Annotated in this window: 201 protein-coding genes, 10 tRNA genes, 1 other RNA gene and 6 pseudogenes (2 of these 218 only partly in view); 111 read left to right on the top strand and 107 right to left on the bottom strand. The window is 69.0% G+C overall.

All coding sequences use genetic code 11. The features are described from left to right. The 5 genes from OG609_RS20560 to OG609_RS20540 all read left to right on the top strand — a co-directional run. Window positions 1–73: the 3' end of a Jag family protein gene (locus OG609_RS20560; protein WP_114245516.1), read on the top strand. It extends 437 nt beyond the left edge of the window; only the last 73 of its 510 coding nucleotides appear in the window; the start codon falls outside the window, past its left edge; the stop codon is at window positions 71–73. A gap of 109 nt (window positions 74–182) precedes the next feature. Continuing rightward, window positions 183–899 carry a 16S rRNA (guanine(527)-N(7))-methyltransferase RsmG gene (gene rsmG, locus OG609_RS20555; RefSeq protein WP_327274146.1) on the top strand — a complete coding sequence of 239 codons (717 nt, stop codon included), beginning with the start codon at window positions 183–185 and terminating at the stop codon, window positions 897–899. A 291-nt stretch (window positions 900–1,190) separates the two neighbouring features. Continuing rightward, window positions 1,191–2,267 (top strand): ParA family protein, encoded by a 1,077-nt coding sequence (locus tag OG609_RS20550; protein ID WP_327278120.1) that lies wholly within the window; start codon window positions 1,191–1,193, stop codon window positions 2,265–2,267. Continuing rightward, on the top strand, window positions 2,264–3,364 hold the full coding sequence (locus OG609_RS20545; RefSeq protein ID WP_327274145.1) for a ParB/RepB/Spo0J family partition protein: 1,101 nt from the start codon (window positions 2,264–2,266) through the stop codon (window positions 3,362–3,364). Before OG609_RS20550 ends, OG609_RS20545 begins: the two co-directional genes overlap by 4 nt. Window positions 3,365–3,666: 302 nt before the next feature. Continuing rightward, window positions 3,667–4,284 (top strand): GNAT family N-acetyltransferase, encoded by a 618-nt coding sequence (locus tag OG609_RS20540; RefSeq protein ID WP_327274144.1) that lies wholly within the window; start codon window positions 3,667–3,669, stop codon window positions 4,282–4,284. 81 nt (window positions 4,285–4,365) lie between these two features. Here OG609_RS20540 and trxA read toward each other — a convergent pair whose 3' ends face one another. The 5 genes from trxA to OG609_RS20515 all read right to left on the bottom strand — a co-directional run bounded on the left by trxA (window position 4,366) and on the right by OG609_RS20515 (window position 7,776). Next, window positions 4,366–4,698 (bottom strand): thioredoxin, encoded by a 333-nt coding sequence (gene trxA, locus OG609_RS20535; RefSeq protein ID WP_327274143.1) that lies wholly within the window; start codon window positions 4,696–4,698, stop codon window positions 4,366–4,368. 43 nt (window positions 4,699–4,741) lie between these two features. Beyond that, a complete protein-coding gene (gene trxB, locus OG609_RS20530; RefSeq protein ID WP_327274142.1) occupies window positions 4,742–5,704 on the bottom strand; it encodes a thioredoxin-disulfide reductase in 963 nt (320 codons plus the stop codon). Window positions 5,705–5,837: 133 nt separating this feature from the next. Continuing rightward, entirely contained in the window at window positions 5,838–6,794 is a 957-nt protein-coding gene (locus OG609_RS20525; protein ID WP_327274141.1) for an anti-sigma factor family protein, read from the bottom strand. Then, window positions 6,791–7,495, bottom strand: a complete 705-nt coding sequence (gene sigM / locus OG609_RS20520) for an RNA polymerase sigma factor SigM (RefSeq protein ID WP_327274140.1) — start codon at window positions 7,493–7,495, stop codon at window positions 6,791–6,793. Before sigM ends, OG609_RS20525 begins: the two co-directional genes overlap by 4 nt. A 152-nt stretch (window positions 7,496–7,647) precedes the next feature. Further along, window positions 7,648–7,776, bottom strand: a complete 129-nt coding sequence (locus OG609_RS20515; protein WP_327274139.1) for a hypothetical protein — start codon at window positions 7,774–7,776, stop codon at window positions 7,648–7,650. Between the two features lie 42 nt (window positions 7,777–7,818). On the opposite strand from OG609_RS20515, the gene OG609_RS20510 reads away from it, so the two are divergent. The 3 genes and pseudogenes from OG609_RS20510 to OG609_RS20500 form a co-directional block, all read left to right on the top strand. Beyond that, on the top strand, window positions 7,819–8,130 hold the full coding sequence (locus OG609_RS20510; protein WP_327274138.1) for a transposase domain-containing protein: 312 nt from the start codon (window positions 7,819–7,821) through the stop codon (window positions 8,128–8,130). A 232-nt stretch (window positions 8,131–8,362) separates the two neighbouring features. Further along, on the top strand, window positions 8,363–8,905 hold the full coding sequence (locus OG609_RS20505) for a transposase (protein ID WP_327274137.1): 543 nt from the start codon (window positions 8,363–8,365) through the stop codon (window positions 8,903–8,905). A 564-nt stretch (window positions 8,906–9,469) separates the two neighbouring features. After that, a pseudogene (locus tag OG609_RS20500) lies at window positions 9,470–9,619 on the top strand (IS5/IS1182 family transposase); the annotation flags it as partial. A gap of 154 nt (window positions 9,620–9,773) precedes the next feature. On the opposite strand, the gene OG609_RS20495 reads toward OG609_RS20500, so the two are convergent. The 3 genes from OG609_RS20495 to OG609_RS20485 form a co-directional block, all read right to left on the bottom strand. After that, complete coding sequence (locus tag OG609_RS20495; RefSeq protein WP_327274136.1) at window positions 9,774–11,489, bottom strand: protein kinase family protein; 1,716 nt, start codon at window positions 11,487–11,489, stop codon at window positions 9,774–9,776. 127 nt (window positions 11,490–11,616) lie between these two features. Continuing rightward, entirely contained in the window at window positions 11,617–13,776 is a 2,160-nt protein-coding gene (gene murJ, locus OG609_RS20490) for a murein biosynthesis integral membrane protein MurJ (protein WP_327274135.1), read from the bottom strand. Window positions 13,777–13,825: 49 nt separating this feature from the next. Continuing rightward, window positions 13,826–16,111, bottom strand: coding sequence for a DUF6049 family protein (locus tag OG609_RS20485; protein ID WP_327274134.1), 2,286 nt, complete (start codon window positions 16,109–16,111; stop codon window positions 13,826–13,828). Between the two features lie 183 nt (window positions 16,112–16,294). On the opposite strand from OG609_RS20485, the gene OG609_RS20480 reads away from it, so the two are divergent. Then, window positions 16,295–17,737: a CCA tRNA nucleotidyltransferase gene (locus OG609_RS20480; protein ID WP_327274133.1), complete on the top strand. Its 1,443-nt coding sequence runs from the start codon at window positions 16,295–16,297 to the stop codon at window positions 17,735–17,737. A gap of 132 nt (window positions 17,738–17,869) precedes the next feature. On the opposite strand, the gene OG609_RS20475 is transcribed toward OG609_RS20480, so the two are convergent. From OG609_RS20475 to OG609_RS20465, 3 genes are all read right to left on the bottom strand, one after another. Then, on the bottom strand, window positions 17,870–19,138 hold the full coding sequence (locus OG609_RS20475; RefSeq protein ID WP_327274132.1) for an MFS transporter: 1,269 nt from the start codon (window positions 19,136–19,138) through the stop codon (window positions 17,870–17,872). Between the two features lie 124 nt (window positions 19,139–19,262). Next, entirely contained in the window at window positions 19,263–20,345 is a 1,083-nt protein-coding gene (locus tag OG609_RS20470; RefSeq protein WP_327274131.1) for an inositol-3-phosphate synthase, read from the bottom strand. A gap of 61 nt (window positions 20,346–20,406) precedes the next feature. Continuing rightward, window positions 20,407–21,114: a PadR family transcriptional regulator gene (locus OG609_RS20465; protein ID WP_327274130.1), complete on the bottom strand. Its 708-nt coding sequence runs from the start codon at window positions 21,112–21,114 to the stop codon at window positions 20,407–20,409. Between the two features lie 414 nt (window positions 21,115–21,528). Between OG609_RS20465 and OG609_RS20460 the strand changes: the two genes are divergently transcribed. Next, entirely contained in the window at window positions 21,529–24,222 is a 2,694-nt protein-coding gene (locus tag OG609_RS20460; protein ID WP_327274129.1) for a transglycosylase domain-containing protein, read from the top strand. A 118-nt stretch (window positions 24,223–24,340) separates the two neighbouring features. After that, window positions 24,341–25,834 carry a glycosyltransferase family 87 protein gene (locus tag OG609_RS20455; RefSeq protein ID WP_327274128.1) on the top strand — a complete coding sequence of 498 codons (1,494 nt, stop codon included), beginning with the start codon at window positions 24,341–24,343 and terminating at the stop codon, window positions 25,832–25,834. Between the two features lie 51 nt (window positions 25,835–25,885). Here the strand turns inward: OG609_RS20455 and OG609_RS20450 are convergent, their stop codons facing one another. The 3 genes from OG609_RS20450 to OG609_RS20440 all read right to left on the bottom strand — a co-directional run bounded on the left by OG609_RS20450 (window position 25,886) and on the right by OG609_RS20440 (window position 28,695). Next, on the bottom strand, window positions 25,886–26,917 hold the full coding sequence (locus OG609_RS20450; protein WP_114245532.1) for an alanine racemase: 1,032 nt from the start codon (window positions 26,915–26,917) through the stop codon (window positions 25,886–25,888). A 105-nt stretch (window positions 26,918–27,022) separates the two neighbouring features. Then, the gene (locus OG609_RS20445) at window positions 27,023–28,141 is read right to left on the bottom strand and encodes a lipid II:glycine glycyltransferase FemX (RefSeq protein WP_327274127.1); all 1,119 of its coding nucleotides are present in this window, start codon (window positions 28,139–28,141) and stop codon (window positions 27,023–27,025) included. A gap of 239 nt (window positions 28,142–28,380) precedes the next feature. Continuing rightward, entirely contained in the window at window positions 28,381–28,695 is a 315-nt protein-coding gene (locus OG609_RS20440) for a hypothetical protein (RefSeq protein WP_093895068.1), read from the bottom strand. Between the two features lie 279 nt (window positions 28,696–28,974). Between OG609_RS20440 and rpsF the strand changes: the two genes are divergently transcribed. From rpsF to rplI, 4 genes are all read left to right on the top strand, one after another. Then, on the top strand, window positions 28,975–29,265 hold the full coding sequence (gene rpsF / locus OG609_RS20435; RefSeq protein ID WP_327274126.1) for a 30S ribosomal protein S6: 291 nt from the start codon (window positions 28,975–28,977) through the stop codon (window positions 29,263–29,265). A gap of 74 nt (window positions 29,266–29,339) precedes the next feature. Then, on the top strand, window positions 29,340–29,954 hold the full coding sequence (locus tag OG609_RS20430; protein ID WP_189276614.1) for a single-stranded DNA-binding protein: 615 nt from the start codon (window positions 29,340–29,342) through the stop codon (window positions 29,952–29,954). Between the two features lie 43 nt (window positions 29,955–29,997). Then, the gene (rpsR, locus tag OG609_RS20425; RefSeq protein WP_003967857.1) at window positions 29,998–30,234 is read left to right on the top strand and encodes a 30S ribosomal protein S18; all 237 of its coding nucleotides are present in this window, start codon (window positions 29,998–30,000) and stop codon (window positions 30,232–30,234) included. Between the two features lie 18 nt (window positions 30,235–30,252). Further along, the gene (gene rplI / locus OG609_RS20420) at window positions 30,253–30,699 is read left to right on the top strand and encodes a 50S ribosomal protein L9 (RefSeq protein WP_093895069.1); all 447 of its coding nucleotides are present in this window, start codon (window positions 30,253–30,255) and stop codon (window positions 30,697–30,699) included. Between the two features lie 90 nt (window positions 30,700–30,789). On the opposite strand, the gene OG609_RS20415 is transcribed toward rplI, so the two are convergent. Continuing rightward, window positions 30,790–32,127: an MATE family efflux transporter gene (locus OG609_RS20415; protein WP_327274125.1), complete on the bottom strand. Its 1,338-nt coding sequence runs from the start codon at window positions 32,125–32,127 to the stop codon at window positions 30,790–30,792. A 459-nt stretch (window positions 32,128–32,586) separates the two neighbouring features. Here OG609_RS20415 and dnaB point away from each other — a divergent pair, with 459 nt between their 5' ends. Continuing rightward, window positions 32,587–34,065 (top strand): replicative DNA helicase, encoded by a 1,479-nt coding sequence (gene dnaB / locus OG609_RS20410; RefSeq protein ID WP_327274124.1) that lies wholly within the window; start codon window positions 32,587–32,589, stop codon window positions 34,063–34,065. A 140-nt stretch (window positions 34,066–34,205) separates the two neighbouring features. Here dnaB and OG609_RS20405 read toward each other — a convergent pair whose 3' ends face one another. After that, entirely contained in the window at window positions 34,206–35,315 is a 1,110-nt protein-coding gene (locus tag OG609_RS20405; protein WP_327274123.1) for an FAD-dependent oxidoreductase, read from the bottom strand. Window positions 35,316–35,384: 69 nt separating this feature from the next. On the opposite strand from OG609_RS20405, the gene OG609_RS20400 reads away from it, so the two are divergent. Then, the gene (locus tag OG609_RS20400) at window positions 35,385–36,065 is read left to right on the top strand and encodes a TetR/AcrR family transcriptional regulator (RefSeq protein WP_327274122.1); all 681 of its coding nucleotides are present in this window, start codon (window positions 35,385–35,387) and stop codon (window positions 36,063–36,065) included. A 257-nt stretch (window positions 36,066–36,322) separates the two neighbouring features. Here OG609_RS20400 and OG609_RS20395 read toward each other — a convergent pair whose 3' ends face one another. Continuing rightward, complete coding sequence (locus tag OG609_RS20395) at window positions 36,323–37,069, bottom strand: dienelactone hydrolase family protein (RefSeq protein ID WP_327278119.1); 747 nt, start codon at window positions 37,067–37,069, stop codon at window positions 36,323–36,325. Between the two features lie 600 nt (window positions 37,070–37,669). Further along, window positions 37,670–38,269 (bottom strand): TetR/AcrR family transcriptional regulator, encoded by a 600-nt coding sequence (locus tag OG609_RS20390; protein ID WP_327274121.1) that lies wholly within the window; start codon window positions 38,267–38,269, stop codon window positions 37,670–37,672. Between the two features lie 125 nt (window positions 38,270–38,394). Here OG609_RS20390 and OG609_RS20385 point away from each other — a divergent pair, with 125 nt between their 5' ends. Then, entirely contained in the window at window positions 38,395–38,979 is a 585-nt protein-coding gene (locus OG609_RS20385; protein WP_327274120.1) for a dihydrofolate reductase family protein, read from the top strand. An 88-nt stretch (window positions 38,980–39,067) separates the two neighbouring features. Continuing rightward, window positions 39,068–40,450, top strand: a complete 1,383-nt coding sequence (locus OG609_RS20380; protein ID WP_327274119.1) for a serine hydrolase domain-containing protein — start codon at window positions 39,068–39,070, stop codon at window positions 40,448–40,450. 101 nt (window positions 40,451–40,551) lie between these two features. Here OG609_RS20380 and OG609_RS46235 read toward each other — a convergent pair whose 3' ends face one another. The 3 genes from OG609_RS46235 to OG609_RS20365 form a co-directional block, all read right to left on the bottom strand. Beyond that, window positions 40,552–40,737: a hypothetical protein gene (locus OG609_RS46235; protein WP_382899533.1), complete on the bottom strand. Its 186-nt coding sequence runs from the start codon at window positions 40,735–40,737 to the stop codon at window positions 40,552–40,554. Between the two features lie 113 nt (window positions 40,738–40,850). Then, entirely contained in the window at window positions 40,851–41,303 is a 453-nt protein-coding gene (locus OG609_RS20370; RefSeq protein ID WP_327274118.1) for a GNAT family N-acetyltransferase, read from the bottom strand. Between the two features lie 83 nt (window positions 41,304–41,386). Further along, the gene (locus OG609_RS20365; RefSeq protein WP_327274117.1) at window positions 41,387–41,854 is read right to left on the bottom strand and encodes a MarR family winged helix-turn-helix transcriptional regulator; all 468 of its coding nucleotides are present in this window, start codon (window positions 41,852–41,854) and stop codon (window positions 41,387–41,389) included. A gap of 142 nt (window positions 41,855–41,996) precedes the next feature. Here OG609_RS20365 and OG609_RS20360 point away from each other — a divergent pair, with 142 nt between their 5' ends. Continuing rightward, window positions 41,997–43,211 (top strand): MFS transporter, encoded by a 1,215-nt coding sequence (locus OG609_RS20360; protein ID WP_327274116.1) that lies wholly within the window; start codon window positions 41,997–41,999, stop codon window positions 43,209–43,211. Between the two features lie 57 nt (window positions 43,212–43,268). After that, window positions 43,269–43,694, top strand: coding sequence for a GlcG/HbpS family heme-binding protein (locus OG609_RS20355; protein WP_327274115.1), 426 nt, complete (start codon window positions 43,269–43,271; stop codon window positions 43,692–43,694). Window positions 43,695–43,738: 44 nt separating this feature from the next. On the opposite strand, the gene OG609_RS20350 is transcribed toward OG609_RS20355, so the two are convergent. Together OG609_RS20350 and OG609_RS20345 are read right to left on the bottom strand one after the other, a co-directional pair. Further along, window positions 43,739–44,608, bottom strand: a complete 870-nt coding sequence (locus OG609_RS20350) for a GNAT family N-acetyltransferase (RefSeq protein WP_327274114.1) — start codon at window positions 44,606–44,608, stop codon at window positions 43,739–43,741. Between the two features lie 5 nt (window positions 44,609–44,613). Then, window positions 44,614–45,141 carry a DUF2269 domain-containing protein gene (locus tag OG609_RS20345; protein ID WP_327274113.1) on the bottom strand — a complete coding sequence of 176 codons (528 nt, stop codon included), beginning with the start codon at window positions 45,139–45,141 and terminating at the stop codon, window positions 44,614–44,616. Between the two features lie 303 nt (window positions 45,142–45,444). On the opposite strand from OG609_RS20345, the gene OG609_RS20340 reads away from it, so the two are divergent. Next, window positions 45,445–45,873, top strand: a complete 429-nt coding sequence (locus OG609_RS20340; protein ID WP_327274112.1) for a hypothetical protein — start codon at window positions 45,445–45,447, stop codon at window positions 45,871–45,873. 74 nt (window positions 45,874–45,947) lie between these two features. On the opposite strand, the gene OG609_RS20335 is transcribed toward OG609_RS20340, so the two are convergent. From OG609_RS20335 to OG609_RS20320, 4 genes are all read right to left on the bottom strand, one after another. Beyond that, window positions 45,948–46,427, bottom strand: coding sequence for an NUDIX domain-containing protein (locus OG609_RS20335; protein ID WP_266359763.1), 480 nt, complete (start codon window positions 46,425–46,427; stop codon window positions 45,948–45,950). Between the two features lie 63 nt (window positions 46,428–46,490). Continuing rightward, window positions 46,491–47,387, bottom strand: coding sequence for a LysR family transcriptional regulator (locus tag OG609_RS20330; RefSeq protein ID WP_327274110.1), 897 nt, complete (start codon window positions 47,385–47,387; stop codon window positions 46,491–46,493). Window positions 47,388–47,580: 193 nt separating this feature from the next. Further along, window positions 47,581–48,711, bottom strand: a complete 1,131-nt coding sequence (locus OG609_RS20325; protein WP_327274109.1) for a cystathionine gamma-lyase — start codon at window positions 48,709–48,711, stop codon at window positions 47,581–47,583. A 67-nt stretch (window positions 48,712–48,778) separates the two neighbouring features. Further along, the gene (locus OG609_RS20320; RefSeq protein WP_327274108.1) at window positions 48,779–49,156 is read right to left on the bottom strand and encodes a phage holin family protein; all 378 of its coding nucleotides are present in this window, start codon (window positions 49,154–49,156) and stop codon (window positions 48,779–48,781) included. Between the two features lie 68 nt (window positions 49,157–49,224). Between OG609_RS20320 and OG609_RS20315 the strand changes: the two genes are divergently transcribed. From OG609_RS20315 to OG609_RS20300, 4 genes are all read left to right on the top strand, one after another. Next, window positions 49,225–49,542, top strand: coding sequence for a cupin domain-containing protein (locus OG609_RS20315; protein ID WP_327274107.1), 318 nt, complete (start codon window positions 49,225–49,227; stop codon window positions 49,540–49,542). Between the two features lie 156 nt (window positions 49,543–49,698). Continuing rightward, window positions 49,699–49,911, top strand: a complete 213-nt coding sequence (locus OG609_RS20310; protein WP_093895169.1) for a DUF5326 family protein — start codon at window positions 49,699–49,701, stop codon at window positions 49,909–49,911. Between the two features lie 243 nt (window positions 49,912–50,154). Beyond that, a complete protein-coding gene (locus OG609_RS20305) occupies window positions 50,155–50,925 on the top strand; it encodes an IclR family transcriptional regulator (RefSeq protein ID WP_327274106.1) in 771 nt (256 codons plus the stop codon). 101 nt (window positions 50,926–51,026) lie between these two features. After that, window positions 51,027–51,464, top strand: a complete 438-nt coding sequence (locus OG609_RS20300; RefSeq protein WP_093895105.1) for an SsgA family sporulation/cell division regulator — start codon at window positions 51,027–51,029, stop codon at window positions 51,462–51,464. An 80-nt stretch (window positions 51,465–51,544) separates the two neighbouring features. Here OG609_RS20300 and OG609_RS20295 read toward each other — a convergent pair whose 3' ends face one another. Beyond that, complete coding sequence (locus tag OG609_RS20295) at window positions 51,545–52,867, bottom strand: YibE/F family protein (protein WP_327274105.1); 1,323 nt, start codon at window positions 52,865–52,867, stop codon at window positions 51,545–51,547. Between the two features lie 196 nt (window positions 52,868–53,063). Here OG609_RS20295 and thiC point away from each other — a divergent pair, with 196 nt between their 5' ends. Then, complete coding sequence (gene thiC, locus OG609_RS20290; RefSeq protein WP_327274104.1) at window positions 53,064–54,878, top strand: phosphomethylpyrimidine synthase ThiC; 1,815 nt, start codon at window positions 53,064–53,066, stop codon at window positions 54,876–54,878. 92 nt (window positions 54,879–54,970) lie between these two features. Here the strand turns inward: thiC and OG609_RS20285 are convergent, their stop codons facing one another. The 3 genes from OG609_RS20285 to OG609_RS20275 all read right to left on the bottom strand — a co-directional run bounded on the left by OG609_RS20285 (window position 54,971) and on the right by OG609_RS20275 (window position 58,322). Further along, window positions 54,971–55,795 (bottom strand): hypothetical protein, encoded by an 825-nt coding sequence (locus OG609_RS20285; protein WP_327274103.1) that lies wholly within the window; start codon window positions 55,793–55,795, stop codon window positions 54,971–54,973. A 182-nt stretch (window positions 55,796–55,977) separates the two neighbouring features. After that, window positions 55,978–57,036: a metallophosphoesterase gene (locus tag OG609_RS20280; RefSeq protein ID WP_327274102.1), complete on the bottom strand. Its 1,059-nt coding sequence runs from the start codon at window positions 57,034–57,036 to the stop codon at window positions 55,978–55,980. Window positions 57,037–57,209: 173 nt separating this feature from the next. Further along, window positions 57,210–58,322 carry a LacI family DNA-binding transcriptional regulator gene (locus tag OG609_RS20275; RefSeq protein ID WP_093895110.1) on the bottom strand — a complete coding sequence of 371 codons (1,113 nt, stop codon included), beginning with the start codon at window positions 58,320–58,322 and terminating at the stop codon, window positions 57,210–57,212. Between the two features lie 368 nt (window positions 58,323–58,690). Between OG609_RS20275 and hisC the strand changes: the two genes are divergently transcribed. From hisC to OG609_RS20250, 5 genes are all read left to right on the top strand, one after another. After that, window positions 58,691–59,770 (top strand): histidinol-phosphate transaminase, encoded by a 1,080-nt coding sequence (gene hisC / locus OG609_RS20270; RefSeq protein ID WP_327274101.1) that lies wholly within the window; start codon window positions 58,691–58,693, stop codon window positions 59,768–59,770. A 305-nt stretch (window positions 59,771–60,075) separates the two neighbouring features. Further along, the gene (locus tag OG609_RS20265) at window positions 60,076–61,587 is read left to right on the top strand and encodes a cytochrome ubiquinol oxidase subunit I (RefSeq protein ID WP_327274100.1); all 1,512 of its coding nucleotides are present in this window, start codon (window positions 60,076–60,078) and stop codon (window positions 61,585–61,587) included. Window positions 61,588–61,605: 18 nt separating this feature from the next. Beyond that, window positions 61,606–62,607: a cytochrome d ubiquinol oxidase subunit II gene (gene cydB, locus OG609_RS20260; protein WP_327274099.1), complete on the top strand. Its 1,002-nt coding sequence runs from the start codon at window positions 61,606–61,608 to the stop codon at window positions 62,605–62,607. A gap of 79 nt (window positions 62,608–62,686) precedes the next feature. After that, window positions 62,687–66,205 carry a thiol reductant ABC exporter subunit CydD gene (cydD, locus tag OG609_RS20255; protein ID WP_327274098.1) on the top strand — a complete coding sequence of 1,173 codons (3,519 nt, stop codon included), beginning with the start codon at window positions 62,687–62,689 and terminating at the stop codon, window positions 66,203–66,205. Between the two features lie 57 nt (window positions 66,206–66,262). Beyond that, window positions 66,263–67,969, top strand: coding sequence for a GAF domain-containing sensor histidine kinase (locus OG609_RS20250; RefSeq protein WP_327274097.1), 1,707 nt, complete (start codon window positions 66,263–66,265; stop codon window positions 67,967–67,969). A gap of 55 nt (window positions 67,970–68,024) precedes the next feature. Here OG609_RS20250 and OG609_RS20245 read toward each other — a convergent pair whose 3' ends face one another. The 6 genes from OG609_RS20245 to OG609_RS20220 all read right to left on the bottom strand — a co-directional run bounded on the left by OG609_RS20245 (window position 68,025) and on the right by OG609_RS20220 (window position 74,377). Beyond that, window positions 68,025–68,891 (bottom strand): Cof-type HAD-IIB family hydrolase, encoded by an 867-nt coding sequence (locus tag OG609_RS20245; protein ID WP_327274096.1) that lies wholly within the window; start codon window positions 68,889–68,891, stop codon window positions 68,025–68,027. 191 nt (window positions 68,892–69,082) lie between these two features. Then, window positions 69,083–69,982, bottom strand: a complete 900-nt coding sequence (locus OG609_RS20240) for an LLM class flavin-dependent oxidoreductase (protein ID WP_327274095.1) — start codon at window positions 69,980–69,982, stop codon at window positions 69,083–69,085. Between the two features lie 92 nt (window positions 69,983–70,074). After that, the gene (locus OG609_RS20235; RefSeq protein WP_327274094.1) at window positions 70,075–70,617 is read right to left on the bottom strand and encodes an RNA 2'-phosphotransferase; all 543 of its coding nucleotides are present in this window, start codon (window positions 70,615–70,617) and stop codon (window positions 70,075–70,077) included. Between the two features lie 165 nt (window positions 70,618–70,782). After that, entirely contained in the window at window positions 70,783–71,760 is a 978-nt protein-coding gene (locus OG609_RS20230; RefSeq protein ID WP_442817984.1) for a MerR family transcriptional regulator, read from the bottom strand. Then, window positions 71,757–73,529, bottom strand: a complete 1,773-nt coding sequence (locus tag OG609_RS20225; RefSeq protein WP_327274093.1) for an SDR family oxidoreductase — start codon at window positions 73,527–73,529, stop codon at window positions 71,757–71,759. The genes OG609_RS20230 and OG609_RS20225 overlap by 4 nt, the downstream gene beginning before the upstream one ends. Beyond that, a complete protein-coding gene (locus tag OG609_RS20220; protein ID WP_327274092.1) occupies window positions 73,526–74,377 on the bottom strand; it encodes a M24 family metallopeptidase in 852 nt (283 codons plus the stop codon). Before OG609_RS20220 ends, OG609_RS20225 begins: the two co-directional genes overlap by 4 nt. A gap of 290 nt (window positions 74,378–74,667) precedes the next feature. On the opposite strand from OG609_RS20220, the gene OG609_RS20215 reads away from it, so the two are divergent. The 6 genes from OG609_RS20215 to OG609_RS20190 all read left to right on the top strand — a co-directional run bounded on the left by OG609_RS20215 (window position 74,668) and on the right by OG609_RS20190 (window position 79,626). Next, a complete protein-coding gene (locus OG609_RS20215; protein WP_327278117.1) occupies window positions 74,668–75,657 on the top strand; it encodes an ABC transporter ATP-binding protein in 990 nt (329 codons plus the stop codon). Further along, window positions 75,647–76,555: an ABC transporter permease gene (locus OG609_RS20210; protein WP_327274091.1), complete on the top strand. Its 909-nt coding sequence runs from the start codon at window positions 75,647–75,649 to the stop codon at window positions 76,553–76,555. Before OG609_RS20215 ends, OG609_RS20210 begins: the two co-directional genes overlap by 11 nt. After that, window positions 76,552–77,463 (top strand): ABC transporter ATP-binding protein, encoded by a 912-nt coding sequence (locus OG609_RS20205; RefSeq protein ID WP_327274090.1) that lies wholly within the window; start codon window positions 76,552–76,554, stop codon window positions 77,461–77,463. The genes OG609_RS20210 and OG609_RS20205 overlap by 4 nt, the downstream gene beginning before the upstream one ends. Window positions 77,464–77,493: 30 nt before the next feature. Further along, complete coding sequence (locus tag OG609_RS20200) at window positions 77,494–78,213, top strand: ABC transporter permease (protein WP_327274089.1); 720 nt, start codon at window positions 77,494–77,496, stop codon at window positions 78,211–78,213. 322 nt (window positions 78,214–78,535) lie between these two features. Further along, window positions 78,536–79,231, top strand: coding sequence for a hypothetical protein (locus OG609_RS20195; RefSeq protein ID WP_327274088.1), 696 nt, complete (start codon window positions 78,536–78,538; stop codon window positions 79,229–79,231). Window positions 79,232–79,538: 307 nt separating this feature from the next. Beyond that, window positions 79,539–79,626 (top strand) — tRNA-Ser (locus tag OG609_RS20190). Window positions 79,627–79,707: 81 nt separating this feature from the next. On the opposite strand, the gene OG609_RS20185 is transcribed toward OG609_RS20190, so the two are convergent. The 9 genes from OG609_RS20185 to OG609_RS20145 all read right to left on the bottom strand — a co-directional run bounded on the left by OG609_RS20185 (window position 79,708) and on the right by OG609_RS20145 (window position 89,485). Continuing rightward, the gene (locus tag OG609_RS20185; protein WP_327274087.1) at window positions 79,708–80,505 is read right to left on the bottom strand and encodes an HAD family hydrolase; all 798 of its coding nucleotides are present in this window, start codon (window positions 80,503–80,505) and stop codon (window positions 79,708–79,710) included. Continuing rightward, window positions 80,502–81,779 carry a serine--tRNA ligase gene (serS, locus tag OG609_RS20180; RefSeq protein ID WP_327274086.1) on the bottom strand — a complete coding sequence of 426 codons (1,278 nt, stop codon included), beginning with the start codon at window positions 81,777–81,779 and terminating at the stop codon, window positions 80,502–80,504. The genes OG609_RS20185 and serS overlap by 4 nt, the downstream gene beginning before the upstream one ends. 603 nt (window positions 81,780–82,382) lie before the next feature. Beyond that, window positions 82,383–83,318: a prephenate dehydratase gene (gene pheA / locus OG609_RS20175; protein ID WP_327274085.1), complete on the bottom strand. Its 936-nt coding sequence runs from the start codon at window positions 83,316–83,318 to the stop codon at window positions 82,383–82,385. Between the two features lie 27 nt (window positions 83,319–83,345). Continuing rightward, window positions 83,346–84,659 (bottom strand): iron uptake transporter deferrochelatase/peroxidase subunit, encoded by a 1,314-nt coding sequence (efeB, locus tag OG609_RS20170; RefSeq protein WP_385648480.1) that lies wholly within the window; start codon window positions 84,657–84,659, stop codon window positions 83,346–83,348. An 8-nt stretch (window positions 84,660–84,667) separates the two neighbouring features. Then, window positions 84,668–86,626, bottom strand: a complete 1,959-nt coding sequence (locus OG609_RS20165; protein ID WP_327274084.1) for a copper resistance CopC/CopD family protein — start codon at window positions 86,624–86,626, stop codon at window positions 84,668–84,670. A gap of 14 nt (window positions 86,627–86,640) precedes the next feature. Then, window positions 86,641–87,090: a copper chaperone PCu(A)C gene (locus OG609_RS20160; protein ID WP_114245584.1), complete on the bottom strand. Its 450-nt coding sequence runs from the start codon at window positions 87,088–87,090 to the stop codon at window positions 86,641–86,643. Further along, complete coding sequence (locus tag OG609_RS20155; RefSeq protein ID WP_327274083.1) at window positions 87,087–87,740, bottom strand: SCO family protein; 654 nt, start codon at window positions 87,738–87,740, stop codon at window positions 87,087–87,089. Before OG609_RS20155 ends, OG609_RS20160 begins: the two co-directional genes overlap by 4 nt. 46 nt (window positions 87,741–87,786) lie before the next feature. Next, window positions 87,787–88,515, bottom strand: coding sequence for a YcnI family copper-binding membrane protein (locus OG609_RS20150; RefSeq protein WP_327274082.1), 729 nt, complete (start codon window positions 88,513–88,515; stop codon window positions 87,787–87,789). 166 nt (window positions 88,516–88,681) lie between these two features. Then, window positions 88,682–89,485, bottom strand: a complete 804-nt coding sequence (locus tag OG609_RS20145; RefSeq protein ID WP_327274081.1) for a hypothetical protein — start codon at window positions 89,483–89,485, stop codon at window positions 88,682–88,684. Between the two features lie 259 nt (window positions 89,486–89,744). Between OG609_RS20145 and OG609_RS20140 the strand changes: the two genes are divergently transcribed. Further along, window positions 89,745–90,272 (top strand): ATP-binding protein, encoded by a 528-nt coding sequence (locus tag OG609_RS20140; protein ID WP_327274080.1) that lies wholly within the window; start codon window positions 89,745–89,747, stop codon window positions 90,270–90,272. A gap of 47 nt (window positions 90,273–90,319) precedes the next feature. Here OG609_RS20140 and OG609_RS20135 read toward each other — a convergent pair whose 3' ends face one another. Beyond that, on the bottom strand, window positions 90,320–91,783 hold the full coding sequence (locus OG609_RS20135; RefSeq protein ID WP_266359709.1) for an aminopeptidase P family protein: 1,464 nt from the start codon (window positions 91,781–91,783) through the stop codon (window positions 90,320–90,322). Window positions 91,784–91,918: 135 nt separating this feature from the next. Beyond that, window positions 91,919–93,343, bottom strand: coding sequence for a PP2C family protein-serine/threonine phosphatase (locus OG609_RS20130; RefSeq protein ID WP_327274079.1), 1,425 nt, complete (start codon window positions 93,341–93,343; stop codon window positions 91,919–91,921). Window positions 93,344–93,911: 568 nt separating this feature from the next. Between OG609_RS20130 and OG609_RS20125 the strand changes: the two genes are divergently transcribed. Beyond that, on the top strand, window positions 93,912–94,634 hold the full coding sequence (locus tag OG609_RS20125; protein WP_327274078.1) for a bifunctional DNA primase/polymerase: 723 nt from the start codon (window positions 93,912–93,914) through the stop codon (window positions 94,632–94,634). Between the two features lie 840 nt (window positions 94,635–95,474). Here OG609_RS20125 and OG609_RS20120 read toward each other — a convergent pair. The 3 genes from OG609_RS20120 to OG609_RS20110 all read right to left on the bottom strand — a co-directional run bounded on the left by OG609_RS20120 (window position 95,475) and on the right by OG609_RS20110 (window position 98,134). Beyond that, window positions 95,475–96,440, bottom strand: coding sequence for a DUF5926 family protein (locus OG609_RS20120; protein WP_327274077.1), 966 nt, complete (start codon window positions 96,438–96,440; stop codon window positions 95,475–95,477). Between the two features lie 201 nt (window positions 96,441–96,641). After that, the gene (locus tag OG609_RS20115) at window positions 96,642–97,247 is read right to left on the bottom strand and encodes an ATP-binding protein (RefSeq protein ID WP_327274076.1); all 606 of its coding nucleotides are present in this window, start codon (window positions 97,245–97,247) and stop codon (window positions 96,642–96,644) included. 53 nt (window positions 97,248–97,300) lie between these two features. After that, entirely contained in the window at window positions 97,301–98,134 is an 834-nt protein-coding gene (locus tag OG609_RS20110; RefSeq protein ID WP_327274075.1) for a glycerophosphodiester phosphodiesterase, read from the bottom strand. Between the two features lie 241 nt (window positions 98,135–98,375). Between OG609_RS20110 and OG609_RS20105 the strand changes: the two genes are divergently transcribed. The 3 genes from OG609_RS20105 (at window position 98,376) to OG609_RS20095 (ending at window position 100,478) form a co-directional block, all read left to right on the top strand. Further along, window positions 98,376–99,890: a S1C family serine protease gene (locus OG609_RS20105; protein ID WP_327274074.1), complete on the top strand. Its 1,515-nt coding sequence runs from the start codon at window positions 98,376–98,378 to the stop codon at window positions 99,888–99,890. A 50-nt stretch (window positions 99,891–99,940) separates the two neighbouring features. After that, a tRNA-Ser gene (locus OG609_RS20100) sits at window positions 99,941–100,027 on the top strand. A gap of 238 nt (window positions 100,028–100,265) precedes the next feature. Continuing rightward, window positions 100,266–100,478 (top strand): DUF4287 domain-containing protein, encoded by a 213-nt coding sequence (locus tag OG609_RS20095; protein ID WP_327274073.1) that lies wholly within the window; start codon window positions 100,266–100,268, stop codon window positions 100,476–100,478. A gap of 165 nt (window positions 100,479–100,643) precedes the next feature. Here OG609_RS20095 and OG609_RS20090 read toward each other — a convergent pair whose 3' ends face one another. The 3 genes from OG609_RS20090 to OG609_RS20080 form a co-directional block, all read right to left on the bottom strand. After that, on the bottom strand, window positions 100,644–100,991 hold the full coding sequence (locus OG609_RS20090; RefSeq protein ID WP_327274072.1) for a hypothetical protein: 348 nt from the start codon (window positions 100,989–100,991) through the stop codon (window positions 100,644–100,646). Next, window positions 100,988–101,575 carry a DUF6232 family protein gene (locus OG609_RS20085; protein ID WP_327274071.1) on the bottom strand — a complete coding sequence of 196 codons (588 nt, stop codon included), beginning with the start codon at window positions 101,573–101,575 and terminating at the stop codon, window positions 100,988–100,990. The genes OG609_RS20090 and OG609_RS20085 overlap by 4 nt, the downstream gene beginning before the upstream one ends. A gap of 184 nt (window positions 101,576–101,759) precedes the next feature. Further along, window positions 101,760–102,620: a bifunctional DNA primase/polymerase gene (locus tag OG609_RS20080; RefSeq protein WP_327274070.1), complete on the bottom strand. Its 861-nt coding sequence runs from the start codon at window positions 102,618–102,620 to the stop codon at window positions 101,760–101,762. Between the two features lie 326 nt (window positions 102,621–102,946). Between OG609_RS20080 and OG609_RS20075 the strand changes: the two genes are divergently transcribed. The 8 genes from OG609_RS20075 to OG609_RS20040 all read left to right on the top strand — a co-directional run bounded on the left by OG609_RS20075 (window position 102,947) and on the right by OG609_RS20040 (window position 110,778). Beyond that, window positions 102,947–103,258 carry a hypothetical protein gene (locus OG609_RS20075; RefSeq protein WP_327274069.1) on the top strand — a complete coding sequence of 104 codons (312 nt, stop codon included), beginning with the start codon at window positions 102,947–102,949 and terminating at the stop codon, window positions 103,256–103,258. 207 nt (window positions 103,259–103,465) lie between these two features. Then, entirely contained in the window at window positions 103,466–104,641 is a 1,176-nt protein-coding gene (locus OG609_RS20070) for an acyl-CoA dehydrogenase family protein (RefSeq protein ID WP_327274068.1), read from the top strand. After that, window positions 104,638–105,597, top strand: a complete 960-nt coding sequence (locus OG609_RS20065; protein ID WP_327274067.1) for a bifunctional MaoC family dehydratase N-terminal/OB-fold nucleic acid binding domain-containing protein — start codon at window positions 104,638–104,640, stop codon at window positions 105,595–105,597. The genes OG609_RS20070 and OG609_RS20065 overlap by 4 nt, the downstream gene beginning before the upstream one ends. A 1-nt stretch (window position 105,598) precedes the next feature. Further along, on the top strand, window positions 105,599–106,633 hold the full coding sequence (locus tag OG609_RS20060; protein WP_327274066.1) for an acyl-CoA dehydrogenase family protein: 1,035 nt from the start codon (window positions 105,599–105,601) through the stop codon (window positions 106,631–106,633). Continuing rightward, entirely contained in the window at window positions 106,630–107,025 is a 396-nt protein-coding gene (locus OG609_RS20055) for a MaoC family dehydratase (protein ID WP_327274065.1), read from the top strand. The genes OG609_RS20060 and OG609_RS20055 overlap by 4 nt, the downstream gene beginning before the upstream one ends. Beyond that, window positions 107,022–108,188, top strand: a complete 1,167-nt coding sequence (locus OG609_RS20050) for a lipid-transfer protein (protein ID WP_327274064.1) — start codon at window positions 107,022–107,024, stop codon at window positions 108,186–108,188. Before OG609_RS20055 ends, OG609_RS20050 begins: the two co-directional genes overlap by 4 nt. 189 nt (window positions 108,189–108,377) lie before the next feature. After that, window positions 108,378–108,983 (top strand): SigE family RNA polymerase sigma factor, encoded by a 606-nt coding sequence (locus OG609_RS20045; protein ID WP_327274063.1) that lies wholly within the window; start codon window positions 108,378–108,380, stop codon window positions 108,981–108,983. A gap of 145 nt (window positions 108,984–109,128) precedes the next feature. Further along, window positions 109,129–110,778, top strand: a complete 1,650-nt coding sequence (locus OG609_RS20040; protein ID WP_327274062.1) for a long-chain fatty acid--CoA ligase — start codon at window positions 109,129–109,131, stop codon at window positions 110,776–110,778. 120 nt (window positions 110,779–110,898) lie between these two features. Here OG609_RS20040 and OG609_RS20035 read toward each other — a convergent pair whose 3' ends face one another. Both OG609_RS20035 and OG609_RS20030 read right to left on the bottom strand, forming a co-directional pair. Continuing rightward, window positions 110,899–114,930 carry a PAS domain-containing protein gene (locus OG609_RS20035; protein ID WP_327274061.1) on the bottom strand — a complete coding sequence of 1,344 codons (4,032 nt, stop codon included), beginning with the start codon at window positions 114,928–114,930 and terminating at the stop codon, window positions 110,899–110,901. Between the two features lie 215 nt (window positions 114,931–115,145). Next, complete coding sequence (locus OG609_RS20030; protein ID WP_327274060.1) at window positions 115,146–115,598, bottom strand: SSI family serine proteinase inhibitor; 453 nt, start codon at window positions 115,596–115,598, stop codon at window positions 115,146–115,148. A 239-nt stretch (window positions 115,599–115,837) separates the two neighbouring features. Here OG609_RS20030 and OG609_RS20025 point away from each other — a divergent pair. From OG609_RS20025 to OG609_RS19990, 8 genes are all read left to right on the top strand, one after another. Beyond that, window positions 115,838–115,928: transfer RNA gene (locus OG609_RS20025), tRNA-Ser, on the top strand. A gap of 248 nt (window positions 115,929–116,176) precedes the next feature. Next, window positions 116,177–116,249 (top strand) — tRNA-Arg (locus OG609_RS20020). Between the two features lie 79 nt (window positions 116,250–116,328). Beyond that, a complete protein-coding gene (locus OG609_RS20015) occupies window positions 116,329–117,210 on the top strand; it encodes a DUF2797 domain-containing protein (protein ID WP_327274059.1) in 882 nt (293 codons plus the stop codon). Window positions 117,211–117,244: 34 nt separating this feature from the next. Beyond that, window positions 117,245–118,123, top strand: coding sequence for an amidohydrolase family protein (locus tag OG609_RS20010; protein ID WP_327274058.1), 879 nt, complete (start codon window positions 117,245–117,247; stop codon window positions 118,121–118,123). Window positions 118,124–118,203: 80 nt separating this feature from the next. Continuing rightward, on the top strand, window positions 118,204–118,941 hold the full coding sequence (locus OG609_RS20005; protein WP_327274057.1) for a response regulator transcription factor: 738 nt from the start codon (window positions 118,204–118,206) through the stop codon (window positions 118,939–118,941). Window positions 118,942–118,945: 4 nt separating this feature from the next. Beyond that, window positions 118,946–120,499 carry a HAMP domain-containing sensor histidine kinase gene (locus tag OG609_RS20000; protein WP_327274056.1) on the top strand — a complete coding sequence of 518 codons (1,554 nt, stop codon included), beginning with the start codon at window positions 118,946–118,948 and terminating at the stop codon, window positions 120,497–120,499. A gap of 26 nt (window positions 120,500–120,525) precedes the next feature. Further along, window positions 120,526–121,875, top strand: a complete 1,350-nt coding sequence (locus tag OG609_RS19995) for a bifunctional glycosyltransferase family 2/GtrA family protein (RefSeq protein WP_327274055.1) — start codon at window positions 120,526–120,528, stop codon at window positions 121,873–121,875. Continuing rightward, window positions 121,872–124,067: an ArnT family glycosyltransferase gene (locus tag OG609_RS19990; RefSeq protein ID WP_327274054.1), complete on the top strand. Its 2,196-nt coding sequence runs from the start codon at window positions 121,872–121,874 to the stop codon at window positions 124,065–124,067. Before OG609_RS19995 ends, OG609_RS19990 begins: the two co-directional genes overlap by 4 nt. A gap of 4 nt (window positions 124,068–124,071) precedes the next feature. Here the strand turns inward: OG609_RS19990 and OG609_RS19985 are convergent, their stop codons facing one another. After that, on the bottom strand, window positions 124,072–124,929 hold the full coding sequence (locus OG609_RS19985) for an endonuclease/exonuclease/phosphatase family protein (protein ID WP_327274053.1): 858 nt from the start codon (window positions 124,927–124,929) through the stop codon (window positions 124,072–124,074). Window positions 124,930–125,057: 128 nt separating this feature from the next. Between OG609_RS19985 and OG609_RS19980 the strand changes: the two genes are divergently transcribed. Further along, window positions 125,058–126,587, top strand: coding sequence for an MFS transporter (locus OG609_RS19980; protein WP_327274052.1), 1,530 nt, complete (start codon window positions 125,058–125,060; stop codon window positions 126,585–126,587). Between the two features lie 94 nt (window positions 126,588–126,681). Beyond that, window positions 126,682–127,440 carry a TetR/AcrR family transcriptional regulator gene (locus OG609_RS19975; protein ID WP_327274051.1) on the top strand — a complete coding sequence of 253 codons (759 nt, stop codon included), beginning with the start codon at window positions 126,682–126,684 and terminating at the stop codon, window positions 127,438–127,440. A gap of 245 nt (window positions 127,441–127,685) precedes the next feature. Here the strand turns inward: OG609_RS19975 and OG609_RS19965 are convergent, their stop codons facing one another. The 4 genes from OG609_RS19965 to OG609_RS19950 all read right to left on the bottom strand — a co-directional run bounded on the left by OG609_RS19965 (window position 127,686) and on the right by OG609_RS19950 (window position 132,336). Further along, window positions 127,686–128,156, bottom strand: a complete 471-nt coding sequence (locus OG609_RS19965) for a PPOX class F420-dependent oxidoreductase (RefSeq protein WP_322109594.1) — start codon at window positions 128,154–128,156, stop codon at window positions 127,686–127,688. Between the two features lie 9 nt (window positions 128,157–128,165). Further along, window positions 128,166–128,981 carry a YceI family protein gene (locus tag OG609_RS19960; protein ID WP_327274050.1) on the bottom strand — a complete coding sequence of 272 codons (816 nt, stop codon included), beginning with the start codon at window positions 128,979–128,981 and terminating at the stop codon, window positions 128,166–128,168. Window positions 128,982–129,298: 317 nt separating this feature from the next. Continuing rightward, a complete protein-coding gene (locus OG609_RS19955) occupies window positions 129,299–131,794 on the bottom strand; it encodes an MFS transporter (protein ID WP_327274049.1) in 2,496 nt (831 codons plus the stop codon). A gap of 23 nt (window positions 131,795–131,817) precedes the next feature. Then, window positions 131,818–132,336, bottom strand: coding sequence for a MarR family winged helix-turn-helix transcriptional regulator (locus OG609_RS19950; RefSeq protein WP_327274048.1), 519 nt, complete (start codon window positions 132,334–132,336; stop codon window positions 131,818–131,820). Between the two features lie 411 nt (window positions 132,337–132,747). Here OG609_RS19950 and OG609_RS19945 point away from each other — a divergent pair, with 411 nt between their 5' ends. Beyond that, a complete protein-coding gene (locus OG609_RS19945; RefSeq protein ID WP_327274047.1) occupies window positions 132,748–132,957 on the top strand; it encodes a hypothetical protein in 210 nt (69 codons plus the stop codon). A 39-nt stretch (window positions 132,958–132,996) separates the two neighbouring features. Here the strand turns inward: OG609_RS19945 and OG609_RS19940 are convergent, their stop codons facing one another. The 9 genes from OG609_RS19940 to OG609_RS19900 form a co-directional block, all read right to left on the bottom strand. Continuing rightward, complete coding sequence (locus tag OG609_RS19940; protein ID WP_327274046.1) at window positions 132,997–133,803, bottom strand: hypothetical protein; 807 nt, start codon at window positions 133,801–133,803, stop codon at window positions 132,997–132,999. Between the two features lie 67 nt (window positions 133,804–133,870). Then, window positions 133,871–134,737, bottom strand: coding sequence for an RNA polymerase sigma factor SigF (locus OG609_RS19935; RefSeq protein WP_093900059.1), 867 nt, complete (start codon window positions 134,735–134,737; stop codon window positions 133,871–133,873). Window positions 134,738–134,972: 235 nt separating this feature from the next. Continuing rightward, window positions 134,973–135,821 carry an RNA polymerase sigma factor SigF gene (locus tag OG609_RS19930; protein WP_382907918.1) on the bottom strand — a complete coding sequence of 283 codons (849 nt, stop codon included), beginning with the start codon at window positions 135,819–135,821 and terminating at the stop codon, window positions 134,973–134,975. A 221-nt stretch (window positions 135,822–136,042) separates the two neighbouring features. Continuing rightward, window positions 136,043–136,336 carry a Dabb family protein gene (locus tag OG609_RS19925; protein ID WP_114245624.1) on the bottom strand — a complete coding sequence of 98 codons (294 nt, stop codon included), beginning with the start codon at window positions 136,334–136,336 and terminating at the stop codon, window positions 136,043–136,045. A gap of 9 nt (window positions 136,337–136,345) precedes the next feature. Beyond that, the gene (locus OG609_RS19920; protein ID WP_176729265.1) at window positions 136,346–136,510 is read right to left on the bottom strand and encodes a hypothetical protein; all 165 of its coding nucleotides are present in this window, start codon (window positions 136,508–136,510) and stop codon (window positions 136,346–136,348) included. Between the two features lie 456 nt (window positions 136,511–136,966). Continuing rightward, window positions 136,967–137,051, bottom strand: a tRNA-Ser gene (locus tag OG609_RS19915). Between the two features lie 78 nt (window positions 137,052–137,129). Next, entirely contained in the window at window positions 137,130–137,558 is a 429-nt protein-coding gene (gene tadA, locus OG609_RS19910) for a tRNA adenosine(34) deaminase TadA (protein WP_327278115.1), read from the bottom strand. A gap of 102 nt (window positions 137,559–137,660) precedes the next feature. Then, window positions 137,661–138,221: a tRNA adenosine deaminase-associated protein gene (locus OG609_RS19905; RefSeq protein WP_327278114.1), complete on the bottom strand. Its 561-nt coding sequence runs from the start codon at window positions 138,219–138,221 to the stop codon at window positions 137,661–137,663. A 187-nt stretch (window positions 138,222–138,408) separates the two neighbouring features. After that, a complete protein-coding gene (locus OG609_RS19900) occupies window positions 138,409–138,636 on the bottom strand; it encodes a hypothetical protein (protein WP_327274044.1) in 228 nt (75 codons plus the stop codon). Between the two features lie 103 nt (window positions 138,637–138,739). Here OG609_RS19900 and upp point away from each other — a divergent pair, with 103 nt between their 5' ends. Next, entirely contained in the window at window positions 138,740–139,375 is a 636-nt protein-coding gene (gene upp / locus OG609_RS19895; protein WP_093900065.1) for a uracil phosphoribosyltransferase, read from the top strand. A 47-nt stretch (window positions 139,376–139,422) separates the two neighbouring features. Here the strand turns inward: upp and OG609_RS19890 are convergent, their stop codons facing one another. Then, window positions 139,423–140,016 (bottom strand): LytR C-terminal domain-containing protein, encoded by a 594-nt coding sequence (locus OG609_RS19890; RefSeq protein ID WP_327278113.1) that lies wholly within the window; start codon window positions 140,014–140,016, stop codon window positions 139,423–139,425. Window positions 140,017–140,180: 164 nt separating this feature from the next. Beyond that, window positions 140,181–140,477, bottom strand: a complete 297-nt coding sequence (locus OG609_RS19885) for a type II toxin-antitoxin system VapB family antitoxin (RefSeq protein ID WP_072488263.1) — start codon at window positions 140,475–140,477, stop codon at window positions 140,181–140,183. Between the two features lie 103 nt (window positions 140,478–140,580). Between OG609_RS19885 and OG609_RS19880 the strand changes: the two are divergent. Both OG609_RS19880 and OG609_RS19875 read left to right on the top strand, forming a co-directional pair. Further along, window positions 140,581–140,964: pseudogene (locus OG609_RS19880) on the top strand (helicase HerA-like domain-containing protein); the annotation flags it as partial. Between the two features lie 38 nt (window positions 140,965–141,002). Beyond that, a complete protein-coding gene (locus OG609_RS19875) occupies window positions 141,003–141,344 on the top strand; it encodes a helicase HerA-like domain-containing protein (RefSeq protein ID WP_327274043.1) in 342 nt (113 codons plus the stop codon). A 33-nt stretch (window positions 141,345–141,377) separates the two neighbouring features. Here the strand turns inward: OG609_RS19875 and OG609_RS19870 are convergent, their stop codons facing one another. Beyond that, window positions 141,378–141,992 carry an HhH-GPD-type base excision DNA repair protein gene (locus tag OG609_RS19870; RefSeq protein ID WP_327274042.1) on the bottom strand — a complete coding sequence of 205 codons (615 nt, stop codon included), beginning with the start codon at window positions 141,990–141,992 and terminating at the stop codon, window positions 141,378–141,380. Between the two features lie 356 nt (window positions 141,993–142,348). On the opposite strand from OG609_RS19870, the gene OG609_RS19865 reads away from it, so the two are divergent. Continuing rightward, window positions 142,349–143,158 (top strand): eCIS core domain-containing protein, encoded by an 810-nt coding sequence (locus OG609_RS19865; RefSeq protein WP_442817983.1) that lies wholly within the window; start codon window positions 142,349–142,351, stop codon window positions 143,156–143,158. 47 nt (window positions 143,159–143,205) lie between these two features. On the opposite strand, the gene OG609_RS19860 is transcribed toward OG609_RS19865, so the two are convergent. Beyond that, entirely contained in the window at window positions 143,206–144,531 is a 1,326-nt protein-coding gene (locus OG609_RS19860; protein WP_327274040.1) for a COG1470 family protein, read from the bottom strand. Between the two features lie 211 nt (window positions 144,532–144,742). On the opposite strand from OG609_RS19860, the gene OG609_RS19855 reads away from it, so the two are divergent. From OG609_RS19855 to OG609_RS19830, 6 genes are all read left to right on the top strand, one after another. Beyond that, on the top strand, window positions 144,743–145,369 hold the full coding sequence (locus OG609_RS19855) for a helix-turn-helix transcriptional regulator (protein ID WP_327274039.1): 627 nt from the start codon (window positions 144,743–144,745) through the stop codon (window positions 145,367–145,369). A gap of 302 nt (window positions 145,370–145,671) precedes the next feature. Further along, window positions 145,672–147,666, top strand: a complete 1,995-nt coding sequence (locus OG609_RS19850; RefSeq protein ID WP_327274038.1) for a VWA domain-containing protein — start codon at window positions 145,672–145,674, stop codon at window positions 147,664–147,666. Window positions 147,667–147,694: 28 nt separating this feature from the next. Then, window positions 147,695–148,525: a DUF4255 domain-containing protein gene (locus OG609_RS19845; protein WP_327274037.1), complete on the top strand. Its 831-nt coding sequence runs from the start codon at window positions 147,695–147,697 to the stop codon at window positions 148,523–148,525. Further along, window positions 148,522–150,555 carry an ATP-binding protein gene (locus tag OG609_RS19840; protein ID WP_327274036.1) on the top strand — a complete coding sequence of 678 codons (2,034 nt, stop codon included), beginning with the start codon at window positions 148,522–148,524 and terminating at the stop codon, window positions 150,553–150,555. Before OG609_RS19845 ends, OG609_RS19840 begins: the two co-directional genes overlap by 4 nt. Window positions 150,556–150,678: 123 nt before the next feature. Then, on the top strand, window positions 150,679–151,473 hold the full coding sequence (locus OG609_RS19835; protein ID WP_327274035.1) for an alpha/beta fold hydrolase: 795 nt from the start codon (window positions 150,679–150,681) through the stop codon (window positions 151,471–151,473). Continuing rightward, the gene (locus OG609_RS19830; protein WP_327274034.1) at window positions 151,470–152,744 is read left to right on the top strand and encodes a cytochrome P450; all 1,275 of its coding nucleotides are present in this window, start codon (window positions 151,470–151,472) and stop codon (window positions 152,742–152,744) included. The genes OG609_RS19835 and OG609_RS19830 overlap by 4 nt, the downstream gene beginning before the upstream one ends. 527 nt (window positions 152,745–153,271) lie before the next feature. Here the strand turns inward: OG609_RS19830 and OG609_RS19825 are convergent. After that, window positions 153,272–153,604: a hypothetical protein gene (locus OG609_RS19825; protein ID WP_327274033.1), complete on the bottom strand. Its 333-nt coding sequence runs from the start codon at window positions 153,602–153,604 to the stop codon at window positions 153,272–153,274. A gap of 181 nt (window positions 153,605–153,785) precedes the next feature. On the opposite strand from OG609_RS19825, the gene OG609_RS19820 reads away from it, so the two are divergent. Then, window positions 153,786–154,655: a helix-turn-helix domain-containing protein gene (locus OG609_RS19820; protein ID WP_327274032.1), complete on the top strand. Its 870-nt coding sequence runs from the start codon at window positions 153,786–153,788 to the stop codon at window positions 154,653–154,655. Next, complete coding sequence (locus OG609_RS19815; protein WP_327274031.1) at window positions 154,652–154,891, top strand: DUF397 domain-containing protein; 240 nt, start codon at window positions 154,652–154,654, stop codon at window positions 154,889–154,891. Before OG609_RS19820 ends, OG609_RS19815 begins: the two co-directional genes overlap by 4 nt. A gap of 437 nt (window positions 154,892–155,328) precedes the next feature. On the opposite strand, the gene OG609_RS19810 is transcribed toward OG609_RS19815, so the two are convergent. Both OG609_RS19810 and OG609_RS19805 read right to left on the bottom strand, forming a co-directional pair. After that, window positions 155,329–155,727, bottom strand: a complete 399-nt coding sequence (locus OG609_RS19810; RefSeq protein WP_327274030.1) for a hypothetical protein — start codon at window positions 155,725–155,727, stop codon at window positions 155,329–155,331. Window positions 155,728–155,733: 6 nt separating this feature from the next. After that, a complete protein-coding gene (locus OG609_RS19805) occupies window positions 155,734–159,033 on the bottom strand; it encodes a hypothetical protein (RefSeq protein WP_327274029.1) in 3,300 nt (1,099 codons plus the stop codon). 262 nt (window positions 159,034–159,295) lie between these two features. Between OG609_RS19805 and OG609_RS19800 the strand changes: the two genes are divergently transcribed. From OG609_RS19800 to OG609_RS19740, 13 genes are all read left to right on the top strand, one after another. Further along, entirely contained in the window at window positions 159,296–160,846 is a 1,551-nt protein-coding gene (locus OG609_RS19800; protein ID WP_327274028.1) for a phage tail sheath family protein, read from the top strand. 86 nt (window positions 160,847–160,932) lie between these two features. Then, window positions 160,933–161,376, top strand: coding sequence for a phage tail protein (locus tag OG609_RS19795; RefSeq protein ID WP_072488539.1), 444 nt, complete (start codon window positions 160,933–160,935; stop codon window positions 161,374–161,376). Then, entirely contained in the window at window positions 161,376–161,846 is a 471-nt protein-coding gene (locus OG609_RS19790) for a hypothetical protein (protein WP_327274027.1), read from the top strand. Before OG609_RS19795 ends, OG609_RS19790 begins: the two co-directional genes overlap by 1 nt. Next, window positions 161,843–161,986 carry a DUF6760 family protein gene (locus OG609_RS19785; protein WP_093896703.1) on the top strand — a complete coding sequence of 48 codons (144 nt, stop codon included), beginning with the start codon at window positions 161,843–161,845 and terminating at the stop codon, window positions 161,984–161,986. Before OG609_RS19790 ends, OG609_RS19785 begins: the two co-directional genes overlap by 4 nt. 29 nt (window positions 161,987–162,015) lie before the next feature. Then, window positions 162,016–163,842, top strand: coding sequence for a hypothetical protein (locus tag OG609_RS19780; RefSeq protein ID WP_327274026.1), 1,827 nt, complete (start codon window positions 162,016–162,018; stop codon window positions 163,840–163,842). Between the two features lie 41 nt (window positions 163,843–163,883). Next, window positions 163,884–164,321, top strand: a complete 438-nt coding sequence (locus OG609_RS19775) for a phage tail protein (RefSeq protein ID WP_093549687.1) — start codon at window positions 163,884–163,886, stop codon at window positions 164,319–164,321. Between the two features lie 4 nt (window positions 164,322–164,325). Next, a complete protein-coding gene (locus OG609_RS19770; protein ID WP_327274025.1) occupies window positions 164,326–165,129 on the top strand; it encodes a CIS tube protein in 804 nt (267 codons plus the stop codon). Next, entirely contained in the window at window positions 165,129–167,153 is a 2,025-nt protein-coding gene (locus OG609_RS19765; RefSeq protein WP_327274024.1) for a VgrG-related protein, read from the top strand. The genes OG609_RS19770 and OG609_RS19765 overlap by 1 nt, the downstream gene beginning before the upstream one ends. A gap of 36 nt (window positions 167,154–167,189) precedes the next feature. Continuing rightward, window positions 167,190–167,483 (top strand): PAAR domain-containing protein, encoded by a 294-nt coding sequence (locus OG609_RS19760; RefSeq protein WP_093896035.1) that lies wholly within the window; start codon window positions 167,190–167,192, stop codon window positions 167,481–167,483. A 6-nt stretch (window positions 167,484–167,489) separates the two neighbouring features. After that, window positions 167,490–167,903 carry a GPW/gp25 family protein gene (locus OG609_RS19755; protein ID WP_327274023.1) on the top strand — a complete coding sequence of 138 codons (414 nt, stop codon included), beginning with the start codon at window positions 167,490–167,492 and terminating at the stop codon, window positions 167,901–167,903. Then, window positions 167,900–169,858 (top strand): putative baseplate assembly protein, encoded by a 1,959-nt coding sequence (locus OG609_RS19750; protein WP_327274022.1) that lies wholly within the window; start codon window positions 167,900–167,902, stop codon window positions 169,856–169,858. Before OG609_RS19755 ends, OG609_RS19750 begins: the two co-directional genes overlap by 4 nt. 5 nt (window positions 169,859–169,863) lie before the next feature. After that, window positions 169,864–170,397, top strand: coding sequence for a phage tail protein (locus OG609_RS19745; RefSeq protein ID WP_327274021.1), 534 nt, complete (start codon window positions 169,864–169,866; stop codon window positions 170,395–170,397). 554 nt (window positions 170,398–170,951) lie between these two features. Continuing rightward, window positions 170,952–171,482, top strand: coding sequence for a discoidin domain-containing protein (locus tag OG609_RS19740; RefSeq protein WP_327274020.1), 531 nt, complete (start codon window positions 170,952–170,954; stop codon window positions 171,480–171,482). 49 nt (window positions 171,483–171,531) lie between these two features. Here the strand turns inward: OG609_RS19740 and OG609_RS19735 are convergent, their stop codons facing one another. The 9 genes and pseudogenes from OG609_RS19735 to OG609_RS19695 all read right to left on the bottom strand — a co-directional run bounded on the left by OG609_RS19735 (window position 171,532) and on the right by OG609_RS19695 (window position 182,549). Next, entirely contained in the window at window positions 171,532–172,890 is a 1,359-nt protein-coding gene (locus OG609_RS19735; RefSeq protein ID WP_327274019.1) for a diaminopimelate decarboxylase, read from the bottom strand. A gap of 132 nt (window positions 172,891–173,022) precedes the next feature. Next, window positions 173,023–174,729 (bottom strand): helix-turn-helix domain-containing protein, encoded by a 1,707-nt coding sequence (locus OG609_RS19730; protein WP_327274018.1) that lies wholly within the window; start codon window positions 174,727–174,729, stop codon window positions 173,023–173,025. A gap of 51 nt (window positions 174,730–174,780) precedes the next feature. Continuing rightward, a pseudogene (locus OG609_RS19725) lies at window positions 174,781–176,015 on the bottom strand (cytochrome P450). Window positions 176,016–176,072: 57 nt separating this feature from the next. Continuing rightward, the gene (locus OG609_RS19720) at window positions 176,073–177,467 is read right to left on the bottom strand and encodes an NAD(P)/FAD-dependent oxidoreductase (protein WP_327278112.1); all 1,395 of its coding nucleotides are present in this window, start codon (window positions 177,465–177,467) and stop codon (window positions 176,073–176,075) included. Continuing rightward, window positions 177,457–177,699 (bottom strand): ferredoxin, encoded by a 243-nt coding sequence (locus OG609_RS19715; RefSeq protein ID WP_327274017.1) that lies wholly within the window; start codon window positions 177,697–177,699, stop codon window positions 177,457–177,459. The genes OG609_RS19720 and OG609_RS19715 overlap by 11 nt, the downstream gene beginning before the upstream one ends. Window positions 177,700–178,339: 640 nt before the next feature. Then, on the bottom strand, window positions 178,340–179,638 hold the full coding sequence (locus OG609_RS19710; RefSeq protein ID WP_327278111.1) for a HAMP domain-containing sensor histidine kinase: 1,299 nt from the start codon (window positions 179,636–179,638) through the stop codon (window positions 178,340–178,342). Between the two features lie 52 nt (window positions 179,639–179,690). Then, complete coding sequence (cseB, locus tag OG609_RS19705) at window positions 179,691–180,467, bottom strand: two-component system response regulator CseB (RefSeq protein ID WP_327274016.1); 777 nt, start codon at window positions 180,465–180,467, stop codon at window positions 179,691–179,693. Between the two features lie 79 nt (window positions 180,468–180,546). Continuing rightward, window positions 180,547–181,533, bottom strand: coding sequence for an endonuclease/exonuclease/phosphatase family protein (locus OG609_RS19700; RefSeq protein ID WP_327274015.1), 987 nt, complete (start codon window positions 181,531–181,533; stop codon window positions 180,547–180,549). After that, the gene (locus tag OG609_RS19695) at window positions 181,530–182,549 is read right to left on the bottom strand and encodes a D-alanyl-D-alanine carboxypeptidase family protein (protein WP_327274014.1); all 1,020 of its coding nucleotides are present in this window, start codon (window positions 182,547–182,549) and stop codon (window positions 181,530–181,532) included. Before OG609_RS19695 ends, OG609_RS19700 begins: the two co-directional genes overlap by 4 nt. A gap of 720 nt (window positions 182,550–183,269) precedes the next feature. Here OG609_RS19695 and uppS point away from each other — a divergent pair. Both uppS and OG609_RS19685 read left to right on the top strand, forming a co-directional pair. Continuing rightward, entirely contained in the window at window positions 183,270–184,073 is an 804-nt protein-coding gene (uppS, locus tag OG609_RS19690; RefSeq protein WP_442817982.1) for a polyprenyl diphosphate synthase, read from the top strand. 98 nt (window positions 184,074–184,171) lie between these two features. Next, window positions 184,172–185,581, top strand: a complete 1,410-nt coding sequence (locus OG609_RS19685) for an oxygenase MpaB family protein (RefSeq protein ID WP_327278110.1) — start codon at window positions 184,172–184,174, stop codon at window positions 185,579–185,581. Between the two features lie 157 nt (window positions 185,582–185,738). On the opposite strand, the gene OG609_RS19680 is transcribed toward OG609_RS19685, so the two are convergent. After that, complete coding sequence (locus OG609_RS19680; RefSeq protein ID WP_327274012.1) at window positions 185,739–188,510, bottom strand: hypothetical protein; 2,772 nt, start codon at window positions 188,508–188,510, stop codon at window positions 185,739–185,741. Between the two features lie 671 nt (window positions 188,511–189,181). On the opposite strand from OG609_RS19680, the gene OG609_RS19675 reads away from it, so the two are divergent. Both OG609_RS19675 and OG609_RS19670 read left to right on the top strand, forming a co-directional pair. Next, window positions 189,182–189,643 carry a hypothetical protein gene (locus OG609_RS19675; protein WP_327274011.1) on the top strand — a complete coding sequence of 154 codons (462 nt, stop codon included), beginning with the start codon at window positions 189,182–189,184 and terminating at the stop codon, window positions 189,641–189,643. 7 nt (window positions 189,644–189,650) lie between these two features. After that, window positions 189,651–189,821 (top strand): annotated as a pseudogene (locus OG609_RS19670) (IS5/IS1182 family transposase); the annotation flags it as partial. A 74-nt stretch (window positions 189,822–189,895) separates the two neighbouring features. Here the strand turns inward: OG609_RS19670 and OG609_RS19665 are convergent. The 3 genes from OG609_RS19665 to OG609_RS19655 form a co-directional block, all read right to left on the bottom strand. Then, the gene (locus OG609_RS19665) at window positions 189,896–190,171 is read right to left on the bottom strand and encodes a hypothetical protein (RefSeq protein ID WP_327274010.1); all 276 of its coding nucleotides are present in this window, start codon (window positions 190,169–190,171) and stop codon (window positions 189,896–189,898) included. A 60-nt stretch (window positions 190,172–190,231) separates the two neighbouring features. Beyond that, window positions 190,232–191,059 (bottom strand): ABC transporter ATP-binding protein, encoded by an 828-nt coding sequence (locus OG609_RS19660; protein WP_327278109.1) that lies wholly within the window; start codon window positions 191,057–191,059, stop codon window positions 190,232–190,234. Window positions 191,060–191,330: 271 nt separating this feature from the next. Beyond that, the gene (locus tag OG609_RS19655; RefSeq protein ID WP_327274009.1) at window positions 191,331–193,235 is read right to left on the bottom strand and encodes an FtsX-like permease family protein; all 1,905 of its coding nucleotides are present in this window, start codon (window positions 193,233–193,235) and stop codon (window positions 191,331–191,333) included. A gap of 399 nt (window positions 193,236–193,634) precedes the next feature. Between OG609_RS19655 and OG609_RS19650 the strand changes: the two are divergent. Continuing rightward, a pseudogene (locus OG609_RS19650) lies at window positions 193,635–194,280 on the top strand (response regulator). Here the strand turns inward: OG609_RS19650 and OG609_RS19645 are convergent. Together OG609_RS19645 and OG609_RS19640 are read right to left on the bottom strand one after the other, a co-directional pair. Further along, window positions 194,264–195,235 carry an ArsR/SmtB family transcription factor gene (locus tag OG609_RS19645; RefSeq protein WP_327274008.1) on the bottom strand — a complete coding sequence of 324 codons (972 nt, stop codon included), beginning with the start codon at window positions 195,233–195,235 and terminating at the stop codon, window positions 194,264–194,266. The pseudogene OG609_RS19650 and the gene OG609_RS19645 overlap by 17 nt on opposite strands. Before the next feature lie 122 nt (window positions 195,236–195,357). Beyond that, complete coding sequence (locus tag OG609_RS19640) at window positions 195,358–196,668, bottom strand: sensor histidine kinase (protein WP_327274007.1); 1,311 nt, start codon at window positions 196,666–196,668, stop codon at window positions 195,358–195,360. Window positions 196,669–196,788: 120 nt separating this feature from the next. On the opposite strand from OG609_RS19640, the pseudogene OG609_RS19635 reads away from it, so the two are divergent. Continuing rightward, window positions 196,789–197,249 (top strand): annotated as a pseudogene (locus OG609_RS19635) (IS5 family transposase); the annotation flags it as partial. Between the two features lie 450 nt (window positions 197,250–197,699). Here OG609_RS19635 and OG609_RS19630 read toward each other — a convergent pair. After that, window positions 197,700–197,787 (bottom strand) — tRNA-Ser (locus OG609_RS19630). Window positions 197,788–197,929: 142 nt separating this feature from the next. Between OG609_RS19630 and ffs the strand changes: the two genes are divergently transcribed. The 6 genes from ffs to OG609_RS19600 all read left to right on the top strand — a co-directional run bounded on the left by ffs (window position 197,930) and on the right by OG609_RS19600 (window position 206,551). Further along, an RNA gene (ffs, locus tag OG609_RS19625) (signal recognition particle sRNA small type) lies at window positions 197,930–198,026 on the top strand. A gap of 70 nt (window positions 198,027–198,096) precedes the next feature. Further along, entirely contained in the window at window positions 198,097–200,277 is a 2,181-nt protein-coding gene (locus OG609_RS19620) for a DNA polymerase III subunit gamma and tau (protein WP_327274006.1), read from the top strand. Between the two features lie 93 nt (window positions 200,278–200,370). Next, window positions 200,371–201,621 (top strand): phosphoribosylamine--glycine ligase, encoded by a 1,251-nt coding sequence (gene purD, locus OG609_RS19615; RefSeq protein WP_327274005.1) that lies wholly within the window; start codon window positions 200,371–200,373, stop codon window positions 201,619–201,621. 372 nt (window positions 201,622–201,993) lie between these two features. Beyond that, entirely contained in the window at window positions 201,994–203,760 is a 1,767-nt protein-coding gene (locus tag OG609_RS19610; protein WP_327274004.1) for a hypothetical protein, read from the top strand. A gap of 301 nt (window positions 203,761–204,061) precedes the next feature. Next, a complete protein-coding gene (locus OG609_RS19605; RefSeq protein WP_327274003.1) occupies window positions 204,062–205,525 on the top strand; it encodes a N,N-dimethylformamidase beta subunit family domain-containing protein in 1,464 nt (487 codons plus the stop codon). 111 nt (window positions 205,526–205,636) lie between these two features. Then, entirely contained in the window at window positions 205,637–206,551 is a 915-nt protein-coding gene (locus OG609_RS19600; protein WP_327274002.1) for a phosphoribosylaminoimidazolesuccinocarboxamide synthase, read from the top strand. A gap of 60 nt (window positions 206,552–206,611) precedes the next feature. On the opposite strand, the gene OG609_RS19595 is transcribed toward OG609_RS19600, so the two are convergent. From OG609_RS19595 to OG609_RS19560, 8 genes are all read right to left on the bottom strand, one after another. Continuing rightward, window positions 206,612–206,684: transfer RNA gene (locus tag OG609_RS19595), tRNA-Gly, on the bottom strand. A gap of 22 nt (window positions 206,685–206,706) precedes the next feature. Next, window positions 206,707–207,318, bottom strand: coding sequence for a response regulator transcription factor (locus OG609_RS19590; RefSeq protein ID WP_327274001.1), 612 nt, complete (start codon window positions 207,316–207,318; stop codon window positions 206,707–206,709). Continuing rightward, entirely contained in the window at window positions 207,315–208,574 is a 1,260-nt protein-coding gene (locus OG609_RS19585; RefSeq protein WP_327274000.1) for a sensor histidine kinase, read from the bottom strand. The genes OG609_RS19590 and OG609_RS19585 overlap by 4 nt, the downstream gene beginning before the upstream one ends. Before the next feature lie 13 nt (window positions 208,575–208,587). Beyond that, window positions 208,588–209,358 carry an ABC transporter permease gene (locus OG609_RS19580; protein ID WP_327273999.1) on the bottom strand — a complete coding sequence of 257 codons (771 nt, stop codon included), beginning with the start codon at window positions 209,356–209,358 and terminating at the stop codon, window positions 208,588–208,590. Then, complete coding sequence (locus tag OG609_RS19575; protein ID WP_327273998.1) at window positions 209,355–210,395, bottom strand: ABC transporter ATP-binding protein; 1,041 nt, start codon at window positions 210,393–210,395, stop codon at window positions 209,355–209,357. The genes OG609_RS19580 and OG609_RS19575 overlap by 4 nt, the downstream gene beginning before the upstream one ends. A gap of 154 nt (window positions 210,396–210,549) precedes the next feature. Beyond that, a tRNA-Gly gene (locus OG609_RS19570) sits at window positions 210,550–210,622 on the bottom strand. Window positions 210,623–210,720: 98 nt separating this feature from the next. After that, window positions 210,721–210,792 (bottom strand) — tRNA-Gly (locus OG609_RS19565). 186 nt (window positions 210,793–210,978) lie between these two features. Continuing rightward, a complete protein-coding gene (locus tag OG609_RS19560; RefSeq protein WP_176740026.1) occupies window positions 210,979–211,314 on the bottom strand; it encodes a histone-like nucleoid-structuring protein Lsr2 in 336 nt (111 codons plus the stop codon). 383 nt (window positions 211,315–211,697) lie between these two features. Between OG609_RS19560 and purS the strand changes: the two genes are divergently transcribed. The 3 genes from purS to purL are packed head-to-tail and all read left to right on the top strand — an operon-like array spanning window position 211,698 to window position 214,881. Further along, complete coding sequence (purS, locus tag OG609_RS19555; protein WP_176729353.1) at window positions 211,698–211,958, top strand: phosphoribosylformylglycinamidine synthase subunit PurS; 261 nt, start codon at window positions 211,698–211,700, stop codon at window positions 211,956–211,958. Then, complete coding sequence (gene purQ, locus OG609_RS19550) at window positions 211,955–212,635, top strand: phosphoribosylformylglycinamidine synthase subunit PurQ (RefSeq protein WP_327273997.1); 681 nt, start codon at window positions 211,955–211,957, stop codon at window positions 212,633–212,635. The genes purS and purQ overlap by 4 nt, the downstream gene beginning before the upstream one ends. Next, window positions 212,632–214,881: a phosphoribosylformylglycinamidine synthase subunit PurL gene (purL, locus tag OG609_RS19545; RefSeq protein ID WP_327273996.1), complete on the top strand. Its 2,250-nt coding sequence runs from the start codon at window positions 212,632–212,634 to the stop codon at window positions 214,879–214,881. The genes purQ and purL overlap by 4 nt, the downstream gene beginning before the upstream one ends. A 34-nt stretch (window positions 214,882–214,915) precedes the next feature. Here the strand turns inward: purL and OG609_RS46230 are convergent, their stop codons facing one another. Beyond that, window positions 214,916–215,461: a hypothetical protein gene (locus OG609_RS46230; protein ID WP_442817981.1), complete on the bottom strand. Its 546-nt coding sequence runs from the start codon at window positions 215,459–215,461 to the stop codon at window positions 214,916–214,918. Between the two features lie 115 nt (window positions 215,462–215,576). Here OG609_RS46230 and OG609_RS19535 point away from each other — a divergent pair, with 115 nt between their 5' ends. The 5 genes from OG609_RS19535 (at window position 215,577) to purM (ending at window position 221,241) form a co-directional block, all read left to right on the top strand. After that, on the top strand, window positions 215,577–216,215 hold the full coding sequence (locus OG609_RS19535) for a TetR/AcrR family transcriptional regulator (RefSeq protein WP_327273995.1): 639 nt from the start codon (window positions 215,577–215,579) through the stop codon (window positions 216,213–216,215). Window positions 216,216–216,451: 236 nt separating this feature from the next. After that, on the top strand, window positions 216,452–217,252 hold the full coding sequence (locus OG609_RS19530; protein ID WP_327273994.1) for a maleylpyruvate isomerase family mycothiol-dependent enzyme: 801 nt from the start codon (window positions 216,452–216,454) through the stop codon (window positions 217,250–217,252). Between the two features lie 37 nt (window positions 217,253–217,289). Continuing rightward, a complete protein-coding gene (locus OG609_RS19525) occupies window positions 217,290–218,267 on the top strand; it encodes an META domain-containing protein (protein WP_442817980.1) in 978 nt (325 codons plus the stop codon). Window positions 218,268–218,580: 313 nt separating this feature from the next. After that, window positions 218,581–220,107, top strand: a complete 1,527-nt coding sequence (gene purF, locus OG609_RS19515) for an amidophosphoribosyltransferase (protein ID WP_114245671.1) — start codon at window positions 218,581–218,583, stop codon at window positions 220,105–220,107. A 60-nt stretch (window positions 220,108–220,167) separates the two neighbouring features. Further along, window positions 220,168–221,241 carry a phosphoribosylformylglycinamidine cyclo-ligase gene (gene purM / locus OG609_RS19510; protein ID WP_327273993.1) on the top strand — a complete coding sequence of 358 codons (1,074 nt, stop codon included), beginning with the start codon at window positions 220,168–220,170 and terminating at the stop codon, window positions 221,239–221,241. A gap of 172 nt (window positions 221,242–221,413) precedes the next feature. Here the strand turns inward: purM and OG609_RS19505 are convergent, their stop codons facing one another. After that, window positions 221,414–221,671 carry a DUF3073 domain-containing protein gene (locus OG609_RS19505; protein ID WP_072488579.1) on the bottom strand — a complete coding sequence of 86 codons (258 nt, stop codon included), beginning with the start codon at window positions 221,669–221,671 and terminating at the stop codon, window positions 221,414–221,416. 311 nt (window positions 221,672–221,982) lie between these two features. Further along, window positions 221,983–223,074 (bottom strand): Leu/Phe/Val dehydrogenase, encoded by a 1,092-nt coding sequence (locus OG609_RS19500; RefSeq protein WP_327273992.1) that lies wholly within the window; start codon window positions 223,072–223,074, stop codon window positions 221,983–221,985. Window positions 223,075–223,250: 176 nt separating this feature from the next. Between OG609_RS19500 and OG609_RS19495 the strand changes: the two genes are divergently transcribed. Together OG609_RS19495 and bldC are read left to right on the top strand one after the other, a co-directional pair. After that, a complete protein-coding gene (locus OG609_RS19495) occupies window positions 223,251–224,096 on the top strand; it encodes a hypothetical protein (protein WP_327273991.1) in 846 nt (281 codons plus the stop codon). A 523-nt stretch (window positions 224,097–224,619) separates the two neighbouring features. Next, window positions 224,620–224,826 carry a developmental transcriptional regulator BldC gene (bldC, locus tag OG609_RS19490; RefSeq protein WP_003949541.1) on the top strand — a complete coding sequence of 69 codons (207 nt, stop codon included), beginning with the start codon at window positions 224,620–224,622 and terminating at the stop codon, window positions 224,824–224,826. A 446-nt stretch (window positions 224,827–225,272) separates the two neighbouring features. Here the strand turns inward: bldC and OG609_RS19485 are convergent, their stop codons facing one another. From OG609_RS19485 to hrpA, 3 genes are all read right to left on the bottom strand, one after another. Continuing rightward, window positions 225,273–225,584 (bottom strand): DUF6274 family protein, encoded by a 312-nt coding sequence (locus tag OG609_RS19485; RefSeq protein WP_327273990.1) that lies wholly within the window; start codon window positions 225,582–225,584, stop codon window positions 225,273–225,275. Window positions 225,585–225,721: 137 nt separating this feature from the next. Then, window positions 225,722–225,796 (bottom strand) — tRNA-Asp (locus OG609_RS19480). Window positions 225,797–225,911: 115 nt separating this feature from the next. Continuing rightward, complete coding sequence (gene hrpA / locus OG609_RS19475) at window positions 225,912–229,832, bottom strand: ATP-dependent RNA helicase HrpA (protein WP_327273989.1); 3,921 nt, start codon at window positions 229,830–229,832, stop codon at window positions 225,912–225,914. Window positions 229,833–229,987: 155 nt separating this feature from the next. On the opposite strand from hrpA, the gene OG609_RS19470 reads away from it, so the two are divergent. Both OG609_RS19470 and OG609_RS19465 read left to right on the top strand, forming a co-directional pair. After that, window positions 229,988–230,431, top strand: coding sequence for a hypothetical protein (locus OG609_RS19470; RefSeq protein WP_327273988.1), 444 nt, complete (start codon window positions 229,988–229,990; stop codon window positions 230,429–230,431). A gap of 57 nt (window positions 230,432–230,488) precedes the next feature. Next, a protein-coding gene (locus OG609_RS19465; RefSeq protein WP_327273987.1) for a DsbA family protein crosses the window boundary here: on the top strand, window positions 230,489–230,686 show its beginning. The gene runs 606 nt beyond the window's last position; the window shows 198 of its 804 coding nt (coding positions 1–198); it begins with the start codon at window positions 230,489–230,491; its stop codon lies beyond the right edge, outside the window.

Here is a 230,686-nt window from a genome sequence, read left to right as displayed (position 1 = left end):
CGCGGCCGCTGGTCTGCGCAGCGAGTCCGAGGGCGAGGAGCCGCAGCGCTTCGTCGTCGTTCTCCCGGCCTGACCGGAACCTTGTTCTGCCGGCCCCGTCTGTTCGCAGGCGGGGCCGATCTTTGTCAGCCTGATAGTCAGCCACCCACAGTGCGGTAGTGCGGTATGGAAGGACGGTTCCCGTGACGGCGGAAGTAGAGCTTCCCCAGGCGCCCGAAGGGGCGCGGGCAGTTTTCGGTGAGTTCTTCCCAGAGGCTGTCCGATACGCGGAACTGCTGGCGGATGCCGGGGTGAAGCGGGGGCTGATCGGTCCGCGTGAGGTGCCGCGGCTGTGGGAGCGGCATCTGCTGAACTGCGCGGTGCTCTCCGAGGTCGTGCCTGAGGGCGTCACGGTCTGCGATGTGGGCTCCGGTGCGGGGCTTCCGGGTATCCCGCTGGCGCTGGTGCGTCCGGATCTTAAGATCACCTTGCTGGAGCCCTTGCTCCGGCGGACGAATTTCCTCCAGGAAGTCGTCGAGCTGCTGGGCCTGAACCATGTGACGGTTGTACGTGGTCGGGCCGAGGAGGTTCTGGGGACGCTTCAGCCAGTTCACGTTGTGACAGCTCGGGCTGTGGCGCCGCTCGATCGACTGGCCGGCTGGGGAGTTCCGCTACTGCGTCCATACGGAGAGATGCTGGCGCTCAAGGGGGATACCGCTGAAGAGGAGATCGTCGGCGCCCGTGCGGCCTTGAGTAAGCTCGGTGTGGTGGAGACCGAGGTGTTGCACGTCGGAGAGGGCGTTGTCGATCCGATGTCCACGGTGGTGCGTGTGGTGGTCGGGGAGAGCCCGGGCGGTGTGAGGTTCGCCGCAAAGAGGGCCAAGGCAGCGAGGACGAGCCGCACGAGGCGTCGTCGCTGACGCGTCTGGTCACGCTGCGAAATTGACCGTTGCATACAGTTTGGTTGCCTGTCGGCGATGCTCCCGACAAGCGGCCATACATACCCCACGCGGAGTGTCGTGCCCCTGTAGCTAGGCTGCAGGGGCATCGTGTTTCACGTGAAACGTCGCTCTCTGCTGCATGGGATCATCAGCCGCGGTCGCGCGGCTGCCGCACCGCGGCACCGCAGGCCCGTTAGGGCTACGGAGTTGTCCACAGAAGTGGATTCATCCACAGAAGAGCGGGCCTCGCTGGTTCACGACCCCGAAAGCATGGCAGGCTCTGCTCATTGTGAGCCTGAAGTCGAGGAGAGTGAATCCTTGCGGTCCGACGCCAACATCGCGGGACCGATGACCGATCCGGTCCCCGGTCCCCGAGCCGAATCGTCGGGGGAGGGTGTTTCACGTGAAACACCGCCGCCGATGGATGACACACCCATCGGTCGCGCGGCCCAGCTGGCGGTCGAGGCCCTTGGCCGCGCCGGTGAGGGCCTGCCCCGTCCTGACCGGACGCGCGTCATGGTGGTGGCCAACCAGAAGGGTGGGGTGGGCAAGACGACCACGACGGTCAATCTTGCCGCCTCGCTCGCGCTTCACGGCGCACGTGTTCTGGTGGTCGACCTTGACCCGCAGGGGAACGCCTCCACGGCTCTGGGTATCGATCACCATGCCGAAGTCCCCTCCATCTATGACGTCCTGGTGGAGAGCAGGCCGCTCTCCGAGGTGGTTCAGCCTGTTCCGGACGTTGAAGGCCTCTTCTGCGCCCCCGCCACTATCGATCTCGCCGGTGCGGAGATCGAGCTGGTGTCGCTGGTGGCGCGGGAGAGCCGACTGCAGCGGGCGATCCAGGGATATGAGCAGCCGCTGGACTACATCCTGATCGACTGCCCGCCTTCGCTCGGTCTACTGACGGTCAATGCCATGGTTGCCGGTGCCGAGGTGCTGATCCCTATCCAGTGTGAGTACTACGCACTGGAAGGGCTGGGGCAGCTGCTGCGCAATGTAGACCTGGTACGGGGGCATCTCAACCCCGATCTTCATGTGTCGACGATCCTGCTCACCATGTACGACGGCAGGACCAGGCTCGCTTCGCAGGTCGCGGAGGAGGTACGCAGCCACTTCGGTAAGGAAGTGCTGCGGACGAGCATTCCGCGGTCGGTGCGGATTTCGGAGGCACCGAGCTATGGGCAGACCGTGCTTACCTACGACCCAGGTTCGAGTGGGTCGCTGTCGTACCTCGAAGCGGCGCGTGAGATCGCCCTGCGGGGTGTCGGGGTGCAGTACGAGGCCCAGCAGGCCCACACGGGCAGTGGGAACAGTCAGCAGAGCATTTCGGAGGGGATCCAGTGAGTGAGCGTCGAAGAGGGTTGGGGCGTGGGCTAGGTGCCCTGATCCCCGCCGCTCCGCAGGAGAAGCAGGTGCCGTCCACGGGTGTGGGCTCGGTCTCTTCTGGGGCGGGTCCTGTCATGACGGCAGAGCGGGGGGTGGCCGCTGCGAAGGTGGCCACGCTCGCGCCGGCTCCGGTTGTGCCGGAGCCGAGTGCGCCGGTTTCGGAGACCGAGGCAGCGGCAGAATCTGCGGGAGCCGCAGGAGCGTACTTTGCCGAGGTTCTTCTCGGCTCCATCACCCCGAATCCTCGTCAGCCCCGTGAGGTATTCGACGAGGACGCGCTTGCCGAGTTGGTGACCTCCATCAAGGAGGTGGGCCTTCTCCAGCCCGTCGTGGTGCGGAAGATGGGTCCAGAGCGCTACGAGCTCATCATGGGCGAGCGGCGCTGGAGGGCCTGCCGTGAGGCCGGTCTGGAGCGGATCCCCGCCATTGTCCGGGCCACGGACGACGAGAAGCTTCTCCTGGACGCGCTCCTGGAGAACCTGCACCGGGCTCAGCTGAACCCGTTGGAGGAGGCAGCCGCGTACGACCAGCTGCTCAAGGACTTCAAGTGCACGCATGATCAGCTGGCTGACCGGATCGGGCGTTCCCGCCCCCAGGTGTCCAACACGCTGCGACTGCTGAGGCTGTCGCCTCCGGTCCAACGGAGGGTCGCGGCCGGGGTGCTGTCGGCCGGTCATGCACGGGCGCTGCTGTCCGTGGACGACTCGGAGGAGCAGGACAGGTTGGCGCATCGCATTGTGGCCGAGGGGCTGTCGGTGCGTGCGGTCGAAGAGATTGTGACCCTCATGGGATCCACTCCCACGAGCACTGCCAAGGCCAAGGGGCCGCGGGCCGGTGGCCGGGTGTCGCCTGCGCTGTCCGATCTCGCTTCCCGGCTCTCGGACCGCTTCGAGACCAGGGTGAAGGTCGACCTCGGCCAGAAGAAGGGAAAGATCGTCGTCGAGTTCGCATCGATGGAGGATCTGGACCGCATTCTCGGCAGCCTGGCACCGGGTGAGGGGCGCGTGCTGGATGGGGCCTCCTCTGAGGATCCTGCCGAGGGCGACGAGAGCTGACCTCTGCCCGATGGACTGGGGGCGGGCTGTGTTCCGGGGGATACCGGAATACAGCCCGCCCTTTGCTTTCTCTCGGTGTCGGCTTCATCTCTGGGTGGATACGATGCGTTCTGGTATGGCACATCCGGCTTGAGTCACCTCGGCGGAGGGAGGGCCATGCGATCAGTGAGCCGCAGCCGACTGGTGACAGTGGGGCTGGGCCTGGGGGCTGTCGGAGGATTCCTCGGCAGCCTGCTCCTTGAACGGAGTGCACTGACTGCCGCACGCGGTGCGGCGGGCGAAGGAAGCGAGGAACAGCCTTCATGGGGCGTCGGCTCGTACCGCTCACACTGGACAACCTTTCCGATCTCCCCAGGCGTTGCCGCTCGTGTGTCTTCTGGGAGCTTGATCCGGTCAGTGGGGAAGCTGCAGTAAAGGCGGGAACGCCCGAGCTGGAGAAAGAGGCATGGATCTCGGCCGTTCTGCTGGAGTGGGGATCGTGCGGCCGCGTTGTCTATGTCGACGATGTGCCGGCGGGCTTTGTTCTCTATGCGCCGCCTGCCTACGTGCCGCGCTCGACGGCTTTTCCGACGAGCCCCGTCTCCCCCGATGCCGTGCAGTTGATGACTGCCCGGATCGTGCCGGCGTACCAGGGACAGGGCCTGGGCCGAGTCATGGTGCAGACCGTCGCCAAGGACTTGCTGCGTCGGGGATTCAGGGCGATCGAGGCTTTCGGCGACGCCCGGTGGAAGGAGGCTGCCTGTGTGCTTCCGGCAGATCATCTCCTCGCGGTCGGCTTCAAGACTGTACGGCCGCATCCCGTTCATCCGCGGCTGAGACTGGAACTGCGTACGACGCTTTCCTGGAAGGAGGACGTCGAGCTGGCGCTGGACCGGTTGCTGGGTGCCGTCCAGAAGGAGCCGGCGCTGCGGCCTCTTTGATCCGAGAACCCATGACAACGTGAAACGGGTCCATCCCCCGAGGGGATGGACCCGTTTCACGTGAAACAGCGAACCACGGTCCTACTCGCCGATGAAGCTTTCGAGGTCGCGGAGGATAGCGGCCTTCGGCTTGGCGCCGACGATGGTCTTGGCGACCTCGCCACCCTGGTAGACGTTCAGGGTCGGGATGGACATGACGCCGTACTTGGCGGCCGTGTCCGGGTTCTCGTCGATATTGAGCTTGACGATCTCGATCTGGTCGCCGTGCTCAGCAGCGATGGCCTCCAAGGACGGCGCGATCTGGCGGCACGGACCGCACCACGCTGCCCAGAAGTCCACCAGCACAGGCTTGTCGCTCTTCAGGACGACCTCGTCGAAGGAGTCGTCGGTCACGTTCTTCAGGGCGCCGGCCACGGCGACCTCCTTAACTACTTGGGGTGTGGGGGTGAGGCGTGGATCAGACGGTGGCCGCAGCGGCCTTCTCGTCGTCGGCGAGCGCGGCGAGGAAGCGCTCGGCGTCGAGAGCGGCCGAGCAACCCGTGCCGGCAGCGGTGATGGCCTGCCGGTAGGTGTGGTCGACGACGTCACCGGCGCCGAAGACACCGGTGAGGTTGGTGCGCGTCGAGGGAGCTTCGACCTTGAGGTAGCCCTCCTCGTCGAGGTCGAGCTGACCCTTGAAGAGTTCGGTGCGCGGGTCGTGGCCCACCGCGATGAACAGGCCGGTCACCGCGAGCTCGGACGTCTCGCCGGTCTTGGTGTTCCGAAGGGTCAGGCCGGACAGCTTCTGCTCCCCGTGCACTCCGGCAACCTCGCTGTCCCAGGCGAACTTGATCTTCGGGTCGGCGAAGGCGCGGTCCTGCATGGCCTTGGAGGCACGCAGCGAGTCGCGGCGGTGGACGATGGTGACCGACTTCGCGAAGCGGGAGAGGAAGGTCGCCTCCTCCATCGCGGTGTCGCCGCCGCCGACCACGGCGATGTCCTGGTCCTTGAAGAAGAAGCCATCACAGGTGGCGCACCAGGAAACGCCGCGCCCGGAGAGGGCGTCCTCGTTGGGCAGGCCGAGCTTGCGGTGCTGGGAGCCGGTCGTCACGATGACGGCTTTGGCCCGGTGCACCGTGCCGGCCGTGTCGATGACCGTCTTGATGTCCCCGGTGAGGTCCACGGAGATGACATCGTCGGGGACGAGCTCGGCGCCGAAGCGTTCGGCCTGGGCGCGCATGTTGTCCATGAGCTCCGGGCCCATGATCCCGTCCTGGAAGCCCGGGAAGTTCTCCACGTCGGTGGTGTTCATCAGCGCGCCGCCCGCGGTGACGGCGCCCTCGAACACCAGCGGCTTCAGTGAGGCGCGTGCGGTGTAAAGGGCGGCCGTGTAGCCCGCAGGGCCGGAGCCGATGATGATCACATTACGGACGTCGCTCACGGGTTTCTTCCTCGTCTCTGCAGACTGCCTACTGTCCACGCCTACTGGGGTCGGTTCAACGACTCTCACCCCACCCAACGGATCCTACGGGGGATGCATTCCCGACGTGCCGGGGCGGCGTCCGGCGCGATTCTCAGGGGCGCGAGTAGGCGCGGGTCAGCAGTAGCTTCCCCTTGGCGGCGGGCTTTTCCTGGACGCAGGACGCGTCGACGACATACGCCTGGACGCGGGTCGTGTCGGAGGGGTGCGGCAGGACGACGAGGAAGGCATCCGCGCCCTCGTAGGTGCCTTCCTCCACGGCGAGGGCGGCAGTATCACGTCCGGTGCCCTGCTCCACGCAGGGCGGGACGGGCACGGTGGGTGCGCGCAACGGAGTCTGGGGCGACTCGGATCCGGCGGAGGCGCTCTTGGGCGTCGATTGCGCCCCGGTGGACGGCGTCTGCTCCTCGGCCCCCACGCCGTCCGCCGACTTCGACGGCTTCGAGCCGGTGCTCAGAAGAAGCGCGTGTACCCGGTCCTCAAGCGTGGACTCCGAGAACGTTCCTCCGCCGTTCTCCCCGGCGCTGGAACTGCGGTCCGCTGCCTTGAGGCTCCCCGAATTCTGGGACGGCTGGACGTTCTGCAGCAGGAAGACGCTCACACCGACCACGGCCGCGCCGAGAGCGGCCCCGAGCACGGCTGTGCGACGGCGGCGTCCGAGCGGCCGGCGGCCGGGGCCGGTGGTCGCCCGGGGGTGCCCTGCGGGACGGCCCGAGGGGCTGGGCTCTGCCTTCGGCTTCTCCGCTGCGGGCGGCTCTGTTTCACGTGAAACATGCAGCGAGCCGGATGTCGGCGTGGCGCCGAGAGCCGCTTCAACGGCGAGTGCGGCGTCGATGCGGTCCGCGATGTCGTCCGGCATGCGCTGCGGCGTGGGCACGGTGCCGAGCAGCTCGCGGATCTCCATGAGAGAGGCATGGACCTCACGGCAGAGTTCGCAGCCGTCCACATGGTCGCGTACCTCTGTCGCCCGTGATGGTGGGAGCAGCTCCTCCGTCAGGTCGGAGATCTCCGTGACATCCGGATGCTGGGTCGTGTCGGCCGTTGATGTCATGTGCGCCCACCTCCGCCCTTCACTGAAGCGGGATCGCTTGTGCCCGCATCTCTCGGCCCCGATGCTGGTGGGACGGATGTACGCGGCGTCCGGTTCCTTGTGGCCGTCTCGTCGGCTCCCGCGACCTCGCTGCGCAGATGAGTGAGCAGCGGCGCCAGCCGGGCCCGCCCCCGCGCGCAGCGGCTCTTCACGGTGCCTGTCGGTACATCGAGGATGCATGCTGCCTCGGCCACTGGGTAGCCCTGCATGTCCACGAGGACGAGTGCGGCCCGCTGCGCGGCGGGCAGGGTGGCGAGCGCGGCCAGGAGCTCGCGGTGCAGGTCCTGGCGCTCTGCCGGTGCCTCCGCGGATTCATGCGGTTCCAAGAGCTGCTCGAACCGTTCGGTGTCATCGATCGGCGCGGTCCTGCGGCTGGCCGCCTTGCGGACCCGGTCGAGGCAGGCGTTGACCGTGATGCGGTGCAGCCAGGTGGTGACGGCGGACTGACCGCGGAAGGTGTGGGCTGCCCGGAAGGCGGAGACAAGGGCGTCCTGGACGGCGTCCGCGGCCTCCTCGCGGTCCCCCAGGGTCCGTATCGCCACGGCCCACAGCCGGTCGCGGTGGCGCCGTACGAGCTCACCGAAGGCGTCCGGTTCACCGGCCACATGGCGAGCGAGGAGGTCTGAGTCGCTAGAGTCGGGTTTTAAGGATTCAGCAACCACGCGATACCCCTAAATGCCTAAAAGTAACCTTAACCTCGGGCTTTCGCGAAGTGGGTCGTCCAAGGCTTGATCAGGAAAGCGGAAAGTGCCCCTGATCGGAAAACTCCATGGTCAGGTGGGCATGGCCAAGTAGCCCCCGGTGGCGTGTGCTGTCAGGCGGCTGCCGGGATGAGGGTGACGCCGTGGCCGAGGGCCTTGAGTCGGCGGGCGAGGTCGCGGCTCTTGCGGCCCGGGTCGAGGTTGTGGGTGTGGAAGTCGGTGCCGATACCGAGGCTGAACACAATACCAACTGACTGCTGACAGGCACGTTTTCGCCCGAGCTGGTGGACCGGGTGGTCGCTGAGTGCGGCCGTTCTGGCCTGCGCACTCGGCTGCTGGCGCCGCGGGTGGTGGTCTATTTCGTGCTGGCGATGTGCCTGTTCTCGGGGCAGGACCATGAGGAGGTCGCGCGGCTGCTCATGCAGGGTCTGACCTGGGCGAAGCGCTGGTCGGGCTCGTGGCAGGTGCCGAGTACGGCGGCGATCTCGCGGGCGCGGGTGAAGCTGGAGCCGGAGCCTTTGAAGGCGCTGTTCGCCGAGGTTGCCCGGCCGTTGGCGACCGAGGAGACCCGAGGTGCCCGGTATGGGCGGTGGTAGCTGGTGGCGATCGACGGCACGGTCTTCGATGTGCCGTGCAGCGAGCAGAACGCCGCGCACTTCGGGCGGCCGAAGACCCGTCGCACCGAGCGGTGCGCGTATCCGCAGGTGCGGATGGTGGCGCTGGCCCGAGTGTGGCACCCACGCCATCACCGCCGCCCTGGGGCCGCTGTCGTCCTCCGAACCGGCCCTGGCTCGTGGGCTGTTCGGTCATCTCGGCGAGGGGGATCTGTTGCTGGTCAACCGTGGGTTCACCGGGGTGGAGCTGTGGCGGGCGGGCTCGGCCGGCGGCGCGGACCTGCTGTGGCGGATTCGCTCGCATCAGACCCTGCCGGCGCGCGAGGAACTTCCCGACAGCTCTTACTTGTTGGAGATCGTCGTCGCGAAGGACCGTAAGCGCGCCGACCCCACGCCCGTGCGGGTCGTCGAGTACACACTTCACGGCACAGGCTTTCCCGAACAGGATGTCCCCTACCAGCTGATCACCACGAACCTCGACCCCGAGGCCGCCCTCTACCACGAGCGGTGGGAGATCGAGACCACGCTGGACGAGCTGAAGACCCACCAGCGCGGTCCCGCCCAGGTCCTGCGCTCCCGCTCGCCCGACGGCGTCGAGCAGGAAGTCTGGGGCCACCTGCTGGTCCACTACACCATTCGCAGCCTGATGCACGACACCGCGGACGCCGCCCAACTCGACGCCGACCGGATCTTTTTCACCCGCAGCCTCCGCCTCGCCCGCCGCCAGGTCACCGCGCAGGCGGCCTCTTCCCCCTGACCGCCTGGCCACAGCCCTCGCCGAAAGCCTGCAGGAGATACCCGACACCTGCTGCCCGCCCGCCGCAGACGCTTCAACCCCCGCGCCATCAAACGCAAGATGTCCGGCTTCGGCGTCAAAAGCGACGAACACCGATACCCTCCTCAACCCGCCCGGAGCCCGGCCAAGGTCGTCGCCATCGCCCCGCACTGGCGCAGAGCCTTAATCAACCCACCAACGAAGGTCCCACGAAGCTGGGACCCGATCCCTTAAGTCACTGGTATTGAGGCTAAACAGTGACGCCGCCGCAACGACGTTTTCAAGACCGCTCCCTTCGGCCGCTCTGACACACCTCCCCGCGTTCGCTCACCCGGGGTGGACGCGGGTACGAGCATGGAAACGGGACGGCATCATGGGGCCTGTCCACACTCGGGTGTACGCTGATGAGCGCCGAAAACGATCTTGAAATGGGCAGTCAATGCTTCTTGTCCGTAAGGCACTTGTCACTGCTTCAGTAGCGATATCGGCCGTTGCCAGCGCCCTTGTCGCGGCTTCCCCGGCGAGCGCATCGGTCTGGACCGACTCAACGTGCCCCTGGCCAGCCAGGGAGCAGACGCCGGGAAGAAGATCGTCGGCAGGAAGCGGGGCATCCTCACCGACACGATCGGCCTCATCTTCGCTGTGACCGTTACCGCCTCCGGTCTCTCGGAGAACGCCCTGGGATGCGTTTTGCTCGTTTCTCCGAGGTAGATCATCTCTTGCGGATGAGTTATGGCGACACCGTGTGTTTCTGGGGGCTGAGGCGATTGTGGCGTTGCCCGCTCGAGGTTTGAGTTTATGGAGAATGTGCGGCATCGGTGAACAGGGGTGATGACCCGCGAGCAGGTAGTCAGCCCATGAATTTAACATCGGTGATGGCTTGTTTGTAGCCTGCTCCACTGTAGCGATCGGCGGGTGACTTCGGCATGTCGGTAATCCATACGAGAACGAACCGGGTCTTTACCGGGCTCTTCGTTTGCAGTTTCGCTTCTGTGCCGATCGTCTCGGTCGTTGCGATTTTCTTCATCGACGTGAGCGGCGTTGATGAGTTGAGAGAGTCGGCCGCGTAGAGCGAGGCGGTGGTGTGATCGCCACCGAATTGAAGTCCTACGGAGGCTGACGAAATGAACTGAGCAGAATGGAGTTCATACACGATGCCGACGCCCTGTTTGAAGGGAGCCAATTTGGGGCCGTCTATGAAGCTCTTGGACCGCCAGTACGTCGCGCTGTCGCCGTCATACGTCAGGTGGACGTCGTCGGGGTGCTGTGCCTTTCCATCCGGAAAGTACTCGACCGCGTCCTTGACCGTGAGCAGTTGGCCCGTGGGCTCCTTCTTGCCGTCGTCACCGTTTTTCGGGTTGGTCTGTGTGCTGCCGGGGTCACTCGGGTCGTTGTCGAGCAGCGTCTCGGCGAGCTGCCAGCTGCCGAGGCCCAGGGCCGCGATCAGCAATGCGGAAACGGCCCACTTGAGGGCCTTGCCGGTGCGGCTCTGGAGCGGTGCCGGGGGCACGACGACCGTGGGCGGTGCGGCGATGGGACCGGTCGGCGGACGCCCGTACGAACCCTGCTGGTAGGTCGTGCGCTGGTACTCGGGAGGCGCTGTGAAGGCGGGCTCCGGAGGGCGGATGCGGGGCGTCGCGGCAACGGCCTTGGCCAGCTCGTCCGGGGTGGTGCACGGCTGCTCCTGCCGGGAGGCAGTGGCACCGTCGTTGGCGAGTGCGCGCATGGCGAGCTCGGAAAGACCGCGGTGAACACCGGCCCGAACCTGGTCGGGGGCGATCAGCCCCACTCCCTTGGGAAGCCCGGACAGGCCGTAGGCATCGGTCTCGTACGGCCAGCGCTGGGTCAGGGCGGCATAGAGCAGGGCGCCGATGGCCTCGGTGTCCGCGCGCTGCGGGCCGTCGCTGGTGATGCCCCGCAGGGCGGCGTTCACCGCGAGGCCGCGGATCCGGTACTGCCCGGTCGAGCTCCGCAGCACCGCGCCCGGGGTCAGCCTCAGATGTGCGAGACCTTCTCGATGTGCGGCTGCCATGGCCTGGGAAACCTGGCTGACGAGCTGGTACGCGTCGTGCGCGTCCATCGGCCCTGCGGCCAGCAGAGAAGTGAGCTCGGTGGCGTCGGGAAGCCATTCATGGACGACATAGACGAGGTCGTCCTCCTCCACCGCGTCGAGTACCTGCACGAAGCGCGGGTCGCCGAGCAGAGCGGAGGAGCGGGCTGCGGCCAGCACGGAGCGGGCTCGGGGGTGGTCGGCGGGGAGCAGATGCACGCCCACCGCGCGGCGCAGTTTCTCGTCGACAGCGCGCCAGCTGCTGAATCCGTCCAGACGGGTGACGCACTCTTCGAGCCGGTAGCGTCTGGCGAGTTTGTGCCCGCTGTGCAGATCCGGGGTCGGCAGGGTGGCCTCGATACTGATGCGCTCACCGTCCGTGTCCTGCGGCTTTGTGCCCGTTGTGTCCTGAGCTTCTGCCGTCCCGTCGGTCGTGGCCTCGTCCGCCTTGGCGGCCAGCGGTTCATCACCGCTGTTGTCGGCCACGTCGACGGCAGCCGTGCTACGTTCCGCCACCGTCGTTCCTGCCTCCCCATCCGTTGCGCGATGCCAGCCAGCTCTGCACAGTCACGCCAATTGTGCCCACACTCCGGCGCTATGCACGACACGCAAAGGGCGGTGATGGTTGTGCGGCCGGTGATCCTCAGCGCCCGAGCCGCCCGCGGACCATGCCGACCATGCCGTTGATCTCTTCGATCCGCATCCGTTTGGCGGCGACGAAGAAGACGCCCAGCAGAACGGCCCCACCGCAGATCAGCGCGACGAGTGACCCGAAGGCGCCTTCGCCGAGGCCCAGGAGAACAGCGAAGCCGACGCCGCCTCCGAGTACCGCTGCCGGGATGGCGGCCAGGCACAGACGGGCATAGGTGCGTACGACGTGGGCGCCGTCCAGATCGCCGCCCAGTCGGTTGCGCAGCCGCCGCCAGGCGATGCCCACGCCGACGGCGTAGGCGAGTCCGTACGAGGCAGCCATGCCGACCACGGCCCACTGGGCCGGCAGAACCACGTAGCAGAGGGCCGAGGCGGCCGCGTTGACCGCGGCGACGATGACCGTGTTGTAGAAGGGCGTCCGGGTGTCCTCGTAGGCGTAGAAGCCTCGCAGCACCACGTACTGCACGGAGTACGGGATCAGGCCGAGACCGAATGCCATGAGGATGAAGCCCATGGAGCGGGCGGCTTCAGTGCCTGCGGAGGCGTACAAGAGGGTGCACATCGGCAGGCCGAGGGCAAGGAACATGAAGGCCACCGGCACGATCGCCACGGCCGAGTTCCGCAGTCCCTGAGAGATGTCGTCGCGGACAGCGCCCGGGTCGTCGTCGTGGGCGGCGCGGGAGATGCGGGGCAGCAGGGCCGCCATGACCGACACGGTGATGATCGCCTGCGGCATGCCCCAGATGAGCTGGGCGTTGGAGTACGCGAGGAAGCCTGTGCCGTCCTTGCCGGACAGTTTGCCCGCCGAGGTCGCGAGCTGAGTGACGACGATCACACCCGCCTGATTGGCCAGGACGAACAGGACGGTCCACTTGGCCAGCTTGACCGTCTTGCCGAGCCCATGTCCCTTCCAGTCGAAGCGCGGGCGGAAACGGAAGCCGGCCTCACGCAGATACGGGACCATGGCCAGGGCCTGGACGACCAGACCGAGCAGCGTGCCGATGCCCAGCAGCCGGACGCCCTCCGGCGGGATGGTCTGAACCCCCATCTGGGATTCGGCGGAGGTGCCGTAGACCCAGATGAACATGCCGAACGTGAAGATCATGACGATGTTGTTGAGGACCGGGGTCCACATCATCGCGCCGAACCTGCCGCGGGCGTTGAGGATCTGGCCCATCACGACATGCACGCCCATGAAGAAGATGGTCGGCAGGCAGTAGCGGGCGAAGGTCACGGCGACGCTGTTGGCGGCCGTGTCCCTGGCGATCGTGGGCGACATCATGTGGATCAGCCACGGAGCGGCGAACACCGCGAGCGCGACGATCACACCGAGCGCGACCATCACGAGAGTCAGCAGCCGGTTGGCGTAGGCCTCGCCGCCGTCCTCGTCGTCCTTCATGGATCGCACGAGCTGGGGAACGAAGACCGAGTTCAGCCCGCCACCGACGGTGAGGATATAGATCATCGTCGGCAGTGTGTACGCGATGGTGAAGCTGTCGCCGAGCAGTGCCGCACCGAGCGCGGCGGTGATCACGAGGCTGCGGACGAATCCGGTGAGCCGGGATACGAGCGTGCCGGCCGCCATCACCGCACTGGACTTCAGCAGGCCGGAGGCCCGGCCGCCGGACTTGGGCGGTGCGGGCGCCGGGGCCGGTTCGGGTTCCGCGGGAGCGGGGGAGGATCCTGCCGGGCCTTCCTGGTCCCGGAACAGGTGCGCGAAGGCATCCGGCTGCTCGTGGCCCTGGGACGCCTGGCTGACGAGATCGTCCACCCCGACGAACTGGGTGGTCGCCGGGTCGTCGCCGTACGGCAGGTATCGCGACGGGCCGTCGGGCTCGGGCGGCGGGGTCTGCGCCCAGATACGCGGATCAGGTGCGTACTGCGCCGCGGGCGGCTGCTGGTAGAGCGGCTGGGGCTGCTGGTAGGTGCCAGGGGGTGGCGGCGGGTGCGCGGCGCGGTCGTACAGCGCCTCGGTCACCGGGTCCTGGACGGACAGATCCTGGGACCGGTAGGGATCGTGGTCGTACGCGGTCTGCAGGTATGGATCGGGCGTCGGAGGAACCTGGCCCGGTCCGGGCGGCATCGGGGGCCCGCCGGAAGACCCGGCTCCGTCCGCCCCCTGACCGCGGTCACCGTCGTACGGCGCGTTCATCGAAACCCCACCTCATCGTCCCCGGCCGACAGGCCACGACAGACATCGCTCAACGTTCCACTTTCTCACCCGAGCCCGACGGCTCCCCGTTTTCCGGACCGGTGTCCGGGGCCGGGTCACTCGGCTGCTCGGGTTCGCCGCCGTTGTCCCCGCCCGCGTTGGCGCGCTTGCGGTGGGTGTACATCCTGATGCCCGCGAGGACCAGAAGGAGCAGCCCACCGGCGATCACCAGCAGCACGGTCGGGGTGAGCTCGGAGACCTTCACGGTGAAGGTCATCTCTCCGCCGTACGGTGTGCCGTCCTCGGTGTAGAGCTGTGCGGTCATCTGCACTTGGCCATTGACGTTGGCCGCGGCGTCGAATTTCACGGACTGGCTGTGGCCACCGGCGATCCGGATCGGCTGCTCAGCCACGGCCCCGCCGTTGTTCAGCTTGAGCCGGGTCGCGTTCTCCGACTTGAGCCGGAGGACCAGATGGTCCACGCCCTGCAACAGTCTGTTCTGCACGGTCACCGGGATTGTGGCGCTGCGGCCGGACAGGGTGACGTCCGACTTCGAGATGAGCTGGACCTCGTTGATGAGGCCCTGCAGATAGGTGCGTACCGAGTCCCGGTACTGCTGGGCCTCCAGCGGCTTGCCACGCCATGACGTCGACATGGAGCGGTTGACCGCGTTGCCGAAGGGAGTCACCACCCGCTCGGGATGGGTGAGGATGACCTGGAAGTTGTTGAGCGAGACCTGGGTGGACTTGATGTCCTGGAACGCCTGGGTGGGCAGCTCCTGGCTGCGGAGCCTCTTCGGGTACTGGGACGATCCGGGGACGCTGGTCGTCGCGTCCGTGTCGGGCTTCGCCTCGGCCGCGTCCACGAGCCCGAGGGGTTCTGTCCAGCGTTCGTCGTCGAGGGCGTGCAGGGCGTCGGCCATCGACTGGGCCTGGGCGACAGTCGGCATCCGCTGCGGTGCGACGACGATGCTCCGCTCCGCTTCGGTGTCCTGCTGGGTCAGAGCGAGGGTCAGAGCGAGGAATTTCTGCACGGCGAGGGTGGAGTTCCCCGCCTTCGACATATCGCCCTGGAAGGCCGTGGAGAGCCGGGCGTCGGAGACCACCGCGGTCGTGCCGCCACCGATCGGCCGGGCCGCGGTGGGCGTGTACGACAGGCCGCCGGTCTCCTGAAGGCTGTCGCTGCGGGCGATCACGTTGTGGGCGCCGGCCGAGGTGGCGACGTCGACGATCGACGGGTCGATCGCTCCGTCGACGGGCCAGGCGAAGTCGGTCGACGGCTTCACATGAAGGATGGTCTGCACCGTTGTCCCGGCCACCTCCGTGGCGGTCTGCAGGTGGCTGAGGGTGCCCGACACGTTCTTGCCGCGGTGTGCGATGGACGCCAGATCAGGGTCGGCGAACGGCAGCGCGATGACCTTGCCGTCCGAGACCGCGGCCTCCAGCGAGGTGAGCCACTTCTTGGCGACGGCCTGGTTCTTCCCGGCGACAGTGGTGTCACCGGACTTGACGCGGTAATTCCTCGCCATCGCATCGACGCTGGCCAGCAGATCCGGGTCGATGACCCATGTCACGGACAGCTGGCTGCCCAGCGAGACCAACTGTTCGAGGCGTCCGCCCGGAGCGAGTTCGGCGGCCAGGTCGTCGTCCGCGAACACAGGCGTCTGCTGATCGTCGGAGCCGGTCTCTGCAGTGACATGGGGCGATGCGATGAGCGGCCAGAGATAGGTGACCTTCGTCTTGGAGTCACGCTCCTCTTCCTGCCAGGGCAGGAAGGTGCGCTGGATTCCCAGAACCCCGTACGGGGCCCGGGAGGTCTGCCCCGACAGCGAGACGCCGAGCTGGTAGACGCCGTCGTCGCCGAGCCCCAGTTTGCCGACCGGGACGGACAGCGTGAAGTCCTGGCTTATTCCGGAAGAGAGCTTCGCGAACTTCACCGTGTACTTGCCGCCGAGCGGGGCGGGGTCGCTGCCGGGGACGTACCCGGTGCGCTTGGCAGCGGTGTCGATCGACGTCCTGCTGAAGAGCCTCGGACCGACTCGCAGATCGACCTTCGCCTGCGTGATCGTGTCCTTGCCCCTGTTGGTCACGGTGCCGGAGACGGTCAGGGTGTCCCCCTTCACCGGCGCGCTCGGAGTGACGGTGTTCAGGGACACACTGACTGTTTCGGAGCCGGTCGGGGCCTTGGCGGTCCCGCCGGCCTGTGCGGCGGGTGCGGCCGGTCCGGCCAGCAGAGCTGCGACGAGCGGCGCCCCGATGATCAAGGAGGCTGTGCGCCGCAGCCACCGGCGGGCAGGAGAGGGACCGATCCCCTGAATGTCTGCCGCCTCGGCCACGCGCCTACCCGTCCCTCGTCGTTGTCAGCTGGTGTCGATGGTTGTCGGTTGCTGCGTCCCCGCATGGTAACGATGTGCGTGGGTGCCAAGTGCTGGGGAGTCCGCTACATGATCGGAAGAGTCTCGCAGGGCGGGACGAAACCAGGACGACCGGGCCGGTCCGGGCACGTACCCTTTTCTGTTGTGTCGAACGCCAATGAAGACAGCTCCCGTGCCCTGACCCAGGTGCAGCACCGCGCAGTCAGTGAACTACTGCGGGTGTCCCCGGTCGCCGACGACCTCGCCCGCCGATTCCAGGATGCCGGATTCAGCCTCGCCCTGGTCGGCGGCTCGGTCCGGGATGCGCTTCTCGGCAGGCTCGGGAACGACCTGGACTTCACGACCGACGCCCGCCCCGAGGCCGTACTGAAGATCGTCCGGCCGTGGGCCGACTCGGTATGGGAGGTCGGGATCGCCTTCGGCACTGTGGGTGCCCAGAAGGACGGCTACCAGATCGAGGTCACCACATACAGGTCGGAGGCGTACGACAGGACCTCGCGCAAGCCCGAGGTGTCCTACGGCGATTCCATCGAGGAAGACCTCGTCCGTCGTGACTTCACGGTCAACGCGATGGCAGTAGCTCTTCCGCAGAAGGACTTCATCGATCCTCATGGCGGTCTTGAGGACCTGGCCGAGCGTGTACTGCGCACTCCCGGCACCCCCGAGGAATCGTTCTCCGACGATCCGCTGCGCATGCTGCGTGCTGCTCGCTTCGCCGCGCAGCTGGACTTCGATGTCGCCCCCGATGTGGTCACGGCGATGACGGAAATGGCCGGCCGCATCGAGATCGTCTCCGCCGAGCGGGTCAGGGAGGAGCTCAACAAGCTGCTGCTCTCCGTCAACCCCCGCAAGGGTCTGGCGCTGCTCGTCGGTACGGGGCTGGCGCAGCAGGTGCTGCCGGAGCTCCCCGCTCTGCGTCTGGAAAGTGACGAGCATCACCGTCACAAAGATGTCTATGAGCACTCGCTGACCGTCCTGGAGCAGGCGATCGACCTGGAGGAGGACGGGCCTGATCTGGTTCTGCGCCTTGCCGCTCTCCTCCATGACATCGGCAAGCCGAGGACGCGGCGCTTCGAGAAGGACGGACGCGTCTCGTTCCATCACCACGAGGTGGTGGGCGCCAAGATGGTCAAGAAGCGGATGGCCGCGCTCAAGTACTCCAACGACATGGTCAAGGACGTCTCGAAGCTCGTGGAGCTTCATCTGCGCTTCCATGGCTACGGTGAGGGCGAGTGGACCGACTCCGCGGTGCGCCGGTATGTGCGTGATGCGGGACCTCTGCTGGAGCGGCTGCACAAGCTGACCCGCTCGGACTGCACCACGCGGAACAAGCGCAAGGCTGCTGCCCTCTCACGGACCTATGACGGGCTTGAGGAGCGCATTGCACAGCTACAGGAGCAGGAGGAGCTGGATGCCATCCGGCCCGACCTCGACGGCAACGAGATCATGAAGACCCTGGGTGTCGGTCCTGGGCCGGTTATCGGCAAGGCCTACGCGTTCCTGCTGGAGCTACGGCTGGAGCACGGGCCGATGGAGCATGACGTGGCGGTCGAGAAGCTCAAGAAGTGGTGGGCGGTGCAGACCTGAGACCGCTGGAGGCTCGGCCGGCAGAGGTGAGGACCAGGCCGCGGTCATGTTTCACGTGAAACATGACCGTGACCCGATACGGCGAGGGGCGCTGTTTCACGTGAAACAGCGCCCCTCGCCGTATCGCGCACACTAGAGCGGCCTGCCGGTGCGGCTCCACCGGAACAGCAGTACGGCGATGACCGCATAGAGCACGGCTACCCCGATCACCACCACGAACGACTGGCCGTCAGGTGGCAGCATGAGAGCGGAGGCTGCGGCAGCGCCCACGAATGCCACGTTGAACAGCACGTCGTAGAGGGAGAAGACCCGGCCGCGGAAGGCATCGTCCACCGAGGTCTGCACCACCGTGTCCGTCGCGATCTTCGACCCCTGGGTGATGAGTCCGAGGATAAATGCCGCGACGAGTATCGGCACGGGGATGAACCACAGCCCCAGTGCGGGTTCGAGGACGGCGGCCGCCGTCGCGCACACCGCCATCCAGCGGAATCGGCCGAGCCGCCCCACCGCCCAAGGTGTCACCACGGCTGCCGCGAAGAACCCCGCACCGGAGACCGCCACAGCCAGTCCGAGGAGGGCCAGGCCTTCGGATTCGCTGTCGGACCAGGCGTACCGGCACAACATCAGCACCATCACGGTCAGTGCCCCGTAGCAGAAGCGGATCACGGTCATGGCGGCCAGCGCCCGGGTCGCTTGCTTCCGTTCCGCCAGATGGCGCAGTCCGTCGGCGAGCCCCCGTGCGGTGATGACCAGAGCCTTTCTCAGCCGGATGCGGGCCCCGTCCTGATCCGGTCCGAGGAGCCCGGTGGCAAGGCTCAGGGATGCCAGCGCCGAAGCGAGGTAGAGAGCCGCGCCCAGCAGCACCACTGCCGCATCGGAGTCGGCGAGTAGCAGCCGCACGATGAAGGCGAGGCCACCACCGGCCGTGGCGGCAAGGGTGCCCGCGGTCGGTGAGAGCGAGTTCGCCACCACCAGCCGGTCCCTGTCGACGACACGCGGCAGCGCGGCCGAGAGCCCGGCCAGCACAAAACGGTTGACCGCGGTGACGCACAGCGCCGAGGCGTAGAAGAGCCAGTCAGGTGCGGAACCGAGGATCAGGAGTGCGGTGCAGCAGGCGAGTGCGGCGCGCAGCAGGTTGCCGTACAGAAAGACCTGACGGCGCGGCCAGCGGTCCAGCAGGACGCCGGCAAAGGGGCCGATGAGCGAGTACGGCAGCAGCAGCACGGCCATTGCGGAGGCGATGGCCGCCGCCGACGCCTGTTTCTCCGGGGAGAAGACGACATGAGCCGCCAGTGCCACCTGGTAGACGCCGTCGGCCGACTGGGAGAGAAGTCGTACGGCGAGCAGACGACGGAAGTTCCGAAGGCGCAGAAGTACGCGCAGATCACCTACGACAGGCATGTGATCAAGGGTCACATACGTTGAGGGTCCCCGGGCGGATTACCCGGGGACCCTCAACAGTGCGGAAGGGAAGGAGCGTTGCCGCTCATCACCGATCCGCGCCGACGCGCCGTCTCCGGTGGCGTCAGTTGGCGACCTCGCCCCTGATGAACTTCTCGACGTTCTCGCGGGCTTCGTCGTCGAAGTACTGGACCGGCGGGGACTTCATGAAGTACGAGGACGCGGAGAGGATCGGGCCACCGATGCCGCGGTCCTTGGCGATCTTCGCGGCGCGGACGGCGTCGATGATGACACCGGCGGAGTTCGGGGAGTCCCAGACCTCGAGCTTGTACTCCAGGTTCAGCGGAACGTCACCGAAGGCGCGGCCCTCGAGGCGCACGTACGCCCACTTGCGGTCGTCCAGCCAGGCCACGTAGTCCGACGGGCCGATGTGGACGTTGTCCGCACCGAGCTCGCGGTCACGGATCTGGGAAGTGACGGCCTGCGTCTTGGAGATCTTCTTGGACTCCAGGCGCTCACGCTCGAGCATGTTCTTGAAGTCCATGTTGCCGCCGACGTTCAGCTGCATCGTGCGGTCCAGGACGACGCCCCGGTCCTCGAAGAGCTTCGCCATCACGCGGTGCGTGATGGTGGCGCCGACCTGCGACTTGATGTCGTCGCCGACGATCGGGACACCGGCCTCGGTGAACTTGTCCGCCCACTCCTTGGTGCCGGCGATGAAGACCGGGAGAGCGTTGACGAACGCGACCTTGGCGTCGATGGCGCACTGCGCGTAGAACTTCGCAGCGACCTCGGATCCGACCGGCAGGTAGCAGACGAGGACGTCGACCTTACGGTCCTTGAGGATCTGGACGATGTCGACCGGGGCCTCGGTCGACTCCTCGATGGTCTGACGGTAGTACTTACCCAGACCGTCATGGGTGTGGCCGCGCTGAACGGTGACGCCGGCGTTCGGCACGTCGCAGAGCTTGATGGTGTTGTTCTCGCTGGCACCGATGGCGTCCGCGAGGTCGAGGCCGACCTTCTTCGCGTCGACGTCGAAGGCGGCCACGAACTCGACGTCCCGCACGTGGTAGTCGCCGAACTGAACGTGCATCAGACCGGGCACCTTGCCGGCCGGATCGGCGTCCTTGTAGTACTCGACGCCCTGGACCAGCGAGGCGGCGCAGTTGCCCACGCCGACGATGGCTACGCGAACCGAACCCATTCCGGTTGCTCCCTGTGTGTAATGGATGTTCTCGATGAAGCCCCGCGGATCTGCGGGGACCTCACTTTGAGGTGTCGTCGGACGGATCCGGCGGGGTGTTACCCCGGTGCCGGGGCAGGCCGTCCGTCTCTCCTGCTGTGTTCTGCGGAGCTTCGCTCCCGGGTGAGGACCGTCGCTGATCCCGTCCCGACCGCTCGCTCTCGATGAGCTCGTTCAGCCAGCGCACTTCGCGCTCCACGGACTCCATGCCGTGTCGCTGCAGCTCAAGTGTGTAGTCGTCGAGGCGCTCGCGGGTGCGGGCCAGAGAGGCCCGCATCTTCTCCAGGCGCTCCTCCAGCCGGCTGCGCCGGCCTTCCAGGACCCGCATCCGCACCTCGTGCTCCGTCTGCCCGAAGAAGGCGAAACGGGCTGCGAAGTGCTCGTCCTCCCAGGAGTCGGGCCCGGTGTGCGAGAGCAGCTCCTCGAAGTGCTCCTTACCTTCTGGCGTCAGCCGGTAGACGATCTTGGCGCGGCGTCCGGCCAGCGAGGAGGCGGGGACGACCGCACGGCCGGTCGCAGGCGGAAGGCTGGCCGGGGAGCTTCCAGGCTCCTCGATCAACCAGCCGTTGGCGACCAGCGTCTTGAGGCAGGGGTAGAGGGTGCCGTAGCTGAAGGCGCGGAAGATCCCCAACGAGGTGTTGAGACGTTTGCGCAGCTCGTACCCGTGCATCGGGGATTCGCGAAGCAGACCGAGAACGGCGAATTCGAGGATGCCTGAGCGTCTGCTCAATTTCGCCTCCTCCTTCTCCGAGTGCTCCTGCGGAGCCCTGTGCCGAGCTGATGTGCCGAGCTGATGTACCGAGCTGATGTACCGAGCTGATGTATCGACTCGATACATCATGACGATAGATCGGTCGTCGCGCTGCGACAAGAGGGGCCATCGTGAACGGCGTCACATCGTGAATTCGTAGGCACCGACTTGCGTCGTTTGGGGTGAAGTTCGGCCCTAGGAGGGTTTTGACCGTGCGTAGTCTGTGCGGCATGCAGACCACCGGGAACCGTGAGACGCCCGTGCGCGTCAGTCTTCGCGGACTAGCCGGATGCACTGCGGATGAGCCTGTCGCAGGGCTGGTCCGTAATTCGGGGGACCGGATCTCAACTGCCGCTTCCAGGCGTTCTCGCCTGCCCGAGGAGTAGTCGTTCCATGAGCGAGCACCGTCGCAAAACGCCGCAACCGCAAGGTGGTGGGCGCGCAGCGGCCAGACGAGCCGCCCAGCAGTCCTCAGGACGCCGCGCCGCTCCGTCACGCGGAGTAACTTCCGAGTCACCTTCCGGTTCGCATGGCGGGGACAGCCCGTACGGCGGACGCGCCGAGGCCAGACGAGCCGCCCAGCGCGGCGGCGGCGGGAGCCGTGGCGGCGGCGGTGGTCGTCGTCGCGGTGGTGGTGGCGACAGCGGACACGAGGGCCCGGGCAGGGGGCGTGGCCGCGGTAGTCAGCGTCCTGCCAAGAAGCGCTTCATCGACTATCCGCGCGCCGGGAAGTACGGCCTGCGGCGCTGGGTGCCGTCGTGGAAGCTGGTCTCCGGCCTCTGTGTCGGCTTCCTGGGCCTGCTCATGGGCCTGGCCGGCCTCGCGTACGCGATGGTCACCACGCCCGAAGTGAAAAACACCGCGAAAGCGCAGAACAACGTCTATTTCTGGGACGACGGCACGCAGATGGTCGCCACGGGCGGTGAGGTCAACCGTCAGATCATTAGTTACGGGCAGATCCCCGAAGCCATGCGTAACGCGGTCATCTCGGCTGAGAACAAGTCCTTCGAACATGACAGCGGCATCGACCCCATGGGCATCGCCCGTGCTCTGTACAACATGGCGACCGGCGGCCAGACCCAGGGTGGATCGACGATCACCCAGCAGTACGTGAAGAACTCCTACCTGTCCCAGGACCAGACCCTGAGCCGGAAGTTCCAGGAGCTCTTCATCACGCTCAAGGTCACCAACGAGACGGACAAGAAGGACATCATCCGTGACTACCTGAACATCTCCTACTACGGGCGAGGTGCCTCAGGGATCCAGGCGGCGGCCCGGACGTACTTCGACAAGGACGCCGAGGACCTGGACGCGAGCGAGTGTGCGTTCCTGGCCACGCTGCTCAAGGGGCCTACCTACTTCGACCCGGCGGGCGTCCCCGAGGAGGATAAGGAGGCCACCAAGGCGAAGAACACCGCGCGTGCCAAGAAGCGCTGGAAGTGGATCCTCGACGAAGAGGTGAAGGACAAGCGTCTCTCGCAGGCGGAGCGCGCCAAGTACACCGATTTCCCGGATATCAAGCCGCCGAGGAAGAGCGCCCAGCTGGGCGGTCAGACCGGCTACCTGGTCGACCTCGCCAAGTCGTACGCCCTGAACAACGTCGAGGGTATGACGGCGAACAAGCTGGCCCAGGGCGGCTACGAGATCCACACCACGTTCAACAAGAAGAAGGTCAAGGAGCTCGACGCCGCGGTCCAGAAGGTCTACGACAGCAAGATCAATCCGAAGAAGCGCCCCGAGACGGACACCCACGTCCAGTTCGGCGGCGGGTCGGTGGATACCAAGACCGGTGCCATCGTGGCGATCTACGGCGGTCAGGACGCGACCAAGCACTACACCAACAACGCCAACCCCACGGGTGCGCAGGTCGGTTCGACCTTCAAGCCGTTCGTGCTGGCGGCAGCGATGGAGTACGGCAAGCGCGACCCCTTGCTCGGCGAGGACCAGGGCTTGTCGCAGCGTGAGCAGGTCTCGCCGCTGAGCATCTACAACGCCGACGACAAGCTGAAGATCAAGAAGTACAACGGCCAGATCTGGACCGACGAAAACGGCAAGGAGTGGCTGCAGGCCAACGACGGCCATGAGTCGAAGGGCAACATCACCCTTCGTGAGGCGATGCAGTGGTCCGCCAACTCCCCGTACGTCCAGCTCGGCATGGACGTCGGCACCGACAAGGTGAAGGACGTCGCCATTGCCGCCGGCCTCAAGGACGACGACAGCATGGCGGATTCACATGTGCCGTCGTTCTCCATCGGCACGTCCTCGCCCAGTGCGATCCGTATGGCCGGTGCGTACGCGACCTTCGCCGCCAGCGGACAGCAGCGCGAGCCCTACTCGGTCACCGAGGTGAAGCACGAGGGCGAAACCATCTACCAGCACAAGGACGTCCCCAAGCGCGCCTTCGATCCCGACATCGCCGACAACGTCACCGACGTCCTGAAGAACGTCGTCGAGAAGGGAACCGGTACCCCCGCGCAGCTCCCCGGCCGTGACGTGGCAGGCAAGACGGGTACGACGGACGAGAACAAGTCGGCCTGGTTCGTCGGCTACACCCCGCAGCTGTCCACGGCCATCAGCATGTACCGGCTGGACGACGACGAGAAGAACGCGAACCGCAAGTTCGAGAAGATGTACGGCACGGGTGGTGAGAGGACGATCCACGGTGCCTCGTTCCCGGCCCAGATCTGGCACGACTACATGGCGGAGGCGATGCAGGGCAAGCCGGTCGTGACATTCCCGAAGCCGGGGCCGATCGGTGAGAAGGTCTACGGTGGCGGCGCGCAGAGCCCCAAGCCGTCGCCCACCACGGTGGATTCGCCCTCGCCGTCCGCGTCGGAGACCAAGTCGCCCCCGATGAGCCCGTCCCCGCCGGCGCCCGACCCCAGCGACACCTGTAGCGCATGGGACTGGAACTGCCAGAACACCAACGGCGGGACCAACACCGGCGCTGACAACGGCGGAGCCGCAGGCGGTCCCAGCACCAGCCCGTCGCCGTCCTCCACGCCACCGGGCGGTGGCAACGGCAATGGCAATGGCAATGGCAATGGCAACGGCAACGGCGGATTCTTCGGGGGCCCGGCCGGTTAACGTCCCTCCGGCCGGATAGACCGGCGATCCGGCCGACCGGATCTGGTCAAGGGCCGCCGCACCACATGGTGCGGCGGCCCTCGTCGTTTCCACAGTCCCGTACGGCAGGATGAGCGGCATGCCAAGCGCAGAAGACACGAGTGTGCACCAGGAACGGCCCGTCGTACGGCCCACGCACCAGGACGAGATCGCCGAGGCAGGCAGCGAGCTGATCGGCGGCCGGTCGGGACGCTGGACACGGGTCGGCAGCACGGCACTCACGCCCGTGGGCGTCGTCGCGCTGGTGGCCCTCGGGATGTTCGCGCTGGGCATGGTGCAGAAGCTGCCCTGCTACAACTGGGCGTGGTTCAGGGGTGCCGGTTCGCAGTACACGCACGCCTGCTACTCGGACATTCCGCATCTCTATGTCGGACGTGGCTTCTCCGACGGTCTCGTGCCGTACTTGGACCGGCTGCCCGGCGACATGCAGTACCTGGAGTACCCCGTCCTGACGGGCTTGTTCATGCAGATCGCGTCCTGGCTGACACCGGGCGGATCCATTCAGCACCGCGAGCAGATGTACTGGATGGTCAACGCCGGCCTGCTGATGATCTGCGCCGTGATCATCGCCGTCTGCGTCGCCCGTACACACCGGCGCCGCCCCTGGGACGGACTACTGGTCGCTCTCGCGCCCGCCTTCGCGCTCACCGCGACGATCAACTGGGACCTGCTGGCGGTCGCGCTGACGGCTGCGGCGATGCTCATGTGGTCCCGGGGGCGGGTGCTGGCGTTCGGTGTCCTCATCGGGCTTGCCACGGCCGCCAAGCTCTATCCCGTGCTCCTGCTGGGGCCTGCCTTCGTGCTGTGCTGGCGGGCGGGCAAATGGCGGGAGTTCGGCCTGGCGACGCTCGGGGCGGTGGTCTCCTGGCTGGTGGTGAATCTGCCGGTGATGATCTTCGCGCCCGAGGGATGGAGCAAGTTCTACGGTTTCAGCAAGGAGCGGGGCATCGACTTCGGCTCCTTCTGGCTGATCATCACCCAGCGCGCCGGCATGACCATCGAGACCCCGACCGTCAACCACGTCTCGGAGCTGTTGATGGCCCTGCTGTGCGCGGCCATCGCCGCGCTGGCGCTGACGGCACCGCGCAGGCCGCGCTTCGCGCAGCTCGCCTTTCTCGTCGTCGCAGCGTTCATCCTCGTCAACAAGGTCTATTCGCCGCAGTACGTGCTGTGGCTGATCCCCCTGGCCGTCCTGGCCAGGCCGCGCTGGCGCGACTTCCTGATCTGGCAGACGTGCGAGGTCATGTACTTCCTTGGTATCTGGATGTACCTCGCGTACACGACGAGCGGGGACAAGCACCAGGGGCTGCCCACGGAGGGGTATCAGCTGGCGATCATCCTGCATCTGCTGGGCACGCTGTACCTCTGCGCCGTTGTCGTACGGGACATTCTGATGCCGGAGCGGGACGTCGTGCGGCGCGACGGGTCGGACGATCCGTCCGGCGGGGTGCTCGACGGAGCCGAGGACGCATTCGTGCTGAGGCGGGCGGCGCATCCGCCGCGGCATGCCGTTCCCGCCGTCGAAGGGCCGCGGGTGGAATGGGGAGCGGGGCACGGACCGGCCGCCGACTGAGACGGGTCTCTTCAGGGGGCCGAGGCCCCCTGAAGAGCGTCTCGGCGCCTCCTACCGGTCGACGAGGCGGTCGAACTGGGTGGTCGTGTGGCGCAGATGGGCCACCAGCTCGTCGCCGACCTTCGGCTCCTGCGCGTCCGAGGGGACGAACAGGATCGACACCTGCATGTGCGGCGGTTCGGCGAACCAGCGCTGCTTGCCGGCCCAGACGAACGGCGACAGGTTGCGGTTGACGGTGGCCAGGCCCGCGCGGGCGACACCCTTGGCGCGCGGCATCACACCGTGCAGGGCCTTCGGGGCCTCCAGGCCCACACCGTGCGACGTACCACCGGCGACGACCACCAGCCAGCCGTCCGAGGCGGCCTTCTGCTGGCGGTAGCCGAAACGGTCACCCTTGACGACACGCGTGACGTCCAGAACAGCACCCCGGTACTCCGTCGCCTCATGGTCGCCGAGCCACAGCCGGGTGCCGATGCGGGCGCGGAAACGGGTCTGCGGGAACTGCTGCTGGAGCCGGCCCAGCTCCTCGGCGCGCAGATGGCTGACGAACATGGTGTGCAGCGGCAGCCGGGCCGCGCGCAGCCGGTCCATCCAGCCGATGACTTCCTCGACCGCGTCCGAGCCGTCCGTGCGGTCCAGCGGCAGGTGCAGGGCGAAGCCTTCGAGGCGTACGTCCTCGATGGCGGCGTGCAGCTGCCCGAGCTCCTCCTCCTTGACACCGTGGCGTTTCATCGAGCTCATGCACTCGATGACGACCCGCGCGCCCACCAGGGCGTGCACGCCGTCCACGGAGGAGACGGACCGGATGACACGGTCGGGCAGCGGCACCGGCTCCTCGCCCCGGCGGAACGGGGTGAGGACCAGCAGATCGCCGCTGAACCAGTCCTTTATGCGGGCCGCCTCATAGGTGGTGCCGACGGCGAGCGTGTCGGAACCGAAGCGGATGGCCTCGTCGGCTAGCCGCTCGTGACCGAAGCCGTATCCGTTGCCCTTGCAGACCGGGACGAGGCCGGGGAACTGGTCGAGGACGGATTTCTGGTGCGCCCGCCAGCGCGCGGTGTCGACGTAGAGGGAGAGCGCCATGGCCGGTCCGGAACCCTTCTGGTGGCTGCGGTGTGTGGGAGGTGTGCGGAGTCGAAGTCCCCATTGAAACGAATGAAGCCGGTTTCGTCAGCGGGACGACGCGTATCAGCGGCGCGACATGTAGATGTCGAGCGCCTTGTGCAGCAGCTTGTTGAGCGGGAAGTCCCACTCGCCGATGTACTCGACGGCTTCGCCGCCGGTACCGACCTTGAACTGGATCAGACCGAAGAGGTGGTCCGTCTCGTCGAGCGAGTCGCTGATACCGCGCAGGTCGTAGACGGTCGCGCCCATCGCGTACGAGTCGCGCAGCATGCGCCACTGCATCGCGTTCGAGGGCCGGACCTCGCGTCCGATGTTGTCTGACGCGCCGTACGAGTACCAGACGTGGCCACCGACGACGAGCATCGTCGCCGCGGACAGGTTGACGCCGTTGTGCCGGGCGAAATAGAGCCGCATGCGGTTGGGGTCCTCGGAATTGAGCACCGTCCACATGCGCTGGAAGTAAGAGAGCGGGCGTGGCCGGAAGCGGTCGCGGACCGCGGTGATCTCGTACAGCCGCTGCCATTCGGCGAGGTCCTCGTAACTGCCCTGGACGACCTCGACGCCGGCCTTCTCGGCCTTCTTGATGTTGCGTCGCCACAGCTGGTTGAAGCCCTTGAGGACGTCTTCGAGCGATCGGTTGGCCAGCGGGACCTGGAAGACATAGCGCGGCTGTACGTCACCGAATCCGGCGCCGCCGTCCTCGCCCTGCTGCCAGCCCATCTTCCGCAGCCGGTCCGAGACTTCGAAGGCGCGCGGCTCGATGTGGGTGGCCTCGACATCACGCAGGCGCTTCACATCGGGGTCCTGGATACCGGACTTGATGGCGGCCGCGTCCCAGCGGCGGATGACGACCGGCGGGCCCATCTTCACGGAGAAGGCGCCCTGCTGCTTGAGATGCGCCAGCATCGGCTGCAGCCAGTCGTCCAGGTTGGGGGCGTGCCAGTTGATGACCGGGCCCTCGGGGAGGTACGCGAGGTACCGCTTGATCTTGGGCAGCTGGCGGTACAGCACCAGGCCGACACCGACCAACTCGCCGCTCTTGTCGAACCATCCCAGATTCTCAGAGCGCCATTCGGTCTTCACATCAGCCCACGCCGGGACCTGGCAGTGACTCGCCGCGGGCAGATTCTGGATGTACGCCAGATGCTGCTCTCGGCTGATGGTCCTCAGGGTCAGGCTCATGCGGGGCGCTCCTCGGCAGGTGTGTCCCCATCGGTCAGGGGCTCCGGCTCTCGCGCCGAAGCCTACTGCGACCGGGGAGCGCCCCGTCTGGCCCTATGGGACCTTGTCGGTCCGTCCCGCCGGGACCGGGATGGCCCCGTCCTTGCACGGGGAGCGGCGCCAAGCCCCTGAACGGGGTCCTCGCGCCGGGCCCGTGCGTCCGGCGGTGTCCGGTTGTGCCTGGTTGCGTCTGTCTCGAATCAGCCCACCAAGCCGCCGAAGAGGCCGCCGTGGGCCATGCCGAGGAAGAACCCGATGGCGGATGCACCCAGGCCGATGATCAGCGGGAACCTCTCGCGCGTGGTCACCGAGACGTACTGCCCGTACGCAGCTGTGAGGATCCCGATGAGTCCGGCCCACGAACTGATCAGATGCAGGCTGTGGAACATCGCCGTCACGAAGGCGAGCGCACCGAGGACCAGGGTCACCACCACCAGGGCTTCCTGGAGCGGATGGGTCTTGCCGTCCGTGGCGAGAAGGGAGACGGGAGGACGGGACCGAGTTGCCTGTGCCATGGAGTACCTCCTGGCCGAAAAGGCGGCGCATCGTGGCGCCGCTCACACCCGATGTGTACAGATTGCGTCTCCTGAGCACCGGATTTCAACCGGAAGCCGGTGTGCAGGTAGTCTGTAACGTCTGCACCGGTGTCTGCCCAGGCCAGCACGTCGGCCCCTCTCGACAGAGGGTGCTGTCAGTGGCGGCTGTTTTACTCGGAGACACTGTTGCTTTACGCATCACGACCCTCCTGCCACGGAACGACCGTGGCCGCTGAGTCCAAAGGAGGTGGGTTCCACATGCGTCACTACGAGGTGATGGTCATCCTCGACCCCGATCTCGAGGAGCGCGCTGTCTCCCCGCTGATCGAGAACTTCCTCTCCGTCGTCCGTGAGGGCAGCGGAAAGGTTGAGAAGGTCGACACCTGGGGCCGTCGTCGTCTCGCTTACGAGATCAAGAAGAAGCCCGAGGGCATCTACTCGGTCATCGACCTGCAGGCCGAGCCTGCGGTCGTCAAGGAGCTCGACCGCCAGATGAACCTGAACGAGTCGGTCCTCCGGACCAAGGTCCTCCGTCCCGAGATCCACTGAGCATCTAGCTCAGCGGTCATCGGGTTCGAGTAGCAGCAAGCAGCCAGAAGCAATCCCCGCCGAGAGGTTCACCCATGGCAGGCGAGACCGTCATCACGGTCGTCGGCAATCTCGTCGACGACCCCGAGCTGCGCTTCACCCCGTCCGGTGCGGCGGTCGCGAAGTTCCGTGTCGCGTCCACTCCCCGCATCTTCGACCGGCAGACCAATGAGTGGAAGGACGGCGAAGGCCTGTTCCTCACCTGCTCGGTCTGGCGGCAGGCGGCGGAGAACGTCGCCGAGTCGCTTCAGCGAGGCATGCGCGTAGTCGTGCAGGGCCGGCTGAAGCAGCGGTCGTACGAAGACCGCGAGGGCGTCAAGCGCACGGTCTACGAGCTGGACGTCGAGGAAGTCGGCCCCAGCCTCAAGAACGCCACGGCCAAGGTCACCAAGACCACCGGTCGCGGTGGTCAGGGCGGCCAGGGTGGATACGGCGGTGGCCAGCAGGGCGGCGGCAACTGGGGCGGCGGTCCCGGTGGCGGTGGCCAGCAGGGTGGCGGCGGCGCTCCCGCCGACGACCCGTGGGCCACAAGTGCGCCTGCCGGCGGCCAGCAGGGCGGGGGCCAGCAGGGCGGCGGAGGCGGTTGGGGCGGAAGCTCCGGCGGCTCCGGTGGCTCCGGCGGCGGCTACTCGGACGAGCCGCCCTTCTAGGGCAGCTCGTACTCCCACTTCTTGATCACACAGGAGAAACACCATGGCGAAGCCGCCTGTGCGCAAGCCTAAGAAGAAGGTCTGCGCGTTCTGCAAGGACAAGACCCAGTACGTGGACTACAAGGACACGAACATGCTGCGGAAGTTCATTTCCGACCGCGGCAAGATCCGTGCCCGCCGCGTGACCGGCAACTGCACGCAGCACCAGCGTGACGTCGCCACGGCAGTCAAGAACAGCCGTGAGATGGCGCTGCTGCCCTACACGTCCACCGCGCGATAAGGGAAGGGTGACCGAATCATGAAGATCATCCTCACCCACGAGGTCTCCGGCCTCGGTGCTGCGGGCGACGTCGTCGACGTCAAGGACGGGTACGCCCGTAACTACCTGGTTCCGCGTGGCTTTGCCATCCGCTGGACCAAGGGTGGCGAGAAGGACGTGGCGCAGATCCGCCGCGCCCGCAAGATCCACGAGATCGCCACGATCGAGCAGGCCAACGAGATCAAGACCAAGCTCGAGGCCGTGAAGGTCCGTCTGGCCGTTCGCTCCGGCGACGCCGGCCGTCTCTTCGGCTCCGTGACCCCGGCCGACATCGCCTCGGCGATCAAGGCTGCCGGTGGCCCCGACGTCGACAAGCGTCGCGTCGAGCTCGGCTCGCCGATCAAGACGCTCGGCGGACACCAGGTGTCCGTGCGTCTGCACCCCGAGGTCGCTGCGAAGCTCGGCATCGAGGTCGTTGCTGCCTAAGGGCACAGCTCACCAGAGCAGGTGAAGGGCCGTACCCCACGAGGTACGGCCCTTTGCTGTTTCACGTGAAACGGGGCGTCGGCCGGTGGCTCAGCGGGTGGCTCCGGTGACGATCCACTTGCCCGATCGGGTGCGCAGCCAGAGCGTCACTATGCGGACGGCCATCATCAGGGCCATAGCCCACCACAGCGCGGTCAGGCCGCCGCCGAACGTCGGCACCAGCAGGGCGACCGGGGCGAAGAGGGCCAGAGTGACGAGCATGGCCCAGGCCAAATACCGCCCGTCTCCGGCGCCCATCAGCACTCCGTCCAGGATGAAGACCACGCCGGCGATCGGCTGGGACAGCGCCACCACCAGCAGCGCCGGGAACAGCGTGTCCTGAACGGACTGGTCGTCGGTGAACAGGGGTACGAACAACGGCCGGGCAAGGACGATCAGTGCCCCGAACACCACCCCGGAAGCGATGCCCCACTGCACCATGCGGCGGCATGCCTCGCGTGCGCCCTTGGCGTCATCGGCTCCCAGGTGGCGGCCGATGATGGCCTGCCCTGCAATGGCGATGGCGTCGAGGGCGAAGGCCATCAGGGTCCAGAGGGAGAGGATGATCTGGTGCGCGGCGATCTCGGTGTCGCCGAGGCGGGCGGCGACGGCTGTGGCGATCATCAGCACGGCACGGAGCGACAGCGTACGAACCAGCAGCGGAACGCCTGCCTGGGCGCTGGCCTTGATGCCTTCGGCGTCGGGCCGCAGCGAGGCGCCGTGCCGACGTGCTCCCCGTACCACCACGATGAGATATGCGGCGGCCATGGCGATCTGTGCGATTACAGTGCCCCAGGCCGATCCGGCGATGCCGAGCCCGGCGCCGTAGACGAGTCCTGCATTGAGGGCTCCGTTGGCCGCGAAGCCTCCGATGGCGACATAGAGCGGGGTTCGGGTGTCCTGCAGGCCACGGAGTACGCCGGTCGCGGCCATCACCACGAGCATGGCCGGGATGCCGAGGCTGGAGATCCTCAGATATGTGGTGGCGTAGGGGGCTGCGGTGTCGGAGGCGCCGAAGACGTCCACGAGCCAGGGCGCTGTGGGGAGCGTGAGGGCGATGACGAAGATGCCGAGCAGTAGGGCCAGCCAGATGCCGTCCATGCCCTGCCGGATCGCGGAGGCCAGATCGCCCGCTCCGACCCGCCTTGCCACTGCCGCGGTGGTGGCGTACGCGAGAAAGACGAAGATGCTGACGGCGGTGGTCAACAGGGCTGCGGCGACGGCCAGGCCGGCCAGTTGCGGTGTGCCGAGATGGCCGACGATGGCACTGTCGACCATCACGAAGAGCGGCTCGGCGACGAGCGCGCCGAAGGCAGGGACGGCCAGCGAGATGATCTCGCGGTCGTGCCGTCGACGACTGGGCGGCAGAGGTGCCGGGGCCTGGATCATGGGGGCCAATCTAATCTTCCACAGGTAATGGATGCAATGCCTATTCAGTCCTTACATTTATTGCCACCCGGCATTCTCTCGTGCGCTGTTTGTCGTGATCTTGTGCTGACTCGGAAAGTTTTTCTCCCCCACAGCCCGTGGATGGAGAAACTCCAGGTCAGAGCCTTGATGGTGCGGGTGCTATGAGTTTGTCCACAGTGCTGTCCCCCGCTCCGTGCACAGGTTCCGCAGAGTTCTCCACAGCATCTGGTCCGTCGTCCACATGCCCTGTGGATAACCAGATTGGCTGACGGTGCTGAGCGGCCTACCGTGGTCCGGCGCCCGCACCCCGTTCCGGCCCTGGAACCCCGCAGAACTCGACGTGCCGGAACCGGAGTCGGGCGTCTTGTTTGTCGGTGCTGTGCCGTAAGAAAGAGTCGCACGGCGAGGTCCGCGGAGCGGACGGGAGGAGGTGGCCCGGTGAGTATTCCCGAGCCTTTGGACGACCCCTGGGCCGACACCGGTCCCAGTGACCGTCTGCCCGTTTCCCGCCAGCGCCGCGGCGAAGGCCGGGACCGCGGCGAGCAGCACGAACGCGGCAGGGAGAGCAGCGGATGGGAGGGCGGTTCCCCCGGTTTCGAGCGGGTGCCGCCCCAGGACCTCGATGCCGAGCAGTCGGTCCTCGGCGGCATGCTCCTGTCCAAGGACGCCATTGCCGACGTCGTGGAGATCATCAAGGGACACGACTTCTACCGCCCCGCCCACGAGACCGTCTTCCAGGCGATCCTCGACCTCTATGCCAAGGGGGAGCCGGCCGACCCGATCACGGTGGCGGCCGAACTGGTCAAGCGTGGCGAGATCACCAAGGTGGGCGGAGCTCCGTATCTGCACACCCTCGTCCAGTCCGTGCCGACCGCGGCCAATGCCTCGTACTACGCGGAGATCGTCCACGAACGGGCGGTCCTCAGGCGGCTCGTCGAAGCCGGGACGAAGATCACGCAGATGGGATACGCGGCCGACGGCGATGTCGACGACATCGTGAACTCCGCGCAGGCCGAGATCTACGCCGTCACCGAGCAGCGCACCAGCGAGGACTACCTGCCGCTCGGCGACATCATGGAAGGCGCTCTCGACGAGATCGAGGCGATCGGTTCGCGCAGCGGTGAGATGACCGGGGTGCCGACCGGCTTCACCGACCTCGACGCCCTGACGAACGGCCTGCACCCGGGCCAGATGGTTGTCATCGCGGCCCGTCCGGCCATGGGCAAGTCCACTCTGGCGCTGGATTTCGCACGGGCCTGTTCGATCAAGAGCAACCTGCCCAGCGTGATCTTCTCCCTCGAAATGGGGCGCAACGAGATCGCGATGCGACTGCTCTCGGCCGAGGCGCGAGTCGCGCTGCACCACATGCGTTCCGGCACCATGACCGACGAGGACTGGACGCGGCTGGCTCGCCGGATGCCCGATGTCTCGGCAGCCCCCCTCTACATCGACGACTCCCCGAACCTCTCCATGATGGAGATCCGGGCGAAGTGCCGTCGGCTCAAGCAGCGCAACGACCTCAAGCTCGTGGTCATCGACTATCTGCAGCTGATGCAGTCCGGCGGCTCGAAGCGTGCAGAGAGCCGCCAGCAGGAGGTCTCGGACATGTCCCGAAACCTCAAGCTGCTCGCGAAGGAGCTGCAGCTCCCGGTCATCGCGCTCTCCCAGCTGAACCGTGGCCCCGAACAGCGCACGGACAAGAAGCCGATGGTCTCCGACCTGCGTGAATCCGGATCCATCGAACAGGACGCCGACATGGTGATCCTGCTGCACCGCGAGGATGCGTACGAGAAGGAGTCCCCCCGCGCCGGCGAGGCCGACCTGATCGTCGCCAAGCACCGTAACGGCCCGACGGCGACGATCACCGTGGCCTTCCAGGGTCACTACTCGCGCTTCGTGGACATGGCACAGACCTGAGCAGGCGGTCTGTAGTCGTCCAGCGGCAAGTGCCGAGGCGCGGCCCTTCGGCAGGGCCGATGGCCGATGGGTGGAGTCCGCGCTGGAGGTCATGATCGCGCTGGCTGGACGACCGGTTTCCTGGTCGTATTTGGTTACCTTCAGCCGGGTTGGAAGAATGCGAGCATTTTCTGGGCGGCGTCCGGCGACGTCAGCAATTCCTGCATGTCCGCGGACATCCGGGCGGCAGCGCTGGTGCGTTCGAACATCTCGCGTTCGTATTCTTTGACGGCGGCGGGAAAGTCGTCCGGGTGCGCGGCCAGCGCGAGACCGAGCAGGGCGCCGTCGAGCAGCGCCATGTTGGCGCCCTCTCCCACCGGCGGCATCAGGTGCGCGGCATCGCCGAGCAGCGTGACGCCTGGCGTCGACGGCCAGGTCAGGCCGACCGGGAGAGTGGTGATCGACCGCGGCACGACCGTGTCGTCGCAGGCCGCGATCAGCGCGGTGAACCGTGAGTCCCAGCCGGGGAGCAGGTCGATCAGCCGCGCCCGGGCGGCGGCCGGGTCGTCGAACGGGATCCCGCTGGTAGCGAACCAGTCCTCGGCGGTGTCATAGAAGCTGAGGCCGATGCGAACGCGGCCGTCGCCGTTGCGCTGCGCCGCCAGGGACAGTCCGTTGCCGAGCACCCAGTAGTTGCCGCGCCCGACCATCGCCGCGAGGTCGGGGTGCGTGCGGTCGATGTCGGGAATGCCGACCTCGACGACGTTCTGGCCGATATGTGCCGGGCGGGCGTCGGTGAGCAGCGCGCGGACCCGGGACTGCGCGCCGTCCGCGCCGACCAGCAGGTCATACGTCGCACTGCTGCCGTCGGCGAAGTGCAGCAGGCCGTTGTCGGTGGATTTGAACGCGTGTCCCCAGCGCACCACGTCTTCGGGGAGGGAATCCAGGAACAGATTGCGCAGATCGGCGCGGTCGACCTCGGGTCGCTCAAGCGGGGCGTCGTCGGACGTGTCCTCCTGGAGCAGCAGGGTGCCATCCGGCTCGAGAAGACGCATGTCCTGGCCTTCACCACGGGCAATCGCGTAGAACTGGTCGATCAGACCGGCCTCGCGCAGCGCCCGCTGGCCGGAGTGGATGTCGAGCATGCCGCCCTGACCGCGCGCACCGCGTGACGATTCACGTTCATACACGACGGCGTCGATGCCGTTCACGTGCAGCACCCGGGCAAGGGCCAAGCCACCCAAGCCGGCTCCGACAATGGTGATGGTCACGGTTGCCTCCTTCGATACGTCGTAGCGGTCGATACACTGTATCGCCCGATGCGATGTATTGTTAGCGGCATGTTGGTGTGGGAGAGGCCGGAGCCACCGAATCGACCCGTGCCGGCCCCGTTGAGCCGGGAACGGATCGTGCGAGCGGCGATCCAGCTGGCCGACGCGGACGGCCTGGATGCGGCGTCGCTGCGCAAGGTCGCCACCGCGCTGGGCGTCCGTCCGATGCGGCTGTACGGCTACATCGCCAGCAAGGAGGAGTTGCTCGACCTGATGGTCGACGCCGCCCATGCCGAGATCCGGCCGGTCGGAGACGGCTGGCGGGAGGTGCTCCGGTCTCTTGCCGAAGCCACTCGGCACGCCGCTCACGAGCACGAATGGCTCGCCGATCTACTGGGTGGCCGACCCCAGCTCGGGCCGCACGCGCTGGCCAGTGGGGAGACCGTGGTGGCCGCGCTGGGCGACGTCGACGTGGACGCCATCATGCCGGTGGTCGCCGCAGTCAACGCGTATGTGATCGGCGCGGTGCGTCGGGAGATCGCCGAGCGGCGTGCCGAGCGGGCCACCGGGATGGACGAGAAGCGTTGGCAGGCCTCACTCGGGCCCTATCTGGAGCGAACCTTCGCCACTGGCCGATTCCCCGCGCTGGCCACGGTGGTGCGCGATGCCGCCCACCTGGACGCCGACCACACCTTCCGGATCGGCCTCGACTTCCTGCTCGACGGCATCGAAGCCCGCATCTCAGGGTGACGCGCGGCCGAAGGACCGGACCGGCCATAGCACCAGGTCGGCGCTGACGCGTTGAGATGACGCAACCTCACCAAAGCGCGCGGAAATTGATGAAGTGCCATGGAACTGAGACTCAAGCCGCATTACGTCCCGTGAGACAACCCGGGGATCCGCTGGTCAGCTGAGATCAACATGTCACGCGATTTGAGACCCTGCAGGCGGTCTGCGGGGTCTCAGATTTCGTGTCCTCATCTCACGCGCGACGGACAAGTGAAGACCTATAGGGCACGATCCTGAGACTGGCAGGGTACGGGCAGGCACTCGGCGAGCAGGTCGACGACGTCGCGCCAGGCTCGCTGCGCGTGCTGCGGGTGGTAGCCGACGCCGGGGAGCACGGTCTGGTCGACCGGCGGGTGGTGGAAGGCGTGCAGGGCTCCGCCGTAGACCACGAAGCGCCAGTCGACGCCCGCGGCCTGCATCTCGGCGGCGATGGCGTCCCGTTGCTCAGCGGGCATGATCGGGTCCTTCGATCCGACCCCGGCCCACACGGGGCAACGGATGCGCGCCGCCTCGCCCGGTCGGCCAGTGGTCAGTGCGTTGACCGTCCCGATCGCCCGCAGGTCGACGCCGTCGCGCCCGAGTTCCAGCACGATTGCGCCCCCGGTGCCGTAGCCGATAGCGGCGATCCGGTCGGGGTCGGTCCGCGGTTCGGCACGCAGCACATCGAGTGCCGCATGGCCGATACCCCGCATCCGGCCGGGGTCGGCGAGCAGCGGGGTCACGCGCGCGAGCATCTCCTGTGGGTCGGTGAACCAGCGCCCGCCGTGGAGGTCGAAGGCCAGCGCAACGTACCCCAGTTCGGCGAGGGCGTCGGCCCGGCGGCGCTGGAAGTCGTTCAGGCCCGGCCCCTCGGGCCCGATCAGGACTGCGGGCCGGCGGTCGACACCGGCGGGGAGCGCGAGGTGCCCGATCATCGTTAGGCCGTCGGCCGGGTATTCGACCGTGCGCGTTGTGACCGTCGTGATGAGACTGGACTGTAGTGATTGTCGAGCCCGGTCGGGCCGGTCTTCACCGTCGGCAGAACAGCGCGGGTGTGGGCCTGTGGGTGGCCACTGTGGAAGGCTCTGGTTCTGACGGAGCACATCGACACCGATGCGAACCAGGCCGCTGGCCATCGCCACGTCATTGAGGGAGTCCTGTTGAGTCCTGTCTGACCACAGTCACTCCGCCCGAGGCGGCCGTGCCGGTCGCAGGTATAGGAAATGACACGTCCCGGAGACAGCACCTCGGCGACACGACCTGAGACAACCAGAAGAACCGCAGGTCACAGCACCGTCACATGACAGAGGACCTGAGAACCTACAGCAGTCCTGCGGGGTCTCACGCACCATGTCGTGATCTCACGGCCGATGCCGTACGGATGTCGTTCACGACATCATCGTGAGACTGCCGGCAGAGCGCGTTCCCATGCATCCGGCTGGGGGCCTGACCGCCATCGAGGTCCCGAGAAAATGGCGCGCTCCATGAGGCGAACCCACCGTGGCATCACGTGAGACAGGCTGAAGAACCGCAGGCCAGCCGTACTGCAGAGTTTCCCGGTCTCGGACGACCGGTGAGGGACGGGTTCAGGACGGCGGAATGACGCGCGTGACCACCGTCCCCACCAGCCGGTTCAAGGTGGCTTCGGCCCGGAGATCGCTCTCGGGGTCGATGAGAACGTCGGGCAGCGTGAAGTGCTCCAGCAGCAGGCCCGTCATGGCCAGGTAGAGCACCAGGAAGGCGTCCGCGTCGCCCGGCAGGCCCGCCTCCTGGTGGAACCGGGCGCTCTCGTCGAAGTTGGCACGGACGGGCCGCGTCAGCCGGTTGCGGAGCGCCGGTCGGCGAGTGGCCTCCAGGCGGAGTTCCAGCATGGCGAGGTAGCCGGTGCGGTCGTCCTCCATGCGCTGCACCAGCCATCGCATCAGGTCGGCGACCAGCTCACGCGAGGGCGTCGGGCGCATGGCCTCCACGACCTTGGCCGGGTCCGGTGTCATCCGGACGGTGATACGGGCGGCCGCCTGCATGAACAGGTCGTCACGGTTGGCGAAGTAGTTGGACGACGTGCCCACCGGGACGTCGGCGCGTGCATCGACCGCGCGGAACGTGAGTCCTCGCGCGCCCTCGTCCGCCAGTACTTCGATGGCGGCATCGACGAGCGCTGTTCTGCGCTCGGGGTTCCTGACCATGCGTATACCTTCCTTGATCTTCTTCTTCGGCTCTTTCGTGTAAAGGGATTGCATAACCACTACACATGAAGCACTCTAGTTGAAGTGGTTGCGGTTCGGATACGCCGCAACGGAACGGGGATCCTGTGCGCAAGCTGACCTACTTCATCGCCTGCTCCATCGACGGTTTCATCGGAGACCCGAGCGGTGACGCGTCGTCCATGTATCAGTTCGTGAACGAGGAGTTCCTTGAGTTCCTGAAAACGCAGTACCCGGAGACGGTTTCGACCGAGGGCCGCGAGCTGCTCGGCTTTCACGGCGTCGAGAACCAGCGGTTCGACACCGTGATCCAGGGGAGGGCCAGCTATCAACTGGCGCTGGACGTGAACATCACCAGCCCGTACGCCCAGCTGCGCGAGATCGTCGCTTCGCGGACCCTCAAGGAGTCACCCGACCCGAATGTCGAGCTCGTCTCCGACGACGTGGTCGCAAGGGTCCGGGAACTCAAGGCGGAGGACAGTGAGCTCGGGATCTGGCTCTGCGGTGGCTCCAAGCTCGCCGGAGAGCTGATCGACGAGATCGACGAGCTGGTGATCAAGACGTATCCGCTGGTCTACGGATCGGGCATGCCGATGTTCGGATCGGACTTCGCGCCCACCGTGTTCGCGCTGGACTCGGTTCGTGTCTTCGACAACGGCGCGCTGGTCAGGACATACAGCCGTACGCGCTGACCGGGCGTCCGGTGGCGATGACGGTGCGTGATCCAGGTGCTGCGAAATGAGTTCGCCACGGCTTGGGTTCTGCGGGTAGTTGTTGAGCATGACCTCCCCATCTGAACAGTTGCTCCCCAGTACGCAGCGTGCTCTGCTGCACCGCATCGCCACCGCACAGTCGGAAGGCCGGGCGCCCTCGCTCGTCGCAGCGGTACAGAGGCAGGGGCAGACCGTCTGGAACGGCTCCCGCAGCTGTGTGGACGGCCATGCCCCCGACGCCGACACCCAGTTCAGGATCGGCTCAATCACCAAGACCTTCACGGCAGTGCTGGTTCTACGACTGCGCGACGAGGGACTTCTGGATCTGGACGACCCGCTGGAGAAGCATCTGCCCGGCACGGGCGTCGGTGGAGTCACTGTCCATCAACTCCTGGGCCACAGCGCGGGACTGGGCGCCGAGTCACCTGCGCCCTGGTGGGAGAGGACTCCCGGCACACTGAGGCCCGAGCTTGCCGATGTACTCGGCGAGCAGACGCGGATGCACACTCCAGGCCGACGCCATCACTACTCGAACCCGGGCTACACACTGCTGGGCGCGCTGGTCGAGAAGGTGCGCGGGGCGAGCTGGGCCGAGGTGCTTCGACGCGAGATCCTGGAACCGCTGGGCATGCACCGCACGAGCCCCCAGTCGCAGGCGCCGCACGCAGGTGGCTGGGCCGTGCATCCCTGGGCGGATGTCATGCTGCCCGAGCCGACCGAGGATCTCGGACTGATGGCCCCGGCCGGCCAGCTCTGGTCCACCACCGGCGATCTCCTCCGCTTCGCGGCCTTTCTTGCCGGAGGGGACGACCGGGTGCTCTGTGCCGCCTCCGTGGAGCAGATGCGCGAACCGTCCGCGCCGACCGAGTCCGGTGACTGGGAGTCCAATTATGGTCTGGGGCTTCAGCTCGGGCGGAGGAACGGCCGCACGCTCTTCGGGCACACAGGCTCACTGCCCGGCTTCCTGGCCGCTCTGTGGGTCAGCGTCGAGGACGATGTGGCGGCCGTCGTTCTCACCAACACCACGTCGGGGCTGATTGTCGGCGGTGTTGCCGCCGACCTCGTGAGGATCGTCGCCGAGGCCGAACCCCGCATTCCGGAGCCCTGGCGCCCGCTGCCCGAGGCGGACGCGGAGCTGCTCGCTCTGACCGGTCCCTGGTACTGGGGCACAAACGCGAACATCCTGCGGCTGACTTCGGACGGTGGACTGGACCTCGAGCCCCTGCGTGGCAATGGCCGCGGTGCCCGATTCACCGCACAACCCGACGGCACCTGGGTCGGCCTCAACGGCTATTACGCGGGGGAGACGCTGCGTATCGTCCGGAACGGCGACGGCAGCGTGAACCATCTCGACCTGGGTTCGTTCGTCTTCACACGGGAGCCGTACGACGCCACAGCGGCCGTTCCCGGCGGTGTGGACGAGGGTGGGTGGCGGGGCCTCGGGGCCTGAGCACCACGTTTCACGTGAAACGGGCGGGCTGGCCGGCTCAGGCCGTCAACTCCCGTTCCAGTGGGGGGACGAAAGTGTGGAGTGATCCGCGCCTGGCCCACTCATGGCGACAGCCGGGACGCTTCCGCCTCGACCACGGCGGTGGCATCCCGGTCGATGTCGGACAGCAGTCGCCAGACCGGCTCGCCATCGGCTCGCTGTGCCTCGGACATCCGGGCGCCCCCGGAAAGGAAGACGGTGGCGGCGCCGGTGGCGTGCAGAGCGACGACCGCATCGGCCACGGACACCGGGGACGCGGTCCGTACGGACAGGGCAGGAGATGTCGCCGCCCGAGCCTGATCCTGCGCTGTCCGTCACTGATGCGGTGCAGCACAGGCAAGCCCTCGGACTTCGGACGGGGTCAGAGTGCGAGCTTGAAGCCCACGTGGCTGGCGGCGAAACCCAGCTGCTCGTAGAAACGATGAGCATCGGTCCGGGTCGCATCGGACGTCAACTGGACCAACTGGCAGCCCTGGCGCCGGGATTCGTCCACGGCCCATTCGATCAGTTGGGTGCCGAGGCCGCTGCCGCGCTCGGCGGCGTGGATACGGACGCCTTCGATGACCGAGCGGGTCGAGCCGCGCCGGGAGAGTCCAGGGATCACCGTCAGCTGCAGGGTTCCGACGACGCGGCCCTCTCGCACGGCGACGACCACGTGCTGGTTCGGGTCGTCGGCCAGCCGCCGGAATGCGGCGCGGTAAGGGGTGAGGTCGTCCGGCGACTCACGTTCTGCACCCAGCGGATCGTCGGCGAGCATGGCCACGATCGCGGGGATGTCGGCGAGGGCCGCGGGGCGTATTTCCAGATCGCTCATGATCGGCAGAGTACGCAGATCACGTGGACGGCGCGGGGAATCACCCGGCCTGCTCGGGGGGCTCTCAGCGCATGCGCGGCGGCTCACGCGACCTGTGCGGGGGCCTTGAGCTCTTCGACCGCCCTGACGAGTGGGGCCAGCTCGGGATTCTTGGCGGCTTCGTCGAGTGCGGCGCGCAGCGCGGTGTCATTGGTCGGCCGGGCCTCGGCGAGCAGGGTGAGGCCGGCCTCGGTGACATCGGTGTAGATGCCGCGGCGATCGGTGTCGCAGAGATACCGGGTCAGTAGTCCGCGGTCCTCGAGGCGGGTGACCAGGCGGGTGGTGGCGCTCTGGCTGAGCACGACGGCGTCCGCGACCTGTTTCATCTGGAGATGGCCGCCGGGGCCGTTGTGCTGCCTGCTCAGGACGTCGAGCAGGGAGTACTCCCGCATGCTGAGACCGTGCCCGGCCTGCAGCGCCCGCTCGATACGGGCCTCAATCCTCCCGTGAAGCAAGGAGAGGGCGCACCAGCCCTGGGAGAGGGCGGTCAGTGCGGGGTCTGTAGCTGTCATGGGTCTCTCTTCTCCTTCTCGGAGCTGCTTGCGTCCAGGATAGGCGACGTCCGCAATAGCCCGCGTTTGCAATTAGCCAGCGCTTGTAATTATTGTGGACGCTCGTAAGGCGCAGATGCAATCGTCAGGGAAGGTGAAACCCATGCCGCTCGCGCTCCTCGCCCTCGCCATTGGGGCTTTCGGTATCGGAACCACCGAGTTCGTGATCATGGGATTGCTCCCCGAGGTTGCTGCGGACTTCCAGGTCTCGATCCCGACCGCAGGATTCCTCGTCACGGGATACGCCCTCGGTGTCGTCCTCGGCGCACCGCTGATGACGGTCCTCGGCACCCGCGTCACCCGTAAGCGCATGCTCATGCTGCTGATGGGGCTGTTCGTCGTGGGCAACGTGGTCTCCGCCGTCGCCCCGGTCTTCGGTGTGATGGTCGCCGGCCGCGTGATCGCCTCTCTCGCCCACGGCGCCTTCTTCGGCATCGGATCGGTCGTGGCGGCCGATCTGGTCGCCCCGCAGAAGAAGGCCGGTGCGATCGCCATGATGTTCACGGGCCTCACCATCGCCAATGTCATCGGCGTACCGCTGGGCACCTACATCGGACAGAGCGTCGGCTGGCGGACCACATTCTTCGTCGTCGCCGCGCTCGGTGTCATCGGCCTCCTAGGTGTGGCCAGGCTCGTCCCCGAACAGCCCCGCCCCGAGGGTGTACGGCTCCGCCACGAGCTGGCAGCGTTCCGCAATGTGCAGGTCCTGCTCGCCATGGCGATGACCGTGCTCGGCTTCGGCGGAGTCTTCGCCGCGATCACCTACATCACCCCGATGATGACCGAGATCGCCGGATACTCCGCGTCTTGCGTCACCTGGCTCCTCGTCCTCTTCGGTCTGGGCATGGTGGGCGGCAATCTGCTCGGCGGCAAGTTCGCCGACCGCCATCTGATGCCGATGCTGTACATGTCGCTCGGTGCCCTCGCCGTGGTTCTGGCCCTGTTCACCCTGACCGCCCACAACAAGATCGCAGCGGCCGTCACCATCGTGCTGATCGGGGGCCTGGGCTTCGCCACAGTGCCGCCGCTGCAGAAGCGGGTGCTCGACCAGGCAGCCGGTGCTCCGACCCTCGCCTCCGCCGTCAACATCGGTGCCTTCAACCTCGGCAACGCGCTGTCGGCATGGCTCGGTGGCCTGGTCATCGCAGCCGGCCTCGGCTACACCGCACCCAACTGGGTCGGCGCCGCCCTGGCCGCCTCCGCCCTGGTTCTTGCGGTCGTCTCCGGCGCTCTGGAACGCCGCAGCAAGGTCGCCCGGGGCCGACTCGTCGCCCAGCACAGTCCTGAACCGCTCGCGACCCCCGCGCCCCAGCGTTGACCCCCTCACACCACTCACCTCACACACAGCACCACATCGCACCAAGGAGACACCCCCATGAGCACCACCACTGTCGCCGTTGCCCCGCTGACCACCCCGGACGCCGAAGCGCTCATCGAAGCGGCCCGCGGCGCCGCCGAAGCCGCCGGTGTCGCCGTTGCTGTCACGATCCTCGACGCCGGCGGCCATCTGCTGGCCTTCCGGCGGGACGACAGGGCCGTTCTCATCGCCGGTGAGACCAGCACCCGCAAGGCATACACGGCCCTTCAGCTCAACGCCCCCACCGCCGACCTCGTCGACGCGGTCCAGCCGGGCGGGCTCTTCCATACCCTGCCGACCGCCCTCGACCGTCCGCTGCTCTTCATAGCCGGTGGTGTCCCGGTCCACCGCGACGGTCGGCTCATCGGCGCCATCGGCGTCGGCGGAGGCGCTCCCGACCAGGACCACGGCTTCGCGACGGCTGCGGTGAAGGCTCTCGCCTGACGCTCGCACCGCCCACGCTCGGTGTCAGTTCAAAGCCGCGTGGGTCAGCCCGTCGCTACGGTCAGCGGAGCGTAGCGACGGGTCCAGTCGCCCGGCAGGTCCGAGGTTCCATAAGTCATCAGCGTGGTTTTGGAGCCTCTTTGCAGACCGCGCTCCTCGAACCAGTCGAGCAGCTCCGCATGGCGCGCGTCGATGTCCGCGCGCAACGGTAGATCCGTCGCCTCTGCGAGCGATGCGACGAGTGCCTGAGCGGTGTCGGTGTCGGGCGCGATGAGCGGGCCGACCACATGCGTATGAGCGCTCGGCCAGGTTGCTGCGTAACCGACGAGCTTTCCGTCGTCCTCCGCGACCCGGATGTGGTCGGCATACGCGGGCAGCCGGGCGAGGACATGTGTCCGGTCGGAGCCGAAGACGTCCGTGTCCAGCCGGACCATGGCTTGCAGGTCCTCCGCCGTGGCCGGGCGCACGGTCACAGCGGACGCTCTGTCGCCGGTCGGCCGGAAGAACCCAGTGACCCGCTCGACGCGGCCCACGACCGCGAAGCCGAGCTGTTCGTAGAGCGGTTGTCCCGCGGATGTCGCGTACAGGCTGAGCGGGGTGCCTGCGGCCTCGTCGATCACATGGCGCATCAGATGGCGGGCGACTCCCTGTCGTGCATATCGCTCGGCGACGAGCAGCATGCCGATGGCAGCCAGTCGTGGACCGTAGGAGGTCACTACACAAGCGGCCATCAGGCCTTTGCCTCCGGGATCGTCCATGCCATAGCCCGTACCTGCGGCCAGGAGCAGACCCCATCTGTGCTCATCGCGTGGCCATCCGCGGTCCTCGCAGAGATCGGCGCAGGCGACCAGGTCACCCAGGGTGAGACGCCGGACAGGCAATTCGGCGAGCGGACGGGGCAGCGGGGTGAGCATGAAGGTCAGGCTGTCCGATGTGGTGATTGCTCGTCCACTCCTTTACGGGCTCCGGCCAGGATGCGCAGCCGTCGGCCGCGCTGGGTCAATCCCCAGGGCTTCAGCACTGATACCGCGGTGATGAACAGATACGTTGCCGTCGCCACCGACGGAGCGACCACCAGGTTGATACCGACAGCGCCACGCGCCGCCGCCTCGTTGATGCCGGGGCGCAACGAGAAGATCGACAGTGCCGCAGTGACCAGGGTGAGCCAGAACTTTGTCCAGACCCACCGGTGCCTGGCCAGTCCCCAAGGCGTACGGAGAGCCAGGACGAGGCCGCTGAGCAGGGAGAGCAGGGCGACCGGGATGACCAGCCAGTCTCCGAAAATCTTCATAGCGCGGGTGGCGGCCTGCGCGGTGGCGGGGTCGCCGGTGAGGAAGGCCGTGATCCCGAGCGTCAGTAGCCCGACAGTCAGTCCCAGCCAGCTCACGGATACCGCGACATGCGCGACGAGAAGGCTGCGGCGAGCGGAGCGTTTGAGTGGTTTCACGTGAAACACGGTGCCGGGAATGGGGTAATCGGGCGTCTGACAGCGGGAGTAACTGCGTGTACTCGCCTCGGCGTACAGCAGCGTCCACCGTTCTGCGGCCGTGCCGGTGAGGTGAGTTGGTGTGCACTCCTTTCGGCTAGGTCGGTTGGTGCTCCCGCACCGAATTCCTTCGTCTCGACGCCTCGCCGGGACGGTCTGCTCACCTTCCACATCAAGGCAGTTCCGGTCGGCTGGGTCTCCAACGCCCTGGTGCACCGGGCCCGGCCCGGCGACATCCTGCGCCTTGGCCCACCCACGGGCTCGATGACGGTCGACCACTCCACCCACACCGGTCTGCTCTGCCTGGGCGGCGGCACGGGCATCGGGCCCATCAAGGCGCTGGTCGAGGACGTTGCGGAACATGGCGACCGGCGTCCCGTGGAGGCCTTCTACGGGGCACGCAGCGATCACGACCTGTACGACATCGACACGATGATGCGGCTCCAGAAGACCTATCCCTGGCTCGAGGTGCGGCCGGTGGTCTCCACCGGCCCGGGACCGAAGGGGGGTCTGAAGGGGCTGTTGCCCGAGGCCGTGCGCCGACGCGGCCCATGGCACGAGTACGACGCCTGTCTCTCGGGCCCGCCCGGCATGATCCGCAGCAGCGTGGACGCGGTCAGGTGCATCGGCATGCCGGCCGAGCGCATCCGGCACGACTCCGCCGAGGAACTCGCGACCACCGGTCCCGACTGAACCCGGGAGCGGCAGCCGTCAGCGCTGTCCCAGGAAGAGGCGACTGTCAGCCCTGATCCGCAAGCGGCGGTCGGTCAGCCCAGGTCGGGCGCGTGCATCGCCCGTACGCCCTCGATATTGCCGTCCAGGTAGTGCCGCAGCGACAGCGGTACGAGATGAACGGCAGCGATCCCCATCCGGCTGAACGGCACCCGTACGACGTCGTACTCCCCGCAAGGATCCTCGATCTCGGGGCCGTGGCGTCGGGACAGGTCCATCGACTCCAGCCGGCAGACGAAGAAGTGCTGCACTTTGACGCCCTTCACTCCGCCGCCCTCGATGTGCTCCACGGTGTCGACGAAGCAGGGAACCACATCGGTGATCTTGGCGCCGAGCTCCTCGTCCACCTCACGGTGCAGGGCGTCGACGACGGTTGCGTCCTCGGGTTCGACCCCGCCACCCGGCGTGAGCCAGTACGGATCCACCCCGGGCTTGGTGCGCTTGATGAGGATGAGGTCGTTGCCGTCGAGCAGGATGGCACGTGCGGTGCGCTTGACCACAGGACGTTCGGTCATGGCAAGAGAGTGGCCCACGGAACCGGTTCTGAAACACCTGGCCCGCGCCGGACCGCTCTGCGCTCACCAGTCGGCGGCAGCGCGCAGCAGCCACTCGTGCGCCCGCGCGATGTGCGGCAGCGCGAGCGTGCCGGTCCGCACAGCCACGAAATAGGTGCGCAGCGGAGGAACGGGAGGGTCGAGGAGCGCCACCACCTCGCCCCGTTCCAGCGCCCCCTCGCACAGATAGCGCGGCAGCACGGCGAGTCCGGCGCCCGCTGCCGTGCACTCCAGGACCGCCCGGAGATCCGGCGCGATGACGGCTCCCGCAGCGGCAGGCCGGCTGTCGAAGACGGCGGCCCAGTAGCGGGAGACGAGCGGCAGGCTCTCGTGCACCTCCACGACCGGCAGCTGGTCCAGCATCACGGGCCCCTTGTGCCGCAAGGTCCCGGGCCCCAGGCGCCCGGCCCAGCGCGGCGCGGCGATCAGCACATGTTCTTCGTCGCAGAGTGGAGTCGCGGTGAGCAGCCCACCGCGCGGACGGGCCGTCGCAATGGCCAGATCATGATGTCCGGCGGCCAGTCCCTCCAGCGTCTCCTCGGCGCTGGTGAAGAACGAACTGCGCAGAGCCAGGCCCTGGGCGATGAGAGGGGTGAGCGCCGGCAGGGCGCGTATCGACGTGAACTCGGGTGGCCCGGCCAGATGCAGTGTCCGTACGCCCGACTCCTCGTCGAGCTCGGTCTCGGCGATCTCGATCAGCGCGTCCAGATGGGGCGCCGCCCGGTGCGCGAGTTCGTCGCCGATGGTCGTCGGGGTCACGCCACGGGCCCTGCGCAGGAAGAGCGGGCGGCCCAGCTGCCGCTCCAAGGTGCGGATCTGCGAGGTGACCGCGGGCTGGGAGAGGCCGAGCAGCGCAGCGGCCCTGGTGAAGGAACCGGCCCGGTGCACCGTGACGAATGTGCGCAGCAGGGCCAGGTCCATGTCCTGCCCCCTCCCACCCTCGCGCCGCTTCGGACCCGTACAACTATAAATATGTCGATAGGTCGCTGTCGCTACCGTGATTGGACACTGACGGAGAGTCAATTAGCCTTGTTCAGGCGGTTCTTCACGTCCGGAACCGGGACGGTCCGAGCCACGAGGGGGGAGGCTCGGACCGTCCGCACCACCGGTTGGATCAGCTCTCGCCCAGCGCCGCGTCCAGTGCCCGCTCCACGTCGGCCACCAGGTCGTCCGAGCTCTCGGCGCCGACCGAGAAACGGATGAAACCCTCCGGTACGGCGTCACCGCCCCAGCGTGCCCGCCGCTCGGCGGTGGAGCGCACGCCGCCGAAACTCGTCGCGTCGTCGACCAGCCGCAGCTCGGTCAGGAAGCGCTCGGCCCGCTCGCGGTCGGGCAGTACGAACGAAACCACGGAGCCGAAGCGCCTCATCTGACATACGGCGTTCGGATACGAAGGGTCGGTGGGCAGGCCGGGGTACCGCAGCCCGGTCACCTCCTGGCGCTTGCCCAGTGCCTCGGCCAGCGTCAGGGCGGTGGCGCACTGCCGGTCGATCCGCAGTTCCAGCGTGGCCAGCGAACGGTGCGCGAGCCAGGCCTCCATCGGTCCCGGAATCGCGCCGACGACCTTGCGCCAGCGCCGAACACCCGCTGCCAGCTCGGGATCGCGGCAGGTCACATGGCCGAGCAGGATGTCTCCGTGCCCGGTCATGCCCTTGGTGTCACTGGCCACAGAGAAGTCGGCCCCCAGCTCCAGCGGGCGCTGGCCGAGCGGTGTGGCGAGGGTGTTGTCGACAGCCACCAGAGCGCCGACCGCGTGTGCGGCCTCGACGAGCCGGCGTACGTCGCAGACATCGAGCCCAGGATTGGACGGGGTCTCGATCCACAGCAGCTTGGCTCCTTCGAGGACCGCCAGTTGGGCATCGCCGCCGGTCGGCGCGGTCCGGACCTCGACGCCGTACGCCTCCAGCTGTTCACGCACCAGCGGCAGCGCCTGATATCCGTCATCGGGCAGCACGACCACATCGCCGGTGCGTGCCTGGGACAGCAGCACGGCCGAGATCGCCGCCATCCCGGAGGCGAAGACCGTGGTCTCGACCGGCTCCCCCGGCGCCTCCAGCTCGCCGATGGCGCGTTCCAGATGCGTCCAGGTCGGATTGGTGTCCCGGCCGTAGGTGTACGGACCGGTCGGTTCACCGGAGAGATGGAAGTGCGCGGCGAAGACCGGTCCGGGCAGAGTGGGCTCGAACTGCTCCGGTTCGGGCAGCCCGGCCCGTACCGCCCGGGTTCCGTCACCCATGGTGCTCATACCGTTTCCTTACTTCTCTCCCCGGTGTGCCACCGGTCCGACCTGCACTGTTTCTGTAGTTGTCGGGTCAGTCCTCGTCGGGCAGGACTACGTTCAGCGCCCACGACACGATCGAGATGATCAGACCGCCGAGCACGGCGGTCCAGAAGCCGTGGACATGGAAGCTCAGATTGAACTGACCGGCCAGCCACGAGGTCAGCATGAGCATGAGCGCGTTGACGACCAGGGTGATAAGCCCCAGCGTGAGGATGAAGAGCGGCAGGGTGAGCAGCTTCACAATCGGCTTGACAACAAAGTTCACCAGGCCGAAGAGCAGGGCGACCACGATCAGCGTGAGCGCCTTGCGCCCGGTGCTGCCGCCGTTCAGCGTGATGTCCTGGAGCAGCCAGATGGCCACGGCCAGCGCACCTGCGTTGGCGATCGTCTTGACTACGAAATTCTTCATGTGTCTGATCGTGGCAGACATGATCGGTGGCGGACACCGGCAGGACAGAGGCAAGGGGCGGACGGGCCATGAAGGCATTCAGACTGGACGAACTGGAAACGGAACGGGCTGCCAACGACGGTGCGTATCTGCAGTTCGTGAAGGAACGGAACATGTCCGTCGGCCTGTACGCACTGGATGCCGGCGAACTCGACCCGCAGCAGCCGCACAAGGAGGACGAGGTCTACTTCATCGTCAGCGGCCGCGCCTCGATCACGGTCGGCATGGAAACCACGCAGGTGGGCAGAGGGAGCGTGGTGTATGTACCCGCCGGTGTTGCCCACAAGTTCCACCACATCACCGAGGACCTGCGGGTCATGGTGGTCTTCTCCCCGCCGGAAAGCTGAGCCGCTCCTACGGAGGACCGGGCTCCGGTCTCAGGGATCCCTAAGGGGTCGATCAGGGGACTTCAAGGGCTGTGGAACCCACGCCGGCCCCCTTTGCGCCTCTAGCATCGAGGTATCGAAACAGGAACTCACAGAGACGAGGCAAGGACGATGGCCGTGCGGGAGATATTCGCGGGGATGCCCTGGTGGGTGAAGTGGATCGCGGTGCCGGTCATCGCGATCGTCGTGTTCGGCGGTCTGATCGCCAGCGTGGTCGGGTTCGTGATCGGTCTGCTCTTCAAGGTTCTGGTCTTCGTGATCCTGGTCGGCGGACTCGTTTTCGTCGTACGCAAGTTCATGTCGTCCTCTTCCTCGCGCAGCGACTGGTAGCACGATCGGAAGCCGGCCGGGGGATTAGCCCAGCTGAGCTAAGTGCAAGACGAAACGACACCCCTTGCGGATGCGGCCGATATGGTGGCAGTCCGCTGCCACCACCTGGGAATTTACTGTCCGTTGCCACCCTGACCAGTGGTTTGTACGGCGTTCGTCCTCCGGACCCCAGTCATGCGGCGGTCTGTGGGGGCGGCCCCCACAGGCGGGCTGACCGCCCGTCACCACGCCTGGGGGTGACCGTTGACCACGGCATCGAGCGCTGCTGTCCCGACGCTGATCGGTTCGGTCCAGCGAGCGCTGAGGCTGCTGGAGGCTGTGGGCGCCCATCGAGACGGGGCGCCCGCGAAACAGTTGGCCAGGGAAGCGGGCCTTCCCCTTCCCACTGCCTACCATCTGCTGCGCACCCTGACCCATGAGGGCTATCTGCGCCGGGAGAACGGCGTGTTCCTCTTCGGGACCGCCGCCGAGCGCCTGGTCGACGAGGGTTCGCTGCAGAATCGTCGCAGCAGAATGACCGAGTTGCTGAGCCGCTGGCGCGACACCATCGGCGCACCGGTGTACTGCGCCGTCTACCGTGAGGGTGAGATCGAACTCATCGCGGTCGCCGACACCCCCGCCACACCCGCGGTGGACGAGTGGGCATCCTTCCGGGAGACCGGGCACGCCCATGCGATCGGTCAGTGTCTGCTGAGCCAGCTCGACGAGAAGGCCCGCGAGGACCATCTGGACCGTCACCCTGTGCGGCCGCTGACCCGCTACTCGGTGAGGGACCGCCCGGCGTTTCTTGCACGATTGCGGTCGTTGGAACGAATGGAACCTGTCATCGAGCGACAGGAGTACGCCTTGGGGACGGTCTGCGCAGCCATCCCGATCACAGCCGGATTCACTGCCGCCGCGATGGCGATTTCGGTACCCCTGGAGCAGGAAGATCGGTTGCTCCCCGCAGTCGAACAACTACGTGGCGAAGTGGCCAGCCTCTTGCGCTCGTTCGTGTTCTCTATCAGTATCTGAAAAATCACTCCTTGTGATCTGCTATCGCGTGCACCACGATGGCGTCAATAGGGCCATGGGGGATCATTCCTGGCCAGATTCATCTACTGCGGGGTTGGACGATGCGCGAGTCGGTTCAAGCTGAGGTCATGATGAGCTTCCTCGTATCCGAGGAGCTCTCTTTCCGGATCCCGGTGGAGCTCCGGTACGAAGTGTGCGATCCGTATGCGATCCGGATGACCTTCCATCTGCCCGGCGACGCCCCCGTCACCTGGGCATTCGGCCGTGAGCTGCTGCTCGACGGCCTCAACAGCCCCAGTGGCGACGGTGATGTGCATATCGGGCCCACGGAGCCCGAGGGGCTGTCCGATGTACATATCCGACTTCAGGTGGGCACGGATCGCGCCCTCTTCAGGGCCGGTACGGCACCGCTTGTGGCATTTCTCGACCGGACGGACAAACTCGTGCCGCTCGGGCAGGAGTGCACGCTGGGTGACTTCGAGGGCAACCTGGAAGAGGCCCTGGGCCGGATCCTCGCCGAGGAACAGAACGCCGGCTGAGGAGGACGGCGCCGCCGACCGGCCCGCCGGTCGAACGCAACACCTGCCGAATGGGTGAATCGCTCTCCGTGACGAGGCGTTCAAGGCTTGGTCCTACGACGACGGCCCTTCCCGGTCCGTACGGGTGCCGAAGCTCCGGCTTCCGCGCCGACCCCTGTGCGGTCCGCGGAGACGACCAGCGCCGCGAGCACCGTCGTCACCGGCACCGCGGCGACCAGTCCGATCGAACCGACCAGCGTTCGTACGATTTCCTCCGCCACCAGCTCGCTGTTGGCCACCGTCCCCACGCTGCTCTGGGCGATCGAGAACAGCAGCAGCAGCGGCAGTGCGGCGCCCGCGTAGGCGAGCACCAGCGTATTGACGACCGAGGCGATGTGATCGCGCCCGATCCTGATCCCTGCCCGGTAGAGCCCCCGAGCACCCATCGTCGGGTTCGCCTGGTGCAGCTCCCAGACCGCCGATGTCTGGGTGACCGTCACATCGTCGAGCACCCCGAGCGAGCCGATGATGACACCGGCCAGCAGCAGGCCGCTCATGTCGATGTGCGGGTACAGGCCGTGGATGAGGCCGGTGCTGTCGTCGGTGTTGCCGGTCAGGCTTGCCCAGCCGATGAAGAGCGACCCGAGCAGCCCGATCAGCAGCAGTGAGATCAGTGTGCCGATCACCGCGACCGACGTGCGGGCGGTCAGGCCGTGGCACATGTAGAGCGCGATCAGCATGATCGCACTGGCCCCGACCACCGCGACGAGCAGTGGATTCGAGCCTTGGAGGATGGCCGGGAGGATGAACAGGGTCAGCACGGCGAACGACACGGCGAGCGCGACCAGTGCCATCACCCCACGCATCCTGCCCACCGCGATCACGACCAGGGCGAAGATCCCGGCCAGCAGCGTCATCGGGAACTTCCGGTTCACATCCGTCACCGAGTACTGCAGATCATGGGGTGCGTCGGGGGCGTACGCCACGACCACGCCCTGCCCTTCGCGCAACTGACGGGGTGCGTCCGGCTGGACGATCTCGACGAAGGTCCGACCCTTGTCGTGACCGGTCGTCACCTCGATGGTGGCCTTCTCGCACAGCCCGGGCCCGCTGCCCGACGGCGGGGTGGTCTCGCCGCTGATGGGTGTCTGGGCGGCGTTCACGTCCTTGCAGTCCACCTTGTCGATATTCACCACCTTTCCCTGCTGGGTCTGCCGGTCGAAGCCGACACCGGTCCGCTCGTGCGGGGGCGCGCCGCCCGGCCAGAGCACCGCCAGGCCGACGACGACCGCGGTGGCGAACGGGATCAGCACGGCCGCGATGACCTTGCGCAGATGTTTGGAGACGGGCTCGGCAGGGCCATGGCTGTGTGAGTGGCCGTGCTGATGGCCCTGCGGTTCGGGGTCGGTATGGGGGGACGTCACCGGCCGATCATCGCAAGAGGAGTAGGGCCCTCTGTTCATTACGCCGGACAGGGCGCTAGCGTGGAGGAACCTTTGCACACGCGGGAGCTCGGAGCACCGGGCTGAGAGGGCGCTGATATCCGTACATTCGTACGGGAGAGGCTGCGCCGACCGCCGAACCTGTTACCGGGTAATGCCGGCGTAGGGAGTAGGTCTCATGACCACATCGGACGCACGCACGCCTGCCTCGAACCAGAGCGACGAGGCCGGGAAGTCCATCGGCTGGCACAAGGGATACGTCCAGGGTTCACGCCCGGACCTCCGGGTGCCGGTCCGTCAGGTGCACCTCACCAACGGCAAGGACGTGACGCTGTACGACACGTCGGGCCCGTACACCGATCCCACGGCCGAGACCGATGTCCGTCGCGGGCTCGCACCGTTGCGGGAGAGCTGGATCATCGCGCGCGGCGACACCGAGGAGTACCCCGGCCGCCCTGCCCGCCCCGAGGACGACGGGCTCAAGCACACCTCGCCGCGAATGGGGTCTCCCCTGCTCGAGCGAAGCCGAGAGCTTGGGGAAGGGCTGCGCAACCTTGACGCGGTCTTCCCAGGCCGCCCGCGCCTGCCTCGCCGAAGCCGGGACGGGCAGCCGGTGACCCAGCTCGCGTACGCCCGCCGGGGCGAGATCACCCCGGAGATGGAGTACGTGGCAATCCGGGAGAACGTCGAACCCGAGGTGGTGCGCGAGGAGATCGCCGCGGGCCGGGCCGTGCTGCCGGCCAACGTCAACCACCCCGAGATCGAGCCGATGATCATCGGCAAGCGGTTCCTGGTGAAGGTCAATGCCAACATCGGCAACTCCGCGGTGACGTCCTCCATCGAGGAGGAGGTGGAGAAGATGACATGGGCGACGCGCTGGGGCGCCGACACGGTCATGGACCTTTCCACCGGCCGCAACATTCACACCACCCGTGAGTGGGTTCTGCGCAACTCCCCCGTGCCGATCGGCACCGTTCCCCTCTACCAGGCTCTCGAAAAGGTCGACGGGCGGGCCGAGGAGCTGACCTGGGAGATCTACAAGGACACCGTCATCGAGCAGGCCGAGCAGGGCGTCGACTACATGACGGTCCACGCCGGCGTGCGCCTGCCGTACGTCCCGCTGACCGCCCGCCGCAAGACCGGCATCGTCTCCCGCGGCGGCTCGATCATGGCGGCTTGGTGCCTCGCGCATCACAAGGAGTCGTTCCTGTACGAGCACTTCGAGGAGCTCTGCGAGATCCTCGCCACGTACGACGTCACATACTCGCTGGGCGACGGGCTGCGTCCCGGCTCGATCGCTGACGCCAACGACGAGGCCCAGTTCGCCGAACTGCGCACGCTCGGTGAGCTGAACACGATCGCCAAGCGGTTCGGCGTCCAGACCATGATCGAGGGCCCGGGCCATGTCCCGATGCACAAGATCAAGGAGAACATCGACCTGCAGCAGGAGATCTGTGAGGAGGCGCCGTTCTACACGCTCGGCCCGCTGACCACCGATGTCGCCCCGGCGTACGACCACATCACCTCGGGCATCGGTGCGGCGATGATCGCCTGGTGGGGCACGGCGATGCTCTGCTACGTCACGCCCAAGGAGCACCTCGGCCTGCCCAACCGGGACGATGTGAAGACCGGCGTCATCACGTACAAGATCGCGGCCCATGCGGCGGACCTCGCCAAGGGGCACCCGGGGGCGCAGGACTGGGACGACGCGCTCTCCGACGCCCGCTTCGAATTCCGCTGGGAGGACCAGTTCAATCTGGCCCTCGACCCGGTCACGGCTCGCGAGTTCCACGACGAGACGCTGCCGGCCGAGCCGGCGAAGACGGCGCACTTCTGCTCGATGTGCGGCCCGAAGTTCTGCTCGATGAAGATCTCCCAGGACATCCGTCGTGAACACGGCGGTTCCCAGGAGGAGATCGACGCGGGCATGGCGGAGAAGTCCAAGGAGTTCTCGGCGGCCGGCAACCGGGTTTATCTGCCGATCGCGGACTGAGCGGGACGCGCACAACGGGACACCGTCCCGAGAGGCCAGGGCTTCTTGGGGTGGCGTCCCGTCGTCGGTACGGGCCCGGTGCCCGGACCCGGTCAGTCCACCTCGTGCTCGGGGCCGCCGAAGTCGGGGCTGGTGAAGTCCGGGCTGGTGAATGTCGGGCGGGGGCCCGCCGCCGGGCCGTCGTCCGGGCTGGTGAAGTCCGGCCGGCTGTAGCCGATCTTCGGGATGCGGTTCGCCGAACGATGCGGTGTGCGCGATGCGGGGCCGGCGTCGGGGTCGGCGAGCGCGTCCCGCAGGAACGGCAGTATTCCGCGCTCCAGCAGTGCGTGGCGCCATGCCTCTCTGGCGCGCGCCACATCCTCCGGCAACTCGTTCTCGGCATCCTCGGCGGGTTGCGACGTCGACCCGTTGCGCAGCGCGGTGATGAGCAGTCCGACGGCGGCGGCCAGGATGGCGGCGGCCATGACCGCCGCGAAGAACCAGCCCGCGGCGACCATGGTGGAGGCGAAGGACGGCGGCGGATTGAGCAGCCCCAGCAGATAGCCGGACAGCAGGAATATGAACGCGGCCGTGCCGGCCAGCACGGGCGCCAGGACCGTGACGACGGCTCCTATGCCGGCGCCCGACTGGTTCGGGCCGTCGGTGCCGGACCCGGGGCCCGAATCCTGGCCTGCTCCTTCGGCCGGTCCGCGCAGCTCTTCGCGGGCCTTCACATAGTGCTCGTACTCGGTGGCGGCCGTCGCGGTGATCAGCGCCGTGGCGTCCAGTGCCATGGTGCGCAGCTGTACGGCATTGAGCCGCTCGCCGACCGCGGCCAGATCCGGTCGTTCATGGGCGTGACGCAGTGCGTCGTCGAGGATCCGCTCGTACTCGGGGCGGTCCTCGGCCAGCAGGTGCGGAGCGCTGTTCATGTGCATCCCCCGATGCTCCGTAGGGCCTGAGTACCCGCTTGGACCGGGCAGTTGGGCGGAAACGGAGGAGAGCCTGCTACTGATACGCCGATGGTAGAGCGCCCACGGCACGGGGTGACAGGGGGTTTCCGGAAATCGGCCCAGCGGTCTGCGTGGTCAGGTCGTGGATGCGTCTTCCCAGAAGAATGTCAGTCATGCAGGGGCAGTTGGACGACCAGTAGCTTTCCGGCCATGGTCACTCCACCGTCCATGGCGATGGCGAGCCCGTCCGCGTAGACGTGCGGGCCTTCGACCACGGGGCCGGAGCCGTCTTCGCCGTCCTCCGAGCCGACCTCGCCGAGAAGGTACGGAATGGGGCTGTGACCATGGACGATGCGCTGACCGCCGTAGGCCGACATCAGCTCCCGGACGGCCTGCGGCCCCGCCTCGTCGCGGAAGGCGAACCGCTTGGTGAGCTTCCGGAAGAGGTCCCAGCACTCATCGGCGTCGTTACGCGTGAGAATGGCGTGCACGGTGTCGTTGACGTCCTCGATGGTGGCGCCGTAGTCGAGGTACGCCGTCGTGTCGGAGTGCATCAGCAGATGCCCGTCCTCCTCGACGATCGCGTCGAGCCGTGACATCCACTGGAGGTGGACGTCCTGAAGACGCTCCATGTCGTTCTTCTGGCCGCCGTTGAGCAGCCAGGCGGCCTGGAAGGTGGCTGTACCCGCGCCGGAGTTGACCGGGGTGTCGCCGAACCGCTTGGCGCCGATGAGCAGCAGTTCGTGATTGCCCATCAGGGCCTTGCAGTAGCCTCCCGCGGCTGCGGCCTCGGCGGAGAGGCGCATCACGAGGTCGATGACGCCGATGCCGTCGGGGCCCCGGTCGGTGAAGTCGCCGAGGAACCAGAGCCGGGCATTGCCCGCCGACCAGTTGCCCTCGGCGTCGATGAGGCCCTGTTCGGCGAGGGCGGCGTGGAGTTCGTCCAGATAGCCGTGGACATCGCCGACGACGTACAGCGGCCCGAGGCCTGGATCCGGTACGGGCCGCGGGTCGGGGACGGCCCGCACTTGGACCGTGTCGCCGCGGTTGATCACGGGAAGGTCGCGCGCGGTGGGTGTGTACCCCTCCGGCAGCTCGTCTCCCGGAACGGCATTGCCCGGGTGCGGCGGTGAAGGTGGCACCGGAGTCTGCGCATAGGGCGGTACGCGGAAGTCACGCAACGTCGCAGTCCGCACCACGGGTTCCTGACCGGCCCCCTGTGTCATCGACCCCTCCACCACCGTCGCGCCGCCGTACACCTGACGGGCCCTGCTGGTCGGGGCGGTCCGCGGTGTCGTGCGCCCATCATAGGAATGCGGATCGTGCTGTGTGACGCACCAGGGGTGGTGAATCCGGGCGCACATCAGGTTCACCGACCGTTTGGTCCGAAATCGCCTGATCAATCCCCGGCGGGAGAGCGCGGTGCGCTGACCGTGGTGCGGGGCGGACGGCGTTGCGAGGACGTCCGGACGATGAGCTCTGTCGGTATGACCTGCTCCACCGGTCCGTCGTGCTTCACACCTTCGATGGCGTCGATCAGGAGCTGGACGACCGCGGTGCCGATTCTGCGCGGCTTGAGCGAGAGCGTGGTGATGGGGGGCTCGGTCGTCGCGTACACGGTGGACTCGCTGCAGCAGACCAGCAGAAGGTCCTCGGGGACGCGCAGACCGTACCGGCGGGCGGCCGCCAGCAGATCGGTTCCATTGGGGTCGAAGAGCCCGTAGACGGCGTCGGGCCGGTCCGGGCGGGCGAGCAGCCGGTCGGCGGCGACCGCACCCGCGCACGGGTCGTGGGCGGGGTAGGACTCGTACACCGGGGCCTGTCCCACGCGCTCGCACCAATGGAGGTACGCGGTGGTGGAGAGACGGGTGTACGTGTCGGTGGTGGTGCCGGTGAGCAGGCCGATGCGGCGGGCCCCGGCGGCGGCGAGATGGTCGAGGAGGTCGAGCACGGCGGCCCGGTGGTCGTTGTCGACCCAGGCGGTGACCGGGAGGGTTCCGGCCGGCCGGCCGTCCGAGACGACGGGCAGCCCCTGGCGTACGAGCTCCGTGACGACCGGGTCCTGGTCGGAGGGGTCGATCACGACGGTGCCGTCGAGAGCGACGTTCGACCAGACGTCGTGGCGTGAGGTGGCGGGCAGGATGACGAGGGCGTAGCCGCGGGCGAGCGCGGCGGAGGTGGCCGCTCTGGCCATCTCGGCGAAGTAGGCGAATTCGGTGAAGGTGAAAGGTTCGTCCCCGTAGGTCGTCACGGTCAGGCCGATGAGGCCGGACTTGCCGGTACGGAGGGTTCGGGCCGCGGCGGAAGGGCGGTAGCCCAGGCGCTCTGCGACCTCGCGGACATGGCGGCGGGTGGCGTCCGGGAGCCTGCCCTTGCCGTTGAGCGCGTCGGAGACGGTCGTGATGGAGACTCCGGCGGCGGCGGCCACATCCCGGATTCCCGCTCGTCCTTGCCGGCCGCCGCGCCGGGGTGTCTCCGCCCGGCTCACCTGGTGCTTCCCTGCTGCTGTCATGGCGAGCCGATAGTAGGGCGCGGACGGGAGGTTGGCCCGGTCGCATATTCACTTGTTGACAGGCACGTTTCTGCATGATCAATAAGGGCCAAATGCCTTGTAAGTAAAGGGCGTTGGTGGGATCGATCGCAATGTGTCACGTATCGAACCCGATGGGCCTACTAAATGGCCGATGTCTCGAAGAGGTCTCATCTCACCTCTTCGAGGGACGCGCGCCACGGAGTGAGCCACCGGCGCACGTCAGGGAGGGAAACGCTCCCCCCTTCCCGGTCGCACGGGATGATTGGACGTTCGGCCATTCGCAGCAGCGCCCAATCCTCATAAGGTGAGCAGTATTGATGTGTACAGACGGTCGAGGAGGACCTGCGGTGAGCGAGACGAGCCCCAAGCTGCGCGCCGAGCTGGACGGCGTTCCCGCCTATGTACCGGGCAAGCCGGCTGCCGTCGGCGGACCGGTTGCGTTCAAGCTGTCCTCCAACGAGAACCCGTATCCGCCGCTGCCCGGGGTGATGGAGTCCGCCCTGGCCGCGGCAGCGAACTTCAATCGCTATCCGGACATGGCCTGCACCGGTCTGATGAACGAGCTGGCCGACCGTTTCGGTGTACCCGTCTCGCACCTCGCCACCGGAACCGGCTCGGTCGGTGTGGCGCAGCAGCTGCTCCAGGCCACCTCGGGCCCGGGTGACGAGGTCATCTACGCCTGGCGCTCCTTCGAGGCGTACCCGATCATCACGCAGGTCAGCGGTGCGACGTCGGTGAAGGTTCCGCTGACCAGCGGTGAGGTGCACGACCTCGACGCCATGGCGGACGCGATCACGGACCGCACCCGGATGATCTTCGTCTGCAACCCGAACAACCCGACCGGCACCGTTGTGCGCCGGGCCGAGCTGGAGCGTTTCCTGGACCGGGTGCCGGGCGATGTCCTGGTGGTGCTCGACGAGGCGTACAGGGAGTTCATTCGCGACGTCGAGGTGCCGGACGGCATCGAGATCTACCGGGACCGGCCCAATGTGGCGGTGCTGCGGACGTTCTCCAAGGCGTACGGCCTGGCCGGTCTGCGGGTCGGTTTCGCCGTGGCTCACGAGCCGGTGGCGGCCGCGCTGCGCAAGACGGCGGTGCCCTTCGGGGTCAGCCAGCTCGCGCAGGATGCGGCGGTGGCCTCGCTGCGCGCCGAGGACGAACTCCTGGGGAGGGTCGGCTCCTTGGTGTGTGAGCGCGAGCGGGTGCAGCGGACGCTGGTGGACCAGGGGTGGACCGTGCCGGAGTCGCAGGCGAACTTCGTCTGGCTGCGGCTCGGGGACCGTACTGCCGACTTCGCCGCGGTGTGTGAGCGGGCCGGCGTGGTGGTCAGGCCGTTCGCAGGCGAGGGTGTGCGGGTCTCGATCGGGGAGGACGAGGCGAACGATCTGTTCCTGAAGGTGACGGAGTCGTACCGCAAGGAGCTGTAGAGCGGCGCAGGCCGCCTGCGCACTCGGAAGGCCCAGGGCCCCGCACCTCGTTCGCCGAGGTGCGGGGCCTTTGCGTTCGAGGCCTGAGGGGTGCCCGGAACGTGCCGCTTCCATGTGTCTGCTTCGGGGGGATTGATCGAAACGCCCCAAGAGGGGTACCCCGCCCGAACGTCCCGAAAGTCTGTGCGTCATAATTGCTTGTGAATGTGAACGCGTTCACAAGCGTGTCCTGTTTCCTCCCATGATTAGTCGGATTAAAAGGGCAAACTGCCGGTGTCACTACGGCGACTTAAGGAGAAGACGACGTGGAGCTAGCTCTGGCGCCGGAAACCCTGGCGCGATGGCAGTTCGGTATCACCACCGTCTACCACTTCCTGTTCGTCCCACTGACGATCTCTCTCGCTGCGCTCACCGCCGGCCTGCAGACCGCCTGGGTGCGGACGAACAACGAGAAGTACCTCAGAGCGACGAAATTCTGGGGAAAGCTCTTCCTGATCAACATCGCCATGGGTGTCGTCACCGGCATCGTCCAAGAGTTCCAGTTCGGTATGAACTGGTCCGACTACTCACGGTTCGTCGGCGACATCTTCGGTGCCCCGCTCGCGTTCGAGGCACTGATCGCCTTCTTCTTCGAGTCCACGTTCATCGGGCTGTGGATCTTCGGCTGGGACAAGCTGCCGAAGAAGATCCATCTCGCCTGCATCTGGATGGTCTCCATCGGGACCATCCTGTCCGCGTACTTCATCCTGGCGGCCAACTCCTGGATGCAGCACCCGGTCGGCTACCGGATCAACAAGGAGCGCGGCCGGGCCGAGCTCACCGACTTCTGGCATGTGCTCACCCAGAACACCGCGCTCGCCCAGTTCTTCCACACCATCACCGCTGCCTTCCTGGTCGGAGGCGCGTTCATGGTCGGTATCGCCGCGTTCCATCTGGCGCGCAAGAAGCACATCCCGGTGATGCGGACCTCGCTGCGGCTCGGACTGGTCACCGTGGTGATCGCCGGACTTCTCACCGCCATCAGCGGTGACCAGCTCGGCAAGGTCATGTTCAAGCAGCAGCCGATGAAGATGGCCGCCGCCGAGGCGCTCTGGGAGGGGCAGGACTCGGCACCCTTCTCGATCTTCGCGGTCGGCGATGTGGCCAAGGGCCACAACACCGTGGAGATCTCAATCCCGGGGATACTGTCCTTCCTCGCGGACGACAGCTTCACTTCGTACGTCCCTGGCATCAATGACATCAACAAGGCCGAGCAGGAGAAGTTCGGTCCCGGTGACTACCGGCCCAACATCCCGGTCGCGTTCTGGAGCTTCCGCTGGATGATCGGCTTCGGAATGGCGTCCTTCGCCCTCGGCATCCTCGGACTGTGGCTGACGCGAAGGAAGTTCATGCTGCCGCCGGGAATGAGGACCGGTGAGGACGAAGTGCCCCACCTCGTCCTCTTCAAGAACAAGGCACTCAGCCCGAAGCTCGCCAAGTGCTACTGGATCGTCGCGCTCTGGACGCTGCTCTTCCCGTTGATCGCCAACTCCTGGGGCTGGATCTTCACCGAGATGGGCCGCCAGCCCTGGGTCGTCTACGGCGTGCTCCAGACCCGCGACGCGGTCTCCCCCGGCACCTCGCAGGGCGAGGTACTCACCTCGATGATCGGCTTCACCCTGCTCTACGCCGCGCTCGCGGTGATCGAGGTCAAGCTGCTCGTGAAGTACATCAAGGCCGGACCGCCGGAGCTCACGGAGGCCGACCTCAACCCGCCCACCAAGATCGGCGGCGACGACCATGACGACGCCGACCGGCCGATGGCCTTCTCCTACTGAGAGCAGAGGAGCTGAGAGATGGAACTCCACGACGTCTGGTTCGTGCTCATCGCCGTCCTCTGGACCGGCTACTTCTTCCTGGAGGGATTCGACTTCGGGATCGGTGTCCTCACCAAGCTGCTGGCCCGCGACCGCAAGGAGCGGCGGGTTCTGATCAATACGATCGGGCCCGTCTGGGACGGCAATGAAGTGTGGCTGCTCACCGCGGGCGGTGCGACCTTCGCCGCCTTCCCCGAGTGGTACGCCACCCTGTTCTCCGGCTTCTACCTGCCGCTGCTGATCATCCTGGTCTGCCTGATCGTGCGAGGTGTCGCCTTCGAGTACCGGTCGAAGCGTCCCGAGGAGAAGTGGCAGACCAACTGGGAACACGCGATCTTCTGGACCTCGCTGATCCCGGCCCTGCTCTGGGGCGTGGCCTTCGGGAACATCGTGCGCGGCGTGAAGATCGACGCCGACATGGAGTACGTGGGCACCTTCTGGGACCTGCTCAACCCGTACGCCATCCTCGGCGGACTGGTCACGCTCACCCTCTTCACCTTCCATGGTGCCGTGTTCGCGGGACTCAAGACCGTCGGGGACATCCGGGGGCGGGCGCGCAAGCTGGCGCTGAAGCTCGGGCCGGTCACCGCGGTGCTCGCACTCGGCTTCCTGATCTGGACCCAGATCGACAACGGCGACGGCTGGAGCCTGCTGGCGATGATCACCACCGTGGTGGCACTGGTCGGCGCGATCGGTGCGATCGCGGCGGGACGCGAGGGCTGGTCGTTCGCGCTCTCCGGCGTGACCATCGTGGCCGCGGTCGCGATGCTCTTCCTGACGCTCTTCCCGAACGTCATGCCGTCCTCGCTGAACGACGCCTGGAGCCTCACGGTCACCAACGCCTCGTCCACCCCGTACACGCTGAAGATCATGACCTGGTGCGCGGGGATCGCCACCCCGGTCGTCCTGCTCTACCAGGGCTGGACGTACTGGGTGTTCCGTAAGCGCATCGGTACGCAGCACATCGCCGAAGCGCACTGAACGCACCTGGGGCCTGCCCGACCCTGATCCGCCGGACAGGCCCAGGTCCGCCGACCGAGCTCACTGGGGGCTGTTTCACGTGAAACCGATCGACCCGCGCCTGCTCCGCTACGCCCGCGCCACCCGCCTCTTCCTGGCAGCCGTGGTGGCACTCGGAGTTGTCGGGGCGGCGCTGGTCATCGCCCAGGCCATGCTCATCGCCGAAGTGGTGGTGGGCGGGTTCGAGGACGGACTGGCCGTCTCCGGTCTGCGGACTCCGCTGATCATGCTCGCGGCCGTCGCGCTCGGCCGGGGGCTGGTCTCGTGGCTGACCGAACTGGCCGCATACCGGGCCAGCGCGGCAGTCAAGTCCGAACTCCGCAGCCGGCTGCTGGAGCGGGCCGCGGCGCTCGGGCCCGGCTGGCTGAGCGGGCAGCGCACCGGCTCCCTGGTGGCGCTTGCCACCCGTGGGGTCGACGCCCTCGACGACTACTTCGCGCGTTATCTGCCGCAGCTCGGACTCGCGGTGGTTGTCCCGGTGGCGGTCCTTGCCAGGATCGTCACCGAGGACTGGGTCTCGGCAGCGATCATCGTGGTCACGCTGCCGCTCATCCCGCTCTTCATGATCCTGATCGGCTGGGCCACCCAGTCGCGGATGGACCGCCAGTGGCGGCTGTTGTCCCGGCTCTCCGGGCACTTCCTCGACGTGGTCGCCGGACTGCCGACGCTGAAGGTCTTCGGCCGGGCCAAGGCCCAGGCCGAATCCATCCGCACCATCACCTCGCAGTACCGGCGGGCCACGCTGCGGACGCTGCGGATCGCGTTCCTGTCGTCCTTTGCCCTGGAGCTGCTGGCGACCCTGTCGGTGGCCCTCGTCGCCGTCACCATCGGTATGAGGCTCGTGCACGGCGAACTCGACCTCTACACCGGCCTGGTGGTGCTGATCCTGGCGCCCGAGGCCTATCTGCCGATCCGCCAGGTCGGCGCGCAGTACCACGCGGCCGCTGAGGGGCTCTCGGCCGCGGAGGAGATCTTCTCGGTCCTGGAGACCGAGCCCCGGCCGGGCGGTACGGAGCACACCCCGGAGTCGCTGCGGCTGGAGCTTGAGGGGGTGACCGTACGGCATGAAGGCCGTACCGAAGCTTCGCTGGACGGGGCCTCGTTGGTGGTGGACGAGGGGGAGACCGTTGCCCTGGTCGGCCCGAGCGGCGTCGGGAAATCCACCTTGCTCGATGTGGTGCTGGGATTCACGGCACCCGACGAGGGGCGGGTGCGGATCGGTGGCGTCGATCTGGCGGCGCTGGCACCCGAGCACTGGCGGGAACGGATCGCCTGGGTGCCGCAGCGCCCGTATCTTTTCGCAGGCACGATCGCGGAGAACGTACGGCTGGCCCGGCCGGACGCGGACGACGGCGCCGTGACTGCGGCGCTGCGGGACGCGGGGGCGTACGACTTCGTGGCGGAACTGCCGGACGGCGCGCAGACGCTCCTCGGCGAGGACGGTGCGGGCCTCTCCGCCGGCCAGCGCCAGCGCCTCGCGCTCGCGCGGGCCTTCCTCGCCGACCGGCCGCTGCTGCTGCTCGACGAGCCGACCGCGAGCCTGGACGGCGAGACGGAAGCGGGCATCGTCGAGGCGGTACGAAGGCTGGCGGCGGGGCGGACCGTGCTGCTGGTCGTGCACCGCCCGGCCCTGCTCTCGGTGGCCGACCGGGTGGTGACACTGGAACCGGGCGTGACACTTCGGCCGGAGAAGCCCGAGGTGTCCGCCGCCGTACCACGGCCGGCGAGTGCACCCGCCGGCGAGAGTGACGCTGTGCCGGAGCCCGGGGTGCTGCGGGACACCGCGGCCCGCCCGGGGCAGGTCCTGGCCCGGGTCAGGGAGGCCGCAGGGGCACAGCGCGGACAGCTGGCACTCGCGCTGCTGCTGGGAAGCCTCGCCCTGGGCTCGGCCGTCGGGCTCATGGCCGTCTCCGGCTGGCTGATCTCCCGCGCCTCCGAGCAGCCCCCGGTGCTCTATCTGATGGTCGCCGTGACCGCGACCCGCGCCTTCGGCCTCGGACGAGCCGTCTTCCGCTACGCCGAGCGCCTGGTGTCGCACGACGCCGTGCTCAAGATGCTCGCCGAACTGCGCGTCGCGGTCTACCGAGGGCTGGAGCGCATCGCGCCGGCCGGTCTGCGCCGCACCCGGCGCGGGGACCTGCTCTCCCGGCTCGTCGCCGATGTCGACGCCTTGCAGGACTACTGGCTGCGCTGGCTGCTGCCCGCCGGGACCGCCGTGGTCGTGGGGGCGGCGACCGCCGGATTCATCGGCTGGCTGCTGCCTGCGGCAGGCGTCGTGCTGGCCGCCGGACTGCTGCTGGCCGGAGTGGGAGTGCCGCTGGTGAGCGGCGCCTGCTCTCGCCACGCGGAACGCCAACTGGCCCCCGCACGTGCCGATCTGGCCACCCGGATCACGGACCTGCTCGGCGGGACCGCCGAACTGACCGTCGCGGGTGCCCTGCCCGCCCGCTCGGAGCGGACCCGGGCGGCCGACGGCGTCCTGACCCGCATCGCCGCCCGCGCGGCCACCGCCACCGCGCTCGGCGGCGGTCTCATCGCTCTGATCAGCGGCCTCACCGTCGTCGCCACCGCCCTCGTCTCCCTCCCCGCCGTGTACGACGGGCGGCTCGCGGGCGTGGAACTCGCGGTGGTGGTACTCACGCCGCTGGCCGCCTTCGAGGCCGTGACCGGTCTGCCGCTCGCCGTGCAGTACCGGCAGCGGGTCAAGCGGAGTGCGGAGCGGGTGTACGAGGTGCTGGACGCCCCACTGCCCGTGCATGAACCCGGCAGCCCGGCCGAGACACCCGGATCGCCCTTCCCGCTGGAGGTGCGGGGACTGTCGGCCCGGTACGCGGGAGCGGGGCGGGACGCCCTGGACTCCGTCGACCTGAGGCTGACGGCCGGCCGGCGCATCGCCGTCGTCGGGCCCTCCGGCTCCGGGAAGACGACCCTCGCGCAGGTCCTGCTCCGTTTCCTGGACGCACGGGCGGGGACCTACCGGATCGGCGGTGTCGACGCCTCCGCACTGGAGGGGGACACGGTCCGGCAGTTCGTCGGGCTGTGTGCCCAGGACGCCCATATCTTCGACAGTTCCATCCGGGAGAACCTGCGGCTGGCCCGTACCGGTGCGACGGACGAGGAACTGCGGGCCGCTCTCGACCGGGCACGGCTGCTCGACTGGGCCGAGGCGCTGCCCGACGGGCTCGACACCCTTGTCGGCGAACACGGCGCACGCCTCTCCGGCGGCCAGCGTCAGCGCCTCGCGCTGGCCCGGGCGATCCTCGCCGACTTTCCCGTACTCGTTCTGGACGAGCCCGCGGAACATCTCGACCTGGCGACCGCGGACGCCCTGACCGCGGACCTGCTGGCCGCCACCCGGGGGCGTACGACGGTTTTGATCACCCACCGCCTCCAAGGGCTCGAAGCCGTCGACGAGGTGGTGGTGCTGGATGCCGGCCGGGTCGTGCAGCGGGGACCGTACGCCGGTCTCGCCGCTGAGGAGGGGCCGCTGCGCCGGATGTTGGAGCGCGAGCGGGAGACCGTACGGGTGCCCGAGGACGCCGTGGGCGTACGGGCATGAGCCGGGCGGCACGATAGCCGACTTTCCTCCCCAATAGGGACTAACTACTCTCGGGGTATGCCAGAGCAGGACCCGAAGGACTCACTCGAAGCCGCGACGCAGGCGACACGCAGCCTGCAGGGCCTGTCCACCGAACTCACCGCCCGTGTACCGCAGCTGCTGGAAGCCATGCGTTCGGTCGGCACGGGCCTCGAACTGCACTCCACCCTCGACCGGATCTGTGAGACGGCGGCGGAACTCGCCCACTCCCGCTACGCCGCCATCGGCGTCGTCGACGAGGAGGGTGCGGGACTCTCAGATTTCGTCACGTACGGAGTTTCGGACGAGGTGGCGCACGAGATCGGCCGTCGCCCGGACGGGCACCGGGGGCTGCTCGGTGCACTGATCCACGACCCGGTACCGGTGAAGCTCGCCGATCTGACGGCCGATCCGAGGTTCGCCGGATTCCCGCCCGGCCATCCCCCGATGCGGAGCTTTCTCGGCGTCCCGATCCGGGTACAGGGAGAGATCTTCGGAAATCTCTATCTGGCCGAGAAGGACGACGGGGGCGAGTTCAACGACTACGACCTGCACATGGTGCGGGTGCTCGCCACGGAGGCCGGGATCGCCATCGGCAACGCCCGGCTGTACGAGGCGGCACGCCAGCGCGAGCGGTGGATCGACGGCTCGGTGGCCGTGACCACCGCCTTGCTGTCCGGCGGTGACGCCGACGACGCGCTCTCCGTCGTCGCCGAACAGGCCCGCCATCTTGCCGCGTCCGCCGCCGGGATCGTGCTGCTGCCGGCCGAGGAGGGCGGTCTGGAGATCGTCGCCGTCTCCGCGGACAACCCTTCAGGCCAGCTGGGGGTGATCATCGGGCCGGAGAGCCCGGTGGTTACGAAGCTGCTGGACGGCGAGGGGGTCTTCGTGGACGACTCGGCCACCGATCCCCGTATGGTCACCACGCTGGCCCACCGGTTCGGCCCCAGCATGCTGCTGCCCCTGCACAGCGGTGGCCGGGTGCTGGGCGCGCTCGCCACCCCCCGCGCCCGCGGCGAAAGGCCATTCACGGAGACGGAACGCACCCTTGCCACCCAGTTCGCCTCGCAGGCCGCACTCGCGCTGATGATGGCCGAGGCGCAGCGGGACCGGGAGCGGCTCGCGGTGTACGAGGACCGCGACCGGATCGCCCGCGATCTGCACGACCTGGTCATCCAGCGGCTGTTCGCCACCGGGATGATGTTGGAGAGCGCCCAGCGCCGGTCGGTCGTGCCCGAGGTGCAGACGGGTGTCGGCCGGGCGGTCGACGAACTGGACGTGACCATCCAGGAGATCCGTACCGCGATCTTCGCACTGCAGCAGGAGCCGGCCGAGGCGCCGTCCGGGCTGCGCACCCGCGTCCTGCGTGAGATCAACATGGCGGCGGTCCCGCTGGGCTTCAAGCCCTCGCACCGCTTCCTCGGCCCGGTCGACTCGCTGGTCGGCGAGCTGACCGGCAAGAACCTGATCGCTGCGCTGCGGGAGGCGCTGTCCAATGCCTTCCGGCATGCCGAGGCGTCGTTGATCGACGTGGTCGTCGATGCAACCGCCACGCTGCCCGACGGGAGGGACGCGGTGCGGCTGTCGGTCGCCGACGACGGAGTGGGCATCCCGGAGGGAGGTCGGCGCAGCGGGCTGCGGAATCTGGCGCGCCGGGCGGAATCCCTCGGCGGTGCGAGCTGGTTCGGGCCCGGCATCGGGGAGGACGGGGGCGGCACGACGGTGGTGTGGGAGGCGCCGATCTGAGGGCGGTCGGGCGCTCAGGGGATCCGGCCGGCGGGGACGCTGCCGGGCGCGGGCCTCAGCGTGCCGCGCCGGCCGTCCGGCGCTCGGTGAGGATCCGCTCGATGACTACCGCGACGCCGTCGTCGCCGTTGGTGGCGGTCCGGCCGGAGGCGGCGGCGATTGCGGCGGGGTGGGCGTTGCCCATCGCGTACGACGTGCCGGCCCAGCGCAGCATCTCCACGTCGTTGGGCATGTCGCCGAAGGCGACGACCTCGGCGGGCGAGATGCCGCGCTCGGCGCAGCAGAGCGCCAGGGTGCTGGCTTTGGAGACTCCGGGGCCGCTGACTTCCAGCAGGGCCGTGGGGCTGGACCGGGTGAAGGAGGCTCGGTGGCCGGCTGCCGTACGGGCCAGGGCGAGGAAGTCGTCCGGGGCCAGTTCGGCGTGGTGGGCGAGGAGCTTCAGCACGGGGGCGCCGGTACCGGGTGTCTCCTCGTGGAGCAGCTTCTCGGCGATGGCGACGGTGGCACCCGGGTCCAGGTTGAAGGGCGGGTAGGCCGGTTCGTAGTGGATGCCGGTGGTCAGTTCGACGGCGAAGGAGGCGCCGGGGGCGGCGGCGCGCAGTGTGTGCACGACGTCGAGGGCGATGCCGCGCTCCAGCGGACGGACCTTGACCAACTTGCCGTCCGCATGCAGATCCGCGACCGCGGCACCGTTCGCGCAGATCGCCAGGCCGTGTCCGTGGACGTGATCGCTGACGACATCCATCCAGCGGGCCGGGCGTCCAGTGACGAAGAAGACCTCGATACCGGCCTCCTCGGCGGCGGCGAGCGCGGCGACCGTACGGTCCGAGACGGTCTTGTCGTCGCGCAGCAGGGTGCCGTCCAGGTCGGTGGCGATCAGCCGGGGAGCGGCAGGAGAGGGCGATTCGGTAGCTGAGGTCACCCGCCCATTCTCGCGTACGAAGGCGCACGGGCGTGCAGAGGGGCGCACATATGAGGATGCGCGCCCCTGACCAGGGGAACATGCCTGGTGCATATGCCAGTGGTTCTCGAGCGGTAGTGCCGGGCCGATCGGCGCTTGTGGCCGTCCGGTCGGCGGTCGAGCCGGATCCGTCAGTAGCCGAGCTGGGCCTGTCAGCGTCCGAGCTGGGCAAGGCCCTCGGTGGCGATACGCTCGAAGACCTTCTCGTCCGCCGCGAAGTCGGAGTCCGGGATCGGCGAGTGAATGACGATCTCCGTGAAGCCCAGTGCGAAGTGTGTGCCCGCGAAATCCACGAAGGCGTCGAAGGACTGCAGTGGGCGGTCCGGCGTGAAACCGGTGAGAAGGATCTTGTCCAGCTCGCCGACATCCCGGCCGATGGACTCGCAGGCCGTGCCCAGCTTGGTGAGCTGCCCGCGGATGGCCTCAACGGACTGCTCCGGGGTCCCCGCTTCGTACAGCTTCGGGTCGCCCGTGGTGACCCAGGCCTGGCCGTACTGCGCGGCGAGCTTCATCCCGCGCGGCCCGGTGGCGGCCACTGCGAACGGAAGCCGGGGCCGCTGCACACAGCCGGGGATGTTCCGGGCCTCGTTCGCCGCGTAGAACCGGCCTTCGTGCGTCACCGAGGGCTCGCGCAGCAGCTGGTCGAGCAGTGGTACGAACTCATCGAAGTGGTCGGCCCGTTCGCGCGGGGTCCACGGCTCCTCGTCGCTCCGGCGCAGCGTCGTGGCATCGAAGCCGTTGCCGCCCGCGCCGATGCCGAGGGTGACGCGTCCGTCGGAGACGTCGTCCAGCGTGATGAGGTCCTTGGCGAGCGTGACGGGGTGCCGGAAGTTGGGGGAGGTGACGAGGGTGCCCAGGCGCAGCCGCTGGGTGGCGGCGGCCGCGGCGGTGAGGGTCGGTACCGCGCCGAACCACGGCCCGTCGCGGAAGGTCCGCCAGGCCAGATGGTCGTAGGTGTAGGCGGCGTGGAACCCCAGCTCTTCGGCGTGCTGCCAGACCTTTTGGCCCTCGCTCCAGCGGTGGATGGGCAGAATCACAGTGCTCAGACGCATGACTACGACCTTACGGGTCCGAAAACCGGTGGGCGTCTTTGTGGAAGCGCACTGGTCCTCGGTGGGACCGGTCGTGGGATCAGCCGCCGGGATCAGTCGCGGAAACGCAGGAATGCGGGCGGTACGGCAGCGGTGAGCCAGACTCCGTTGGCGCTGACATAGAAGGTGTGGCCCGCGCGGTGCATCGCGGCCGCGTCCACCGACAGGACGACGGGGCGGCCGCGCCGGGCGCCGACCCTGGTCGCCGTCTCGCGGTCGGGCGAGAGATGGACGTGTGTGCGGGCCATGGGGCGCAGACCCTCGCTGCGGATCGCGTCCAGCACGCGGCCCACCGTGCCGTGGTAGAGGTACATGGGCGGCTCGGCCGGCGGGAGAGCGAGATCGACCGGGACGGTGTGGCCCTGGCTCGCACGAATGCGGCCGTCCTCGACGGCGAAGCGCTGCTTGTCGTTGGCGGCGACGACGTGGTCGAGTTCGGCCGGGGTGATGGGGAAGTTGTTGCGGGCCGTGGCGCGCAGCAGTTCGTCGATCGTCACCCAGCCGTTGGCGTCGAGCGTGATTCCGATCCGCTCCGGCTGGTGGCGCAGGTGTTTCGAAAGGTATTTGGACACCTTGATGGTGCGTCTGTCGTCCATCCCGTCAGGGTGCCCGCGGCGGTCGCTCACGCGCATCCGGATTTCACCCCGATTCACTACAGCAATTTTATTCGCTGTAGCAATTTTTGTCTACAGGTTTGATCCACAACCAACTTGAGTTATCCACAGGCTAATTGGCGATTCTGTGGACAAGTCATTGAATAATCAACCGCTTTGGGCAATGTGCGTTACTTCATTGGTGGATGAGACAAGTGCATCCAATGTCCTTGACTGCAACTCGCGTTCTGCCGCTGCCGCGACGAACGCGGACACGTTCTCCGGACCAACCAGTCGTTCTACGGAGCGGATCGTCTCGGATGGCAGATCCACCTGGCGCGTCATGGGGGTCGAGGCCTCCGAGGTGAGCGGGGTGTCGGAGCCAAGATGGTGCTGCAGATGTCTGGTGGCGAACGTCCTCATTGCACGCGCCAGTTCGGCGTCCACCGTCTGCTGGGCGAGCGGACGCAGTCTGCGCACCATGGCGGCCGCTTCTGCCGCGTCGGAGTCCGTCGTCGGGCGATGACCGAGATAGCGCGCGAAGACGTGCTCCGTGGTGAACTCCAGGAAGCGCGAGGCGATCTGCTCGACCTGGCAGCGAAGTTCCCTCAGATGGGCCGAAATTGCGCTGAGCGGCACACCGGCTGCGTACAACTCGACGGCCACCGCCAGCTCTTGAGGGCTCGGAACCAGGAACTCGTCGTCCCGTCCCGGGATGCGTTCGAGTACGCCGAGCTCCACCGCCTCGGCGACCGCCTCGTCGTCCGGGCTGCCGCCGAACCTGGTGTTCAGCTCGGACCGGGTGATCCGGTCGGCCTGCTCGTCCGTCCAGGGGCCGTGCACCTCGGCGACGAGCCCGAGCACCCCGCCCAGACCACGGCCCGTGTCCCACGCCTCCAGGAGTTCCTTGATGCTGGCCAGGGTGTATCCGCGATCCAGCAGATCGGCGATCTGCCCGAGCCGGGCGAGGTGGGTGTCCCGGTACACATTGGCCCGGCCGCGCCGTTCGGGCGTCGGCAGCAGGCCGCGGTCCTGGTAGGCGCGGATCGTACGGACCGTGGCGCCGCTCGCATGCGCCAGGTCCTCGATCCGGTACTCGGTGGCGGACCGGCCGACCACCGCGGACGACTGCCCGGGTCCACTCACAGCGGCGGCTTCAGCCGGGCGATCCCGCGCAGCGCACCGGGACTGAACCGGGACAGCAACCGGGCGCCGCGGGCCTCCGGTGTCACCGGCACGACGGCCTGGTTGCGCACCACTGCCTTGAGAATCGCGTCGGCGACCCTCTCCGGCGGATAGTTGCGCAGCCCGTACAGCCGGCTGGTCCGCTTCTGCAGACGCTTCTCCTCCGCGGCGTCGGCACCCGCAAAGTGCGTCGTAGCGGTGATGTTCGTGTTGACGATGCCAGGACAGATCGCGCTGACCCCGATCGACCGGTCGGCGAGCTCGGCCCGCAGACACTCGCTGAGCATCAGCACGGCCGCCTTGGAAGTGCTGTACGCGGGCAGCGCCCGGGAAGGCTGATAGGCGGCGGCGGAAGCCGTGTTGACAATATGGCCACCCTGGCCGCGTTCGGCCATCTGCTTGCCGAAGATCCGGCAGCCATGGATGACACCCCACAGATTGACGTCGAGGACATTCTTCCAGTCCTCGCTCGTGGTCTCCAGGAAGGAGCCGGACAGGCCGATCCCTGCGTTGTTGACCAGGACGTCGACGATGCCGTACTCGGTGGCGACCTTCTCGGCGAGTTTCTCCATCGCCTGTTCGTCACTGACGTCGACCGCTTCGCCCCAGGCTGCCGGGGAGCCGATCAGCCGGGCCATCTCCGCCGTCCTGGCCGCTCCCTCCGCGTCCCGGTCCACGGCCACCACCCGTGCGCCCGCCTCGGCGAAGGCGAAAGCGGTGGCACGACCGATGCCGCCTGCCGCGCCCGTCACAAGGACCAGCTGTCCGCCGAACCGGTCCGCGTACGCCCCGGTCGGCACGGTGTCCTGCACCGGCCGGTCGTCCTCCCGCGCCGCCTCGTTGGCTGCCACGAACTCACTGATCCAGGAGGCGAGCCGGTCCGGCCTGGTACGCGGCACCCAGTGCTTGCCCGGCAGGGAGCGGCGTACCAACTGGGGGACCCACATTTCCAGTTGGTCGTACAGGTTCTCCGACAGGAAGATGTCGCCGGTCGGCGTGATCAGCTGGACCGGTACATGCGCATAGGCGTCGGTACGGGGCCTGCGCAGCCGGGCCCGGACGTTGTCGCGGTAGAGCCAGGCGCCGTGCGCCGCATCGTTGGGCAGTGAGGGCGTCGGATAGTCACCCGCGGGCACCTTCTCCAGTCGCTGGAGAATCCACGGCCACTGCTTGCCGAGCGGGCCGCGCCAGGCAAGCTCGGGCAGGATCGGCGTATGCAGCATGTAGACGTACCAGGACTTGGCGCCTTGGCCGAGCAGCTGGCCGACCCGGCGCGGGGTGGGCCGGTTCATCCGCTGCTTGATCCAGTGCCCGAAATGGTCCAGGGAAGGCCCGGACATCGAGGTGAACGAGGCGATCCGGCCCTCGGTCCGCTTGACCGTGACGAACTCCCAGGACTGGACAGACCCCCAGTCATGCCCGACCAGATGCACCGGCCGGTCCGGGCTCACAGCGTCGGCGACGGCCAGGAAGTCATCGGTGAGCTTCTCCAGGGTGAAGCCGCCGCGCAGGGGGGCCGGCGCTGTGGAACGGCCGTGCCCGCGCACGTCGTACAGCACGACGTGCCACTGGTCGGCCAGTTGCCCGGCGATATCCGTCCAGACTTCCTTGCTGTCCGGGTAGCCGTGCACGAGGACGATCGTCGGCCGTCCCTCGTCGCCCAACTCGGCGACACAGAGATCGATTCCGCCCGTATGCACCCGGCGCTCGCGCGCTCCCGGCAGGCTCATGCCGCCACCCTCTCCTCGGCCCAGCGCCGCACATGCGGCAGATCGTCGTCCAGCCAGAAGGCGCTCTGTTCGGGGTCCTTGGAGTCGGTGACCACCAGGATCTCCTCGAACTTGGCGCCCGTACCCCGGAATCCGAGGTGGGGTTCGACCGCCCACAGCCCGGGCTGCGGCGGATGGTCGGAGAAGCGGTACGGACTCCACAGCGGCGACCAGCCGTCCCGGTGTCCGTGCAGCGCGTCGCTCATCAGGCCCTTGAGCGACTGGGTGCCGAAGCCGTACACACGAGGGGACCAGCGGTGCTCGGCGACGCGGTCGATCTTGTGGGCGATGACGCCGAAGGGGTAGGCGCGATGTCTGTTGACGTACCCCTGTTTGATCATCAGGCGTTCGACGTCCTCGTAGATCTCGCGCAGCGAACGCCGCTCCCGCACCTCGCGCAGAATCAGCTCACGGTGGACTTCCAGATCGGCCAGGAGCTTGTCGTGCAGGGGACTGAGCCCGAGACAGCCGGAGTAGCCGATGTCCGCTGTGAAGCCCTTGTACACCGGGGCCATGTCGAGGATGAACGCCATCCCCGGCTCCAGCTTCCGGTTGGTCGGGAAGAACTGAAGGGGCACCTTGAAGCCGGCGAACGCCGTGCGGTCCCCGAACCAGGCGAAGGGGAGGTGGAACCAGTCCCGCACCCCGCGCTCGCGCAGCCAGTCGCGCTGCATGCGGGCGGCCTCGCGCTCGGTCACCCCCGGCGTGAGCCGGGCGGCGACCGCCTCGGCGCAGTCGTACGCGAGACGTTGTACTTCTCTGAACCCCCGCAGCTCCGGGGCCGGTTCGTCCTTCACTGCCGAAGTCATGCCACCGTCCGTTCCCTGCCGTGTGCGGTACGTGCCCGTAACGTGACACTGATGAATGTGACAATGTCCGGCGACTACGTCAAGAGGTATGCGGAGACCTGTGGACAACCCGGGTCGGCCCTTCCCCCGACCTCCGGGCTCCTCCCCCGTGGTGGCCCCCTACGGGTCCGTACGTCTGGAGTCTGATGCGGATCCAGCCGCCAGGGCTGACGACCGGTGTGGTCCGCGCCACTACCTTTGAAGACGTGACTGTGATCGCGACCGAAAGCCTGAGCAAGCGGTTCCCCCGGGTGACCGCGCTTGACCGGCTCTCCTTGGACATCGGACCCGGTGTGACCGGCCTGGTGGGTTCCAATGGGGCCGGCAAGTCCACATTGATCAAGATCCTGCTGGGTCTGTCCCCCGCCACCGAAGGCCGGGCCGCGGTGCTCGGACTCGACGTCGCCACCAATGGCGCCGCCATCCGGGAACGGGTCGGCTACATGCCCGAGCACGACTGCCTCCCGCCGGACGTCTCGGCCACCGAGTTCGTCGTCCACATGGCGCGGATGTCCGGACTGCCGCCGACGGCAGCGCGCGAGCGCACCGCCGACACACTGCGCCACGTCGGTCTGTACGAGGAGCGCTACCGCCCCATCGGCGGCTACTCGACCGGCATGAAGCAGCGCGTGAAACTGGCCCAGGCACTGGTCCACGACCCGCAGCTGGTCCTCCTCGACGAGCCGACGAACGGCCTCGACCCGGTCGGCCGTGACGAGATGCTCGGGCTGATCCGCCGCGTACACACGGACTTCGGCATCTCGGTCCTGGTCACCTCGCACCTCCTGGGCGAGCTGGAACGCACCTGCGACCATGTCGTCGTCATCGATGGCGGCACACTTCTGCGCTCCAGTTCCACCAGCGACTTCACGCAGACCACCACGACCCTCGCGGTCGAGGTCACCGACAGCGACACCCACCCGGACGGCACCGACGCGCTGCGTCAGGTCCTCACCCGGGCCGGCGTCAACCTCGTGGGCCACGACGGTCTCGACGGGCAGGGGCTGCCCGGTGCGGGCCACATCCTGCTGGTCGAGGCGACCGGCGAGGAGACGTACGACATCGTGCGCGACAGCGTCGCCGGGCTCGGGCTCGGTCTCGTACGGATGGAGCAGCGGCGCCACCACATCGCCGAGGTCTTCCGTACCGAAGAGGCACCGCACGCCGCAGCCGTCACGCAGACCGTGTCCGCGGTTGTCGGGGCCGTACAGCAGAAGGGGAGCGGTCGTGATGAGCACTGAGACCGGAGCCGTGAGCGGGAGCGAGACCTCCCGGATCCACAACATCGGGTACCGCTCCTACGACGGCACGCGGCTGGGACGCAGCTATGCGCGGCGCTCGCTCTACTCGCAGTCCCTGCGGGGTTCCTTCGGACTGGGGCGTTCCGCGAAGTCCAAGGTGCTGCCGATGCTGCTGTTCGGTGTGATGTGCATGGTCGCGGCGATCATCGTCGCGGTCGCCATCGCCGCCCCGGGGGCCACGGCTCTGCCGATCAAGTACACGGCGTTCGCGATCTATCTGCAGGCCGTCATCGGACTCTTCCTCGCCGCGCAGGCACCGCAGTCCGTCTCCCGTGACCTGCGCTTCAAGAGCGTGCCGCTGTACTTCTCGCGGCCGATCGAGCGGGTCGACTATGTCGTCGCGAAGCTGACGGCCATGGCGTCCGCGCTCTTCATCCTCACCGGGGCGCCGCTCGTCATCCTCTATGTGGGCGCACTGCTGGGGAAGTTCGACTTCGCCGAGCAGACCAAGGGGTTCGGGCAGGGGCTGGTTTCGGTGGCGCTGCTGTCCGTGCTCTTCGCCGGACTGGGCCTGGTGATGGCCGCGCTGACACCGCGCCGCGGTTTCGGTGTCGCCGCGGTGATCGCCGTACTGACCATCTCCTACGGCGCGGTCTCCACGGTCCAGGCCATTGCCTGGCAGACGGGTTCAGCGGGGGCCATCGAGTGGCTGGGGCTCTTCTCCCCCATCACGCTGATCGGCGGTGTGCAGACCGCGTTCCTCGGGGCCAATTCGGCCTTCCCCGGAGCGGAAGGTCCGGGGGCTGGGGCCGGCGTGGTCTATCTGTTCGTTGTTCTCGCGCTCGTCGCCGGCTCGTACGCCGTACTGATGCGCCGCTACCGGAGGGTCGGGCTGTGACCACCATCGAGATCGACCACACCTCGCGCTGGTTCGGCAATGTGGTCGCCGTCAACGACGTGAGCATGACGGTGGGCCCGGGCGTCACCGGGTTGCTCGGCCCCAACGGCGCGGGAAAGTCCACGCTGATCAATATGATGGCCGGTTTCCTCGCCCCGTCGACCGGCACGGTCACGCTCGACGGCCGGCCGATCTGGCGCAATGAAGCGGTGTACAAGGAGATCGGGATCGTGCCGGAACGGGAAGGGATGTACGACTTCCTGACCGGTCGCGAATTCGTCGTCGCCAATGCGGAACTGCAGGGACTCGGCGATGCGGCGGCGCAGAAGGCGCTGGCCACGGTCGAGATGGAGTACGCGCAGGACCGCAAGATCTCGACGTACAGCAAGGGCATGCGCCAGCGCGTGAAGATGGCGTCCGCCCTGGTCCACGAACCGTCGGTGCTGCTGCTCGACGAGCCGTTCAACGGGATGGACCCGCGCCAGCGGATGCAGCTGATGGCGCTGCTGCGGCGGATGGGGGCGGAGGGCCGTACCGTGCTCTTCTCCTCCCACATCCTGGAAGAGGTCGAACAACTCGCCTCGCACATCGAGGTGATCGTGGCGGGACGGCACGCGGCATCCGGTGACTTCCGGAAGATCCGCCGGCTGATGACGGACCGTCCGCACCGCTATCTCGTACGTTCCAGCGACGACCGCGCCCTCGCTGCCGCGCTCATCGCCGACCCGTCGACCGCCGGTATCGAGGTGGACCTGGGCGAACAGGCCCTGCGTATCCAGGCGGTCGACTTCGGACGCTTCACCGAGTTGCTGCCGAAGGTCGCACGTGACCACGGAATTCGCCTTCTGACCGTTTCGCCGTCCGATGAGTCCCTCGAATCGGTCTTTTCCTATCTCGTAGCGGCCTGAGTAGTGGCCTGAAAGGAGCTGTGAAGCGTCATGTACGACCCCACAGTCGCCCGGCTCACCTACCGGGCCCTGCTCGGCCGGCGCCGGGCCGCCATCCTCTTCGTCCTGCCGGCGCTGCTGGTGATCATCGCCGTGGCGGTGCGGGCTTTCGCCGGAGCCGATGACCAGGTCGCCTCGGATGTGCTGGGCGGCTTCGCCATCGCCACGATGGTGCCGCTCATCGGCGTGATCGCCGGAACCGGAGCCATCGGTCCAGAGATCGACGACGGATCGATCGTCTATCTGCTGGCCAAGCCGGTGAAGCGGCCGACGATCATCTTCACCAAGCTGATCGTGGCCATCGCCGTCACGATGGTCTTCTCCGCACTGCCCACGCTGATCGCCGGGCTGATCCTCAACGGGAACGGCCAGCAGATCGCGGTGGCTTACACCATCGCGGCGCTGGTCGCCTCGATCGCGTACAGCTCGCTGTTCCTGCTGCTGGGCACCGTCAGCCGGCACGCGGTCGTCTTCGGCCTCGTCTACGCGCTGGTGTGGGAAGCCCTGTTCGGCACCCTGGTGCCGGGGGCGCGCACGCTCAGCGTTCAGCAGTGGTCCCTCGCGGTTGCCGAGAAGGTCGGCGGGTCCGGCGCGATCACCTCCGATGTCGGGCTGCCGGTCGCGACGGTCCTGCTGGTGGCGGTCACTGTGGTGGCGACCTGGTACGCAGGCCAGAAGCTGCGCACACTGAAGCTGGCCGGCGAGGAGTGATCGGGGGTTCCCCCCGGATACCTCTGCCGTGCTCCGTTTCTGATCACTTCGATCTTCGTCAACCCTCGCCTCCTGGGCGAGGGTTGACGCATTTCGGACAGTAGTACGCGTAACTGTACGGTTATCGGTTCGTTGTGCAGGGTGCGTGGAGGCAGTTGGAATCTGTGGCGTCGTAGCTTTCGTGAAATCAGGGATCGCCGATGCCGGTGAGGGAGTACCCGCCGGGTCGGTCATTGAGTGAGTGGCAACCGTGAGCGTCCTCCGCCCCTCAGGCCCGGGACAGGGCTGTCCATCGTCGGTTTCACGATCGGAAGGCATGTCCATGCCCACAGAAGTTGCTCTGCTCGAATCGCGTGCGCTGCGCGTCGAGCAGATGGGACGCGTCGACGTCCTCGACAAGGTCAAGAGTCTTGTCATGCTCCCGGACGGAATTCACCTTCGCGCAGAGGATGTGGCCCGTTACTTCGAAGTATCCACAACCGCGGTCAGGAGGCTCACGGACCGCCATCAGGACGAGCTCCTGGAAAACGGGATGCGAGTGCTGCGCGGCGCTGAGCTGCGCTCTTTCCATAGCGACATGCTGTCGCTATGGGCGGGTGAGGTGCCGGAAAGTTATCCACAGGCGGCGACTCAGCTCAGGGTCTACACCCGCAGGACCGTGCTCAATGTCGCGATGCTTCTTCGCGACAGCGACATCGCCCGATGCGTCCGTACGTATCTGCTCGATGCCGAGCAGGACCTGCGCGCGGGCTATGCCTCGCTCGAACACCGCGTCACCCGGGTCGAGAGCTGCCTCGCAGGAGTGGGCAGCGCGCTTCAGGAGCTCGGGCCCGTCCTCAACCGGATGTCGCACCGGCTCGACAGCCTCGACCGGAGGCTGGACGTCACACATCAGGTCGTCGGCGCCATGAGCGTGCGGCTGGGCCACCTGTCGGAGGACATCGTCCGTATCGACGGAAGGATGGACGATCTCGCCCGCCACCTGAAGGATCTGAGCCGCCGCAACAAGCGGCGCTGATCCGAAGGCCGTTCACGGCCTTTCGGCGATGCCCGGAAATTGGGTGGCAGCGAAAGGCCGTCCCGGTCACTGTAGTTGGTGCAGTACGCGCCGAAACCGGCGCAGCACGACCCGACGACAACAGCCGCACGCCGACATGTACGCCACAGGCCGGGAGAGGAGCGCGACGATGACCGAGAGTCCGAGTCCGTCGAGTTCCCAGCAGGGCGGGCCCGAGCCGGCACCGGAGTAGTCACCGACGACTCCGCCGTGCCGATCGGAGCAGGACGCCCGGGGCGGTTTCTGCGCATCGTGCGGCCGCCCTCCCGGAGGATTGGCCGAGTGGTAAGGCAGCGGCTTGCTAAGCCGTCGTCGGGGCAGTGAACCCCGCGCGCGTTCGATCCGCGCATCCTCCGCAGCAGCAGTGTCGGGTACCAGTACGAGTGGGGCGGCCGATCCAGCCGCCCGCGCCCGAACCTCTGCCCGTACCCGTACGACTAGAGCAGCCGCTCCAGCACCACAGCGATGCCGTCGTCCTCGTTGGACGCGGTGATCTCCTGGGCCACGGCCTTCAGATCCTCATGCGCATTGGCCATTGCCACACCCCGCTGTGCCCAGGCGAACATCGGGATGTCGTTCGGCATGTCACCGAAGGCCAGAGTGTCAGCGGCCTTCAGACCCAGCCGGCGCGCGGCAAGCGAGAGTCCGGTCGCCTTGCTCAGCCCCAGCGGCAGGATTTCCACCACACCAGGACCGGCCATGACCACGTCGACCAGGTTGCCGACGGCCGATCGCGCGGCCTTCGCCAGTGCGTCGTCGTCGAGATCGGGATGCTGGATGTAGACCTTGTTCAGGGGGGCCGACCACAACTCGGCCGGGTCCTCCGCGAAGACAGCCGGAAGCGGCCCTTCCTGTACGCGGTATCCGGGGCCGACCAGCACTTCGCCGTCGAGCCCGTCGCGGCTCGCCGCCAGTGCCAACGGGCCGACCTCGGCCTCGACCTTGGACAGCGCGAGACCGGCGAGCTGCCGGTCCAGCGTCAGTGAGGTCAGCAGCTTGCGCTCACCCGCGTGGTAGACCTGCGCGCCCTGGCCGCAGACCGCGAGCCCCTCGTAACCCAGGTCGTCCAGGATGTGCCGGGTCCACGGAACAGCGCGACCGGTGACGATGATGTGCGCGGCACCGGCCGCGGTGACCGCGGCCAGTGCCTCACGAGTGCGCTCGGAGACCGTGTCGTTGTTACGCAGCAGAGTGCCGTCGAGATCGGTCGCGACGAGCTTGTACGGAAAGGTCACTTGGCGACCGGCTCCAGAACCTCGCGCCCGCCCAGGTACGGCCGGAGCACCTCGGGCACCCGTACGGAGCCGTCGGCCAGCTGGTGGTTCTCCAGGATCGCCACGATCGTGCGCGGTACGGCGCACAGCGTGCCGTTCAGCGTCGCCAGCGGCTGGACCTTCTTACCGTCGCGCATCCGGACGGACAGACGGCGCGCCTGGAAACCGTCGCAGTTCGAAGCGGACGTCAGCTCGCGGTACTTGCCCTGCGTCGGGATCCACGCCTCGCAGTCGAACTTGCGGGAGGCCGAGGCCCCCAGATCGCCGGTGGCGACATCGATCACCTGGAAGGGCAGCTCAAGAGCGGTGAGCCACTGCTTCTCCCAGTCCAGGAGCCTGCGGTGCTCGGCCTCGGCGTCCGCCGGGTCGACGTACGAGAACATCTCGACCTTGTCGAACTGGTGGACACGGAAGATGCCCCGGGTGTCCTTGCCGTATGTACCGGCCTCGCGGCGGAAGCACGGTGAGAAGCCCGCGTACCGCAGCGGCAGCTTGTCGGCCTCGATGATCTCGTCCATGTGGTACGCGGCGAGCGGCACCTCGGAGGTGCCGACCAGGTAGAAGTCGTCCTTCTCCAGGTGGTACACGTTCTCCGCGGCCTGGCCGAGGAAGCCGGTGCCCTCCATGGCGCGCGGGCGGACCAGCGCAGGCGTCAGCATCGGGACGAAGCCGGCCTCGGTGGCCTGCGCGATCGCCGCGTTGACGAGGGCGAGCTCCAGCAGCGCGCCGACACCCGTCAGGTAGTAGAAGCGCGAACCGGAGACCTTGGCGCCACGCTCCATGTCGATGGCGCCGAGCTTCTCGCCGAGCTCCAGGTGGTCCTTGGGCTCGAAGCCCTCGGCCCCGAAGTCACGGATCGTGCCGTGTGTCTCCAGGACGACGAAGTCCTCCTCGCCACCGACCGGCACGTCCTCGTGGACGATGTTGCCGAGCTGAAGCATCAGACTCTTGGCCTCGGCGTCGGCCTCGTCCTGTGCCGCGTCGGCCGCCTTGACGTCGACCTTCAGCTGCTCGGCCTTCTTGAGGAGCTCGGCACGCTCCTCGGGCGAAGCCTTGGGGATGAGTTTGCCGAGCGATTTCTGCTCGGAGCGGAGTTCGTCGAAGCGGACGCCGGACGACCTGCGCCGCTCGTCGGCGGAGAGAAGGGCGTCGACGAGCGCGACGTCCTCTCCACGGGCGCGCTGGGAGGCGCGAACACGGTCGGGGTCCTCACGGAGCAGGCGAAGGTCAATCACCCCTCCAGGCTACCGGTGTGCGCTTCTCCAGCTCGAACCGATATTGCCAAGCGTGTCACTTTGCCCGAATTGCCTGAATTGGTAATGCTGGAGGGTATTACGTGACCGGGGTTGATCTCGATCGTCAATGAAAAGAGTTTATTCCCCTAAATGGGGCAGAAGGTGTCGACCGTCTTGACGGATTCGCCTTGCCTGGCAGGGGAGTTGGGCATCGCTTGTCCACAGGCGTTGGCGCTCTTCAAAGTTATCCACAGGCTGTGAGGAAGATCTGTGGACACTGGAAGAGATCATTCCGAAAGCCGCTTAGGGGCTCACGGATTCCCCGCTCAAACCCACTTCAGACGCTCGTTCGGGTGGGAATTCGCCGCCCAAAAGAGTTGATCAATGGAATTCAGGTGACACGGGGCAACCCGGGCGACCTGCCGGCCTGTGGATGTATCTGAGCCGACTGGGGGGATATGTCGACCATGTCGCATTGGAGTGTCGACTTGTCCCCAGGTCGAGAACCACCCCTGTGGATAACTCTGTGGATGAAGAAAAGCGCTGGATAGCACGGGCGGTTCAGGCGCACCGGCCCCCGGGACCGGCAGTCCCGGACCGTCGTCAGCCCCGACCGTCCAGATTGCGGGCCAGCCAGTCGGAGGCCTCCATGAACTCCGCGTCCGACGTTCCCGCCCGCAGTGGCCGTACGTCCTGCAACGCCACCTCGGCCCGCGGGTACGAGCCGAGGAACCGTACCTTCGGGCAGATCCGCTTCAGCCCCATCAATGCCTCGCCGACCCGGCGGTCCGCGATGTGCCCCTCGGCGTCCACCGCGAAGCAGTAGTTCCCGATGCCGGCTCCGGTCGGCCGCGACTGGATCAGCATCAGGTTCACCCCGCGCACCGCGAACTCCTGGAGCAGTTCGAGCAGCGCACCGGGATGGTCCTCGCCCAGCCAGATGACCACCGATGTCTTGTCCGCACCCGTCGGCGCCGCCGGCCGGGCCGGGCGGCCCACCAGGACGAAGCGGGTCTGCGCGTTCACCGCGTCATGGATATCGGTCACCAGCGGTTCGAGACCGTAGGTCGCCGCCGCGAACTCACCGGCGAAGGCGGCGTCGTACCGGCCCTCCTGCACCAGCCGGGCACCGTCGGCGTTGGAGGCCGCCGACTCCCATAGGGCGTCCGGGAGATGGGCGGCCATCCAGTTGCGCACCTGCGGCTGCGCGGCCGGGTGCGCGGTGACCGATTTGATGTCGGACAGCTTGGTGCCCGGCCGCACCAGCAGCGCGAAGGTGATGGAGAGCAGCACCTCGCGGTAGATCATCAGCGGTTCGCCGGTGGTCAGCTCGTCGAGCGTCGCGGTGATGCCGCCCTCGACGGAGTTCTCGATCGGTACGAGCGCTGCCGCGGCGGCCCCACTGCGTACCGCGTCCAGAGCCAGCGGTACGGAGACCATCGGGACGAGTTCGCGGGTGGCGGCTTCCGGGAGCGTACGGAGGGCGACCTCGGTGAAGGTGCCTTCAGGGCCGAGATATGCGTAGCGCGTGGCGGACATACCGTCACCCTAATGTGCCCCGGTCTCTCAGGACTCCAGTAGCCGCTGACCCACGTATTCGCCGTCCGCCGCACCGCCCGGCACCGCGAACAGGCCGCTGGCCTCGTGCCGGATGAACGGCGACAGGGCATCGCCGCGGTCCAGCTTGCGCTGCACGGGAACGAACCCCCGCAGCGGATCCGCCTGCCAGCAGATGAACAGCAGCCCGGCGTCCGGAGTGCCGTCCGCCGAGATGCCGTCGTGGTACGAGAAGGGGCGCCGCAGCATGGCCGCGCCGCCGTTCTTCTCGGGGGAGGAGATCCGGGCGTGGGCGTTGTCCGGGATCAGGAGCTTGCCGTCCGGGCCCGCCTTGTCGAGGTTCATCGCGGTGGTCTCGGCACCACCGCTCAGCGGAGCACCGTCCTGCTTGCGGCGCCCTATGACCTGCTCCTGCCGTCCGACCGGGAGCTTCTCCCAGTCGTCGAGCAGCATCCTGATCCGCCGGACGACCGCGTACGAGCCGCCTGCCAGCCAGTCGTACTTCGTATCGGTCCCGGCCGGAACGAAGATGCGCCGGTCGAAGTCGCTCTCGGCGGGTTTCGGGTTACCGGTGCCGTCTATCTGGCCCATCAGATTGCGGGCGGTCATCGGCTGCGCGGTGGCGCCGGGGGAACGGTTGAAGCCGTTCATCTGCCAGCGGACCCTGGCGGCCGGGGCGGCCTCCTTCTGCACGGCACGCAGCGCGTGGAAGGCGACGAGTGCGTCGTCGGCGCCGATCTGTACCCAGAGGTCACCGTTGGAGCGCTTGGCGTCGATGTGGTCGGAGGAGAACGGCGGCAGCGGGTCGAGTCCCGGTGGCCTCTGGCCGACCAGGCCGGTGCGCTCGAAGAAGGTGCGGCCGAAGCCGAAGGTGACGGTCAGCGAGGACGGTCCGGCATCCAGCGCGATCCCGGTGTCATGGGCGGCGCCGTCCGCCGCACCGCTGTCGGCGGCTTCGCCGGCCATCAGGCGCCGGGCCACGGCCGACCATCGGCGCATCAGGGCAGCCGCTTCCTTCCGTCCCGCACCGGGCGCCAGATCGAAGGCGATGAGATGGCCGCGGGCCTGAAGCGGAGTGGTGATCCCCGGTTGATGTTTCCCGTGAAACATCACCTGGGTGGAGCCGACCGCGGTCAGAGCGGTCGGCTCGTCGGTCCGGGTCGCTGCATAGCCGGTCGCGCCGCCCGCCGCACCCAGTACCAGTCCGGTCGCACCGGCCGCGCCCGCGCTGCCGAGCAGCCGCCTCCGAGAGATGGCGCCACTGCCACGGGCTTTGTCGTCCCCGCTGCCTGCGGAGGTCTTCCTGTTGCTGTTTCCGCTCACGATCCTGCTCAGCCGATCTTCACGTTCTTGTCGATGGTCGTCTGATCGATGTCCGACGTACGCACGGTCACCGCGACCTTCCAGTTGCCCGCCATCGGGATCTGGACGTTGCTCGCGGTCCAGTGGCCCTCGGTGAGCCGGACAGGGACGACGGGGAGCGGGCCGATGTCCTTGGACCCCAGAGTGAAGGCGAGCTTCAGCTCGGGGACGTCCATGGCCTTGCCGTCGATGCTGTCGATCCAGATGTGGAGTTCATTGGCACCGGTACGGGCGGGGTCGATGTCCATCCGCACCGTTCCCTTGCCGTTCTCGCCGCCTGTGTCGAAGCGCAGCGTCAGATTGACCGGGCCTTCGGCCGCGGGGGCGGCTGCCGCCGTCGAGGCGCGGGCCGCCTCTTCCTCGGTACGTCCCGGCTCGGTCGAGGTCAGTACGGTCGTCACGGCCAACAGCGCCACGGCGACCCCTACTTCCGCCAGCACCGAACGGCGGAGGCCGGACCGGTCGGGGTCGGCATCGCGGATCCGCTTCTTCTCGGCGGTGGCCACGGCGGCCCTCTGCCGGGCGAGCTGGGTCGCCCGCGCGGGGTCCTCGGCCACGGTGTCGGACGCACCCGGGGCCCGGGACTCCTCGACTTCGATTTCGTCCCTGGCGTCGGCCCGGAGCTCCGCTCCCTCCCCGCCGGTTCCGCTCGTGATCAGCCGTGCGGTCCAGCGACGCGAGATCCAGGCGATCCCGACCAGGACGGCAACGAGCCCCACCTTCACGAGCAGCAACTGCCCGTACCCGGTGCCGGTGAGCGCGGACCAGGTGCCGACCTGGCGCCAGGACTGGTAGATCCCGGTGGCGGTGAGTACGAGCACGCTGCCGAACGCGATGCGGGAGAAGCGCCGCACGGCCGCGGCTTCGATGTCCGGTGTCCGGTACAGGGCGACCAGCAGGGCCGCCAGCCCGCCCAGCCAGGCCGCGACGGCCAGCAGATGCAGCACGTCGACCGGCATGGCGATGCCCGGCTGGATCCCGGTCGAGGCGTGTTCGGCGAGTGCCCAGGTCCCGGCGATCCCGGCGGCGATCACCGTGCCGCCGATGGCCAGTCCGAAGGTGAGGTCCTTCTTCTCGCGCTCGTCGTCGCGCTTCGCGTATGCCCCGAACAGCACGGCGACGAAGAGTGCGGAGGCGCCGAGCAGCAGCAGCCGGGATACGAGTGCCGCCCCGGGCTTGGTGTCGAGCACGGCCTTCAGACCGTCGAGGTCGAAGGCGTCCACGAGCTTCCCGGAGCCGGTGTACGGGTTGCGCAGGAGCAACATGGCCAGGGTGGCCGCGGTGAGGGTCATCCAGCCGCGTACGACCAGGCGTTGCAGGGGGCGTGCGCCCGCCCCGCGCTGCCAGCAGGCCAATACGAAGGCGGCGCCGCCGGCCAGCAGGATGAAACCGGCGTACGCGGCGTAGCGCGCGATGTCGTAGAGGGTGCCGACGAGGCCGCCCCCGGCCTCGTCCGTCGGGAGGGCGACGGTGGTCTTGGAGGGGGCTCCGACGGAGAAGGTGAAGGCGCCCGAGACGGGGTGGCTGTCCGCGGAGACGGCCTGCCAGGCGACGGTGTACGTGCCGTCGGGCAGCCCGGTGTGCAGCGAGACGCCGTACTTCACGGTGGAGCCGTTCTGCAGATCACGTGGTGCGGCGCCGGTGTCGGCGCGCTTGCCGCCCGGGTCCAGGACCCTGATGGAGCCGTCGCCCATGGCGACCTGCTCGGAGAAGGTGAGAGTGACTTCCTTGGGAGCGGTGTCGACCACCGCCCCGTCCTGCGGATCGCTCCCGGTGAGCGCGGCATGCGCGGACGCGGGGCCCGCGCCGCCCAGCAGCAGGCCGAACACCATGCCGACAAGGGCGGCGAGGAGTGCGGCCGCGGCGAGTGGGCGGCGTGGCGCGTGGGTGGACGGGGACGGTCCGAAGTGCGGGGCGGTGGCTGTCATGGCGAGTCAGTCCCTCACTGCTTCTTCGGGTTGTGGGTGGTCTCCTTCACGGGAAGGTCGACCTTTATCGGGTCGGCCTTCTCGAAGTGCAGCTCCACGGACACCTTCTCGCCCTGCTTGGGCTGCTGCTTGAGCTTCATGAACATGATGTGGCTTCCGCCGCGTTCCAGATCCAGCTCGCCGCCCGCGGGCACCTCGAAGGACGTCACCATGCGCATCGTCTGGTTCTTCGTCTCGTGGATCGTGACGTCGTCCGAGAGCGGGCTGGTGACCGAGGTGAGCCGGTCGGACGTGCCGCCGCTGTTCTTGACGACGAGGAAACCGGCCGCCATGTCGCTGACGGGCTGCGGCATGAACGCGCCGGTCACCTTCAGCTCGGGCTTGCTGTCCGAGGACGAGCACCCCGCCAGTGTCAGCCCGGTGGTGAGGGCGATGACGCCGGCGAGGGTGGTGCGGCGGTTCACGGAGTCTCCCCCTTGACGATCTTGGGGAGGTCCTTGGTGTAGTCGTCGGGCGAGGTGTCCTCGCTGTATACGAGGTACCCCTTGTCGGTCTTCGGGGAGAACGCGATGACCTGGGAGCCGTGCATCGAGACGACCGTGCCGTCCTTCTCCTTCTTCGGGGCGTCGATGCCGATGCCGATCTGGCGCGCGCCCGCCTGGATGGTCGGGAAGTCGCCGGTGAGGCCGATGAAGGAGGCGTCCTGGGCCTTGAGCCAGCTGCCGAGTGAGGCCGGGGTGTCCCGCTCGGGGTCGGTGGTGACGAAGACGACCTGGAGCTTGTCCTGGTCGGCCTTGGGGAGGGACTTCTTGGCGATGGCGATGTTGCTCATGATGAGCGGGCAGACGTCGGGGCAGTTGGTGTAGCCGAAGTAGATCAGCGTCGGCTTGCCCTTGGTCTGCTCACGGAGGTCGTACTTCTTGCCGTGGGTGTCGGTGAGGACGAGGTCGGGCTTGGTGAACGGCTGGTCGAGTACCGTCGCGGCCTTGGTCTTGGCCTGGACGGACACATCGGCGATGGGCTTCTTCGCGCCGTCGTCGCTGCTGCCGCAGGCGGACAGGGTGAGCGCGGCCGCGGCGACGAACGCCGCGGCCAGCACCGTTTTCTTACGCATGGAGCACTGATTCCTGGTGGGTCGGTGGGACTGATGGGGCTGTGGGTCAGGCGGTGCGGCGGCGGCCGGCGAGGACGCCGAAGGTCACCCCCGCGGCGCCGATGACGATGCCGACGATGCCGAGGACGCGGGCCGTGGTGTCACTGGAAGACTCGTCCGACGCGGCCGTCGTCTGCTTGTCCGCTGCTTTCGCGGTGGCGCCGGCGGCTGCGCTGTGCTCGTCGGCGGTCGCCGCGGTCAGCTTGAGGACCGGTGCCGGGCTCTCGGGCTCGGCGGCACCGTCCTTCTGCTCCTCGATCCAGCGGACGACTTCCTTGTTGTCGTACGTCTGGATGGCCTTGAACACCAGCTGGTCGGCGTCCTCGGGAAGCTGGCCGATGGAGAGCGGGAACTGCTGGAAGTCGCCCGGGCGGATGCCGCGCTCGTCCTTGTCGCCCTTGGCCGTCCAGGTGACCTTGGAGACGGCCTCGTTGATCTTCTGGCCATGCATCTCGAGCGGCTTGGCCAGCTTGCTCCTGGTGACCTCGATGTCCCAGCCGGGCACGGCCTGCGGCATGACGGAGGCCAACGGGTGGTCGGTCGGGAAGTTGACCTCGACCTTGGTCGTCGCGGCGTTGTCGCGCTCGTTGGGGACCTTGAAGTTGACGGTGGCGTAACCGCCCTTGGCGGCCTCGCCCTGGGGCTGCACGCTGACGTGCGCGGAGGCCGTACCGGCGAGGATCAGCACGGTGGACGCGGCGATGCCGCCGGCGAGGGCAATGCGGGAAACGTTCATGACAGGAGTCTCTCCACGGAAGCACGAAGGAAAGGTGGTCCGGCGCGCGGGTGCGCGACGGCATCGCGACACCTCTACCTCATGTGCGGCATGCCTACGCCGACTCGCACGGCACCGGGTGGGTGCGTGAGTCGAGTCGTGCGTGCATCGAGTGGAGGGTGTCGCGTCAGGCTGCGAGTGCGTATACGGGGGGCGGCCCGCGCCTGATCACCATGTGCTGCAACGGGTCCCCGGTGGTTGGGGCCGGGGCGTCGACTGCGGTACGGGGGGTGCGCGGCCCGGTTGCCGGGCCCCCGGGAAGTCCGGCGCGCAGGGCATTCACGAGCGCGAGCGCGGCGCGCAGCGCACGCAACCGGGCCCCGGCCGCGACCTGCTGGGCGCCGTGCGCGGAGAGCCGGGCCAGCCGGAACAGGGCGATCTCGCCGCGTCGCAGCAGCCAGCCGGTGGCAACGGCGGCCAGCAGGTGGCCGAGCAGCATGGGCAGGCTGGGCAGCAGACCGGGGAGGGCGGCCGGGTCCGAGCCGCTTGCGGAGGCCATGTGCTGGTGTCCGCCGGCCGTCACCGACGCCGGGGCGATGCCCGCGGTGGTGACGATGCGGCGCGCTTCGGCGGCGTTCAACTGCGCGGGGCCCATGCCGCACACGAGGCTTGCCGCGAACCGGATCAGTGAGTCGTCGCCCGCTGCGGTGTCCGTCGAGGTGGTGTGCGTACCCACGCCGAAGAGGGTGTGCAGGGCGATCTGTCCGCCGGCCAGCGCGGCGGCGATGGACGGCAGCGAGCGCTCGCGTCCGGCGAGCGGTGCCGTCACCGCGAAGATCCCCAGGAATCCGGCGAGCAGGGTCCACCAGGGGACGGCCGCGCAGGAAGCCAGGGAGTGACCTGCCGCGGACAGCGCGACACAGACCGCGGTGAACACCGCGGCCCTCAGGAGCCGCAGACCGGCTCCGGCGCGGGCGACAGGCATAGACATGGCGAGGTCATCATCGCACCGTGCCCCGGGCCTCCGTACGGCAGGTCCGGAAGGTCACCTTCCGTCCGATTGGATGCGGGCCGGGGCCGCTGTGACCGGTTTGGACACCGGTCGGGGCCATCGGCCGCGTCTGGCATACACGGGTGTACGGAGTGCTGGTATCCGCCGAATGAGCGGTCTCACATCCGGTCTGTGCTTACGAACGGTCCTGCGCGGCAATACGTATCGGTATGTCGAGCCGCAGCCAGGAGGCTGGAGCATGAGCATCTGGTGGTCCCTCCATTTGCGGCGCGAGGCTGCGAGCGTTCCGCTCGCCCGTCGTTTCCTGCTGGGCGCGATGGAGACCGCGGGCGTGGATCCGGAGATCTCCTTCGACCTTTCGGTCGCGCTCAGTGAGGCCTGTGCCAACGCCGTTGAGCACGGCGGTGACCGCAGGGTCCAGGGAGAACTGAGCGTCGGCCCGGATCTGTGGGACGTATGGGACGAGCCGACGGGGGCGGCCAGTGGGCAGTACCGGGTCACCGCTTATCTGGACGGCGAGAAGTGCCGTATCGAAGTCGCTGATTCGGGGCCCGGTTTCCCCGCCTGGCGCACGCTGCGTACCTCCGCGCAGCAGCACGATCCCCAGCTGTACCCGTCGCTCAGTGCGGAGGACGGCCGGGGTCTCTGTCTGATCGAGCAGCTTGCCGATCACGTTCACTTCGGCAACCGTCCGGGCCGTGGCGCCGTGGTGAGTTTCGACAAGGTCCTGAAATGGCGGAAGGGCGCCCTGCTCATGGTGTCCTGAGCGGGGCGCCCTTCGACGCGCGGAGGTCCGTTGCCGGACGTTCCGGATCAGCCCTTGAGCTGAGCCATCCACGCCTCGACCTCGTCGGCCCGGCGCGGCAGCTTGTCGGAGAGGTTCCGGTTGCCGTCCTCGGTGACGAGGATGTCGTCCTCGATCCGGACGCCGATGCCCCGGTACTCCTCGGGGACGGTCAAGTCGTCGGTCTGGAAGTACAGACCGGGCTCGACCGTGAGGCATACGCCGGGCTCGAGCGTTCCGTTGACATAGGTCTCGGTGCGCGCGGCGGCGCAGTCGTGGACGTCCATGCCGAGCATGTGGCCGGTGCCGTGCAGCGTCCAGCGGCGCTGGAGGCCCAGCTCCAGGACCTTGTCCACGGACAGGTCGCCCAGCAGGCCCCACTCGACGAGCTTCTCGGCGAGCACGCGCTGCGCGGCGTCGTGGAAGTCGCGGTAGTCGGCACCGGGCTTGACGGCTGCGATGCCCGCTTCCTGGGCCTCGTACACGGCGTCATAGATCTTCCGCTGCAGCGGCGTGAACGTGCCGTTGATCGGAAGGGTGCGCGTCACGTCGGCGGTGTAGAGGTCATTGGTCTCCACACCGGCGTCGAGCAGCAGCAGCTCGCCGGAGCGCACCGCGCCGTCGTTGCGCACCCAGTGCAGGGTGGTGGCGTGCGGGCCGGCCGCGCAGATCGAGCCGTAGCCGATGTCGTTGCCCTCGATGCGGGCGCGCAGGAAGAAGGTGCCCTCGATATAGCGCTCGCTCGTCGCCTCGGCCTTGTCGAGAACCTTGACGACGTCCTCGAAGCCGCGTGCAGTGGCGTCGCAGGCCTTCTGCAGTTCCGCGATCTCGAAGGCGTCCTTGACCAGTCGGGCCTCGGAGAGGAAGACGCGCAGTTCCTCGTCGCGCTCCGCGGTGACCTTGTCGGTCAGCGCGGCCTCGATGCCGGCGTCGTGGCCGCGGACGTTACGGACCGGGCCGGTGGCCTCGACCAGCGTGGCCGGGAGCTCGCGCACATCCTTCGCCGGGATGCCCAGCAGCTGCTCGGCCTCGGCGAGGGAGTGGCGGCGGCCGACCCACAGTTCGCCCTGGCCGTCGAGCCAGAACTCGCCGTTCTCGCGGTTGGAGCGCGGCAGCAGGTGGATGGTCGCCTCATGGCCGTCCTGGGTCGGCTCCAGTACGAGGACGCCGTCCTGGGTCTGGTCGCCGGTGAGGTACGCGTACTCGGTGGAGGCGCGGAAGGCGTACTCGGTGTCATTGGAGCGGGTCTTCAGCTTGCCCGCGGGGATGACCAGACGTTCACCGGGGAAGCGCGCGGAGAGCGCGGCGCGGCGGGCGGCGGTGTGCTCGGCCTGGGCGATGGGTTCGAGGCCGTGCAGCTCGGTATCGGCCCAACCGGACTTCATGTTCGCGGCGAGTTCATCGGAGACGCCCGGGTACAGGCCGTTCTTCCGCTGCTTGACCGTCTCTTCTTCTTCGGTCTCCGGGTTCTCCGGGGTGAGCTCCTCAGCCACGATCTGTCTCTCCTTGATACGACACTGGACCCCGTCCATCGTACGGGCGTACGGAAGGGGGCACAGGGCCGGAAGACCTGTTACACAGCTTGGCCGCGGCGGGTTGCACAGCGCGGTCGGGGCGGGCCGGCCGGCTCAGTCGAAGCGCGCGGCCAGAATGACCACGTCCTCCGTGCTGTTGCCCTGGTCGAGCCCGTTCGGCAGCACGGTCCGCAGCACATGGTCGGCAACGGACCCGGCGTCGTCACGCAGCGCCTTCGGTACGCACGCCGCTGCCGTGTGGAGCCGTGCGAACGCCCGGTCCACCGAGTCACCGGTGCGGCGCAGCAGCCCGTCGGTGTAGAGGAGTACGGTCTCGCCGGGTGCGGGAGTGATCTCCACGCTGGGCGCCTCCCAGCAGGCGAGCATGCCCAGCGGTGCGGAGACCGAGGTCTCGATGAATTCGGTGCGCCGGTCGCCGATCACGAGCGGCGGCGTGTGGCCGGCGCCGGCCAGCAGGATCTTGCGGCGGGCGGGTTCGCAGTAGGCGAACAGGGCGGTTGCGGAACGGGCGGGTTCGGTCAGCCGCAGCAGCAGTTCCAGATCCGAGAGCACGGCGACCGGATCCTCGCCCTCCATCACCGCGTACGCCCGCAGACCGGCACGCAGCCTGCCCATGGCGGCCAGGGCGCTCGGGCCGGAGCCGTTCACCGAGCCCACGGCGAGACCGAGCGCACCTTCCGGCAGCGCCAGCGCGTCGTACCAGTCGCCGCCACCCTGTGGTGCCGTGCGATGGCGTGCGGCCAGCTGTACGCCGGTGACCCGGGGCAGTCGGCTGGGCAGCAGCTCCTCGGTGACGGTGGCGACATCTGCCCTGGCCCGTTCCAGCTCCAGCAGCCTGGCCAGATGCTCGCCGGCGTATCCGGCGTAGAGGCCGATGAGATGGCGCTGGCGTTCCAGTGGTTCGGCGGGTTCGTCGTACAGCCAGACGGCGGCACCTAGTCTGCCGGTCGCCTCGGCGGTGAGCGGCAGGGCGTAGCTGGCGGCGTATCCGAGCCGGGCGGCGACCTCGCGGCGGCGGGGATCCAGGCTGGTGTCGCCGAGCAGATCGGGAGTGGTCTGCGCGCCTTCGGCGTCCGGGAGCCCTTCCAGGATCCGGCCGTAGGAGGTGGCGCTGCGCGGAACCGTCTCGATGTGCCCGAGCTCGGCATGGGCGAGCCCGAGGCCGATGGTGCTTACGGGGCCGCGGTGGTCGGACGGTTCGAAGACGACCAGACCGCGGCGGGCACCGACCAGGGCGGCTCCGGCGTCCAGCAGTTCGTGCAGCGCATCGTCGAGCGTGCTGGTTCTGGCCAGTCGCTCGGTGAGTTCGTGCAGCGTGGTGAGGTCGGAGACCCAGCCGGCCAGCCGGTCCTGGATGAACGCTCCGGGGGCGGCCGGTACTTCGGACAGAGAACCGGCAGTGTGCGCTGAAACAGGAACCATGGGATCGATTCCAGCCACTTTCGGCAGGTGCGGGGCGCTCATGGCAGTCGGCTTTCCAACCGGTGCGTTTCGTCGAATAGCATCGCAAACCCCCATGTCATTCTGCGCCGCTATCAGTGCATCCACGTGTACACGTAGCATCCACATGTACACGCACAAGTAAGGCCATGTCCAGCATTGTCCCTGCGGGATCTGTGGTGTCCAAGTGACTCATAAGTTGGCCAAAAAATGCACCCTATGGCGGCTATTTGCGGTCGACTGGGTGTGCTCGACAGGGGGTGTTCTCGGGGTGAAGTCCCAGAGGGAGCGTCATTTCGGGCATGCTGGGTACGTAATCGATGATGGCCAGGGGCAGTTCTGATCGCCCCGGAACCTGGCAGCGGGCCCGGACGTCCTCATCTGTGACGGCCACGCCCCCACCCCCGAGTGGCGGGGTTTGCACCTTGGGACGACAAGCGCGATACGTGCGCTGCTCCTCGCCATGCTTGTGTCCGGACCCGTCTCGCCCCTGCTCGACCCGGCTCAGCGCATGCTCGGTACCGACGACCCACCCGTACCGCAGATTTGAAGAGCATGCACGCACGGTGAAGTGATGAACGCGCGTTGTGATGTGCGCGTGGTGTGATGTGGACCCTCGGCGTTCAACGGAAAGGAACGAGCGCTCATGCGCGAGATCCTCGGAAGGCGACGCAGGCTCCGGCTCCGGCGCAGGGTGAGGCCCGCCCAACTGGACGCGGTCCTGACCTGTGCCACCGCATGGCAGTGGCCCGTGCTCCCCGGAGTGGGACTCGAGGCGGCCGGTGGTCGCGGTGACCGTGGCCGTGGCTGTGCCTGTCCCGATCCCGAGTGCGCCGTACCCGGCGCACACCCCTTCGATCCCGGTCTCCTCGCGGCGACCACCGACGAGCGCATGGTGCGCTGGTGGTGGGCCAACCGGCCCACCGCCCCGATCGTGCTGGCCACCGGCGGACGTGCCCCGTGCGCGCTGAGCCTGTCGGCCGTGGCGGCCGCCCGGGCGCTGGCCGAGCTGGACCGGATGGGCACACGGCTCGGCCCCGTGGTGGCGACGCCGACCCGGTGGTCGCTGCTGGTCGCTCCGTACACCCTCGAACGGCTCGGCGAGCTGCTGTATGCCAAGGACCGGGTGCCCAGCTCGCTGCGTTTCCACGGCGAGGGCGGCTATCTCGTCCTTCCGCCGTCCGAGGTGGGGGCAGGGCAGGCGCGCTGGGAACGGGCTCCTTCCCTGATCTCCCGGCCGCGCCCGGACAGGGGAGAGCCTGTCTCCGGATCCGCCGCGCCGTGGCTGCCGGATGTGGGGTCGGTACTCGATGCACTGGTCGAGGCGAGCAACAGTGCACCGGACGGCGGAAGCCGGCTCGCCTACTGACGAGTGGTCGGTGGGCGGGTGCGTCGCGCCCCTGTGGGGGCGGAATCCGTGGTCGGCTCACTTGTTCGGACGTGAGTCGACCTGAGTTCCCGGTGTAAATGGGCATGCTGCACCGGGATGTTCATATTCCGCTGACATCTCCGACGGACCGTCAGGAACTCGGGCGAAGCCGACGGGCATCGACGGATGCCGCCAGGTGAGGTCGCGTGATCGGTATCGCGGGTGTGACAGCTTTCACGGCTTCGGTTCCGCGCCCACCTTCTCCCGTCTTCTCCGGCCACTTCATCAGCCCCGATCTCATGTCGCTCAATACAAAGTCTGCCGCTGCAAAGTGCGTCGGTGCAGGGATTTCTGATGGATCTTCCGGGACCTTCTCAAGGTATTCTTCGAAGATTTATTCGAGTGATCTGTGAAGGGGTATCCATAGGGGAGTTCCGGCTTCTGTCCGAGGCCGGTCGCTCCGGCGGGGCCGAGGGTGCGACGGTGGAGGAGGCTCCGCTGCCGATGGCGGCCCGCAGTCAATCCGGGCCCTGTCGCGCCGGGTTGAGGCCGGTGCACAGGTGCTGGGCTGCAGGGGCCCGATGTGGAGGCGAGGGCCGGGTCGCACCGGCGAGGGGATCGTGTGCGGGCTTGTGCGCCGCGTCACGCGCTGTGCGCCGTGCCCGGAAATGAGAATGCCCGGTCGCTGGCGACGGGGGATGCACCAGCGACCGGGCTTCTAGAACGGTAACAAGAGATCTGCCGTTCGCAAATTCGATCTCGTGTATTAGGACAGCGATTTACCTGTGAGTACGGGGAGTTGTGACATGCGTCACTCGACGGACCCGGGGGTTGTCACTCTCAGCTGAGCGTCACTTGGCGGTTGGTGAGCCCGCCACGGGCCCGCCGCTCCTCGGCGGTGAGCGGCGCGTCCGAGGCGAGCGCCGCTGTCAGCCGCTCCGCGAGCTCGGCCGCGGGCTTCTCGCACTCCGCGGCCCCCATCGCGCTCGGCAGATCCCAGACCGGGACCATAAGCCCGTGCGCCCGGAAGGAGCCGACCAGCCGCGTCCCCTCGCCCAGCGAGGAGGTGCCTGCGGCGTGCAGCCGGGCGAGCGCGTCGAGGAGCTGCTCCTCGGGGTGCGGCATGACCCAGCGCAGGTGGTTCTTCTCCGGGGTCTCGCACCAGTACGCGGCGTCCAGGCCGGAAAGCAGGGTCGTCGGGATCGCCGCCTCGTTCGCGCGCTCCAGGGACGCGGACACCTCGGGCGTGGCGTTCTCCGCGTCCGGAACCCAGAACTCGAAGCCGGAGTGGACAACGGGCTCGAACGCCGCATCGGGGTCGAGTACGTCCTGCAGCCGCGGACCGTCGGCCGGTGCGCGCCGGGCAGCCACGGACGAACCGGGCTCGGCGGCCAGCGCCCGCTGCAGCGTGTCCGCGAGGTCACGGCTGAGGTCACCGGACGGGGTGTCGTTCTGCAGGGCGAGCAGCACCGAGCCGTCGTCGCGGCGGAGCGCCGGCCACGCCATGGGCAGGACGGTCGCGAGAGTCACGGAGGGCACACCCTTGGGCAGCCCGCCCTTCAGCGTCAGCTCGACCGTTGCCGCGGGTACCAGCTCACGCAGGGCGACCCAGTCGCACTCGCCGGCCAGGCCCTCGAAGGGGCGGTGGACGAGTTCGGTCACCGCCTGGGCGGCGGCGCGGCCGTGACACGCCTTGTAGCGGCGGCCCGAACCGCACGGGCAGGGCTCGCGAGCCCCGACCACAGGGATCTCGCCGTCCTTGAGTTGCTGCTTCCCGGCCTTGGTCTGAGGGCGCTTCTTGGCCATGGTGGGCTTTCTCCCGATTGCGACAGTGCGGTCTGGGCCGCGAGCCTAGCGGCCCGTGTCGCGTCCGGGACGCATCCGCCTGCGCGCCCGGCGGTACGGGGTGCGGAATGCCCGCGCGTACGCCTGTCCATCGACACGTGTGCGGATACGGGTGCTCGTATCGCCGCCGTCACCGCAGACATCCTCACCTGTGCGGGAACGTCAGCCCATGTCGTCGAAGGCGTCCGCGAAGCCCAGCCCGTCGAGCCCCGACACACTCTGTACTTCGGACACCCGCCCGTGCCCCTCGCTGACGAGGACCCAGACGGTGACCTCGCCGGACGAGCTGTCGCGTACGCCCCACTCCTCGGCGAGCGCGCTGATGATGTTGAGCCCGCGGCCGCCGCGCGCCGTCACCGACGGCGTGGCCGGAATCGGTCGGGTCGGACCGCCTCCGTCCGTCACTTCGACGGTCAGGCCGCCTGCTCTGTCCACACGCCATGCGGCGCGGATGTCGCCGTCACCCACATCTGTGTATCGCCCCAGCGGCCTGCCGTGCCGACAGGCATTGCTGAGTAGTTCGGAAAGGATCAATACAGCATCGTCGACGACCGAATCCGGCACCCCGTAGCTGCGCAATTGCTCGCGCATCCGGTGCCGCGCCTGACCCACGCCCGCAGGGCCATGGGGTACGGCCATGCTCGACGACGTGGGCACTTCCTGTGCCACCACCAACGCCACCCCCGAGACCTCCTTTGCCCCACGCCACGGAGTGGATGCCCTCCTGGACTGGACCGGAAACCGGCCAATCGCCTGCCAGTGACGCACTCGTAACGATCGAATACGGTTCGAATGCGCCGGTGTACTCCGTGTAACTGATGTTAAGAGCGTCCCAGTTGTGACAGAACCTGTTTCGGGCGGTTCGTGATGATTGCCTCGACGCCGAGATCGATGCAGAGCTCGACGTCCTCAGGTTCGTTGACCGTCCAGACGTGGGCGCGATGGCCCGCACGGTGCAGCCGCTCGATGTAGTCGGGGTGACTGCGTACGATCCGCATCCCCGGACCGGCGATCCGCGCCCCGGCCGGCAGTCGCCCGTCACGCAGGCGCGGCGAGACGAACTGCATCAGATAGACGGTGGGCAGGGTGGGGGACGCGGCCTGGATGCGGTGCAGGGAGCGTGCCGAGAAGCTCATGATCCGTACCGGCGAAGGGCCTTCGGCCGGCGGGACGTCGAGTTCGAAGCGCTTCAGCAGATGCAGCAGCCGCTCCTCGACCTGGCCCGCCCAGCGGGTGGGGTGCTTGGTCTCGATGGCCAGTTGGAGAGGGCGTCCGGCTGCCCGTGTCTCGGCGACCAGTTCGAGCAGTCGCTCCAGAGTCAGCACGGAGGTGAGTTCCCCCGGTACCGGGTCCCAGTCCGGGGACTCCGACTCCTCGCGGTCCTTCCAGGAGCCCCAGTCGAGGGCGGCGAGCTCGGAGAGCTCCAGCGCGGAGACGGCGCCGCGGCCGTTGGAGGTGCGATTCACCCGGCGGTCGTGTACGCAGACGAGGTGGCCGTCGGCGGTGAGCCGTACATCGCACTCCAGCGCGTCGGCGCCGTCCTCGATCGCCTTCCGGTACGCGGCCAGGGTGTGCTCGGGGGCGTCGTCGGACGCGCCTCGGTGGGCGATGACCTGGATGGAAGGGTGCGTGGATTGCTGCCGTGCGTGGGTCACTGCGTCATCGTGTCACCGAGAAGCGACTGCTGCGTACAGCTTGCGTCACGGGTGTCCGCGCCTTGCGACGCGGCTGTGGGTACCTCGTACCGGGAGACCGTTTTGCCGGATGTAAAGATTGGCGCGCGGATGCACAGGTCCTGCTTACAGTGGCCTGACGTGCCTTGGGAAAAACTGTCCCGGGACACGTACACAGCGGATCTCTTGCCGAAAATGATGTGGAACCTAGGAGTAAAAAGCTGTGAGCACAGAGAACGAGGGCAACGAGGGCACTGCGGCCGAGGCCGTTCCGTCCGTTCCGTCCGCACCTCCAGTGCCGGCCGATGCTCCTCAGGGGTCACCTGAGAGCACGCCCGCGCCCGACGCCCCGGCGTACCCGCAGACGCCGGACGCGGCAGCCGCGCAGCAGCCGCCCCGGGCACAGCAGCTGTACCCCCCGACGGAGGAACCGGCCACCGCGACCACCCCCATGGCTTCCGTGCCGGGTACGCCTCCCCCCGGGCTCCAGTCGGCCGCCGAAGCCAACTGGCCCCCGCCCCCTCCCGCCGTCCCCGCGTACGCGCACCATGGCGCGGACGGCGGTGGTGCCGGTCCGGTCTGGGGCGCTCCGGCCCAGCTCGCCTCCCCCGAAGGCCCGCGCAAGCGGGGCATGGGCGGCCTGGTGGCCGCGGTGGCGGCGGCGGCGCTGATCGCGGGCGGTATCGGCGGCGCCTTCGGCTACTGGGCGGCCGACCGGAACGACAGCTCCAACGGCTCCACCACGGTCGCGGCGTCGTCCAACCCGCAGGATCTCAAGCGCGAACCCGGCACGGTCGCGGGCGTGGCCGCCAAGGCGCTGCCGAGCGTGGTCACCATCGATGCGCAGGGCGGTGACGGCGAGGGCGGCACCGGCACCGGCTTCGTGTACGACAAGGAAGGCCACATCCTCACGAACAACCACGTGGTGGCCTCCGCTGCGAACAGCGGCCAGCTCACGGCGACGTTCTCCGACGGCAAGAAGTACGACGCCGAGGTGGTCGGCCGGGCGCAGGGCTACGACGTCGCCGTGCTGAAGCTGAAGAACCCGCCGTCGGGGCTCACCCCGCTGTCCCTCGGCAACTCGGACCAGGTCGCGGTCGGTGATTCGACGATCGCGATCGGCGCCCCGTTCGGTCTGTCCAACACGGTGACCACGGGCATCATCAGCGCCAAGAACCGCCCGGTCGCCTCCGGCGACGGTTCCGGTGGCAGCAACTCGTACATGAGCGCCCTGCAGACCGACGCCTCGATCAACCCGGGCAACTCCGGCGGCCCGCTGCTCGATGCGCGCGGCGCGGTCATCGGCATCAACTCGGCCATCCAGTCGACCGGCAGCAGTGTCGGTCAGACGCAGGCGGGCTCCATCGGCCTCGGCTTCGCAATCCCGATCAACCAGGCGGCGAACGTCGCCCAGCAGCTGATCAAGACCGGTCAGCCGGTCTACCCGGTGATCGGCGCCACGGTCACGATGGACGAGCGGACCGGCGGCGCCGCCATTCCCGACCAGGGCACGGGCGGTACGGCAGCCGTGGCGAAGGACGGCCCCGCCGACAGGGCCGGCCTCAAGGCGGGCGATGTCATCACGAAGTTCAACGACACCGTGATCGACAGCGGCCCGACTCTGATCGGCGAGATCTGGACCCACAAGCCCGGCGACCGGGTGACACTGACCTACAAGCGCGACGGCAAGACGGCAACGGCCGAAGTCACCCTGGGGGAGCGCAAGGGCGACAGCTGACCGGCTAGGCTGTCCTCGCGTCAACCTCGGTCCATGGGCCGAGGGCGCGGGGTGGGTTGCCCGAGCGGCCTAAGGGAACGGTCTTGAAAACCGTCGTGGCGGCGACGTCACCGTGGGTTCAAATCCCACACCCACCGCAGATGAACGGCCCCCGACCTGGTGAATCGGTCGGGGGCCGTTGTCGTGCGCGCTGTCCGCAAGGTCACGTCATCCCCTGTGGTTTCCCGAGCGGTCGGGTGAGAGGGGTGTCCTCCCGGCTGGAGCGCCCGGTCGGACGTCCCTTCCCGTCCGTCTTCGGCTGCCGAGCGATGAGTTTTCCTCCCTCATGCAGTCGTATCAGCATCACTTCACACCAATGGATGGGAAACTGCCGACATGACTGAAACCGTGAAGGGCCCTGCCAGCTACTTCCCCTCGATCGAGAAGAAGTACGGGCGCCCCATTGCGGATTGGAAGGAGCTCATCCGCTCCTCCCACCTGAGGAAGCACATGGAGATCGTCTCCTGGCTCAAGGCCGAACACGGTCTGGGGCATGGCCACGCCAATGCTCTCGTCGCCCACACTCTCGCAGAGGACAGCAACAAGTAGGCGACCGACCGGGCGGCCATGGCGCGCCGGACGGGACTCGGCGCCGACCGGGATTCTCAAGATCCGGACCTGTGCCGGACCGGGGGGAGTTCCGACGGTCCGGCAGGGGCCACGGAGGAACGTTGCAGCAGGTTGCGGGGCCGCGGCTTCCTGCAGTGTGCTGTCCTACCGGGCGCCCAACAGCCCCAGGATCTTGTCGACCGCATCGGCGACCGGTTGGCCGAGTGTTCCGACGGTCGCGGCGATGGTGGCCACGGCGATCAGGGCGCGGTGCCGCTCCTGCGGAGCGCTCGTCCCGGAGGTGATCGCAGGCAGCGAGTCGTCGATGATTTGCGCACTCGCGGGCGCGAGATCACCGCGCAGATTCTTCAGCAGCCGTACCAGCTCCCCGATCGCCTCCGGAAGTTCCGGGGACTGGTGCTTGACGATGCCCGTGTTGCCCGTACCGCCGTACATATTGACGTTGTCGCCGTGGATGTTGTTGCCGTAGTGGTAGGAGTCGCCGTTGCTCATTTGCTCATCCCTGTGTTGAACATTCCGCCGTACATGTTCACGTTGTCGCCGAAGTGGTAGTTCTTCGGATTGACCAGCACACGCTCCACACGCACCTGGAACTCGGCCTCCGGGTTCTCCATGGCGGTGACGAGGTATCGGACCAGCTGGCGCAGTTGGTCCGGATTGGGCAGCGTGACCAGCGCGCTGGAGGCGCTGGACGTCTCGACGGCCAGCACGTGCTCGGACGGCGCGGCCAGATCCTTCACCAGGCGCACGACCAGGCCGATCGCGATCGCGATGGCGAGAAGCCCCACTGTGCCGGCGGATCCGTCCGCGCTTTCGCCGTCGGACGGTGAGTTCTCGTTGGTCATCTGGAAAAGGACGAACAGTGCAAACGTGACGCCGAGCCATTTCAGGAAGCTCATGAAGGCTTCCGCGCGCTTGGGTCTGAGTTCGAAGGTGTGGACCCGGGTGATGTTGTGCAAGGGATAGGCCGCCTCTCCCACCCACAGCAGGCGTCTGCTCACCTTCAGGTCGACGCCTGTTCCGGTCGGGGGCGGCGGTAGAGGCAGTGGGGTCCCCGCAGTTCCGGCGTTCTCCATGAGCTCCCCCGTGGGTATCGGTTCCGCGTCCGTATTCCGCCCTGTGGCTGCGTGGGAACCAATAAGTACGCGTCCCGAGCGTTCGAGTAGAGACGAAATGAGGCCAATCTCGACGCGCGGCTGTTCGAGGCGCGAGGCCGTCCCAATTTACGGGGACGTCCCGATTTACGTCGTCCCTGATCCGTCAGCCCGTGGTGAGGCGGGCCGCCGAGGCGATGGTGGCGCGGGCTTCGCGCTCGGTGAGGCCGGTGCGGACGGCGGCGTGGGTGAGGGCGTCCGCCAGGGCGTCGCCGAAGCCGTGTTCGTAGGCGCGGCAGGCTGCCCAGAAGAGCCGTGTGTTGCGCTGACCCTCGCGTGCTGCCAGGACGAACCGGACCAGTCCCCGGCCCTGGTCGGTCCGGGGCGTGGGGTGGTGGGGGCGCGCGGGGGGTGTGAGCAGGTGGAGGAGTGCGCGGGGGCAGGCGGCCGGCGGGAGGTCGGCGGTGCCCGGGGCGAGCCGGTAGGTGCCATGGGCGGTGACCGAGCCGGGGCCCACCAGGTAGCCGCCGGCGCCGCGGATGTCGATTCCGGGGGCGAGTCGGCTCGCGGAGTTCGGTACGCAAACGCCGGGCGGGCCGGTCAGCCAGATGTGGCGGCCGCCGCTGGGGGTGAGGACCATGACGGTCGGCGGGATGGTGAACAGGTGGTGCAGTGCCAGCTGTTGGAGGGAGACGGCGGAGTCGTTGCGACCGGTGGTGTCGATGTCCAGGTCGATGCCGATGAGGTGGTGCGGGGGCTGGCCGCAGGCGATGCCGTAGCCGGTGGCCCAGGGGGCGGCGGCGAAAAGGGCGCGTACGGCGGCGGGGTCGGTGGTGGCGTCGTGGACGCCGTGTCCGGGAAGGCCGCAGGCTCCCCGGCAGGTGACCGGCCGGTTTTCGTTCCGGTGCGGAGAAGGCAGGGCTGGGAGCTTGCCGGCGGAGAGCGGGATGACGGGGAGCCCGCGCTCGGCTGCGGAGAGTGCGTGGGCGAGGGCCAGGGTGGCGGTCTGCCGGTCGGTGATGGCCATGAACTCTATTTTCGTACAGGTGTTCGAAGAAGGGAAGAGGGATGGGGCCCGGCGGGTCGGGTGCCGGAACGCTTCTTCTCTTGGAGCGTGCGGGATCGGGCGGCCCGGAGAGGATGGAAGGGGCGCAGGAGGGGGGTGGGCTGGGGCTTTGGGGGCGCGAGAGGGTTTATCGGGTGTTCATCATGCTTGTGGGGGAATCGGATCACACGGGTGGTTCGCTGGGGATTCGGTGGGCAGCTCTCGTCTCGCGACGTCGTGACCAACACCGGGGTGGTCGGCCAACTGCCTCGGGACAAGCCGTACTTCCGCTTCCTGGAGGAATTGACATGGCAAGCACCCGTACCGCTCGCGCCCTCGCCGCTGTTGCGGCTCTGCCTCTCGCTGCCGTGCTCTTCAGTGGCGTGGCCCAGGCCGACAGTGGCTCGTTCGCGAACGACGGATCGAACGCGGCCGTCGCGACGGTCGTCGGCAGTGGCGTCGGTGGCAACAACTCCGGTAATTCGTCCACGTCACAGCAGCAGGCCGTCGGCTCCGGAGCGTCGAACCAGAGCAACTCCGCGCAGGTGAACCGATCGGCGTTCACCGCGATCCACCAGCACAACGAGAACGTCGTGGTGAACTTCACCAATCTCTGGTGACCCGGGACCGGCCATGGGTCGGTCGGGGGGTCGGGCCATGGGTGGTTGAGCAGCGGCCTGCGCAAGGGCACTTCGGTGTCCTTGCGCAGGCCGCTTCGCGTCGCCCGGCGGCAGCCTCGGGGGCGTCGGCGACCTTGACAGCGAGTACAGATCTGACGGACAGTCAGAAACCCTGATCCGTACGCCCGTGTCCGGGAGGCAGCCGCCGTGCACCTCGCCCAGACGGAGCGTCAGCAACAGCTGCGCGCCGAACTCCGTACGTACTTCCGCACGGTGATGCCCGGGAGGGACGCGAGGACGGGGCCCGGGGTCGAGGACCCGGTCGAGCAACGCCGACTGCTGCGCCGGATCGGCGCGGACGGGATGCTCGGACTCGGCTGGCCCCTCGAGTACGGCGGCCGCGGGCGTGGCCCCGACGAGCAGTTCGTCTTCTTCGACGAGGCCTACCGGGCAGGGGCGCCCGTTTCGATGGTCACCCTCAACACCGTCGGGCCGACGCTGATGAAATACGGGACCGAGGAGCAGAAGGCGTACTTCCTGCCCAGGATCCTCAGCGGCGATGTCGTCTTCGCCATCGGCTACAGCGAGCCGGAGGCCGGTACGGATCTCGCCGCGCTGCGCACCAGGGCCGTGCGGGACGGCGACTCCTGGGTGATCGACGGGCAGAAGATCTTCACCAGCAATGCGCAGAACGCCGACTGGATCTGGCTCGCCTGCCGCACGGACCCGGATGCACCCAAGCACCAGGGCATCTCGATCATTCTGGTCCCGACGGACGCCCCGGGGTTCGCCTGGACGCCGATCGAGACCGTGGGCGGACTGACCACGACATCCACCTACTACGACGCGATACGTGTGCCCGCCACTCATCTGGTCGGTGCGGAGAACGGCGGCTGGGGGCTGATCACCAACCAGCTGAACCACGAACGGGTGGCCCTCGCCGCCATCGGAATGCAGGCCGAGGACTTCTACGAGGCGGCACTCACCTTCGCTCGCACCCCCGACCCGCTGACGGGCCGGCGTCCGGTGGATGAGCCATGGGTGCGGACCCGGCTGGCCGAGGCGTACGCCCGGCTGGCGGCGACGCGCCTGCTCAACTGGCGGATGGTGGGGGATGTCGGGGCGGGTTCGCTGGCCCCGGGCGAGGCGAGCGGCGTGAAGTTCGTGGGAACCGAGAGCGCTGTCGAGGTGTATCGGATCTGCCAGGAAATCACGGGCGAGGCCGGGACGATCCGGGGCGGTTCGCCCGGCTCCTTCGGGGACGGGGAGCTGGAGCGGATGAACAGGGCGGCGCAGATCAACACCTTTGGGGGCGGAGTGAGCGAGGTGCAGCGGGAGATCGTCGCGACGATGCGGCTCGGCATGAAGAGGGGCAAGCGGTGACGGGCGCGCGGGAAGAGCGGGAAGAACAGGGCGGGCCGGACCAGTTGTACGAGCGGCTCAAGGAGTTCGAGGGGCGTGCCGCCGCGACCGCGGGCGTCGGCAAGGACCTCGTCAACGAGCCGATGATCAGGCACTGGTGCGAGGCGATGGGGGACACCGGCCCCGCCTACACGGGGCCGGAGGCGATCGCCCCGCCGACGATGCTGCAGGCGTGGACGATGGGCGGCCTCTCGGGGCACACCGACCGCTCCCAGGCGTACGAGGACCTTTTCGCCCTGCTCGACGGCGCGGGATACGCCTCGGTGGTCGCGACCGACTGCGAACAGGAATATCTGCGGCCGCTGCGGCCCGGCGACCGGATCACGTTCGACGCGGTGATCGAGTCGGTCTCGGAGCGGAAGACGACCAGGCTGGGGACGGGCTACTTCGTGACGACGCGGATGGACGTCCGCGCGGAGGGGGAGCCCGCCGGGACGCACCGCTTCCGGATTCTCAAGTACACACCGGCAGCGGTGAAGCGTGCGGCGCCCCGCGGCGGCCGGAGCCTGCGCCCGAGGCCGGTGATCAACCGGGACAACGCCGGGTTCTGGCAGGGCGTCGCCGAGCACAGGCTGCTGATCCAGCGGTGCGGCGAGTGCGCGACCCTGCGTTTTCCCTGGCTGCCCGGCTGCAACGGATGCGGCTGCCAGGAATGGGACACGGTCGAGGCGAGCGGCGAGGGCACCGTCTTCAGTTACGTCGTGATGCATCACCCGCCCTTCCCCGCCTTCAGCACCTCCGCGGAGGGCGGGCCGTACGCGGTGGCGCTGATAGAGCTGGCGGAGGGCGTGCGGATGGTCGGCAATGTGGTCGGCGTGCCGTACGACAAGGTGCGGACGGGAATGCCGGTGCGGCTGGAATTCCTCCGTACGGACCCGGAGTTGGAGCTTCCGGTCTTCCGTGGAGGCGAGGGCTGACATGGACTTCGCACCCACCGAGGAGCAGACCGCGGCACAGGGGCTGGCGGCGCAGATCTTCGGGGATCTGTCGACGCACGAGCGCCTGGCCGGAGCCGGCACGGGGACGGACGCCGAGCTGTGGAAGGAGCTCTGCGCGGCCGGACTGACCGCAGCCGTGGAGGAGATCGGGCTGCTGGGCCTGGTGCTCCTGCTGGAGGAGCAGGGCCGGACGACGGCGCAGGTGCCGTTCGCGGCGAGCTGTGTGTACGGGCTGCTCGCCGTCACCAGCCATGGCACGGACGAACAGCGGGAGCGACTGCTGCCTCCCCTGCGGGACGGCACGGCTGTCGCCACCGGGGCGTTCCCGGCTCGCGGTGGGATACGGGCGGACGGGGAGGGGCGGCTGAGCGGCAGCATGCCGTACGTGCCGTGGCTGCGGGACGCGGGCCTCGTCCTCGTCGCGGACTCGGACCGGGGGCTGTGGATCGTACGGACCGCTGATCCGGGTGTGGCGACGGAGCCGGTGGAGACCACGGCACCGTGGTCGGCGGCGCGGCTCGTCCTGGACGGGGCGCCCGGGGAGCGGCTCGGTGGCGTCGGGGCGTACGAGGCGGTGCTGGCCGCGAGCCGGACCGCGTTCGCCGGGCTGCAGGCCGGGGTGTGCGCCGGCTCGCTGGCCAGGGCCGTCGCCCACACGAACACGCGGGAGCAGTTCGGGCGCCCGCTCTCCACCAAACAGGCGGTGCTGCTGCGCGCCGCCGACGCCCATATGGACACCGAGGCGATACGCGTCACCGCGTACGAGGCGGCCTGGCGCCATGACACAGGACTGCCTTACGGACCGCAGGCGCTGACCGCCGCCTGGTGGGCGTCGGAGGCCGGAAAGCGGGTGGTGCACGCCGGACAGCATCTGCACGGCGGAACGGGCGCGGACCTCGACCATCCCGTACACCGCCACTTCCTCTGGGGCCGTCAGCTCGACGCCTATCTGGGATGCGGCAGCGAAGTACTGCAGGAGATCGGCCAGTCGCTGGTGAAGGAGGGACCGGAGTGAAGATCGGTGAGGAGCTGGCGCCGCTGGAGATCGCGGTGACCCGCACGTTGATCGTGGCGGGCGCCATCGCCTCCCGCGACTACCAGGACGTGCACCATGACGCGGAACTCGCCCGGGAGAAGGGCTCCCCGGACATCTTCATGAACATCCTCACGACCAACGGCCTGGTCGGCAGATACGTCACCGACCGCTTCGGTCCGTCGGCAGTGCTCCGCAAGGTCGCCATCAGGCTGGGCGTGCCCAACTATCCGGGGGACACCATGGTCCTGAGCGGCACGGTCACCGCCCTCGGCGACGACGGGACGGCCGAGGTGTCGGTCGTCGGAGCCAACGGTCTCGGCAGGCATGTCACCGGCACGGTGACCATCAGCGTTCCGGAGGCGGTGGCATGAGCGTGCGCAGGGCCGACTCGCTCGGCGGCAGGGCGGCGGTCGTGGGGATCGGGGCGACCGAGTTCTCCAAGGACTCCGGGCGCAGCGAACTCAAACTGGCCGTCGAGGCGGTGCGGGCCGCCCTCGACGACGCCGGGCTGACCCCTGGCGATGTCGACGGCCTGGTGACCTTCACCATGGACACCAGCCCCGAGATCACCGTCGCCCAGGCGGCCGGCATCGGGGAGCTGTCGTTCTTCTCCCGCGTCCACTACGGGGGCGGGGCGGCCTGCGCCACCGTCCAGCAGGCGGCCCTGGCCGTGGCGAGCAAAGTGGCCGACGTCGTGGTCTGCTACCGCGCGTTCAACGAACGCTCCGGACGCAGGTTCGGTTCCGGGGTGCAGCAGCGGGAGCCCACCGCGGAGGGCGCGGCACTCGGCTGGAACCTCCCCTTCGGGCTGCTCACACCGGCCTCCTGGGTCGCCATGGCTGCCCAGCGCTATCTGCACACCTACGGGCTGACGCCGGATGTCTTCGGCCATGTCGCGGTCACCGACCGCCGCCATGCCGCCCGGAACCCCGCGGCGTACTTCTACGGGAAGCCGATCACCCTGGCCGACCATGCCGCATCGCGGTGGATCGTCGAACCCCTGCGGCTGCTCGACTGCTGTCAGGAGACCGACGGCGGCCAGGCGATCGTCGTCACCAGCGCGGAGCGGGCCCGGGATCTGCCGCAACCGCCCGCCGTGATCGTCGCCGCCGCCCAGGGGGCCGGGCGGGCGCAGGAGCAGATGACCAGCTTCTACCGCGACGATCTGACGGGCCTGCCGGAGATGGGGGTGGTCGCCCGGCAGCTCTGGCGGAACTCCGGCCTCTCCCCCTCCGACATCGATGTGGGCATCCTCTACGACCACTTCACACCGTTCGTCCTGATGCAGCTGGAGGAGTTCGGCTTCTGCGCACCGGGCGAGGCCGCCGACTTCGTCGCGGCCGACGCGCTGCCTCTGAACACGCACGGCGGCCAGCTGGGAGAGGCGTATCTGCACGGGATGAACGGCATCGCGGAGGCGGTCCGGCAGATCCGGGGCTCGTCGGTGAACCAGCTGTCCGGGGCGGCCAGGACCCTGGTCACGGCAGGCACCGGCGTGCCCACCTCGGGACTGATCCTGGGCGCGGACGACTGAGTGCGGGTCAGCTGCCCGAGTGGGGTGCCGTCCGGGTCCGGGCAGGGCGTCGGGGGCGACCCTGAGCCCTGATGGCGACGACTCCACCTACAGGAGGTGGAGCAGGCCCCACCCCTACACCCTGAGGCGGACGCGGTTTCGGGACCTGGGGCCGATCCCCGGGACGGCGCCCGCTCCTAGCGTGGAGCCATGACCACGCCAGTCTGCACGGGCACCTCCGGGGGAGCTGCCACCATCGGACACGTCCCGCACGGTCCGTACGCCGCGCGCACTCCGTACGCCTCACGGGCTCCGCACGCTCCGTATCCGTCTTTCTCCTCGTTCGTACGGGCACGGGGGCCCGTACTGCTGCGTGCCGCGCGCTCGCTCACCGCGAACCCGAGCGATGCCGAGGATCTGCTGCAGACCGCGCTCACCAAGACGTATGTCGCCTGGGAACGGATCGAGGACCACCGGGCGCTCGACGGCTATGTCCGCCGGGCACTGCTGAACACCCGGACCTCGCAGTGGCGCAAGCGCAAGGTCGACGAGTTCGCCTGCGAGGAACTGCCCGAGCAGGAGGCATCGCCGGCTCCCGACCCCGCCGAGCGCCAGACGCTCCACGACGCGATGTGGCGTGCCGTGCTGAAGCTTCCGGACCGCCAGCGGGCGATGGTGGTCCTGCGGTACTACGAGGACCTGAGCGAGGCCCAGACGGCCGAGGTGCTCGGGGTGTCCATCGGCACGGTGAAGAGCGCGGTGTCGCGGGCGCTCGGCAAGCTCAGGGAGGACCCGGAGCTGGCTCCGGTGCGGTGAACCCGGGTGTGCGGCAGCGTGCCGGGCAGGGCCGACTTTGCCGAACGACACCGATTCGTACTCCCGGGACTAGTGACATACCGCCTGGTATGTGAGCAGAATCAGCGGAACCTTACTGCCGCGTAGCGCCCACCGGGAGGACGCCGTGCTGAGCACCATGCAGGACGTACCGCTGACTGTCACCCGCATCCTCGAACACGGGATGACCATTCACGGGAAGTCCCAGGTCACGACCTGGACCGGTGAGCCCGAGCCGCAGCGGCGCAGCTTTGCCGAGATAGGCCGGCGGGCCACGCAGCTCGCGAACGCGTTGCGCGACGAGCTCGGTGTCGAGGGCGACCAGCGGGTGAGCACCCTCATGTGGAACAACGCCGAGCACGTCGAGGCGTATCTCGCGATCCCTTCGATGGGCGCGGTCCTCCACACGCTCAACCTCCGGCTCCCCGCCGAGCAGCTGATCTGGATCGTCGAGCACGCCGACGACAAGGTAGTCATCGTCAACGGCTCCCTGCTGCCGCTGCTCGCGCCACTCCTGCCCCATCTGACGTCGATCGAGCATGTGATCGTCACGGGGCCAGGAGACCGTTCCGTCCTCGACGGCGCGACGCCCCGGGTGCACGAGTACGAGGAGCTGATCGCCGGCCGCCCGACCAGCTACGACTGGCCCGAGCTCGACGAACGCCAGGCCGCCGCCATGTGCTACACCTCCGGCACCACCGGTGACCCCAAGGGCGTCGTCTACTCCCACCGCTCCATCTACCTGCACTCCATGCAGGTCAACATGGGCGAGTCGATGGGCCTGACCGACAAGGACACCACGCTGGTGGTCGTCCCCCAGTTCCATGTGAACGCATGGGGTCTGCCGCACGCCACGTTCATGTCCGGCGTCAACATGCTCATGCCGGACCGGTTCCTGCAGCCCGCCCCGCTCGCCGACATGATCGATCGCGAGAAGCCGACCCATGCCGCCGCTGTCCCCACCATCTGGCAGGGGCTGCTTGCCGAAGTCACCGCCAACCCGCGCGATCTCACCTCCATGGCCCGCGTCACCATCGGCGGCGCAGCCTGTCCGCCCTCCCTCATGGAGGCGTACGACAAGCTGGGCGTCCGCCTCTGCCACGCCTGGGGCATGACGGAGACCTCGCCGCTCGGCACCATGGCCAACCCGCCCGCCGGGCTGACCGAGGAGCAGGAGTGGCCCTACCGCGTCACCCAGGGCCGCTTCCCGGCCGGCGTCGAGGCGCGCCTGGTCGGCCCCGGCGGCGAGCATCTGCCGTGGGACAACGAGTCGGCCGGTGAGCTGGAGGTGCGCGGCCCCTGGATCGCCGGCGCCTATTACGGGGGCGCGGACGGCGAGGCCCTGCGCCCCGAGGACAAGTTCAGCGAGGACGGCTGGCTGAAGACCGGTGACGTCGGCGTGATCAGCGAGGACGGCTTCCTCACCCTTACCGACCGGGCCAAGGACGTCATCAAGTCCGGCGGCGAATGGATCTCCAGCGTCGAGCTGGAGAACGCGCTCATGGCGCACCCGGATGTGGCCGAGGCGGCGGTCGTCGCCGTCCCGGACGAGAAGTGGGGCGAGCGTCCGCTCGCGACCGTCGTCCTCAAGGACGGTGCCACCACCGAGTACGAGGTGCTGAGGAACTTCCTCGCCGAGTCCGGCATCGCCAAGTGGCAGCTGCCGGAGCGCTGGACGATCATTCCGGCGGTGCCGAAGACGAGCGTCGGCAAGTTCGACAAAAAGGTGATCCGCAAGCAGTACGCGGAGGGCGAGCTGGACATCACCCGGCTCTGACCCGGCCCGGTCGGGGAGCACGACGAGGGCGGTACGGGATCTCCCGTACCGCCCTCGTCGCCATCTCCGGGCGTCCGCCCGGCCGTTCGCGCCCGTGTCCGCATCGCGTGTCCGTACGCGTCAGTTCGTGCCGATCTTCGCGAGCAGGTCGACGATGCGCGACTGCACCTCGTCGCTGGTGGAGCGCTCGGCCAGGAAGAGGACGGCCTCGCCCGAGCTGAGCTTCGGCAGTTCCGACCCGGTCATGTCGGCGGAGGTGTAGACGACCAGCGGGGTTCGGTTCAACTGGCCGTTGGCACGCAGCCAGTCGACGATCCCGGCCCGGCGGCGGCGTACCTGCATCAGGTCCATCACCACCAGGTTGGGCCGCATCCGGGTGGCGAGCGCCACCGCCTCGTTGTCGGTGGAGGCCCGCGCGACCTGCATGCCGCGGCGTTCCAACGTCTCCGTCAGCGCCAGCGCGATCTCCTCGTGCTCCTCGATCAACAGCACGCGCGGCGGATGCTGTTCGCTGTCGCGCGGAGCGAGCGCCTTGAGGAGCACGGCCGGGTCGGCACCGTATGCGGCCTCCCGCGAGGCCTGCCCCAGACCGGCCGTCACCAGCACCGGGACCTCGGCCGCCACCGCCGCCTGACGCAGCGACTGCAGCGCCTTGCGGGTGATGGGACCGGTGAGCGGGTCGACGAAGAGCGCGGCGGGGAACGCCGCGATCTGGGCGTCGACCTCCTCGCGCGAGTGCACGATCACCGGCCGGTAGCCGCGGTCGCTCAGTGCCTGCTGGGTGGAGACATCGGGCGCGGGCCAGACGAGCAGCCGACGCGGGTTGTCCAGCGGCTCCGGGGGCAGTTCGTCGTCGACCGGCTGCGGCGACGGGCGGTTGGCGACCTCGACCGCGCCACCCGGACCATCCAGCGGCTCCGGCCCCTCGGCCCCCTCGTCGGGTGCCCCTATGGCGTACGCGCGTCCCTCGGCCTCGGGAGCGGAGAGCAACTGCCCCGAACCCGGGCCCTGGCCCTGCGCGGCGGCGGACTGGGACGGCGCGGACTGCGGGGTGCGCTCGCCCTCCGGCGGGGCGGCGAGCTTACGGCGTCGGCCGGCACCGCCGAGCGTCTGGTTCTGCTGGTGCGCGATGTGCTGGGCGAACGGCACACCCTGCCCGAGCGTCCGCACGCTGAACGCGCGTCCCTGCGTCGAGTCCGACGAGCCGCCGGGCATCGGTGCCTCCGCGGGCAGCGGCTGCCTGCGCGCGTCCGCCACGGGCGCGATGTCCCGCGGACGGCTCTCCGCGATGCCGGTGGCGTCGGTGGTGCCTGCGACGGCTGTGGTGCCGGTGGTGTGCGTGGTGTGGCCGGCCGCGGGCCGTTCCGGCTCTCCGCCGGACCGGCTGCCGGGGTGATCGCCGGGGTGGCCGTCGACCCGGTCGTCGGCCTGCTCGCCGGGCGTGGTCGGCGCGGCCGGTCCCTGCCCCGAGGAACCGTTCTCCGCCCAGCCGCCGGACTGCACGGGCTGCTGCTCCGCAGGCTGCCCGACGGCCGGTCCGGCCTGCTGGGGAGCGTCGGCGCGACGCGCCCGGCGCTGCCCGCTCGCTGCGGAGTGCGCCTGGGGCGGTGTGTGGCTGTCGTCCGGCGCGAGGCGTACGGCGTCGTGGCGTCCGGGCAGCGAGGCGTCGGCGTCGACGGCCGCGGGCGGGGTCCGGTCGGCATCCGCGGGCGGGAGCGCGAACGCGGTACGAGGCCCGGTCGGCTCGGCCTGAGCGGAACGCTCCTGCACGGCCGCCAACGCCCGTCGCGCTCGCCGCCCGGTCGGCTGAGGCGCCGACGCCGAACCGTCACCGGCCTGCGGGAAGCCTTCGGCGGCAGGAGCGGAAGCGGAAGCGGAAGACGGCAGGGCCAGCTGGTTCTCGCCGCCCTGGCGCGCCCGGTGGCCACCCGCAGGCACCGGCATCGGCGTCTCGGCCGGAACGCCCTGCGGAGGCACGGTCTGCCCACGCTGCGGACGGCCACCGCCACCCTGCGCGCCCTCGGCCGCCGTCACCACCGCCCCCTCGGACGGTGCCGGGGCCGCGGGCAGCGCCAATGCCTGCCCCGGCCCCTGCTGCTCGACAGCAGGCTGCCCAGGCCTCTGTCCCTGTCCCTGCGCCTGCTCGGGCAACTGGGACAGCTGAGCCGGAAGTGAATGCTGAGCACCGGTCTCGGCCGGACTCGGCCGCCCACGCCTGCGCCCCGACCCCTCGCTCTGCTGGGCCGGAATGATCTCGTGCGGGCTGTGCGCGCTCTGCGCACCCTGCGTCTCCTGTGAGCCCTGTGCCGCGGGCTCACGACGTGCCCGTCGCCGCCCCGTCGGCTCGGCCGCCGCGGTGTCTCCGTCCCCGGACCCCTCGGAGCCGCCCACAGGGCTTTCCAGGAACGCGTCCGTGGACGCCCGCCGCGCCCGTCGCCGCCCGCCGCCCGGAGCGGCCTGACCGGCCATCGGCTCCGGCGCGGGTTCGGGCTCCGGCTCGGGCGCCGGTGGCATCACCGTTCCCGAGCCCGCGCCCAACGGCACTTCGAGCACGTACGCGCTGCCGCTCATCCCCGGCACCTCGTGCGTCTGGAGCACGCCGCCGTGCGCCCGTACGATCCCGCGCACGATCGGCTCATGCACCGGGTCTCCCCCGGCGAACGGCCCGCGCACCTCGACCCGTACGACGTCACCGCGCTGCGCCGCCGCGACGACGACCGTCGAGTCGACGTAGCCACCGCCCGGCACCACGCGGGCCTTGCCGGTCGAGTCGACCCCGGCGACATCCGCGACCAGATGGGCGAGCGCGGTCACCAGCCGGGCCGCGTCCACCTCGGCCTCGATCGGGGGCGCGTGCACCGCGAACTGGGCGCGCCCGGGACCGATCAGCTCGACGGCCGCGTCGATACCGGCCGTCACGACCGAGTCGAGCAGCACGTTCGCCTTGACCAGCTCCTCCGAGCCGGCGTCCAGGCGCTGGTAGCCGAGCACATTGTCGACGAGCGTCGTCATCCGGGCGTAGCCCGCGGCCAGGTGGTGGAGGATCTGGTTGGCCTCCGGCCACAGCTGGCCGGCCGGGTCGGCGGCGAGCGTGGAGAGTTCGCCGCGCAGCTCCTCCAGCGGCCCGCGGAGCGACTCGCCGAGTACGGCGGTGAGCTGGGTGTGCCGGGCGGTGAGCGCCGCCAGCTGTTCGGCCTGCGCTTCCAGTTCGGCCGTGTACCGCTCGGCCCGGTCGGCCAGCTCCGCGCTGTGCCGTTCCGTCAGTCCGGTGACCTCCGCGGTGTGGCCCGCGGTCAGTTCGGCGACCTCGGCCTTGTGCTGCTCGCTGAGCTCCTCGTACGGCCTGCGGTCGGTGAACGTCATGACCGCACCGACCAGCTGGTCCCCGTCCCGGACCGGCGCCGTGGTCAGGTCGACCGGCACCTGCGCACCGCTCTTGGACCACAGGACCTGCCCGCGCACCCGGTGCTTGCGGCCGGACCTGAGGGTGTCGGCGAGCGGCGACTCCTCGTACGGGAACGACTCACCCTCCGCCCGCGAGTGCAGGATCAGCGGATGCAGTTCCTGGCCACCCAGATCGCTGGCGCGGAAGCCGAGGATCTGCGCGGCGGCGGGGTTGACCAGGACGACCCGGCCGTCCGTGTCCGTGCCGACGACGCCCTCGGCCGCGGCTCGCAGGATCATCTCGGTCTGCCGCTGCGAACGGGCCAGTTCGGCCTCGGTGTCGACGGTGCCCGACAGATCCCGTACGACGAGCATCAGAAGCTCGTCACCCGTGTAGCTGCCGCTGTAACTGCTCTGGAAGTCGTTGTACGCGGCCTGTCCGTCCTCCAGGCTGGCGCTGGTGACCTCGACCGGGTACTCGTTGCCGTCGGTCCGCCGTGCGGTCATCCGCGTCGGCTTCGTACGGCCGCGGTCGTCGGCGGACTCGGGCCGGCGCATCGACCCCGGAATCAGCTTGGAGTCGAACTCCGGCAGCAGGTCGAGGAGCCCGCGCCCGACGAGCGCGGTGCCCGGCGTCTCGAACATTTCCAGCGCGATGGTGTTGGCGTTGACGACCGTGCCGTTGCAGTTGACGAGCAGCAGCCCGTCAGGGAGTGCATCGAGTATGGCTGCGAGGCGAGCAGTGCCTCGGGATGGCCTGCTGCTCACGACGACGCTTCCTCCCTGATTACCGCACCTTGCCGACAGCGGGCCCCATCTTGCCCCTCGGGCCGCAGGCTGTCACGGAAGGAGTCTAAAGGCAGGGAAGGGGCGTGGGGCGGCGGATGAGGGGGAGCTCTCACCAAGGTTCTGTGCATACGGTGTACGACTCCAGCCCGTCACGTGACGTTCGATATGCCGTGGGCAGGGATGTGGACCCCTGCTCATCGGACGTTGGGGAGCACCGGCCGCAGCCCGTTCCAGCGCGAAATCGCGCAGCCGTTGGTCCGTTCGAAGGCCGTGTCGATGCTCCTGCCCCGCCAGGTCCCGGTGACCCGGGCGGTGGCCGGACCCCCGAACTGCTGGGTGCACATCGCGTCCCCGGGCACCGGGGCGAACGGGTCCGCGCCCTCGGCGGCCAGCTCGTCCAGCCGGTCGCAGGCCTGCTGCGCCGCCGGGTGGCTGCCGCCCGCCGGCCCGCACTTCAGCTCGAAGACGCCCTCGGCCGCAGGATCTCCCGTGCCCGAGACCGTCACCATCAATCGGGTACGGGCGTCGTCGGCGTGCAGCAGGGGCAGCGGCAGCGGGAGGGGGGCGGTGGCCGCGGTCGCACCCGGCGCGGCGGCGGACAGCGCGGCGAGAGACACGACGACGGTGAGGGCGAGGCGACGCAACATGCGGGCTCCTGTGCTCGTGCACTTCGACGAGAGGGACGGGACAGTGGTTGGAACGATGGGAAGAACGGGAAGGCGGCGCCTCCCTCATCTCACTAACGCTCCGCACGCCACGGCGTTGCGCAACCGCAGTCGCTTTGCCCTCGTGCCCGACTGCCTAGTACCGTAGGCAGCGATTGGTGAGGCAGTGCTCAGCTGTGTCATCATCTGCACGCACCACTCGCGCTCGCGCGGGGTGTGCTGGAGGCGTCGCCTAGTCCGGTCTATGGCGCCGCACTGCTAATGCGGTTTGGGTCTTAAAGCCCATCGAGGGTTCAAATCCCTCCGCCTCCGCTTCATCACCGAAGCCCCGTGTCGCCGACACGGGGCTTCGGTCGTATCCGGACCCGGGCGGTCCGGATACGGCCCCGTGGTGGCCCGCGGCCCGCTCGGGTGTCTGGTCGGACAGTCGCCCACGGCAGCCCCAAACGGGGTGTTTTCGCAGGTCAGAGGTGGTGTGGCTAAAGGATTTCGCGCTACGGCGCAGGTCATGTAATGTTGTTCCCGCAACGCCGACCAGGCAGAAAAGCCCGGAACGCTAAGCACTCGTAGCTTAACGGATAGAGCATCTGACTACGGATCAGAAGGTTGCAGGTTCGAATCCTGCCGAGTGCACAGTCCCAAGAGGCCCCCGGATTCATCCGGGGGCCTCTTGGCATTCCCTCCGCCTGAATCGGAATCCGGGAGTTCGTACATGGGGTGGCAGTGCACCGGGCTGCGATGGCCCAACGCGCAGGGGTCGCCCGTGCTGGGGTGGCGTCGGGGCGGGGCCGTTCGGGTGAGTGTGCTGTCCTACGGGACGGAGCTCGGCTTCCGGGCCGTGGGGGAGCGATGCTGCGTCGGGGCGCGAGGGAATGCGTGTCCGGTGAAGGCCGTGGTGTCGGGGCGCAGCGCGGGGGCACGGTGTCCTGAGTGCGCGCGGCTGGACCGGGCGCACTCGGTGGCCGCTGACACGATCGCCGATGACCCCCGGACGTACCGCGTGTATCTCGCCTGGTTCGGGCCGGGGATGGTGAAGGTCGGGATCACCGCCGAGGAGCGGGAGGCGGCGCGGCTGCGGGAGCAGGGGGCCGTGGTGTTCAGCTGGCTGGGGCGGGGGCCGTTGATGGCGGCGCGGCGGACCGAGGAACTGCTGCGGTCGGCGCTCGGGGTGCCGGACCGGATTCCGTACGCCAGGAAACGGGCCGTGCGCGCGGTGCTGCCGGGGGTGGCGGAGCGGCGGGCCGAGGTGGCGCAGCTCTACGGGCGGGCCGCGGCGCTGGAGGGGGCCGGGTGGCCGCAGTCGCTGGAGCGGTTGCCCTTCGAGGCGGTCGATCATGCCGGGCTGTTCGGTCTTGACGGCGCGGTCGAGGTGGCGTGGGCGGTCACCGAGCTGGTCGACGGGGGCGTGGTCGCGGGGCGGCTGGTGGCGGCGGCGGGGCCCGATCTGCATCTGGAGACGGTGAAGGACGGGGTCGTGGTGCTCGACACCCGGCTGATGACCGGGTGGGAGCTGACGGGCGCCGACGCGCGGGCAGGGGTGGGCGTGCCGGTGGCCGACATCGGGGGTGGTGGCGTCCAGGGCGGGCTGTTCTGAGATCGTCGGGGCCGGACGGTGAAAGGGGTGTGCAATGAGTGGTGACGCCGACGACGTCGTGCGGTTCTGGGAACGGCTGGGGCTGCCCGGGATCATCGATGTCCATACGCACTTCATGCCGGAGCGGGTGCTCCGCAAGGTCTGGGCGTACTTCGACTCCGCGGGGCCGCTGACCGGGATGGAGTGGCCGATCGAATACCGGCACGACGAGGACGAACGCCTCGCGCTGCTGCGCTCGTTCGGAGTGCTCCGGTTCACCTCGATGCTCTACCCGCACAAGACCGACATGGCGGCCTGGCTGAACGGCTGGGCGGCCGACTTCGCGCGCCGGGTGCCGGACTGTCTGCACACCGCGACGTTCTTCCCGGAGGAGGGCGTGGAGCGGTACGTACGAGAGGCCGTGGAGGCGGGGGCTCGGGTCTTCAAGTCGCACCTTCAGGTCGGCGCGTACGACGCCAACGACCTGCTGCTGGAGCCGGTGTGGGGGCTGCTCGCGGAGGCCGGGGTTCCGGTGGTGATGCACTGCGGCTCCGGGCCGGCGCCCGGCAAGTACACGGGACCCGAACCGGTCGGCCGGCTGCTCGCCCGGCATCCGCGGCTGCGGCTGATCGTGGCGCACATGGGGATGCCGGAGTACACGGAGTTCCTGACGCTGGCGGAGACGTACCCGGAGGTACGGCTCGATACGACGATGGCGTTCACGGACTTCACGGAGGACTTCACGCCGTTCCCGGTGGCAGAGCGGGGGCGGCTCGCGGCGCTCGGGGACCGGATCCTGCTGGGGACGGACTTCCCGAACATCCCGTATCCGTACGCGCATCAGCTGCACGCTCTGGAACGGCTGGAGCTGGGGGACGACTGGCTGCGCGCGGTCTGCCACGGGAACGCGAGCGTGTTGTTCACCGTGGACTGACGGCCCATGAGGGCCGCTTTCTCAGGGAATTCACAGAATCGGGAAAGGGCCCTCTCAGAGGAGCCTCACAGGGTTGAGGCATGACGACGACCTCGCCCCAGGGGCGTACCGAACTGCGCAGGGCGGACCGCAGCCCCGTCCGTGTGCTGGTGGTGGACGACGAGGCTCCGCTCGCCGAGCTGCTCTCCATGGCCCTGCGTTACGAGGGCTGGGAGGTGCGCAGCGCCGGGGACGGTGCCGGTGCCGTGCGGATGGCGCGCGACTTCCGGCCCGATGCGGTGATCCTCGATGTGATGCTGCCCGACACGGACGGGTTCGCCGTACTCGGCAGACTGAGGCGGGAGCTCTCCGAGGTCCCCGTGCTGTTCCTGACCGCGCGCGACGCGGTGGAGGACCGGATCGCCGGGCTCACGGCGGGCGGCGACGACTACGTCACCAAGCCGTTCAGCCTGGAGGAGGTCGTGGCGCGGCTGCGCGGGCTGATCCGGCGGTCCGGCACGGCGGCCGTACGCAGCGAGTCGACGCTCGTCGTCGGCGATCTGATGCTCGACGAGGACAGCCATGAGGTGAGCCGGGGCGAAACGTCCATCCACCTCACGGCGACCGAGTTCGAGCTGCTGCGCTTCCTGATGCGCAATCCGCGGCGGGTGCTGAGCAAGGCGCAGATCCTGGACCGGGTGTGGAACTACGACTTCGGCGGGCAGGCGAACGTCGTCGAGCTGTACATCTCGTATCTGCGCAAGAAGATCGACGCCGGGCGGTCGCCGATGATCCACACCCGGCGCGGGGCGGGATACCTCATCAAGCCCGGTGAGTAGGCGCGTGAGCCGGTGGCGGGGGCCGTGGACGCTGCGGACCCGGCTCGTGGTCTCGGCGGTGGCGCTGATCGCCGTGGTCGCCGCGGTCATCGGCTCGGTCACCACCATCGCCTACCGCAGCTATATGTACGGCAAGCTCGACGATCAGCTGCGATCCATCGCCATCCGGGCCTCCAAGCCGCCCCTCGGCGCCGGGGGGCCGAGGCCCGGCGGTGCACAGCAGAGCGACGACCCGCTGGCCTTCGTCGACGCGCGCGGGCTGCCCGTCGGCGCCTTCGGGGCCGTTCTGTCGGACGGCTCGGTCACCGACTCGAGGGTGGTCGTGGAGAGCACCACCACGCCGGGACCGGGGACCGAGGACAGCGGGCAGCCGATGACCGGCGCCCAGCAGAGCGCCCTGGAGGCGGCGGACACCCCTGTCGGGGGCGGGGCGCAAAGCATCGACCTGCCCGGACTCGGCTCCAACCGGGTGAAGGCCGTCGCGGGCCCGCAGGGGACGACGATCCTCGTCGGCATCCCCGCCGCCGAGGTGAGCTCCGCCCTCACCACCCTGATCACCGTCGAGGTCTGTGTCACCGGGGCCGGTCTGATCGCGGCCGGTATCGCGGGCGCCGCCATGGTCGGTGTCGCGCTGCGGCCGTTGCGCCGGGTCGCCGCGACCGCGACCCGGGTCTCCGAACTTCCTTTGCACAGCGGCGAGGTGGCTCTCCTGGAGCGGGTCCCCGAGGCCGAGGCCGATCCGCGGACCGAGGTCGGGCAGGTGGGCGCGGCGCTCAACCGGATGCTGGGCCATGTCGGTTCGGCGCTGGAGGTGCGGCAGGAGAGCGAGATGCGGGTACGTCAGTTCGTCGCGGACGCCAGCCATGAGCTGCGCACCCCGCTGGCCTCGATCCGCGGATACGCCGAACTGACCCGGCGCGGCCGCGAGGAGACCGGCCCCGACACCCGGCATGCCCTGGGACGGATCGAGTCCGAGGCGGAGCGGATGACGGGCATGGTGGAGGATCTGCTGCTGCTCGCCCGCCTTGATGCCGGGCGCCCGCTGAGTCACGAGAGCACCGATCTCTCGCCGGTCGTCGTCGACGCGGTGAGTGATGCCCGCGCCGCCGGGCAGGGAGATCACCACTGGCGCCTCGAACTGCCGGACGAGCCCGCGACCGTGTACGGCGATCCGACCCGGCTCCATCAGGTACTGGTCAATCTGCTGGCGAACGCCCGTACGCACACCCCGCCCGGCACCACCGTCACCGTGCGGGTGCGTGCCGCGGCCGGCCACCCCTGGGTGACGCTGGAGGTCCAGGACAACGGGCCCGGCATTCCGCCGGAGCTGCTGCCGCATGTCTTCGAACGGTTCGCGCGCGGTGATGCCTCGCGCTCCCGACACGCGGGTTCCACCGGGCTCGGTCTCGCCATCGTGCAGGCCGTCGTCGCCGCGCACGGCGGCCGGGTGGAGGTGGCCTCGGTCCCGGGACACACGGTGTTCGCCGTCCATCTGCCGACGCTTCCCGCGGTTGCTCCGCACTCACAGCAGGGGGACAGGCTCAGCACATCGGCGTGACAGCGGGGCCGACGAGTGTCGATGGCATGCGAACCGACACTCCTTGGAGCACCCTGCCGGCCCGGGACCATCTCCTCGCCGGAGTGGTCGATGCGGCAGGTGCCCCCGTACTCGATGTGGTGGTACCCGTCTACAACGAGGAGAAGGACCTCGAACCGTGTGTGCTGCGCCTGCACGACCATCTGGCGCGCACCTTCCCGTACGCCTTCCGGATCACCGTCGCGGACAACGCGAGCACCGACCGGACACCGCAGGTGGCGGCCCGGCTCGCGGCGGCGCTGCCCCGGGTGCGGTCCCGCCGGCTGGAGGAGAAGGGCCGCGGGCGGGCGCTGCGCACCGTCTGGTCGCACTCGGACGCCCCGGTCCTGGCGTACATGGACGTCGATCTCTCCACCGACCTCAACGCGCTGCTGCCGCTGGTCGCACCGCTGATCTCGGGCCACTCGGACCTGGCGATCGGCTCCCGGCTGGCCCGTAGCTCGCGGGTGGTGCGCGGATCGAAGCGGGAGTTCATCTCGCGCGCCTACAACCTCGTTCTCCGCTCGTCGCTGGCCGCCCGGTTCAGCGATGCGCAGTGCGGATTCAAGGCCATCCGACGTGAGGTCGCGCAGCGGCTGCTGCCGATGGTCGAGGACACGGGTTGGTTCTTCGACACCGAGATGCTGGTGCTCGCCGAGCGCGCCGGGCTGCGTATCCACGAGGTGCCGGTCGACTGGGTCGACGATCCCGACTCCACCGTCCACATCGTGCGGACCGCGACCGAGGATCTGAAAGGGGTGTGGCGGGTGGGGCGGGCGCTGGCGGTCGGCGCACTGCCGCTGGACCGGCTGGCGAGGCCCTTCGGGGACGATCCGCGCGACCGCGCTCTGAGCGGGGTGCCGCGCGGCCTGGCCCGGCAGCTCGTCGGATTCTGTGTCGTCGGCGCGCTTTCCACGCTCTTCTATCTCGCCCTGTACTCGCTCTTCCGGCTGGGTTTCGGCCCGCAGATCGCCAACGGCGGCGCGCTGCTGGTGTCCGCCGTCGCCAATACGGCGGCCAACCGGAGGCTCACCTTCGGCGTACGCGGCCGGGGCGGAGCCGTACGCCACCAGGCGCAGGGCCTGGTCGTCTTCGTCATCGGTCTCGCGCTGACCAGCGGCTCGCTGGCCGCACTGGGAGCGGCGTCCGGATCGCCGTCGCACGGCACGGAACTCGCCGTACTGATCACGGCCAACCTCGCGGCGACGGTGCTGCGGTTCCTGCTCTTCCGCGCCTGGGTCTTCCCGGAGCGGGCCTCCGGGGCGCCTGCGGCTTCAGCGGCTACCGCGGCCTTCGCGGCTCCCGCCTCGGCCGGGCGCGCCGATGACACTCACCACGAACTGGGGAACACCCGATGACCACGCTGCAACCCGACCACCTTCCGGCCCCGCCGGATGTGCCGACGCCCCCGGCGCCGGCCACCGGGGGCGGCCACGCGCGCCCGAACAAGCCCTTGGCGCACCGCGTGTGGCGGGGCAGGCCCGAGGACCCGCGCTGGGCGCGGCCCGCCTTCCTGGCCATGCTGCTGGTCATCGCGCTCGCGTACCTGTGGAATCTCAGCGCCTCCGGGTACGCCAACTCCTTCTACTCCGCGGCCGTCCAGGCCGGCAGCCAGAGCTGGAAGGCCTTCTTCTTCGGCTCGTTGGACGCTGCCAACGCGATCACTGTCGACAAGCCCCCGGCCACGCTCTGGCCGATGGCCCTGTCGGTGCGGATCTTCGGCCTCGGTTCGTGGGCGGTTCTGATTCCGCAGGTGCTGATGGGGGTGGCCACGGCCGGGGTGCTGTACGCGGCCGTACGCCGCCGTTTCAACGCCCCCGCCGGACTGATCGCGATGGCGGTGTTCGCGCTCACGCCCGTCGCCGCGCTCATGTTCCGCTTCAACAACCCGGATGCGCTGCTGGCGTTGCTGATGACCGTCACCGTCTACTGCGTGCTGCGCGCGATGGAGAACGGCCGGACCAAGTGGCTGGTGTGGGCGGGTGTCGCGGTCGGTTTCGCATTCCTGTCCAAGACCCTGCAGGCGTTCCTGATCCTGCCGCCGCTGGCCGCGCTCTACGCGGTGTTCGCGCCGGTCTCCGTACGCAAGAGGTTCGGCCAACTCGGGCTCTCGGCACTGGCGATGGTCGTCGCGGGCGGCTGGTGGGTGGCGATCGTCGAACTGTGGCCCGCCTCGTCGCGTCCGTACATCGGCGGCTCCCAGAACAACTCCTTCCTGGAACTGACCTTCGGCTACAACGGCCTGGGCCGGATCAACGGCGACGAGACCGGCAGCGTCGGAGGAGGCGGGGGCGGCGGCGGTCAGTCCGGCGGTCAGTGGGGGGAGACCGGCATGGGCCGGATGTTCAACTCCGAGATCGGCGGCCAGATTTCCTGGCTGCTGCCCGCCGCACTGATCCTGCTCGCCGCGGGCGTCTGGCTCACCTGGAAGGCCAGGCGTACCGACACGGCCCGTGCGGCGTTCCTCGCCTGGGGCGGCTCGCTGCTGATGACGGCGGTCGTCTTCAGCTTCATGGCCGGCATCTTCCACCAGTACTACACGGTCGCCCTGGCTCCGTACATCGCGGCGCTCGTGGGTATGGGTGCCACGGTCCTGTGGGAGGAGCGGGCCAGGTGGTGGGCGCGTGGAGCGCTCGGCGTGACGGTCGCGGTGACCGCGCTCTGGTCGTACGTCCTGCTGGGACGGACTGCGGACTATCTGCCGTGGCTGCGCTGGGCCGTCCTCATCGGCGGTCTGGCCGGAGCGGCAGGCCTGCTGCTCGTCGCGCGTCTCGGACGTCAACTGGCGCTCGCAGCGGTAGGGGTGAGCTTTGTCGCGTCGCTGGCCGGGCCGACGGCGTACACCCTCAGCACGCTGAACACCGGGCATCAGGGCTCGATCGTCACGGCCGGTCCGTCCGGCGCCAGTTCCATGGGCGGTCCCGGCGGCGGCCGGGGCGGTCCCGGCGGCATGGGCGGCGGAATGCGGCCCCCCGGCCAGGGCAACCAGCAGGGCGGCGGTATGGGTCAGCCTCCGACGGGCGGCCAGGGCGGCGGTCCCACCGGGCAGCAGGGTCAGGGCGGCAACCAGCAGAACGGCCGGCAGCCGGGAGCCATGCCCGGCACCGGCACCGCACCCGGTACAGGCACCTCTCCCGGCGGCATGGGCGAAGGCGGCACCCCGGGAGGCGGCGGCATGGGCGGTCTGCTCAACGGCTCGTCCGTCAGCGCCGAGGCCGAGAAGCTCCTGGAGAAGAACGCCGGCGACTACACCTGGGTCGCCGCCGCCATCGGCTCACAGAACGCGGCGAGCTACCAACTCGCCACCGGCGACCCGGTGATGGCGATCGGCGGCTTCAACGGCAGTGACCCGTCCCCGACGCTCTCCCGGTTCAAGAAGTACGTCGAGGACGGCAGGATCCACTACTTCATCGCGGGCGGGATGGGCGGGGGCGGCGGCAACAGCGGCACCTCGTCCCGGATCTCCTCCTGGGTGGAGGAGAACTTCAAGGAGGTCACGGTCGGCAGTGCCACCTTCTACGACCTGACCCGGCCGAAGAGCGGCGAGTAGAGGCTCAGCGACGGAGCAGCAGATCCGCGACAACCGGGCGGTGGTCCGAGGCAAGCGTCTCGGCCACCGCCGCGTCGCGTACCCGTACGGAATCCTTCGACACCGCCACGTAATCGATCCGCTGCACCGGATCCTGCGCCGGGTACGTCGGCCCACCGGGCTCGATGTCCGTCAGCTTCTCCCACAGCGGGGCGAGTTCGGGAGCGGCCGGTGCCGCGTTGAAGTCGCCGAGCAGGATCTGCCGCACCTTCTGCCGCCCCGGTGCCTCGTCCTCGGCCATGATCCGGCGGGTGTCGGCGACCTGGGCGGTCCGTACGGACGGGTCGCCGCGGTAGTCGAGGTGCGTCACATACACATGCACGGGCAGCCCCTTCACCCGCAGGACCACCTCGCCGAAGCCGGGCGCGGGGGCCGGAACCGGGTTCGGGTCCTGGGTGGAGAGCCGGGTGATCTCGTGGTTCTCGGCGCTCAGGATCCGGTACCTGGACAGCACCGCGACACCGAACTCACGCCGGGGCGTACCCGGAGTATCGGGGTCGAGGCTGTAGATCGGGGCGAACGAGACCTGCATGTGCAGCCGCTCTGCCAGCTCGGCCGCCAGATCGCGCCATTCGCTGCGGGTGCCCCAGTGGACGTCGACCTCCTGGAGCCCGATCACATCGGCGTCCAGTGAGCGGAGCTCGGCGGTCTGCCGGTCGAGATCGAAGACATTGTCCATGCCGGCGCCCGCATGGATGTTGTACGTGGCCACGCGCAGCGGCACCGCGTGCCCCTGCCCGGCGGCCGATGCCGGGGGCGCGACGGCGGTGCCCAACAGGCCCGCTGCGATGAGCACTTCCACCGTACGACGACGCAGTGACATAACACTCCAGTCCTTGTCGGATCAGCGGCGAGCACGGTACCGCGCGGAATTGAGTTGTACACCGTATGGGGCTGGCTATACGGTGTACAACTCAGCCCCGTACACCGTATAAGGCATCAGGAGTCCGCATGACGGCGACCGTCGCCGAGCAGAACCGCCTCACGCCACCGAGCCACCCGCAGCGCTGGTTGATCCTTGGCGTCATCTGTCTCGCCCAGCTCACCGTGCTGCTCGACAACACCGTTCTCAACGTCGCGATCCCCTCCCTCACCCGCGAGCTGGACGCCTCCACCGCCGATGTGCAGTGGATGATCAACGCCTATTCGCTGGTCCAGTCGGGTCTGCTGCTCACGGCCGGCAGCTCCGCCGACCGCTACGGCCGCAAGAAGATGCTGATCGCGGGGCTCGCCCTGTTCGGCATCGGCTCGCTGGTGGCCGGACTGGCCCAGTCGTCCACGCAGCTGATCGCCGCCCGCGCGGGCATGGGCATCGGCGGTGCGCTGCTGATGACGACGACCCTGGCCGTCGTCGTGCAGATCTTCGACGACTCCGAGCGGGTCAAGGCGATCGGCATCTGGTCGACCGTCAGCTCGCTGGGCTTCGCCGTCGGACCGCTGGTCGGCGGAGTGATGCTCGACCACTTCTGGTGGGGCGCGATCTTCCTGATCAACATCCCCGTCGCGGTCATCGGTCTGGCCGCCGTCGTCCGGCTCGTCCCGGAGTCCAAGAACCCCAGTGGCGAGCGCCCCGACCTGCTCGGCGCACTGCTCTCCACCATCGGTATGGCATCCGTCGTGTACGCGATCATCTCCGGCCCGGAGCACGGCTGGACGTCGGGCCGGGTGCTGCTGACCGCCTTCATCGGGGTCGCCGTCCTCGCCGGGTTCATATTGTGGGAGCTGCACATCCCGTACCCGATGCTGGACATGCACTTCTTCCGCAACCAGAAGTTCATCGGGGCGGTCGCGGGCGCGATCCTGGTCGCGTTCGGAATGGGCGGCTCGCTCTTCCTGCTCACCCAGCAGCTCCAGTTCGTCCTCGGCTACGGGCCGCTGGAAGCCGGTCTGCGTACGGCTCCGCTGGCGCTGAGCGTCGTCGCGCTCAACCTCACCGGACTGGGGGCCAGGCTGGTGCCCAAGCTGGGCACGCCCGTCACCATCGCGGCCGGGATGAGCCTGCTGGCCGCGGGTCTCGCCGCGATCGCGCTGCTCGGCGGCGACGGCTACGGCGGCATGCTGCTCGGCCTGGTCGTGATGGGCGCGGGCATCGCGCTCGCCATGCCCGCCATGGCCAACGCGATCATGAGCGCCATTCCGCCGGAGAAGGCAGGCGTGGGTGCGGGGGTCAACGGCACGCTCGCCGAGTTCGGCAACGGTCTGGGGGTCGCCGTCCTCGGCGCGGTGCTGAACTCCCGGTTCGCAGCGCTCGTGCCGGCGGCCGTCGGGGCCGCCTCGCTGCCCGCCGCGCTGGCCTCGGCCACCGACGACGGGGAGCGGGCGCGGATCACGGACGCCTTCGCCTCGGGACTGGAGACCAGCCAGCTGGTCGGAGCGGTGGCGGTGCTGGCCGGCGGCCTGCTGGCCGCGGCGCTCCTGCGCCGCGCGGAGCGGGCAGAATCTGCCCGGGCGGGCTCGGCCGAGGCCGAGGTGGCGGCATAGCATCGAGGCGGGGCGCATCGGACCGTAGGGATCCGCTTCGTGCGCACGAGTACGCATCCGGTCCGTCCCGCCGGCAAGACGAGGAGAGTGCGCCATGGTGTCCGCGGCCGACCGTGTGAAGAACCCCGCCAGGACCAGCGTGTGGCTGGACCGGAGGACACCGTCGCGCACCCGTAAATCGGACCAGCCGACCGGTCTCGACCGGGACAGGATCACTGCGGCTTCCGTCCGGCTGCTGGACGCCGAGGGCCTCGCCAAGTTCTCCATGCGCCGGCTCGCCGCCGAGCTGGACGTCACCGCGATGTCCCTCTACTGGTACGTGGACACCAAGGACGATCTGCTGGAGCTGGCCCTCGACTCGGTCTACAGCGAGATCGCGCCCCCTCGTGAGGACGCGCACTGGCACGACCGGCTGCGCGAACTGGCCATTTCCTATCGGGAATTGCTGGTCCGGCATGGCTGGGTGTCGCCGCTCGCCGGTCACTTCCTCAACATGGGCCCCCACTCGATGCTGTTCTCGCACGCCGTCCAGGACGTGATCCGGGCGACGGGGCTGCCGCTGCACCAGCAGACGGGCGCACTCTCCGCGGTCTTCCAGTTCGTGTACGGATTCGGCACCATCGAGGCCCACTTCGTGCAGCGCAGCGCGGAGTCGGGGGTCAGCCAGGACGAGTTCTTCCAGCAGGCGCTGGGCGCCATCCGGAGCCAGCCGCAGCTCAGCCGGATCGTCGAGTCCTCACAGGACCTGATGGACGCCCGCGGCGGCGACACGGTCGAGGAGATGCGCGACCGGGACTTCACTTTCGCCCTGGACCTGCTGATCGCGGGCATCGAGGCGATGCGGGACCGCTGAGACCTCGTTCGTCCCTCGGTACCCGCGCCGCACATCCACCGTCGCGCCCCGGCCGGCATTGATGAATGTGGCGCCGTCCATGCCCGCGAAGCGGTCCGTCCCGAAGAACCCGCCCATCGCGGGGGTCAGCGTCGGCGCGGCCGGCTGCCGGGCCCGCGCGAGCAGGCCCGGCGCCGGAACATGCGCATGTATTCGGGAAGGCATACGGGCAACGTATCCGGCAGACAGCAGACAGCAGACAGCAGTCAGCTGCCGGGCGCCAGGTGGGCGGGGAAGCCGCCGGTCGCGACCGGGCCCCAGCGCTCCGGAGTGATCCGGATGATCGACTTCCCCTGCTTCACCATTGCCGCCCGGTACTCGTCCCAGTCCGGGTGCTCACCCGAGATGTTCCGGAAGTACTCGACGAGCGGCTCGACCGAATCCGGTGAGTCGATCACCTCGGCCGAGCCGTCGATCTGCACCCACGGCCCGTTCCAGTCGTCGGACAGGACGATCACACTGACCCGCTCGTCCCGTTTCGCGTTGCGGGTCTTGGCCCGTTCGGGGTAGGTCGAGACGACGATCCGTCCGGCGTCGTCGACGCCGCAGGTCAGCGGGGAGCCCTGGGGGCGGCCGTCGGACCGGGTGGTCAGCAGGATCGCCCGGTGCCTGGGCCGTACGAAAGCCAGCAACTCGTCGAGTTCCACGGCCGTGTTCGTCGCGATGTCGGGTGCCATGTCCGCAGACTACGACGGCAGGGACTCACCCTGCACGGCCTGGATGTCGAGCTCCACCCGCAGCGTCGTACCGATCGCCGAGATGCCCGCCTGCACCACCTGGTTGTAGTTCATGGCGAAGTCCTCGCGGCGCAGCTCCGCCGTTGCGCTGAACGCCGCACGCACCCCGCCCCACGGGTCGGGGCCGGTGCCGAGGTAGCTCAGGCTCAGGTCGACGTTTCGCGCGACACCGTGCATCGTCAGCTCGCCGTGCACGGTCCAGCGGTCGGGACCGGCCGGTTCCAGCCCATGGGAGCGGTACGTGATCTCCGGGAACCGGTCCGAGTCGAGGAAGTCCGCCGACCGCAGGTGCTTGTCCCGCATGTCGTTGCCGGTGTCGATGCTGGCCGCGCCGATGATCGCGTCGACCCGGGACCGGTGGAGCTCCTCGGCGATCTCGATCCGGCCGCTGAACTCTGTGAACCGGCCGTGCACGCTGGAGATCCCCAGGTGCTGCGCGACCGCGGCCACCGAGGAGTGCGCCGGGTCCAGCGACCAGGCGCCCGGCGGCGGCAGCTCCACACCGCCCTGGCGGGCCAGCACCACCGTGCCGGCCTCGACCCGTCCGCTCGCGGTGACGAGGGCGGTGGAGGCGGCGGGGGCGTACCCGACCGCCGTGACGATCACTGTGTACGCGCCGGCCTGCAGGGGAGTGTCGGTCCGCACCGCCCCGTCCTCGTCGGCAGTGGCCCGCAGCACCTGCGCGCCGGTCATGTCGGTGACCGTCACGACCGCGTGCTGGACCGCCCAGCCGTCCCGCGTCCGTACCTGTGCGCGAAGTCCCATCCCGTTTTCTCTCCTTGCTCAATGACTCAATGAGTCGGGCCCCGGGGCGGGGACGGCAGGCCGTCCCCTGCCTGCCGTCCCCGCCACCGGGGCCCATTTCCACCGGCCGGTACAGCGTCTCCGCTCGAAACGCCGACCCGCCAGGGGTCTGTGGTGACGACCTCGCCCGCGATTGTCAGCGGCGTCGCGGTGTCCGGGGCCTCCGCCTGCGGCGTTGTCGTCAGTCGCCGACGCTCCGCGTCGACTCCCTCCTCCGCCCTGGATTCGAAGGCCCCGGACGCCGCTCCTTCTCCCACTGCCAATCGTGGGCGAGGTCGCTACTCGCCGGGGTGGGCGAGCTCGATGTCGTGGCCGTCGACCCCGCGACCGGCCACGGTCAGCGCGCCGGCCACCGGCGGGTAGCCGGTCGCGATGACCGAGTACTCGCCCGCGTCCAGGTCGGCGAAGGCGTAGGCCCCGTCGTCGCCGGTTGTGGACGTGGCGACCACATTGCCCGCCGCGTCGACCAGCGTGACCCGGGCGTCCGGCAGCGGCCGCCGGCCGGAACCGGCCCGCACGACGCCCTGCACCAGCGCACCGGACTGCAGCGCGGCCTCGATCCGGGTGACGCCCTGGCCGCCGATCTCCACCGGCAGCGCCAGCGGACGGAACCCTGCGGCGTTCACCGCGACGGTCACCGAACCGGGGACCAGCTCACCGAAGGTGAACTCGCCCGTCTCACCGGACTTGCCGGTGGCCAGCACATCGCCGCGCACATCGGTCACGATGACCATGGCGCCCTCGACCGGCGCAGCGGTCTCGGCGGTCCGCACGATCCCGGCCAGGCCGCTCGTACCGGACAGCAGGATGTCGTACGAGAGCGACTCGTCACCGACGACCACGGTGGACGCCTGCGGCTGGAAGCCGTCGGCTGACGCGATCAGGACATAGCTGCCGGAGCCCGGCGCGTCCAGACCGTAGCTGCCGTCGGCCTGGGCGACGGAGCGCCCCAGCTGCCGGCCGGCCAGCGAGATCAGCGTGACTGCGGCCCGTGCGACGGGTGCGCCCTCGGCGCCGCGCACCACACCGTGCACGGCCGTGCCCTGCAGGGTGGCGACCGGAGCTTCCAGGGTGTCGACCGAGGAGGCCCGGGCGACCGGGGCCGTTGCCCGGGAGACCGGTGCGGCAGCGTTGGCCGGAGCCTCGACCGCCTCTGCGGCGGGGGCCTCGGCCGCGGCCGAGGCGTCGTTCGCGGAGTTCGTCTTCAGTGCGACCTCCTTGATGAAGATGGTGATCAGGAAGGCGAGCAGCGCGGCCGGAGCGGCGTACAGGAAAACGTCGCCGACACCGTGCCCGTAGGCGCTCTCCACGACCGTACGGAACGGCTCGGGCAGTGCGTGCACGTCGGGGATGTCCCCGCCGCCGGTGCCGCCGTGGCCCATGGCCTCGCCCTTGGGGCCGAGCTCCGCGAGACCGTCCTTGACGTAGTGGGTGACGCGGTTCGCCATGACGGCGCCCAGCGCCGAGACGCCGATCGCACCACCGAGGGAACGGAAGAAGGTGACGACGGAGCTGGCCGAGCCGAGGTCGGACGGATCGACCTGGTTCTGCGTGGCGAGCACCAGGTTCTGCATCATCATGCCGATGCCGAGACCCATCACGAACATGAAGATCGCGATGTGCCAGTACTCGGTGTCGTACCGGATGGTGCCGAGCAGTCCGAGCCCGGCGGTGACCAGGAAGCCACCGGTGACCAGCCAGGCCTTCCAGCGGCCCGTCTTGGTGATGATCTGGCCCGAGATCGTCGAGGAGAGGAAGAGGCCGGTGATCATCGGGATCGTCATGACACCCGACATCGTCGGCGACTTGCCGCGCGCCAGCTGGAAGTACTGGCTGAAGAAGACGGTGCCCGCGAACATCGCGATACCGACGAACAGCGAGGCCAGCGAGGCCAGCGTGATGGTGCGGTTACGGAAGAGACGCAGCGGGATGATCGGCTCGCTGGCCCGGGACTCGGTGAAGACGAAGAGCAGGGCGAGGATCAGGGAACCCGCGAGCATCACGCCGGTCTGCCACGACAGCCAGTCGTACTTGTCGCCCGCGAAGGTGACCCAGAGGAGCAGCAGCGACACGGCGGCGCTGATGAAGAACGCGCCGGTCCAGTCGACCTTGACCTCACGCTTGACGACCGGGAGCTTCAGGGTCTTCTGGAGCACGATCAGCGCGATGATGGCGAACGGCACACCGACGTAGAAGCACCAGCGCCAGCCCATCCAGCTGGTGTCGGTGATGACACCGCCGAGCAGCGGACCACCGACGGTGGCGACGGCGAACACCGCACCGATGTATCCGCTGTAGCGACCGCGCTCACGCGGGGCGATCATCGCCGCCATCACGATCTGCGCGAGGGCGGAGAGACCGCCGACGCCGATGCCCTGGACGACACGGCAGGCGATCAGCATGCCGCTGCTGGTCGACATACCGGCGACGACCGAGCCCGCGACGTAGATGACGAGGGCTATCTGAACCAGCAGCTTCTTGCTGAACAGGTCGGAGAGCTTGCCCCACAGGGGGGTGGTGGCGGTCATCGCCAGCAGCGAGGCCGTGACGACCCAGGTGTAGGCGCTCTGGCCGCCGCCGAGGTCGGAGATGATCTCCGGAAGGGCGTTGGAGACGACCGTCGACGACAGGATCGCGACAAACATGCCGAGCATCAGCCCGGCCAGTGCTTCCATGATCTGCCGGTGTGTCATCGGCGTGCCGTCGGAGGGATCGGATGATCCCCCGTGCTTGGCGTGGCCGCCCCGCACACCGGTTGGTGTGGTCGTAGCCATTGAGTTCCTTGTCTTTGCTTCTGTTACACGGGTGTACGGGTGTGCGAGTCGTTGTCGCTGTCGGCATGCCGGGAGCAGTCACCGACGTGCTTTCCGGGGGCGCACCCTCCGGGGCCGCGACAGGCAAAACTGTCGCGCAGCCTGGCCAACAGCGTGTTGAGCTGTCCGACGTCGTCGTCGGACCAGTCCGAGAGGTTGTGGATGAACATTTCGGTGGTCCGGCGGTTCAGATCGCTGAGCACGTCGTGTCCGGCGGGGGTCAGCCGCAGGATGCGGGACCGCTTGTCCGCCGGGTCCGAGGACCGTTCGATCCAGCCGCGCTCTGCCACATGGGCGACATGACGGCTGGTCACCGACATGTCGACGGCCATCAGCTCGGCCAGTCTGCTGATCCGCATTTCGCCGTGTTCACGGAGAAGTGCCAGTACGGCCGCCGAGCCGCCGGGGCATTCGGGGGGCAGCATGCGGGCGAGACCCCGCTTGACGGCCCCGATGGCGCTGAGCTGTCGGGCCAGTTCTTCGTACTGACTTCGTACGGCCACGGGTCCCCCAGACATCTCACCGGTTCATCTTGTTGCTTAGGGCAACCATAGAAGCTGTTGGTTGCTGCAGGCAAACGAAATGGGGCTTGCAGAAGTAAAGGAAAGCAAAAGGCTGCGTAGGGCTCGGGTCAAAGCCCCAGCGTGTGGGGTGTGGGACGTGACGCGTGTGTCTCGTGCCACAGGTGGGGCGATCGGGTGTCCGATTTCGGGGTGTGCGCCTGGCGGCCCAGTCGTATATGGCCGGGCGACGCCGTCGCACATACCGGGCGACCCAGTCGCATATATACGGGTCGTACGCGGGTGCGCGGTGCCCACCACTTCTTCACCGGCTCCCCGGCTCCGGCCACGGCCACGGCCCTTCACCGACCCGGGGGTTGGGCCGTAACGCCGAGTTCGCTAGGGTCCTGGCCCATGGCACATAACCCCCATGCCCCGCAGGGCCCCGAGGGCAACAACGACCCGGCCGGCAGCACTCAGATGTTCCGCGCCTTCGTCGACGAGGGCGAGCCGCAGCGTCGGCAGCAGCCGGCCGCCTCGTCCGGACCGAAGACCGGGGTGATCGTCACCGCCGTCGCGGTGGTCGTCGTCCTCGCAGCGGTCGCCTGGCTCGCACTCCGCTGACCGGCGCGCCGGTTCCTCCGCACCTCCTGCCTCCACCCGTCACTTCAATACGGCGGTGACGTCCCGGGTCTCGACATGCATACCCAGGGGCACCCGCCAGGCGTCCACGCAGACGGTGTACGTCTTCGTCCGGGCCGCTCCCGCGTCGATCGGCGCGGGCAGTGGCTCGGTCGACTCGATGGTCGCCCAGTCGATCCCCAGCCCGCCGATGATGTGCGTGGCGAAGGTGACGGTCCCCGAGCGCGCCGGTGATCCTCCGGTGTTGCGGAACTCCACGGTCACCTTCTCGCACCAGCGCTCGTCCGCTGCCGCCCGTTCCGGGGCACCCACCACCAGCACGGCAGGCCCCGAGGGCGCGGTGGAGCCGGGCGCCGACGGAGTTGCGGGGCCCGTGGGGCCGCCTTCGGGGCCACTGGAGTCAGCGGAGCCGGTCGTACCGCCTGTACCGCCGCCCACAGCGCCGGTGCCGCTGCCTGCACCGCCTGCGCCGGAGCCGGTTGTGCCGGGCGGCCGGTTGGCCGTGCCACTCGCAGTGCTCGTACCCCCGGAGCCCTCGCCTGCGGCGGAGGAGGCCGGCGAAGGCCCGCCGCCGTCGGCCCGGTCTCCGGCACTTCTACTGCCCTTGCCGCCCCTGTCCAGCGGTACCAGCGTCACCTTCCCCGACGGCGCCACCGCTCCCGATGGCGCTCTCTCGGGGCCCGTGCCTGCCGCGCCGACCGCCACGTAGCCGTCGTCCGCCGTCCCGCCGCCGCAGGCGGCCAGCGCGCCGCCCAGACACAGCACGGCCGCCGAGGCGGCGATCACGGTGCCCCGGCGGCCGGTCGAGTCGCGTATCTGGCGTCGCATCGCGCCAGTGTGGCTGACGGTCCGTCAAATCGGAACCCTCGTGCCACGGTGCGGCGGTTCACGGCGGTCAGTCGGCGATGAGCCCTTCCCTGAGCTGGGCGAGTGTACGGGTCAGCAGGCGTGAGACGTGCATCTGTGAGATGCCGACCTCCTCGCCGATCTGGGACTGCGTCATATTGGCGAAGAACCGCAGCATGATGATCTGGCGTTCGCGCGGCGGGAGCTTGGCCAGCAGCGGCTTGAGCGATTCGCGGTACTCGACGCCCTCCAGTGCCGAGTCCTCGTATCCGAGCCGGTCCGCGAGGGAGCCCTCGCCGCCGTCGTCCTCGGGCGAGGGCGAGTCCAGCGAGGAGGCGGTGTACGCGTTGCCGACGGCCAGTCCGTCGACCACGTCCTCCTCGGAGACGCCGAGCGCCTTGGCCAGCTCGGGCACGGTCGGCGAGCGGTCGAGCTTCTGGGCGAGCTCGTCGCTGGTCTTGGTCAGCGCGAGCCGCAGCTCCTGGAGGCGGCGCGGGACGCGCACCGACCACGAGGTGTCGCGGAAGAAGCGCTTGATCTCCCCGACGACGGTCGGCATCGCGAACGTCGGGAATTCCACGCCCCGTTCGCAGTCGAACCGGTCGATCGCCTTGATCAGGCCGATCGTGCCGACCTGGACGATGTCCTCCATCGGCTCGTTGCGGCTCCGGAACCGCGCCGCGGCGTAACGCACCAGCGGGAGGTTCAGCTCGATGAGTGTGTCCCGTACGTAGGCACGCTCCGGGCTGTCCGTTCCATCGGGGCCCGGCGCGGGCCCCAGCGCGGCGAGCCGCAGGAACAGGGAGCGGGACAGAGTGCGGGTGTCGATGGCTTCCGACGAGCTGGTGAGCACAACGGGTGCGGGTGCGCTCTTCGTGAGCGTGAGCACCTTCGAGCTGCCCTGTTCTGCGGACATGCCACCCCCTTGAGGTCGCGGACGGTCGCGTTGAGCCGCGACCATCGGAGGAACGCAGCCTCCACCTGAATACCGGCGGCGGGGCCACGGCAAACGCGGTTCCCGCAGAATGTCACATGTCGGCAACACGCTGTAGTGACATGTCGACAAGTCTTTGTGACGTCTGTGCAGTTAACAGGGGGTGTGCGGCATTTCGGCCGCCCGAACCGGACTTCGAGCGCTCTACCCGTTCCGGTTACGCCTCGATCCTGTTTGCGGATCGAAGTCGGGCGAAACTACGGGCGAGCAGCCTTGACACATGCATCTGGGAGACACCCAGTTCGGCGCTGATCTGCGACTGCGTCAGATTGCTGTAGTAGCGCAGCAGCAGGATGCGTTGCTCGCGCTCGGGCAGCTGTACGAGCAGATGCCGGACCAGGTCGCGGTGCTCGACCCCGGCGAGGGCGGGGTCCTCGTAGCCGAGCCGGTCCAGCAGGCCGGGCAGTCCGTCGCCCTCCTGCGCGGCTTCCAGCGAGGTCGCGTGGTAGGAACGGCCGGCCTCGATGCAGGCCAGCACCTCGTCCTCGGAGATCCTCAGCCGCTCGGCGATCTCCGCGGTCGTGGGAGAGCGGCCGTGAGCGGTCGTCAGATCCTCGGTGGCGCCGGTGACCTGGACCCAGAGCTCGTGCAGCCGGCGTGGGACGTGGACGGTCCGTACGTTGTCCCGGAAGTACCGCTTGATCTCGCCGACGACGGTCGGCATCGCGAAGGTCGGGAACTGGACACCGCGTTCGGGGTCGAATCGGTCGATGGCGTTGATCAGGCCGATCGTGCCGACCTGGACGACGTCCTCCATCGGCTCGTTACGGCTCCGGAAGCGCGCCGCGGCGTACCGCACCAGGGGGAGGTTCGCCTCGATCAGCGCCGCCCGTACACGGCCGTGCTCCGGGGTTCCCGGCTCCAGGTTCTTGAGCTGCCCGAAGAGGACCTGGGTGAGCGCCCTGGTATCGGCGCCCCTGGTCCTGGCGGGCGGTGTCGTGCTGTCGGGCGTCTCGGTCTCGACCGTGTCGACGGTCTGGACGGTCTCGACGGTCTGGGGAGGCACTTGAGGCGCTGCACTGGCCGGCACGGTGACGCCACCCCTTTGCGGTCAACTTCGGTCAACTCATCCGTCAAAAGCGGTCATAGCATCACAAGACATGTCCACTGTGTGCAAGCACCGTATAGCGTCGTGTTGGGGTCAACTTGGTTTAAACACTAAGAAAAGCCCCTCGCCGTGATGGCGAGGGGCTCAGGGAACCGGCTGGATCAGGCGGACCGGGCGAATCAGAACGGATAGTCGGCGATCACCCAGGTGGCGAACGCGCGCCACTGCCCGGCGGCGGCCTGATGGGCGGGGTGCTCGATGTAACGCTTCAGGGCGTCCTCGTCGGCGACCGCGGAGTTGATGGCGAAGTCGTACGCGATCGGCCGGTCGGTGATGTTCCAGGCGCACTCCCAGAACTCCAGCTCGGGGACCTGCCCCGCCAGCTCCTGGAAGGCCTTCGCCCCGGCGACGACCCGCGGGTCGTCCCGCTCGACGCCGTCGTTCAGCTTGAACAGGACCAGATGGCGGATCATGGGGTACTCCTACTTCACGAGCTCGGACATGAAGTCGCCGACGCCCTGTGCGGCACTCGAAACGCCCTCGAACCCTACCTGGACAAGATCCGCCGCCCGGGCCGGAGACGTGATGATCGTGTACAGCACGAAGACGACTATCACGTAGAGAGCTATCTTCTTCGCTTGCACCATCAGCCCCTGCCTCGCCTTCGATCCCCTGTGCAGTCGGGCGATTCTATCCGCACGAATGGCCGTATCCCTCTGGTGTTTCCGACCACTCACAGGGCCTTTAAGGACCAAGGGCCCGGCGATCGGGGCCCTTTGCCCGCTCGTAAGGCTTCTGCGAGGCCGCAGGATGGATGGTGAGCCCAGCGGATACGGCAGGAATCCGAGGGGCGAGGAACAGGACCTCACTGTGGGGTTCTCGCCGCGAGCTTCCCCCTGACTGCGGCGAGGGCTTGAGGGCCTGTTCTCATCGGGGGGAGCGGCTTGTCCCCCCGATGCCGCTTCCCCCGGCCAACACTTCGCGGGCTGTGGTCCCGGGCGCGACGACCGACGCGCCCGGGACCACAGTCGTGTCCGTATCCGCGAGTGCAGATGCGGAAAACCCGAAGGGCCCGACGCGATGCGCCGGGCCCTTCACAAGAGCGGTAGCGGAGGGATTTGAACCCTCGGTGAGTTTCCCCACACTCGCTTTCGAGGCGAGCTCCTTCGGCCGCTCGGACACGCTACCGAGAGAGAGCTTAGACCATCCCGGCCGTCCGCCGAAATCCGATTCGCCGCAGCAGGCCGCGGACGAGGGGAAGCCTGGTCAGAGGCCGCGGAAGAACGTCGTCAGCTGATCGGCGCAGACGTCCTCCAGCACTCCGTGGATCACCTCGGGGCGGTGGTTGAGCCGGCGGTCGCGCACGACGTCCCAGAGCGAGCCCGCCGCACCTGCTTTCTCGTCCCGCGCCCCGTAGACCACCCGGTCCACGCGGGACTGCACCAGCGCGCCCGCGCACATCGTGCAGGGTTCCAGGGTGACCACCAGGGTGCATCCGGACAGCCGCCATTGACCGAGTGCCGCTGCGGCCCGGCGGACGGCGAGGATCTCGGCGTGCGCGGTCGGGTCGCCGGTCGCCTCGCGTTCGTTGTGTCCCGTGGCGAGCAGGGAACCGTCCGGGCCGAGCACGACGGCGCCGACCGGCACATCGCCGGCCCGCGCCGCCAGGTCGGCCTCGGCCAGGGCGCGGCGCATGTGCGCCCGCCACGGGTCTCTCACGGGATCGTGCGGGTCTCTTACGGGTTCGTGCGGTTCCGGCGGTCCTTGCGGGTGCGGTGGTTCGCTCACCCGCGGACCCTAACGGACGGTCTCCAGGACCTCGGCCGCACCCAGCGCGTCCGCGATCTCCACCAGTGCGTCCGTGCGCAGCATCAGCAGCTCCGCCTCGGGGAGCCCGAGGTCGGCCAGGATCCCGGTGTCACCGAGCGGGCCTGCCGGTACTGCGTCGGCGTCGATTTCGTCGTCGTCGTTGTCGTTGTCATCGTCGTTGTCGGGGGTGATGTCCGGCTCGCCGTCCTCCGTACCGTCGAGGCCGACGAGCTCTTCGAGGGCGGCAATCGTGTCCTCGGCCCCGGGTTCGCGGCCGAGCAGTTCATCGGTGAGCAGGATCTCCCCGTACGAGGAGCGGGCGGCGGCGGTGGCGTCCGAGATGAAGATCCGGGGGTCCTCCTCACCGTCCACCCGGACGACGCCGAACCAGGCGTCCTCCTGCTCGATGAAGACGAGCACAGTGTCCTCGTCCACCGAGGCCTCGCGGGCCAGATCCGTCAGGTCGGACAGGGTCTCCACATCGTCGAGTTCCGTGTCGCTCGCTTCCCACCCGTCTTCGGTGCGCGCGAGCAGTGCGGCGAAGTACACCGTGACTCTCCCACTGGTCATAGGGGTGTCGGTCCGGCGGGAGGGCAGCCGGTGGCCCGGCTGCCCTGCGTCCCGCCCATCGGAATCGTGGCAGAAACATAGGCCTTGCGAGAGGAGTTCGGCCGTTGCGTCGGCCATCAGTTCTCCTGGACGCCGCCACCAGGGGGACATCGGGCCGCCGTCCGACCTACCAGCGGAAGGTCCGCATCCGCATGGCCTGGCGCATCCGGGCCGCCCTGGCCCGGCGCGGCTGGACCCGGTCGCGGAGCGCCTTCGCCTCATGAAGCTCGCGCAGGAACTGGGCGCGCCGCCTGCGGCGTGCCGCGTCGGCCTCCTGCGGGTCCTGCTGGACCTCTGCGTCCTGCGGGGCCGGCGTGTCCGGCCGGGCCCGCTTCCGCTGTTCCCCGTCCGGCATCGGCTCATCACCCCAAGGCTGGGTCCGTATGCCCCTACCTTCCCTCCGAACGTGCGGTTGATGCCAGCGCACGGGTGCGGGAGGCCCGGTTACTGTTGAGCCCATGCGGATCCACGTCGTCGACCATCCACTGGTCGCGCACAAACTCACCACCCTGCGCGACAGGCGCACCGACTCCCCGACCTTCCGGCGGCTCGCCGACGAGCTGGTCACCCTGCTCGCCTACGAGGCCACCCGGGATGTGCGCACCGAACAGGTCGACATCGAGACCCCGGTCACACCGACGACCGGTGTGAAGCTGTCGCACCCGCGCCCCCTGGTCGTACCGATTCTGCGGGCCGGCCTCGGCATGCTCGACGGCATGGTGCGGCTGCTGCCGACCGCCGAGGTGGGCTTCCTGGGCATGATCCGCGACGAGGAGACGCTGCAGGCGTCCACGTACGCGACGCGGATGCCGGAGGACCTCTCGGGTCGCCAGGTGTACGTCCTGGACCCGATGCTGGCCACCGGTGGCACGCTGGTCGCGGCCATTCAGGAGCTGATCAAGCGCGGTGCGGACGATGTCACCGCGGTCGTGCTGCTCGCGGCGCCCGAGGGCGTCGAGGTGATGGAACGCGAGCTGGCGGGTACGCCGGTGACCGTGGTCACCGCCTCGGTCGACGAGCGGCTCAACGAGAACGGTTACATCGTCCCGGGTCTCGGTGACGCGGGCGACCGGATGTACGGCACGGTCGACTAGAGCCCCGAGCGGGATGTGCTGGGCTGCCGGGGTCGACCCGGCAGCCGTCAGCAGGACGGTGCGGAGGCCGGCTTCGCCAGGGCGGCGAGGGCCGCGGCGGCCGACTGGGGCGTGCTGAACGCCTTGAACTTCGTACCGAGAATCAGATCGACGTCCGCCGTCTTGCGGGCGTCGGTCTTCGCAACGGCCCCCTGCAACTGTGTACCGAGGACCGGGAACGAGCCGTTCGTGGCCGACGGGGCGCCCAGCAGCACCCCCGGACCTGCGACCTTCTTGTCGTACGCGGCCGAGGCGTTCCCCACCTTGCCGATGGTGAAGCCGCGTTTCTTCAGCTCGTCGGCGGCCTGCTTGGCGAGCCCGCTGCGCGGTGTCGCGTTGTAGACGTTGACGGTGATCTTCGCGGGCTTCGGCAGCGCCTTGGCGGGGGCGGACGGCTTGGCTGACGCGCAGTCCGCCGAGTGGTCGGCGGCGCTGGCCTTCCTCTTGCTGCCCGTGAAGACATCGATGAGCTGCAACGTGCCCCATCCGGCCAGTCCGAGGGCAACCACGGAAGCGGTGGCAGCGAGGATCAGTTTGCCGCGACGCCGGGGGCGGCGCATGCGCGGGTACTTGTCGCCCGTGATGCGGTACTTTCCGCCCATGCCGGGGGGAGTGAGCATGCTCATGGGCGCAGCGTAGTGCGACCCGGTGATGATGCCTACTAAATGATCAATGGATCGCACCCGTCCGGGTGTGAAAGCACCCGAACGAACCCGGAACGGCCCGCACGGCTTGCGGGTCCGTGGAGGGAACCCGCCGGGCTCCGTCAGCCGAGTTCGAGGACCCGGGCGTGCAGTACCTGGCGCTGCTGGAGCGCGGCGCGGACCGCGCGGTGCAGTCCGTCCTCCAGGTAGAGATCGCCCTGCCACTTCACGACGTGCGCGAACAGGTCGCCGTAGAACGTCGAGTCCTCGGCGAGGAGGGTCTCCAGGTCCAGATTGCCCTTGGTGGTCACCAGCTGATCGAGGCGGACCGGGCGCGGCGCGACATCCGCCCACTGCCGGGTGCTTTCCCGGCCGTGGTCGGGATAAGGCCGCCCATTTCCGATGCGCTTGAAGATCACACGGAAAGCCTACCGGGCAAGAGCCTCCGGGCGCAGCCATGGGGCGGGACTGCAATGCTGGCAAGAACGCCATAAAAGCGGGCATTCCGGAATGGGGGCCGTGATGAGTGACAGCGACAGCACGGGCGAAGACGCGGGTTCGGGCGCCGGCGGAGGTTCGGACACCGACACGCCGGACACGGGCGTGGCGTCGGGCGCAGGCGCCGGGGTTCTGCCGGAGCCGGCGCAGGAGATCGCCGCCGGGTACGCCGTCTCCGGGGCCGCCCTCGATCTGGGCGCGTTGCTCTGGGACGGTGTGTGCCTGCCGGATGCGCAGATCCGGATTCCGCTGACGATGCTCAACCGGCACGGACTCGTCGCGGGCGCCACCGGCACCGGCAAGACCAAGACGCTCCAGCTGATCGCCGAACAGCTCTCGTCCAACGGTGTTCCGGTCTTCCTTGCAGACATCAAGGGCGATGTCTCGGGCATTGCCGCTCCCGGCGCGCCGGCGACGTCGCTGATGGGGCCGTATCCCCCGCCGAGTTGGACGCGGCGGTGAAGGGCTCGTTGCTGTACGGGCGTTACGCGCAGGCGGTGGACCGGGAATCGGCGTACGAGAAGCTGAGTGCCGAACAGGAGGCGAAGCAGCGGGCCGAGGCGGAGGCTGCGGACAGGGCGGCGGTGGAGGAGACGGTGAGGGGCGGGGAACGGTCCGGGGGCAGGGCTTCCTCGGGTGGGGCCGGGAAGGCGTCCAAGAAGGATGCCTCGCTGGTCGAGCAGGTGGTGGCGAGCGGGATGTTCCGGTCGCTGGCACGGTCCGTCGGGACGCAGCTGGGGCGGGAGATCTCGCCGTCGCTCTTCGGTACGGCCCGCCGCAGGCGGTAGTTCTCGGCGGCGGGCGGCGCTGTTGTTCGTCGGCTACTTACCGGCTGCGCGTTTGGTCGCCCTGGCCGCCTGCTTGGCCTGCTGCTTGAACGCGCGGACCTCGGCGAGTGATTCGGGGCCGGTGATGTCGGCGACCGAACGGCGTGAACCCGCCTCGCCGTACGGACCGGCCGCCTCCCGCCAGCCCGCCGGCCGGACCCCGAACTGCTTGCCCAGCAGCGCCAGGAAGATCTGCGCCTTCTGGGTGCCGAACCCCGGCAGGGCGTTCAGCCGTTTCCGCAGCTCGGTCCCGCTGGAGACATCGCTCCACACAGCGCTCGCGTCGCCGTCGTACTCCGCCACCAGGTACTGGCACAACTGCTGTACCCGCTTGGCCATGGAGCCCGGATAGCGGTGCAGGGCCGGTTTGGCGGTGAAGAGTTCGGCGAAGGCCTCCGGGTCGCACGCGGCGATCTCATGGGCGTCCAGGTCGTCTCCGCCCATCCGCCCGGCCAGGGTGTACGGGCCGGAGAAGGCCCATTCCATCGGCACCTGCTGGTCCAGCAGCATGCCGACCAGAGCTGCGAGCGGGCTGCGCGCGAGGAGCTCGTCCGCCTCCGGCTGCTGGGCGATCCGCAGGGTGCCCTGGTCCTTGTTGCTCTTGGTCATGTCTTCGATCATCCCGACGGCGGCGCGGCCCGGCCACCCCACTGCCCGCCGATGCAGCCGTTTGCCGCCGGATTCCGCCGTGCTCGGTCCCGGGCGATGGATCGGTCGTGAGCGGGGCCTCCTGTCGCGCTCACGGTCGGCGAGCGGCCGGCGGACCCGGGGTGTGACATCCGGGCCGGCCGCGGGGCCGACGGCTTCGCGGGACCGTACGAACGGACCGGATGCCCGAAGGGGCAGCGCCGGCTGCCCCTGGCCGGCGGGGTCCGGGCTGGACGGGGCAGTGACACGTCGTGAAGGTGGAGTGGTGGGGCCATCACGACGCGCCTTCGACCGGGGCGCGGTCAGGGGAGATGACGATGCACGCACAGGAATGGGACCAGGAACACGACCGCGAGCGGGATCACGGGCACGGGCAGGAGCACGACGAAGCCCTGCACGCGTCGAGGGCGACCGAGGGCCGGGAGGCGGCGGACACCCCGCACCTCTACCGTGCGGCGGTCGCCGGGCGGGCCGATGTGGTCGGGGCCGGCGGCATGAGCGTGCTCCAACGGGCGGTCGGCAACAGCGCCGTGGGGTCGATGCTCCAGAGGCGGGAGGAGGAAGAGCGCTCCCTCGTGCACGACGTGGTCTCGTCCGGCGGCGGGCAGCCCCTGGACACCGATACCCGCACCGATCTGGAGGGGCGGATGGGCGCGGACTTCTCCGACGTACGCATCCACACCGGTTCCGCCGCGCACGAGTCGGCGAAGGGCGTGGGCGCCCATGCGTACACGGTCGGCAACAACGTGGTCTTCCAACGGGACGCGTACGATCCGTCCTCGCCGCAGGGCCGCACCACGCTGGCCCATGAGCTCACCCATGTGATCCAGCAGCGCAACGGCCCGGTGGAGGGTACGGAGGCGCCGGGCGGTATCCGGGTGAGCGATCCGTCCGACCGGTTCGAGCGGGAGGCCGTCGCGAACGCCGACCGGGTGCTGTCGGACCCGGCCCCGGCCCCGGCGGCTGCGACAAGGGCGGCCGGTCATGACTCGTCCCCCGCCGCGACGCCTGCTGTGCAAAGGGCATCGGCGGAGGACGAGGACGAGCAACCTGCCGATGTGCAGGGCTCCTTCGTCCAACGGGCGGAGGAAGGGGCCGAGGAGGAGGAAGAGGCTCCGCCTGCTTGACGGGCCCGCGGACCGGCCGGCCCGATCCGCGCTGTCCGTCCACGCTGTCAGCCCGCGGTGTCCGTCCGCATCGTGCCGCCGAGGAACAGCGACTCCGCACACCGCGAAGGCGTCGGCGCGTTCACCGGCTTGCCCACCTTCCGGCAGTCGACGGTCATCGTGACCTTGCCGCCTGCGGGCACCAGGATCGGCGTGACGAAGTGGTAGTCGGAGTCCCGGAAGTTCTCCAGTGCCAGCCGGAGCACGGGCGCGTTCCGGCCGGAGGAGACCACGAGCGTTCCCGCGTCGCCCTGCGGGTTCTGGACCACGATGTCCGTCAGCTGGAAAGTGTGTCCGCTGGGCACCTGAAGGGCTGTCGAGGTGTTCGACCCGCCGCCCACCGAGTCCCTGACCTGCACCTGCGCACTGGTCGGGGCCGCGGCGGCCGCGCCGTCGGATGCGCCGGGGCTCGGTGAGGGGCTGGGCTTCGGCGAGCCCCCGTTCGCACCGGAGGAGTCGCCTCCGCCCGATCCCGTTCCGGCTGTCGAGCCGTTGTCCGGGGCCTTGCTCTTGTCGGCCGCGGCGGCGGCGGACCGGACCGCCTCCGGCGTGATCGCCTCCCGGGCCGCCGACTTCACGGCCGGCCGCAGCAGCGCGTACCAGAGCCCGACCAGCGCGATCAGCAGGACAGCCGCGGTGATGAGGGCCCTGGGAAGCCAGCGCGGCAGGATCGGCTCCTGCTGGTACGAGCCGTCCAGGACCACCGGTGCGACCGGGTCCTGCCCCTCCGCCACAACCGGCGTGGCGACCACCTGGAAGGGATGCGTGACCGGAGTACCGCGCCACACGCGCTTGGCCGGCCGGATCCGCAGCTTCCCGAATTCCGCCCGGCCGGGCGGAATCTGCAGGGCGTCCGCCGCGAACGTGACCCGGGCCCGCTCCGTACCGGACTGGGCCCCGAGCCGTACGGTCGTCGGGGTGTTCCCCCTGTTGTCGACGGCGAGTTGGTGCCTGCCGCGCCAGGCGCCGTGCGAGCTGCGCGGTACCAGCTCGGCGGTCGTCTCGGTGAAGGGGAGTACGGTCACCCGCCCTTCGGGCACCACCGTGTCGCCCTGCTCGCTGGTGGGCACCACCCGGATCCCGAAGGGCGTCTCCCCCGCGAGCACGGTCGAGTCGCGGGGCGGACGCAGTACGAGGGAGACCGTCTGCGAGTCGCCCGGATACAGGGACAGGGTCGCCGGCTCCACCGTCGACCAGGCGCCACACGCACCGACCACCTCGAAGCGGTATTCCTCGACGGTGCTGCCGGAGTTGAGGATCCGCAGAGGGAGGGCCGTCTCCTCGCCCGGTGCGGCAGTGACGGACGAATCGTCGAGGCTTGCCGTGAGACTCATAGGGCGCACCGTAGGGTCGGTGCCGAACGCCGACATCGGCCGTGAAGGAACACTTCCGGGCAGATTCTGTGCCCGGATCGGCTTTTTTGTTTCCCTGTAGGTATACGCGGGAATCTTTTGACCGCCTCAAGACGAATGAGGCACACGAATGCAGCCGTGATGGTTGTGCCCGTTGTGATGCCACCGGCTGTTTCCCAGGGGGAGCATTGCCATGGAGCGCACCACTGTCGCATTACGGGCCCAGGATCCGATCTCGCAGGCGGGCGTGGCCAGTCAGCTGCGTACCCGTCCCGAGGTCAGCGTGACGGAGTGGGGGGAGGGCGACGCCTCACCTCAGATCGTGGTCGTCGTCGTGGACGCGGTCGACGAGGAGGTGCTGACGATGCTGCGCCACATTCAGCGCACCAGCACCTCACGCACCGTCCTCGTCACCACGGACATCGACGAGCAGAAATTGGTGAGCGCCGCGGAGTGCGGCGTCGCCGGTGTGGTCAGGCGCTCCGAGTCGACCCCGGAGCATCTGGTGCAGGTCATCAGGACGGTGGCGCGGGGCGAGGGCCATCTGCCCTCCGACCTGCTGGGAAGGCTGCTTGAGGAGGTGGGTCGCCTCCAGGGGCAGGTGCTCGGTCCGCGCGGCCTGCACTTCACCGGTCTCGCGGCGCGCGAGGTGGATGTGCTGCGTCTGGTCGCGGAGGGGTACGACACCGCGGACATCGCGACGAAGCTGGCCTATTCCGAGCGCACGATCAAGAACGTGCTGCATTCGGTGATGACCAGGCTGCAGTTGCGGAACCGGTCGCACGCGGTGGCGTACGCGATGCGGCAGGGGCTGATCTGAGCCGTCCTGTACGGACGTGAGTCGTCCGGCACGGACGCATACGGCAGCTCTGACAGCTGCGGCGGATCCGGCAGTTCGGTAGATCCCCCGCTGCCCGAAAGGGCAGCGGGGGTTTCCCGAGGGTGTGACTCCTGTACCGCTGCGGGCCGGCTGTGCTTACGGGACCGTGGCGTCCGGTATGCCGATCGGCCGAGGGTGGGGAGACTTCCGTGCGCTGGTTCCAGCCGCTTCAGCGGGCGCCGCGGTCGCGGTCGGGTCCGGTGGCCCGGTCCCGGTCCTCCGCCTCGCGCAGGACCCTCGCCGTGCTCCGTGTCCCGGTGCTGGCCCTTCTCCTCGTGGCCACCGGCATCGCCCCCGGCTCGGCCGTCACCTCCGGGGCGCCGGCGGTGGCGGTACCCGAGCCCTGGGTCACCCCTGCCGAGTTCACCGACGCGGTCGACCCCGGCGGTTCCACGGGCGTGGCCAAGCAGGTGCGTACGCCCGCGATTCCGCCGAAGCCGGATGTGGTGCTGCTGGTGGACGGCACGGGCAGCATGGGCGTTCCGGTGGGCGACGTGAAGTCCGGGTTGCGGTCGATCACCGACAAGATCATCGAGCAGCAGCCGGAATCACGCTTTGCTGTGGCCACGTACGGCGATGAGAAGGACGACCCGACCGCGGAATTCGAAGTCCTTCAAGGGCTGACGGCCGATCTGGAAGCGGTGCAGCGGAACGGCGTCGACAGGCTGGGCACCTCCCGTGGCTACAGGAGCAAGGGGCCGTCCGAGGACTGGATCTATGCGCTGTGGAAAGTCGCCAACGGCGCGGACGGCGGTACGGTCTTCCGCGAGGGCGCCAGTCCGGTCGTGGTCCTGGTGGGCGACGCGTCGAGCCACAACCCCAGCAACAAGATCTATTTCGACGAAGCGGTCTTCGCGCTCCAGGACAAGGGCGTGCGCGTCATCGCCGTCGACGTGAATACCGAGGACGGCGACGGTCTCAACGGCGACGGGTACAGCAGCCCCACCTATCAGGACCCGTACCACGAGCCCGACCAGGCCAAGCGGATCGTCGAGGCCACCAACGGCCGCATGTTGAACGGAATTCCCGGGGACGGCGTCACCGACGCCATCATCGAGGGCTTCAACAACCTTCCCACCAACGTGAGCTACCGCCTGGAGAGCTGCGATCCGCATCTGTCCGTCAGCCTCGACCCGCCCACCCAGCAGGTCACCAGCGGGGACACCGCGCATTTTGCGGAGAACATCGACGTCTCCGCGGACGCACCCCAGGGCACACGGCTGACCTGCACCGTCCAGTTCCTGATGGGCACCCAGCCGCCGGGAACGGACACGATCGGGCCGGCCGCGGCCGCCGACCCGGACTTCCAGGAGCAGATCAGCATCGATGTGAACGACATCGACGCGCCCGTCGTCACCGTGGACGATCTGACTGTTCGGGCCAAGGACAAGAAGGGCGCGCGCGTGACGTACGGCGCGACCGCCCAGGACGCCACTGACGGCGCGCTCCCGGTGACCTGCACCCCGGCCTCCGGTTCGCTCTTCCCGGTCGGCAGCACCACGGTGACCTGCTCGGCCACCGACTCGGCGGGCAACACGGGCACGGACACAGCGCAGATCGAGGTCCTTGAGGCCCCCGTGCCGCCCTCGGCGGATGTGGCGATGAAGGTCGATGTCAGCCCGGACCGTACGTACACCGGTCGCCCGGCCCGTGCCCGCTTCGCCGTCACCAATGCGGGACCGGACGCGGCGACGGGCGTGGTCATCGGCTCGGCCTGGCCGAAGCCGTCCAAGGCCAAGGACCGCAGCCTGCCCGCCCTGACCCGCTGCACGGAGGTCAAACCGTGCACCATCCCGGCCGGTGGCCGCATCGAGGTGACCCAGACGGCGACGTACCGCGCGGCGGTCACCGGGGACGTACGGGCCACCGTGCGTGGCACGCTGCCCGACCGCCGGAAGGCCAACAACCAGGACACCGACCGGCTGCGCGTCCTGAAGCCCTCGCTGACCGTCACGCCGCAGGTCGCCAAGCCGGGGCAGCCGGTGCTGGCCCGCGGCAAGGACTACCCGCCGGGCGCGACCGTACGTTTCACGTGGAACACCGGCATCACCCCCGAGGGATCGGTCGCCACGGTGGGCCGCGACGGCACCTTCGAGGTGCAGATCCTGGTCCTGCGCAAGGACAAGCTCGGCCCGCGCAAGCTGCGGGCGGATTCGCGGGACCTCGACCGACTGCAGAAACCGGTCCTGGTGGTCCAGCGAAATCTTCAGCCACCGGACTTCGCGGGCCGCGCATGAGCGCCGACGACCGTACGGGAGTGATCGGGTGATCCACGAGGTCGACGACGTACTGCGGGCCCTGATCAGGGCGGAGGTGCTCGAAGGCGGCCAGATCGCGGTGGTCTTCGACGCCCCGACCCGTGAGTGGGCGGCGAAGGTCAACGCACCCATGGTCAACCTCTACCTCTACGACATCCGCGAGGACATGCGGAGGCGTGAGCGAGGTCTGCACAACGAGTACGACGAGCGCGGCGCGATCATCGCGCGCCGCCGCCCGCCTCGCTTCTTCAAGCTCTCGTACCTGATCACAGCGTGGACGAAGCGCCCGGAGGACGAGCACCGGCTGCTTTCGTCGCTGCTCGGCTGCCTGCTGCGTTACGAGGCGCTGCCTCCGGAGCGGCTGACGGGCACCTTGGCGGAGATCGGGGCAGCCGTACCGATGTCGATCGCACTGCCGCCGCCGGAGGACCGTTCGTTCGCCGATGTTTGGAGCGCGCTGGGCGGTGAGTTGAAACCCTCGCTGGACCTGGTCATCAGCGTGCCGGTGACGGCGTCGCCGAGCTATGTGGTCGGCCCGCCGGTGGGGGACGAGGGGTTGCAGGCCCGCTTCGGGGACGTACCCGAGGAGGCCGAGCCGTTGTCGGAACCGATGCCGGGCCGAGGAGGGCTTCCGGTGTACGGAGGCCGGCCGGGCCGCCCGGACCGGCCGGGCGGGGACGTTCCCCGCACCTCCGACGCGGAACGGCGGCGCGGTCTGTCCCTCCGTATCACCGAGAGCCGCAAGATCACCGAGAGCCGCAAGGCCGCTGCGGCGGACGGCATGCGGAGTGGCGCGGCAGACCATGCCGATGACAGCACGGAGGACGGCGCCGAATGACAACCGCGGGCGACCCGAACCTGCGCCATCTCCTCGAACGTGCGGTAGCGGTGGAGCAGCGCATCCGACGAGCGGTCGAGGCCCGGCAGCTCACCGACCCGGACCCGGACGACGCCTTCCGCGGCCTCTACCTCACGGACGAGAACATCGCCCGTCTGCTGGACGCGGAGGAGGCCCGCGCCTTCCCGACCCCCGTCCCGGACTACGACGAGACACCGGCCGAACCATCCCGACTGACCTCCCTGGCCGGTGAGTTCGGCCTCACCGCCCTCGACGTCGAGATCCTCCTCATCACACTCGTACCGGATCTCGACGACCGCTTCGAGGCGTTCTACGGCTACCTGAACGACGACGTCACCCGCCGCCGCCCGTCCATCGGTCTGGCCCTGGGCCTCTGCGGCCTGTCCCCCGCCGACCAGGTGGCGCGCGGCCGGCTGTCGGCCCTTGCCCCACTGCGTGAGAGCCGCCTCCTCCTGGTCGAGGACCTGGACCGGCCGTTCCTGAGCCGTGCGCTCCGCGTCCCCGACCGGGTCACCGCGCACCTCCTGGGCGACGACACCCCCGACCCGCGTCTGGCCGATCTCCTCGCCCCCTGGCACGCCGTACCGGGCGTCGGCGACCCGGCCCCGCTGGCTGCGGCCCTCGCCCGAGGCGCCTCGCTCGCCTACCTCCGCGAGGACCAGGGCGGCGCGGGCACGGCCCTCGCGGCCTCCGCGCTGACGCTCGCGGGCCACCGGGTCCTGGGCCTGGACCTGGCGCGACTGGCCGAGGACCCGTCCCCCGCCGAGGCGGTCCGCTCCCTGGTCCGCGAGGCCCGGCTGACCGGCGCCGGCCTGGTCTGCGCCCCGCTCGACGCGGTCTCCCGCGAACACCCGGAACTCCTCCGACTGCTCACCGGTACCCCGATCCCCACGATCCTGGTGGGCCGAGCCCCCTGGGACGCGGCCTGGTCCGCCGCCCCGCCCCTCCTCCTGCACGCCCCACGCGTGGAACCCTCGACCAGAGCCGCCCTCTGGACCGACGCGTACGAGGCCCCCGTCCCCGAAACCATCGACGTGGACCGCCTGCTCTCGCCGTTCCTCCTCACCCCGGAACAGATCACGCGCGCCGCCCGGGGCGCCGCCCAGACCACCCATCTGGACGGCGGCGCCCTCACCCCCGACCACGTCCGTCAGGGTGCCCGTGCCCAGAACGCGGCAGGCCTCGACCGCCTGGCCCGCCGCATCGAACCCACCGTCACCTGGAACGACCTGGTCCTGCCCCCGGACACCCACGCCCAACTCCGCGAACTGACCGCCCGCGCGCGCCATCGCGACCGAGTCCTGGGGGAGTGGGGCATGCGCCCCGGCGGCGGCAGGGGCCGAGGCGTATCGGCACTCTTCGCGGGCGACTCCGGCACCGGCAAAACGATGTCCGCGGAGGTCATAGCCGCAGACCTGGGCCTGGACCTGTACACGGTCGACCTGGCGACGGTGATCGACAAATACGTGGGCGAAACCGAGAAGAACCTGGAACGGATCTTCTCCGAAGCCGCAGGGGTGAACGGAGTCCTCCTCTTCGACGAGGCGGACGCGATCTTCGGCAAACGCTCGGACGTGAAGGACGCCCACGACCGCTACGCGAACGTCGAGAGCGCGTACCTCCTCCAGCGCATGGAGTCCTTCGACGGCCTGGCCATCCTGGCCACCAACCTCCGGGCCAACCTGGACGACGCGTTCACCCGCCGCCTGGACCTCGTCATCGACTTCCCGGTCCCGGACCCCGAACAGCGCCTCCTGCTGTGGGAACGCTGCCTGGGCCCCGTACTCCCCCGGGGCAGGGACCTGGACATCGCCTTCTGCGCCGAGAACTTCGAGCTGGCGGGCGGCAACATCCGCTCGATCGCGGTGACAGCCGCGTACCTGGCGGCGGACACGGGCGAGCCGGTGACGATGCCGACGCTGATCCACGCGATCCAGCGCGAGTACCAGAAGCTGGGCCGGCTGACGCTGGCGTCGGAGTTCGGGCCATATCTGGGACTGCTGGCGTGAGGCTTCCGGTCTGACGGCGGGAACCCTCGTGTGGGCTCTTGCGCGGGCACGGAGTTGACGCCACCGTGGGCGGGGTCGGGCCGGTGACCGATCGGTCCGCTCCGTACGGTGACGGGAGTCGGCGTGACCTCATTGCCTGTTCTGCCCCATGGACTGCACGGCGACGGCCCGCACAAGGTGATCGCGGTACACGGCTGGTTCGCCGACCGCTCGGCGTACGACCCGGTGCTGCAGGATCTCGACCTCGGTTCGTTCCAGTACGCCGTGGTGGATCTACGGGGATACGGCGAGGCCAGGGACGTGAGCGGTACGTACACGACGGCCGAGGGCGCCGCGGACGTGCTCGCGCTGGCCGACCGGCTCGGCTGGGAGCGGTTCTCGCTGATCGGCCACTCGATGGGTGGCTCCGTCATCCAGCGGACGCTGGCTGCCGCGCCGGAACGGGTACGCAGAATCGTCGGGGTGTCGCCCGTCCCCGCGTCCGGCCTGCCGCTCCCGCCGGACCAGTGGGAACTCTTTTCCGCCGCGGCGCACACCTCTCAGAACCGTCGGACCATCCTCGACATCACGACCGGAGGCCGACGCCCCGCAGGCTGGCTGGACCGCATGGTGCGTCGCTCGCTCGAATGCAGCGATGCCAAGGCGTTCCGTGCCTGGCTGGATTCCTGGGCGGGCGAGGACTTCCACGACCGGATCGACGGTTCACCCGTGCCGGCCCTGGTCGTCGTGGGCGCGCTGGACCCGGCCCTGTCCGCCGAGCTGCAGCAGGCCACCTGGATGCGCTGGTTCCCGCAGGCCGAACTGGTGGAGCTGCCCTCGTGCGGCCACTACGCGATGGACGAGGCCCCGCTCGACCTGATCCGTGTGGTGGAGGACTTCCTACGAGCCGATGCGGAGGACGGCGGGGCGAGGGCATGAGCGGGCCCGCCCCCGAAACGCTCGTACCGGACGTGTTCGACCCCAGGCAGTACGGGCGGGGCATCCCCCACGACCGCTACCGCCACCTGCGCGACCACCACCCCGTGGCGTGGCAGGAGGAGCCGGAGGTACTCGGCTGGCCGGCGGGCCCCGGCTTCTGGGCGGTCACCCGGCACGAGGACGTGGTCCGGGTCCTGAAGGACTCCTCGACGTACTCCTCGTACCTGGGCGCCACCCAGATCCGCGACCCGGACCTCGCCGACCTGCCGTTCATCCGCCGCATGATGCTCAACCAGGACCCGCCGCACCACCGGCGACTGCGCGTACTCGTAAGCCGCGCCTTCACACCGAAGCGCGTGGACCGCTTCGAGACCGTCGCCCGTGAACGCGCCCGCTCCCTGCTCACCCGGGCGGTCACCGAGGCGCGGGCCGGCGACGGCACCTGCGACCTCGTCACCCAGGTCACTGACGACTACGCCCTGCTCAACCTCACCGACCTGCTGGGCGTACCGGACAGTGACCGCGGACTCCTCCTGCACTGGACCCAGCGCGTCATCGGCTACCAGGACCCGGACGAGGCCGGGACCCCGGCGCTCGGCCCGGACGGCAGACCGGTGAACCCGCGCTCCCCGGCGTCGCTGCGCGACATGTTCGACTACGCGCACGCACTGGCGGCACACAAGCGGAACCACCCCGCCGACGACGTGATGACGTCTCTCGCCACGGACCCCGAACTCACCGCGCCTGAACTGGAGATGTTCTTCTTCCTGCTGGTGGTGGCAGGAAACGACACGGTACGCAGCGCAGCTCCGGGCGGCCTGCACCTCCTGGCGGAAAACCCCGAGGCCTACCGCCGCCTGTGCGACGGAGAGGTACAGCTCGCCACCGCCATCGACGAACTACTGCGTCGCCACCCACCAGTCCTCACTTTCCGCCGGACCGCCACTCAGGACACGGAACTGGCGGGCACCCGCATCCGTACCGGCGACAAGGTGGTGGTCTTCCACGCCTCGGCCAACCACGACGAACGCGTCTTCTCCGACCCGTTCGCCCTGGACCTCACCCGCTCCCCCAACCCCCACATCTCCTTCGGCGACGGCCCCCACGTCTGCCTGGGCGCCCACTTCGCCCGGCTGCAACTGGGCGCGCTGTATGAGGCGGTGTGCCGCGCCGTGTCGGCCCCACTCGAACCCGCAGGCCCACCGCGGCGCCTGGTGTCGAACTTCATCAACGGACTGAAGTCGCTGCCGCTGCAGGTGGTCGACGCCTGACGGGCGGCCATCTGCTTCCTGGCCATGATGACGGAAATACCAGCGCCCAGAGACGCTGGTGGGACTCGGACCTTGCTCCGTTGTCCCGGCGACGTGATGCCGATGCGCAAGCGAGGCCAGCGCAAGAAGAAGCGACAGCAGAGCCGTCAGCGAGCAATGAACACCCATGTTTCTGACGCCGGTCGCTGGGAGGTTGTTTTCGAGACCAAGGACGAAACGGAGTTTCGGACGCACCTACATCGTGTCCGGACTGAGTACGAATCGCCCGACGATTCGATGCTCCGGGTGGACACCTTGTGCGGACGCCTGAAGCACTCGACGACGTACCGCCTGAGCCTGTTCGTCCCGGAAGTTTCGCCGACGAGCACACAGCTCCGCACTGGACAGTGATCCTCGCGCGGCTAATAACGGCAGAAATGCACCAAGCGCAGCCGTTTGTGCAACCACCACGAGGCAGAACTGGGCAGGCTACCCCCATCGGACAGGGCTCCGGCAACCGAGGTACCTCAGGTGGGACGCGTAATTCCTCAGCTGAGACTCTGAGGCCAGATCAGACGGGCACGGTTCCTGGCGCCGCCACTGAAGAATCGAAGGGCCGATTCCGGCGTACGGGCACTCAGGCGTGAGACGCCCTCGGCAGAGACGACTTCGGCTCGGCCTTCGAACGCTAGCCCCCAGGCTGCCACCACGCCATCCTCACAGTCTCCGAGTTCTTGTACGACAGCGAACATACGCGGCGCGGAGTCTCGCACGAGGTCCTGCAGCAGCAATTCGAACTCCTTTCTGCCTAACGACATCGGCTCCTCCGAACTTGCGTTGTCCTTGCTGGGTTCGTCAGCAGGGTGTGCCTTCTCGTTCATGGCGTGCCTCCACAGCTGGGCGACTATGCTGTTGAGTCTAAATTTGAATTCAACAGATCGCAGTCGCTCAAACAGGTGATGCTCAACTGCTCTCTTGCAAACCGGACTTCCTGTAAGGCAAGCAGGTACCTCACCCAGACGCGCGTCCAGCACTTGCGTCACATGTGGCAAGGAGAGTGCAGTGACCGAGACATCCAGTCCTACGGTGTGGCGACGCTGGCTTGCTTTCGAGCTGGTCCGGCTGAGGAAGCAAGCCGGGCTCGACCAGAAAGACGTAGCCAAGGCGCTGCGTTGCACGGTGGCCAAGGTCTCCTACTACGAGACATCCGAACGCCCCGTGGTGCTGCGGGACTTGAATGAAGTCCTACTCCCGCTCTACAACGTCCCGGAGGAGCGCTGGGATGACTACCTCCAGGCTGCCAGGAACGCGCGCCGGAAGGGCTGGTGGGAGGGAAGCGACGGACTCCCGATGCCGAGTTGGTTTTCCTTGTTCGTCGGACTGGAACAGGGGGCATCGCAAGTCCGAGCGTACGAGAGCGAGGCTGTCCCAGGTCTTCTTCAGACCAGGGCCTACACCGACGCCATCACGCGGCGGGGTACCGCTGAGCGGGGAGACGACGAGGTGGAGAGCCTCGTCGACCTGCGCATGACGCGGCAGGCCGCGTTGAGTCGGGAATCCGCCCCGCTGCGTCTCTGGACCGTGCTCAACGAAGCGGTGCTGCGCCGAGTGGTCGGCAGTCCGGCAATCATGAGAGACCAACTCCTTCACCTGGCCGAGATGACCCGCCATCCGAAGATCACCGTGCAGGTACTCCCGTACGAGCACGGCGCACACCCGGGCATGGCAGCAGGCCCGTTCCAGATCCTCGGCTTCCCGTGGCCGGCCGATCCTGGTGTGGCGTATGTGGAGCATCGGGCGGGCGCCTGCTACCTCGAACGCGCCCACGAGATCGAGGCGCATACTGTGGCCTTCGAGCACCTCGTAGCGCTTGCGCTGAGTCCGGAGAAGTCGGTGGCGGTGGTGCGAGAGATCGCGAAGGGACACGTGTGAACGACAAAGAACAGCCGCTGGCACACGCTGAGTTGAACGCATTGGCCTGGCGGAAGTCCAGCTTCAGCGGTGATCAGGGGGCCTGCGTGGAGGCTGCCCCGTTGGTAGACGGTCGCATAGCCGTACGCAACAGCAACCGCCCTGAAGCGGGGGCGGTGTTTTTCACCATTGTGGAGATGGGTGCCTGGATCAAGGGTGTGAAGGCGGGGGAGTTCGACCATCTCATCGATGAGTAGTCAGCCGCCGAAGCTGCTGAGTGCGTTGTGATCCGTCTGGACCGCTGCTATGGAGGGCCCGCGCGGTGCAGTGGCTGTGCTGGGAACGGGCTGAAGCTCTAGGCATGTGCCTCCCAGACAGGGAGGCTGATTGGTTGTGGACATGTTCCGGTTCCCGATCACGACGCTCCACAACGAGGACCAGTCCGTGTGCCCTCCGACCGGCTCTCCACATTTTCCTGGATCCAGCCACAGGATGACTGGATCCAGGACCACCGAGTCCGACTGGACCGACTTCGGCAGGTCTGGCCGAGCGAGGTCATCGAGACTGCACCCATGGTCTACGAGTGGAGCCCGGACCGTAGGAACTGAGCACCGACCATCGGGAGTCAAGCCGCTACTTTCGTCGCCGACGGTGGCCGCACACCCAGAAGCCACACCAACTGGTCCGGCCGACATTACGAGTTCAAGTTCATTAGCGCCCTTTCAATCTCGTCATTTCCAGCATATCGAGCCCCGAGCGAAAGGCATAGTTCGAGCGCTTTCCTAATGTCGGTAAAATTCCGATGCTCAAAAAAATTAAACCTCTCATCAGCCCCCTTGCGGTGAAGGTCGATCCGGTAGCTTCCGTCGGGTTCTCCATCCGGATACCAGCCGAGGTAGATTCTCAGTGCACCGTCCTCCTCTGAAAATCCTCCGGCCTCTGGCAAGATTTGCCGCATGGACAGAATATCCTGCGTTAGGTAGAGTTCATAGTCGCATTCTGTCGGCTGTTCCCCTACTTTGAATTCGACAAAATTGTTAAATAGCATGACCCATCCGGTAGGTACTCTGAGTGGGGCAAGGTGCCTATTCATGATGCTTCACTTTCCGAAATCGGTTCTTGGGTGGGAGTGGATCTGTCTGCTTGATATTTCGGCACGCAGAACGAATGCAGGTACGACCTTCTGATCCTTCTTCCCCTTCCCTTCGCCGATCGCCTCCCATCCCAACTGAATGGGATAGCGTTTGTATGCGTGATAATTTCCGTTCGATTTATCGACCAGTGTCCCTGTGAGTAGCGTGTCGCGCTCAAGTTCTGCGATCTCCTCCTCGCTTATTATGTACTGTCCCGCTTTTAGCTGCTTTGCGATATCCTGAGCCTTCTCCGGGGGCCTAGGCCAATGCTTTTTATACTCTGATGCGGGAACGAATCGAGTCCCCTTTCCTTCAATTATCTTTTTGACTTCCTCTCGGGCGGTCCCTAGTTCGATGTCGTCTCTGCCGGTATCTTTCGCATACTCGTTAATCGCGGCCACCACGGCGTTGGAGGCGCTCCTGAACTCCCTGCTTTGCGCGCCACTAGTAGTCAAGGCGTGCTCGGCGGCAACCATTTTTTCCAGTATGTCATCGAGGTAAATCTTTTCGAGTTGCGCTTGTTCGTCGCTCTCGGTGGCAAGTTTCCGAGACATCTTCTCAACCGTCTCTCGTAGGTCCTTTCTCCTGCTGGCCATCTCTGTCTGGCGGCCGGATATAAAGTACAGGGTGTGTTGGGACCCCTGCATCGTGAAATGTATGGTTGCCTTCTTCTCTTTTCCTGAATCGGTAGGCTTGTCATTCTCGGACGCCTTCCCCTTGTTCGTTTCCTTTCCCTTGAGTTTTGCCCAGAGTTTCTTGCCCGCCTTGGCGATGAAGCCCACGATTTTGTCGATGGCGCGGTTGACGGGTTTGGCGATGGCGTGGAAGACGGATTTGACTTTGTTGGCGAGGTTGCCGATGCCGAGGAGTGAGGCGAGGAAGCCGATGAGGAGGGGGACGCTGGCGGCGAGGGCTGCTTCGACCATCTTGGGGACGCCTGCGGTGCCGCCGTTGGCGATGGCGATGACGGCGTCGAGGACGGCGTTGACGAATTCAACGATTTGGGCGCCCTGGTTCACGATGAACGTGACGATGTCGATGATTCCCTTGACCGCGCGGATGAAGGCGGAGGCGGGGTTGAGGAGGGAGATGATCCAGGTGATGCCGGCGATGATGACGGTGGGGATCAGGTAGCTGGTGAGTTTTTCGAGGATGGTGGCTTTGAGGTCGCCGGCCTCGGCGGTGATTTCCTTGACGGCGCCTGCGGGGCCTTCGCGGGCGAGGGTCTGGGCGACGGGGACGGATTGTTCGACGGCGGTCATGGCCTGGTCGGGGATGCCCTTGCGGGTGATGCGGGCGCGGATGTTGGCCCAGGTCAGGCCGAGGAGGGAGGCGATGAGCTGGATGATGCCCTTGAGGTCGAACTTCTGGGGGAGTTCGAGGCCGGCCTTGACGGCGGTGCCGAGCAGCCAGGAGACGACGCCGGTCTTGAGGTGTTCGGCGACGTTGGTGATGAAGAGGTTGAGGCCGGCGCCGACGGCTCGTACGAGGTTGCCGAGGAAGCCGATGGGGTCCTTGATGATCTTCATGATGGCGGAGGCGGCCTTGGCGAGGATGCCGAGGAGGAGGTTCTTGAGTTCGTTGATCGTCTTGATGGCGCCGACGATGGCGTCCTTCGCCTTGTCGATCAGGCCCTTGTTGGCTTCCTGGAGTTTCTTGATCTCCTCGTCGATCTTGTTGAGGGCTGCGGTGTACTTCGTCGCGAGGTCCTGGACGAGCTGTTCGGACTTCTCGTTGACGGTGGTTTCGAGGTCGTCGAACTTTCCTGCGAAGTCCTTGGCCGCGTCCTGGCCGAACTGGCGCAGGTCGGCGGGGAGTCTGTCGACTTCGGCCTTGAGTTCGGTGCGCCCCTTGGCGATGCGGGCCTTCGCGCGGCCGAGTTCGGCGCCGATGATGTCGGCGACGGAGGAGATGACGGTCTGCATCTTCGTGACGTAGAGCTTGCGGGCTTCCTGGAAGAGGTCGTTGGCCTCCTTCGGCATGCCCATGAGCTTGTCCTTGGCCCACTTCGCCGGCCCGAACATGCCTGAGTACCGCTTGTCCTTGTACTTCTTCATGCGCCGTTTGTGGTCGGCGGTGAAGGCGTCCCGTGCCGCTTTCTCACCCGTCGTGAACGTGGTGTCGACCTTCTTGTCCAGGCCGGAGAGGGTTTCCTCGACGTCCTTCTTCGTGCCGTCGTAGACCTTCTGGAGCTTCGCGGTGACCTCGGCGCGTTTCTTCTCGTCCTTCGACTTCGTCTCGCCCTTGCCGCCGTCGACCTGTTTCCCGGCCGAGGCGCGGGTCGCGGTCAGGGCGGTCATGGCCTGCGCTCCGGAGGCCGCTGCTCCGGCCTTCGCGGTGGTGAGTTGCTGGGCCTCGGCCGATCTGCCCTTGGCGGGGGCCTTCGCCGAGTCCGTCTCGGCGGTCTTCTTCGCGGAGAGGGCCTGGTCGAATTCCGGTTCGTTGCCCTTGGCGAGCTGGTCCTCGGTGACCTCGGCGTCGGCCATTGCCTGGTCGTTCTGGGCGGGGCCCTGGGAGAAGTCCGTGACGGAGGCGGGTTGTGGGGCGGGGATGGCGTCCGTGGCGGAGGGGGCGCCGGGGTTGGGTGGGGGTTGGTCCGGGGTCATCGGGGTGACCGGCTTGTCCTTGGCCGCCGACGTGTCCGGTGGGGCCTTTGTCGTGGTGTCGATGTCCTTGGCGGAGGACTCCTTGCCGTCGGAGACCTTGCCGTCGACCTCTGACTTGATCTTGTCGGCCTTGCCGGACTTGGAGAACTTGTCGGCGTCGTCGAGGTTCTTCGGGGCCTGTGCGTCGATTGCCTTGTTCACCGCGTCGATGAATGCCTGCTTGTTGAACTCGCCCGGCTTCGCGGCGTTCATCTTCTCCGCGTTCGCCGCCTTGCCCTGCGCCTCCTTGTCGTCGGGTGGCGCGATGGCCGCGTCCTGTGCCGACTTCGACTCGGCGGCGGCGGGGGCATGGACCGCGATCCTCGTCCGCTTCGCCGTCACGTCCGCCTTGACCTTGCGGAAGCCGGGAGCCTGGGCGGGGGAGGGTTTCACGGGGGCTGTGTAGCGCTGCGCGACCAGGCGCGACACCGCCGCGTTGCCTGCCGCGCGTTGCAGGCGTTGCAGGCTGCGGGGGTCGGGGGCGGGGCGGTCACCCGGCGGGCGGTGGGGTGGGGGTGTCTGCGAACGGGACACTTCGGGCGTGACTGTCGCATCGTCGGCACGGGGGATACCTCCACGGCCGGATGCGGAGACAGGATCCTTCTCCGGAACCGCCTTCATCCGTCCTCCCGGCCCACCACTTCCCTGGGCAGTCGGCACTCGACGCACATGGCCCTGCCGCCGTCCCAGGGTGTGGGGGCGGTGGATCGCGTACGCAGCGCGTGGGGACGTGGCCGGGGGCAGCACCCGCTGGGCCGTACAGCGCGAGGGCATTGCCTGATCGGGCAGCGGCCGGTGCACGGCAGGGCGGCCGTGCGTCCGTTCCCGGTGATCGCCGCTGTCACGAGAATTGCGGGCGTTCCCCGGCCAAGGAGAGACTCACATGCCGTCGTACCTGTCCCCGGGCGTCTACGTCGAAGAGATCGAGTCCGGATCCCGGCCGATCGAAGGGGTGGGCACCTCGGTCGCCGCCTTCGTCGGCTTCGCGCAGAAGGGCCCCTTCGACGAGCCGACGCTGATCACGAACTGGAGCCAGTTCGCCGGCACCTTCGGTGACTTCGTCGACGGTACGTATCTCGCCTCCGCCGTCTACGGGTTCTTCTCCAACGGCGGCGGTGTCTGTTACGTGGTGCGCATCGGTGACGGCACCGAGCCCCCGGCCGAGGACGTGAGCAACGGGACCCCCGGACAGCTGCCCGCCGGATCGGAGACACAGCTCGGTCCCTACGCGGTGAAGCCCCGCCCGGGCGTGACCGGAGAGATCACCGTCGAAGTGACCGAGGTGGAGGGGGACGATCCGCCTTCCGACGTCTTCCAGCTGATCGTGAAGCGGGACGGGCAGGTCGCGGAGACGTACCCGAGCGTCACGACGAAGCGCAGCAAGGAGAACGTCGCCACCCGGGTCAATGCCAAGTCGGAGCTCATCGAGATACGGGAGTCCGGGCGCGGGGCGGCTCCGGCCAAGCCCGAGCTGCAGACCGTGACCCTGGCCCCGGCGGCGCCCGCGTCGCCCGGTGCCGGGGCGCTGACTCCCGAGTTGTACGTCGGCGATCCCGACCGCAGGACCGGCCTCGGCGGTCTCGAAGCCGTCGAAGAGGTCACCACGATCGCCGTGCCGGACCTCATGAGCGCATACGAACGCGGGCTGTTGGACCTGGAGTCCGTCGTCGCCGTGCAGCAGGGGCTGATCAGCCACTGCGAGCTGATGGGCGACCGCGTCGCCATTCTCGACCCGCCGCCCGGACTCAGCCCGCAGCAGATCCGGGCCTGGCGCACCGGCGGCGCCAACTTCGACTCCAAGTACGCCACGCTCTACTACCCCTGGATCCGGGTTGCCGATCCCTCGTCGGGACGTGCGCAGCTGGTTCCGCCGAGCGGCCACATAGCCGGGGTCTGGGCCCGCAACGACGAGTCGCGCGGTGTGCACAAGGCCCCCGCCAACGAGGTCGTACGAGGGGCGGTCGCCCTGCAGACGCAGCTGACCAAGGGCGAACACGATCTGCTCAACCCGATCGGGCTGAACTGCATCCGGTCCTTCCCCGGGCGCGGCATCCGGGTCTGGGGCGCGCGCACGCTGGCCTCGGACCCGGCCTGGCGCTATCTGAATGTCCGGCGTCTCTTCAACTACCTGGAGGAGTCGATCCTCGCCGGTACGCAGTGGGTCGTCTTCGAACCGAACGACGACGCCCTGTGGGCCCGTATCCGGCGCACGGTCTCGGCGTTCCTGGTCAACGAGTGGCGCAAGGGGGCGCTGTTCGGGCTCACTCCGGAAGAGGCGTTCTACGTCAAGTGCGACCGTGAGACCAATCCGCCGGAAAGCATCGACGCAGGTCAGGTCATCTGCGAGATCGGGGTGGCACCGGTCAGGCCGGCCGAGTTCGTCGTCTTCCGCCTCTCCCAGCTGACCGGGGGCACCGGGGGCGTCGACGAGTAGCGCGCCAGAAGCCGGCCGAGCAGCGCGGCGGCCGCCCTTAGGTCCTCCAAGCGGTAAAAGCGGCAAGAGCGGTAAAGGAGCCTGTTGTGCCACTTCCCGATCTCGACAGCACCGTCGGGGCCTCCTTCGGCCTCGAATTCGACAGCGTCGTCATCAAGCAGATCACCGAGGTCAGTGGTCTGAAGATGGAGCAGGACGTCATCGAGCTGAAGCAGAACACCGCCGACGGCCGCTACGCCATCAAGAAGCTCCCGGGCCGGCCGAAGGCCGGTGAGGTGACCGTGACCCGGGGCCTCACCGAGGACAACAGCTTCGAACGGTGGATCAAGGACTCCCGGTTCGGCCGGATGACCGCGGCCCGCCGCAACGGCGCGGTCATCGTGTACGACCACGAGGGCATCGCCATCAAGCGCTACAAACTCATCAACGCCTGGCCGAAGTCGCTGGAGATCGGCACCCTCAAGGCCGGTGACACCTCGGTCCTGACGGAGAAGCTCGCGATCACCTACGAGAGCATGGAACTCGACTGATGCGACGTACGGCACCGGCATCGGATCCGGCCGAGGCTCCCGGACGGACGGACGCGCATCTCCCGGCCGGCGGGAGCGGGCGGTCCGGTCAACGGGAGCCACTGCGCACCGAGTTCACCTTCGATCTGCCGCGCGGGTACGTCGACGAGACGGGCGCCGTGCACCACACGGGCGTCATGCGGCTCGCGACCGCGCGCGACGAACTCGTGCCGCTGCGGGACGACCGGGTGCGCGAGAACTCCGCGTACCTCTCCGTCGTGCTCATCGCCCGGGTCGTCACCCGGATCGGCACGATCGACGACATCCACCCCGGCATCATCGAGGACCTCTTCGCCTCCGACCTGGCCTTCCTCCAGGACTTCTACCGGCGGATCAACGCCGAGGGCCACACCCGGGCCGCCGTCAGCTGCCCGGCCTGCAAGGAGGAGTTCGCGGTGAATCTCGCCGGTGGCCGCCTGGGGGAATCGTGACGTACGCGGCCGACCTGCTCTACGAGGAGGTCGCGTACCTCGCCTATCACTTCCACTGGCCGCTCGATGAGCTGCTGGACCTGGAGCACCCGGAACGACTGAGGTTCGTCGCACAGATCGCTCGCCTCAACGGGCAGTAGCGAACAGCGCAGGGAGGACGGGAGAATCCATGGGCCTGATGTCCTGGCTGCGCGGTGGTGGGCGCACGGAGACGGGTACGGGGACGGCCGCGGGCACGGGGACCGGCAGCGCTGGTGCCGCTCCGGCGGCCGTGCCGCGCGAGCGGGTCGATCTGGCTGAACTGCCGCCCATCCAGCGGACCCTGGGCGCTCAGGATCTGGTCATCGATCCTTCAGGGTTCCAGGGATCGCTCTCCACCCGGCAGGACACCTCGCTCGGTACGCCTCTCGGGCATCTGGTCAGCCCGGACGCGCCCACCGGGCTCGTGCACGGGATCACCACCCCGGCGTCCGTGGGCCGGCCTTCACCGGTGCAGCGGTCCGTGGAACGTCCGGTGGAACTGCCGGTTCGCGCCAGGTCCGTACCCCTGTCCGTACCCGTGCAGCGCGCTGCGGTGAGTGGTGCGCCCGCTATGACGTCGGCCGGGGAGTCCGCCGTGGCGGAGTTGCCGGTACGCCAACTGGTGGGCGAGCAGCCCTTTGCACCGGCCTCGGCTCCGGAACCGGCACCCGAATCGGCCGCGCCCGAGCCCGCGACGCCGCTCCCGCCCGTTCAGCGTTCGGTGACGCCGCCGGTCGTGGACCGGCCCCGGCGTGCGCCCGGTCTCGGCGCGCCCATGTCCGCGCTGCCGCCCACGGCACAGCGACAGGCTGCCCACGCCGGTCCGGAGACGGAGGGGGCGGCCGGAGTGGTTCCGGTTGCCCGGAGCGCGGCGGACGACAGTGCCGGTGAGGTCCCGGAGGCCCCTGAGGTGCCCGCGGCCCCGGAGTCGGCCCCCGAGTCCGACGGGCCCACTGCTCCGCTGCTCGGTGACGATCCGCTGCTCCCCGCCCCGTCGGAGTCCGCACCCGCGCCCAGTGCCGCCTCCTCGTCCGCCCCGTCGGAGTCCGCACCCGCGCCCAGTGTCGCCTCCTCGTCCGCCCTGGCGGAGTCCGCACCCGCGCCTACTCCCGCCTCCTCGTCCACCCCGGCGGTGCAGCGGACTCCCGCCGTGCCCGCGCAGGCTCCCCTGTCACCGCCCCCGGTTACCGCTCCGGTCGCTCCCCTGCTCGCCGACCGGCCCTTGTCGCTCCAGTCCGGGCAGAGCGGTGGGGCGGGCGTCGTACAGCGTTCCGCCGTGGACGGGGCGGCGGCATCTCCGTCGGGTGGTGCGGGTCCGGTGCCGGGTCCCGGGCTGCCGTCCCTGCCCGATGCCGTTCCGGTGCGTTGGACGTCTGCCGGGGCGGGTGCGCCTTCGGTGGCGCCGGCCGCATCTCTGCCGGCGGCGCTGCAACGTACCGCCATGACTCCGGGGGAAGCGACGGGTGCGCCCTCTCGGCCGCTTTTCGCCCTGCAACGTCAGACAGTCGGCGGGCCGCCGGTGCCTCGTTCGTTGCCGGGTGCCGGCAGCCGTACCGCACCCGCCGCGCCCGCCGCCCCCTCGTTCCCCACGGCCGGTTCGGTCGCCGTGGCCGCGGGGGTGGCTCAGCGGATGGCCGACGGCAGTGTCGTCTTCGGCTCGCCGCCACCGCCGTACTCATCACCCGTCGTACAGCGCGAGACGGAGACCACGGAACCACCGCCTCCGGATCCTCCCCAGGAGCCCGAACCGGAACCGGAACCCGGGCCCATGGCCGAGGACCACGGCGCACCGGGCGCGGCCGCCTCCGCCCCCGGCGCGCCACCCGGTCAGAGCGGTGGTCACGGCGGCGCCGCAGCCCCCGTCGTCACCGACGAGCTGGTACGCGCCCTGTACACACCGCTCAGCAGGCTCTTCAAGGCGGATCTGCGGCTGGAACGCGAACGAGCGGGTTTTCTCATCAACACCCGGCACTGATGAACGGCAGCGACAACACAGGGAATTGAGAGGTACGTGCCATGGCCACCGCCCAGGACAACGATCCCGCCGTCAGCGTCTGCTTCGTCGTCACGATCGACGACATCGAGCTCGGGTCGTTCAACACATGTGACGGGCTGGGCTGTGAAGTGGTGCTCGAAACGCGTGAGGAGGGCGGCAACAACGGGCATCTGTGGCAGCTGCCGACCCGCCTGAAGTACTCCAACGTAAAGCTGTCCAGGCCGCTGACCAAGGAGACCGAGAAGGTGGCCCGCTGGTTCGCCACCATGACGACCGGATTCAGCCGCAAGACGGCGCACATCGAGGCGCGGACCGGCGACGGGCAGAAGGTGGCCCAGTGGGGGCTGCTGGAGGTCGTGCCCGTCCGCTGGACCGGCCCCTCCTTCACCCCGGAATCGCCCAAGGTCGCGATGGAGACGATCGAGATCGCCCATCACGGCTATGTGATGGAGGGCTGACCTCGTGAGTGGCGCAGGTCCCATCGCGTTCAGCGCCGCCGGTACGTCCGGGGCGTCGGCGGCGAGGGCGGGCAAGGGAGGTTCGGCCCGGCCCAAGCTGGAGCACGCCTATCTGGAACTGCGGACGCCGCCGACCGGCGGTGGCCTCACGCCCGGTGGTCCGTGCGGACGGATCGACTTCCAGTTCAACCCCAAGGAGCTGAGCCTCACCAAGGCCGCCTCCTGGAAGCGGAGTCCGGCCAAGGGCGCCAAGAGCTCGGGGCCGCCGGAGTACCAGGGTTCGCAGCCCAGCAAGCTCACCGTGGAGATGTTCTTCGATGCCAGCGACACCCAGGACACCCGCGTGGTGACCTCGGTCGAGCAGCTCTTCGCGTGCTGTGTGCCGACGAGCGAGACCCGTCAGCAGCAGCGTTCGTCACCGCCGTGGGTGGTCTTCCACTGGGGCGGGCTGACCGGGTTCCCCGGCTATGTCAGTCAAGTGCAGGCGAAGTACACCCTGTTCACCACATCGGGTGTGCCGATCCGGGCCGTCTGCCAGGTCACGATGGAGGAGATCAGCGGCGACACCCCGGGGCAGAACCCGACCTCGGGCGCCCTCGCTGCCCGGCGGGTCCACCGGCTGGACGCCGGCGACTCGCTGCCGTCGCTCGCCCAGCGCGAGTACGGCGATCCGGCCGCCTGGCGGGTGATCGCGGAGGCGAACGGGATCGACGACCCGATGCGACTGGCCCCCGGACAGCAGCTGCTGCTCCCCGCGCTCGACGAGCTGAACCGGCTCGAAGAGGAACGGGACGGGGGACGGTCCTGATGGCGCAGCCGGGTGTCGCGACGGCGCTGGTGGTGGAGTTCGGCGGCCGGCCGCTGCCGCCCAAGTTCGTGAACACACTGGTCGAGGGGTACGTCGACGACAGCCGGACGCTCCCCGACCTGTTTCTCCTGCGCTTTCGCGACCCGGACCGGGTACTGCTGGAGCAGACCGGGCTGAAGATCGGCAGCGAGGCCCGGCTGCTGGCCCGCGCGGGCGGGGACACGGCACCGAAGCCGCTGCTGAAAGGGGTGGTCACCGCCCTGGAGGTGGAGCTCGACGAGACCGGCACCTTCACCGTCGTACGCGGGCTCGACGAGTCGCACCGGCTGTTCCGGGGACGTCGGGTGGCCAGCTACCAGAACATGACGCTCGCCGACATCTGCGCCCAGGTGGCCCAGCGCGCCGGGCTGAAGCCGGGGACGGTGGACGTGGCCGGCCCCGTACTCGAACACATCGCCCAGCCCAACGTCACGGACTGGGAGTTCGTGCGCGATCTGGCGGAGGAGGCGGGCGCGCAGGCGTACGTACTCGACGGACAGCTGCACATCACCAGACCCGCGGAGGCCGGCGGCGCACCCGACGGTTCGGCGCGGGCCGACCGGAATCCGCTGGTCCTGGAGATGGGCAGCAATCTGCTGCGCTGCCGGGCCGGGGTGTCCTCCGCGGAGCAGGTCTCCGAGGTCGAGGTGCGTGGCTGGGACATCAAGACCAAGCAGCCGCTCGTCGGGCGGGCGCCCGCGGGGAAGTCGGCGACGCTGGAGCTGGGGGTGAGCGCGGCAGAGGTGTTCGCGCCCTTCGGCGAGGCGCGTTTCGTGGTCACGGACACGGCGTACGGGGCTCAGGCGCAGGTGGACCAGGCGGCGAAGGCCCTGGCGGAGCGGATCGCCGGATCGTTCGCGGAGCTGGAGGCGGTGATCCGGGGGAACCCGGAGGTGCGGGCGGGCAGTGCGGTGGCGCTCAACGCGGTGGGGGCGCCTTTCGAGGGGCGGTACACGGTCACGTCGTCGCGGCATGTCTTCGACCCGGTGCGCGGGTACGAGACATGGCTCACGGTCTCCGGGCAGCAGGAGCGTTCGCTGTTCGGGCTGACCGGTGGAGGGCCGGGGTCGGGCGGATCCGGAGCGGGGTCGGGCGGCGGGTCGCGCTGCGTGGGGCTGGTCAGCGGGACGGTCACGGACACCCACGATCCGGAGGGTTCGGGCCGGGTCAAGGTGCGGTTCCCATGGCTGTCGGACGAGTACGCGAGCGACTGGGCGCGTACGGCGCAGTCGGGCGGGACGAGCGGCGGCGAAGCGTTCATCCCCGAGGTCGGGGACGAGGTCCTGGTGGGATTCGAGCATGGGCATCTGGACCGTCCGTACGTCCTCGCCGGTCTGTACAACGGGAAGGACCGGCCGTCGCAGGGCAGCGGCGGCGGGTCGGGCGGGGGTGCTGGTGGCGCGTCCGGGCCGGGCGCCCCCGGGCCGGGCGCCGGAGCCGGCCCGTCCACAGGCCCGTCCGCCGGTGCGCCGCCCGCCGGTTCACCCACAGCAACGCCCGCCGCATCCCCCGCCCCAGGAGGTGAGCTGGTCGACCCGACCACCGGGGCGGTCAACCGGCGTTCGATCGCTTCCAAGAGCGGAAACCAGCTGGAACTCCTGGACGGCGCCAACGGACCGCAGGGCGTACGCCTGCTCACCGGCGACGGAAAGCTGAAGATCGATCTCGACCGCAGGGGCACCGTGATCGTGATCAACAGCGACGGCAGCGTGAACATCGAGGCCAAGCAGAAGGTGTCCATCAAGGCGGCGCGCGGGGTCGCACTGGACGGCGGGCAGGGAACGCTCGAACTGAGCGGCGACAGCGTCACGTTGACGTCCCGCAGCGGAGTGCGGGTCGACGGCGGAAACGGCGAGGTCAAGCTCTCCACCGGCGGCACGGTGGACGTCCGGGGCGCCCAGGTCGCGGTCAACGGAACACAGCGGACCGACATCAAGGGCGGCAGCTCCCTGGCCATCAACGCACCCCTGGTGAAGATCAATTGACGGCGCGGACGCGCTGAGCGAGAGGAACGGACTTTCATGTCAGCAGCCGCGGCGGCAGCCGCACGGGTCGGCGACCCCACCGGACACCCCGGCACGGTCGGGCCGCCCGGTGTCCCGTCCGTGCTCATCGGAGGCCTCCCCGCCGCCACGGTCGGCACCCCGCACCTGTGCGCGATGCCGCCGCCCGCGGTGCATCCGCCGTCCGCGATCGCGCCACCCGGCAGCACCACGGTGCTGATCGGCGGGCAGCCCGCCGCCCGCGTCGGGGACCTGGCCGCCTGCGGATCGCCCGTCGTGTCCGGTTGCCCGACGGTACTGATCGGAGGCTGAGCGTCCATGGGTCAGCAGTTCATCGGCGCGGGCTGGGCCTTCCCACCGCGTACGGACGCCACCGGTTCCATCGCCCTGGTGCGCGGCGAGCACGAGCTGGAGGAGTCGATCCGGCTGATCCTGGCCACGTCGCCGGGCGAGCGGCCCATGCGCCCGGAGTTCGGCTGCGCGGTCAACGACTACGTGTTCGCCCCGGCGGACGCCGGCACGGCCGGGCAGCTCGCGTACGAGGTACGTCTGGCGCTGGACCGGTGGGAGCCCCGGATCGAGGTCACCGAGGTCGTCGTCCGGTTCGACGATGTCGACCACGGAGTCCTGTACATCGACATCGGCTACACCGTACGGGGCGCCAACGACCCCCGGAACCTGGTCTTTCCGTTCTATGTGATCCCGCAGCACGAGGAGGTGGACGGCGCGTGACGCTGCCCAGTCCGCATCTGGACGACCGCCGCTTCCAGGGCCTGGTCGACGAGGCGAAACGGCTCGTCCAGCAGCGCTGCCCCGAGTGGACCGACCACAATGTGTCGGACCCCGGTGTGACCCTCATCGAGGCCTTCGCGACCATGGTCGACCAGCTCGTCTACCGGGTGAACCGGGTTCCGGAGAAGAGCTATCTGACCTTCCTCGACCTGATCGGGGTCCGGCTCCACCCGCCCACGGCCGCCCACACCGATGTGACGTTCAGGCTCTCCGCACCGCAGCCCGAACCGGTACGGGTGAGGGCCGGTACGGAGGTGGCGACCGTCCGTACGGAGACCGAGGAAGCGGTCGTGTTCACGACCGGCCGTGAACTGTCCATCGTGCCGTGCGAGTTCGCCCATCTCGCCACCTGGCCGACGTCCGGCGACGCCGTCGACCGTACCGAGGAACTCATGCTCGGCCGGGCCGTCCCCTGCTTCGACACCACGCCCGCGCCCGGCGACGCCCTCTATGTGGGCCTGTCGGCCGCCGTTCCGTCGGGAGTCGTAGTGCTGCGGCTGGACTGCGCGGTCGAGGGCGTCGGCGTGGATCCGCTGCGGCCGCCGCTGCTCTGGGAGGCCTGGGACGGCAGCGCCTGGACGGTCTGCGAGGTCGAGAAGGACGACACCGGTGGCTTCAACCGGTCCGGAGAGCTGATCCTGCACCTTCCCGAGGGACATACCCCGGCCGTCGTCGTGCGCCGGACCGGCGGCTGGCTGCGCTGCCGCCTGGTGGAGGCCACCCCAGGGCAGCCCACTTATATGGCGTCTCCGGTGGTGCGCCGGATCACGGCGTTCACGATCGGCGCGACCGTCGGGGCGGTCCACGCCGAGACCGTGACCGACGAGGTGCTCGGCCCGGCCGAAGGCGTACCCGGACAGACCTTCACGGTGAGCCGCCCACCGGTGGTGCCCGGCGACTTCGTCGTCGAGGTCGCGGATCCGGCGGAGGGCCCGCAGGGCACGGAGTGGACCCGCGTCGACGACTTCGCGCACTCCGGACCCGACGACCGGCACATCACGCTCGACCCCAACTCGGGCCGGGTCGAATTCGGTCCGGCGGTACGGGAACGGGACGGCTCCATCCGCTACTACGGCGCGGTACCGCCGAAGGGCGCCACCGTCCGCGTGCGTTCGTACCGCACCGGCGGTGGACTGCGCGGCAACGTCGCCCGCTCCACGCTCCGGGTGCTGCGCAGCGCCATCCCGTACGTGGCCCGGGTGGAGAACCGACGTCCCGCGCTCGGCGGAGTCGACGGCGAGACGGTGGACAGCGCACGGGTACGCGGGCCGATGACCCTGCGGACCCTGCACCGGGCCGTCGTACCGCACGACTACGAACTGCTGGCCCGCGAGGTCGCCCCCGACGCGTCCAGAGTGCAGTGCATTCCGGCCGGCGGCGACTCGGACGTCGAGGCGGGCGGGGTGCGGCTGCTCGTCGTACCGGCCGGACGCAGCGACGAGCAGGGCCGGATCCAGTTCAACGAGCTCATCCCGCCGCAGCACACCCTCGCCCTGATCGCGGGCCATCTGGACGAACGGCGGCCCATCGGCGCCCGGTTGGTGGTCGAACCGCCCTACTACCAGGGGGTCACCGTGGTCGCCACGGTCCAGGCCCGCAGAGGCGCCGTGCTGGAACGGGTACGCGAGGAGGCGCTGGCAGCCCTCTACAGCTACTTCAACCCGCTGAGCGGCGGACCCGGCGGCGAGGGCTGGCCGTTCGGCCGCCCGATCCAGTCGGGCGAGGCGTTCGCCGTACTGCAACAGGTGCCGGGGGTGGATCTGGTGGAGGACGTACGCCTCTTCCCCGCGGACCCCGTGACCGGGCAGCGCGGCGAACCCACCACCAAGATCGCACTGGACCGGCACGCACTGGTCTTCAGTTTCGAGCACCAGCTCCGGGTACGGGAGGCCTGACCGCCATGCGCACAGCCGTGACCGGCCTGCCGACACCGCACCCGCTGATCGAGCAGCTCCCGGCGGTCTATCTGGAGCAGGACTTCCTGCAACGGTTCCTCGCGGCGCTCGACGACGTACTCGCCCCGATCCTGCTCTCCATCGACAATCTGCCTGCCCATCTCGACCCGCGCAGCGCGCCGGAGGACTTCCTGGCCTGGCTGGCCCAGTGGGTGGCCGTCGACACCCGCGCGGACCGCCCGGTCGAGCAGCGGCGCGCGGCGGTAAGAGGCGCGGTCGAACGGCACAGCAGGCGCGGTACCAGGCGTGGGCTGGCGGAGGCGGTCTTCCTGGAGACCGGGATCGAGCCGGACATCGTCGAGAGCGGCGGCACGGCGTGGTCGTCGAGGCCGCACACACAGTTCCCGGGCGGCCCGCGGCCGTGGGTGACGGTCCGGGTCCGGTCCTCGCAGCCGTACCAGGTCGACCGGGTGCGGCTGGAGGAGCTGATCCGTACGGAGATACCGGCGCATGTGGGCTTCGACCTGGAGGTCTCGTGATCTGTGAGGCGTGCGGGCAGAGCAACGCGCCGGGGACGCAGTTCTGTACGTCGTGCCAGGCGTTCCTGGAGTGGGAAGGGTCGGATGGGGGTTCCTCGGCGTCCTCTGTCGGCCCTGCTCCCGCGCCGCAGCCATCACCACAGCCCCAGCCGTCACCCCGACAACAGCCCCAACCGCAGCCGCAACCCCAGCCGCAAACCCGGCCCGTGCCCCCGCCCCCCGTCGCTGCGGCCGCCCCGCGTCGTCCCGGTGACGAGCCGGACGAGTCGGTGCCGGGACCCGAGGCGCTGCCCGACGTACCGCCGGGCCCCACGAACACACCCCCGGGTCCGCCCACTGCTCCGCCCATTCGCTGTCCCAACTGCCGTACGGAGAACGCCCCGGACCGTACTTTGTGTATCCGCTGCGCCCTGCTCCTGGACCCGGGCCCACCGCCCGAGGTCCGGCCCCCCTGGTGGCGTCGGATCTTCCGAAGGCGACCGCGTCAGGCGCCCACCGCCGGTACCCGGCCGCGGCGTCGGCTGTGGCGCCGCCCCGGTCTGGCGCTGCCGATCGTGCTGATCGTGTTGGCGTGCGGCGTCTGGTTCGCCCTGCCGCATGTGTCCGGCTGGTTCGGCTTCGCCAAGGACGAGACCGGGACGCCGGAGGCGGTGCCGCCCACCCGGTTCCGGGCCTCCAGCAGGGCTCCGGGCCACCCGGCGGGTGCGGCGTTCGATGGTTTCAACAATCGCTACTGGGCGCCATCGGCCGCAGGTCCCGACACCGGTGTGGGCCAGTACCTGGAGTGCGACTTCGAGCAGCCGGTACGGGTGCTGAAGCTCGTCGTCTTCTCCGGTACGTCGGTCAAGCAGGACGAATTCCTCACCCAGGCCCGCCCGGCCAGGATCACCGTACTGCTCACCTCCGCCGACGGAAGCCGGGTCAGCAAGGAGATCAGGGTCAAGGACCAGCCAGGTCAGCAGACCTTCGACCTCCGTGGTTCGGAGATCGTCCGGGCCCGCCTCACGACGGAAACCACCTATGGAGCGGGTCCCGGCCGTCGACTGGCCGTCGCCGAGGTCGAGTTCTTCGGCCGAAGGCCCTGACCTCTCGGCTTGACCTCGTCGCCGACCGCGTACCCGAGCACGGAGACGATCACTCCGCGCGCAGGGCCACCAGTGCGCCCGCCTGCGCGAGGCCGCTCTCCTCGACGACCTCGCGCACGCTCTGCGCCTCGCGTACGAGCGCGAAGTGCACCCGCCCGTCGGCACCCGTCCGGTAGCCGTACACGGCGGGCCGCGGCAGCGAGTTGTATGAGAAGTGCGACGAGAAGTAGTACGCCCCGGTGTCATGGAGCGCCACCACGTCGCCGGGCTCGATGACCGGGAGCTCGCGCCCGGTCGCGGTCAGGTCCCCCGCGAAACAGCACGGGCCCGCGATGTCGGCGATCTCGGTCGGGCCCTGCTTGGGGCGGCCCGCGGCGTCGAACACCCCGACGCGGAGCGGCCAGGCGCCGGGCATGAACACCGTACGGGTGGCCACCTGGGCCCCCGCGTGCGTTACCGCGATCTGCCGCCCTCCGGCGGACTTGGTGTATTCCACGACCGTTGCGACTGTTCCGCTCTTGGCCAGCAGGGAACGGCCGAACTCCGTGATCAGGGTGTAGCGCCCGTCGAACAGACCGGGTACGGCGCCGCGGAGCTCGGTGACGTAATCGGCGTACGTCGGGCGGTCGTCCTCGCTGTCGAAGTTGACGGGCAGGCCGCCGCCGATGTCGAGCCCGGTGATCTGCACGCGGCCCAGCTGTGCGTTGATGCGCTCGGCCAGGTCGTACGCGACGCGGATGCCGTCGGCGATGAGGGGCAGGGGGCAGCCCTGGGAACCGACGTGTGCGTGCAGGCGGTTGAGCCACGGCCGGCGCGCGAAGGCGTCGATCACCTCGTCGACCGCTCCCGGATCGCGCAGTGCGACGCCGAACTTCGAGGTCGCCGTCGCGGTGCTCATCGCGTCGATGGCACCCGCCCCCACCTGGGGGTTCACCCGCAGCCCGATCGGCCCGGCGGCCGGTCGCCCGGCCAGCAGACGGTCGACGCGGGCCATCTCCTGGAAGTTGTCCAGGTTGATCGCGATGCCATGGGTGAGGGCGAACTCCAGCTCCTCGACCGTCTTCGCGGGGCTGTCGAAGACCAGCCGGTCGTACGTGAACCCGGCCGCCAGCGCCTGTTGCAGTTCACCGGGCGAGGCCACCTCGCAGCCCATCCCGGCCTCGGCGAGCAGCCGCAGCACGGGCACCAGTCCGCACGCCTTGGCCGCGAACGTGTGCCGTACCGGGGCGGGTCCTTGGAACGCCTCGTTCAGCGCGTCGACGGCGGCGAGCACACCGTCCACGTCGAGCAGGCCGACCACGGGCGAGCGCGGACCGAGCAGCCCGTCCTCGACGGCACGCGTCAGCGCCGCCGCACGCCGGGTACCGCGCTGCTCGACCGCCGAGCGGGCTGCCGAACCGGAAGTCATGTGAACCACGACAACAACCCTCCATCTGTCACGTCGGCTGTACGGACAGCTTCGACGCGGAGGGGAAGGCGCGTCTTCGACCGACACGACGATGTCTGCCCGATTCCTTTGTCGCACCGGACAGCTCAACGATCAACGGCTGCTCGACCCGTGCGCTCTGCGAGCCGCGATGCGCAGCCCGATGTCCGCGAGGAGCCGTACGGTCGGGTCGGCCAGATCGACGCCGAACAGCTCCCGGGCCCGGCGCAACCGGTACCGCAAGGTGTTGGGGTGCACATTCAGGCGCCGCGCGGCCGTGCCCGTGTCGCCGAACGCGTCGAGGTGGGCGGCGACCGACGCGCCGTACTCCGTACCGTGTGCGCGGTCGTGCTCCACCATCGCGTGTACGGGCCCCGACAGCGACTTCCACAACGGCTCGACCCGGTCGAGCACCCGGAGCACCGACGTGTCGGCGACCACTTCGCCGAACGCCGCCACCGCCGACTCCACCTCCGCGACGGGCAGCCTCGCAGCCCGCTCCCGCAGCACCCGCACCACCAGCTCCGCGGCCTCCCGCGACGCGGGCAGCCCCGACAGGTCCGCCGCCAATGGCCCGGCGCCCGCGAACACCACACTGCGTGGCACCGAGCGGGCCGTCGCCAGCAGGGTGCGCGCCGGATCGGCCTCACCGTCGCTCGCAGGGACCAGGACGTACAGCCGCCGCCCGGACCGCGCGGTCACGCACCCCGGCCGGTACGCGGCGGCCTGCAGCGCGAGCACATCCAGAACCCGCTGCTCGGTGCCGCTGTCGGTGCCGCCCCCGGATGCGGCGCCGCCTGCCCGGCTGTCGTACGCCTCCGCCACCATCACCGCGTACGGCCCCTCCGCCGCGATCCCGGCATCGTGCGCGGCCTGCGACGCGTGCGCGGCCCCGTCCAGGAGCGCGTGCACCGCCTCCTCCCGTGCCCTGGCCGCCGCCCGGCCCCATGTCCGATGGTGGGACAGATGCGGTACGGCGGCCCGGGCGGCCGTGCGCAGCGCCGCTGCCGCACCCTCGGTGAGCGGCCGACCGTCGGCGGCGGCCCAGATGGACCCGAGCACCTCGGACCCGTGGCGCACGGCGATGGCCAGCCGCTCGGCGGACCGGTCGTCGGCGGGCCGGCGCACCACGTCGTCGGTGCTCCACAGCGCCCGGAAGAAGCCGCTCTCGCGCAGTTCGTCGACCCGCCAGCGAGGGACCTCCTGCCCGAGGATCGTCAGCCGGCGCATCGGATCGGGTTCGTGGTCCATCCGCGAGTAGGCCAGCACCCGCGACTGCGGATCCTCGATCGTGATGGCACCGCCGACCAGGTCCGCCACCGTATTGGCCAGCCCGGACAGATCGCCGAGCCGGAGCCCGCCCACTCCGTCGGGGCCTGCAGATTCGGTGGTGGAAAAGGCCGGGGCGCTGTGCACCAGAGCGGTCCGCAACCGACCGAGCACCTCTGTCCACCCATGCCCCTGCCGCCGGGTCAGCAACGCCGTACGCCCCTGACCGGCCGCCTCCACCAGGGCCGCCCGCGGCCCGCGACTGCCCCGTCGCATGACCACGGCGGCGGCTCCGGCCCGGTCGGCGTCGCGCAGCACGTCGATCGCCTCGGGCGAGGCGACCTCCACACCGACGGCGAGCAGGAGCAGCCCGGATGCCACCCGGGCATCGTCGTCCCGTTCCTCACCGGGATCGTGCAGCACCACATCGGTCACCGGCACGCCGGTACCGCGTGGCGCCACGACGACATCGAGCATTCCGGGGGCGATCAGCCCGAGGATCCGCTCCAGCGAGGGCCCGGTGTCGCGCCGGTCCGGTTCATGCGTCGGCATCCACCCATCATGGTCGGCGGTTCCCGGCGGGAGCCATGGCCGGCGCACCCCCTATGCGTGGAATCCGTCGAATGCGATGTTCAGGTGGCGGGGGCCGCGCAGCACGGCGTTCTGCCGGTACGGGGGCGGGTCCTCGACCAGGCGCGGGCTGTTGAGCCTGCGGGCGAGCGCGGTCAGGGCGAGCTGTGCCTCCAGACGCGCGAGGGGTGCGCCGAAGCAGTTGTGGATGCCGCTGCCGAAACCGAGGTGCTGGTTGTCCTTCCGGTCGGGGTCGAAGCGGTCGGGGTCGGGGAACCGTTGCGGGTCCCGGTTGCCGGAGGCCAGGACGAGCCAGACGGAGGCGCCCTTGGGGATGGTGACGCCGCAGATGTCGATGTCCGCGAGCGTGGTGCGCTGCGGAAGCAACTGCACGGGAGGCTCGAAGCGCAGGAGTTCCTCCACGATCGGGAGGGCCAGCCCGAAGTCGCCCCGCAGCCGCTCCAGAACGTCGGGGTTGCGCAGCAGGGTGAGCATCCCGTTGGTGATGAGGTTGACCGTGGTCTCGTGGCCGGCGATCAGGAGGAGAGCGGCCGTGCTGAGCACCTCCATCCGGCTCATCTGCCCGTCCGGGCCGTGCTGGGTGACCAGCGCGGAGAGCATGTCGTCGCCGGGTGCGCCGCTGCGTTCGTCGATGAGCCCCGACAGGTACTTCCCCAGTTCGGTGCGGGCCTGCTGGGTGACGCGGCGCCGCTCTCCGGGGTCCTGGCCGGGGTCCGGGTCGAGGCCGGCGGCGATGGTGTCGGCCCAGGAGTGGAAGAGCGCCTCGTCCTCGCGCGGAACCCCGAGCAGCCGGCAGATCACGGTGACGGGAAAGGGGTACGAGAAGTCGTCGACGAGGTCGATCTGATTCCGGTCCCCGAAACCGTCGATCAGGTCGGAAACGATCCGGGCCAGTTCGCGTGCATGTTGTGGACGCGCCGGGGGGTTTCCGGCGGCCCGAACGGGCGCATCGTCATACGGCGCAACCGGTCGTGCTCGGGAGGGTCGAGCCTCAGGAAGGCGGGCGGCAGAGCCGACGCCTCCTCCTCCTGGAGGAGTGTGCCTGCGGCACTGGGGGAGAGGTTGCGGGCGTCCGAGCTGATGCGCGGATCGTGCAGCAGACTCTTGATCTCCCAGTACGTGCTGACGACGAACAGTTCGTCCCCCGCCTGAAGCACCGGCGTCTTGCGGAGCTCGGCGTACAGCGGGTAGGGGTCGGCACGGCTGGAGTAGTCGATGATCTGCCGCAGGAGCGTGGCTTGCGTCATGTCGGGTCCTTGGTGGCGTCCTTGTGGGCGTGGGACAGCGGGCTTTCCCGGCTGCGATCAGGCGTGTGCGGGGACGAAGGTGATCCGCTGGTCGGTCGGTGAGTAGCCGCTCACGGTGACGGACGGCCCATGGGTGGGCAGGGAGGGGTCCGGGAATTCGGCCGGGACCGGCCGCAGACCCTCGGGACGGCGGTCCACCGAGGGGTAGTCGGGCGGGAACGGCGCAGCCGACTCGATCTGCCGCTGGTAGAACTCCAGCCACTTCGTCTGGTCGAAGGTGACAGCGGCGATGACACGGCCCTGGTATCCGTACACACACGTGAAGCGGCGGTCGGAGAGCGACCCCTGGGCGACGATGACCTCCTCGCCCAGGGACGGGACGCCGACCGACTTGATGTTGACCCCGAACTGGGCGGACCAGAAGGCCGGCATCCACAGGTGCGGGCGGCGCTCCGAGCTGCTGCTGATCATGTTGTGCGCCGCGGTCTCGGCCTGTGCGACGGCGTTGCCCCAGTGTTCGAGCGACAGGAACTGGTACCCGAACAGCGCGTGCGGGGACCGTGCCACGTCACCGGCGACGAAGACGTCGTCGGTCACGATCCCGCGGACGTCGAAGGCCCGGCATCCGGCGTCGCAGGCGATTCCGCGCGGTCCGGCGCCCAGCCCGGATCCGGCCAGCCACTCGGTGTTCCGCGTCGCGCCGAGCGAGACCACCGCGATGTCGGTGTCGATGGTGGTGCCGTCGGACAGATGGGCGCGCCGCAGGCGTCCTACCGGGTCGCCCTCCAGGGCCGTGACCATGATCCCGCAGCGCAGGTCCACGCCGTGCTCGCGCTGCAGCTCCGCGGCCGCCCGGCCGATCACCCCGCCGAGCGCGCCCACGAGTGGCGCCGCACCGCGTTCGGCGACGGTCACCGGCAGCCCGCGCTCGCGGCAGGCCGAAGCGATCTCCGAACCGGTGAATCCGGCGCCGATGACGAGCACCCGGCGGGGCGATGCCGCCAGCCGCCGCTGCAGCCGGGCCGCGTCGTCACGCGTACGCAGTACGAAGACCCCGTCCAGGTCGGCCTCGGTCTCGTGCGGCCAGGGCCGGGCATGAACGCCGGTGGCGATCAGCAGCCGGTCGTACTCCACTTCGTCCCCGTCGGCCAGCCGCACCCGCCTGGCCGCCATGTCCAGCCCGGTGGCGGCGACACCGAGCCGCCAGTGCGCGTCGAGCGCCAGACGCCGGGGCAGCGCGGTGCGATCGGCGGTCGCGTGGCCCAGCAGGACCTGTTTGGAGAGCGGCGGCCGGTCGTACGGTTCGTGGGGCTCGTCGCCGATCAGCGTGAGCGAACCGGTGAAGCCCTCCTTCCGCAGGGTCTCGGCAGCCCGGAGACCGGCCAGAGAAGCGCCGACGATCACGATCCGTCCCTCGCGCCTCAGCAGTGCCAGAGCGCCGTCACCGGACACCGGACAGCCCTTCTCGCCCAACGCCTTCTCCCGACGCGTCACCCAGGTCGTCCACCAGGATCGCTTGCACCGGACACGCAGTGGCGGCACGAAGCACCTGCTCCCGCTGTGTCTCGTCGGCGTGCGGGTTGTACAACAGCGACTCCTCGCCATGCATGGCGAAGACATCGGGTGCGAGGAAGGCGCACTGTGCGTACCCCTGACACCGATTGAGATCGACGACAAGCCTCATCCAGGGGCCGCCCTTCCAGTAGTACCCCCGCCTCAGCCTGCGAGTGCCGCTGTGGTTCCGCGAGCAATGGCGGGCCAATGGAGTCATCGGCGCGCGCCGCTTCGGGACGCACCGGCCTCGCCCGGCGCGAGCTCCTCCGGCACGGCGAAGCCGGGGAAGCGGCATTCCTCGGCACCGGACAAGGGGGAAGGAGAAGCCTGGGAGGCGAAATCTTAAGTTTTGTCCGTAATAGTCCGAAAGCCCTTGACCCGGGAGAAATAGGGAGGACAATCTTCAATACACCAGAAAACCAGAGCGAGCCGCACCGTCGGTGGAGACGTTCGCCGAACCGAGTGACCCTCTCGTTGGCTCTGGCCAGGCCCCCGGCAGATCCTCTCGATCCCGGAACTTTCAGCGACGGTTGAAAGCTCGTGGAACCAAGAAGGACTACCGGGGACTGCATGCCCCGCAACCACGAACGCGACGTCGAAGGGCCCCACCGCGAACGGTGGGGCCCTTCGACGTGTTGCCCGGACCGTTCTGACCTGCGGTGCAGTAGCTGCGGGCGGGGCTTCTGAACGGCGCTGTACGTGGGCGAACGCAACCGGGACCGCAACCACGGAGCAGCGGGAGGGGGGCCGGCCGCTCTGCCGGCTGTCGGTCAGACTGCTGGTGGATCCGCGTGGCGGGGCAGTTCCAGTGTGGCCATGGCTCCGCAGGGGGTGGTGTCGGCCAGAGTGAGGCGGGCGCCGATGACGTGGGCCTGGCCGAGGGCGATGGTGAGGCCGAGGCCGTGTCCGTGGCCCCGTTCGGCGGCTCCGGTGCGGAAGCGCTGGGGTCCGTGGGCGAGGAGTTCCGGGGGGAAGCCGGGGCCGTGGTCGCGGACGGTGATGGTCGTGCCGTCGACCGTGACCTCGACCGGCGTCGCGCCGTGGCGGTGGGCGTTGAGGATCAGGTTGGTGACGATGCGGTCGAGGCGGCGCGGGTCGGTCTCGGCAACCGGGTGGCCGGTCACCGTGATCCGCGTCTCCAGGCCCGTGCGTCGTACGGATTCCGTCACCAGCTCGTCGAGTGGTACCGCTTGGACGTCGGCCTGCTCGACGCCCGCGTCCAGGCGGGAGATCTCCAGGAGGTCGTCCACGAGGGCGCGCAGCACCTGGACGCGGTCGCGGACCAGGTCGGTGGCCTCGCTCTCCGGGAGGAGGGACGCGGAGGTGACGAGGCCGGTGAGCGGGGTGCGCAGTTCGTGGGCGACGTCGGCGGTGAAACGCTGTTCGTTGTGCAGCCGGTCCTGCAGGGCGTCCGCCATGAGGTCGACCGCGGAGGAGATTTCGCCGATCTCGTCGTGGCTGCGGCTTCGGGTCCTGGCGTCCAGGTCGCCGCGTTTGATGCGGCGGGCGGTCCCGGCGACCCGGCGCAGTCGCCGGAGCACCAGTTCGGCGGCGAGGACGGTGAGGGGGACGACGACGGCGAGCGTGGCGAGAGCCGCGTATCTCATGTGCCGGTCCAGGGCCTGGACACTGCGCAGCTCGGCGCCCATGTCCACCCAGACGGCCAGCACTGTGCCGTCGACGCGGTCCGCCGCCCACATCCGCGGCCCCTGGGCCGGCTTCCGGGTGTCGTACCAGGTCACGGCCATGGGCCTGGGAGCGGAGGCGAGCCGTTTCTGCAGTTGATCCGGTACGTTGTCGCCGACCAGGTAGATGGCAGCAGGCGCGGACGGTGGCGTCCGGGCGGTCGGTGCGCCCCGGAACTCGGCTTCGGCCGCATCCAGTTCACGCAACGCGGTGGAGCGGCCGATGTTCATGGAGCGGGCCTCGGTGGTCCGGTGGACCAGGACCCCGATGCCCAGTGCCATCGCGCAGGCCGCTGCCGCGACCCCGGCAGCGATCTTCCAGCGCAGCGATCGCAGGTCGGTGAGGCGCCGCAGCGCGTGGCCGAGGCCGTCGTCGGACGGCATGCGGTCGGCGCGGGCACCGGGGGTGGGGGCGGGGTCGGTCGTCTGCCGCATCTCAGCGCCGGAACTTGTAGCCGAAGCCACGTACGGTCTCGATGTGATCGGCGCCGATCTTCTTGCGCAACCGCTGCACCGCCAGATCGACCACCCGGATGTCGCCGTCCCACCCGTAGTCCCACACCTTGCGCAGGAGCGTCTGCCGTTGCAGGGCGATGCCCGGCGCGGCCACGAACTCCAGGAGCAGCCGCAGCTCGGTCGGGGTGAGCGCGAGCGTTCGCCCGGAGACGCGGACTTCCAGACCACGGGTGTCGACGGTGAGGTCACGGAAGGTGAGCAGACCGTCGTCGACCGGCCGGTCGGCAGCCGTGGTGGGCGCGGTGAAGGTGGCCCGGCGCAGCAGGGTGCGGATCCGCGCCACCAGGACACTGGTGTCGACGGGTTTGACGACGTAGTCGTCGGCACCGGCCTCCAGCCCCGCCACCACGTCCAGCGCGTCGCCGCGCGCGGACATCATCAGGATGGGCGCCTGGCTCGTCTCACGGATCCTGCGGCACAGTCCGATGCCGTCGAGGTGCGGCAGCATGATGTCGAGCAGCAGCAGGTCGTGCTGTCCTTCCCGGAACATCTCAAGGCCCGTCAGGCCGTCGGGCGCCGCCGACACCTGATAGCCGTAGCGGTCCAGCACCATCCCGACGGACCTGCGGATCGCTTCATCGTCCTCGACCAGCAGTACGTGGACGGAATCGGGGATGGAGGCGGGGGCGGAGGCAGGGGTGGGGCCGGTGGGGCTGCTGTCCCGCTGTCCCGCCGCGTCACGGTCGTGCTGCTGCATCACGTCACCTGAAGGTTGATCGGTACCAAAATGCCCGAGAGTATCCCGCTGTGCAAGGTGGTGGCCACCGCCCGCCCCCTCACAGGCGCAGATCGGCCGCGACCGGCAGGTGGTCGCTCCCGGTGGGCGGCAGGATCCGGGACGAGACCGGTGTGACGCCCTTCACCAGGATCTGGTCGATCCGGGCCACCGGGAACGACGCGGGCCAGCTGAAGCCGAAGCCGTCACCGGCCTCCTCCTGGGCCGACCGTAGCTGAGAGGTCACCGGCCGCAGCGCGCGGTCGTCGGTCGTGCCGTTGAAGTCGCCCACCACCACGACCCGGGGCAGCGGTTCGGCTCGTACGGCATCGGCCAGCTTCACGGCCGCCTCGTTGCGCCTCGCCGTGGTGAAGCCCACGCTCGGGAGCACCCGTACCGACGCGAGGTGGGCGGCATAGACGGCGACGGGCCCCTTCGGGGTATCGGCCGTGGCCCGCAGGGCACGGGTCCACGGCATGATCGCGACCGGCTCCACATCCCGCAGCGGGTACTTGCTCCACAGCCCGACCGTGCCCTGCACCGAGTGGTACGGATACGTGTCGGCCAGGGCGCGCTCGTACACGGGTGCCGTGTGCGAGGTCAGCTCCTCAAGGGCGAGCAACTGAGGGCTCGAAGCAGCTAGTTCACGCGCGGTCCGGACCGGGTCGGGGTTCTCGTCGTTGACGTTGTGGCTGACCACGGTCAGATCCCCGCCGGCGGACCGCTTGTCCATGAGCAGGCCGCCGAACAGGGAGCACCAGACGACGGCCGGAAGCAGCACCGCGACACCGGCGGTTGCCGACCGCCGCACCGCCGCCAGCGCCAGCATCACGGGCACGCCCACCCCGAGCCAGGGCAGGAACGTCTCAAGGAGACTGCCGGGGTTGCCGAACCCGTTCGGCATCCGGGTGTGCCCGACCATGACCAGCGCGGACAGCACGGCGGCCGCGGCGATCAGCCATCCGCGCCGCCAAGCGCCCGTGCCGCCCACGCCGGTTCCCGGTCGCGCTCCGGCCTCGCGGCCCGTGCGCTCGACCAGCGCGGTCATGCCCGCACCGGCTTGCCATCGCGAGGGGCGAGGGCAGCGGGAAGGTCCCTCTGTACGGCGTCGACCAGCCGGCCACTGTTCTCCAGGGCGGCCCGGAGACCCTCGGCGGGCGTGGTGTTGGCGCGCTGTCCAAGCACGACACCGAGCACGAGATGCCGTGCTGTGCCGGACTTCACCTCGACGGCCCACATGAGATTGCCGCCGGCGGCGGTGCCCGACCCGGTCTTGAGCCCGATCACCCCGGGCTTCTCAAGCAACCGGTTGGAGTTGGTGATCGTGCCGGGCACCCCGGGGACGGTCGTTTCGCGCATGGCCACAACCGCGCGCAGCACCGGGTCCTTCATGACCTGGCGGGCGAGCTTGAGCTGGTCGTCGGCGGTGCTCCTGGTGGTGGCCTCAAGACCGCTGGCCCCGGTGTACGTGGTCCGGGTCATCCCCAGCCCGGCGGCGGCGCGGCTCATTTTCGCCACGAATGCCTCCTGGCTTCCCGCGTCCCAACGGGCCAGCAGCCGGGCGACGTTGTTGCCGGACGGAAGCAGCAACAGCTCCAGGAGCTTGCGCTGGGTGAGCCGCTGCCCCTCGCGGACCGGGGCGCTGGACTCGCTTAGCGAGTGGGCCTCCTGCGCGGCGGCCTCGTCGACCGTGATCTCCGGCCCCTTCTCCCCGCCCTTGAGCGGATGCTCCTTGAGGATCACGTACGCGGTCATCACCTTGGTGACGCTCGCGATCGGTACCGGCTCCTGTCCGCCCTTGCTCCCCAGGCTGCCGACGCCCTCCACCTCGATGCTCGTCTGGCCCTCCTGCGGCCACGGCAGCTCCAGCCGGTCCGCCACGGCCGCCGCCTCGGAAACCGGCGCGGCGCCGTTGCCCCGACCGCCGCCACCGGTGAGCCCCAGCCAGCCGCCGGCACCGACCACGGCAAGCACCGCGGCCGAAGCCCACACCGCGCCACGACGGGCCCGTCCGGTCCGCTCCTCCCCGCCCGGAACAGCAGCACGTATCCGACGAGCATCCACCGACAACCACCTCTCACGGCCCGACGTACACGAGGAACCGCGTACGTGTCCCAGCCTGTGAGAGGACCGCATCCAGCTGATCAGGGCCGTGCATCCAGCACCGCGCGGATTTGTGTCGGCCGGGTATCAGGTCCCGCGTCGGCAGAAGCCGCCAGCGGTTCCGCCGAACTCGACCGAGACGGAAACCGGTCCGTATTGCCCGGCCTCCCGGGGTCTGCCCACGGAGCGTGGGCGGGTCGATCGGGTGAATGCCGGCCGGGCCTTCGGCGCCGCCGCGAGGCCTTGTCGTCGGAACCGGCTCGGCCGAAACAGCGGAGTCGGATGCCGGCGGTGCCGAAGCGTCCGGTACTACCCGATTCCGGTCAAGGAGCGACCACGAGGTCGTTAAAGCGGACTGACGTACTACAGGTGAATATGCGGAGATTGCGATGTGTCCGGGGCCGGGCACCGGCACTCTGCTGAGTGTCGATCCGAGTGGCGCTGCGGCGGAGGATCCCCCGGGACCGTCCGCGGAGCAGGCCGGTCCGCCGTCTGCGGGAGCGAAACCCGTCCGCAGCCTCGACAGGCTTCCGGCGGATGCGCAACGCGCTCAGCAGAGTCCGGACACAACGGGGCGCTGTCCGGGCCCACTGCGGCAGAGCCTTGCGGCCAGGAGGCGCTGTGACCCAGCGGGTGGATGCGCGGAGGGGGAACTGTGTTGCGGCAGCCGGGGGAGCACGGATGACGGTTGAACGAGCGTGCGGCACTCCTTCCTCGTCGACGGCCCATTCACATCCGCGGTGCCCACCCGGTGAGGACCGGTACAGGGGTGTGCCGCGCCATGTCGCGTGCGTGATGGACGGGAACGGCCGGTGGGCGGCACGGCGGTCCTTACCGCGTACGTCGGGTCACCGGGCAGCAGAAGCAACGGTGATCGACGTCATCGAGGCGGCGCGGACGTCGGGAGTGGAGTGGCTGAGCCTGTACGCGTTCTCCACCGAGAACTGGCGACGTCCGAGCAGCGAGGTCGAATTCCTCATGCAACTGGTGCGCCGCGTGGTGCGCAAACACGCCCCGCTGCTGCACGCGCGCGGCATCCGCTGCCGGTTCCTCGGAGTGGCGGACCCGAGGATCCCCGGGCCGCTGGCCCGGGACTTCGCCGACCTGATGACGCTGACCAACACGAACCGAGGCATGACGCTGACCGTGGCGTTCGACCACGGCGGACGCAGGGACATCGTCGAGGCGGCACGCTCCCTCATCCGCAGCGGGGTACCGGCCGATGCCGTCGACGAGCAGCATTTCGCCGCTCACCTGCCCTTTTCCGACACACCCGATGTGGACCTCGTCATCCGGACGTCAGGCGAACAGCGGATCTCCAACTTCATGCTCTGGCAGGTGGCCTACGCCGAGTGGATCTTCCCGCCGGTGCTCTGGCCCGACTTCCGTGCGCCGCACTTCTTGGAGTGCCTGCACGCCTACCAGCAACGCAATCGCCGCTTCGGCGGCGTGACGCCGCACACGAACGGAGAACCTCACCCGTGACGGACACAGGCAGCAGCCGCCCCAGGCGCACGCGTTCCGGAGCCACCGATCACCACGGTGACCCCGCGCGGCCGGCCCCCGAAGCACAGTCCGGATCCCTGTTCGGTCCCGACTCGCAGTTCCACCGGTTCTTCAACGATCCGCGCTGGGCACTGGCCATGATCAGGGCCACGGTACTGGAGGCCGCCCACCCGCAGATCGGCGCGGCCCTGATCGACAACTCGACGTTCGTCGCGCACCCGTGGCGACGGCTGCGCAACACCCTCGTGAGCCTGCAGCGCATGTTCGGCACCGACGATCACGAGCGGCAGAGGGAGGCGGCGCGGCTCAACCGCCTGCACGCGCGGCTGAGCGGCACCGACGCACAGGACCGGCCCTACGACGCGATGGACCCCCAGGTCCGCGCCTGGGTGGTCGCGACCCTCTTCGAGAGCTCCGTCACCATGTGCCGACTGAGCGGGCAGCCGCTCGACCAGACCTCCATGGAACGGCTCTACGCCGAATACCAGGCATTCCTCGCGGTCTTGGGTGATGGGGTCGGCCATCTCCCGCCCACGTTGCAGGAGTTCTGGCAGTACTACGACCACATGGTCCAGGAGGAGCTGGAGGACACGGAGGCGCTGCGCATCATCCTCTACAAGCTCTTCGACCATCTCCCGGCACCGCCCCTGCTGGACGGCCTGCCCACCGTATGGGCTGCGGGCCGCGCGCTCGCAGGCCCGGTCATCGGCACGATCACGGTGGCGTCCCTCCCCGAGCCTTTCCGCCGGCGGGCGGGTCTGCCCGAAATTCCTGGCGCCCAGACGCTGATGCAAAGCGTCTACGTGGCCGTCGGCCTGGCACGCTTCCTGCCCGACAACTGGCTCCGGGCCGAGAGCCTCACCAGCCTGCTCTACCTGTCCTCGGACAGTGACGCCCCTCAAGCCGCGACGCTCACCGCGCTGCGCGGCCGGATGAAGCAGGCCGGCGCCCTGTTCCGGCTGGTCACGCCGTTTGCCGTGCAGCACGGTCCCGCCGAGGGAACCGGGTCGCAGCGGAGCGCTGACGAATTCTTCACCGCGGTGCTGGACCAGACCGGCGACGGCTACCTGGACTGGCCCGATCTCGCCGCCATGGCCCGGGAGTTGTCCTCCCGCCTCGATCTGGACGAACCGGAGGAGACCAGGCTCTACAACGCGTATGCCGAGTGGTGGAGGGAACTCCAGGCGGCCCTCGACATCGACGGCGACGGCCGCATCAGCAAGGAGGAGTACGCCGCCGCTGTCCCCTCCCTCGCCGGGCCCGCGCTGATCAGGGTCGCCGAAGTGCTCTTCGACGTCACCGACGCGGACGGCAACCAGTTCATCGACGCGGACGAGTACCGGACCCTGTTCCGGACCGGGTTCCGGCGCACGGTGGCCGACGCCGACGCAAGGTACTCCCGCAGCGCGTTCGTGAAGGACTTTCTCTCCTTCATGTCGGGCCGCCGGTGCTCGACCGCTTACGACCCACTGCTCGCCGACGCGTAGGACCCCCGGACTCGGCAGGGGCCGCCGCCGGAAGCGGGTTTCCGTGGCCCCGCGTGGCCCCCTCACGCCGATGGCACCGGCCCCCGTGGCGGGGGCCGGTGCCATCGTCCAGGTGGTGCGCTCGGGCACCGTCAGCGCGTGACGTGGAGCCCGGGCGTCAGCCCTGGCGCGCGTCCGTGACCTTCCCCGTGAGGAGGGGGCCCTCCAGCCACTCGTTCTCCTTGAGGATGTACACCTGCATCCGCAGGGACTCCTCCGGCTCGGTCAGCGCGTCGGTGACCGTGGGCACGGACACTTCGGTGCTCGTCCGGCCCTTGGGGACGGACACCCAGAGGGAGGGACTGTCCGCGGACAGGGGCCGTTCCGGGTCGGCGGCCACGCCGAGATCGGAGAGCCACGCCTCGTCGACGTCCTTCGTGGACAGCTCCGTGCCCTCGTGCACCGGCAGGAGGTCGAACCGCGTCTCGATGGTGGTGTCGGCGGGCTGGGAGAGCTCGACCTTCCAGGTGAGCTTCTGGCCCTCGGTGACCGAGTCGGCGACCGGGGTCACGCTGACCGTGGGCATGGGGTCGTCGTTCTCGACGAGCACGCCCCCGAAGGCGCCGCCGACCGCCGTGCCGCGCACGGCCTTGGCCGCGACCTCGTGGCTGAGGTCGTAGTTGTAGCGGGAGTTGCCGTTGACCGTGATCGGCACGTCCACGGAGCCACCGGCCTTCACCGTCACGGTGCGGACGGTGGACTTGTAGGTCTCCGGGTCGCGGACGGCAAGCTTGATCACGCCGGTGCCCTTGCCGGTGACCTGGACTGGCACGTGGTAGGTGCGGGTGCCGGAATCGCCCTCCTTGACCGTCAGCCTGCCGATGTCGACCCGCGGGAGCGCGACGGGGCGTACCGCCGGGGTGCCGGGGCGCCAGCCCCAGGCGTCCATCAGCCAGAACTCGCCGGAGCTGCTGCGCGGGGTGAGCTCCAGCGACTGCGCCCGCTTCAGGTCGAGACCGGCGCTGATGGCGGCCTTCAGCGGGACGCGGACCTCACGCGCCCAGTACGCGGCCGTCGAACCGGAGCCGGGAAGGCCGTCGACGGTGACCTGACCGAGCCCCACCCGCTTGCCGGAGGTGTCGGTGAGGGCGACGTCGAGCCGGGTGCCCCGGGTGTTCGGCGGCACCATCACCCGCAGGGCGAGCGCGTCGGAGCCCGCCAGCGAGAAGGCGCGCTCCGGCGTCAGCCGGACCGGGGTGCCCGGCTTGGTCCAGCGGGCCGTGACCGCGTTGCGGCCCGGCTCACTGGTGGTTTCCGCCCAGGACGCGAAGTGCGGCGACGCACCGGGGGCGGAGTCAGGCCGACAGGCCTGGGCGGCGCTCGTCGTGATCTGCTGGCACACGCGCCCGTTCGTCACCGAGAGCGGGTCGTCGGGCCGGATCGCCGGGGTGCGGTTGCCGCCGACGGCGTGGGTCAGCACCCGGGCGGGGCCGGCCGAGGGCGCGCGCCGGTCGGAGCCGTCGAGCAGCGGGCGGACCCGGTCGTCGCCCGCGAGGAAGAGCCGCGCGGCGGCGGCGATGTAGGTGGCGCCCGCCGTCTGCTGCTGCTTGGCGGTCAGCCGGGTCTCGGCCTGTGCCGAGCAGACCGGGTCCGGGTTGTTCTTGTCGTCCCAGAAGTCGTCGGAGGCCGGGGCCTCGGCCTGGCCGGGTGTCCACTCCGTGTTGAAGAAGTTGTGGTTGGCGCCGACCATGTACACCGCGCTGTGCAGCGCCGTGCCCTGGCCGATGCCCCGGGTGCCGTCGACGTAGATCTGGCCCTGGAGGTCGCTCACATCGCCGTCACAGCCCGGCAGGAGGGTCATGGACGGCACATCGGGTGTGGGGTTCTGGCCGAAGAGGGTGGAGCCGATCAGGACGGTGCCGCGGATCCGCCAGCCCACCGGCCCCCGGTAGCCGTCCTCGGCGGGCGGCGGCGGGGAGACGCTGTCGAGGGCCGCCCGGTTGACGCCCTCGCCGCCCCGGGAGTGGCCGACCAGGAGCACCTTCGAGAGGTCCGCGGGCTCCGTCGCGCGCACGGCCTCGGGGGCCTTCGCGGGGTTCGCGCCCCACTCCGCCCAGCGGGCGAGGTGCCGGCGCACCAGGGACGAACGGGCCTGCGCCCCGAAGTCGGCCGCGCGGCCGTCCTGCGCGTTGACACCGTTCGCGGAGATGGAGACCGTCACATAGCCCTGGGATGCCAGGAGCTTCTGGTCGTGCAGAAAGCCGCGGTAGCTCGGGATCTCCTTGTTGCCCGGCTTGCACGGCCACTCCATGCCCGCGCTGTTCTTGCCGGGCTCGTAGCAGGTGGCGCTGCGGCCGTGGAGGAAGAGCGCCAGCGGTCGCTTCCCCGGCGCGTCCGTCGGGCCGACGACCGTGGCGCGCATCTCCACGGGCTCGGCATAGCCCGGCAGTCTCACCGACTTCAGGACGTACTCACCGCTGGTGGTGCGGTACTTACCGGCGACACCGGGGTCGACCGGGTTGGCGGGGAACGGGTCCTGGGGCACCGCCGCGGCCGACGAGCGCCGCTGACCGGGTGCCCGGTCGGCCCCTGCGGCATCCAGCCGCCGCGAACCGGCGACCACCTGGAGTTCGCTCACCGGTCCGACCCCCGCCCCGTCGAGGCGGAGCCGGAAGGTGCGTTGATCGGGGGAGGGCTTCGGGACGCCGAGGGTCCGCTCCCCCGAGCGGAATTCGACCAGGGCGCCGCCCATGCCCACAGGCTGGGGCGAGCTCCAGATCAGCTCTCCGCCCTCGACACGCCACCCCTCCGGCAGCCGCTCCTCGGAGGCGCCCGGCGGCGCGCCGGGTATGGACTCGGCGGCCGGTTGCGCGTGCGCCGGCCCTGGCACACTCGCCGCCAGCGCCACGGCCGCCAAGGCAGCCGTCAGCGCGCGTGAGACCTGTCTCACGATGGTGTCTCCTCGTCGTTGGTCGTGCTTCAGCGCCCCAGGAATCCCAGGAGCACCCCCCGCACCCGGGAGAGGGCGACGTGTCGTCACCGGTTGTCCACCTCGGGAAATCTGACAGGAATCTGACAAGAGCCGAACAGGAGCCGAACAAGAGCCGGACGGGAGTCATGGGGCCGGTCCGCTGATCGAGGGATCCAGGCCCGGAGCGGCGGCCGTTCTACGCTGCTGTCCACTCCCCGAGCCGCCAACACGACGGCCGGCGACACCGGCTTGCAGAGCACGACGGTTTTCAAGACCGGTCCGCGTATCGCCGCTACGCGTCTTTGACCTGGGCGTACGGGTCCGGCAAGACTCACATGCGCACTTCCTGGCCGGAGGTTGGCCGACCGCTCCCGTCAGCGACTCCTTCGTGCCGCCCGCCACCACACTCGCGGTAGTCGGTCGAACCGGCTGGTACTGCAGGGACACATCCGGTTGCGACCTGAGGCGATGCGTAAGGCCGCTGCCTCCTGGCCCCTTCCCGTGCGGCCAGGCCGATGTGCCCCCGTAGTACTGGATCCATGCCCGGGGGGCGGGCACGGCCGCTGGGGGGACTGTTGGACTCCCGCTCTGCACCTGCCGCTAGAGTGCGATGCTTGTTCGATTCGCCGCGAGGCGGAGGGGGAGGGGTTGTGAGCGCACAACTGAGGGACACCGCCGGGGAGTTGGCGGAGATATTGTGGCGGGAACACACCGTGTACCGGGAGCGGTCCGGCGGTGTGGTCATCCGGGGTGAGCATGTACGGCGGTGGATCAGCCTCGCTCCGGCGGGCGGCCGGGACGAGGTCCTCGTACGCGCGGGGCGCATCCTGGACGGCGGTACCACCGCTCCGGCGCGTTCGGAGGCAGTGGTGCCCCTCTCCGCCGGTACAGGCGTGCTCGCCGCGACCTGCCGTCGCCTGCTCGCCGAGGCGGCGGCCGATGTGGCGCCGGTCGCGCCGGGACGGGCAGCGCCCGGGCGGTCCAAACGGTCCGGGAAGGCCGCGCGGCCCAAAGGCGGTGGGAAACACACCAGTTTCGGTTCATGGGTGATCCTCGCCTGCGTCGCCGGTGTGATCGCCCTGTACGTCTACAGCACCGCGATGCACGGCTAACCAGTACTTGCGCCGCCGCGGCATCCCGCGCGCCATTCCGGAGAAGAGGGACCAGCAAGCCAACAGGGTCCGGCGCGGACGCGGCGGCGGACGGCCGCCAAGCTTCGACACCGACCGGTACCGGAAACGCAACGTCGTTGAGCGGGCGATCAACAAGCTCAAGCAGTTCCGGGCTGTGGGCGTGGGGACTTTGTCCGGGGGCCCGGAGACGCTACCCCGTCCAAGCTGACCAGACCAACCGGCAGAAACGTGTCATACCGCCGAGCCGAAGTTGGCGACGTAGGCGTGCAGGCCGTCCGGGGCCGAGCGTGCCGGAATCGTGGACCGGCATCCCGGCGTCGCAGCGAAGGCAGCGATCTGCACGGTTCCCTGGTGGTCGGCTTGCGGATAGAAGCAGACCACGCCTTGCGGGCAGTTGTCCGCCGTCGGGTCCGCATCAGCCCGCTCGGCCATGAGGAGGACCAGCGCGGCCAGCAGCAGCGCGACGAATCCGACGGGAACGACTGCACGTCTGTCGGTGCCGAACATGCATGACTCCTGCGTGGACGGTCCTGCGTGGGTGGCAGGTGACGGACTTCGCCGGACTGGTCATGGCCCCGCGTCGGGCCCTGCCCAGTGGCTGATGCCGATGCTCGTGTCGAACTGCCGCATGCGGCTCATCACGAGGTCCGGGGTGGGGTGGGCCAGTTCGTCGACGATGCGGCCGTCGGAGAGGAAGACGATGCGGTCGGAGTGGCTGGCCGCGAGCGGGTCGTGGGTGACCATGACGACCGTCTGGCCCAGCTCGCGCACGCACCGGCGCAGGAACCCGAGGATGTCCGCGGCCGCTCGTGAGTCCAGGTTCCCGGTCGGCTCATCGGCGAAGACGATCTCCGGGCGGCCCACCAGGGCGCGCGCGCAGGCGACCCGCTGCTGCTGCCCTCCGGACAGCTGGGCCGGGCGATGGCCGAGCCGGTGGGCGAGGCCGACCGTGTCGATGACCCAGCGCAGCCACTGCTGGTCCGGCCTGCGTCCGGCGACGGTCAGGGGCAGCACGATGTTCTCGAGCACGGTCAGTGCCGGGATCAGGTGGAACGCCTGGAAGACGAAGCCGATCCGCTCCCTGCGCAGCCGGGTCAGGGAGCGATCGCCCAGGCGCGACAGCTCCACGTCGCCGAGCCAGGCCCCGCCCGATGTGCCGGAGTCGAGTCCGGCCAGGCAGTGCATGAGCGTCGACTTGCCCGAACCCGAAGGCCCCATGATCGCGGCGAACTCGCCGCGGCGGAACGCGACGGAGACCCTGTCGAGGGCGACGACCTGGGCGTCCGACTGCCCGTACACCTTGGTCAGGTTCACTGCGGAGGCCGCCGCCGCGGGGTCCACGGGCGGCGTGCGGTGGGCCGGGACGCCGACCGGCCAGGGGCGGGGTGAGGTCATGTCGTGTTCCTCGGGTTCATCGGTGATCGGGGGGGCGGGGTTGCCCGCCGTGGGGCTCGGGGGCTTAAGGCCGCTCGCGGCGGAGAGGAGACGCAGTGCTCGGGCGCCGAGTGCCGCGGCGTCGGGGCCGGGGCGGCCGAGGTGGCCGCCCGACTCGTGGTGGTCGAGCAGGAGGGGCGCGGATCCGCCGGTGGCGTCCTGGAGCGCGGCGCACAGCTTCCACGCGTGCCAGGGCGGTACCGGCCGAGTCCTCGCGTACGCGGCGGGCGAGTCACGACGCACTGCCCGCGAACTGCTCACGGATGTCACGCAGCGGGCGTGCGGACAGGGCCGAGGCGAGCGCCGCCGCGGCCAGTACGGCGCCGAGCACGCCCAGCGTCCAGGGCACGTCGAACGTCGGCATGGCATGTACGCCGAGTGCGGCCGCCAGCGGAGTCAGGCAGATCAGTGCGGTCAGCGCGGACAGCACCACGCCGACGACGGCGCCGCCCGACGACTCGTACAGGACACAACGCAGCAGTTGCCACCGGGTGAGCCCCAGGGCACGCAGGTGCGCCCGCTGAGCACGGCGGTCGCGCTGGGCCAGGGCGCAGGTGTTGGCGACAGCGAGCAGCGCGTAGCCGCTGACCACTGCCACGATCAGATGGGCGGCCAGGTCGTCCTGCGGGCTGCGCGGTGCGAGGTCGGCGAGATACGCGGAGCGCGAGGCCACCTCCTGGCCTGCTGTCTTCGGCCAGGAGGTGATGTCGCCGCGCAACAGGATCTGTTCGGCGTAGGCATCCGGGGTGTGGGCCATCGCGAGGGAGCCGGGCAGCAGGAACTCGGGGAACGCGAGGTCACGGCCGTAGACGGCGGCCAGCCGCAGCCGGTGCGAACTGCCGTCCGCAAGCCGCAACCTGACCGTCTGGCCGATCTTCCAGTGGTGCCCTTCAACCTGTGTGGCACCGGCGGCGAAGCTGCTTCCGGTGAGCGCGTCGAGGCGGCCCTGCTCCACGTCGAGGTCGAGGACCCCGGGCAGCGCCCGCGCGTCGGCGCCCCAGGCGCGGACCGGCTCGGGGCTGTCGTCGTAGAAGGTCTTCGGCGCGGTGACCGTGGTGTGCACGAGAGGAGTCGCGGTGCCGCCGGGGAAGGCGGTGGCGCCGGCCCCGGCCGGCAGCCGGTGGTCCGGCTCGGCACTGACCACGCCGTCGGCCCGCAGGCCGCGCTCGGTCTGGTCCCGCACCGCCTCGCCCATGGTCGCTCCGGCCCCGAGCATCGCCGCGGCGAGCCCGACGGCGAGGAGCACGGGCACGGCGACCGCGGTCGTACGCACGGGTGCCGCCCGCAGCCCGGCGGCCGCGATCCGTCCGACACGTCTGTCGAGCAGTCGCAGCAGCCCGCCGAGAGGCCGCACGAGCAGGGGCACGTACCACGGGGCGAGTACCGCGAGCACCGGGATGATCATGAGGGCGAAGCCCGGGGCCAGCGCCGCCTTGAGTATCCCCGGCAGCATGGGCACGACCATCAGGACCAGCAGCGGCAGGCACGTCGTGACGAGCAGTGCGATACCGATGCCGAGCCGCACCGGGCTCCGTCGGCTCGGCGCCATCGCCAGAGCGTCGTCCTTGAGCAGGTCGATCGGGCGTACCCGGCCCGCCGCGAGGACAGCGGTCAGCGCCGCCACCACCGCGACCACGGAGGTTCCCACGCAGACCGCGGCCGCCTCCAGTACGGTCACGGCGGGGGAAGGCAGCCCGGCAGCCGCGGGGTACAGGTCGTTGTCGGCCATCACCTGCCGGACGACCCGGGCCAGGGGCAGGATGCCGACGCCCACGCCGACCACTGCGGACAGCAGCGACAGCGCGGCCACGTCCAGCATCGCCATGGCGCGCAGTCGGCGGGCCGACACCCCGAGCGCCCTCAACACGGCGAACTGGCCGAGGCGTTGGCCCGTCCACAGCGAGACCGTGGACCCGGTCACCAGGACGGCGGACATCAGCAGCAGGGTGAGCAACAGGGACAGGAGGGCCTGCGCGCTGTCGGCGGTGGCCGCCGCGGCCGAGTTCTCGGCATAGCCCGTGCCACTCACGCCGGTCATCAGCACCAGGCACGCACCGACACCGGCGGCGGTGACCGCACAGGCCACCGCGGCTCCGGCGACGCGCCCTGGATGCACCCGTACCTCAGACGTGAACAACCTTATGACCCCTGGAATTCGAAGAGGTTGTGTCGGTACGGTCGGCGCTGAGGACATTGCGATTTCCTACCCTTCGGTACGGGTATGTTCGGTTTCCGGGAAGGCCGCACGAGCCGAGGCCTTACCGGACCAACTCCTGCTTGGGCTCGTATCTCGCGCCCATAAGACACCCACCCCCCTTTCTCCATCTCCGGACTTCCACGCCTCGGTGACGACACTTACGATTCCCCATCTCGAGCCTTCGTACCAACATCATTTAGCGGTCTCTAAATTCACCAAGTCAGAGATGGTTGCGGCGAGGTACAGCGATGGGCGAGCGCGATGAGCGCCACCATGAATCAATTACCGCGGCCATAACAAGTAGCAATCGGTGCACCCCCTTCGTGGCATGATGTGACCATGAAGACGCGCATAGTAGTCGCGGATGATCAGGCGAGTGTCCGCGAGGGTTTCCGGCACATCCTGGAAGCCGAGGCGGACCTGGAGGTCGTGGCCGAGGCCGCCGACGGACCCAGCGCATTGGAGACCGTCCGGGAACTGCGACCGGACGTGCTGCTCGCCGACATCCGCATGCCCGGCATGGACGGCCTGGAACTGACCCGCCGACTGGTCGGCGTCGCCCCCGAAGTGAAGGTCGTCGTGGTGACCACGTTCGACCTCGACGAATACGTGCACACCGCACTGCGCTACGGCGCGTGCGGCTTCCTCCTGAAACGCTCCGGGCCCGCGCTGCTCGCCGAGGCTGTACGGTCCGCGGTCGCCGGCGACGCGCTCATCAGCCCCGAGATCACGATGAGGCTGCTGCGCCGCTACCGAACCGCGTCGTCGCCCGTCCGAACCGGTGGAACCTCTGACCGCTCGCGAGGAGGAGATCGCCACCCTGGTAGCCGAAGGGCTCACCAACGCCGACATCTGCGCGGAACTCTTCATTTCACTGGGCACCGTCAAGTCCCACCTGAGCAGCCTGCAGCGCAAGCTGCGAGTGCGCAACCGGGTGGGGATCGCCGCCTGGGCCTGGGAAGCGGGCCTCAGGCCCGGGCCGTGAGCCGGGCACCGGAGGCGGTTCGATGACCGGCTTGCCGGGCGCTCTCGCCACGCAACAGATGCAGGCCCAGCAGCGTCACCGTGTGCAGCACGCTGCTGCCGCTGCGACGGCTCGTAATGAGTCCGGATGATCGAAGGATGGCCGCATGCTGGCTCACCGCTGCGGCTGTCACCCCGAGCGACTCGGCGAGCTCGCTGGTGGTGGACTCGTCGAGCACGGCGTGCAGGAGCGCGGCCCTGGTCCGCCCGACGAGCGCCCCGAGCGACTGCTTTCTGTCGCGTGCGGCGATGGCACCGTCGGACTCGCCGGTCGGCAGAACTTCCCGGCGCGGGTCGAACCGCACCGGGAAGACCAGCGTCGGTACGCTGTTCCCGGCCCCCTCGGCGTTCACCAGCATCTCTCCCGCGCTCTGCAGGAAGAGCGAGGGAGCGAGTACCAGCCCCCGTCCGTCCAGGACGACCTCGCTCGGCTCGTCCGCAGGGATCTCAAGGCTCCAGCCCTGCCAGCGAATTCGTGGATGCAAGCTGCTCAGCAGCGTTTTCACTCCGGCACTGCCCGCGATCTGCCGGCAAGCGTCCGTCTCGGCGTCGATGCGCGCCTGAATCGCGGGCCAGCCGGGCGCCATGGCCACACGGCAGAAAGCCCGTACCAATGCTCTTGCCTCAGCGTGCGACCGAAGAGGCATTGTGTTCTCACCCGATGCCATGTCGTGGTCGCCCGTCCAGATCCTCAGGACGTCCCGGAAAACTCCTGGCGTCCGAACAAGGTGATCAAGACGGGCCGCCAAATCCCCTTGTAAGGAGAGCCGTTTACGCACGCCTTTCCGCCACGCTTGAAAGTGGTTCGCACTCCCCCGCAAGACTTCCAGCGCGAAAATCGCCTCGATTTCCGGACCAAGGCCCGAGCCGATACGAATACACGTCAGATCCTCGGCAGACATGCGAATGCGAATCATCTGGAAGATCCCCCCGAATCTCCTGACCAGCAATTTCCCGGGTGGGTGTATCACCGGATCAGGAACGGACCGTGTCCCTCAGCCGGCCCCTTCATGGTCGCTCAGCGCCTGCTTCCGTGGCATCAGCCGTTCGGCCGGTCTTGTTCGTTACCACTGCCGGGCCCCGATGCCACCAGGGGCAGCAGTACGCTCACCCGCCAGCCCCCCGAAGGGTGCGGATGCGCGGCGAGTTCACCCCCCATGTCCGCCGCGCGCCTTTGAAGATCCGCCAGGCCGGTCCCACCGCCCAGCCGCTCAGGCTCCCCGGGCTCCCCCGAGTCCTCCTCCGAGCCGACGTTCGGCGCGTCGTCGATCACGGTGATGCTGAGCGTGTCCATGCCGCCGTACGGCGCACGGGACACCGCTATGCACACCTCGGACGCGCCGGGGGCATGCCGCCGTACGTTGGTGAGCGCCTCCACCACCGCCCGGTATCCCAACTCGCTGACGCGCCATGGGAGGTCAGCCAAGGCGCCGTCGGCCAGATCAAGCCGCACGGCCGCACCGCCCGTGCGGGCGAACCGGTCGGTCAGCGCCTTCAGCCCGTCCAGATCCCGCGGACGCGGGCGGAGCGCGTCGCCGCCCGCGTCGCCGCCCGCATCGGCCGTCTCCCCGGCATGCCGCCCGTGCCGGACCGTCGCCGCGTCGTCACCGGTGAACACGTGCACGGTGCGGTCCAGCGAGGACAGAGCCTGCCTGCCCGCCTCTTCGATGCGCGTGAGCAGTTCCCCGACTCGCTTCGGGTCCTGGTCCACAAGGACCTGAGCGGCCTGCGCGAGGACCACTACCCCCGTCACGTCATGGGCGGCGAAGTCGTGGAGATCCCGGGCGAGTTCGAGTCGCTGGGTCCGTCGTTCAGCAGCCAGCGCCGCGCTGCCGCGCGCGTCCAGAACCCGCAGATAGCAGCCAGTGCCGCTGGCCGCCGCGGCCAACAGCAGCCAGGCCAGACAGAGCTTGACGGCTTGCTCGAAGTTAGCCGGTGGATCCACCCTCAGCACCATCCGCAGCGGTAGTTCCGTGATGGTCGCGGTCAGGAGCACTGTGAGTACCAGCGCAGTGCGTCCACGGGGCCTGCGCACCGCCGGCACCATCAGCACCATCAAGCCGACACTCTCCACCAGCCACCAGGTCTCCGCTTCACCGGCAACCGGCCCCTGGAAGACGAAAGTGGCCACCTGGGACACCGCGCAGGTGCCCAACACGATGACCGGGACCCAGTGCGCTGTGCGCGGCGACCACAGCGCGGGAAACATCGCGGCCGCGACGGCGACCAACGCGGCGACGACAAGGAGCGGTGCCGTCGATGCCATCGCCAGACAGCCCGCCATGAGCGCGGTCGCCATCACCACGCCATATCCGCCCCAGTACACCGAGTTCCTACTGAGCCCACCCATGCGCCAGATCGTACGTATTGAGTCGTGCACGACTAGAAGTCGCGGATGGCGTAGGTGAGTTCCGCGAGTGCGTCCATGGCTTACTGATCGTTTCGGAATGAAGTTCGTCGTGGCTACTGCCTGGGCCGTTCGCGGGGCGGGTTCACCAGCAGGATCCACCTGGCGCGGACGGCCGCTGTCGCCCACTGCCCCTGATCGTGACGCCAGGCCGGCGGGCGGACTGCACCCGGTTCATCCCTGTGCTGGAGAAGATCCGCTTCCCCGGGCCCGGCCCGGGAAGGCCACGTGTGAAGCCGGACAGCATCGCGGCCGACAAGGCCTGCGGCAACGGTCCCGTCCGCGAGTATCTGCGGCGGCGCGGGATCCGCCACACGATCCCGGAGAGGAGCGACAGTCGGGCCGCCCGTCTGCGCAGAGGCTCACGCGGCGGACGGGCGCCCGGGTTCGACGAGGACCGCTACAGGAAGCGCAACACCGTCGAGAGGGCGATCAACCGCCTGAAACAGTTCCGAGCCGTCGCCACGCGCTACGACAAGCGCGGCTACGTCTTCCTCGGCGAGTGCCGCGGCCAGGCGAGACGAGAGCGCGAACACGACGCACCCGTCGTCGCCCTGGCCGGCGACGATACGAGGCTCGCCGGCTTCGACGAGTTCCTCGAAGCTGCCGCCGGCGAGAAGGCACTCCCACTCGACCACAGCTTCTTCGGGATCGAAGTTGCCGAAAGAGAGCGACTCGAATGCGCGTCGCGGCCCGGTCTGAAGAACCAGAGCAGCTGGCACATCATCCGGAGCGGCGAAGAACTCGACGATGATGCCCACCCGAGCATCATGCCGGACCACACGACCATGATCGACCGGACAGCTCCTGGTCGGGGAGTCTCCGAGGGCAGTGGTTTCGGCGCAGGCAAACGACCGGGTTGGGTCCTTCGGGACAGCAACCAGGAGCAAGCGAGACCAGAACCGAGACCACGCACGTCGAAGGGCCCCACCGCGAACGGTGGGGCCCTTCAACGTATTGCCCGGTGAGAGCAATGGCGGAGGATACGAGATTCGAACTCGTGAGGGGTTGCCCCCAACACGCTTTCCAAGCGTGCGCCCTAGGCCACTAGGCGAATCCTCCGCGGCAAACAATACAAGACGTTGAGGAGTGCTCGCGAACCCGTTCCCCTCCGGCTCCCCTCCGGCTTGCCGCGGGCTCGTCCGGGGAGGTTCCGGAAGGTGGGGGAGTGGACTGGCAGGGGTGGGGATCGGCTAAGGTGGGCTTCAGCCCCTCACGTGGCGCTATCTGACTGAACTCCCCCAGGGCCGGAAGGCAGCAAGGGTAGGTTGGCTCTGGCGGGTGCGTGGGGGGCCCTTGTGTTTTCAGGGGGTGTGCGGCGCTTGGCCGGTCCGGGGCCGGTTGTCAGTCCGCCCGGATAACCTCGTATGTGTGTCGTCCCTTGCGCTGTACCGCCGCTATCGCCCCGAGTCGTTCGCCGAGGTCATTGGGCAGGAGCATGTCACTGACCCGCTGCAGCAGGCCCTGCGGAACAACCGGGTCAATCACGCGTACCTGTTCAGCGGTCCGCGCGGCTGCGGCAAGACGACCAGCGCGCGCATCCTCGCCCGTTGTCTGAACTGCGAGCAGGGGCCGACGCCCACGCCGTGCGGAGAGTGCCAGTCCTGCCGGGACCTCGCGCGCAACGGGCCGGGATCGATCGATGTCATCGAGATCGACGCCGCATCGCACGGTGGCGTGGACGACGCCCGTGATCTGCGGGAGAAGGCGTTCTTCGGGCCCGCGTCGAGTCGTTACAAGATCTACATCATCGATGAGGCGCACATGGTCACACCGGCGGGGTTCAACGCCCTGCTGAAGGTGGTCGAGGAGCCGCCGGAGCACCTCAAGTTCATCTTCGCGACCACCGAGCCCGAGAAGGTCATCGGCACGATCCGGTCGCGTACGCACCACTACCCGTTCCGCCTCGTGCCGCCGGGGACACTGCGCGAATATCTCGCCGAGGTCTGCGGCAAGGAGAACAGCTACGTCGAAGACGGCGTGCTGCCGCTGGTCGTACGGGCCGGGGCCGGGTCCGTGCGTGACTCGATGTCGGTGATGGACCAGCTGCTGGCAGGCGCGGGCGACGACGGTGTGACATACGCCATGGCGACCTCGCTGCTCGGTTATACGGACGGCTCGCTGCTCGACTCGATCGTGGACGCCTTCGCGGCGGGCGACGGGGCCGCGGCCTTCGAGGTCGTGGACCGGGTGATCGAGGGCGGTAACGACCCGCGCCGCTTTGTCGCCGACCTCCTGGAGCGACTGCGTGACCTGGTGATCCTCGCCGCCGTGCCGGACGCCGGGGAGAAGGGCCTGATCGACGCGCCCGCCGATGTCGTCGAGCGGATGCAGGCCCAGGCGTCCGTCTTCGGTGCCGCCGAGCTGAGCCGCGCCGCCGACCTGGTCAACGAGGGGCTGACGGAGATGCGCGGGGCGACCTCGCCGCGCCTCCAGGTCGAGCTGATCTGCGCCCGGGTGCTGCTGCCCGCGGCCTTCGACGACGAGCGTTCGCTGCAGGCCCGGCTCGACCGGCTGGAGCGCGGTGCGTCCTTCGCGACCGCCGGTACGGGGCCCGCCATGGGGTACGTACCCGGGCCGGAGGCTCCGGCCCATGCCCCCGTCCCCGTCGCCCCGGCCGCGCAGCCCGGCGCCGGACCCGCTGTCGCGCGTGCGGCGGTACGGGGAGAGGCGCCCGCCCCCGCGGCGCCGCCCGCACCCGCCGCAGCGCCCCCGGCGCCCGCGCAGCCCGTGGCCCCCGTCGCGCCGGCCGCTCCGCAGCCGGCGGCCGAGGCCCCGGCTCCCGCGGGCGGTCAGCGCCCCGGTGCCTGGCCCACCGCCGCCGCACCGGAATCGGGCCGCCGTCCTGGTGGCTGGCCGACCGCTTCCGCTCCCGGCCATTCGCCTGTCCCGCAGGCAGCCCCGGCCACCGCCCCGGCCCAGGCCGCGCCCGCGGCACCGGTGCCTGCCGCCGCCGAACCGAGCCCGGGAATGACACAGGGCGCCGGCCAGGTTCGGAACATGTGGCCGGACATCCTGGAGGCCGTGAAGAACCGCCGCCGGTTCACCTGGATCCTGCTCAGCCAGAACGCCCAGGTCACCGGCTTCGACGGCTCCACCCTGCAGATCGGCTTCCTGAACGCGGGCGCGCGTGACAACTTCACGAGCAGCGGCAGCGAGGATGTGCTGAAGCAGGCCCTCGCCGAGCGGTTCAACGCACAGTGGAAGATCGAGGCGATCGTCGACCCGTCGGGCGGTGCGGGCGCACCCCCGCAGACCGGTGGCGGCCGCCCCTCCGCCGCCGCGCCCGCGCCGCAGCGTCCGGCCCCCGCGCCCCAGCAGAGTTACGAACCCCGCCCCGCCCCCGCCCCGCACCAGCAGCCGAGCGCCACACCTGGCGCGGAGCCCGTACCGCAGCCGTACTCCGCGCCCGAACCTCCGCGATCGGTCGCTCCCGAGGACGACACCCCGGAGGCGGACGACCCGGACCTCGTCGACTCGGCACTCTCGGGGCACGACCTGATCGTCCGCGAGCTGGGCGCCACGGTCGTCGAGGAGTTCACCAACGAGTAGCGCGGGCCGGGCGGGGGCGCGGTACACCTCACGGACTGTCCACGGAGCGGTGTCCGTCAAGGCCGCCGCGCCCCGGCGGCTAGGCTGCACCCCGTGAAGGTCCTCGTCATCGGCGGCGGCGCCCGCGAACACGCCCTGTGCCGCTCTCTCTCCCTCGACCCCGACGTCACCGCTCTGTACTGCGCTCCCGGCAACGCCGGCATCGCGGAGGTGGCCGAACTGCACCCGGTCGACGCACTCGACGGCGACGCCGTCGCGCGCCTCGCCACTGACCTGGGCGCCGAGCTGGTGGTCGTCGGCCCGGAGGCACCGCTCGTCGCCGGCGTCGCCGACGCCGTGCGCGCCGCAGGCATCCCCTGCTTCGGCCCGTCCGGTGAGGCGGCCCAGCTGGAGGGCTCCAAGGCGTTCGCCAAGGACGTGATGGCCGGGGCAGGCGTCCCGACCGCCCGCAGCTATGTCTGCACCACCCCCGCCGAGATCGACGCCGCCCTCGATGCATTCGGTGCCCCGTACGTCGTCAAGGACGACGGTCTCGCCGCAGGCAAGGGCGTCGTCGTCACCGACGATGTCGAGGCGGCCCGCGCCCACGCCCTGGCCTGCGACCGCGTGGTCATCGAGGAGTTTCTCGACGGCCCCGAGGTCAGCCTCTTCGCGATCACGGACGGCACCACCGTGCTGCCGCTCCAGCCCGCGCAGGACTTCAAGCGCGCCCTGGACAACGACGAGGGCCCGAACACCGGTGGCATGGGCGCGTATTCCCCGCTCCCGTGGGCCGACCCCAAGCTGGTCGACGAGGTCATGCAGTCGGTGCTCCAGCCGACCGTCGACGAGCTCCGCCGCCGCGGCACCCCGTTCTCCGGGCTGCTCTACGCGGGCCTCGCGATCACCTCGCGCGGAGTCAGGGTGATCGAGTTCAACGCCCGTTTCGGTGACCCCGAGACCCAGGTGGTCCTGGCCCGTCTGAAGACTCCGCTGGCCGGGGTTCTGCTGGGCTCCGCCAACGGCACCCTGGACGAGCTGCCCCCGCTCAAGTGGCGCGACGAGGCCGCCGTCACCGTGGTCATCGCCTCGCACAACTACCCGGGTACGCCGCGCACGGGTGACCCGATCCACGGCCTCGACGATGTGGCGGCGCAGGATGCCCCGCATGCGTACGTCCTGCACGCCGGGACCAGGCGCGACGGCGACGAGATCGTCAGCGCGGGCGGGCGGGTGCTGTCCGTGACCGCGACAGGCAAGGACCTCGCCGGCGCCCGTGAGCGCGCCTACACGGCGGCGGCCCGGATCCGGCTCGACGGATCGCAGTTCCGCACGGACATCGCCCAGAAGGCCGCGGAGGCCTGAGACCGGAACGGAACGGAACGGACCGGACGCGAGTCCTCCGAGTCGTACGGGTCCGCCTTGGTCCGGGGCGCGGGGCCGGGTACGTCACCCGATCTGCCCGCCCCCGGCTGCGGCTCAAGCCCGCCCCCGAACCCCCGTCGACACCCACTGACGCGCCGCTGCCCCAAGGACGGCGGCGCGTCAGCACCTTTACCCAAAGCCATTCCATCGAGTGACGGCTGAGCTATCCGGATGACGCCCGCCGAGGCCCCAACTAAGGTGCGGCGCAAGCATTCCGGCACTTGGCCCACTGGCATTGCGATGTCAGTGACGGGTGCCACAGTGGGGGAGTGAACAACACCGCCGCGGGGGCAGAGGGGGTGACGTCCGGCCGTGTCCGGTACCGGTACAAGTGAGGAGCTGGGTGCGCAGAGTGCGCGCGCCCGTGCTCTCGCTCTGCTGCGCATCCGCAGCAGAGCGACCGCCGCAGCCATCCTGCCGGCGGCGGTGGCCGTCGTGCTGCTCGTCGCGGGCGCACAGGGCCATGCCGTCGGCAGCGGCTGGGACACGGCGCGCTGGGCCGTGACAGCCTGCGCGGTCGTCGTGCTCCTGCTCGCCGCAGTGGTCGCGGTCGCGATCGTACGGGCGAGGCCGGCGGTCAGCCCGACCGTCCCGCTCCCGGAGGACGCCGCCCCCGATCTCTACCGTCTGGTCAGGGACCTCGCCGACCGGCTCGGGGTTCCCGCGCCCTCGGCGATAGCGCTCACGCCCGACTGCGACAGCTGGCTGGAGGACCGCACACACCCCTCGGCGCGGCCCGCAGCAGGCCCCGGAGCGGATCCGGGAACGCGTTCCGCGGTCCGGACCCGCCGTCGGGTCCAGGCGGCGCCCGTGCTGGTCATCGGTTCGCCGTTCCTGTGGTGGATGCGGGTCGCGGAGCTACGGGCGGTGCTCGCCCCGGTCGTCGCGGGCACAGGCCCCTCCGCGCATCCCGACATAGCCGCAGCACGTCGTTTCGTACGGGGGCTGGACGGAGCGGTTGCCGACGCGGCCGCGCCCGTTTCCGGGCCGCTGTCCCGGGTGCGCAGAGTGCCGCGGGCCTTCGTCGGCCGGGTCGCCCTGTTTCTGCTGCGCAGCTGTCGCACCCATGCCGCGGAGATGGAGCGGGGCGTCGCCGCCGCCGCGTCGGTCCGTGCACAGGGTGTGGATTACGGGCTGCGGATCGTCGCCCAGGAGCAGGTCGGCCTCGCCTACGCGGGCTGGGACCGGCTGCTCACCCGCGTTGCGCTGCCCGCCTGGCAGATGGGCCGCTGGCCGTCCGGGCTGGACGCGGGTGTCGTGTCCGCCCTCACCGAGCTCTCCCGTCGCGACCGGCTTGCCGACGGATTCACCTCGCGGCTCGGTGAGCGCCCTGCCTGTGACCTCCTGGAGGAGCCGGGCGCGGCCGACGAGGCGGCATCGCTGCTGGCGGCACGGCTCTTCCACGGCGGCCCGGCGGAGACCGGTCCCGGCTGGTCGCCGGTCGACTGGCAGCAGTATCCGGAAGAGGTGGTCGACCGGAAGTGGCGCACCGAGGCCGCACGTCTGCACCGTGTCCTCGACTCGATGGGAACGGCGCCCGCGTCGCCCGACGGCGGCTCCTCGGACGATCCCGGCTGTGTGGTATTTCCCATCGACGCCACAGTGCCCACGCTGGCCCGTGTCGTCGAGCATCTGGCAGGCCGGTGCGGGAGCGGCGAGGAGCTCGCGGCAGGGATCAGCGCCGCGGTGGCCCGTGAGGTGGCGGCGGTCCAACAGCCCCCGGCCGGCGGCACATCGGGCCCGGTGGGTGCCCGGAGCGTCGCTCACTCGGGCACGGACGTCCTGGACTTCTGGCGCCCCGACCTCCTTCCGCTCTTCCCGCTCCAGCCACCCCGTACGGGTACGGAACTGCTCGCCGACCATGTCGCGGCGATGGTCTGCTGCGCTGCGGTCGACACGGCGGGTGCTGCGCCCGGACTCGACTGGCTCGACGGTCCCGCGCTGTTGGTCGGCGGCGAGCGCCGGGCGGATCTGGTCAGTCCCGTCCTCAGCCTGGTCGAGGACGGGGATGCGGGGCCGCTGCGTTCCTGGCTCGCCTCGGTCGGCGTACGCACCGACAAACCCGTCCGTCTCGTCTGAACACGGACCTCGACGGCCTCGACCAGAGAGCCGAACCACAGCATCCCTACCCTGCTCAGAGACAACGCCGTCGGGGCCACGGCACCCCCAATACCCGGAAGGAAGCGTTCCGTTCACGTCAATTAGCGACGAACGGTGACGGAGTGCATGCGTTATGTGATGTGCTGGGGATCGACGCTGACAGTCGGCGCATCACTGTTGGCGCACTGATGACGCACGGCCGGTGATGATCGCCGTTGGTCCCCGGTGACGATCAACTTTGTCTCACTGTTGTGTCGGGGACCAGAGGGAGGGAAGCGGTATGGGGGCGGAGCAGATTCGTCGATGGGAGTCGGGTGCCCTCGCGCACGCCGTCTCCGACCCCTTCGGGCAGGGCCCGCTGCCCTGGCTGCGCGGCAGTGAGAACTATTTCGACGACACCGGACATGTCGTCCCCTGGTACGTGGACCCCACGCTGGCCCGCGGCTCCACCGACGGCGGCACCCGTACGGCCGACGATGTGCACCGCCAGATCAAGGGCTTCACCTCCACGGGCGCCGCGGCCCCCGGAGAGGCGATCGACTTCCACATCACCGTGGACCCGCCCCAGCAGTTCTCCGTGGACGTCTACCGCATCGGTCACTACGGGGGCGACGGCGCCGCCAAGATCACCACGAGCCCCCGACTCTCCGGCATCGTCCAGCCGGCCCCGCTCACCGCCGACCGCACGGTCTCCTGCCACCACTGGTGGCAGTCCTGGCGGCTGCAGATCCCCACCTACTGGTCGATCGGCGCATACGTCGCCGTGCTCACCACAGTCGACGGATACCGCTCCCACATCCCGTTCACGGTCCGCGACGACCACCCGGCCGATCTCCTGCTGGTCCTGCCGGACATCACCTGGCAGGCGTACAACCTCTACCCGGAGGACGGCCGCACGGGCGCCAGCCTCTACCACGCCTGGGACGAGCAGGGCCGCCTCCTGGGCGAGGAGGACGCCGCGGTCACCGTCTCCTTCGACCGCCCGTACGCGGGCGCCGGTCTGCCGCTCCACGTCGGTCATGCCTACGACTTCATCCGCTGGGCCGAGCGGTACGGCTACGACATCGCGTACGCCGACACACGCGATCTGCACGCGGGCCGGATCGACCCGGGCCGCTACCGGGGCCTGGTCTTCCCCGGCCACGACGAGTACTGGTCGGTGCCCATGCGCCGTACCGCCGAACGCGCCCGCGACGACGGCACCTCGCTCGTCTTCCTCTCCGCCAACACCATGTACTGGCAGGTCAGCCTCTCCCCGTCGCCGTCCGGCGTCCCGGACCGGCTGCTCACCTGCCGCAAGCGCCGCGGCCCGGGCAAGCCCGCGCTCTGGCGCGAGATCGACCGTCCCGAGCAGCAGCTTCTCGGCATCCAGTACGCGGGCCGGGTCCCCGATCCGCACCCCCTGGTCGTACGGAACGCCGAGCACTGGCTGTGGGACTCGACGGGCGCTTGCGAGGGCGACGAGATCGACGGCCTGGTCGCGGGCGAGGCCGACCGCTACTTCCCGCGCACCGCACTCCCCGAGCACGAGAGCCGCATCCTGCTCGCCCACTCCCCGTACCAGGACAGTGAAGGAGTCAAGCGCCACCAGGAGACCTCCCTGTACCGGGCCCCGTCCGGCGCACTCGTCTTCGCCTCCGGCACTTTCGCCTGGTCTCCGGCGCTGGACCGCCCCGGCCATGTGGATCCCCGCATCCAGCGGGCCACCGCCAATCTCCTCGACCGCATCTGCAAACGCGCCTGAAACGCCTCCGGGGCCACGGCACTCGGCGCCACGGACGCCCCCGCTCCGCCCCATCGCACCCCGATACGGGAGAATCGGTACGACTCCTGGATCAACCTACGCGGAGGCAGCGTGTCCGGATTTGTAGAAAAGCCCGAACCAGTGCAGGTCCCGGGGCTCACCCACCTCCACACCGGCAAGGTGCGCGACCTGTACCGGAACGAAGCGGGCGACCTCGTCATGGTCGCCAGCGACCGTATGTCCGCGTACGACTGGGTCCTGCCCACCGAGATCCCCGACAAGGGCCGGGTGCTCACCCGGCTCTCGCTGTGGTGGTTCGACCAGCTCGCCGATCTCGTACCGAACCACGTCCTGTCCACGGAGCTCCCCGCCGGAGCCCCCGCGGACTGGGCCGGCCGGACGCTGATCTGCAAGTCGCTGCGGATGGTCCCGGTCGAGTGCGTCGCCCGCGGCTACCTCACCGGCTCGGGCCTCGTCGAGTACAAGGAGTCCCGCACGGTCTGCGGCCTCGCGCTGCCCGAGGGCCTCGTCGACGGCTCCGAACTCCCGGCGCCGATCTTCACTCCCGCCACCAAGGCGGCCGTCGGCGACCACGACGAGAACGTGAGCTACGAGGAGGTGGCCCGCCAGGTCGGCGCGGAGACCGCGGCCCAGCTGCGCCGCACCACACTGGACGTGTACAGCAGGGCCCGTGACATCGCGCGAGCGCGCGGGATCATCCTCGCCGACACGAAGTTCGAGTTCGGTTTCGCTCCCACGGCCGACGGCGGCGAGGAGCTGATCATCGCGGACGAGGTGCTGACCCCGGACTCCTCCCGCTTCTGGCCCGCGGCCACCTGGGAGCCGGGCAAGGCCCAGCCCAGTTACGACAAGCAGTTCGTGCGCGACTGGCTGACCTCGCCGGCCTCCGGCTGGGACCGCAAGAGCGAGCAGCCGCCCCCGGCGCTGCCCCAGGAGATCGTGGACGCGACCCGGGCGAAGTACCTGGAGGCGTACGAACTCCTCACCGGCACGCCCTGGCAGTAAGCAGCTCCCGGAACACGAAGAAGCCCCCGGCCGAAAGACCGGGGGCTTCTTGCTGAACCGAGCGGACGACCAGGTTCGAACTGGCGACCTCAACCTTGGCAAGGTTGCGCTCTACCAACTGAGCTACGTCCGCAAGCGCCGAAGCGCGATGACCACTATACCCATCCGCGCTCGCGTGCGAGACGCAGCGCGGCATGACGGTTCTCCGCCCCGAGCTTCGAGGCGGCCGCCGAGAGGTAGTTCCGTACGGTTCCCTGCGACAGCGACGCCCGCTCCGCGATCTCCGCGACCGGCGCCCCGTCGGCCGCCAGCTCCAGCACCTCGGCCTCGCGCGCGGTCAGCGGCGAGTCCCCGGCGGAGATCGCATCGGCCGCCAACTCCGGGTCCACATAACGGTTTCCGGCGTGCACGGTCCGGATGATCCCGGCCAGCTGCCGGGCGCTTACGGTCTTCGGTACGAAGGCCCGCACGCCTGCCGCGAGTGCCCGCTTCAGATGTCCCGGCCGGCCGTGACTCGTCACGATCATCGTCCGGCAGCCGGGCAGTTCGGCCCGCAGGGATGTGGCGACGTTCACACCGTCGGCACCCGGCATCTCCAGATCGAGGACCGCCACGTCGGGGCGATGAGCCCGCGCCATGGCCAGTGCCTCCGGGCCGGTCGCTGCCTCCGCGACCACCACGAGGTCGTCCTCCAGGGCGAGCAGCGCGGCCAGCGCGCCCCGGATCAGATGCTCGTCGTCGGCGAGCAGCACCCGTACAGCTGTCATCGTCGCTCCTCCTGAAGAGCCGGGGTGGGGTCCGGGGCCGTGCGCGGCAGCGGGATCGTGGCCGTCAGCCGGAACAACCCGTTCCCCGCCGGACCTGCGTCCAGCGAACCGTCGAGCGCGTGGAGCCGCTCCCGCAGCCCGGCCAGCCCGGAGCCGCCCGGCCCGACGGTGGCCTGCGGCGCCCCGTCGTTCTCCATGTCCAGCACCACCGCGTCCGCCGAAGCGCGCAGCCGGATCGTGCAGTGCCGCGGATCACCGTGCCGCAGCACATTGGTCGCCGCCTCCCGCACCACCCAGCCGAGCGCCGACTGCACGGGCGCGGGCAGCGGACCGCCCTCATGGCCCTCCACCGCGCATTCGATCCCGGCCGCCTGCAGCACGCTCTGCGCGCCCATGAGTTCGGTACTCAGATCGGCCTCCCGGTATCCGCGTACGACATCGCGCACCTCCTGCTGGGAGGCGCGGGCGATGCGCATCACCTCGACCATCTGGTCCACGGCCGCCGGCTTGCCGCGCTGGGCGAGTTCCACCGCCAGCTCGCTCTTCAGCGCGATCACGGCCAGATTCCGGCCCAGGACGTCGTGCATGTCCCGGCCGAACCGCAGCCGTTCCTCGGCGACCGCCAGCCGCGTCTCCACGTCCTGCGCCTCGCGGAGTTTCCACATCACGCCCAGCGACCAGGCGGACATCCGCGTGGTGACGGACATCATCCCGCTGCCGAACGCCGTGGCGAAAAGTGCGGACGTCATCAGCGCACCGCTGCCGCCGAGCAGCCCCACGACGGCGCACACCCCGGCCGAGACGGCGGCCTGCTGCAGCATGGACACCCACTTCGGCACGATGAGCACGAAAGCGCAGGTGAACGGCACCACGCATGCGCTGAGCACAAATCCCGGCTCCGGGAACTCACGCATGCCCGTGCACCGGGCGAGGGCCAGCACCGCCGCCATGTTCGCCACCAGCGACACGGCTCCGACAGTGACCAGCCGCCGGTCCAAGGTCCCCCGGCCCAGATACTTCTCCAGCCCCCTGGCGGTCAGCACCGTCCCGCAGACCCCCTGCGCGATGACGAGCAGGATCGCCAGGGCGATCAGCGCAGCGGGCGCCGCACCGCGCACGGGCCGGGTCACCGACATCAGGATCTGGATCAGCACCGCGATCCACACCAGCCCGTACAGCGTGCCGCGTGTATACAGGTCGACCTTGTCGAACCCGCTGCGGCCGCGCCAGCTCCCCGTTCGCCACCGCACGCGCACGGCACAACCCTCCTCAGCGTCGAGGTTCCCAGCGGAACCACCGCTGCACAGCAAACACGGCGAGCACCGTCCAGGCCAGCGCGGTCAGCCCCGCCCCGAGCAGGTCGTACCCGTCCGCCCCGCCGAGCCAGCCCGCCCGTACGAGCATCATCACCCCGGTCACCGGCAGCAGTTCGCACACGGAAGCCACCCGGTCCGGCAGGATCTCCAGCGGTACGAAGAGCCCGGAGCCCATCATCGAGACGAGGAACAGCGGCAGCGTGGTGATCTGCGCCGTCTGTACGGTCCGGGTCACCGCGGACGTGGCGGCGGCCAGCGCCGACAGCAGCACCACACCCAACAGCAGTCCCGCGACGAGCAGGTCGGGCCGTTCGGGCGCACCGAGACCGAAGAGCACCGCACCGGCCAGGACCACCAGCGCCGTCTGCGCCAGCGCCAGCGCGACCGACGGAAGCGCGGTCCCGGCGAGGATCTCGCGGTCGGCGATCTCACCGGTACGCAGCCGCTTCAGGACCAGGTCCTCGCGCCGCGCCACATAGGCGGCGACCAGGTTCATGTACACGACCTGCACCAGCACCATGCCGATGCCGCCGGTGAGCGCCGCCCCGGCCACGGTCAGTCCGGTTCCGCCCAGATCGACCTGTTCCAGCGTCGACTTCATGGCCGCGACCATGGCCAGGGGCACCAGCAGCGCGACGAAGACCGCCGTCCTGTTCCGGGCGAGCAGGGTGAGCTCGGCCCGCCCGAGAGCGTTCAGCCGCCCGGACATCGTTGTGCTCGTCATGCGGCAGCCGCCTTCTCCGACTCCGACGCGCTCTGCGCGATATCGAGAAATGCCTCTTCGAGCGAGGCCGACCTGGCATCGAGCCCGAGCAGCGTCACATTCGACTCCCGGGCCCAGAGCAGCAGTTCACCCAGCGCCTCCTGCAGCCGGTGGGTACGGATCTCGACCCTGCGTCCCTCGGCGGCTGCCCGCAGCGGCAGCGGAAGCCACGCCGCCGGGACTCCTTCGGGCAGCACGAACCGGATGCGGGCGGGACGGGCTGCCGTCACCTCGGCGGTGGTACCCGCCGTCACGATCCGCCCCCGGTGCATGATCGCCAGCCGGTCGGCGAGCGTCTCGGCCTCCTCCAGGTAGTGCGTGGTGAGCAGGACGGTGATCCCGCCGTCGCGCAGCCCCCGTACCAACTCCCAGGTGTCGCGCCGCCCCTCGGCGTCGAGCCCGGTGGTCGGCTCGTCCAGGAACAGCACCTCGGGCCGGCCGAGCAGGGCCAGTGCGAGGTCGAGGCGGCGCCGCTCGCCGCCGGAGAGCTGCTTGACCCGTACGCGCGCCCGGTGGGTGAGCCCGACCAGGTCCAGCGCCTCACCGGTCGGCCGGGCGCCGCTGGTGCACCCCGCCCACATCCGTACGGTTTCGGTGACCGTCAGCTCGGACGGGAAGCCGCCCTCCTGGAGCATCACCCCGATCCGTGGCCGCACCGCGGCGCGCTCGCGGTACGGGTCGTGGCCGAGCACCCGCACCGTGCCGCCGTCGGGCCGGGCCAGGCCCTCCAGCAGTTCGACGGTGGAGGTCTTTCCCGCGCCGTTCGTACCGAGCAGAGCGAAGACTTCGCCGCGCGCCACAGAGAAGGAGACACCGGTCACGGCCTCGAAGCCGCCGGCGTAGCGCCTCCGCACACCGCTCGCCTCGATCACGGGATCGATCACGGAGCCGGTCGCCGAAACGATCACGGGATCTGTCGTGGAACCGGTAGCGGGTTCGTCTGTGATGTCCGCCACGGCGCCGCCCGCACGGTCGCTGGGAATGTCGTCGCTGGTCATGCCTACAGATTTCCGCCGGCTCGTCGCCGCGGGCAGTGCGAGCTGTCACCACTGCTCATGACAAACGTCATGAGCATCAGGCAAGGAGCGCGGACGAGAATACGACGAAGGCCCTGGTCGATATCGACCAGGGCCTTCGAACAAACCGATCAAGAGCGGACGACGAGATTCGAACTCGCGACCCTCACCTTGGCAAGGTGATGCTCTACCAACTGAGCCACGTCCGCATTGCTGCCGCTCATTGTACTCCCCTTGAGGAGATCCATCGGGCGGTGCGAGCACTACTCTACCCGATTCACCGGAGTGGTCGGTAAGAGTGATGCAGAGCGGGTGACAGGAATTGCACACTGCGCCTTCCCCCTGGAAGGGGGATGTTCTGCTACTGAACTACACCCGCACGCTGCGTGAGGTTCGGCTTTGCGGCCTTGCCCCTCGGCGTGCTCCAGACTTTAGCCGACCTGCAGGGGTGTAGCGCAAGTCGGTGGCCACGGGGTGTCGCCGAGAGGTGCGCCGGAGCGTTGGCGAGCGTTCGCCGGCCGGCCCCGGCGACCGGTCCGGGGCGATCCGGACGCGGGCCGAGTTCTCAACTGGCTTCGCGGAACGCCTCGTAGACCTTCTTGGGGATCCGGCCGCGGGCCGGCACCTCCATCCGGTGGGAGCGGGCCCAGGCGCGCACGGCCGCCGGGTCGGGTGCGAGTGAGGTGTGCCGGTACGACGCAGGGGTCTTGCCGCGCTTACCGGCATTTGTCTGCTTTCGACCGGCCGCCATGTACGGCGCCAGGACCTTGCGCAGTTTCTTTGCATTGGACGGATTGAGGTCGATCTCGTACGACTTCCCGTCCAGGGCGAAGGTGACCGTTTCCGCCGCTGCTCCCCCGTCGATGTCGTCGAAGAGCGTGACCACTACGCGCTGAGCCACGGATATCGGTCCTTTCCTACGGCATCGGCGCGTCTGACATGCGCTGATGCCGGCCTTCCGGCTGTTAGGCGGATGTGAGTCGACCGGTGTCGACTGTTTAGGGGCAATGCTGCATTCCCCGGTAATCATTTGTACAGCGGTGGGTGCCGCATTGTGAAGACCAACCAATTGCCTCCGCGTGTCAGCCTTCTATGTGTGCTGCCGGTGAGGATTTTTTTCGCAGGATTTTCCCCATGCGCTGTCACGGTCGATATCTGGGCGTGATCAAGGGTGCTCGATATCTACCCGCGTAGAATTTCTGGCCAGGTAGGCTGAGGGAACCTGCGGGGGTCTGGGGAGCCCCCCGGAGAAACAGCCGCACCACACCACCACCGGGAGTGCCAGTGGCACGCGTCGTAGTCGACGTCATGCTCAAGCCCGAGATCCTCGACCCGCAGGGACAGGCGGTGCAGCGTGCACTGCCCCGTCTCGGCTTCGAGGGAATCGCGGACGTACGTCAGGGAAAGCGTTTCGAGCTCGAGGTCGAGGGGCCGGTCGACGACGCCGCCCTCAGCCGTATTCACGAGATGGCCGAGACTTTCCTCGCCAACACGGTCATCGAGGACTTCACCGTGAAGGTGGAGAAGGCCGAGGAGTCGAAGTGACTGCTCGTATCGGAGTCGTCACCTTTCCCGGCACGCTCGACGACAAGGACAGCCTGAGGGCCGTACGGGTCGCGGGCGCCGAACCCGTATCGCTGTGGCACCGCGACAAGGACCTGCACCAGGTCGATGCGGTCATCCTGGCGGGCGGCTTCTCCTACGGCGACTATCTGCGGGCCGGAGCCATCTCCCGCTTCTCGCCGGTCATGGAGACGATCACCGAGAACGCGCGGGCCGGGATGCCGGTCCTCGGTATCTGCAACGGCTTCCAGATCCTGACCGAGGCGCATCTGCTGCCCGGCGCGATGCTGCAGAACAACCACCTGCACTTCATCTGCCGCGACCAGAAGCTGCGCGTCGAGAACGCGGAGACCGCCTGGACCTCGGACTACTCCGCGGGCCAGGAGATCTCCGTACCGCTCAAGAACATGGACGGGCGATACGTCGCCGACGAGCGCGTCCTCGACGAGCTGGAGGCGGAGGGCCGCGTCGCCTTCCGCTACCTGGACGTGAACCCCAACGGTTCGCTGCGCGACATCGCCGGCATCACCAACGCCGCAGGCAATGTCGTCGGTCTGATGCCGCACCCGGAGCACGCCGTCGAGCCGTTGATCGGAACCGGTCGTACCGACGGCCTCGGTTTCTTCACCTCGATCATCAAGAAGCTGGTCAACGCATGAGCCTGGATACGGTCAAGCACGCGGCCGAGACCCCGGACGTCGCGCAGCCCTGGAAGGAGCTCGGCCTCAAGGAGGACGAGTACGCCCGGATCCGGGAGATCCTGGGCCGCCGTCCCACCGGCGCCGAGCTCGCCATGTACTCCGTGATGTGGTCCGAGCACTGCTCGTACAAGAGCAGCAAGGTCCACCTCAAGCAGTTCGGCGAGAAGGTCCCCGCCAACGACGCGATGCTCGTCGGCATCGGCGAGAACGCCGGTGTGGTCGACGTCGGTCAGGGTTACGCGGTCACCTTCAAGGTCGAGTCGCACAACCACCCCTCGTACATCGAGCCCTACCAGGGCGCGGCGACCGGCGTCGGCGGCATCGTCCGCGACATCCTCGCCATGGGTGCCCGCCCCGTCGCGGTCGTCGACCCGCTGCGGTTCGGCGCGGCCGATCACCCCGACACCAAGCGCGTACTGCCGGGCGTCGTCGCCGGTATCGGCGGCTACGGCAACTGCCTGGGCCTGCCGAACATCGGCGGCGAGGTCGTCTTCGACGCCTGCTACCAGGGCAACCCGCTCGTCAACGCAGGCTGCATCGGCGTGATGAAGCACGAGGACATCCACCTGGCCAAGGCCTCCGGCCCCGGCAACAAGGTGATCCTGTACGGCGCCCGCACCGGCGGCGACGGCATCGGCGGCGTCTCGGTCCTGGCCTCGGAGACCTTCGAGTCGACCGGCCCGGCGAAGCGTCCGGCCGTCCAGGTCGGCGACCCGTTCCAGGAGAAGCTCCTCATCGAGTGCACCCTGGAGATCTTCGGCGAGAAGCTTGTCGCCGGTATCCAGGACCTCGGCGGTGCGGGCCTTTCCTGCGCCACTTCGGAGCTGGCCTCCGCAGGCTCCGGCGGTATGCGCGTCGAGCTGGACACCGTGCCGCTGCGCGACTCCTCCCTCTCGCCCGAGGAAATCCTCATGAGCGAGTCGCAGGAGCGCATGTGCGCGATCGTCGAGCCGCAGCACGTCGAGCGCTTCCTGGAGATCTGCGAGAAGTGGGACGTCATCGCCACCGTCATCGGTGAGGTGACCGAGGGCTCGCAGCTGGAGATCTTCTGGCACGGCGAGCAGATCGTGGACGTGCCGCCGAGGTCCGTCGCCCACGAGGGCCCGACGTACCACCGCCCGTTCGCCCGCCCGTCCTGGCAGGACGCGCTGCAGGCCGACGACGCGGGCAAGCTGGCCCGTCCGGCGAACGGCGCCGAGCTGCGCGAGCAGGTCCTCAAGCTGGTCGCTTCGCCGAACCAGGCGTCGAAGTCCTGGATCACGGACCAGTACGACCGGTTCGTGCAGGGCAACACCGTGCTCGCGATGCCCGAGGACGCCGGCATGGTCCGGATCGACGAGAAGTCGAACCTGGGCGTGGCCATGGCGACCGACGGCAACGGCCGGTACGCCAAGCTCGACCCGTACACCGGTGCGCAGCTGGCGCTGGCGGAGTCGTACCGCAATGTCGCCGCCTCCGGCGCCAAGCCGCTCGCGATCTCGGACTGCCTGAACTTCGGTTCGCCCGAGGACCCGGACGTCATGTGGCAGTTCGCCGAGGTCACCCGTGGTCTCGCGGACGGCTGCCTGGAGCTGGGCACCCCGGTCACCGGCGGCAACGTGTCGCTGTACAACCAGACCGGTGAGACGGCGATCCACCCGACGCCGGTCGTGGCCGTGCTCGGTGTGATCGACGATGTCACCCGGCGTACACCGGTCGCCTTCGCGGAAGAGGGGCAGCTCCTCTACCTGCTGGGCGACACGCGTGAGGAGTTCGGCGGCTCGGCCTGGTCCGAGGTCATCCACGGCCACCTGGGCGGCATGCCGCCCAAGGTCGACCTGGGCCGCGAGAAGCTGCTCGGCGAGATCCTGATCTCGGCCTCCCGCGACGGCATGATCGACGCGGCGCACGACCTCTCCGACGGCGGTCTGATCCAGGCGGTCACCGAGTCCTGCCTCCGTGGCGGGAAGGGTGCCCGGCTGGTCGTGCCGGACGGTCTGGACGCGTTCACCTTCCTCTTCTCCGAGTCGGCGGGGCGCGCGGTCGTCTCCGTTCCACGCAGCGAGGAGCTCCGCTTCAACGACATGTGCGGGGCGCGGGGTCTGCCCGCCACCCGTATCGGTGTCGTGGACGGCGAGGAGATCGAGATCCAGGGCGAGTTCAGCATTCCGCTGAGCGAGCTGCGCACGGCGCACGAGGAGACCATTCCGGGTCTGCTCGCCTGACGCCCGACCCCGTTCGAGGACGGCCCCGCCCGGTTCATGGGCGGGGCCGTCCTCGTTCCGTAGGTTCGGCGGATCCGGAGCTCCGGGAATTCCGCCGAGCCGGATGTGCATTTCCTGCTGATGGACCATCGGGGTGCAGATGCGGACAGTTCGCGGAATTCCGTTCAGCCGGTGGGGCAGCGGTGTTCCGGTGAATCGGCAGGCATTCACCTTCGGCGGTACGGGCAGGGCTCGGACCGGGGCCGCCACCGGCGCGGGCGGCGATCAACTCGCCCATGGACCCGGCGAGTCCGCGCAGCGCCGGACCGCTCAGGAAGGTGGCTACGGCCCCGATGAAGACCTTCTTGGTGCCGAGCGCGTCGCAGAGGTTCCCGTACAGCGGCAGTGCCGCGGTCGCGGCGAGCCGGCAGGCGGCGATCGGCCAGGAGATCTTGTCGGCGTCGTGCGCCGGATCGAGATCGTGGACGATCGGCACGGTCGCCGACGAAACGATGTCCGTGTCGAGCACGGCCGGCAGGATCGTGGCGATGCAGAGCATGAAGCCGATGATGCGTTGCCGGCCGGTCATGCCTGTGGGCATGGCAGGACCCCCTCCGGAGCGGCGCAGTGCTGCTGTGGCCGCACCACCGTGCCATGGAAATGTATTGAGTCAATATTTAATCCGAGATTAATCTTCATCCTGGTACAGTGATGCCATGACTGAGGGGATGAGCCTGCGCGAGCGCAAGAAGCTCCAGACGCGTCACCGTCTGCTGACCGCGGCCACCGAGCTCTTCGCCGAGCGCGGCTTCGACAAGGTCTCGGTCGCCGAGATCGCCGAGGCGGCCGAGGTGTCGAAGATGACCGTCTTCAACTACTTCGCCGGCAAGGAGGACTTGGTCCTCGCTCCCATGGAGGAGCACATCGGTGATGTCGCGCGGGTGGTGCGGGACCGGGCCCCCGGCGAGTCCGCGGCGGCCGCCGTGCGGCGTCAGTTCCTGGCCGCCATCGAGGCCCGTGACCCCTCCGTCGGGCTGAGCGACGCGCCTGTGGTGCTCGGGCTGCGCCGGCTGATCCAGGAGACCCCGGCGCTGCTCATCCGGGCCCACGCGTTCTCCATGCGCTCCTTCGACCTGCTCGCCGAAGTCCTGGTCGAGGAGGGCGAGGAGCCGTCCCTCGCCCGGATCGCGGCCGCCCAGCTGATCGCCACCCGCAACGCCCTCATCTCCGCGAATCAAATGCGGCTGCTGGCGGGGGAGTCGGCGGACGCGGTGGCGCCGGATGCCGTCGCGCTCGCCGAGCGCGGTTTCGATCTGCTCGACAAGGGACTGGGCGACTTCGCGACCAGGTCCTGAGGCAGCCGGTCCGACAGGGCTCGGGGCCTGTCCGACCCTGAACCGCGCCGGACACCCCTTACGACCTCGCCCGCGATTGTCAGCGGCGTCGCGGTGTCCGGGACCTCCGCCTCCGGCGTTGTCGTCAGTCGCCGACGCTCCGCGTCGACTCCTTCCTCCGCCTTGGATTCGAAGGCCCCGGACGCCGCTCCTTCTCCCACTGCCAATCGTGGGCGAGGTCGTTAGGCTCCTGGACCATGCCGCCGTCCCAGAAACGAGCCCGCCGCTACGACCCGGTCAGGACCCGCACCGCGGTCTTGGCGCAGTTCGCCCACGTCCGGGAAGCCGTCCGCGCCCTGACGCCCGAACAGCTCGCGCTGCCGACCCGGCTCGGGGACTGGACCGTGCGCGAGCTGGCCGTCCATCTGTCCATGGCGCTCTCGCACGTCACGCGCAATCCGGAGCTGCCCGAACCCGCCTCGCCCAAGCCCGATCTGACGCTCCTCGAATGGCCGTTCTCGACCGCGGGCCGGGCCGGGCGCATCGCCGACGACACCAAGGTGCTCGCCGCGGACCGTCCGGACCTGGACGCGTTGTACGGGGAGGTTGCCGGGCGGTTCGAGGAGCTGGTGTCCGACGCCCCGGAGGACCGGCTGCTGCCGACCCGGGCCGGCACGATGCGGCTGGCCGACTTCCTGGTCACCCGTACCGTCGAACTCGTCGTGCACACCGACGATCTGAACGAGGCGGCCGGCCTCGGTATCCCGTACGACCGGCAGGCGCTCGCCGCCTGCACCCGGCTGCTCGCCGACGCCCTCGCGGAGAAGGCGCCGGGTGGCTCGGTCGAGGTGCGCGTACCGCCGTTCGCCGTCGTCCAGTGCGTCCAGGGCCCCAAGCACACGCGCGGTACGCCGCCCAATGTCGTCGAGACCGATCCGCTCACCTGGATCCGGCTCGCCACCGGGCGTACGGAGTGGGCCCAGGAACTCGACGCGGCGAAGGTCAGCGCCAGCGGTGAGCGGGCCGATCTCGCCGCGCTGCTGCCCCTGATGGGGTGAGGGGGAACCGGACGACTGCCCGGACCGTCCCAGGGGCATGCGGAAACAAGGTACGGCCGTCGGAGGCCTGGCCCTCCTCGCCCTGGCCGCCTGCGGTACGGAGACGGGCGCCGGGGCCGGTTCGGGGTCCGGTTCCGGTGGTGACGCCGTGCGGACCGATCTGTCCGTCACCGGTGTCCGCTGGGGTGTCGAATCGGTGACGGTCGACGGGAAGCGGACCGCCGCCCCCTCCGGCGCCCATGTCGAGATCGACTCCAAGGGCCGGGCCACCGGGAACTACGGCTGCAACCACTTCACCGCCGATGTCCGCATCGACGGCGAGACGATCACGGTCGGGCCGGGCACGAGCACCTCAATGGCCTGCGAGAAGGACGTCCAGCGGTTCGAGGCGGCCATCTCCGGCGCGTTCAGCGGCGAACTCACCGCGGCCGTGGCGAAGAAGACCCTCACCCTGACCGCGGAGAACGGCGACTCCATCGTCCTTACGGCGCGACAGCCGGCCCCGCTCACCGGCACCACCTGGACGGTCACCACCCTGGTCGCCGGCACGGTCGCCTCGTCGCTGCCCGCGGGTGCGCAGGAGAAGGCGCAACTGAGCTTCGGCAAGGACGGCTCCGTACAGGGCACCCTCGGCTGCAATCGGTTCCGCGGCACTGCGGCGGTCTCCGGTTCCACCATCACGTTCGGCCGGGTCGAAGGCACCAAGATGATGTGCCCGGCCCCCCCGGATGAAGCTGGAGCGCGAACTGCTCGCGATCCTGGACGGCCGGACGACGTACCGGATCGATCACCGCACGCTGTCCCTCACCGCGGAGAACGGAAGGGGACTCGGCGCATCGGCCACCGGGACAGGGGGCTGACTCAGGAACCCGTCGGGTGCGGCAGCAGGCCGGCGTCCGGCGCTCCCAGGACGCCCGCAGCCCGGCCGGCAGCTCCGGCTCCGCGGCGGCCGGGCTTCCCGACGCCACCTTTGCCGAGGCCCCCGAGAAGCCGCATACCGGGCTCCCAGGTGTGAGGCTCGCCACGAAACGGACGTTCGGCCGGACTTCGCGCCAGAGCATCGATCGGCTCACCGAGCGCCACCATCCGGACCGGCCGACCCCGTGCCCCGAGTGGCCGGAACTAGCCGGTAACCGGCCGCTGGTCCGGGCGACCGCCGCCCTGTGGCCGGTCCGCACCACGTCCCGCACCTCACCGCGACCCGGAAATGATCACTCCGAGTGACTGCCCGAGGCGGTCCGCGAACCGCCCCTGGGAGCGCTTCCCCGGTGCTCGGGCCCGGTATCCCGAATTCGGACCAGTGGTCGATCTCGCCTACACTCGGTGGCGTGCCCCGTGGTGATGGACGACTCAACCACGACCTGCTCCCCGGAGAGAAAGGCCCCCAGGACGCTTGTGGCGTCTTCGGTGTCTGGGCTCCGGGTGAAGAGGTCGCCAAGCTCACCTATTTCGGACTGTATGCCCTGCAGCACCGTGGACAGGAGTCCGCGGGCATCGCAGTGAGCAACGGGTCCCAGATCCTGGTCTTCAAGGACATGGGACTGGTCTCGCAGGTCTTCGACGAAACGTCTCTGGGATCTCTCCAGGGCCATATCGCGGTCGGCCATGCCCGCTACTCCACCACCGGTGCCTCGGTGTGGGAGAACGCGCAGCCGACGTTCCGTGCGACCGCGCACGGCTCGATCGCCCTGGGTCACAACGGCAATCTGGTCAATACGGCCCAGCTCGCCGAGATGGTCGCCGACCTTCCCCGCAAGGACGGCCGCGCCACCCAGGTCGCCGCGACGAACGACACCGATCTGGTGACCGCGCTGCTCGCCGGCCAGACCGATGAGGACGGCAAGCCGCTCACCATCGAGGAGGCTGCCGCAAAGGTGCTCCCCGATGTGAAGGGCGCCTTCTCCCTCGTCTTCATGGACGAGCACACCCTCTACGCCGCCCGTGACCCGCAGGGCATCCGCCCGCTGGTCCTCGGTCGGCTGGAGCGTGGCTGGGTGGTGGCCTCCGAGTCCGCCGCCCTCGACATCTGCGGTGCCAGCTTCGTCCGCGAGATCGAGCCGGGCGAGCTCGTCGCCATCGACGAGAACGGCCTGCGCACCTCGCGCTTCGCGGAAGCGAAGCCCAAGGGATGTGTCTTCGAGTACGTCTATCTGGCCCGCCCCGACACCGACATCGCCGGGCGCAACGTCTACCTCTCCCGGGTGGAGATGGGCCGCAAGCTGGCCGCCGAGGCCCCCGTCGAGGCCGATCTGGTCATAGCGACACCGGAATCCGGCACCCCCGCCGCCATCGGTTACGCGGAGGCCAGCGGCATCCCGTTCGGCGCCGGCCTGGTGAAGAACGCCTACGTCGGCCGGACCTTCATCCAGCCGTCCCAGACCATTCGCCAGCTGGGTATCCGCCTCAAGCTGAACCCGCTCAAGGAAGTCATCAAGGGCAAGCGCCTCGTGGTCGTCGACGACTCGATCGTCCGCGGCAACACCCAGCGCGCACTGGTCCGGATGCTCCGCGAGGCCGGCGCCGCCGAGATCCACATCCGGATCTCGTCCCCGCCGGTGAAGTGGCCCTGCTTCTTCGGCATCGACTTCGCGACCCGCGCCGAGCTGATCGCCAACGGCATGACGGTCGACGAGATCTGTACGTCGATGGGTGCCGACTCGCTCGCGTACATCTCGCTCGACGCGATGGTCGAGGCGACGACGATCGCCAAGCCGAACCTGTGCCGCGCCTGCTTCGACGGTGAGTACCCGATGGAGCTGCCGGACCCGGAGCTGCTCGGCAAGCAGCTGCTGGAGACCGAGCTGGCGGCAGGCCCTGCGGCAACCGCCGCGTCCGACGCACTGCGTCGTCCGTGACGGTCCAGCCGTACACCCCTGGCCACCAGCCCCGTATTTCCACACGAAAGATCCCAGGCAATGTCTGAGACAACAGGTGCTTCCTACGCGGCAGCGGGCGTCGACATCGAGGCCGGCGACCGTGCCGTCGAGCTGATGAAGGAGTGGGTGAAGAAGACGCAGCGCCCCGAGGTCGCGGGCCTCGGCGGCCTCGGCGGTTTCGCCGGACTCTTCGACGCCTCGGCCCTCAAGCGTTACGAGCGTCCGCTGCTCGCCTCCGCCACCGACGGTGTCGGCACGAAGGTCGACCTCGCCCGCAAGATGGGTGTGTACGACACCATCGGCCACGACCTCGTCGGCATGGTCGTCGACGACCTGGTCGTCTGCGGTGCCGAGCCGCTCTTCATGACCGACTACATCTGCGTCGGCAAGGTGCACCCCGAGCGTGTCGCGTCCATCGTGAAGGGCATCGCCGAAGGCTGTGTCCTCGCCGGCTGCGCCCTGGTCGGCGGCGAGACCGCCGAGCACCCGGGTCTCCTCGGTCCGGACGACTTCGATGTTGCGGGCGCCGGTACGGGCGTGGTCGAGGCCGACCATCTCCTCGGCCCGGAACGTATCCGTAAGGGTGACGTCGTGATCGCCATGGCGTCGTCCGGTCTTCACTCCAACGGGTACTCGCTCGTCCGTCACGTGGTCTTCGACCGGGCCGGCTGGGCGCTGGACCGCGAGGTCGAGGAGTTCGGTCGGACGCTCGGCGAGGAGCTCCTGGAGCCCACCAAGATCTACTCGCTGGACTGCCTGGCCCTCACCCGCACGACCGAGGTGCACGGCTTCAGCCACGTCACCGGCGGCGGCCTCGCCAACAACCTGGCCCGGGTCATCCCGGACGGACTGCACGCCAGGGTCGACCGCTCCACCTGGATGCCCGGCGCGGTCTTCGACCTGGTCGGCAAGGCGGGGCAGGTCGAGCAGCTGGAGCTGGAGAAGACGCTGAACATGGGCGTCGGCATGATCGCGATCGTCCCGGAGCAGTCCGTGGACGTCGCCTTGACGACGCTGGCCGACCGCGGGGTCGACTCCTGGGTCGCGGGCGAGATCACAGAGCGCGGGGCGCACACCTCGGGTGCCGAGCTGGTGGGCGACTACGCGCGATAGGCACGGGCGGTCACCGGGGTCACCCGGTGACCGCTTCGTCCTCGGTCGCCGGGTTTCCAACACATCCGGCGATCGAGGACACCGAAGCCCGTCTGAGTAGCCGGACCGTATCGGGGCAGCACAGAACCCGGTCCGGGACAGGCCCGGACCGGGTTGATGTGTCAGCGCGAGGTCAAGCGCCGCGGCGCTGTGACGACGGACCGGACTTATCGTCCTCGTCCTCGTCCTCGTCGTCGTTGTACAGATCCGCGTACTGTGCGTACGGGTCATCTTCCTCGTCGTCGTCCTCGAACGGCTCTGCGTTCGGTGGTTGACTCGAAGGCGATGCGCCCAGCTCATTGGCCAGACGCGACAGGTCAGTCCCGCCGCTGCTGTACTTCAGCTGGCGGGCGACCTTTGTCTGCTTGGCCTTTGCCCGGCCGCGCCCCATGGCTCGACCCCCTCGGTGACGGGGCTCGACGGCCCCAGAGTCTTGACACGCGTTCATGTTTCAGGACGGACTCTCGGTAGAGAGACCGTGCCCGTAGGGCTTTAACGGTACCTGCTTCCGCGGCCATACGGTACGTCGCCCGCATCACGTGCCCCGGAAGAGGACCGGCGAGAAGCCCCGTCCTCGCTGGTCAACTGCGATTTTAACCTCTTCTTGGCATGCGACCCGCCGACCGGCGTGAGTCTTGTCTCGCCGGTCGGCGCGTCCGCAGGCAGGAAGGGGCGAAAACGCCTGGTGATGCCCCGCGACCGTCAGTTACGACGCGCTTCGGCCATCCGCTGTTCGGCGATCCGGTCGGCCGCGGCAGCCGGCGGAATGCCGTCATCCTTCGCACGTGCGAATATGGCGAGCGTGGTGTCGAAGATCTTCGACGCCTTGGCCTTGCACCGGTCGAAGTCGAACCCGTGCAGCTCGTCGGCGACCTGGATGACACCGCCCGCGTTCACCACATAGTCGGGTGCGTACAGGATCGACCGGTCCGCGAGGTCCTTCTCGACGCCGGGGTGCGCGAGCTGGTTGTTGGCCGCGCCGCACACGACCTTGGCGGTGAGTACCGGAACGGTTTCGTCGTTCAGTGCGCCGCCGAGCGCGCACGGGGCGTAGATGTCGAGGCCCTCGGTACGGATCAGCGACGCGGTGTCCGCGGCGACGGCGACCTCGGGGTGCTCATCGGTGATGCGGCGGACGGACTCCTCCCGCACATCCGTGATCACGACCTCCGCGCCGTCCGACAGCAGATGCTCGACCAGGTGGTGACCGACCTTGCCGACCCCGGCGACCCCCACTTTTCGGCCACGCAGCGTCGGGTCGCCCCAGAGGTGCTGGGCGGAGGCCCGCATGCCCTGGAAAACACCGAAAGCGGTGAGGACCGAGGAGTCGCCGGCGCCACCGCTCGAAGGCGAGCGGCCGGTGGTCCATCGGCATTCGCGGGCGACGACGTCCATGTCGGCGACGTATGTGCCGACGTCGCAGGCCGTCACGTAACGGCCACCGAGCGAGGCCACGAACCGGCCGTACGCCAGCAGCAGTTCCTCGCTCTTGATCTTCTCCGGGTCACCGATGATGACGGCCTTGCCGCCGCCGTGGTCGAGACCGGCCATGGCGTTCTTGTACGACATACCGCGCGACAGGTTCAGCGCGTCCGCGACAGCCTCCTCCACGGAGGCGTACGGATAGAAGCGGGTGCCGCCGAGGGCCGGGCCCAGAGCGGTGGAGTGGATGGCGATGACGGCCTTGAGGCCGCTGGCACGGTCCTGGCAGAGCACGACTTGCTCGTGGCCCCCCTGATCCGAGTGGAACAGGGTGTGCAGTACATCGCCAGGCGCGCCGGTCACATCGGTCACTGTGGTGACTCCCAAGTACGAAGCGGCGGAGGACCCTCCTGAAGGTGGGGAGGGCCGCGGACCGGCCGGCACGGCCGGTCCGACTGGGCAAGAGCGTAAGTCCTACGCGGACGTAGATCTGTTCCAGTGCCAAGGATCACCCCCCGGCGGAGTACGGGCATGACACGATTTGCTGCATGTCGGTGGTGTCTTCAGTGCTCGTCCCTTACGCGTCCTACCTTCGGGTGTACGAGCCGCTGGCCGCCTTCCCGGAGCCCGAACGCGGTCACTGGGCCCGTTACGCGGGGCGCTCCCGTATCCCCACGGCCCAGGACGAACTACGCCGTTCGCTCGCCGACTTGGTGGCCACACCGCCGGTCGGCGTGCCGGTGCACGAGAGCGGGGACGCGTTCGTCGCCGAGATGGACGGCGTGGTGTGCGTCTGCCCGTGGCGGACCAGGCTGCGCGGCTGGCTGGCGCTGGACGAGCTGATGGAGATGTTCCCCGGGCCGGTTCTCGACGCGGTGCTGCCGCCGGTGGTGCGCGGGCAGGCCGTCGCGGACCACGAGCGGTGGGCGGAGCGCAATCCGGACGCCAGGCCCTGGATCCTCACCTCGGTGTGGCAGGTCCCGGTGCGCTGGTTCGTGCTCTTCTCCGACGAGGAGCGGGAGTACGCGGAGGCGGGCGAGGGCGGTGAGCCGCCCGTGCTGCGCTACCGGACGCCGATGGTCCAGGCCCGGCGCCGGCTGGCCCGGGCGCTGAAGACGCTGCGGGAGGCCGTGGACGAAGGGCCTCTGACCGAGGGGCTCGTGGACGTGGGGCGCTGGCTGGAGGAGTTCCATCCGCGCGCACTGGTCGAACTGGACTACGCAGGTCTGGTGCACGCACTGCCGGCGACGCAGCTCGCCGGGGACCGCTCGGCCGCCGATGTGGCCGAGGGCATCGCGGCTCTGCAGGCCGGCGACGCCGAAGGGGCGAGTGAGGCGTACGGGCGGCTGGCGGAGCGCTGGCGGGCGGTAAGGCATCGTCAATTCGCGAACTGACAGGGTCTCATGCGCGTCTGAACCTGTGGCCCGTGTGACACGTGAGGATGAAGAGGCGGAAGCGTACCTCCGTGGTCCTAGGACTTACGTCCCGAACCGGGCCTTTGCCTCAAGCGTGATGGATAGCACTAACTGGGCCCTTGCGTCCTTCCCTACCCCTCGTGCCAAAATAGGACAAGGAGTCCGGGGAGGGCTCCTTCCGTCCAATTGGGGGCGGATTGCTCAGCATTGCACGCTATGGGGGGTCTGATGGCTCCTGATCGCTCTGTGACTGATTGTCACAGTGGTGTGACTGTCCGCTATGGCATGGTCCATCGGCTTCCGTCGCTGATGAACACCTGGGAGGGCAATTCCATCGGTTTGGCCGACGCGGCTGGACGGATGGTGTAGTTGTAGTGCCGAGGACAAGCCGTTCGTCCTATAACCGACTCGGCCCGCGTCCGCCATTTCGGGCAACGCGGGTCAAGGTGCAGAATTTAGAGGAAAGAACCGAGATGGTTCGGTTCTCCCGAGGAGGCCGCTCATGACCGCTCGCACCCCTGATGCCGAGCCGCTGCTGACCCCGGCTGAGGTTGCCACGATGTTCCGCGTGGACCCGAAGACGGTTACCCGCTGGGCCAAGGCGGGCAAGCTCACGTCCATCCGCACGCTCGGTGGACATCGCCGGTACCGCGAGGCAGAGGTCCGCGCACTGCTTGCGGGTATTCCGCAGCAGCGCAGCGAGGCCTGACACACCCCCTGTCGCCGCGCCACAACTGGGCTTCCGGGTCCCCCAACCCGTACAGGTCCACCCATAGCTCCAAATGACGGGCGCCCGCCCCAACGGGCGCCATACCTGTGCAATACGGGTGCGTCGTTCGATCGCGCTGGACTCCGCCGGGTCCAGCGCGATCTTTTTGTGCTCCAGCAGGCCGGCGGCCTTCCCCGTCCGGTCCGTCCCGGGCGGTTCGGGCGTCGCTGGAAACCGGGCGTCCGGTTGGCTCCGGCCGGGGTGCCGTGCGGGCTTGCGCGGGTCTGTGCGGGACTGTTCCCGACCGCCGCGGGGCAGCTGGGCCGGGGCGGTTCGGAAGGTCCTGCGGCGCTCCCGTCCGAGTGGTGCAATTGCACATATTAAATTCGCCAGTTGTAGGAAGGGTGTAAGGTCACCCCTTCTCAAAACTCATTCGGTGACTCCCGTCACACTGCATGAGCCTTGCCAAGTACGAGCCTGCCACCTTCAGGAAGCGGAATGCCGCGCCATTGGTCACCCGGGCGAGGGACTTTCGTCCTGGATCTCGTGGCCTTCCAGGGCGCCGTCCTGGCGCCCCGCGCACAGGAACCCGCGGCCTCGGGCGGGGGGGCGGTCCGGGAGGCCGTCACGGGCTCCATGGCGAGCCGTAGGAGCCGATGGCGGATCGGGTAGTGGCGAGTGAGGTGGCGGTAGCCGGAAGCGGCGGCCAGGTGGGCGCGCAGGAGTGCGCGGGTCTCGTGCCCAGCGGGCGCCGCCATACGTGCCACCTCCCGGTGGACTGCCGCCCCGCACCGGGGAACAGGGGCAGCCCCTGCTGTCTGAGTACTCGTCGGCAGTTGCCGGAGTCAAGACGCGCGAAAGCCCGGATCCAGAAGGATCCGGGCTTTCGTTACTGCGGTCCTGACGGGATTTGAACCCGCGGCCTCCACCTTGACAGGGTGGCGAGCACTCCAAACTGCTCCACAGGACCAGGTTTTCGCTGCTGCCTTGCGGCTGGCTGCGAAGACAGACTGTACAGCAGGTCAGAGGGTCTGGTCGACCTCACCGAAAGTGGTGGTTCCGTTACGGCTCCGACCGGGGTTGTCTCACGGGGCCGCCGCGTCGATCGCCTTCACGATCCGCTTGTCGGAGACGGGGTAGGCCGTCCCCAGGGCGTGCGCGAAATAGCTGACCCGGAGCTCCTCGATCATCCAGCGGATGTCCAGGACCTCCTGCGGAACGGGCCTGCCCCGCGGCATCTGTTCGAGCAGCCAGGCGTACTCGTCCTGCATCTCGTGGACCTTCTCCATACGCGTGGTGTCGCGCTGGACGGCCGTCGGCATCTGCTGGAGCCGGCGGTCCACGGCGACCAGATAGCGCATCAGGTCGGGCAGTCGGCGCAGCCCGGTCGCGGTGACGAACCCCGGCGGCACGAGGGCCGCGAGCTGCTCCCGTGCATCGGTGACGTTGTTGACCAGGACGAGGCTGTTGGTGGCCTTCAGACGCCGCTCGCAGGCCTGCCAGGCGGCCAGTACCTGCTGTACCTGCTTGACCGTGTGCTCGGTCAGCGCCACGAGGTCGGCGCGCACCTTGTCGTACAGCTTGCGGAACGACTCCTCGTCCCAGGCCGGGCCGCCGTGCGCGCCGATCAGCCGGTCGGCGGCCGCAGTCGCGCAGTCCTCGAAGAGCGCCTGGATGGAGCCGTGCGGATTGCGGGACAGGGCCAGTTTCTGCTGGTTCGTCAGCTTGTCCGAGGCGAATTTCGCCGGGTTCACCGGGATGTTCAGCAGGATCAGCTTCCGGGTGCCGCGCCACATCGCCTGCTGCTGCTCGGCCTCGGTGTCGAAGAGCCGTACGGCCACTGTCTCGCCCTGATCGACGAGGGCCGGGTACGCCTTGACCGGCTGGCCGGCCCGGCGGGTCTCGAAGACGCGGTTCAGGGTGCCGATCGTCCAGTCCGTGAGGCCCGAACGCTCGATGGACTCGCCCGAGGGCCCCGCAGTGGCCGCGGCGGCCTTGGAGAGGGCCTGACGGGCCTTGGGGCGCAGTTGGAGCTTCAGCGCCTCCAGGTCCTTGTCCTCGGCCACCTTGCGGCGCCGCTCGTCGACGATCCGGAAAGTGATCTTCAGGTGGTCCGGGATGCGGGTCAGGTCGAAGTCGTCGGCGCCGACCGGGACGCCGACCATGCGCTGGAGCTCCCGGGCCAGCGTGACCGGCAGTGGCTCCTGGAGGGGGACCGCTCGGTCCAGGAACTTGCCCGCGTAGTTCGGCGCGGGGACGTAGTGCCGGCGGATCGGCTTGGGCAGCGAGCGGATCAGCTCGGTGACCACTTCCTCGCGCAGGCCCGGGATCTGCCAGTCGAAGCCCTCGGCGGTGACCTGGTTGAGCACCTGGAGCGGGACGTGGACGGTCACACCGTCCGCGTCCGCACCGGGCTCGAACTGGTACGTCACCTTGAACTTGAGCTTCCCCTGCCGCCAGGAGTCGGGGTAGTCGTCCTTGGTGACGGCCCCGGCCTTCTCGTTGATGAGCATCGAGCGCTCGAAGTCCAGCGCGTCCGGCTCGTCGCGGCGCTTGTGCTTCCACCAGGAGTCGAAGTGTGCCCCGGAGACCACATGATCGGGGATGCGCCGGTCGTAGAAGTCGAAGAGCGTCTCGTCGTCCACGAGGATGTCGCGGCGCCGCGCGCGGTGCTCAAGCTCCTCGACCTCGCCGAGGAGCTTTCGGTTGTCGTGGAAGAACTGATGGTGCGTCCGCCAGTCGCCCTCGACCAGGGCGTTGCGGATGAACAGGTCGCGGGAGGTCTCGGCGTCGATACGGCCGAAATTGATCTTGCGCTGGGCGACGATCGGTACTCCGTACAGCGTGACCCGCTCGTACGCCATCACCGCCGCCTGGTCCTTCTCCCAGTGCGGTTCGCTGTAGGTCCGCTTCAGCAGGTGCTGGGCCAGCGGCTCGATCCACTCCGGCTCGACCTTGGCGTTGACCCGCGCCCACAGCCGGGACGTCTCGACCAGCTCGGCCGACATCACGAACCGCGGCTGCTTCTTGAAGAGCGCAGATCCGGGGAAGATCGCGAACTTGGCGCTGCGGGCCCCCAGGTACTCGTTCTTCTCGGTGTCCTTCAGCCCGATGTGCGAGAGCAGCCCGGCCAACAGTGAGGTGTGCACCGCCTGCTCCGGCGCGTCCTCCTCGTTCAGATGGATGTCCATCTGCTTGGCCACCGTACGCAGCTGCGCGTAGATGTCCTGCCATTCGCGGATGCGCAGGAAGTTCAGATACTCCTGCTTGCACATCCGGCGGAAGCTGGACGAGCCGCGCTCCTTCTGCTGCTCGCGGATGTACCGCCACAGATTCAGGAACGCCAAGAAGTCGGAGGTCTCGTCCTTGAAGCGGGCGTGCTGCTGATCGGCCTGTGTCTGCTTGTCCGAGGGCCGCTCGCGCGGGTCCTGGATGGAGAGCGCGGCGGCGATCACCATGACCTCGCGGGCACAGCCGTTGCGCTCGGCCTCGATGACCATGCGGGCCAGGCGCGGGTCGACGGGCAGCTGCGAGAGCTTCCGGCCGAGCTGGGTGAGCCGCTTCTTCGGATCCTTTTCGTCCGGGTCGAGCGCACCGAGTTCCTGGAGGAGCTGGATGCCGTCGCGGATGTTGCGGTGGTCCGGCGGGTCGATGAAGGGGAACTTCTCGATGTCGCCGAGGCCGGCCGCGGTCATCTGGAGAATGACGGAGGCCAGGTTCGTACGCAGGATCTCGGGGTCGGTGAACTCCGGACGGGTCAGGAAGTCGTCCTCGGAGTACAGCCGGATGCAGATGCCGTCCGACGTACGCCCGCAGCGGCCCTTGCGCTGGTTGGCGCTGGCCTGCGAGATCCGTTCGATCGGCAGCCGCTGGACCTTGGTGCGGTGGCTGTAGCGGGAGATCCGGGCGTTGCCCGGGTCGATCACGTATTTGATGCCGGGGACGGTCAGCGAGGTCTCGGCGACGTTGGTCGCCAGGACGATCCTCCGGCCGGTGTGGCGCTGGAAGACGCGGTGCTGCTCGGCGTGCGAGAGGCGGGCGTAGAGGGGGAGCACCTCGGTGTGGCGGAGGTTCTTCTTGTTCAGCGCGTCCGCGGTGTCGCGGATCTCGCGCTCGCCGGAGAGGAAGACCAGGACATCGCCGGGGCCCTCCGACTGGAGCTCGTCGACGGCGTCGCAGATCGCGGTGATCTGGTCACGGTCGGAGTCGTCGCCCTCTTCTTCGAGGAGCGGGCGGTAGCGCACCTCGACCGGGTACGTACGTCCGCTGACCTCGACGATCGGCGCCTCGCCGAAGTGGCGCGCGAACCGCTCGGGGTCGATCGTCGCCGAGGTGATGACGACCTTCAGATCCGGGCGCTTGGGCAGCAGCCTGGCCAGATAGCCGAGCAGGAAGTCGATGTTCAGCGACCGCTCGTGGGCCTCGTCGATGATGATCGTGTCGTACGCGCGCAGCTCGCGGTCCGTCTGGATCTCGGCGAGCAGGATGCCGTCCGTCATCAGCTTGACGAACGTCGCGTCGGGGTTCACCTGGTCGGTGAAGCGGACCTTCCAGCCGACCGCCTCGCCCAGCGGGGTCTTCAGCTCGTCGGCGACACGCTCGGCGACCGTACGGGCCGCGATCCGGCGCGGCTGGGTGTGCCCGATCATGCCCCGGACACCGCGCCCCAGCTCCATACAGATCTTCGGGATCTGCGTGGTCTTGCCGGAGCCGGTCTCCCCGGCGACGATCACGACCTGGTGGTCGCGTATCGCCTCCAGGATCTCGTCCTTCTTCTGGCTGACCGGGAGCTGTTGCGGGTACGACAGGGCGGGCATCCGCGTGGCACGCAGCGCGAGCCGCTCGGCTGCCTTTCCGGCCTCGGTGGCGATCTCGTCCAGCACGGTCTGCCGGGCCTCGGGCTTACGGATGCGGCGCGCCCCTTCGAGACGGCGGCCGAGCCGGTGTGCATCGCGGAGCGAGAGCTGTCCGAGCTGGGACTGGAGATCAGCGAAGGAAGTAGACATACGGAGCCCAGGATCTCACCCGTGCCCGAAGAACGGCGAACATATTTCGTGCGGTCCGGGTCACCACGTCGGCACTGCGTGGAGGCGCGGGATCACAGCACGTACCATTTCCGGCAGCTGACCACCCGTTGCCCCGTCCGGAAAGGCCGGTCGCCGTGTCCCGTACGCAGTGGTGCTGCCTGGTGGCGGTGCTCGCGGTCGCACTGGGGCTGTTGTGCGGTCCGGCGACGGCTGTCGCGGGTGATGCGGGTGATGCGGGACGTACGGCGGTCGCGGCTGCTGAGGCCGGCGCCGAAAGGGCGGCCGCCTCGGCCGACCTCGGCAGGGATGCGGCGTCCACCGGGCCCGCCCCGACCGCCGCGTCGGCCGTGGACCGGCACGGGGCCCCGGGGTGCGGCAAGAGCCGGAAGCACGAGGACGGCGAGCCCGCTCTGCCGGGCCGGGCCCGCACGGCGTACGACCAGGCGCCCGGCCTCGCCGGGTGGGGCCTGCCCGCCGCCACCGGACAGGGACCCGTCCGCCCGCCCGTACGGATAAAGCTGCGCGGCCCCGCGGCTGCCGCGCCCACTCCGGTCGAGCTCTCCGTACTGAGGGTGTAGACGGCCGCTCTGCGACCGGCCGTCCCTTCCTCCCGTATCACCAGCACGGAGTCCCGCATGCCCAAGTCCACGTCCTCACGTACGCCGTCGTCCAGGAAGCCGCTGATCTACGGCGCCGGAGTCGTAGTCGCCGCAGCCCTGCTCGGCTTCGTCTCCTACCGGGCCACCGCCCCCGACCACTCGGCTTCTTCCTCTTCCTCCTCCTCGTCGGCCGCCGATGTCACTGCGGACCCGGACGCCGGCGTCTATCCGGAG

The organism is Streptomyces sp. NBC_01224 (assembly GCF_036002945.1).
Taxonomy (GTDB): Bacteria; Actinomycetota; Actinomycetes; order Streptomycetales; family Streptomycetaceae; genus Streptomyces.
Note: the sequence above shows the minus strand (reverse complement) of the source record. Positions and strands in the feature narration are given on the sequence as shown.

Bases quoted from the DNA above. Each gene is read 5' to 3' on its own strand.
- OG609_RS20080 (WP_327274070.1), bottom strand. From the start codon at position 102,620: ATGGCCATCACCGACCGGCAGACCGCCACCCTGGCCCTCGCCCACGCA.
- OG609_RS20140 (WP_327274080.1), top strand. From the start codon at position 89,745: ATGAGCATCTGGTGGTCCCTCCATTTGCGGCGCGAGGCTGCGAGCGTT.
- OG609_RS19925 (WP_114245624.1), bottom strand. From the start codon at position 136,336: ATGATCCGCCATCTGGTCCTGTTCAAGCTGAACGACGGCGTCGAGCGG.
- OG609_RS19735 (WP_327274019.1), bottom strand. From the start codon at position 172,890: ATGACTTCCGGTTCGGCAGCCCGCTCGGCGGTCGAGCAGCGCGGTACC.
- OG609_RS20415 (WP_327274125.1), bottom strand. From the start codon at position 32,127: ATGATCCAGGCCCCGGCACCTCTGCCGCCCAGTCGTCGACGGCACGAC.
- OG609_RS20470 (WP_327274131.1), bottom strand. From the start codon at position 20,345: ATGGGTTCGGTTCGCGTAGCCATCGTCGGCGTGGGCAACTGCGCCGCC.
- OG609_RS19530 (WP_327273994.1), top strand. From the start codon at position 216,452: ATGCCGCCGTCCCAGAAACGAGCCCGCCGCTACGACCCGGTCAGGACC.
- OG609_RS19890 (WP_327278113.1), bottom strand. From the start codon at position 140,016: ATGGGCGGAAAGTACCGCATCACGGGCGACAAGTACCCGCGCATGCGC.
- OG609_RS20090 (WP_327274072.1), bottom strand. From the start codon at position 100,991: ATGAGCAACGGCGACTCCTACCACTACGGCAACAACATCCACGGCGAC.
- OG609_RS19980 (WP_327274052.1), top strand. From the start codon at position 125,058: ATGACGGCGACCGTCGCCGAGCAGAACCGCCTCACGCCACCGAGCCAC.
- OG609_RS20390 (WP_327274121.1), bottom strand. From the start codon at position 38,269: ATGGTCAGGAACCCCGAGCGCAGAACAGCGCTCGTCGATGCCGCCATC.
- OG609_RS19860 (WP_327274040.1), bottom strand. From the start codon at position 144,531: ATGAGTCTCACGGCAAGCCTCGACGATTCGTCCGTCACTGCCGCACCG.
- OG609_RS19580 (WP_327273999.1), bottom strand. From the start codon at position 209,358: ATGACGAGCACAACGATGTCCGGGCGGCTGAACGCTCTCGGGCGGGCC.
- OG609_RS20315 (WP_327274107.1), top strand. From the start codon at position 49,225: ATGAAGGCATTCAGACTGGACGAACTGGAAACGGAACGGGCTGCCAAC.
- purM (WP_327273993.1), top strand. From the start codon at position 220,168: ATGTCTGAGACAACAGGTGCTTCCTACGCGGCAGCGGGCGTCGACATC.
- OG609_RS20060 (WP_327274066.1), top strand. From the start codon at position 105,599: ATGGACTTCGCACCCACCGAGGAGCAGACCGCGGCACAGGGGCTGGCG.
- OG609_RS19700 (WP_327274015.1), bottom strand. From the start codon at position 181,533: ATGACCGCGCTGGTCGAGCGCACGGGCCGCGAGGCCGGAGCGCGACCG.
- OG609_RS19605 (WP_327274003.1), top strand. From the start codon at position 204,062: ATGGGGGCGGAGCAGATTCGTCGATGGGAGTCGGGTGCCCTCGCGCAC.
- uppS (WP_442817982.1), top strand. From the start codon at position 183,270: ATGACGGTTGAACGAGCGTGCGGCACTCCTTCCTCGTCGACGGCCCAT.
- OG609_RS19900 (WP_327274044.1), bottom strand. From the start codon at position 138,636: ATGCCGGACGGGGAACAGCGGAAGCGGGCCCGGCCGGACACGCCGGCC.
- OG609_RS20120 (WP_327274077.1), bottom strand. From the start codon at position 96,440: ATGGCCAAGAAGCGCCCTCAGACCAAGGCCGGGAAGCAGCAACTCAAG.
- thiC (WP_327274104.1), top strand. From the start codon at position 53,064: ATGACCACATCGGACGCACGCACGCCTGCCTCGAACCAGAGCGACGAG.
- OG609_RS19710 (WP_327278111.1), bottom strand. From the start codon at position 179,638: ATGCCGTCCGACGACGGCCTCGGCCACGCGCTGCGGCGCCTCACCGAC.
- OG609_RS20350 (WP_327274114.1), bottom strand. From the start codon at position 44,608: ATGCTCACCCCGCTGCCCCGTCCGCTCGCCGAATTGCCTGTCCGGCGT.
- OG609_RS19645 (WP_327274008.1), bottom strand. From the start codon at position 195,235: ATGATTCGCATTCGCATGTCTGCCGAGGATCTGACGTGTATTCGTATC.
- OG609_RS20450 (WP_114245532.1), bottom strand. From the start codon at position 26,917: ATGGCGCTCTCCCTCTACGTCGACACCGCGCGCTGGCGGGCGCACCAG.
- OG609_RS19775 (WP_093549687.1), top strand. From the start codon at position 163,884: ATGGCCACCGCCCAGGACAACGATCCCGCCGTCAGCGTCTGCTTCGTC.
- OG609_RS20550 (WP_327278120.1), top strand. From the start codon at position 1,191: ATGGCAGGCTCTGCTCATTGTGAGCCTGAAGTCGAGGAGAGTGAATCC.
- OG609_RS20240 (WP_327274095.1), bottom strand. From the start codon at position 69,982: ATGCGTCTGAGCACTGTGATTCTGCCCATCCACCGCTGGAGCGAGGGC.
- OG609_RS19940 (WP_327274046.1), bottom strand. From the start codon at position 133,803: ATGCGACGCCAGATACGCGACTCGACCGGCCGCCGGGGCACCGTGATC.
- OG609_RS19800 (WP_327274028.1), top strand. From the start codon at position 159,296: ATGCCGTCGTACCTGTCCCCGGGCGTCTACGTCGAAGAGATCGAGTCC.
- OG609_RS19990 (WP_327274054.1), top strand. From the start codon at position 121,872: ATGACCACGCTGCAACCCGACCACCTTCCGGCCCCGCCGGATGTGCCG.
- OG609_RS19965 (WP_322109594.1), bottom strand. From the start codon at position 128,156: ATGGCACCCGACATCGCGACGAACACGGCCGTGGAACTCGACGAGTTG.
- OG609_RS20525 (WP_327274141.1), bottom strand. From the start codon at position 6,794: ATGACATCAACGGCCGACACGACCCAGCATCCGGATGTCACGGAGATC.
- OG609_RS20155 (WP_327274083.1), bottom strand. From the start codon at position 87,740: ATGCGTAAGAAAACGGTGCTGGCCGCGGCGTTCGTCGCCGCGGCCGCG.
- hrpA (WP_327273989.1), bottom strand. From the start codon at position 229,832: ATGTCTACTTCCTTCGCTGATCTCCAGTCCCAGCTCGGACAGCTCTCG.
- OG609_RS19920 (WP_176729265.1), bottom strand. From the start codon at position 136,510: ATGGTGCAAGCGAAGAAGATAGCTCTCTACGTGATAGTCGTCTTCGTG.
- OG609_RS20015 (WP_327274059.1), top strand. From the start codon at position 116,329: ATGGGGTGGCAGTGCACCGGGCTGCGATGGCCCAACGCGCAGGGGTCG.
- OG609_RS20320 (WP_327274108.1), bottom strand. From the start codon at position 49,156: ATGAAGAATTTCGTAGTCAAGACGATCGCCAACGCAGGTGCGCTGGCC.
- OG609_RS19495 (WP_327273991.1), top strand. From the start codon at position 223,251: ATGTCGGTGGTGTCTTCAGTGCTCGTCCCTTACGCGTCCTACCTTCGG.
- OG609_RS19575 (WP_327273998.1), bottom strand. From the start codon at position 210,395: ATGACCAGCGACGACATTCCCAGCGACCGTGCGGGCGGCGCCGTGGCG.
- OG609_RS19935 (WP_093900059.1), bottom strand. From the start codon at position 134,737: ATGTCCGCAGAACAGGGCAGCTCGAAGGTGCTCACGCTCACGAAGAGC.
- OG609_RS19760 (WP_093896035.1), top strand. From the start codon at position 167,190: ATGTCAGCAGCCGCGGCGGCAGCCGCACGGGTCGGCGACCCCACCGGA.
- OG609_RS20250 (WP_327274097.1), top strand. From the start codon at position 66,263: ATGCCAGAGCAGGACCCGAAGGACTCACTCGAAGCCGCGACGCAGGCG.
- OG609_RS19790 (WP_327274027.1), top strand. From the start codon at position 161,376: ATGCGACGTACGGCACCGGCATCGGATCCGGCCGAGGCTCCCGGACGG.
- OG609_RS19995 (WP_327274055.1), top strand. From the start codon at position 120,526: ATGCGAACCGACACTCCTTGGAGCACCCTGCCGGCCCGGGACCATCTC.
- rplI (WP_093895069.1), top strand. From the start codon at position 30,253: ATGAAGATCATCCTCACCCACGAGGTCTCCGGCCTCGGTGCTGCGGGC.
- OG609_RS20150 (WP_327274082.1), bottom strand. From the start codon at position 88,515: ATGAACGTTTCCCGCATTGCCCTCGCCGGCGGCATCGCCGCGTCCACC.
- cydB (WP_327274099.1), top strand. From the start codon at position 61,606: ATGGAACTCCACGACGTCTGGTTCGTGCTCATCGCCGTCCTCTGGACC.
- OG609_RS20225 (WP_327274093.1), bottom strand. From the start codon at position 73,529: ATGAGCCTGCCGGGAGCGCGCGAGCGCCGGGTGCATACGGGCGGAATC.
- OG609_RS20275 (WP_093895110.1), bottom strand. From the start codon at position 58,322: ATGACAGCAGCAGGGAAGCACCAGGTGAGCCGGGCGGAGACACCCCGG.
- OG609_RS20400 (WP_327274122.1), top strand. From the start codon at position 35,385: ATGTTGGTGTGGGAGAGGCCGGAGCCACCGAATCGACCCGTGCCGGCC.
- OG609_RS20355 (WP_327274115.1), top strand. From the start codon at position 43,269: ATGAGCACCACCACTGTCGCCGTTGCCCCGCTGACCACCCCGGACGCC.
- OG609_RS19745 (WP_327274021.1), top strand. From the start codon at position 169,864: ATGCGCACAGCCGTGACCGGCCTGCCGACACCGCACCCGCTGATCGAG.
- OG609_RS19715 (WP_327274017.1), bottom strand. From the start codon at position 177,699: ATGAGGCTTGTCGTCGATCTCAATCGGTGTCAGGGGTACGCACAGTGC.
- OG609_RS19855 (WP_327274039.1), top strand. From the start codon at position 144,743: ATGGAGCGCACCACTGTCGCATTACGGGCCCAGGATCCGATCTCGCAG.
- OG609_RS20340 (WP_327274112.1), top strand. From the start codon at position 45,445: ATGACGGTCGACCACTCCACCCACACCGGTCTGCTCTGCCTGGGCGGC.
- murJ (WP_327274135.1), bottom strand. From the start codon at position 13,776: ATGAACGCGCCGTACGACGGTGACCGCGGTCAGGGGGCGGACGGAGCC.
- OG609_RS20195 (WP_327274088.1), top strand. From the start codon at position 78,536: ATGCCCACAGAAGTTGCTCTGCTCGAATCGCGTGCGCTGCGCGTCGAG.
- OG609_RS19870 (WP_327274042.1), bottom strand. From the start codon at position 141,992: ATGACCAAGAGCAACAAGGACCAGGGCACCCTGCGGATCGCCCAGCAG.
- OG609_RS20540 (WP_327274144.1), top strand. From the start codon at position 3,667: ATGGGGCGTCGGCTCGTACCGCTCACACTGGACAACCTTTCCGATCTC.
- OG609_RS20335 (WP_266359763.1), bottom strand. From the start codon at position 46,427: ATGACCGAACGTCCTGTGGTCAAGCGCACCGCACGTGCCATCCTGCTC.
- OG609_RS20280 (WP_327274102.1), bottom strand. From the start codon at position 57,036: ATGACACAGGGGGCCGGTCAGGAACCCGTGGTGCGGACTGCGACGTTG.
- OG609_RS20360 (WP_327274116.1), top strand. From the start codon at position 41,997: ATGCCGCTCGCGCTCCTCGCCCTCGCCATTGGGGCTTTCGGTATCGGA.
- OG609_RS20370 (WP_327274118.1), bottom strand. From the start codon at position 41,303: ATGAGCGATCTGGAAATACGCCCCGCGGCCCTCGCCGACATCCCCGCG.
- OG609_RS19830 (WP_327274034.1), top strand. From the start codon at position 151,470: ATGAGCGGGCCCGCCCCCGAAACGCTCGTACCGGACGTGTTCGACCCC.
- bldC (WP_003949541.1), top strand. From the start codon at position 224,620: ATGACCGCTCGCACCCCTGATGCCGAGCCGCTGCTGACCCCGGCTGAG.
- OG609_RS19960 (WP_327274050.1), bottom strand. From the start codon at position 128,981: ATGGGACTTCGCGCACAGGTACGGACGCGGGACGGCTGGGCGGTCCAG.
- OG609_RS19810 (WP_327274030.1), bottom strand. From the start codon at position 155,727: ATGAATAGGCACCTTGCCCCACTCAGAGTACCTACCGGATGGGTCATG.
- OG609_RS20285 (WP_327274103.1), bottom strand. From the start codon at position 55,795: ATGCACATGAACAGCGCTCCGCACCTGCTGGCCGAGGACCGCCCCGAG.
- OG609_RS20220 (WP_327274092.1), bottom strand. From the start codon at position 74,377: ATGACTTCGGCAGTGAAGGACGAACCGGCCCCGGAGCTGCGGGGGTTC.
- OG609_RS20030 (WP_327274060.1), bottom strand. From the start codon at position 115,598: ATGTTGCGTCGCCTCGCCCTCACCGTCGTCGTGTCTCTCGCCGCGCTG.
- OG609_RS20095 (WP_327274073.1), top strand. From the start codon at position 100,266: ATGACTGAAACCGTGAAGGGCCCTGCCAGCTACTTCCCCTCGATCGAG.
- OG609_RS20165 (WP_327274084.1), bottom strand. From the start codon at position 86,626: ATGACAGCCACCGCCCCGCACTTCGGACCGTCCCCGTCCACCCACGCG.
- OG609_RS20145 (WP_327274081.1), bottom strand. From the start codon at position 89,485: ATGTCTATGCCTGTCGCCCGCGCCGGAGCCGGTCTGCGGCTCCTGAGG.
- OG609_RS20125 (WP_327274078.1), top strand. From the start codon at position 93,912: ATGCGCGAGATCCTCGGAAGGCGACGCAGGCTCCGGCTCCGGCGCAGG.
- rpsR (WP_003967857.1), top strand. From the start codon at position 29,998: ATGGCGAAGCCGCCTGTGCGCAAGCCTAAGAAGAAGGTCTGCGCGTTC.
- OG609_RS20235 (WP_327274094.1), bottom strand. From the start codon at position 70,617: ATGGACGACAGACGCACCATCAAGGTGTCCAAATACCTTTCGAAACAC.
- OG609_RS19485 (WP_327273990.1), bottom strand. From the start codon at position 225,584: ATGGCGGCGCCCGCTGGGCACGAGACCCGCGCACTCCTGCGCGCCCAC.
- cseB (WP_327274016.1), bottom strand. From the start codon at position 180,467: ATGCAGCAGCACGACCGTGACGCGGCGGGACAGCGGGACAGCAGCCCC.
- OG609_RS19985 (WP_327274053.1), bottom strand. From the start codon at position 124,929: ATGTCACTGCGTCGTCGTACGGTGGAAGTGCTCATCGCAGCGGGCCTG.
- OG609_RS19780 (WP_327274026.1), top strand. From the start codon at position 162,016: ATGGGCCTGATGTCCTGGCTGCGCGGTGGTGGGCGCACGGAGACGGGT.
- OG609_RS19730 (WP_327274018.1), bottom strand. From the start codon at position 174,729: ATGCCGACGCATGAACCGGACCGGCGCGACACCGGGCCCTCGCTGGAG.
- OG609_RS20440 (WP_093895068.1), bottom strand. From the start codon at position 28,695: ATGGCACAGGCAACTCGGTCCCGTCCTCCCGTCTCCCTTCTCGCCACG.
- OG609_RS46230 (WP_442817981.1), bottom strand. From the start codon at position 215,461: ATGCCCACAGGCATGACCGGCCGGCAACGCATCATCGGCTTCATGCTC.
- OG609_RS20210 (WP_327274091.1), top strand. From the start codon at position 75,647: ATGAGCACTGAGACCGGAGCCGTGAGCGGGAGCGAGACCTCCCGGATC.
- OG609_RS19805 (WP_327274029.1), bottom strand. From the start codon at position 159,033: ATGAAGGCGGTTCCGGAGAAGGATCCTGTCTCCGCATCCGGCCGTGGA.
- OG609_RS20200 (WP_327274089.1), top strand. From the start codon at position 77,494: ATGTACGACCCCACAGTCGCCCGGCTCACCTACCGGGCCCTGCTCGGC.
- OG609_RS19640 (WP_327274007.1), bottom strand. From the start codon at position 196,668: ATGGGTGGGCTCAGTAGGAACTCGGTGTACTGGGGCGGATATGGCGTG.
- OG609_RS20085 (WP_327274071.1), bottom strand. From the start codon at position 101,575: ATGGAGAACGCCGGAACTGCGGGGACCCCACTGCCTCTACCGCCGCCC.
- OG609_RS19525 (WP_442817980.1), top strand. From the start codon at position 217,290: ATGCGGAAACAAGGTACGGCCGTCGGAGGCCTGGCCCTCCTCGCCCTG.
- OG609_RS20130 (WP_327274079.1), bottom strand. From the start codon at position 93,343: ATGGGGGTTTGCGATGCTATTCGACGAAACGCACCGGTTGGAAAGCCG.
- OG609_RS20075 (WP_327274069.1), top strand. From the start codon at position 102,947: ATGGCAAGCACCCGTACCGCTCGCGCCCTCGCCGCTGTTGCGGCTCTG.
- OG609_RS19825 (WP_327274033.1), bottom strand. From the start codon at position 153,604: ATGAACGAGAAGGCACACCCTGCTGACGAACCCAGCAAGGACAACGCA.
- purL (WP_327273996.1), top strand. From the start codon at position 212,632: ATGAGCCTGGATACGGTCAAGCACGCGGCCGAGACCCCGGACGTCGCG.
- OG609_RS20460 (WP_327274129.1), top strand. From the start codon at position 21,529: ATGAGCGAGCACCGTCGCAAAACGCCGCAACCGCAAGGTGGTGGGCGC.
- OG609_RS20430 (WP_189276614.1), top strand. From the start codon at position 29,340: ATGGCAGGCGAGACCGTCATCACGGTCGTCGGCAATCTCGTCGACGAC.
- OG609_RS20365 (WP_327274117.1), bottom strand. From the start codon at position 41,854: ATGACAGCTACAGACCCCGCACTGACCGCCCTCTCCCAGGGCTGGTGC.
- OG609_RS19945 (WP_327274047.1), top strand. From the start codon at position 132,748: ATGGCACATAACCCCCATGCCCCGCAGGGCCCCGAGGGCAACAACGAC.
- OG609_RS20475 (WP_327274132.1), bottom strand. From the start codon at position 19,138: ATGCCTGTCGTAGGTGATCTGCGCGTACTTCTGCGCCTTCGGAACTTC.
- upp (WP_093900065.1), top strand. From the start codon at position 138,740: ATGCGGATCCACGTCGTCGACCATCCACTGGTCGCGCACAAACTCACC.
- OG609_RS20005 (WP_327274057.1), top strand. From the start codon at position 118,204: ATGACGACGACCTCGCCCCAGGGGCGTACCGAACTGCGCAGGGCGGAC.
- OG609_RS19505 (WP_072488579.1), bottom strand. From the start codon at position 221,671: ATGGGGCGCGGCCGGGCAAAGGCCAAGCAGACAAAGGTCGCCCGCCAG.
- OG609_RS20300 (WP_093895105.1), top strand. From the start codon at position 51,027: ATGCGCGAGTCGGTTCAAGCTGAGGTCATGATGAGCTTCCTCGTATCC.
- OG609_RS20325 (WP_327274109.1), bottom strand. From the start codon at position 48,711: ATGAGCACCATGGGTGACGGAACCCGGGCGGTACGGGCCGGGCTGCCC.
- OG609_RS19660 (WP_327278109.1), bottom strand. From the start codon at position 191,059: ATGACCTCACCCCGCCCCTGGCCGGTCGGCGTCCCGGCCCACCGCACG.
- OG609_RS20380 (WP_327274119.1), top strand. From the start codon at position 39,068: ATGACCTCCCCATCTGAACAGTTGCTCCCCAGTACGCAGCGTGCTCTG.
- OG609_RS19865 (WP_442817983.1), top strand. From the start codon at position 142,349: ATGCACGCACAGGAATGGGACCAGGAACACGACCGCGAGCGGGATCAC.
- OG609_RS20455 (WP_327274128.1), top strand. From the start codon at position 24,341: ATGCCAAGCGCAGAAGACACGAGTGTGCACCAGGAACGGCCCGTCGTA.
- pheA (WP_327274085.1), bottom strand. From the start codon at position 83,318: ATGTCCGCCACGCGCTACGCATATCTCGGCCCTGAAGGCACCTTCACC.
- OG609_RS19765 (WP_327274024.1), top strand. From the start codon at position 165,129: ATGGCGCAGCCGGGTGTCGCGACGGCGCTGGTGGTGGAGTTCGGCGGC.
- OG609_RS20045 (WP_327274063.1), top strand. From the start codon at position 108,378: ATGACCACGCCAGTCTGCACGGGCACCTCCGGGGGAGCTGCCACCATC.
- OG609_RS19665 (WP_327274010.1), bottom strand. From the start codon at position 190,171: ATGTTCGGCACCGACAGACGTGCAGTCGTTCCCGTCGGATTCGTCGCG.
- OG609_RS20330 (WP_327274110.1), bottom strand. From the start codon at position 47,387: ATGGACCTGGCCCTGCTGCGCACATTCGTCACGGTGCACCGGGCCGGT.
- OG609_RS19955 (WP_327274049.1), bottom strand. From the start codon at position 131,794: ATGGCTACGACCACACCAACCGGTGTGCGGGGCGGCCACGCCAAGCAC.
- tadA (WP_327278115.1), bottom strand. From the start codon at position 137,558: ATGCGCCGCGCCCTGGCCGAGGCCGACCTGGCGGCGCGGGCCGGCGAT.
- OG609_RS20050 (WP_327274064.1), top strand. From the start codon at position 107,022: ATGAGCGTGCGCAGGGCCGACTCGCTCGGCGGCAGGGCGGCGGTCGTG.
- OG609_RS19975 (WP_327274051.1), top strand. From the start codon at position 126,682: ATGGTGTCCGCGGCCGACCGTGTGAAGAACCCCGCCAGGACCAGCGTG.
- OG609_RS19840 (WP_327274036.1), top strand. From the start codon at position 148,522: ATGACAACCGCGGGCGACCCGAACCTGCGCCATCTCCTCGAACGTGCG.
- OG609_RS20010 (WP_327274058.1), top strand. From the start codon at position 117,245: ATGAGTGGTGACGCCGACGACGTCGTGCGGTTCTGGGAACGGCTGGGG.
- OG609_RS19755 (WP_327274023.1), top strand. From the start codon at position 167,490: ATGGGTCAGCAGTTCATCGGCGCGGGCTGGGCCTTCCCACCGCGTACG.
- OG609_RS19535 (WP_327273995.1), top strand. From the start codon at position 215,577: ATGACTGAGGGGATGAGCCTGCGCGAGCGCAAGAAGCTCCAGACGCGT.
- OG609_RS20445 (WP_327274127.1), bottom strand. From the start codon at position 28,141: ATGAGCCTGACCCTGAGGACCATCAGCCGAGAGCAGCATCTGGCGTAC.
- rpsF (WP_327274126.1), top strand. From the start codon at position 28,975: ATGCGTCACTACGAGGTGATGGTCATCCTCGACCCCGATCTCGAGGAG.
- OG609_RS19590 (WP_327274001.1), bottom strand. From the start codon at position 207,318: ATGACAGCTGTACGGGTGCTGCTCGCCGACGACGAGCATCTGATCCGG.